Below are 227,075 nucleotides of genomic sequence, written 5' to 3'. Positions count from 1 at the left end.
CCGCAAGAGCCGGTGCGATGTGAGGAATGCCCCCTGCGGCGACTGCCGGCATTTCGCGCCCTCAGCCCCTCCGAGATCGAGTTCATGCACCAGTTCAAGCGCGGCGAGCTGGTGGTCGAACCCGGCGCGACGATCCTGCTCGAGAACAGCGCCAGCCCGCACGTCTACACGGTGCTGGAGGGCTGGGCCTATCGCCACAAGGGCATCGCGGACGGCCGGCGGCAGGTTCTGAACTTTGCGCTGCCCGGCGATCTGGTCGGCCTGCAACTCGCAATCCTGAACGACATGCAGCACACGGTGACGGCCCTGACACAGGTCCGGCTCTGCGTCTTCCAGCGTGACAGCTTCTGGTCGGTCTATCACGACCATCCGGCCCTCGCCCACGCCATGACCTGGGTCGCGGCGCGGGAGGAACAGTTGCTCGACGGACTTCTGCTGAGCGTCGGGCAGCGCAGCGCCATCGAGCGCACGGTCTATCTGGCGCTGCACCTATACGACCGGGCGAAGGCGGTGGGTTACGCCACCAGGGATCTGCTGCGGACACCCTTCGCGCAGGGGCATTTCGCCGACGCCCTTGGCATCACCTCCGTGCATCTCAGCCGCACCCTGCGCAAACTGCGTGATCAGGGCTTGATGCGCTGGCAGGAAGGCACGATCTACCTGGAGAACCGGCCGGAACTCGAGGCGCTCGCTGCCTACGAACGGACCGATGGAGAACCTCGTCCGTTGATCTGACCACTGGAACATTCGTGCGATTAGTGCGTTTTGGTGTGTCTACGACCAAAGTCCTAGCTTGATCGGAGAATCCTTATGCTCGAATGGGGCCTGGGCTCCCTTATCGTCGCACTCGGGGCAGCAATCCTCGGGTTCGGTGGCAGCGAAGGCGCGGCCGTGGAGCTCGCGCGCATCGTCTTTCAGGTAGCGCTCGCGTTTTTTGCCCTGTCCGCGGTCGTCCGGATGGTGCGCGGAAACGGCTGAGACGCGCCGGGAGCGGGCGCGGATCGCCTCGCGGCCGTCGCCAGGCAATCCGCGCCCGCTCCCGGCGCACCCCGTCTTGCAGACCCTCGCGCGACTGCTAGGGTCGCGGCCATGGCCGAGCCCCGATTCATCCACCTCCGCGTGCATTCCGCATACTCGCTGCTTGAGGGCGCCATCGCCGCCAAGGCGCTGCCGAAGCTCTGCGGCAAGGTGGGAATGCCGGCGGTCGCGCTGACCGATACGAACAACCTTTTCAACGCTCTGGAGTTTTCCGACGCCTGCGCGAAGGCCGAAAAGCCGGTGCAGCCGATCATGGGATGCCAGCTCACGCTGGCCTACGCGCGGCCCGCGCACCCGGGCGACCGGGCGCCCGCGCCCGCCGCGGTGGTGCTGCTCGCGCAGGACGAGACCGGGTTCGGCAATCTCCTCAAGCTCTCCTCCGCCGCCTATCTCGACTGCGGCGCCGAGCTTCCCCACGTCACTCTCGAGACCCTCGCCACCCACGCCGACGGCCTCCTCTGCCTGACCGGTGGCGCCGATGGCCCGCTCGGGGCGCAGTTGCGCGACGGCCACCCGGAACGCGCCCGCGCGCTCGCCCAGCGCCTCGCGGAGGTCTTTCCCGGCCGGCTCTACGTCGAGATACAGCGCCACCCGGAGAACGGCGCGCCGCGGACACCAGCGGAAGAGGCGACCGAACCCGGTCTCGTCACGCTTGCCTATGACCTCGACCTGCCGCTGGTGGCGACGAACGACGTCCATTTCGCCAGCCGGACCATGCACGAGGCGCACGACGCGCTGCTCTGCATCGCCGACGGCACCTACGTCGACCAGCAGGAGCCGCGCCGCCGCCTCACGCCCGAGCACTGTTTCAAGACCGAGGCGGAAATGGTCGAGCTTTTCGCCGACCTGCCCGAGGCGGTGGCGAACACCGTCGAGATCGCCCGCCGCTGCGCCTATCGCCCGAAGAAGCGCAATCCGATCCTGCCCCGTTTCGCCGAAGACGAGGTGGAGGAACTGCGGCGGCAGGCGCGCGAGGGCCTCGACGCCCGCCTCGAGGTCATCCCGCACTCGGCGAGCCTTGAAGCCTATCGCGACCGGCTCGAGTTCGAGCTTGGCGTCATCGAAAACATGGGCTTCCCCGGCTACTTCCTGATCGTGGCGGACTTCATCAAGTGGGCGAAGGAGCACGACATCCCGGTCGGCCCCGGCCGCGGCTCGGGCGCGGGCTCGCTCGTGGCCTATGCGCTCACGATCACCGACCTCGACCCGCTGCGCTATCAGCTGCTCTTCGAGCGGTTCCTGAATCCTGAGCGCATCTCGATGCCGGACTTCGACATCGACTTCTGCATGGACCGCCGCGAGGAGGTCATCGCCTACGTGCAGGAGAAGTACGGCCGCGACCGGGTTGCGCAGATCATCACCTTCGGTGCGCTGCTCTCCAAGGCCGCGGTGCGCGACGTGGGCCGGGTGCTGCAGATGCCCTATGGCCAGGTGGATCGGCTCTCGAAGCTGATCCCGATGGAGGGCGTGAAGCCGGTCTCCGTCGAGAAGGCGCTCGCCGACGAGCCGCGCCTGCGCGAGGAAGCGTCAAGGGAGCCGCAGGTCGCGCGCCTTCTGGAAATTGCCAAGTCTGTCGAAGGGCTTCTGCGGAATGCCTCGACTCACGCCGCAGGTGTCGTCATCGGCGACCGGCCGCTTGAGCAACTGGTGCCGCTCTACCGCGACCCACGCTCGGACATGCCCGCCACCCAGTACAACATGAAGTGGGTGGAAGAGGCCGGACTGGTGAAGTTCGACTTCCTCGGGCTGAAGACGCTGACCGTCATCCAGAACGCCATCGACCTCCTGAAGCTCCGCAACGTCACGGTGGATATCGGCGCGATCCCCCTCGACGACGCAAGGACCTACGAGGTCTACGCCAGCGCCCAGACGGTGGCGGTCTTCCAGGTGGAATCGACCGGCATGCGTTCGGCGCTGCGCCAGCTGAAGCCGAACTGCATCGAGGACATCATCGCGCTCGTGGCGCTCTACCGCCCCGGCCCGATGGAGAACATCCCGAAGTTCTGCAACGTCAAGAACGGCCGCGAGCCGCGCGAGGGCCTGCATCCGACGATCGACCAGATCCTCGACGAGACGCAGGGGATCATCGTCTATCAGGAGCAGGTGATGGAGATCGCCCGCAAGATGGCGGGCTATTCCCTCGGCGGCGCCGACCTGCTGCGCCGCGCCATGGGCAAGAAGATCCAGGCCGAGATGGACGCGCAGAAGCCCTTGTTCCTGAACGGCGCCGCCGAGAACGGCGTGCCGAAGGCCAAGGCCGAGGAGGTGTGGAACCTGCTCGACAAGTTCGCGAACTACGGCTTCAACAAGTCCCACGCCGCCGCCTATGCGGTGGTGAGCTACCAGACCGCGTGGCTGAAGGCGAACCACCCGGTCGAGTTCATGGCCGCCGTCATGAACTGCGACATCCATCTCACCGACAAGCTCGGCGGCTACAAGCAGGAGGTGGACCGCCTCGGCATCGAGACCGTCCCGCCCTGCGTCAATCGCTCGGACGCCACCTTCGCCGTCTCGGAGGGGCGCATCGTCTACGCTCTCGGGGCGCTCAAGAACGTCGGCGTCGAGGCGATGCGGCTCATCACCGAGGCGCGCAAGGCCGGCGGCAGGTTCGCCGGACTCTTCGATTTCGCCGCCCGTGTCGACCTGCGCCGGGTCGGACGCCGGGCGCTCGAGATGCTGGCCCGCGCCGGCGCGCTCGACGTGCTCGATTCGAACCGCCGCAAGGTGATGGAGAGCCTTGAACTGCTCATCGCCTATTCCGCCTCCGCCCACGAGGAACGCGCCTCCGCACAGGTCTCGCTCTTCGGTGATGCCACCGCGTCCTTGCCCGAGCCTCGCCTGCCCCAGCCCGAGGACTGGTCGCCCATGGAGCGGTTGTCGCAGGAACACGCGGCGATCGGTTTCTATCTCTCGGGCCATCCACTCGACGACTACCAGGGCGCGCTCCGCCGCGAGCGGGTGGTCACCCACGCCGAGCTGGTGCGCCAGTGCGCCGGCGTCTCGCAGACCGTGGCGCGCATCGCCGGCACCATCGCCGCCGTCGACTTGCGCAAGTCCTCGCGCGGCTCGCGCTTCGCCTTCCTGCGCCTCTCCGACCCGACCGGCCTCTATGAGACACTGGTCTTCTCCGATGTCTTCGAGGCATCGCGTGACCATCTGGAGCCGGGGCAGAACGTGGTCCTGACCGTGGAGGCCACCGTGGAGGGCGACGAGATGCGCCTCCTCGCCCGGGGCGTGCAGCCGATCGAGGCCGCCGTTGCCGCCGCCGCCGCCGCGGGCCTGCGCATCTTCGTCGGCGATCCGGCCGCCGCCCCGTCGCTCTCCGCGCGCCTCGCCATGGTGACGGAGCAGATGACCAGTCGGCGCAAGGGCCCGATCAACCTCGTGCTGATCCACCCCGACCTGCCCGGCGAGGTGGAGATCACCCTCCCGGAACCCTACCCCATGAGCCCGCAAATCCTGAGCGCGCTCAAATCAGTGCCGGGCGTCATTCACGTCGAGGAGTTCTGACGTGGACCGCGTCGCCCGAAGGACATCTCCGGGCGACGTCGCACGCCGCCACCCCGATCCGCGAGGGCGCGCACGCCCTCGCATCACCTGCGCCTCCTCCCCGTCACCGACATCCCCCCGCCGGCCCGAGTGGCCGGGACGAGAAAGGCCGCCATGCGAACCGCCGTCTTCTCCACCAAGCCCTACGACCGCCAGTTCCTGACCGAGGCAAACCGCGCCGGAGCGCACGAACTCGCCTTCTTCGAGGCCCGCCTCGACGAGGCGACCGCCCGACTCGCCGACGGCTTCGAGGCGGTGTGCGTCTTCGTGAACGACCGCCTGGACGCCACTGTTCTCGACGTCCTCGGGGCGGGCGGTGTGCGCGTGGTGGCGCTGCGCTGTGCCGGCTTCAACAACGTCGACCTCGCCGCCGCCGCCGAACGAGGGATCGACGTGGTGCGGGTGCCCGCCTATTCGCCGCACGCGGTCGCGGAGTTCACCGTCGGCATGCTCCTCGCGCTTGACCGCAACATCCCCCGCGCCTGGGCGCGGGTACGGGAGAACAATTACGCGCTTGACGGCCTGATCGGGCGAAACCTGCACGGCCGGCGAGTGGGGGTGATCGGCACCGGCAAGATCGGCGCGATCGTCGCGCGCATCCTGAAGCTCGGCTTCGGATGCGAGGTGGTGGCGAGCGATCCGTTCGAGAACCCCGAAATCACCGCCCTCGGCATTCCCTATCTCTCCCGGGACTCGGTGATGGAGGGCAGCGACGTCATCACCCTGCACTGTCCCCTGACGCCCGATACCCGGCATCTGATCGACGCCCGCGCCATTGCCGCCGCCCGCCCGGGGTTCTTTCTCGTCAACACCAGCCGGGGAGCTCTCGTCGACACGACCGCTCTCATCGCCGGGCTGAAGTCACGGATGGTGGGCGGTGTCGCGCTCGACGTCTACGAGCAGGAGGAGAACCTGTTCTTCGAGGATCTCTCGAACGAGATCGTCGAGGATGACGTCTTTCAGCGACTGCTCACCTTTCCGAACGTGATCGTCACCGGCCATCAGGCTTTCCTGACCGAGGAGGCGCTCGCGAACATCGCCGAGACGACACTCGCGAACCTTGATGACGTGGCGGCAGGCCGACCGCTCGCCAACACCGTCACCGCAACGCGGCTCGCGGGCGCGTCGATGTCCTGACCCTCACACCTCCGCCACCCGGCGCGGCTCGCCGGGGCGCGGAGGAAACGCAAGCGAGATCGCCACTGCACCGACACCGAGCACCGCGGACCCGAGATAGAGCCAAGTGTAGCTGCCGAATTGGTCAAACAGCCAGCCTCCGCCCACCGGCCCCAGTGCCATGCCGAGGGACGACAGCAGCGTGGCGGCTCCAAGAACCGTGCCCATGATCGCCTGACCGAAGTATTCGCGCGCGAGAACTGCGTAAAGCGGCATGACACCACCGTAGGCCATCCCGAAAACCGCTGCGAGCAGATAGAACTCACCAAGCTCCCGCACGAGCAGATAGGACGGGATTGCCACGGCCTGCACCGCGAGCCCTGCAACGAGCACCCGCTTCACCCCGAGACGATCGGCACCGATCCCGAAGACCAGCCTCCCCGCGAGCCCGGCCAGCCCCTCGACGCTGTAGACGCTGACCGCGGCCATCGTGGAAAGACCGCAGAGCGAGGCATAGCTCAGCATGTGAAAGATCGGCCCGGCGTGGGCGGCGCAGCAAAGGAAGAAGGTGCCGCCCAGCACCCAGAACTGCGGCGTGCGAAAGGCCCGGCCAGGGTTGTCCGGCACATCCGCCTGAGCGTCCTGCGGCGCCGGCGGGCGCCGGACGAAAAACGCGGCCGGCAGGAGCAGCGCCCAGGCTATGAGCCCCATCACCGCCATTGCGGTTCGCCAGTCGTAGGCGGAGACGAGCCACCCCGCGAGGGGCGTAAATGTGAGTGGCGCCATGCCCATGCCGACGCTGGCCAGTGACACTGCGAGTCCCCGCCCCGTCTCGAACCAGCCGGTGACGGCAGCGATCATCGGCGCGAAGAAGGCCCCGGCGGAGAGCCCGACGAGAAGCCCGAAGCCGAGCTGGAAGCTGCGCGGATGGGTGGTCTGGCTCGCGATCAGCAATCCTGCCCCGAGGAGCACCGCCCCGATGAGCGCCACCGGCCGAGGTCCGAAGCGGTCGCTTGCGGCGCCCCACAGAAACCCGGCCACCCCCATGATGAGAAAGTCGATCGACATTGCGGTCGAGATGCCGGCGCGCGACCATCCGGTCTCTCGCGCCATCGGCTCAAGAAACACCGCGAGCGAGAACATCGCGCCGATTGCCACGCAGCCCATCAGGCCGCCCAACGCCACGATCACCCATCGGTAAGGGATGCTGTACATTGCCCCGCTCCGCCGCTGCGCCCGCCAAAGATTACCGACCGGTTGGTATCTGTGTCAACGAGTCGCATCCCACGGACATGCGAAAGCCCCGCCGGTCATCGACCGGCGGGGCTTTTCAACCTTGGCACCGCACCGGCAGGGCGCGGGCAGCTGCGTCTCAGGCGGCTTCGGCCTCGGCGCGGGCGTGCTGGCGCTCGCTTTCCTCGCGACTCAGGGCCACCGAAGTCCGGACACCACGGCGCACGAAATCCATCATCCCCTTCACCGTCCGCTCGTTCGGATCGATGCCGGCACACATCAGGACCTCGCGCCCGTCACGCGAACGGGCCCAGCGAGCGATCACGTCGGGGCCATTGCCATACTTCTTGTCGTCGGCGATGGCGTCGTCCAGCGCAGCCAGAACCACGGCGGCAAACAGTTTCTGAGCCCGCGCACCCTGATCATTGGTGAACGCCAGCTCGTCCACGTAATCGAACATTACGTCGTCCTTCCTCAAGACTTTTCTCTTATCGGTCTGGGCATACCGGATTTCGTCGCCCGGCGGGTCTGCGATTTCTGCCACCCTGGCATGCGCCAGCCGTATATCAACTGCCGAGCATATAGAGGCAGCACGACGCCAAATCAACAGAACTCGCCTCCGAAGGTTCCACTTCAGGATGCCGATTCCAGCGGCGTTTCAAGCGCAGTCTCGGCCCAGCGGAGGCGCCGGTAGTCAAACCCGGCCTCCAACGTCGGCTTCACAATGTGAAAATACGGCGAAAGATCAAAGTCACGGGGTGCGAACAAGGAGTGATGACGGATGTGCAATATCTCTCGCCGATGCGCGCGGGCGCGCGGATTGGCCCGAAACTCGCGCGTGATCCTCGGCAGGATGGGATAGCGGATGCGCTCGAAGGCTTCAGCAATCAGCGTTGAGCAGATTGCCCGGGTCGGATCGCCCGAGCCAACGGCCAGCATCCGGCGTCGCCAGCGCGCCGGTACCGGCGGCTCAGGCAGAGCGTAGCGCAGCAGGTCAGTGATGTTCTTCATGTCGTAGCGCTTGCCGATACTGCCAACCATAAAGTCGATCACCCGGGCGAGATCGGCATCCAACAGGTGGCTCGGCCGACAGATTCGGGTGTTGTAGAACTCGTACTTCGAGAGCGGCGCCGCGATGCAGCCGTCCCCAAGGTTCACCTCGACGAGGACGAGCGGTTCCCCATCCGCCGAAACCCGGCCGACGGCATTGCCGACGCAGAGCGCGGCGTGGCTCCAGGTCGACATCGTCAGGTACTTGATGGTGCTCGAGACCCGGCTGTTGCCCTCGACAAGCAGCACGTCGCCCGGCCGCAGGGAACGGCGCAGCGCCGCGACGTTGGCATGGGTGTAGGGGTGCGCACCGGGCGGCACCTCATTCAGGCGCCGCGCCAGAAACCGACCAAACCGGTCCGCCAGACCCTCCGCCGTCGCAGTCACAACATCTCTCCTGTCACACCGCCCCCTTTTCAGGAACGCTGCCAAGCGGCTGCGGTTTCGCTGACCGCGTCTCCTCCCGGCCCGCCGGCGCCTGTTTCTCCGGCCCCGTCGCGCGATGGCAACTCGTCCACATTCTGGCACGAAATCCGGCTGCGCCGGAACGAATGGAGGAAAACATGCCCCAAGGCCAGCCGAGCCACCGCGTCTCCCCGCCGCGCGGCTATCCGTGTCCGCCCATGCCTGCCGCACCCTGCCTGCCCTTGCGCTGTCGCAGGGTTGCCGAGCGGCGTTGTGCCGCGCCCCTTGACGCGCCGGCCCCGCCGCCGCTTCCGGCGCGTCGGATTCTCGGCGCCAGGCACTCTACCATACGTTGTATCAATAGGCGCGAAATGCGGAACCTCTTGCATTCGGGAGGTTTTTACCCGAGCCTCTGCTCGCTCTGTTACGTGGAACGACCTCCCTTGTCTTCACGGCTGGACAGTCGGTTCTTCGATGACTGCGCCAGGCCGCCGCATCCTCGCGGGCGGCACAAACGACAAGGACACGCGCCCGATGGCCTCCGGTACTGTCAAGTGGTTCAATGAAACCAAAGGCTTCGGCTTCATCCGTCCGGATGGCGCCGCCAAGGATGTCTTCGTCCACATCTCCGCGCTCCAACGCGCCGGAATCCAGCGTCTCGATGACGGCCAGAAGGTCAATTTCGACCTGGAGACCGGCCGCGACGGTCGCCAGTCAGCAGCGAATCTCTCGCTGGCGGACTAAACTTACAGGGCGGCTTGCAGCACGCGAGCGTGCCGCCCACCGCCCGGCGGGTCCCTCGCCGGGCGGTGGGCATCGAGCTTGCCCATCGGGGCCCGACGTGCAGTGGCAAACCGTGACCCGGCTACCAGCCATCGAAGGCCCGGGCATTCTCGATGCGCTCGAGCCGGCCGAAACGATCGACCAGCGCGAGGTCGAAGCGACAGGGCCGCGAGCCATCGGTCTGTTCGGCGAGATAGCGGGTCGCAGCCGCCCCGATGCGCGCCCACTGACGTTCGGTGACGGCGCCGGGATCGTGGTGGCGGCGGGCCTTCACCTCAACGAACACGATCTCATCGGGCAGGTCGACGACCATGTCGAGCTCGCCCTCCGGACAGCGCCAGCGCATCGCGCGGATCTCTCCGCCCCCCATCCGATAGGAGCGGGCGGCGAGTTCCTCCGCGGCAATGCCGGACTGAAAGTTCTGTGCGGTAAACATCGCCCGAGTGTGGCCCCGCCCCCCAACCGCCACAAGCCACCGCCGATCGACTTGGTTAACGCCGGGCCAGTTCCAGCGCCCGGGCATAGACCTCACGGCGTGGCAGACCGAGCGTCGCCGCCACTTCGGTCGCCGCGTCGCGCACCGTGAGCTCTTCAAGTGCGGTCACGAGGGCTGCATCGAGCGTCTCTTCCGAAGGCGCACTCGCAACCGGCGGCCCGGTGAGCAGAACCACCTCGCCTCGGGGGTCCGGCTCGGTGCCATAGGTCGTGGCAAGCTCCCCGAGCGACCCGCGACGCGTCTCCTCGAAGCGCTTGGTGAGCTCGCGGCAAACGGCCGCCTCCCGCTCGGCCCCAAGCACCTCGGCCATGTCCGCGAGGCACTCCGCCACGCGTCGGGGCGACTCGTAGAAGACGAGCGTCGCCGGCACCGCCGCGAGTTCCCCGAGCGCCCGGCGGCGCGCTGCACGCTTTGGTGGCAGGAAGCCGGCGAACAGAAAGCGGTCGGTCGGCAGCCCGGCGATCGACAGTGCCGAAAGCAGTGCCGAAGCCCCCGGCACCGCCGTCACCGCGTGCCCGGCCGCCCGCGCCTCCGCCACGAGACGATACCCCGGATCAGCCAGAAGCGGCGTCCCCGCGTCGGAGACCAGCGCCACGCTCCGCCCCTCGGCCAGCGCCGCCAGCAGCCGCGGACGCACCGCGGCACCGTTGTGGTCGTGATAGGCGACGAGGCTCCGCCCGCCGCGCCTGAGCCCGTGGATCTCGAGCAGCCGCCGGGTCGTGCGAGTGTCCTCGGCCGCGAGCAGATCGGCGGATCCCAGCACGTCGAGGGCGCGCAAGCTGATATCACGGGCGTTGCCGATGGGCGTCGCCACGAGATAGAGGCCGGCCGCCAGCGTTCCGTCGCCCTCCGGCTCCGGTGCGTCCGCCTCCGGCGCATCGCTCCGGTCGCTGTCCATTCCTCGTTTACTTCCGCCTGCCAAGGCCCTACGAAATGGCGACACCGCCTGCCGCGCACCTGAAAAGTCGCCCTGAAAGTCACGGTGAGGGATGATGCTGTCAACTCGATTCTCCATCCGCAACCTCCTTCGGCCCGCAGCTCTGGCGCTCGCCGGCACCCTCGTGGCTGGCTGCGTCTCGCAGGCGAGGCTGCCCGTCAACGACGGCATCGCGGTCGACGTGAACGGGCCCGTCAGGGTGGCATTGCTCCTGCCCTACGGCACGGGCGACGAGGGTCGCGAGCAGATCGCCCGGAGCCTCGAGAACGCCGCGCGCCTCGCCCAGGGTGACGTGCACAACGCCACGATCGATCTCGTCGTCTATCCCACCGCGGGCACCACGTCGGGTGGCGCCGCCGCGGCGAACCAGGCGGTTTCCGAGGGCGCGAAGATCATCGTCGGCCCGCTCTTCAGCACCGAGACGGCCGGCGCGGAAGGCCCTGCGGCCGCCGCGGGCCTGACGCTCCTCAGCTTCTCGAACAACCCCTCGGTCGCCGGGTCGAACGTCTACATCCTCGGGACCACCTTCCAGAACACCGCCGACCGGCTCATCGCCTACGGTCAGGCCCGCGGCCTCGGGCCGTTCGGCGTGGTCTACCCGTCCGGGCTCGAGGGCGAGACCGCCCGCGACGCGGTCCAGGCTGCTGCGGCCGACCGCGGCGCGACCCTTGCGGCAAGCCAGGGCTACAATCTCTCGGTTCAGGGCATCCAGTCCGCCGCCGGGCCGGCGGCGCAGGCGCTGCTCGGCGCCGGGGCGAACGGCATCATCCTGACCGACGGGCCGACCGGCGGCCTTTCGTTCATCGCCGACGGACTGCGCAGCAACGGCGTCGGCCCGGATCGGGGCCAGTTCCTCGGGATGCAGCGCTGGGACATCTCCGCCGAGGCGCTGCAGGCGCCGAGCCTGCAGGGTGGCGTCTTCGCGGCGCCCGATCCCGGCATCGTCACCGCGTTCAACGGCCGCTACCACGCCGCCTACGGCGAGAGCCCGCATGAACTCGCCGGGCTCGCCTATGACGGCGTGGCCGCGGTCGGCGCGCTGATCGCCGAGGCGCGGAGCCAGGGCGGCAGCCCGTTCTCCACCGAGCGACTGACCCAACCCTCCGGCTTTGCCGGCGTGAACGGCCCGTTCCGCTTCACACCGTCCGGCCGGGCACAGCGCAACCTCGCGATCATCGCAGTGCAGAACGGCGCACCGGTGGTCCGCGAACCGGCAGCGCGGTCGTTTGACACCGTTGGCTTCTGACCAGCTCCCGTCTTCCACGGCCGAGGCGACCGCACCCGACCCGTGGCCGGGCCTGGTCGCCGACCCCGAGCGCCTGATCGACGCACCGGCGCTCGCCGCGGCGATGGACAGCGCCGCGGCCGAGGCAATCGCCGCGGGCGACCGCTGCGCCATCCGCCCGGCCGTGGTGCCCCTGCTGCGCGATGCGCTCGCCGAAGCACGCGCGGCGATCGCCGCGGCGATCGCCGGCGCCCCGCGCGAGGCGCATCGGGCGATCCACGACTACGCCTGGATGTCCGGGACAATCGTGCGTCTGGTGCTCGACCTCGGCGTCCGGCGCATGCATGTCCTGCCGAACCCGACGTCGTCCGAGCACATCGCCGCCGTCGCGGTCGGCGGCTTTGGCCGCGCCGAGATGGCGCCGTTTTCCGACATCGACCTGCTGTTTCTCACGCCCTACAAACAGACGCCCTGGGGCGAGAGCCTGATCGAGAGCGTCCTCTATGTGCTCTGGGATCTCCGTCTCAAGGTCGGCCACTCGACCCGCTCCATCGACGACTGCCTGCGCCTCGCGAAGCAGGACGTGAGCATCCGCACCAGCCTGCTGGAAAGCCGCTACCTCTGGGGCAACCAGGCGCTGGCGGAGGCACTCGACTCCCGCCTCTGGTCCGAGCTTTTCGACTCGACCGGTCCGCAGTTCGTCGAGCTGAAGCTCGAGGAGCGCAACGCGCGGCATGATCGGCAGGGGAGTTCGCGCTACCTGCTCGAGCCGAATGTCAAGGAAGGCAAGGGCGGCCTGCGCGACCTCCAGACGCTCTACTGGATCGGCAAATACCTCTACCATGCCGGGTCCACCGAAGATCTGGTGCGCGTCGGCGTCTTCACCTCGGAAGAGTACGCGAGTCTCGCCGCCGCAGAGGCCTTCCTCTGGACCACGCGGGTCCACCTGCACCTGCTGAACGGCAGGCCGGTGGAGCAGCTGACCTTCGACGCGCAGGTCGATATTGCGGGCATGCTCGGCTACCGCGACGACAGCGCCCAGCGCGGCGTCGAGCAGTTCATGCACGACTACTTCCGCCACGCGAAGCACGTGGGCGATCTCACCCGCATCTTCCTCGCCGCCCTCGAGGCGCGGCACGTGAAATCGAAGCCGACCTTCGGCGAGAAGCTCCGCACGGTCTTCACCTTCGGCCGCGACCCGACGGGACGGGGCTTTACCCTGAAGAACGGCCGGCTCGACATGCTGGACGAGCGCGCCTTCGAGACCGATCCGGTCAACATCCTGCGGCTCTTCGAGGAGAGCCTTGCGGCCGATATCCCGATCCATCCGGACGCGCTGCGCCGGGTGGCGGCAAACCTCGACCTGATCGACGACGGCGTGCGCAACGACCGCGAGGCGAACCGCATCTTCCTCGACCTGCTGCTCGGCCACCAGAACCCCGAACGGGGCTTGCGGCTGATGAACGAGGTAGGGGTTCTCGGCGCCTTCATCCCCGAGTTCGGCCGCATCGTCGCGCTGATGCAGTTCAACATGTACCACTACTACACCGTGGACGAGCACACGATCCGCACGATCTCGACCCTCTCGACGATCGAACGGAAGGAGCTCACCGGCGACTTGCCGATCGTCTCGGAAATCATGGCGCGTGGCGTCGACCGGCGCGTGCTCTACGTCGCCCTGCTGCTGCACGACATCGGCAAGGGCTCGGGCCGCGACCATTCGACGGTCGGCGCCGAGGTGGCCGAGACGCTCTGCCCGCGCCTCGGCCTCGAGCCGCAGGAGACCGAGCTCGTGGTCTGGCTCGTGCAGAATCACCTGCTCATGTCCGACGTTGCCCAGAAGCGCGACCTCGCCGACCCGCGAACCGCCCGCGACTTCGCCCGTCAGGTGAAGAGCCCGACCCGGCTGAAGTTCCTGACCGTGCTGACCGTCTGCGATATCCGCGGCGTCGGCCCCGGGGTCTGGAACAACTGGAAAGCGATGCTGCTGCGCACGCTCTACAACGAGACGATCGACGTGCTGACCGGCGGCACCCAGGCGCCGAGCCGCCCCGAGCGCGAGGCTGCGGCCAAGGCCGCGCTCGGTGAGGCGCTTTCCGACTGGTCCCAGTCCGAACTGGAGGACGAGTGCGCCAGGCACTACGCCCCCTACTGGCTCGGGTTCGACACCCGCACCCACGCGATCTTCGCCCGTCTCGGCCGGGGTCTGAAGGACGACAGCCCCGAAATGGAGATCGAGCTCGACGCGAACCGCGACGCCACGCAGGTCTGCTTCGCCATGGCCGACCATCCGGGCATCTTCGCCCGCCTCGCCGGCGCGCTCGCGCTTGCGGGGGCGAACGTGGTCGACGCGCGCACCTACACCACCACGGACGGCGTCGCCACCGCCGCCTTCTGGATCCAGGATGCCAGCGGCAAGCCATACGAAGAGGCGCGCATGGCCCGTCTCCGGGCTTCAGTCCAGGGCACGATGGCCGGCCAGATCAAGGCGCGCGAGGCACTGCGCGACAAGGACAAGATCAAGAAGCGCGAGCGCGACTTCCAGGTGCCGACCCGGATCAGCTTCGACAACTCCGGCTCGGACATCTACACCATCATCGAGGTGGAAACCCGCGACCGGCCCGGCCTGCTCTACGACCTCGCGCGGACGCTGACGGCGAACGGGATCTCGATCTCCTCGGCGATCATCGCCACCTTCGGCGAGCAGGCGGTCGATGCCTTCTATGTGAAGGATCTGTTCGGGCTGAAGCTCTATACCGAGTCCAAGCGCTCGCAGCTCGAGCAGCGCCTCCGCGCCGCCATCGCCGCCGCAGTTCCCGAACCAGACAGAGCGACCAGATGAACAAGCCGATCCGGCTCCTGCCCGCCTTCCTCGCGGTCGGCGGGTGGACGATGGCGAGCCGTGTGCTCGGGCTCGTGCGCGACATCCTGATGGCGAGCTTCCTCGGCACCGGCCCGGTCGCGCAGGCATTCCTGATTGCCTTCACCATGCCGAACATGTTCCGCCGGTTCTTCGCAGAGGGCGCGTTCAACCTCGCCTTCGTGCCGATGTTCGCCAAGAAGGTCGAGGCGAACGACGACCCAGAGGGCTTCGCGCGCGATGCGCTGTCCGGCCTCGGATTCGTGCTCATCGCGCTGGTGGGTATCGGCATCGTCGTCATGCCGTGGTTCGTCTATGCGCTCGCCTCGGGCTTTCACGGCGACGAACGCTTCACCCTCGCCGTCGAACACGGCCGCATCGCGTTTCCCTACATCCTCTTCATCTCACTGACCGCGCTGCTCTCGGGCGTCCTCAACTCCCTCGGTCGCTTCGCGCTCGCCGCCGCCGCACCGATCCTGATGAACGTGGTGATGATCGCCTTCCTGCTCTGGGGCTGGTGGTCGGGCGGCAACATCGGGCTCTGGCAGATCTGGTCGGTCCCGGTGGCGGGTGTCGCGCAGCTCGCGCTCGTCTGGTGGGGCTGCGCGAAGATCGGCATGCCGATCCGGCCGCGCTGGCCGCGCCTGACGCCGGAGATGAAGCGGCTGACGGTGATCATGGTACCCGCCCTCCTCGCCGGCGGCGTGGTGCAGATCAACCTGATCGTCGGACGGCAGGTCGGCTCGTTCTTCGATGGCGCGGTCGCGTGGCTCTCCTACGCCGACCGGCTCTATCAGCTGCCGCTCGGCGTCGTCGGCATCGCCATCGGCACCGTCATGCTCCCGGACCTCTCGCGGCGCCTCAAGGCCGGTGACGGGTCGGGGGGACGTGACGCGATCAACCGCGCGACCGAGCTCACGCTCGCCCTCACGCTGCCTGCGGCGGTCGCCCTCATGGTAATCCCGGTGCCGATCGTCGCCGTGCTGTTCCAGCATGGCGCGTTCGATGCCTCCGACACCTGGCCGACGGCGCTGGCCGTGGCGGTCTACGGCGCCGGCCTGCCGGCGTTCGTGATGCAGAAGGTGATCTCACCGCTCTACTATGCGCGCGAGGACACCCGCTCGCCTTTCATCTTCGCGGTTCACGCGATGATCGTGAACGCGGTGATCGCGATCGGCCTCGCGCCCTTCATCGGCTTCATTGCCGCGGCCCTTGGCACCACCGTCGCCGGCTGGACGATGCTCTTGCAGCTCTGGTGGGGGACGCGCGCCATGGGCGACGCCGCCTCTGCCGACGAACGCCTGCGCCGTGCGATTCCCCGGATTCTGCTCGCCTGCATCGTCATGGGCGGCGTCCTCGCGATCGCGGCACACGTTCTCGCGGGAGCGATCGCTCACCCGACGCTGCAGTATGCAACGCTTGCGGCCCTCGTCGTGGTTGGTGCCGGAGTCTACGCCGCCGCAGCTCTCGGGTTTGGCGCGCTGAAGGTATCCGACGTGCGCGCCGCCCTGCGCCGCTCCCCGGCCAGTCGCTAGGAAACAGTCGCTAGGAACTCGTGAGGTTCAATCGCGGCGCCGGCGGCCCCCCGACCGCCGGCGCCGACGCCGGGCACGCTCCTTAGCGTCAGATCCGCTCGACCAAGTCTCGATGCAGATCCACTCCGGCGTTACGTTAAACCCACTTTCTTCAACAATTCGCCTCCGACCCGAGGTGTCGTCAAAGTCCTGCACGCCGCCCGCACTCTCATCTTCGTTGAACATGACTGTCCCCCGTCTTCCAAGGCGACCTGCGGCGCCGCCGCAGGACTGGCGCCACAAGCGTGCTGATTTCGACTGCCCCCCGGGGCGAAATTCCGTTGCGACGTCAATCACGGAAAATGGTCTACTGATATACCATGTCCCAGATCTCACCGCGCGCGGCACTTCTATTTAATGTATACGTGATGCTGCGATCGACGATCAAGATGCCGATGTGATCTGCATGATTGATGGATCGATCTATCTCACACGCTTTCCTCCGACCCCCGACATATCACCAGTTGACCAACTGGCGGACCGCGCGGAAACTCGGGGACCGGGAAGATCCCTGTCGAAAGGGACGACTCGGTGCGCCGGAGGAAGAAATGGCCCGAAGCACCCCACGTCCTGCCGCACGCCATGCCGCCCGTGTCGAGGCGACGCTCGCCTCCAACGCCCCTGCCCGCTCGGCGCTCGCCGCATCGTGGCGCCGCTCGTCCGAGCACCACAAGCTCGACCCGGCCGCGGACGCCGCGCCGCATCGGCTCGGCGAGGCCGAACTGCGCGACCACCGCGACGCCATGGGCCCCCTGCTCCACGCCGCGCGCCCCTCCCTCGACCGGCTCTATCAGGCCGTCGGCGGCAGCGGCTGCTGCGTGTTGCTGGCCGACAGCAACGGCGTGCCGGTCGATCGCCGCGGCGCATCCGTCGATGACCCGGTGTTCCGCGGCTGGGGCCTCTGGACCGGCGCGGTCTGGGACGAGAGCTCCGTGGGGACCAACGGCATCGGCACCTGCCTGATCGAGCACCGCCCGCTCACCATCCACCGCGACCAGCACTTTCTCGCCAAGAACGCCTCGCTCTCCTGCTCCGCCGCGCCGATATGGGACCACGACGCAAAGCTCGCCGGCGTCCTCGATGTCTCCTCGTGCCGCGCGGACCTGGCCGACGGCTTCGTCGATCTCATCCGCCTCGCCCTCGCCGACGCCGCGCGGCGCATCGAGGCAGAGGTCTTCCGCCTCGCCTTCCCCGACGCGCGAATCGTGCTCGCCGAGAACGGCGGACTTCTCGCGGTCGATCGCGACGACCTGATCGTCGGCGCGAGCCGCGCGGCACGGCAGGAGCTCGGGCTGACCGCCGAGCGCCTCGGCACCCCGCTGCCGGCCCGCGATCTGCTCGAGACCGGACGCGCGTGCGAGAGCCTCGATCATGCGGAGCGCGCGGTCCTGACTCGCGCCCTCGCCCGCGCCGGCGGAAACGTCTCCGCTGCCGCGGCCGCCCTCGGCATCAGCCGCGCCACGCTCCACCGCAAGCTGAAGCGCGATCCGTCGGTTCGTCCCTCCCGCGCGAACTGAGGCTCGCCTACGCTGCACCCGCGAAGAGAGCGCAACTTTCTTCCGAAGTGTCGCAGGTCTGCGACACTTCAATGCGACAGCCTTCGCGGCAGGGCTGATTCGCGCCTCCCGGCCTGCCATCTTCTCCTCAGGCACCGCGATCGCGGTCGCCCCCGAAACCCGGGAGGAGATGAAGATGAACAAGGTCGAGTTTCTCAAAGCCGCCGAGACGCCCTTCAAGACGCGCTACGGCAACTTCATCGGCGGTGAGTTCGTCGAGCCGAAGTCCGGCAAGTATTTCGAGAACCGCTCGCCGGTGAACGGCCAGGTTCTCTGCGAGGTCGCACGGTCGAACGCCGATGACATCGAGGCCGCCCTCGATGCCGCCCACGCGGCGAAGGACGCCTGGGGCCGCACCTCGCCGGCCGAGCGCGCGAAGGTGCTGAACCTGATCGCCGACCGCATGGAGGAAAACCTCGCGTCGATCGCCGCCGCCGAGACCTGGGACAACGGCAAGCCGATCCGCGAGACCACCAACGCCGACATCCCGCTCGCGATCGACCACTTCCGCTACTTCGCCGGTGCCATCCGCGCGCAGGAAGGCTCGTTGTCGCAGATCGACGAGGACACCGTCGCCTATCACTTCCACGAGCCGCTGGGCGTCGTCGGCCAGATCATCCCGTGGAACTTCCCGATCCTGATGGCGGTCTGGAAGCTCGCGCCCGCGCTCGCCGCCGGCAACTGCATCGTGCTGAAGCCGGCGGAGCAGACGCCCGCCTCGATCCTCGTCGTCGCCGATCTCATCGCCGACCTGCTGCCCCCGGGCGTGCTCAACGTGGTGAACGGCTTCGGCCTCGAGGCCGGCAAGCCGCTCGCCTCCTCGAACCGCATCGCCAAGATCGCCTTCACCGGCGAGACCACGACCGGCCGGCTCATCATGCAGTACGCCAGCCAGTCGCTGATCCCGGTGACGCTGGAGCTGGGCGGCAAGTCGCCGAACATCTTCTTCGAGGACGTTGCCGACGAGGACGACGACTTCTTCGACAAGGCGATCGAAGGCTTCGTGTTCTTCGCGCTCAATCAAGGCGAGATCTGCACCTGCCCGTCGCGCGCGCTCATCCATGAAAAGATCTATGACCGCTTCATGGAGCGGGCGATCCAGCGGGTGGAGGCCATCGTTCAGGGCGACCCGTTCGATCCGGCGACGATGATCGGCGCGCAGGCGTCGTCCGAGCAGTTCGAGAAGATCCTCGCCTACATCGACATCGGCAAGCAGGAGGGCGCGGAGCTGCTGACCGGCGGCGAGCCCGCGAAGCTGACCGGCGAGCTCGGGGACGGCTACTACATCAAGCCGACGGTCTTCCGGGGCCACAACAAGATGCGGATCTTCCAGGAGGAGATCTTCGGGCCGGTGCTCTCCGTCACCACCTTCAAGGATGACGCGGAAGCTCTCGAGATCGCCAACGACACGCTCTACGGCTTGGGCTCGGGCATCTGGACCCGCGACATCAACCGCGCCTACCGCTTCGGGCGCGGCATCCAGGCCGGCCGGGTGTGGACCAACTGCTATCACGCCTATCCCGCCCACTCGGCGTTCGGCGGCTACAAGCAGTCGGGCATCGGCCGGGAAAACCACAAGATGATGCTCGACCACTATCAGCAGACCAAGAACATGCTGGTGAGCTACAACCCGAAGAAGCTCGGCTTCTTCTGATCCGATCCGATCCGATCTGATCCAGATCAAGGGCCGGCGGCGTCCGCCGGCCCATCCTTGAACACGTGAAAACGGAGGAGACACCATGGCCAGGACCATGAAGGCTGCCGTCGTCCGTGAATTCGGCAAGCCGCTTTCCATCGACGAAGTGCCAATTCCCGAGCCGGGCGAAGGCATGATCCAGGTCGCCGTCCAGGCGAGCGGCGTCTGCCACACCGATCTGCACGCGGCCGAAGGCGACTGGCCCGTCAAACCGAATCCGCCCTTCATCCCCGGCCACGAGGGGGTGGGCTTCGTCTCCGCTGTCGGCAGGGGCGTTCGCAACGTCAAGGAAGGCGACCGCGTCGGCGTGCCGTGGCTCTACACCGCCTGCGGCCACTGCAAGCACTGCCTCGGCGGCTGGGAGACACTCTGCACCGAACAGCAGAACACCGGCTATTCGGTCAACGGCGGCTTTGCCGACTACGTGGTCGCCGATCCGAACTACGTGGGCCACCTGCCCGACAACGTCGATTTCGCCGAGATGGCGCCGATCCTCTGCGCCGGGGTGACGGTCTACAAGGGCCTGAAGGTCACCGACACCAAGCCCGGCGACTGGGTGGTGATCTCCGGTATCGGCGGCCTCGGCCACATGGCGGTGCAATACGCCAAGGCCATGGGCATGAACGTCGCGGCCGTCGACATCTCCGACGAGAAGCTGGAGCTTGCGAAGGAACTCGGCGCGACGCTGACGGTCAACGCCATGAACGAGGATCCGGCCGAGTACATCAAGCGCGAGACCGGCGGCGGCGCACAGGGCGTGCTCGTGACCGCCGTCAGCCCCAAGGCCTTCGAGCAGGCGGTGGGCATGGTGGATCGGGGTGGCACCATCTCGCTGAACGGCCTGCCGCCGGGGACCTTCCCGCTCGACATCTTCGGCATGGTCCTGAACGGCATCACCGTGCGCGGCTCGATCGTCGGCACCCGTCTCGACCTGCAGGAGTCGATCGACTTCGCCGCGCAGGGCAAGGTGAAGGCGACGATCCACTCGGCCAAGCTCGAGGACGTGAACGACATCTTCGCGAAGATGCACAAGGGCCAGATCGACGGCCGCATCGTTCTCGACATCGCGGGCTGAGCCATGGTCCGGGACGCCTCCGGCAAGGTGAGCGCCACACCGGGGGCGCTCACCCTCCTTGCCGAGATCATCGCCGACCACGGCCCGGTGCTGTTCCACCAGTCGGGCGGCTGCTGCGACGGCTCCTCGCCGATGTGCTACCCCCGCGGTGACTTCCTCATCGGCGAGCACGACGTCCTGCTCGGGACGATCGGAGAGGACACGCCCGTCTACATCGGCGCGGCGCAGTTCGAGGTCTGGAAGCACACCGACCTGACGATCGACGTCGTGCCGGGCCGTGGCGGCATGTTCTCCCTCGACAACGGGCGCGAGCGGCGGTTCCTCACCCGCTCGACGCTCTGCGAGGTGCCCCCGGCGTGATCGGGCCGTGGCCGGCCGTCATGGCGCTTGTGCCGCGCCCGGGCGCGTGCAAATCCTTCCGGCTCGTGTGACGGAGGACCTCGTCCATGCAGCCCTGTGATCCCGCCGCCCCGCCGCTCTGGCGGGCGACGGTGCCCGTGTTCCTCGGTGTTCTCGACCGGCTCGAGGCGAGCCTGCGCCGCGCCGAGACAAAGCTCGGCGACGGCTACGCCACCGGCCTCGCCCGCCGCCCGCAGGAGCATATGCTTCCCGCGGCGCGACAGGTGGCCACGGCGGTGCAGTTCACTCTGCGCATCGCGTATCCGCTCGCCGGGCAGCGCGTTCCCGAGGTCCGGGCGCCACTCGACGCGGGCGGGCTCATGGAGCGCATCGAGGCGACGCGCGCGCTGCTGCGCGCCCTCGACCCCGGCGCCTTCGCCGACGCGGGGACGCGCGTCGTGCGTGACCAGGCGGGTTTCGCCGTGCTCGATCTGCCGGGCGAGGCGTACCTGAACGAGTTCGGCCTGCCAAATCTCTACTTTCATCACGCAATGGCGCACGTGGCATTGAAGCAGGCGGGCGTGCCCCTCGGCAAAGCCGACTTCGACGGCAAGCACGATTACCCCGAGGGTTTCTCGCTGGGCTGAAGTTCCGTCATCATCCCGTTACTTGCATGCGCTGGAGCCGCGTGCGAGTGGGGTAGTGATTGGGGGAGACCAGCGATGCCGTCATTCGGAGAGCCATTACCCGACTGGACGCCCCCAGCCCCGCCGCAGCCAACGCGGCTTGACGGCATCTCGGTCCGCCTGGAGCCGCTCGTGCCCGCGCACGCGCCGGCGCTCTTCGCGGCCAACCGGGAGAGCGACGCGATCTGGGACTATCTGCCCTATGGCCCGTTCGGCGAAGAAGCCGAATACGTCGCCTGGGTGACATCGGTGGCGGGCAAGGCCGATCCGATGTTCTTCACCGTCATCGACACCGCCACGGGCCTTCCAGGCGGCGTCATGAGCTTCCTGCGCATCACACCCGCCTCAGGCTCCATCGAGGTCGGGCACATCTGCCTTGCTCCGCGCTTGCAGCGCACCCGTGCGGCGAGTGAAGCGATCTACCTCATGGCCGACTGGTCATTCGCGAACGGCTATCGGCGCTTCGAGTGGAAGTGCGACGCGCTGAACCTCCCGAGCCGGCGCGCGGCCGAGCGTTTCGGCTTCTCCTACGAGGGGGTGTTCCGGCAGGCGACGGTGGTCAAGGGGCGCAACCGCGACACGGCCTGGTTTGCCATGACCGACGGCGACTGGCGCTGTCTCGCGCCCGCCTGGCGGACCTGGCTCGATCCCGCGAACTTCGACGCCGACGGCCGCCAGCAGCAGAGGCTTGGCGATCTCACCGCGCCCTGCCGCGTTTCAGCAGACCCGAGCAGGGCGGAGGCAGGCTGACGTGGCCAAGGGACTGGTCCGGCGCTGGCAACGGCGCTGGAAGGATGGCTGGAGCGGGCGTCTCGACAGCCCGCGCGCCCGGCGTGACGCGACAATCGACATGCTGGTCTTCGACCACGGGCTGATCCGAACCCTCTGGCACAACGAGGCCGAGGTCGCCCCCGGCGTCTGGCGTTCCAACCAGCCGGACCCTCGGGCAATCCGGGGACTCGCGGCGCGCGACTTTCGCGCGATCCTGAACCTTCGCGGCGCCACCGAGTACGGCTCGTACCTGCTGGAGGCCGACGCGAGCCGGGCTGCGGGGATCAAGCTCGTCGACTTCAAGCTCTCCTCCCGGGTGCTGCCGTCCCGGGCGCAGATCCTCGCGCTCGACGCACTCTTCGCCAAGCTGCCGAAGCCTTTCCTTTTCCACTGCAAATCCGGCGCCGACCGAGCGGGCTTCGCCGCGGCGCTCTACTTGCTGCTACGGGAAGAGGCCGCCCCGGCGGACGCCCTCAATCAGCTCACCTGGCGCCACCTGCACTTCAGCCGCGGGCCGGCGGGGATCATGCGCTACATGATCGAGCGCTACGCCGACGATGCCGCGCAGGAGCCCATGACGTTCCGCCAGTGGGTCGAAACCCGCTATGACCCGGCCGCACTCACCGCAGCCTATCAGGAAGATCCAACTGCGCGCTTCATCAACGACCGGGTGCTCCGGCGCGAGTAGAAGGCCTCAGTTCGGGAACAGGTCGTCGGCTGCGCGGATCTTGACGCCACCCCCGATGGTGAAGAGTCGCTCACCAGCGAGGAAGGCCTTGCGCTCGTCCTTGGTGAGCCAGAGCCGCGCGGGCATGGCGCAACCAACCACGTCACAGGTGACGGCGGTCGACGGATAGCCGAGCGGGAGCGCATAGCTCACATGCTCGGAATCGTTCGGCCTGTGGTCGTCGCAGCGAGCGGTTGCCATGGTCCATTCCTCCCCGTTTGGTCCAAAGGATGAGAATGGCACGCTGCGGCCGGATGGCAAGGCCGCGGCGCAAGGTCAGGCGCTGAGAAGCTTCTTCAGGTTTGGCACCGTGGCGAGCGCCTCGGGGTCCGGGTGAGCGCCGCGCGCGATCAGCATCTCCGCGAGACGGATGTCCTTCGCGACCGCATTGCCAGGCCCGACGCCGCTCGCAGCGAGAAGCCGCCCCTCCGGGCCGAGGTGAAAGAGCACGAAGCCCTCCCCGACCGGGCGTCGGACGGTGGTGATGGACCCCTCCGCGAGACCGGCAATCTGCAATGTGAGATCGTACTGGTCCGACCAGAACCACGGCACGGCCGATACCGGCTGCTCGGCGCCAAGCATGTTCCGCGCCGCCAGTGTCCCTTGTTCCTGCGCGCTGCGCCAGGACTCGAGCCGGATCCGCCGGCCATAGCCCGGATGCAGGAACGCGGCGCAGTCGCCGGCCGCGAAGATCGCCGGATCCGACGTCGCCAGCCGGTCATCGACGGCAATGCCGTTGTCGATCGCAAGCCCCGCCGCCTCGGCGAGGGCGGTCTCGGGCACCGCGCCGATGCCCACAAGCACCAGATCGGCAGGCACGGTGATGCCGCCCTCCAGCGCCACCCCGTCGCCGGTCACCTCCACGATGCGGGCACCGAAAATCAGCCGCACCCCCTCGGCCTCGTGCCTGGCGGCGAGAATGCCCGCCACCTCCTCCGGCACGCCGCGCGACAGGAGCCGGGGCAGCGCCTCGATCACCGTCACCTCGGTTCCGAGCCGGCGCGCGGAGGCGGCAAGTTCGAGCCCGATGAAGCCGCCTCCGATCACCGCGAGCCGCCGCCCCGGCCCGAGTGCCGCGCGGATCCGTGCCGCGTCCTCAAGGCCGCGCAGCGTCGCGACATTCGGCCCGTCGATCCCCGGCACCGGCAACGCGCGCGGCCGCGCCCCGGTGGCGAGGAGCAGGCGGTGATAGGCGAGCCGCGTGCCATCCGAGAGCACGACGACCTGCGCCGCACGGTCGAGTGACACGACCGTGACGCCGGGCCGGAAGACGATCCCGCGCTCGGCCAGGCCGTCGGCGCCGCCGATCGTCTTCGGCTCGGGCATGTCGGCCGCGATCGCGTCCTTGGACAGCGGCGGGCGCTCGTAGGGCGTGTGGATCTCGGTGCCGACCAGCGTCACCGGCCCGTCATATCCCGCCTCGCGCAGGGCGAGCGCCGCGCGCGTGCCGCACTCTCCTGCCCCGACGATGACGAAACCCGGCGCTTCGGAACCAGCCTCGGAGCCCGTCCCGGCGGGGCCCGCCTCAGACATCGACGAAAACCTCGCCGTCCTCGACCTTCACCTTGTAGGTGTTCAGATCGACGCAGACCGGGGCGCCCTTCGCCTCGCCGGTGCGGTAGTCGAAGCGGCCGTTGTGCTTCGGGCACTCGATGATGTTGTCCAGAACGAGACCGTCGGCGAGGTGGATCTGCTCGTGGGTGCAAAGCCCGTCGGTGGCGAAGAACTCGCCGTCGGGGCTGTGGTAGATCGCGAAGGTGCGTCCGTCGTGATCAAAGCGTGCGACGTCTTCCTCGTCGATGTCGTCGGCGGAGCAGGCGCGGATCCAGGCCATTGCGGTAGTTCCCCTCTCGAGTGCCGCGGCGGCGCGCGGTGCCTGCCGACCTGATAGGGGCGGACTCGCGACCGCTCAATCTGCGGCATGACAGAACCTATCAGAACACATCAGGACGGTCCCTGCCACTCGACGTCACCTCTCGCCGCGCCCGGCCGCTCTCCACGTGGCATCCGAGACTTTGAAACCGCGCTGCGACGTGGTGATCTTTCGGGAAAGGGCGGCGGAGTCCGCTCGGTGAGAATCGCACCCGCTCGTTGTGCAGATCAGGAGGAGGACGCCGTGCCGTCGACCCCACCCCGTTTCGCGCTCAACCACATGACCGCCCCGCGCCTCGCGCCGGACGCGTTCTTCGCCCTCGCGGGCGCGCTCGGACTGGACGCGGTCGAGATCCGCAACGACCTTGAGGGCAACGCGATCCTCGACGGCACGCCGCCCGCGCGCATCCGCGGCCTCGCCAGCGACGCGGGCGTGCGGATTCTCTCGATCAACGCCCTGCAGCGCTTCGACGACTGGCGCGCCGAGCGGGCGAACCAGGCCGTGGCCCTCGCCGACTATGCCGCCGCCTGCGGTGCCGAGGCGCTGGTTCTCGTGCCCACCAACGACGGCAGCCGGCCCGACCGCCTGCAAGCGGCGCTGGAGGGGCTGAGGGCGATTCTCAAGGGTCGGGGCCTGCGCGGTCTCGTGGAGCCGCTCGGTTTCGAGAGCTGCTCGCTCCGCCTGAAATCCGAGGCGGCGGCAGCGATCCGCGCCATCGGCGGGGCCGACACGTTCGGTCTGGTCCACGACACGTTCCACCACCACCTCGCCGGCGAATCCGAACTCTTCCCGGAGCTCACCGCCCTCGTGCACATCTCGGGCGTTGATAACCCGGACCTTGCGGTGGCCGACATGCGCGACCCCGACCGCGTGCTCGTCACCGCCGCGGACCGGCTGGGAAACGTCGTGCAGATCCGGTCGCTTCGACAGGCGGGCTTTGACGGATACCTCTCCTTTGAGCCGTTCGCTGTGGAAATTCAGGCCCTCGACGACCCGAAAGCAGCCCTCGCGGCCAGCATGGCGCTCGTCCGCGAAAGCACGAGCACGTCCACGGCCTGAACCCGATCGCTCCGACGCGGCGCCGGAATGAGCGCTTGACGTCGCGACATAAAATGGAATAAATATTCTGAAATGCCGCAGGGCACGGCTGGGCATTCCATGTCGCGCCCGCGGACCGGCGACCGGGCGGGAGACCCGGCGTCTCCGGGAGTTCACAAGGGCGCGCCCGGGCGCCCGCAGTGGAGGGAAAGACCAATCATGCGGAGACTTCTCGCGGGCATCGCCCTCTCGACCGTATTGGCGCAGGGCGCGATGGCAGCCAACGTCGGCGTGTCGATGGCGCTCTTCGACGACAACTTCCTGACCGTGCTGCGCAACGGGTTGCAGGACTACGCGGCGACGCTGCCGGACGTGACGCTGCAGGTCGAGGACGCCCAGAATGACGTGGGCAAGCAGCTGAACCAGATCCAGAACTTCGTCGCCTCCGGCGTCGATGCGATCATCGTCAACCCGGTCGATACCGACGCCACCGTCGCGATGAGCCAGGCGGCGAACGACGCCGGGATCCCGCTCGTCTTCGTCAACCGCCAGCCGGCGAACCTCGACGATCTGCCGGAGACCCAGGCGTTCGTCGCGTCCGACGAGAAGGAATCGGGCACCCTCGAGACCCAGGAAGTCTGCCGCCTGCTCAAGGCCGCCGGCAAGGACAAGGACGGCGCCAACATCCTCGTGCTGATGGGCGAGCTGTCGAATCAGGCGGCCCGCCAGCGCACCGAGGACATTCACGACGTCATCGCCACGCCGGACTGCAGCTTCATGAAGATCATCGAGGAGCAGACCGCCAACTGGTCGCGCACCCAGGGCACCGACCTGATGACGAACTGGCTCTCGGCGGGCGTGAAGTTCGACGCGGTCGTCTCGAACAACGACGAGATGGCAATCGGCGCCATCCAGGCGATGAAGAGCGCCGGCGTCGACATGAAGGACGTGGTCGTCGGCGGCGTCGACGCCACCCAGGATGCGCTCGCGGCGATGGCGGCGGGCGATCTCGACGTCACCGTCTTCCAGGACGCCGCCGGTCAGGGCAAGGGCGCGCTCGACGCCGCCCTCTCGCTCGCCAAGGGCGACAAGGTGGACCGCAAGGTCTTCATCCCGTTCCAGCTGGTGACCCCCGAGAACCTCGCGGAGTTCCAGAAGGCGAACTGACGCCGATCCCGGCGGCCCTCCGCCGGGATCACGACCCCACGATGCATCCCGGAGACACGACATGAAGGGCTTTCTGTCCGCAACCGCGCTCGCGCTCGCTTTCGCCGGGGCGGCACAGGCCCAGACGGTCGGCGTCACCGTGGCGCGCTTTGACAGCACGTTCCTGACGCTGGTCCGGGACGGGATCGAGGCGAAGGCGAAGGAACTTGGCGACGGCGTGAAGCTGCAGATCGAGGACGCGGTCAACGACCCCACCCGCCAGCTCGATCAGGTGCAGAACTTCATCGCCTCCGGCGTCGACGCGATCATCGTCGTGGCCGTCGACGGCGAGGGCACGCCGATGATGACCAAGGCCGCGACCGACGCCGGCATTCCGATCGTCTACATCAACCACCCGCCCGCGGACGCGGCGACGCTGCCGGCGACGGCGGCCTTCATCGGCTCGGACGAGAAGCAGTCAGGCACCATGCAGACCGAGGAGGTCTGCCGGCTGCTCGGCGGCAAGGGCCAGGCCTTCGTCCTCATGGGGCCGCTCAACAACAGCTCCGCCAGTGTCCGCACCCAGGACATCAAGGACGTGCTGGCAAAGCCCGAGTGCGCCGGCATCAGCATCATCGACACCCAGGTCGCGAACTGGGACCGGCTCGAGGCGGTCGACATCATGACGAACTGGCTGAGTTCCGGTCAGAAGTTCGACGCGGTGATCGCCAACAACGACGAGATGGCGATCGGCGCCATCCAGGCGATGCAGGGCGTCGGCACCGATTTCTCGACGATCATCGTGGCGGGCATCGACGCGACGCCCGACGGCCTCGCGGCCATGGACCGGGGGGAGCTCGACGTGACGGTCTTTCAGGACGCGCACGGTCAGGGTGCCGCCGGCCTCGCCACCGCGGTCGATCTGGCGAAGGGCAAGCCGCTCGAACAGAACATCTGGATCCCGTTCCAGCTCGTCACGCCCGAGAACATGGAAGAGTACCAGACGACGAACTAACCCGGAGGAAGACAACTTTGGTACTGGCCTCAACCGAGAGTCAGGTAGACCATCCCTCCCTCACCCGCAGTCCGGCGGAGACGATTGACGTCCGCCGGGACGGACTGGCGCCGCCAGCCGGCTGCGTCCCCGAGACCAGGAAGGAACCCCGATGGGCCCCCAGATCCGCGCCATTGCCGCCGCAGCCCTCCTTGCCGGGGCAGCATTGCCCGCCTCGGCGCAGGAGATCGGCGTCGCCGTCTCAAACTTCGACGACAATTTCCTCACCCTGCTCCGCGAGGCGATGACCGAGAACGCCGCGCAGCACGAGGGCATGTCGCTGCAGTTCGAGGACGCCCAGCGCGATGTCGGCCGCCAGCTCAGCCAGGTCGAGAATTTCGCGGCGACCGGCGTGCAGGGCATCATCATCGCGCCCGTGGACAGCGACTCGACGGTGCCGATGACCGTCTCGGCCGAGAACGCCGGCATCCCGGTCGTCTACGTCAACAACCGCCCGGTGAACCTCGACCAGCTGCCGCCGAACCAGGTCTTCGTCGGCTCGGACGAGACCGAGGCGGGCACCCTCGAGGGTCAGGAAGTCTGCCGGCTGCTCAAGGAGGCCGGCAAGACCGAGGCGACGGCGGTGATCCTGCTCGGTGATCTCTCGAACCAGGCGACCCGCCTCAGGACCCAGGCGGTCAGGGAGGTCTTCGAGAAGGCGGACTGCCTCTTCATCAAGATCACCGACGAGCAGACCGCCACGTGGCAGCGCACCCAGGCGGCCGACCTCATGACGAACTGGCTGACCGCCGGCGTGAAGCCTGATGCGGTGATCGCCAACAACGACGAGATGGCGATCGGCGCCTATCAGGCGCTCGAAGCCGCGGGCGTGCCGCTCGATCAGGTCATCGTCGCGGGCGTCGACGCAACGCCGGACGCGCTCCAGGCCATCGCCGACGGCAAGCTGGACGTGACCGTGCTGCAGAGCGCGCCCGGCCAGGCCAAGGGCGCGATCGACGCGATCGCGGCGCTTGCCAAGGGAGAGCCTGTCGATCGCGAGAACTACGTCCCCTTCGAACTGGTCACGAAGGACAACTACAAGGACTACCTGCCGAAGTGAGACCCCGGACGCGCGGGCCTCGCCGGCCCGTGCGTCCCGTCCGCCGGCGCGACGTAACGGGAGGGAACATGCAGGGCAATGCAAAGCTCGCCGCCGCGATCCACCGCCACAAGCAGCGGATGGGCGAGGAGGTTCTGGCCGTGGAGGGAGTCCGCAAGGAGTTCCCCGGTGTGGTCGCGCTCGACGACGTGCAGCTCAAGGTCCGCGCCGGCACCGTCCACGCGCTGATGGGTGAGAACGGCGCGGGCAAGTCGACGCTGATGAAGATCATCGCCGGCATCTACACCCCGGACCGCGGCACCGTGCGGCTGCGGGGCGAGGAGGTCACGCTCAAGGGCCCGCTCGATGCGCTGGAGCAGGGCATCGCCATGATCCATCAGGAACTGAACCTGATGCCGTTCATGACGGTGGCGGAAAACATCTGGATCCGCCGCGAACCAAAGGGTGCCTTCGGCCTCATCGACCACGCGAAGATGAGCCGGATGACCCGGGAGCTCTTCGACCGGCTGAAGATCCGCATCGACCCCGACGTCGAGGTGCGCACCCTCACTGTCGCCGCCCGGCAGATGGTCGAGATCGCCAAGGCGGTGAGCTACGACTCCGACGTGCTCATCATGGACGAGCCGACCAGCGCGCTCACCGAAACCGAGGTCGCGCACCTCTTCGACATCATCCGCGGCCTGCGCGAGCAGGGCATCGGCATCGTCTACATCACCCACAAGATGAACGAGCTTTTCGAGATCGCCGACGAGTTCTCGGTGTTCCGCGACGGCAAGTACATCGGCACCCACGCGTCAACCGACGTGACCCGTGACGACATCATCCGCATGATGGTCGGCCGCGAGATCACCAACATGTTCCCGAAGGAAACCGTGCCGATCGGCGACACCGTGCTCGAGGTCCGCGACCTGACGCTGCCGGGCGTGTTCGAGGGGATGAACTTCACCGTGCGCGCGGGCGAGATCCTCGGCTTCGCCGGCCTCGTCGGCTCCGGCCGCTCGAACGTCGCAGAGGCGCTCTTCGGCGTGACGCCCGCCGCTTCCGGCACGATCCGCATCCGCGGTCAGGAAGTCTCGATCCGCTCGCCGGTCGACGCCATGCGGCACGGCATGGCGTTCCTCACCGAGGACCGCAAGGACACCGGCTGCTTCCTGTCCCTCGAGGTGCTCGAGAACATGCAGATGGCCGTGCTGCAGGAGGCTCACGTCAAGATGGGCTTCGTCGACCAGGCCGGGGTCAACAAGCGCTGCGAGGAGATGAAGGCCGCGCTCCGCATCAAGACGCCGACACTCTACGAGCGGATCGAGAATCTCTCGGGCGGCAACCAGCAGAAGGTGCTGATCGCCCGCTGGCTCCTGACGAAGCCGAAGATCCTCATCCTCGACGAGCCGACCCGCGGCATCGACGTCGGCGCCAAGGCCGAGATCCACCGGCTGATCTCGAAGCTCGCCGGCGAGGGCGTCGCGGTGGTGATGATCTCGTCGGAGCTGCCGGAGGTGCTCGGCATGTCCGACCGCATCCTCGTCATGCACGAGGGTCACCAGACCGGCATTCTCGACCGGGCGGAAGCCAATCAGGTGAAGATCATGGAACTCGCGGCCCGCTGAGGTCCGCAGGGGGGAACGGAAATGTCAACGCAGAACACCGATACCTCGAGCATCTCGCCCCCCGGGAAGACCCGGCGCGTCCCGCCCGAGTTCAGCATCCTGACGATCCTCGTCGCCGTCGCGGCGGTCTTCGAGATCCTCGGCTGGATCTTCCAGGGGCAGAGCTTCCTCGGCAATCCGCAGCGGCTCACCATCATGATCCTGCAGGTGAGCGTCATCGGCATCATCGCCGTCGGCGTCACCCAGGTCATCATCACCGGCGGTATCGACCTCTCCTCCGGCTCTGTCGTCGCCATGACCGCGATGATCGCCATGAGTTTCGCCCAGGTCTCGACCTATGCACGGGCGGTCTATCCGGGGCTCACCGACCTGCCGGTTCTCGTCCCCATCGCGGTCGGGCTCGGCGTCGGGCTGCTCGCCGGACTGATAAACGGCACACTGATCGCAAAGACCGGCATTCCACCATTCATCGCCACCCTCGGCATGATGGTGACGGCCCGCGGCGTCGCGAAGTGGTACACCAAGGGTCAGCCGATCTCGTTCCCCTCGGAGAGCTTCGCCAAGATCGGCTCGGGCGTCTGGCCGGTGGTGATCTTCCTCGTCGTCGCGCTCATCTTCCACATCGCGCTCAGGTACACCCGCTACGGCAAGTTCACCTACGCCATCGGCGCCAATCCGCAGGCGGCGCGGGTCTCGGGCATCAACGTCGGCGCGCATCTCATCAAGGTCTATGCGATCGCCGGCACGCTGGCAGGTCTCGCCGGCATCGTCACCGCCGCCCGTGCCCAGACCGCGCAGGCCGGCATGGGGATGATGTACGAACTCGACGCCATCGCCGCCACCGTGATCGGCGGCACCTCCCTCGCCGGCGGCCAGGGCCGGATCACCGGCACGGTGATCGGCACGGTCATCCTCGGCGTGATGACATCGGGCTTCACCTTCCTTCGGATCGACGCGTACTATCAGGAGATCGTCAAGGGCATCATCATCGTCGCCGCCGTCGTCCTCGACGTCTATCGCCAGAAGAAGAGGACGAAGACAACCTGATGCTCGACACCCTCGCCTCCCGCCATGTCGAGACCCGCGCCATCATAACCGGTGGCGCCCAGGGTCTCGGCCTTGCCATCGCGCTTCGGCTCGTCGCCGAGGGCTGCCCCCGGCTGGTGCTGGCCGGCCGCGACGAGGTGAAGGGGGCGGGCGCCGTCGATCTCCTCGCCGCCGCCGGCGCGGAGGCGAGCTTCGTCTGCGCCGACCTCTCGCGGGTCGAGGACTGCTTCCGCCTCGTCGACACGGCCGCCGCCGAGATGGGCGGCGCGAACGCGCTGGTGAACGCCGCCGCCACCTGCGACCGGGGCGGGCTTCTCGACACCACGCCCGAGATCTGGGCGCGGCTCATGGACACGAACGCCCGCGGACCGTTCTTCACCATGCAGCGCTTCGCCGAGCAGGCGATCGCCCGGCAGGAGCCCGCGGCGATCGTCAACATCCTCTCGATGGTCATCCACTGCGGCCAGCCGTTCCTTGCGCCCTATACCGCGTCGAAGGCCGCCCTCGCGGCGCTCACGAAGAACCTCGCGCAGGCCCACCGCCGCGACCGGATCCGGGTGAACGGCATCGCCTGCGGCTGGATGGACACCGAGGGCGAGGACGCGACGCAGCGCCGCTACCACGGCGCCGGAGACGACTGGCTGGAGAAGGCCGAGGCCGAGCAGCCCTTCGGCCAGCTCATCAAGCCGGCCGAGGTTGCGGGTCTCGCGAGCTATCTCCTCGCCGCCGAGGCCGGGGTGATGACCGGCTCCATCATCGACTACGATCAGAACATCGCCGGCGCCTACTTCTGACCGCGCCGCCCCCCAACGAAGAGCGAGGACTTCAATGACCGTTCGTTTCGCCGTGCTCGGCGCCGGCCGCATCGGCAAGGTGCATGCGGGCGCCATCGCCGCCAACCCCGGCGCGCGCATCGTCGCGGTGGCCGACGCCCTCGCGCCCGCCGCCGAGGCGCTCGCCGCCCAGGCCGCCGCCGCGGTGCGCACGATCGACGCCATCGAGGCGGCCGACGACATCGACGCCGTGGTGATCTGCACGCCGACCGACACTCACGCGGATCTCATCGAGCGCTTCGCCCGCGCCGGGAAGGCGATCTTCTGCGAGAAGCCGATCGACCTCGACGTCTCCCGGGTGAAGGCCTGCCTCGCCGTCGTCGAGGAGACCGGCGCGAAACTGATGGTTGGCTTCAACCGCCGCTTCGACCCGCACTTCCGCGCCGTTCGCAAGGCGATCGACGACGGCGCCGTGGGCGATGTCGAGATGGTGACGATCGTCTCGCGCGACCCCGGCGCCCCGCCGGTCGAGTACATCAGGCGCTCGGGCGGCATCTTCCGCGACATGACGATCCACGACTTCGACATGGCGCGCTGGCTCCTCGGCGAGGAGCCGACCGTCGTCGCGGCGTTCGCCTCGAACCTCGTCGACTCCGAGATCGGCCGGGCGGGCGACTTCGACTCGGCGAACGTGCTGCTGGAGACCCCCTCGGGCCGGCAGGCTGTCATCACCAACTCGCGCCGCGCCACCTACGGCTATGACCAGCGCATCGAGGTCCTCGGCTCGAAAGGCATGGCCGCCGCCGAGAACCAGCGCGAGGTCTCCATCGAGATTGCGAACGGCGCAGGCTTCACCCGCCCGCCGCTCCTCGATTTCTTCATGACCCGCTACACCTCCGCCTACGCCGCCGAGATCGCCACCTTCGTCGCCGGCGTCACCGAGGGCACCGCCATCGCGCCGACCGGCGAGGACGGCCTGAGAGCGCTTGCGCTCGCCGAGGCCGCGGTCCGCTCCGTCGCCGAAGGTCGCAAGGTCGCGGTCGCCGACGTCCTCGGCTGAGATATCCACTGGCGGCGGGCAGCATTGTTCTGCCCGCCCCGTCGACCAGTCCGCGGCGTCCGCGACCGCCCCATTTGTACTCTGACCAGCGCGTTAACCAGGACACGGGCTTGCGCCGCGTGCCTGTTCCTGCAATGTTCCGATTGTGCGACTCTCGCGCGGTTCGCTAGATATTGATGATGACGCATGATCCGGCCCAAGACCTGAGACAATCGCTCGGCCAGCGCCGGTTCTCGACCGTGCTCGCTGATCCGCCGTGGCGTTTCGTGAACCGCACCGGCAAGGTCGCGCCGGAGCATCGGCGGCTCAGCCGCTATCCGACGCTCACCACCGAGGAGATCTGCGCACTGCCGGTCGAGGAACACCTCGAGGCAACGGCGCACTGCTATCTGTGGGTGCCGAACGCGCTCCTGCCCGAAGGGCTCGAGGTGATGCGTTCCTGGGGCTTTCAGTACAAGTCGAACCTGATCTGGCACAAGATCCGGAAGGACGGCGGCTCGGACGGGCGCGGCGTCGGCTTCTACTTCCGCAACGTGACCGAGATCATCCTCTTTGGCACCCGCGGCCGCAACGCCCGCACCCTTGCCCCGGGCCGGCGGCAGGTGAACGTCATTGCGTCGCGCAAGCGCGAACACTCACGCAAGCCCGACGAGCAGTACGACGTGATCGAAGCATGCAGCCCCGGCGACTACCTCGAACTCTTCGGCCGCGGCGTCCGCAAGGGCTGGACGGTCTGGGGCAATCAGGCGAGCGAGGACTACCGCCCCGACTGGGAAACCTACGCCTACAACTCCCGAAGCCTCGCGGCGGAGTGACGCGGCGGAGGCCGTGGCGAAGGCGAACCAGGTGATCATCAGTCGGTCGGCCGCCTGAAGCGCGTGCCCGGGACAGATTGTCCGATCTGAAGAGGTCCACCCCACTGGTCGGCGCCTCTGCCCTTGCCATCCCCCCGGCGGAGCGCTAGATACTGCGCCTTCGCGCGAGATACGTTCCGAGGAGCAGCCCCTATGGCCCGAGTAACCGTTGAAGACTGCGTCGACAAGGTGCCGAACCGCTTCGAGCTCGTGATGCTCGCGGCGCACCGGGCGCGTTCCCTCGCTGCCGGCGTGCCGCTGACCATCGACCGCGACAACGACAAGAACCCGGTGGTCGCGCTCCGCGAGATCGCCGAGGAGACCCTGACCGCCGATCAGCTCCGCGAGGCGGCGATCGAGAGCTTCCAGCGCCAGATCGAGGTGGACGAGCCGGAGGAGGATCAGATGACCCTCCTGCCCGGCAACGTTGCCGACGTTCCGGCCGAGGGCGACATGTCCGAGGAGCGGATGCTCCGGGCGCTCATGGAAGCTCAGGGCGAGGGCTGATCGGCCCAACTCCGCGCCGGTCCTGCCGCCTCCCACCCGCTGCCATCGACGCGGGCGCCGCTTTCGGCGCCGGCGTCATTTCTCGTGGGTGCACCCCTCCAGCTCGGTGCCGCCCGCTTGCCGTCACGGGCAGGGATTTGTCGCGCCCGACCCATCGGCTCGGGCAGGTGATCTGTCGAACCGGATCCAGCCGATACTCTCCCCCCGGCGCTTGATTTCCCCGATCCCAGCGACTCTATTGTAAGGATCGATCGCCCTCCGGGGCGGAAAGGAATGTAATCGCCATGAACCGGGAATTTGCCCTCGAAGCCCCTGCCCCCAGGGCAAAGCCGGGGCGTGACGGGGTTATCCCGGTCACGACCCTGACGGAGCTCATCCGCTCCTACAATCCGCACTCCGACAGCGGCCTGATCGAAGCCGCCTACGAGTACGGATGGAAGATGCACGCAGGCCAGACCCGCTGGTCGGGCGAGCCCTATTTCATGCATCCGGTCGCGGTGGCGCTGCTTCTGGCAGAGATGAAGCTCGACGACGCAACGATCGTCACGGCACTGCTGCACGACACCATCGAGGACACGCTCTCCACCTACTCCGAGATCGCCCTGCGCTTCGGGGACGAGATCGCCCAGCTTGTCGACGGGGTGACAAAGCTCACCAACCTCGAGCTTTCCTCTTCCGGCAACGCCCAGGCCGAGAACTTCCGCAAGCTCCTGATGGCAATGTCGAAGGACTTGCGGGTCCTCCTCGTCAAACTCGCCGACCGCCTGCACAACATGCGGACGATCAAGCACCTTCGGCCCGAGAAGCAGGCCCGCAAGGCACGCGAAACCATGGACATCTTCGCGCCGCTGGCCGGCCGGATGGGCATGCAGTGGATGCGCGACGAGCTCGAGGACATCGGCTTCAGCGTGCTGAACCCCGAGGCGCGCAAGTCGATCATCCGCCGCTTCGTGAAGCTCCGCCGCGAGTCGGGCGACGTCATCGCCCAGATCACCGAGGACATCCGCACCGTCCTCACCCAGGCCGGCGTCGAGGCCGAGGTGTTCGGCCGCGAGAAGAAGCCCTTCGCGATCTGGCGCAAGATGGAAGAGAAGAAGGAGACCTTCTCGCGGCTCTCCGACATCTACGGCTTCCGCATCATCACCGACTCGGTCGAGGACTGCTATACCGCGCTCGGCGCCGTGCACCGGCGCTGGCGGGCGGTCCCGGGACGGTTCAAGGACTACATCAGTCAGCCGAAATCGAACGGCTACCGCTCGATCCACACCACCGTCTCCGGGCGGGACGGCAAGCGGGTCGAGGTGCAGATCCGCACCGCCGAGATGCATTCGGTCGCCGAGTCCGGGGTCGCGGCGCACTGGTCCTACAAGGACGGCGAGCGGTTCGAGAACCCCTTCGCGGTCGACCCGTTCCGCTGGCTCCGCTCGATCACCGAGCGCTTCGACGACGGCGAGGATTCCGAGGATTTCCTCGAGCATGTGAAGCTCGAGATGTTCACCGACCAGGTGTTCTGCTTCACTCCGAAGGGCGAGGTGGTGAAGCTGCCGCGTGGCGCGACGCCGATCGATTTCGCCTACGCCATCCACACCCGCATCGGCGACAGCTGCGTCGGCGCCAAGGTCGACGGCCAGCGGGTGCCGCTCTGGACCAAGCTTCGCAATGGCCAGGGCGTCACGATCATCCGCGCTGAGGGCCAGCGGCCGCAGCCGTCGTGGGAAGACATGGTGGTGACGGGCCGGGCCAAGGCGGCGATCCGGCGCAGCCTCCGGGGCGAGCAGCGCGCGACCCAGGTCCGCCTCGGCCGCGAAATCGCCCGCGTGGCGCTGGAACGCATCGGCAAGAAGCCCACCGACAAGGCGCTTGAGACCGCCGCCCGCCGCCTCGGCCTCGACGAGGCGGAGGACGTGCTGGCGCGCCTCGGCGCTGCCGAGCTGACCGGCAGGGAAATGGTGGCGGCACTCTATCCCGAACTCCTGCGCGACGCGGCCCTGCCCCGCTCCGGCGACAAGACCGCGCCCGTGGTCATCGGCCTCGACAGCGGCCAGGTGGCGCAGCCGGCGCAATGCTGCAATCCGATCCCCGGCGAGCGGATTGTCGGCATCGCGATCCGCGGCAAGGGCGTGACGATCCACGCCATCGACTGCGCCGAGCTTAGCGCCTTCGAGGACTCGCCCGACAGATGGATCGACCTCCGCTGGGCCGAGGGCCAGGCGCGGGCCGACCACGAGGTGCGCGTCGAGGTGACGATGGCGAACGACGCGGGCGTGCTCGGCCGGATCTGCACCCTGATCGGCGAGCAGCGCGCGAACATCACCGACATCGTGTTCACTGACAGAAAGCCCGACTTCTACCGCATGGTGATCAATGTCGAGGTGCGCGACATGGAACACCTGACCCACGTGCTGACGGCGATCGACGCAGATTCCGACGTGGCGCAGGTGCGCCGCTTCCGCCAGTCGCCGAGCAGCCGCAAGGCCTGAAGGGGTCGTGGTCTTCAAGCGTCGTGACAGGCCGCCGGTGCTCACGCGCCTGCGTGAGGCCGTGCTGCCGCGCCGTGGCTGGCGGCGTGGGCTTGAGTACCTCGGCCATCGCGTCCGCCGGTTGCCCGACACCCCCCACCGCATCGCGCTCGGGTTCTCCTGCGGCGTCCTCGCCTCGTTCACGCCGCTCTTCGGGCTGCATTTCGTGCTCGCCGCCGCCTTCGCGAAGCTCGTGCGCGGCAACATCCTTGCGGCACTCCTTGGGACGCTGGTCGGCAATCCCCTGACGTTTCCGGTCATCGCCTGGAGCTCGCTCTGGCTCGGACGCAAGATCGTGGGCTTCGGTGCCACGGGGCGGGATTTCGACCGGGTGGCGGACGCCTTCGCCGAGGCCGCAGGCGCGCTCTGGCAAAGCTCGCTCGCACTCGCTGGCCTCGGTCACAGCCAGTGGGGTCATGTGGTGCCGTTCCTGCGGGACGTCTTCTGGCCCTATCTCATCGGCGGCATCGGCCCCGGGGTCGCCGCGTCGGTCGCGAGCTACTACCTGCTGGTTCCCCTCGTCACCACCTACCAGCTGCACCGACGCAAGCGGATGCAGGAGCGCGCGCACCAGCGCCTCCGGCAGAAATCCGAGGCTGACGGCCCCCGCGCTGGGGCCTATAAACACGATGGCCGCACCGCGGCGAAAAACGGATCAGACGAATGAGCGACGCAAGCGCCGGCCGGCTCCGGCTCGGATTGAACATTGACCACGTGGCAACGGTCAGGAACGCCCGCGGAGGTCCGCACCCGGACCCGTTGCGCGCCGCACTCCTCGCCGAAGCCGCGGGGGCCGACGGCATCACCGCGCACCTGCGCGAGGACCGCCGGCACATCACCGATACCGATATCGACGCGCTGATGGCGAAGCTTACGCTGCCTCTGAACTTCGAGATGGCGGCGACTGCCGAGATGCAGGCGATCGCGCTCCGTCACCGCCCTCATGCGGTCTGCGTCGTGCCCGAACGGCGCGAGGAGCGCACCACTGAGGGCGGCCTCGAAGTGGCGCGGGACGAGAACCGGCTGGCGCACTTCATCGCACCGCTGCGGGACGCAGGGATCCGTGTCTCCATCTTCATCGCCGCCGACCGGCGCCAGATCGAGGCGGCGCACCGGATCGGCGCGCCGGTGATCGAGCTGCACACCGGCGGGTACTACGAGGCGGGGCTGACCGGCAACGCGGCAGGCGTCGCGGAGGAGCTGGCGAAGCTCACCGACATGGCGGCCTTCGCCCACGATCTCGGGCTCGAGGTCCACGCGGGCCACGGCCTCACCTACGACAACGTCGGCCCGGTGGCGGCGCTGCCGCAGGTGCGCGAACTCAACATCGGGCATTTCATCATCGGCGAGGCCATCTTCGTCGGCCTGCCCGCCGCCGTGGCGCGGATGCGCGAAGAGATGGACAAGGCGCGTGCGAGCGGCTGAACCGGTCTCCGGCTGGCCACAGGTCGCGACGGTGACGCCTCTCCCGGGCGCGGCCGCGAGCGCCAGCCAGCGACGCGCACGGCCGGATTGGCGTCCTTCCGCGGAAATCTCGCCCCCTGACGGCCTCCGCGCGTCCCGTGCTTCCCGCCGTCGGCGCGGCGAAAGCGGTGCTTTCGCTTGTCGCGCCGGGGACACGCGCGCCCGATGCGCGCTTCGGTCGTCTCGCCTCGGCCGGCACCTCCCATGATCCTCGGCATCGGCAACGACCTCGCCAACATCGAGCGGATCGGGCGCACCATCGAGCGTTTCGGTCCCCGCTTCCTGAACCGCGTCTACACCGAGACCGAACAGCGTCTCGCGGAGTCGCGCCGTCTCCGTGTCGAGACCTATGCCAAGCGCTGGGCCGCCAAGGAGGCCTGCTCGAAGGCGCTCGGCACCGGCCTGCGCATGGGGATCAAGTGGCGCGACATGGGGGTCGTCAACCGCCGCTCCGGCCAGCCCACCATGCGGCTCGACGGCTGGGCCGCGCGCCGGCTCGCCGACCTGACGCCGGAGGGTCACGCCGCCCACGTTCACCTGACCCTGACCGACGACCACCCGTGGGCCTTCGCCGTCGTCGTCATCGAGGCGCTGCCGCTCGGTCAGCTCCCGCCCGATGTTCCCATGCCGCTGCCGCCGCTCGCGCGGTAGTCCGGGTCGCGCTCCGGGTCGGCCACGTAGACCGTCACCGCGTCGGGATGCACCTTCACCGCGATGGGCGTCTCGGTGATCAGCTCGCCATCGACATTCACCGGCTTCGGCTTGCGGGTGCGGATCTCGAATTCGCTGCCCCGCGCCGTCCTGACCTCGTGCCAGGCCCCGTGCTCACCGGTGCGGAACGTGCGCACCATGAGCGCCAGCTTCAGGACGTCGCTCACCTCCAGGCTGTAGAGATCGAGGTGACCGTCATCGATCGCGGCATCTGACGCGACCTTGGTGCCGCCGCCGTAGAAGACCCCGTTGCCTACGGCGATCTGCATGGTTTTCGTCCGCGTCGTGCTGTCGCCCTCGGTGATCCAGGCGCTGAACCGGCGGGCCTTGCTGAGGGCACGCAGCGCCGCCATGGCGTATCCGAGCCGTCCCCAACGCTTCTTCAGGCCAGAGGACAGCTCGCGCGCCAGATCACTCGCGAGGCCGAGCGAGGCGACGTTGAAGAACGGATGGCCGTTCACCGTGCCGAGATCGATCTGCCGCTTTCGCCCGGCGAGGATGACGTCCAGCGCCGCCTCGGGATCGTCCGGCAGCCTGAGGGTGCGCACCAGATCGTTCGCCGTGCCGAGCGGCAGGATGCCGAGCGGCAGCCCGGTCTCCATGAGCGCGACGCCGGCACGCGAGATGGTGCCGTCGCCGCCACCGATGATCACCGCATCGACGCTCCCGGCCGCGTCGCGGATCGCCGGTGCGATATCCTCCGCGGTCTCGGTCTCGGCACGCCGGACCTCGACTCCGGCGGCGTCGAGGCGCGCGCGGATCGCGTCATAGGCTTCCGCCCCGCTGCGTGCCTTGGTGTTGATGATGAGCAAGACGCGCCGTGGCGGCTCGTTCCCGGCCAAGATTGACATGCGTGTTTCTCCCCCTGACACGGCACGGCAAGGTCCGAGAGGTAAGCAGGCACGCGGCACGCGACAAGTCTCCGGCCGCGCAGGGCCCGGCTTGAGCGGGTCTCAGCCTGAGGCGGGTTCCGGCCCGGGCAAACCTCGGCCCGGGCAAGTCTCAGGAAGTCTGCGGTATGTCGTCCGAGACCTGCGAGCCGTCAGGCCGGCGCACCACCCGCGTCACGTCACGCACCCCGATCCGGCCCCGGCCGGACAGCGAGGGATTCTTCATGAAGAAGCGGTGGCAGGAGAACAGCTCCTCGCCCTCCCTCGGGAGCTGTTTGGCGTAGTTGCCATCCGGTTGCGCCACCCAGCTGTGCGCCTGATCGGCCATGTTCGCCGCCATGATCTGATCGAGGATCTGGGCGCGCACCGTCTGGTTGGTGATCTCGACCAGCGTCTCGATCCGCCAGTTGAGATTGCGCTCCATCCAGTCCGCCGAGCTGATGTAGACCCGCGCCTCGGACGACGGCAGACCGTAGCCGTTGCCGAAGCAGAGGATGCGGCTGTGTTCGAGGAACCTGCCGATGATCGACTTCACCCGGATGTTTTCCGACAGCCCCTTCACCCCGGCTCGCAGGCCGCAGATGCCGCGGATCACCATGTCGATCTTCACCCCGGCCTGACTCGCGGCGTAGAGCGCGTCAATCACCTCCGGCTCGGTGACGGCGTTGAGCTTGATCCAGACCTGTGCCGGACGCCCGGCTTTCGCGTGTTCGATCTCCGCCTCGAGGCCCTCGAGGATGCGCGGCTTGATCATGTGCGGGCTGATCGCGAGGTTCTCGAGGCTCGATGGCCGCACATAACCGGTGACGTAGTTGAAGACCTTGGTCGCGTCGCGCCCCAGCGGCTTGTCGCAGGTGAACAGCGACAGGTCGGTGTAGATGTTCGCGGTGCCCGGATGATAGTTGCCGGTGCCGAAGTGCGTGTAGGTGACGAGATCGGGGCCTTCGCGGCGCACCACGGTCGAGATCTTCGCGTGGGTCTTCCAGTCGATGAAGCCATAGACCACCTGCGCGCCTGCCCGCTCCAGCCGGCGCGACTGGCGGATGTTCGCGGCCTCGTCGAAGCGCGCCTTGAGCTCGACCAGTGCCGTCACCGACTTGCCGTCCTCCGCCGCCTCGCATAGCGCGGCAACGATCGGGCTGTCGCGGCTGGTGCGGTAAAGCGTCTGCTTGATCGCCAGCACGTCCGGGTCCCGGGCCGCCTGCTGCAGGAAGCGCACCACCACGTCGAAGGTCTCGTAAGGGTGGTGCAGGAGCATGTCCTTCTGGCGGATCGCGGCGAAGATGTCGCCTTCGAAATCCTGCACCCGCTCGGGCATCCGCGGGGTGAACGATGGCCAGAGCAGATCCGGCCGGCCAATGCGGGTGAGCTCGGCGAGATCCGCCATCCCGAGCAGGCCGGAGATCTCGACCACCTCCTCCGAGACGACACCGATCGAGCCGACGATCATCTCGCGCAGGTCGGCGGGCGCGTCAGCGGTCATCGTCATCAGGATGACTTCGCCGCGCCGGCGCCGCTTCAGCGCCGTCTCGAACTCGCGCACGAGGTCCGCCGCCTCTTCCTCCACCTCGAGGTCGCTGTCGCGCAGGACGCGGAAGGCGCAGAGCCCGAGCATGACATAGCCCGGAAACAGCCGGTCGATGAACACCTCGAGCAGGCCCTCGAGCGGCAGATAGCGCAGTTGCCCCGCCGGCCCGTCGGGCAGGCGCACGAAGCGCGCCACCTGGCTCGGCACCGGCAGCAGCGCCTCCAGCACCTCGCCGTCAGTCTCGCGCCGAAGCTGCAGGCCCATGGCAAAGCCGCCGTTGGCGATGAACGGGAAAGGGTGCGCCGGGTCGATGGCGAGCGGCGAGAGGATTGGAAAGACCTGCTCGAAGAAATGCGACTCGAGCGCCTTGATGTCCGCGATGCGCAGGTCCGAAGGGCTGGGGAACTCGATGCCCTCCGCCCGCATCAGGGTGTTCAGAACCCGCAGGCATTCCTGCTGGCGGTTCATCAGCGCCCGGGCGTCGGCGTTGATCCGCTTCAGCTGCTCGCCCGCGGAGAGCCCGTCGGCGGAGGCCGTCGTCACCCCCTCGCGCAACATGCCGCGCAGGCCCGCGACACGCACGGAATAGAACTCGTCGAGGTTCGACGCGGAGATCGACAGGAAGCGCACCCGCTCCAGCAGCGGCACCGCCGGGTTCTCCGCCTCGGCCATCACCCGCCAGTTGAACGCGAGCCATGACAACTCACGATTGATGAACCGTTCGGCGCCGGTGATGTCGAGGTCCGGCACCGCGCGACCCGGACCGGCCGTGCTGTTGAGGAAGTCGGCGTTCACCACGGCCTCGGCCGGCGCATCAGGCATTTCTTTGTCTCCACGGGCGGTTTGACGCCAATCTTAGGGCGCATCGGCGGCCGCGCAACCGTCGGATCGCCGTGATGCCGGCCAATCGCCCGAATGCTCGAATAACGATCGGGTGATCAGCTACTCAAGGCGTTCCACCCGGCGCAACGACGGAAAGACCCGCATCCAGACCAGCGCCACCAGCACCGTCCCGGCACCGCCGATCACCGCCGCGGGCACCGTGCCGAAGAGCGCCGCCGTCATGCCGCTCTCGAACTCGCCAAGCTGGTTCGAGGCATTGACGAAGAGATAGTTTACCGCTCCCACCCGTCCACGCATGTCGTCGGGCGTGCGCAGCTGGACGAGCGAGGTGCGGATCACCACGCTGATCGTGTCGGCCGCCCCCATGACGATGAGCGCCACCAGCGTGAGCCACATCACCCGCGACAGCGCGAAGACCAATGTCGCGAGACCGAAGACCAGCACCGCCTGCAACATCCGCATGCCGACCCGGCGCGTGATCGTGCGCCGGGCGAGCAGCACGGTCATCGCCAGCGCCCCCACCGCCGGCGCGGCGCGCAGGATCCCGAGACCCCACGGTCCGGTGTGCAGGATGTCGCTCGCATAGATCGGCATCAGCGCCGTCGCGCCGCCGAGCAGCACCGCGAAGAGATCGAGCGAGATCGTCCCGAGGATCGCCGGATCGCTGCGCACGAAGCGGATCCCGGCAAAGAACTCCGAGATCCGCGGCGCCGGCCGCACACCCGGCGGCCGGTCCAGCCGGATCGCGCCGTTGAGCAGGCTCCCGAGGATCCAGAACACCGCCATGATGCCGTAAGGCACCGCCGACCCGGCCGCATAGGCGAAGCCGCCGATCGCCGGCCCCGCGATCACCGCCAGCTGGAACATGCCGGTCGCGAGCGCCGCCGCCCGCTGGAACTGTCCGCGCGGCGCGACACCGGTCAGCAGCGCCGCCGTCGCCGGCGACTCGAAGGCGCCCGCCATGCCGAAGACCGCGACGGCGCCATAGATCCCCGGCACCGTCATCCAGCCGTTCAGCGTGCCCCACCAGAGATAGCCCGCCGCACAGGCCTGCACGATCTGACAGATCTGCACCACGCGCTGGCGGTCATAGCGGTCGGCCGCATGGCCCGCGACAAAGACGAGCACGGCCATCGGCAGGAACTGCACGAGGCCGATCAGCCCGAGATGAAACGCCGAGCCGGTCAGCTCATAGACCTGCCAGCCGAGCGCCACCGTCGCCATCTGCGCGGCGAAGCGCGAGAAGCCGCGGCCGAGGAAGTAGAGCAGGAAGGGCCGGTGCGCGAGCAGCCGCTCGTCCCTGGCGATCCCGGCCGGCTCGGTCATGCAGCGCCCCCCTCGGCCGCCAGCACCTCCCCCGCGAGCCGAAGACTGACGGGCCGGCGCTCCGCGAGACCGGCACGGTCGATCGCCGCCACCACCCGCTCGGCCGCCGGCAAGGCGCGGTCGATCCGGAGCGCGAGATAGCGCACGACCTCCGCCGCGACAATGAGCTGCCGGTCGGCGAAGAGCTTCGCCAGCACCGCCGCGAGCAGATCGTCGTCGGGCAACTCGAGCCGCGCGACCGGCGCCACCGCGAGGCGGCTCGCGAGATCGGGCAGCCGCAGCGGCCAGCGCGCCGGCGCCTCGCGCCCGGTGACGAGCAGACTGCCACGCGCGGCGAGCCGGTTGCAGAGGTGAAACAGCGTCTCCTCCGCCGCCGCCCCCCAGAGGCCGTCCGCGTCCTCGACCGCGAAGGCCGCATCGTCCGGCACCGCGCCGAGATCGAGCCCCGGCAGTTCCTCCGCCCCGAGCATCCGCGCGCCGGACCGCGCCGCCCAGACGTGGGCGAGATGGGTCTTGCCGCTCCCCTCCGGCCCCGCGACGGCGAGCCGACGCCCGGGCCACGCGGGCCAGGCATCGACCTGCGCCAGCGCCAGTGCGTTCGCCGGCGACACGAAGAAGTCCGACCGCCCGAGCGCGGGCCGCGCCGCGAGGTCGAGAACAAGCTGGCGCGGCGCCGCCAGCGTCACGTCTCCTCGTCCTCGCTCAGTGCCCTGGCGCGCCCGGTGTAGATCGGGCTCGCCATGTAGCGCTCCAGCCCGAAGCGCCCGATGACCCCGAGCGCCGCCGCGACCGGCACCGCGACCAGAAGGCCCGCAAAGCCGAAAAGCGTGCCGAACACCGACAGCGCGAGGAGCAGCCACACCGGATGCAGCCCGACCGACTTGCCGATCAGCTTCGGTTGCAGGACGTTGCCCTCGACGAATTGCCCGAAGAGAAACACGCCGAGGGTGACGACGATCCAGATCTTCGCGTCCCAGAACTGGAAGAGCGCGATCCCGACCGACAGCGTCAGCCCGACCACCGACCCGACGTAGGGGATGAATGCGATCAGCCCGGCGGTCATGCCGATCAGGAAGCCGAACTGCAGCCCGATCGTCATGAGCGCCAGCGCATAGCACGTCCCGAGGATCAGGCAGACCGTGAGCTGACCGCGCACGAACCCCGCCAGCACCGAGTCGATCTCGCGGGCGAGCCGGCGGATCGTCGGCGCGTGGGCGCGCGGCAGGATCGCATTGACCCGGGCGACCATCCGGTCCCAGTCAAGCAGCAGATAGAACGCAACGACCGGCGCGATCACCAGCAGGAAGATGAAGTTCAGGACCTCGAGCGAGCCCGCCAGCAGCTGATTGAGCACCGTCATGCCGTTGTCGCGCAACGCCACCTCGATCTCGCCGAGATTGCGCATGATGAGCGAGTGCTCGCCGAAAATCTCCGGATAGCGCCGGCCGAGAATGCCGGTCAGTTGATCAATGAAGGTCGGAAGCGCCGTGACAAGGCCCTGCACCTGCTCGATGAGGGCCGGCACCGCGAACAGCAGGACGGCGGCGAAGGCGACAACCACGCTGAAGGCGATGACCGAGGTCGCGATCAGCCGGCTGAGGCCCGCGCGCTCGAGCCGGTCGGCGACCGGGTCGAGGAAGTAGGCGAGCCCGGCGCCGAGCAGGAACGGCAGGAGGGTGGTGCCGAGCAGCCAGAGCACCAGCGCCAGGACGACGAAGCCGATCCCCCAGAACTGCGCTTGCCGGCGAGCGCTGACCGCCATCCCCTGCCCTCCGTCCAGACTCCTGCGCCTAGGTGACGCGGCTTTTGGGGCGTGGCAAGGCTCGTCCGCGCGCGGGGCAAGCCCCGCGCGCGGTTGTACCGGTCCGTGTAGCCGGCTCGCCGGTCAGGCGTTGGCGAGGGTCTGCCGGGCCTCGGGCTGCGGTTTGCGCAGCAGGAGGCAGCCGCCGATGCCGATAAGGGCACTGAACGCGAGGTAGTAGGCAGGAACCATCGGGCTTCCGGTCTTCGCGATCAGCCAGGTGAGGACGAGCGGCGCGAGCCCGCCGAACACCAGCACCGCGAGATTGTAGGCGAGCGAGACGCCGGTGGACCGGATCCGCACGGGGAAGACCTCGGCGAGCGCCGCCGGCGTCGGTCCCCAGATGAAGCCCATGGTGACACCGATGAGGCACTGGGTCAGGAGCATCGCGCCAAACGACGGGGCGGCGATGAAGTTCGTGAAGAGCGGGACGGCAAGCAGGCCGTAGACGACGATCGCCGGGAAGAAGACCGCCTTGCGGCCGAGCTTGTCCGAGACGTGGCCGGCGATCGGGCAGAAAACCAGGATGACGATCGTCGCGATCAGCGTGCTGAGCTGCGCCGTGCCCATGGGCATGCCGAGCTGCTTCACGGCAAAGATCGGCAGATAGAAGACGATCACATAGGCCGAGACGGTGCCCACGATGGAGAGGCCGAGGCCGGAGAGCATCTCGCGCGGGTAGTTCTTCAGGGTTTCCACGAGCGGCGAGCGCGGCGCGGACTCGGCACGCTCGGCGAGGGCGGCGAACTCGGGCGACTCGTTGACGCGCTGACGGATGTAGAAACCGACCGGCCCAATGAGGACGCCGAGGATGAACGGCAGGCGCCAGCCCCAGCTCTGCAGCGCCTCGGCGCTCATGCTGGCGGTCAGGCCCCAGGCCACGAGCGAGCCGATGCCGAAGGCCAGCGCCTGGGAGAACATCTGCCACGATCCGTAGAAGCCCTTGCGGTGCTTCGGGGCAAACTCAATCAGCATTGAGGTAGCACCGGCGAACTCACCACCGACGGAAAAGCCCTGAGCGATGCGAGCGAGCACCATCAGGACCGGCGCAGCGATGCCGATGGACGCATAGGTCGGCAGCAGACCGATGGCCGCGGTCGAGAAGGCCATCATGACCATGATCGCCGAGAGCGCGGCCTTGCGCCCCTTCCGGTCGGCGAAAAGGCCCCAGAAGATGCCGCCGAGCGGCCGGAAGAAGAACGCGACACCAAAGGCCGCGACGCCTGCCATGAGCGAACTCACGTCGTTCTCGGCGGGGAAGAAGTGGTGCGAGATGATCACGGCGAACATGCCGTAGATCGCGAAGTCAAACCATTCGAAGGCGTTGCCGATGACCGAGGCGATCACCGCTCGGCGGCGCTCCTCGGGACGGATTTCGGCAGGGGCAGGCGTGGCATTCATGTGCAATCTCCAATGAAGAGGTGGGGTGCAGGCACGTCTGTCAGTCAAGACCGCGCGGTCACATCCCCGCGGGCTTGGTGAAGGTTGGTCAGGCGAGGCGAAGCTCGACGATGCGAACGAAGACGCTGGCGCCGATCGGCGCGATCGTGTCGTCAAAGTCGAATTCGGGATGGTGGCACATGGCGCCGTCCTGTCCGAGGAACGCGAAGGCTCCGGGCAGGCGCGCGAGGAGGAACGAGAAGTCCTCCGACGGCATGGCGGGCGCCACGTCGCCATTGACCCGTTCGGCACCGATCACGTCGGTGGCGGCGCTGACGACGATGGCAACGGCGCGCGGGTCGTTCACTGTGGGTGGGCAGCGGCCATCGACCTCACAGGTGATGCTGGCTCCGTACTGCAACGCGATGCCGTCGCAGATGGCGCGCATCCGGGTGACCGTGGTGTCGCGCACTGCCGGCGAGAACGTGCGGATGGTGCCGGCGATCGTCGCTTCACCCGGGATCACGTTGGGGCTGGTGCCGGCCTGAAACATCCCTGCCGAGATCACCGCGGTCTCCAGCGGATCGATCGAGCGGCTGACGATGGTCTGCAGGCCCTGCACGAGCGCCGCCCCGACGACGATCGGGTCGATGCAGTCCTGCGGCGCTGCGCCATGTCCCCCGACGCCGCGGATGGTGATGTTGAAGGCGTCGCACGCCGAGAGGATCGCACCCTTTCGAACGCTGATCGTGCCCTTGGGCAGCGACGGCATGTTGTGCAGGGCATAGACCTCCTCGATCGGGAAGCGCTCCAGCAGCCCGTCGGCGAGCATCGCCGCGACACCCCGCAGCGTCTCCTCCGCCGGCTGGAAGACCAGCACGACAGTCCCCGCGAAGGTCCGGTGCGCCGCGAGATACTGCGCTGCGCCGAGCAGCATCGTGGTGTGGCCGTCGTGGCCGCAGCCGTGGAAGCGGTCCGGCCGGCGCGAACGGTGCGGCACGTCGCCCTCCTCGCGCATCACCAGCGCGTCGAGTTCGGCCCGGAGCCCGATCATCGGCCCCGGCCGGTCGCCCCGGATCACTCCGACGACGCCGGTGCCGCCGATCCCCTCATGGACCTCGATGCCCCAGGCCGTGAGCTTTTCCGCCACGAACCGCGCGGTCTCGACCTCCTCGAAGCCGGCTTCCGGGTTGGCATGAATGGTGCGGCGCCACTCGGACAATAGCGGCGCGGCGTCGAGAAACTCGGCGTGTATCGGCATGGATCACCCTTTTGAGAAAGTCTGAAAACGGGATGCAGACAGTATCTTTCTAAGATAGTCTTATGGTGAAACCATTGTGCGCACTGACTATCTCTGTCAACGATAATCGCAACAGCGACCCGCCCCACGGACGGGCACGACGGAAAAATCTCAACGATCGGACGGGGTCAGACCCTTGAACGCGAAAATCTTCTTCAGCGACTTCATCACCTACCGGCTGAACGTGCTTGCCGAGGCCGCGATCGAGACCGGCGAGGTTGCGTTCAGCGAGCTGATCGGCGGATCGATTCGCGAGGTGCGGGTCCTGCGCATCATCGACGACTACCCGGGCATCGGGTTCGCCGACATCGTGCGCGCCACCCGCCTCGACCGGAGCCTCGTGTCGCGTCTGATCCAGAGCCTCCTGAAGCAGGGCCTGATCGAACGCCGCGGCGCGCCCGACGACGCCCGACGCTACGAGCTGCACGCGACGGAACTAGGCCAGAGCAAGCGCGCCAGTGCCCAGGCCATCACCATCGCCTACGAGCAGCTCATCCTTTCGCCGCTCTCTCCCGAGCAGGAACGCGCCTTCCGCGACGCCCTCGACATCCTCGCGGAATGGGTCGGCTCGAATGTCTACGAAGAGCGGGCGGCCGAGCTGCACGCCGAGCTCGTCCACAACGGCGCCGCCCCGCGCGACCCGGAGTGACCGGCCGCGCGGCCAGTCCCCCCGACAGCCCCCGCACCGGCGTTGACCCGCCACGCGCACCTGCTAGGAACGGGTCATGACCGAGCTTCTCTACCGCGACGATGCCTATCTCGCCGAGACCGACGCGACCGTGACCGCCGTCACTGAAGACGGTGTCGAGTTCGACCGGACGATCTTCTACGCTGCCTCCGGCGGACAGCCCGGTGACAGCGGCAAACTGAACTGGGACGGCGGCAGCGCCCTCGTCACCGACACCGTCCACCCGGACGGCGACCGCACCCGCATCCTTCATCGCCTCGACGGGGCCCCACCCCCGCCCGGCACCCGCGTCAGCCTCGCGCTCGACTGGGACCGCCGCCACCGGCTGATGCGGATGCACACCGCGCTGCACCTGCTCTCGGTGGTGCTGCCCTACGGCGTCACCGGCGGGCAGATCGGCGAGGAAAAGGGCCGGCTCGACTTCGACATGCCCGAACCGCCGGACGACCTGCCGGCGATCGAGGCCGCACTCAACGCACACGTGGCCGCGGACTTCCCGGTCAGCGCCGAGTGGATCGGCGAGGACGAGCTCGCCGCCAGACCGGAGATGGTAAAGACCATGAAGGTGAAGCCGCCTGTCGGACAGGGTCGTGTGCGCCTCGTGCGCATCGGCGGCCCTGACCCCCTCGACCTCCAGCCCTGCGGCGGCACGCACGTGGCCTCGACCGGCGAGATCGGCCCGCTCCGCCTCGGCAAGATCGAGAAGAAGGGCCGGGAAAACCGCCGCGTCTCGCTGCATTTCGCCGGATGAGCGCCGATCCGGGCAAGAGCGGCCCCATGGCGCTCTACCGCCAGCGCGTCGCCGACGGCACCATCGAGGCCGATCCCGCCCAGCGGCTCGCGGTCGAGAAACTTCAGCTCCTCTGGATGCGCCTCGCGGACTACAACCCGGCAAAGCCGAAGCGCGTCGGCCTCGGCCTCTTCGGCTGGGGCCGGGAGCGGATCGAGGAAAAGGTCGTCCCCGGCCTCTACCTCTACGGCGGCGTCGGCCGCGGCAAGTCCATGCTCATGGACCTGTTCTTCGAGACCGCGCCGGTCAGCCCGAAACGCCGCGTGCACTTCCACGCCTTCATGCAGGAAGTCCACAAGGGCATCGCCGCCGCCCGCGCCACCGGCGTCACCGACCCGGTGCGGCCCGTGGCGGACGCCATCGCCGACAGCGCGACGCTCCTTTGTTTCGACGAGATGCAGATCACCGACATCACCGACGCCATGCTGGTCGGCCGGCTCTTCGAGCGGCTGTTCGAGCGCGGCACGGTGATCGTCACCACCTCGAACCGGGCGCCGGACGAACTCTACAAGGACGGGCTCAATCGCAACCTGTTCCTGCCGTTCATTGCGCTCATCAAGGAACGCCTCGAAGTCCACGAACTCGCCAGCAGCGTCGACCACAGGCTCGACCGCCTGAGCGGCGCGCCGGTCTACTACGCACCGCTCGGGCCGGCCGCCACGAAGGCGCTCGACGATGCGTGGCAGAGCCTCGCCGGCGGCCCCGGCCACCCGCTCGATCTTACCGTGCAGGGCCGCACCGTGACCCTGCCCGCGTTCCGCAATGGCGTCGGTCGCGCGAGCTTCACCGATCTCTGCGGCAAGCCGCTCGGGCCGGCGGACTATCTCGCCCTCGCCGAAGCGGTGGATGTGCTGATCCTCGACGACGTGCCGACCCTGTCGCGCGCCCGCAACAACGAGGCGAAGCGCTTCGTGACGCTGGTCGACGCGCTCTACGAGGGCAAGGTCCGGCTGATCGTCTCGGCCGAGGCGGAGCCCGATGCGCTCTATCTCGAGGGCGCGGGCGCCTTCGAGTTCGAGCGCACCGCCTCGAGGCTTCACGAGATGCGCAGCGCCGACTGGCCGCCACGCTAGGCGGCCTGAGCGCGCCGGCCCGGGGGGCACCGACGTCAGAGGGCGCGCTTGGCGCTCACTGCCAGGTGGGACTCCTGCGAGGGCGCTCGATTGAAGGCGTGGGCTCGAACGGCTTCCCTCGAAGGCGCTTTGCGCCGCCGCGCCCTTGCGGGTCAGCGCATCATGAACCACCGGCGGGAGGCGCCGTGGACGTGATGCTTCCGACTGCGTCGGCCGTCGCGTTAACCTTCTGGAATGGTCGGTATTGCCGGCCCTCGCACCCGCGGGCAGAGTCGGTCATGGGGCGCTTCGCCGTTAACCATGACAGGCCCCGGGGGCCGCGCCCCCCAAACCATCGCGCCCGACGTCATTCAGTCGACGAACGCCTTCTCGATCACGAACTGACCCGGCTCGGAATTCGAGCCCTCGCTCATGCCGGCACCCTCGCAGAGCGCCTTGTGCTCCTGAAGCATCGCCATCGAGCCGCAAATCATCACCCGGTCGGTCGCCGGATCGAGCGGCCCGCCGGTCGCGGCGGCAAGGCGGCCATCGCGGATCCAGTCGGTCATCCGGCCCATGGCCGGGCTCTCCTCGCGCGTCGTCGTAGCGATGTGCTGGAGCTTGTCGCCCACGAGTTCCGAAAGCATCTCGTCGCCCCGGATGCGCGCCACGAGGTCGTGCCCGTAGTCGAGCTCGTTCACCTGTCGGCAGGTCTGGGTCAGCACGATGTGGTCAAACTTCTCGTAGGTTTCCGGGTCGCGGATGATCGAGGCAAAGGGCGCGATGCCGGTACCGGTCGAGAACAGGAACAGCCGCTTGCCGGGAATGAGCGCATCGTGGACCAGCGTGCCGACCGGCTTCGGCCGCATGACGATCTCATCGCCCTCCTGCAGATGCTGCAGGCGCGAGGTGAGCGGGCCGTCCTCGACCTTGATCGAGTAGAATTCGAGATCGTCGTCCCAGGAGGGCGAGGCGATCGAGTAGGCCCGGAGCAGCGGTTTGCCGTCCACCATGAGGCCAATCATCGCAAACTCGCCGGAGCGGAAGCGAAAGCCCGCCGGACGGGCGCAATTGAACGAGAAGGTCCTGTCCGTCCAGTGACGGATATTGGAGACCTTCAGCAGCGCCATGCCGCGCAGCGCCTTTTCCACAACCTGGTTCATGTCAGCCTCAACTCGGGAATCGACCGCGCCTATACACGGCCGTTCGAAGAACGAAAACCCTGTCCCCGGGGCTCAGGAGCAGGTAGCTGCGAATTCCGTCCGCTTTTTCCTCCGAACGGCAGTCCATTCTTCCCATCCGCTTTGATCGGGCCGCAGGCGCGTTCGCCCGCCCGCAGCACCGGCCACGCGAACGACCTTTTTTCCGGCGCCTTCACCGCATCCCCCCGTCACCGCATCCCCCGGCCGATGGCCCGCAGAGGGCGACCGCCCGGCAATGTCTCCCGGCATCAGGCCGGCGAGCCCGCTCCGGTTCGAGCAGCCCATGAGCGCGCCTGTCGGCCCCGGGTGATCGAGACGGCAGTTGACCGCGTCGGGAAACGCCGCGCGCCGCGTCGTGAAACCATGGCGCACCGTCGCGGGCGTGCCGGGCACGGCTGTGTCCCACTTCAGCCCCACCCCGTCGAGCCGCAACAGGCGGCAGTCACCGGCCGCCATCGCCGGCCCGCCCTCCACGGCGGCGCCGATCGCGGCGGCAGGCAGCGGACCTGCGGTCAGACCCGGCAACCGTCTCAGGGAGAAGCCCTCCGTTCCCGGAACCTTCCGGGCGGAACGACGTTACGGCTGACCCGGCGTTCTGGCAACGACGTTGCGGGTCCGCGCGCCATTCGGGACTTTCGTCCCTGAAAACCCGGTAAGTCACAAACCCGATGCAGCGCCCCCTTGCGCCTCGCCACCGAGTTTCGCAGCATTCGCCACGACAGCATGAGAGAACCGGACGTGCCCGACACCGCCCCCGAGATCCGCCGCACGACCTGCTACATGTGCGCCTGCCGCTGCGGCATCGACGTGCATGTGGCGGAGAACCGCGTCCATCACATCGAGGGCAACCGCGCTCATCCGGTCAACCGCGGGGTGCTCTGCGCCAAGGGCTCGGCCGGCGTCATGCAGCACCTCTCGCCCGCCCGCCTGCGCGCGCCACTCCGCCGCACCGGCCCGCGCGGCTCGGGCGAGTTCAGGGAAATCTCCTGGGAAGAGGCCCTCGGCATCGCGGTGAACTGGCTCGAGCCGATCCGCGAGCAGCACCCCGAGCGCCTCGCCTTCTTCACCGGCCGCGACCAGAGCCAGGCGCTGACCGGCTGGTGGGCGCAGCAGTTCGGCACGCTGAACTACGCCGCCCACGGTGGCTTCTGCTCGGTCAACATGGCCGCCGCCGGCATCTACACCATGGGCGGCGCCTTCTGGGAGTTCGGCGCGCCCGACTGGGAACGCACGCGCCTCCTCATCCTCTTCGGCGTTGCCGAGGACCACGACTCGAACCCGCTGAAGATCGGCCTCGGCAAGCTCAAGGCCCGCGGCGCGCGCGTCATCTCGGTCAACCCGATCCGCACCGGCTACTCGGCCATCGCCGATCAGTGGATCGGCATCACGCCCGGCACCGACGGCCTGCTCATCCTCAGCCTCGTCCACCTGCTGCTCACCTCCGGCAAGATCGATCTCGCCTATCTCATGCGCTTCACCAACGCCGCGTGGCTCGTCGACCAGGACCCCGCCTCCCCCGGCTTCGGCAGCTTCCTGCGCGACAGCGAGGGACGCGAGCTCGCGTGGGACCCCGCCCGCCACCGCGCCGTCCCCGCCGCGGATGTGGCGAGACCCGCACTCTCGGGCGGCTTCAACGTCGGCCCGACTCACGTGAAGCCGGTCTTCGCGCTGATGGCCGAGGCCTACCTCGACCCCGCGCTCGCCCCCGAGGCGGTCGCACCGGCCTGCGGCATCGAGCCCGAGGTCATCCACCGCCTCGCGGCGGAGCTCGCCGACACCGCCTTCAACCATCCGATCACCCTCGATCGCCCGTGGACCGACCATTGCGGCAAGCGCCACGAGACCATGGTCGGCCGCCCGGTCGCCATGCACGCGATGCGCGGCATCGCCGCCCACTCGAACGGCTTCCAGACCTGCCGCGCGCTCCACCTGCTGCAGCTCATCCTCGGCACCGTCGAGACGCCCGGCGGCTTCCGCTTCGAGCCGCCCTACCCGAAGCCCGTCTCGGCCCACCCGAAGCCGCACCACAAGGTGACCCCCGGCTACCCCCTCGACGGCCCGCAGCTCGGCTACCCGCGCGGCCCGGAAGACCTGGCGATCGACGCCGACGGCCGGCCGAAACGCATCGACCACGCCTTCTCGTGGGAAGCGCCGCTCTCGGCCCACGGCATGATGCACATGGTGATCGCCAACGCCGCCAGGGGTGATCCCTACCCGATCGACGTGCTGTTCCTCTACATGGCCAACATGGCGTGGAACTCGTCGATGAACACCGCCCAGACCATCGGGATGCTGACCGCGACCGATGCGACCGGCGTCTACCTCATCCCGAAGATCATCGTCGCCGACAGCTATTCCTCGGAGATGGTCGCCTACGCCGACCTTGTGCTGCCCGACACCACCTATCTCGAACGCCACGACTGCATCTCGCTGCTCGACCGGCCGATCTCCGAGCCCGACGCCGCGATCGACGCGATCCGCTGGCCGGTGATCGAACCCGAACGCCCGGGCGCCGAGGGCGTGCGCGGCTTCCAGTCGGTCCTGCTCGACCTCGGCGTCCGCCTGAAACTCCCCGGCATGGTGGATGCCAACGGCAAGGCGATCTACCGCGACTATGCCGACTACATGGTGCGCCACCAGCGCCGCCCCGGCGTCGGGCCGCTCATGGGCTGGCGTGGCGAGGACGGCACCGGGACCGGGCGCGGCGCGCCGAACCCGAAGCAGCTCGCCCGCTACATCGAGGCCGGCGGCTTCCACATCGCCCACGTCCCCGAGGAAGCGGCGTTCTTCAAGCCGTGGAACCGCGCCTATCAGGACTGGGCAGTGAAGATCGGCATCTACGACACGCCCCAGCCCTACCTCTTCCAGCTCTACGTCGAGCCCCTCGCCCGCTTTCAGGCCGCAGCCCTCGGCCACGGGCCGCACCAGCCGCCCGACGCGCTGCGCGAGCGCCTCGCCCGCGCCATGGCGCCGTTGCCGGTGTGGTATCCGCCGCTCTCCGATACCGACACCGACACGTACCCGATCCACGCGATCACCCAGCGCCCGGCGGCGATGTACCACTCCTGGGGCTCGCAGAACGCATGGCTGCGCCAGATCCACGGCGAGAACCCGCTCTACATCCCCGGCGCCCTCTGGGAGTCCCTCGGCTTCGAGCCCGGCGACTTCGCGCGCGTCGTCTCGCCCCATGCCGAGATCCGCGTCCCCGTCGCCCGCATGGACGCGCTCAATCCGGCGACCGTCTGGACGTGGAACGCCATCGGCAAACGCCCCGGCGCGTGGTCCCTCGCGCCAGACGCCCCGGAGGCGACCCGCGGCTTTCTCCTGAACCACCTGATCCCCGAGACCCTGCCCACCGGCCTCTCGAACTCCGATCCGGTCACGGGACAGGCGGCGTGGTACGACCTGCGGGTGCGCATCGAGCGCATCCCGGCCGAAGCCCGCTCGGCCCCCGCCTTCCCCTCGGAAATGTCTCCCGTCCCCCGTGCCCCCAAGCTGGTGAAATTCCGTGCCGGTTAGTCCGATGGCAGGTGATCCGATGGCAGGTAAGCCCAACCCTGACGGTCGCGGCGAAAGCCACGGCGGTTCCGGCCAATGACCGCGCTTCCTGCCTCGACCGAGCGCGCCCTCGGGCTCGTCATCGACCTTGACACCTGCGTCGGGTGCCACGCCTGCGTCGTCGCCTGCAAGGAATGGAACTCGGGCTCCTCGCCCGCCGGGCCGCTCTCGGACACCGACGCCTACGGCGCCCGTCCGTCGGGTACCTTCCTCAACCGCGTCCACACCTTCGAGGCCGTCCCCGCCGACGGCCGGCAACCCCGCGTCGTCCACTTCCCGAAGTCCTGCCTGCACTGCGCCGACGCGCCCTGCGTCACGGTCTGCCCGACCGGCGCCAGCCTCAAGCGCGAGCGTGACGGCATCGTGCTCGTCAACGAGGACGACTGCATCGGCTGCGGGCTCTGCGCCTGGGCCTGCCCTTACGGCGCCCGCGAGCTCGATCCGGTCGCGGGCACCATGAAGAAGTGCACGCTCTGCGAGGACCGCATCGACAACCTCGCGCTGCCCGAGGAAGACCGCATCCCCGCCTGCGTGCGCACCTGCCCGGCGGGCGCGCGCCACTTCGGCGACCTCGCCGACCCGGAAAGCGCGGTCTCGCGGCTGGTCGCCGAGCGTGGCGGGATCGACCTCATGCCAGAGCAGCAGACCCGGCCCACCAACAAGTACCTGCCGCCGCGCAGCCGCGACGTCGACGTTCTCGCGCCGCTCCTCGAGCCGCTGCCCGAGGAGGCCGGCGGCTTCCTCGGCTGGCTCGACCGCACCCTTGCCCGGCTCTGACCCCCGATGCATCCAGCCCCTTCGATCATCGCCTTCACCACGCTCTCCGGCATCGGATTCGGCCTCATCATCTGGCTCGGGCTCGGCGCCGCCCCGGACGCGACCCACCTCTACGCGCTCATCCTCTGCCTGCTCGCCGCCGGCCTCGTCTGCGCCGGCCTGCTGGCGAGCCTCCTGCACCTCGGCCAGCCCACCCGGTTCCTGAAGGCGTTCTCGCAGTGGCGCACCAGCTGGCTCAGCCGCGAGGCCGCGCTTGCCATGACGACCCTCGTCGTCTTCGCGCTCTACGCGGCGCTCTGGGTCACCGGGACCCGCTTCCTGCCCCTCGGCCTGTTCGCCGCCCTCCTCGCGTTCAAGACCGTCTTCGCGACGGCGATGATCTACGCCCAGATGCGCAGCGTCCCGCGCTGGCGATCGGTTCTGACGCCGGTAATCTTCCTGCTCTTCGCCCTGACCGGTGGCGCGCTCTTCGCCGGCGTCCGCGGCCCGACCCCGTGGCTCCTCGGCGCCCTCGGGCTCCTGCAGATCGTCGCATGGCTCTGGGGCGACCGGGCGCTGGCGCGCTCCGGCACGACGCTCGCCACCGCCACCGGCCTCGGCGAGATGGGCCGTCCGCGCCTGCTGGAGCCGCCGCACACCGGGCAGAACTACCTCCTGAAGGAGATGGTGTTCGTCGTCGGCCGCCGTCATGCCGCCAGACTGCGCGTCATTGGCCTCGTCCTCGCAGTGGTGATCCCCCTCGCGCTTATCCTGCCGACCGAGGGGCGGCTGGCGGTCTGGATCGCCGCCGACGTCCACGCCCTCGGCGCGCTGGTTTTGCGGTGGCTATTCTTCGCGCAGGCCGAGCACGTGGTTGGCCTTTACTACGGAAAGCGCTAGTACAACCTTCGCCCACAGCGCCAGGAGTTCCCCTGCCTAAGTTGAAGCCCATTCCGACGCGAAGCACCGCGGTCACGGCACCCGGTCAACCGCCCCGGCTACAGGTCGGTGCTCTCTGCTGGCGCCGGAGCCGAAAGGGTTTGCGCATCCTGCTCATCACCAGCCGCGACACCGGCCGCTGGGTGATTCCCAAGGGCTGGCCCATGCGCAACCGCACCGAGGCCGGTGCCGCCGCCCGCGAGGCGTGGGAGGAAGCCGGGCTTCGCGGCCAGATCTCCGCCGTCAGCATCGGCGTCTACACCTACCGCAAGCGCACGCCGCACTCGGTGTTCCTGCCCTGCGTCGTGCGGGTCTATCCGCTCGAGGCGCGCGAGATGCTCCAGAAGTTTCCCGAGATCGGCCAGCGCCGCGCCCGATGGTTCTCGCCCGAGAAGGCCGCGCGCCGGGTCGCAGAGCACGAACTCGCCGCGCTCATCCGGGCCTTCGACCCCGACGCGTGGGCCACCGCTTCACCCGGGCCCGCGCCGAACCATCCGGCCGATCAATCGCAGGATGCCGCGCAAGAAGAATCTGAGAACGATTGAGACCGGTTGCGTTCGGATTAGGATGCCATAACTTATTCAGTACGATCAAATACTTGACCATCTCGCGCAACTTGCGCACCAGCCCGGAGGAACAGCTCATGGAAATCATCCCCGCCGGCAGCCGCCCGTCCGGCCGTGGCCCCGCCGACTGGTTCACCGGCACCGTCCGAATCGATCCGCTGATGAACCCCTTCGACGCCGCCCGCGTCCAGGGTGCCACCGTGACCTTCGAGCCCGGCGCCCGCACCGCATGGCACACCCACCCGCTCGGCCAGACCCTCCTCGTCACCGCCGGCCGCGGCCGCGTCTGCCGCTGGGGTGGTGAGATCGAGGACATCCGTCCCGGTGACGTCGTCTGGTTCGCCCCCGGCGAAAAGCACTGGCACGGCGCCGCCCCCGACGTCGCCATGACCCACGTCGCCATCCAGGAGGTCGAGAACGGCCAGGTCGTCGACTGGCTCGAACAGGTCTCCGACGCCGACTACGGCGCCACCTGAGGCGCCCCCGCCGGCGTCAGCACCGTCACCCCGAGCGCCCCCGCCCGCGCCAGCGCCGGATCGAGCGACATCGGGATATATTCCGCCTCGCGCCAGATCGCCGCGAGATCGTCATAGTGCCGCGACAACGGATGCCCGCTCTCGCCGGTCGAGATGACGTAGAGGCTCGAGTCCGGATCCGAGAAATCATAGACCGCCCGGAACCCCGCCGCATGAACGTTGGCGTAGGGCTCGGGGCCCGTCGCCGTCGACTGCCCCCGAAGCAGCGTCTGGTCGCCCCCTGACGAGCTCTGCCGGATGTTCACGAGGCTCCTCAGCACCGGCACCTTCCCGAGCGTCTGATGCGCCTGCACCGCCGGATGCGCATCACCCCAGCGCCAGCTCTCCAACGGCGGCCCGTAACGCTCGTCAAGCTCGATCAGCGCATCATCGAGCGCGCGCCGAGCCATCTCCGGGCAGGTCTCGACCGCCGTCGTCTGCTTCACGTCACACCACGCCCCCGCCCCGTCGGTGTTGCGGAACACCCGCTCCAGAAACACCGGATCGGCCTGCGGAACCAGCGCCGCCAGCGGCCCCAACTCGTCCTGCACCAGCCGCCGTTGCAACGACCGCACCCATGCCGCATAGATCAGAGGCTCGGGGTCGTGCTCGCGCATCGCGCCGTTCCAGTTCGCCAGCCGCTCCAGCGCCACCTGCCGCTGCCGCTCGGTCGAGCCGCTCGCCGCCGGCTCGCCGGAGTACCAGAGATCCCGCGCGATCAGCGGCAGAAGACGCCGCGCCGCCTCCGACACGTCGTCGGTCTGGACCTCCACGAAGCTGTCCCGGCTGTGATACTGCCGGTCGCCCAGCAGCCTCCCGGCCCGGACGATGCGAAAGCTGTCACCCCAGTCGAAGCTCAGGTGGTCAGGGAACGCCGTGTCGGTGATGCGGTTGTTGGTGTTCACCACCACGCCGCTCGGCGGGTCCTCGACCCACGGGTTCTCGTCGAAGCTCCGCATCCCCTGCCAATCGTTGACCGCAAGCCAGCCCGGAGACGGCAGCCGCCCCTTCGAGGTGCTCCCCGCCTGCCGCCGCGGCGCCGCCCCCGACATCTGCAACGCCACGGACTTCGCATCCGCGATCGTGATGTTTTGCGACGGCGCCACCACGTCGCGCGCCGCCTGCCGCGCCTCCGCGACGCTCCCGGCCCGCATCAGCCCGAGGGCCGCGCCGATCGAGCGATCCTCCGGCGTCAGCGCCGTCCAGGCCAGCGTCGCCACATGTCCGGGCGGCGTCACCGCCGCGGCCCCGAACGTCTCGCCCGGGATCACCGGCCCATGCCGGCTCCGCCGCAGCGTCACCACCACCGGGTCCGCGTCCTTCACCCCGATCGTCGCGGTCCGGGCCTCGAACCGCTGCCAGCCGGTCGGCGTCAGATAGCTGTCCGGGTCATCCGGGTTCAGCTTCTCGATGTAGATGTCCTGATCGTCGAGATAGCTCGAGGTCAGCCCCCAGCCGATGTCCGGATTGCGCCCGATGAGGATCGCCGGCATCCCCGGGATCGTCGCGCCGATCACCGGCCCGCTGGCGAGGTCCATCCGCGCCAGCATCCAGATCGACGGCGCGCTCAGCGACAGGTGCGGATCGGTGGCGAGCAGCGGCGCACCGCCCGACGTCCGGCTCCCCATCGCTGCGAAGGCGTTCGATGCGCCGCCAAAGCCCGGGGCCGGCACCGGATCGAGCGGATGCTTTACTGCCGCGAACTCCGTCCCTCCCGGAGCATCCGGAAAGAGCTCGGAGAACTGCGGCAACGCCATCACCGGCTCGGTCGGCGAATCCGGCAGGATGTCCCTGAGCCGCTCGTTCGGCAGGACGAGCGAGAGCCGTGCCCGCAGCGCCTCCATCGCCGCCTTGTCGGTCAGCTGGAGCGCGATGAGCTTCTGGATCGAGATCGAGTCCGCCGGCAGCCACGGCGAGATGTCCGCCGAGAACAGGAAGAACTCCGGCGCGCCGCGGCCGAGCGCCTTTTCCTGCACGACCTTCAGCCAGGCATTCACCCCGTCCGCATAGGCCTCGAGCGCTACCCGCGTCTCGGGCGTCTGCCGGGCCACCGCGTCGCGGGCATAGCCCGAGAGATCGAGTGCCCGCATCAGCGTGTCGATCGGCACCGTCTCCGGCCCGAAGAGTTCCGAGAGCCGCCCCTGCGCGGTGCGCCGGAGCAGCGTCATCTGCCAGAGCCGGTCCTGCGCGTGGACGAAGCCGAGTCCGAAGAATGCGTCGTGATCGTCCTTCGACAGGATGTGCGGCACCGCGTAGCGGTCGCGCACGATGTCGATTTCCTGCGCCGGACCCGCAATACTCAACCTGGCATTGTAGTCAGGCAGGGACTGGGACGCGAGATAGTAGGCCAGGAACAGCCCGACGGCGGCGAGCGCGGCGAGCGCGAGAAAGCCGCGCATCAGCCAACGGAACAGAAACGCCATCCGCTAAACCGGTCCTTTCGCCCTGCCGCCTCACGCCATCGCCTTGACCCTGCCCGGATAGCAGGCGAACAGTTCGGCTACAACGCGAGAAGGGTTAACGGGGAGCGAGCACATGGCACGCGTGGCATTCATTGGTCTGGGCGTCATGGGCTACCCCATGGCAGGCCATCTGGCGGCCAGGGGGCACGACGTCACCGTCTACAACCGGACGCTGAAAAAGGCCGAGGCGTGGGTGGCCGAGCACGGTGGCCGGAGCGCCCCGACCCCGGCCATGGCCGCGGAAGGCCAGCAGATCGTCTTCGCCTGCGTCGGCAATGATGACGACCTGCGCAGTGTCACGATCGGAGACGGCGGCGCGTTCGAGACGCTGGCGGCGGACGCGATCTTCGTCGACCACACCACCGCCTCGGCCGCCGTCGCCCGCGAGCTCGACGCCGCCGCAAGGACCCGCTCGGCGCACTTCATCGACGCGCCGGTTTCCGGCGGTCAGGCGGGTGCGGAGAACGGCGTCCTGACCGTGATGTGCGGCGGCGAGGCGGAGCCCTACGCCCGTGCCGAGCCGGTGATCGCGGCCTATGCCCGCGCCTGCCGCCTGATGGGCCCGGCGGGCTCCGGCCAGCTCACCAAGATGGTGAACCAGATCTGCATCGCCGGGCTCGTGCAGGGCCTGTCGGAAGGTCTCGCCTTCGCCCAGAAGGCCGGGCTCGACGGCGAGGCGGTGCTCGAAGTGATCGGCAAGGGCGCCGCCGGATCGTGGCAGATGGACAATCGCGGCAAGACCATGCTCGCGGACAAGTTCGACTTCGGTTTCGCCGTCGACTGGATGCGCAAGGATCTGGGGATCTGCCTCGAAGAGGGCAACCAGAACGGCGCCGCCCTCCCCGGCACCGCGCTCATCGACCAGTTCTACAAGGACGTGCAGCGCATGGGCGGGGGACGCTGGGATACCTCGAGCCTGATCCGCCGCTTGCGATAGGCCGCGCCTGCCGCCCGTGCTATTCTCCGGCGAGGACCGCGGGGAGGAGTGGCATGCGCAGTGCATGGCTCGCTGTGGCGGCGGCGCTGACACTGGCAGCGCCGGGCGGTCGGGCTCAGGACGTCGTCGAGGTCGATGCGAAGATCGTCCTCGCGGTCGATACCTCGCGATCCATGGACCTGGGCGAAATCAGCATTCAGCGCGAGGGCTATCTCGCGGTGCTGCGCCATCCGGGCCTCGCCCGCGCGATCTCGGCGGGGGAGCTTGGCCGTGTCGCCCTCGCGTATTTCGAGTGGGCCGGACAGGTTCAGGATGGCGGCCTCGTGCCCTGGCGGATCATCGACAGCCCCGCTTCGGCCGCGGCGCTCGCCGACGAGATCGCCGCCATGCCGGTGCGCCGCGGCCGTGGCACCTCGATCTCCCGTGCCATCAGGTTTGGCACGGTTCTCCTCGAGGACGATCGCATCACCGCGCCGCGGCTTGTGATCGACATTTCCGGCGACGGCACGAACAACACCGGCCCTGCCGTCACCAAAGCCCGGGATGAAGCGGTGGCGAAAGGCATCACCATCAACGGTCTGCCGATCCTCGCCTTCGAGGGCGGCGCGGCACCCGACCTCGATCTCTACTATCAGGACTGCGTCGCCGGCGGGGACGGTGCCTTCGTGATGGTCGCCCGCGAACGTGACGACCTTGCCAGGACCATCCACCGCAAGCTTGTCCTCGAGATCAGCGGCGTCGCGCCACCTCTCGCGATCATGTCGGCGCAGTTCGAACCCACCGACTGCTGATGGGAGAGAAGTCCTTCGGTCACCGGAACCGCTGACCGCGCGGCGCCGGCCTAGCGCACCACGTCGAACCGGTTCGGCAGTTGATCACGCGTGACAAGCACGTAGAAGATGAAAATCCAGCCGATCACCGGAAGAAAGACCATCAGATACCACCAGAAGCTCCAGCCGGCATCATGGAATCGGCGACTGGTGACCGCCAGCGAGGGAATGAACAGCGCAATCGCCAAGATGGTCCCGAAAAGACCGACATCCGGAGCGATCCTGAATCCGCTCAGGTTATCAGCTATCTCGCCTCCGATGCTCATGAGCAACATGAAGAGGGCGAAGAACCAGTACTCGGAGCGCGACGCGCGGCCGCGGAAGGTGAAGTACTCGGCGAGGCAGACCTCGATCGCCGAGTTGAACCCGTGCCAGGGCGCCGGGCCGCGCCCGGGCTCCTCGTTGTCCAGCATCTCACGCCCCTATCACCAGCGAAGGCCGCACAGTGGATCACTGCGCGGAGTCTCACAAATGAGCACAGCAGGCACGCTGTCCGGTCGCGTCACGCCGCGGCGCGCGCGCCTGCGTCCGCAAGCTCCACGATGTCGAGCATGATCCGGTTCAGCTCGAAGTCCTTCGGCGTGTAGACCCGTGCAACACCCGCCGCGCGCAGCAGGTCGGCATCGACGTCCGGGATGATCCCGCCGACGACGAGCGGTACGTCACCGATCCCGTCCGCGCGCATCCGCTCGAGCACTTCCGTCACCAGCGGCAGGTGCGAGCCCGAGAGAATCGACAGGCCGACCACGTGGACGCTCTCTTCCAGCGCGGCGTTGACGATCTGCGCCGGGGTGAGGCGGATGCCCTCATAGACCACTTCCATGCCGCAGTCGCGCGCCCGGACGGCGATCTGCTCGGCGCCGTTCGAGTGGCCGTCGAGGCCGGGCTTTCCGACCAGGAACTTGATGCGGCGACCGAGCCGGCCGCTCGCCGCCTCGACGGCTGCCCGCACCTCCGCGAGGTTGCCCGCGGCCGCCGAGACCGTCTTGCCGACGCCGGTGGGCGCCCGGTACTCGCCGAAGATCTCGCGCATGGCCCCGCCCCACTCGCCGGTGGTGACACCCGCCTTCGCCGCGACGACCGACGCCGGCATGATGTTCTCGCCGGCCTTCGCCGCAGCCTTCAGCCCCTCGAGGGCCGCCGTGACCGCGGCCGCGTCCCGACCCTGCCGCCAGGCAACGAGCCGCTCGATCTGCACGGCCTCGACCGCGGGATCAACGACGAGGATGCCGCCGTCCCCGGCGGTGAGCGGCGAGGGCTCGGCCTCCTTGAAGCGGTTGACGCCGACGACGGTGGTCTCCCCCGCCTCGATACGGCGGAGCCGCGCCGCATTCGCCGAGACGAGTTCCGACTTCATGTAGTCGATCGCCGCAACGGCGCCGCCCATCTCGTCGATCTTCGCAAGCTCGGCCCGAGCCCCGGCCTTCAGTTCCTCGACCTTAGCGTCAACCACGGGATTGCCGTCGAAGAGGTCGCCGTATTCCAGAAGGTCGGTCTCATAGGCCATGATCTGCTGCATCCGGAGCGACCACTGCTGGTCGAACGGCCGCGGCAGGCCGAGCGCCTCGTTCCACGCGGGAAGCTGCACGGCACGGGCGCGCGCCTTCTTCGAGAGCACGACCGCCAGCATCTCGATCAGGATGCGGTAGACGTTGTTCTCCGGCTGCTGCTCGGTCAGGCCGAGGGAGTTCACCTGCACGCCGTAGCGGAAGCGGCGGAACTTCGGATCCTCGACGCCATAGGTCTCGCGGCAGATCTCGTCCCAGAGATCGACGAAGGCCCGCATCTTGCACATCTCGGTCACGAACCGGATGCCGGCGTTCACGAAGAACGAAATCCGGCTGACGAGCTCGGGAAAGTCCTTCGGATCGACCTGACCGCGCACCTCGTCGAGCACTGCGCGGGCGGTGGCGAGCGCGAAGGCGAGTTCCTGCTCGGGCGTCGCGCCGGCCTCCTGCAGGTGGTAGGAGCAGACGTTCATCGGGTTCCACTTCGGAACCGAGCGGTAGCAGTACTGCGCCACGTCGGCGATGAGCTTCAGGGACGGCTCCGGCGGGAAGACATAGGTGCCCCGGGAGAGGTATTCCTTGATGATGTCGTTCTGCACCGTGCCTTGCAGCTTCGTGACATCGGCCCCCTGCTCCTCGGCGACCGCCACGTAGAGCGCGAGCAGCCACGCCGCGGTGGCGTTGATCGTCATCGAGGTGTTCATCGCCTCGAGCGGGATACCGTCGAAGAGCGCGCGCATGTCGCCGATGTGGCTAACCGGAACGCCGACCTTGCCGACCTCGCCGCGGGCGAGGACATGGTCGCTGTCGTAGCCGGTCTGCGTCGGCAGGTCGAAGGCCACGGAAAGGCCGGTCTGGCCGCGGGCGAGGTTCGAGCGATAGAGTTCGTTCGACTTCGCAGCTGTCGAATGGCCGGCGTAGGTGCGGAAGAGCCAGGGCTTGTCACGGGCGGGTTCGGTCATGCGAGCCTCAAGAAAGGTGTCTCACGCGGAGAATTCGATCTGTCCCACGGATGCAATACGGACTCATTCGAACTGTTCGGGGTCTTGTCCGTTACTGTCATCTTGCGGATTCCGAGCGACTATGCTGCATCGCAGCGGAGGGCGCAAGAGCGTCGCGCAAGAAGATTGCGCGAAGACGGCGCTGGAGAGAAATTTTCGGGCGTATTCAAGCGAATTCGCAAAGGGGCGCGCTTCAATTTCGTCGGAAGCCGCAGGACGCGCTCGCCTACCTCGGGGCGCACAAGGACGGCATGGGCACCGAAAGGGACGGCTGGATCTTCACCATGGGCCTCGGCGCCTACGGCACTGACTATGACAAACGGGCGCTGGTCGCGGCCTTCGGCTGGCCGGCGAACCTGGCGCGCACAAATACACCCTGACCTTCCCGAAGGGACAGGAACCGCCGGTCAACGGCTTCTGGTCGATCACCATGTATCAGGTCGATCAGGGCTGGTGGTTCGTGCCGAACGCGCTCGACAAGTTCACGGTCAGCCCGCGCAATGACCTCGTCGCGAACGCTGACGGATCGGTCACGTTCTACTTCCAGACCGAATCGCCCGGCAAGGACAAGGAGGCGAACTGGCTGCCCGCGCCGAAGGGTGCCTTCCTGCCGATGCTGCGGATGTACTGGCCCAAGGATACGGCCCCCTCGATCCTCGACGACAGCTGGACGCCGCCGCAGATCGTGAAGGTGGACTAGGGCCATGCGCATCGCTCTCGCGGCCGTCGGAACGGCCTTGCTCACATTGCCTGCCTGGGCCGACGAGGGCGGCGTCGGTTTCTGGCTTCCGGGGCGATACGCCAGCTTCGCGGCCATCGCCCCGGCGCCGGGCGTCTCGCTGCCGATGCAGACCTATTACTATGGCGGCAACGCCGGAGGCGACACCGCGCTGCCGCAGGGGGGCAAGCTCACCTTCGGGCTCGACACCGGCTTCGTGGCGCAGTTCATCGCACCGACCTGGACGCCGGACACCACGGTGCTCGGCGGACGCCCGAGCTTCTCGCTCGCCTTCTTCCCCGGGTGGAACACGGTCTCGGCCGATGTCGCGGTGGCGGGGGGCCAGCGCCTCGGACGGTCGGACACGACGACAGGCTTCGGCGACCTCTATCCGAACGCGCAGATCTTCTGGACCAGCGGCGTGCACAACTGGATGGCCTATCTCACCGGCAACGTGCCTGTCGGCGCCTATGACGCGAGCCGTCTCGCAAACCTCGGGCTCGGCCACGGCGCCATCGACGCGGGCGGCGCCTATACCTATCTCGACCGCCAGACCGGCTGGGAGTTCTCCGCCACGGCCGGGCTGACCTACAACTTCGAGAACCCTGACACCGACTACACCAGCGGGATTTCCTCGCACCTCGACCTTGGGTTCTCGCGATCTCTGAGCGAGCAGTTCTTCCTCGGGCTGGCCGGATTCGCCTATGTCCAGCTCACGCCCGACGAGGGTCAGCCCGACGCGCTCGGCGACGTCAAGAGCCGGACCTTCGGGATCGGCCCGCACCTCGGCTACACATTGCTGGCCGGCCGGTTTTCACCAGCCTGCGCGGCTACGTCGAATTCGCCGTCGAGAACCGGCCCGAGGGTGGCTCGCTGTTCCTGACCGTGAGCCTGCCTCTCGGCCCTGTTGCCGCGGCGAAGGACTGAGGTACAAAAGCACCGCACCGAGCGCTGGAGCCGCGTTTGGGGCGGTGCCGAGGCCCCTTCGGAGGGCGGTTTCACCGCACCGCACAAAGACGGTTGCATCCGCGTCGTGATAATGTAATGAAAGCGATTAGCCGTGACACGTAATAAAATTGCGCGGAGAAGGAGATGATCTTGGCCCCGCTCGACGCACCCGCCACCCAGCCCACCTATGCCGCCCCGGAGAAGGATCTCTACGAGGTTGGCGAGATTCCCCCCCTCGGCTACGTCCCGAAGCAGATGTATGCCTGGGCCATCCGTCGCGAGCGCCACGGCGAGCCGGACCAGTCGTTCCAGGTCGAGGTCGTCGATACGCCGAAGCTCGATTCCAACGAGGTTCTCGTCTTCGTCATGGCGGCCGGCGTCAACTACAACGGCGTCTGGGCCGGCCTCGGCGTGCCGATCTCGCCGTTCGACGTGCACAAGGCACCCTATCACATCGCAGGCTCGGATGCCTCGGGCATCGTCTGGGCGGTCGGTGACAAGGTTCGTCGCTGGAAGGTGGGTGACGAGGTCGTCATCCACTGCAACCAGGATGATGGCGACGACGAGCACTGCAACGGCGGCGACCCGATGTTCTCGCCCTCCCAGCGGATCTGGGGTTACGAGACGCCGAACGGCAGCTTCGCGCAGTTCACCAACGTCCAGAGCCAGCAGCTGATGGCCCGGCCGCAGCACCTGACGTGGGAAGAGGCTGCCTGCTACACGCTGACGCTTGCCACCGCCTACCGGATGCTCTTCGGCCACTCGCCGCACGAGTTGCGCCCCGGCCAGAACGTCCTCGTCTGGGGTGCGTCGGGCGGCCTTGGCTCCTTTGCGATCCAGCTCATCAACACCGCCGGCGCGAACGCGATCGGGATCATCTCCGAAGAGAACAAGCGCGATTTCGTGCTGTCGCTCGGCGCGAAGGGTGTCATCAACCGCAAGGACTTCAAGTGCTGGGGCCAGATGCCCACGGTGAACAGCCCCGAATACAAGGAGTGGCTGACCGAGGCGCGCAAGTTCGGCAAGGCGATCTGGGACATCACCGGCAAGGGCGTGAACGTCGACATGGTCTTCGAACACCCGGGCGAGGCGACCTTCCCGGTCTCCGTCCTCGTGGTGAAGAAGGGCGGCATGGTCGTGATCTGCGCCGGCACGTCGGGCTACAACCTCACCATGGATGCCCGCTATCTCTGGATGAACCAGAAGCGGGTGCAGGGCAGCCACTTCGCCAACCTCAAGCAGGCGTCGGCAGCGAACCAGCTCATGCTCGAGCGCCGGCTCGACCCGTGCATGTCCGAGGTCTTCCCCTGGGCGCAGATCCCCGATGCCCACGTGAAGATGCGTCGGAACGAGCACAAGCCCGGCAACATGGCCGTCCTCGTCGGCGCGCCGGTCACGGGCCTGCGCACCTTCGCCGATACGATCGAGGCGAGCCAGGCGCAGGGGTGAGCGCGCCCCGGACCTCGGGCCGGCGGGCGGGACAGCCCGGCATCGGCCCGAGACCGCCTGCGAACAGTGACAACTGACAGGCCGACGGCGGAGGGACTTCGCCGACGGCCGCAGTGATTTGCGGCCCTCCCGGCAACGCGCGCACGGCCGAGCAGGCGCCGCCTTCGCCCACCGCGATGGGCAGATCAAGTCATATCAACAGCTTGCCGTTGCAGACCCCCTCATTTCTGCGGTCTCAGAATTGGCGAATTTCACCGGACTCCCCCCGGTGCTATCCCTCTCAATACGGAGCCCCCCGCCCCCGAAAGGTGCCGCACGAAATGAAAGCCTACTGGGTCATTGATATTCTGAAGGACATCCGGCAGTTTTCCGAAAAGAACGGAATGCTCGAACTCGCCGAGCAGCTTGACGACGCCATCTTCGTCGCAGCCAGTGAGATCGGTGCCAAGCTCTGTGCGGGAATTGACGTTGGAAAAGGCCAGGCTCGAAGCGCTGCTGGAGCGTTTGCAGACAACGATATCCATTGACGATCTGCAGGTCTGGGCACACGAGCTGCGCGACTTTTTCCGCGTCACTCATGTCTTCTACCACACCGCGACGCTGAAGCGGGAACAGATCGGCGCCTTCACCTACAGCCGGGACTGGGCGCGGCACTACGTCGAGAAGAATTATCTCGCGATCGACCCCGTGCTGCTCGGCGCCATGCGGCGCTTCCACCCGATGGACTGGAAGACCCTCGACTGGTCGAACCTCGCCGCCCGCGCCTTCCTGCGCGACGCCATGGAGCACGGGCTCGGCAACCAGGGGTGGACGGTCCCGATCTGGGGGCCGCAGGGCGAGTTCGCGGTGTTCTGCCTGAACCACCAGTGCGATGATACGGAATGGGCGGAGTTCACCGGACGGAACGCCAAGGACATCCTCGTCGTCTCGCACCTGATGCACGAGCAGGCGCTGCGAATCATCAACCGCGAATTGACGCCGCCGAGTACCGAACTTTCGCCTCGGGAGCGCGAGGCACTCACGCATCTCAGTGTCGGGCACAGCCGTGCGGCGGTGGCTGACATCCTGCAGATCTCCGAGAATACGCTGCGCGCCTACATCGATTCGGCCCGTCACAAGCTCGGGGCGCTGAACGTTACCCACGCGGTGGCCCTCGCACTGGCCAAGGGGATCATCACCCCGCAGGGGGCGTTGCCGAAATATTAGGGCGGCGCACGGTCGGACTTTCTTAACAACGATTGGCGATTCCTGAAGTCCTCAAGACGACAGGAGGCCACCATGATCCACTTCCTCTACGCTGACCAGTTGTCCGGATATCCCATCCTCGCCGACACCATGTTCCTGGATCGTGCGGCCCAGTTCAAGCACCGGCTCGACTGGGAGGTTACTGTCGACGATAGCGGGCGGGAGATGGATCAGTACGATGTCCTGAACCCTCTATACATCATTGCGTCAGCGCCGGACGGCCGGCATGCCGGCTCGGTCCGCATCATGCCGACGCTCGGCCGGATCATGACGAACGAACACTTCACGCACCTGACCGGCGGTGTCCGCATCGCAAGCCCGCTGATCTGGGAGTGCACCCGTTTCTGCCTCGCCCCGGACGCTCCGGTCGGCGTTGCGGCGGCACTGCTGGCCGCGGGCACCGAGATGGGCATTCGCTTCGGCATCGAGCAGGCGCTCGGGGTGATCTACGCCAAGACCGTGCCGATCTACCGGCGCATCGGCGTCACGCCCGACATCATCGGCACCGACGGCAAGGGCCGGGACGCGATCAGCGTGGGCCTCTGGCCGATGACCGAAAGCGCGCGCGCCGAGATCTCGCGCAAGTCCGGGATCCCGCTGTCCGTGATGGCACGCTGGTTCGACGCCTCGTTTCCCCGACATGCCATGACCGAGAGCGCGGCCCGGCTCGCCGCGTGAGAGTCCACGCCCCGCTCCGGCGAGCGCGTCGGCGCGGGGCGCGCGCAGCGACGCCATCACGGGACACCCGGCACGACGCGCCCCGGCCCTCCCCGGAGGTTCACACGGATCAGGTCACGGCCCCTTCCGCGAGCCCAGTCGTCGTCCGCGTTCTCAGATCTGCGCTTCGATCGCCGCCTTGTCGATCACCGACCAGACCGAACTGATGCGCGTGTCCTGGTACTGGTAGAACACGTTCTCGACGAAGACGACGCGCCGGCCGTTGACCGGCAGGCCGAGGAATGTCGCCCGCGGCGTGCAATTGAACGTAAGGCGCGCCGCGACGAGCGGAGGCTCGGCGAGGATGATCGCCGGCTCGAAGTGCAGGTCCGGGATGTCCTCGAAGTCGCGGACGAGCATGGAGCGGTATCTGCTCAGACCGAGAGGCCGGCCGTTGTAGCGCACGATCGTGGCCACGTGGCGGTCGAGTTCGTTCCACGCCTGCCGGTTCAGGCAATCGAGATAGGCACGGTAACGGTCGGCCAGCGTCTGCGGCACGCGGGTTCTCCGGGCAAACGACGGAACGCAGCCTGCTGATACTGGCGCAAAATTACTCCAGCCGCTAGGGAAGCGGCATGGAGTTCTCCGAGGACCAGGCGCGGGCCGATGCCCGGATCGAGACGGCGCTCATGGCGTCGGGCGTCGATCTGGCCGGCGCGGCGCTGCTGCCGGAGGGTGGCGGGCCGCAACCGACGCTTGCGGTGATCGGCAAGGCCGGGTCTGGCAAGACGATGCTGCTCGCGCAACTGGTGCGCCGGCTGATCGCCGCGGGTGTCGAGCCGGTCTCCGCTGACTACGAGAGCCGCAAGGCGCGGCAGAAGCGCACGCTGGCCGTGCTCGCGCCCACCAACAAGGCCGCGAGCGTGCTGCGCTCCCGGGGTGTGCCCGCGACGACGATCCACCGCATCCTCTACACGCCGCTCTACGATCCCGAGTATGAGGCGATTGCGGAATGGCTGACCGGCAAGGGCGACCGGCCGAAGATAGAGGGTCTGACCGAGGCCGCCCTGGACCGGGCATACGCCTTCTATCAGGCGACGCCTTCGGTCCCGGGCGCGCTGGCGACCGCGGGATTGCGCGGGTCCGACTTCATCAAGGGCTGGAAGCGCCGGGATGAGCCCCTCGACATCGGCTTCGTCGACGAAGCCTCGATGCTCGACGACCGGCTCTATTCCGATCTGCGTGAGCTCTTCCGCACGCTCGTCCTTTTCGGGGATCCGGCGCAGCTCGCGCCGGTCGGCGCCTCCGGTGCCATGGTCTTCGACAGCCTGCCCGAGGACGCGCATCTCACCCTCCACCGCATCCACCGGCAGTCCGCCGACAATCCGATCCTCGACCTCGCCCACGCGCTCGCCGACCCTGCCCTCAGCTTTCGCGATTTCGAGGACATGCTGGGCGAGGCTGCCCGGCGCGACGAACGCGTGGTCCTGGCACCCCGGGTCGACGCCGCGGCGATGTCGCGAGCGCCGGTGCTGGTCTGGCGCAATGCCACGCGCATCCGGCTGATCAATGCCTTCCGCCTCGCCTATGCCGCGCCCTTCGACGCGCTGCTTCCGGGCGAGCCGCTGGTTTGCGACGGGATCGAGTTGCCGCTGAAGCACCGCAAGCGCCGGATGGATCTGGAGGCGCGCGGGCTCATCAAGGGCGCGCAGGTGATCTACCTCGGCCCTGGTAACCGCCCGGGATTCTCGCGGATCCACGTGGTCGGCGCCGAGGACCCGCGGGTGGGCGTCGCCTCGATCATCCAGATCGAGGCGCCGGAGCAGGACGAACCGACGATCGTCTCCGCCGCCTCCATGGGCGCGGTCTTCCTGCACGGCGCGGCGGTCACGATCCACAAGGCGCAGGGCTCCCAGTGGCGCGAGGTGCAGGTGTTCGGCCCCGATCTCTATGCCGCCGCGCAATCGAACCGGCAGGAAGCCGGGTTGCCGCTCTGGAAACGCCTCGCCTACGTGGCGATCACCCGGGCGGAGGAGCGCCTGCACTGGGTGACCCGCTACGCCATGGCAAGGCCCGCCGAGCCGCTCGGGATCGAGGATCTGCCCCGGGAGTCCGCCGCCCTGAAGCTCGAGGCCGAGTAGGCCGCGCGAGATGCCCTAGTGATCGTCGTGCAGGTAGCTCGCTATCCGCGGCAGCCTGAGGCTCACGAGAAACACCACGACCATCATCGCCGAGACGTACCAGTAGAACATCTGCTCGTTGCCGGCGGCCTTCATCCACAGCGCCACGAACTCCGCCGAGCCGCCGAAGATCGCGTTGCCGATGGCATAGGCGAGGCCGACGCCGAGCGCGCGGATCTCGGGCGGGAACATCTCGGCCTTCACGATGCCGCTGATCGAGGTGTAGAGGCTGACGATGGCGAGCGCGACGAGGATGAGCCCGCCGGCAGCGAACGGGCTCGACACGGTCTGGAGCGCCTTCAGGATCGGCACCATGCAGATCGCGCCGATGGCGCCGAAGAGCAGCATGCTGTTGCGCCGCCCGATCCTGTCGGAGAGCGCCCCGAAGAGCGGCTGCATGCACATGTAGAGAAAGAGCGCGATCGTCATGATGTAGCTCGACGTACGCACCGGGAAATGCGCGGTGTTGACGAGGAACTTCTGCATGTAGGTGGTGAAGGTGTAGAAGATGAGCGAGCCGCCCGCGGTATAGCCGAGCACCGTCAGGAACGCCGGCATGTGGTCGCGGAACAGCACGCCGAGAGAGCCGGCGGCCTTGCTCTCGCGGACTTCGGTCTTCTGTGTCTCGGTCAGGGTGCGGCGCAGGAAGATCGAGACGACCGCGGCGACGGCGCCCACCACGAACGGAATGCGCCAGCCCCAGGCGCGGAGCTGGTCGTCGGTCAGCAGCGTCTCGAGCACGACGATGACGAGCACGGCGATAAGCTGCCCGCCGATCAGCGTCACGTACTGGAACGACGAGAAGAAGCCGCGCTGGCCGCGAAGCGCCACCTCGCTCATGTAGGTGGCCGTCGTGCCGTACTCGCCGCCGACGGAAATGCCCTGGATCAGCCGCGCCACCAGCAGAAGGAACGGAGCCAGGGCGCCGATCTGGGCGTAGGTCGGCAGGACCGCGACCATCAGGGAGCCGAAGCACATCATCGAGATCGAGATGAGCATCGAGGCCTTGCGCCCCACCCGGTCGGCGAGCCGGCCGAAGAGCCATCCGCCGATCGGCCGCATGAGAAATCCCGCCGCGAAGACGCCCGCGGCCTGCAGGAGCTGCACCGTCGGGTCCTCCTTCGGGAAGAAGGAGGCGGCGAAGTAGAGCGCGGTGAAGGCGTAGACGTAGAAGTCGAACCACTCGACGAGATTGCCTGACGAGGCCGCGACGATCGCGAAGATGCGGTGGCGACGTTCCTCAGCCGTGTAGTGCGGCAGCACCGTCGGAGAACCTGCGTCGAGTTTTGCCATTTTCCCGTCCCCTCGACCGCTCAGAGGCGGAAACCTAGCGCCGCTTGCAGAGCTGACGAGCGACACGCGCGCCGTGTGGCCTGTGGTAGATTGTCGCGCGGGCCGGGCTCGGGAACCGCTGCCGCCGGAAACAGGTCTCGCGCCGAGGCGAGGAACTCCCGTCGGGAAATCAAGGAAGTAGGTCCGGTCGCATGGCAGTCGCGCCGAGTTCCTTCCCCCTTCCCCGCTCCCTGCAGTTCCGATAAGCCGGCACGCATGGGACTGCGCGTCGATGCCCTCTCCTGCGCTCGCGGTGGCCGTCTGGTCTTGCGCGACATTGGCTTCGCTGTCCCCGACGGTGAGGTCGCGATCCTGCGCGGACCGAACGGCGCGGGAAAATCCACGCTGTTGCGCGCACTCGCGGGCCTTGCCCCCCATTCCGGCCGGGTCGAGATCGACGGGCGAGTTCCCGACCGGGACGCCCGCTCGGAGCTCATGGCCTACGCCGGTCACCTCGACGCGGTGAAGCCACAGCTGACCGTTGCCGAGAACCTGCAATTCTGGGCCGACGTCCTTGGCGGCACACCCGGGCAGGCCCTCGCCACCTTCGGCCTCGAGCGGATCGCCGATCGCCCGGCGCATCTGCTCTCGGCCGGCCAGCGCCGCCGCCTCGGCCTCTCGCGGCTGCTGCTCGCGCCGCGCCGGATCTGGCTCCTCGACGAGCCGACCGTGGCACTCGACTCCGACGCACTGCTCGCGCTGCTTGGCGCGGTGCGCGAGCATGCGGCGGCGGGCGGTGTCATCGTCGTTGCGACCCACGGGCCGATCGGCGTGCCCGCCGATGTGCGCGTGGAACTCTCCGCCGAGGCCGCCCACGCTGCCGAAGTCAGTTCCGATCCGTTCCTCGCGGGTGCCTGGACGTGAGCGCCGCCCGCGCCGTCCTCGCCCGCGAACTCGCCCTCGCGCTCCGCTCGGGCGGTGGTGCCGGCCTCGGGCTTGCGTTCTTCCTGACCGCGGTCCTGCTCGTGCCCTTCGGCTCCGGCCCGGAGCCGGAGCGCCTCGCGACTGTCGCCGTTGGCACGCTCTGGGTCGCGGCCCTTCTCGCCTCGCTCCTCTCGCTCGACCGGCTGTTCCAGGCTGATGCGGAGGACGGCACCCTCGACCAGCTCGCCCTCGCGCCCCTGCCCCTCGAAGCGCTGGTGGCGCTGAAGGCCACCGGCCACTGGCTCACCACCGGGCTTCCCCTTGTCATCGCGGCGCCGATTCTCGGGGTCACGCTCAGCCTCGCCCCCGCATCCATGCCGTGGCTGGTCGCGAGCCTCGCGCTCGGCACCCCGGCCCTCAGTTTTCTCGGCGCGGTCGGTGCGGCGATCACGGTCGGGGTCCGCCGGGGCGGGCTCCTGCTGTCGATCCTCGTGCTGCCGCTCTACGTGCCGACGCTGATTTTTGGCGCTCGTGCCGCGACTGCGGCGAGCACCGGCGCCGACCCGCTCCCTGCGCTCGTCCTGACCGGGGGGCTGACGCTTTTCGTCCTCGCGGGCGCGCCGTTTGCCGCAGCTGCGGCACTTCGGGTGAACCTGCGCTGAGCGCAACCCGAAGTTGCTTGAAGCCAGCGCCCGAGTCGCCTATCTCGTAAACACGGACAGCGCCGGCCGATTTCGCTTGAAATCCCCCGGCGCTCGCATCATTTTCCGCGCGCGCCAAGACCGTCAGGTTTTCGCGCGCCTTTGCAACTGTATCGGACACCAAATGGCCAAGGAAGAGCTTCTGGAATTTCCCGGGGTCGTGACCGAACTTCTGCCCAACGCGACCTTCCGGGTGGAGCTCGAAAACGGCCACACAATCATCGCTCACACTGCCGGCAAGATGCGCAAGAACCGCATTCGCGTTCTGGCTGGGGACAAGGTGCAGGTGGAAATGACCCCCTACGACCTGACCAAGGGCCGGATCAACTACCGCTTCAAGTGAGACCGATGTGAGCGAAAGACCGCGGCTGATCCTCGCCTCGGCGAGTCCTCGCCGCCTCGAGCTCCTCGCCCAGGTCGGCATCCGGCCCGACGCGACCCTCCCCACCGACATCGACGAAACCCCGCTGCCGCGCGAGCTGGCCCGCGCCTGTGCGCTGCGCCTTGCCGCCGCCAAGGCCGAGGCAATCCGGGACGATGACGCCGTGGTGCTCGCCGCCGACACGATCGTCGCCGTGGGTCGCCGTATCCTCGGCAAGCCCACGGACGCAAAGGAGGCCGAGGCTTTCCTGCGCCTGCTCTCCGGCCGACGCCACCGGGTGGTCACCGGGGTCGCCGTCCGCACGCCCGACAAGACCCGGCTGCGCGCTGTCGAGACCGCCGTCCGCTTCAAGCAGCTCGACCGCGGCGAGATCGCCGCCTACCTCGCGAGCGGCGAATGGCAGGGCAAGGCGGGCGGCTATGCCATTCAGGGACGTGCCGGCGCCCTTGTCCCGTGGATCGGCGGCTCCTATTCCAATGTCGTCGGCCTGCCGCTCACCGAGACGGTGAACCTGCTGGCCGCCGCCGGCGTTCGCGCGGAGGTGCCGTCATGAAGGGCCGTCAATTGCTGATCGAGCCGCTGCCCACGGGCGGCCATGCGGCTGCGCTGATGGTCGACGGACGGCTCGAGGATCTGCTCATCGACCCTGACCCGTCCGATCCGACGCCGCGCCCGGACGCGATCTTCCGGGCCGTCCCCGCCCGCCCGATGAAGGGCATGGGCGGCGTAATGGTGGACCTCGGATCGGGGCGCACCGGCTTCCTGCGCGGACCGAAGCTGCCCGCCCCCGGCCGGCCGCTGCTCGTGCAGGTGCTGGGCTCCGCAGAGGCCGGCAAGGCGCAGCCCGTCTCGGCCAGACCGATTCTGAAGGCCCGCCACGCGATCCTCACGCCGGGCGCGCCCGGCATCAACATCGCCCGCAGTGTGCGCGACGCGGACCGCCGTGCCGCGCTTGATTCCCTCGGCGCCGCGGGGATGGCGGGCGCCGATCCCGAGACCGGCCTCATCCTGCGGACGGCCGCGATCGACGCGTCTGACGAGCTCATCGCCGGCGACATCGCGGCACTCCTCGCTGAATGGAGCGCCCTCGCCGCGACCGGGGAGCCGGGCCTCCTGCGGGAGGCCCCCGGTGCCCGGGCGGAGGCCCTGCGCGAATGGCGCGCGCCTGGTGATCCGGTTCGAGAGGCGCGGAGCGCACTGGCCGATGCCGGCATCTGGGAAGACGTGGACGCCCTCCGCGAGCCGGAAGTCTCGCTTGGTCAAGGGTTTCTCGCAATCGAGCCGACCCGCGCACTGGTCGCCGTCGACGTCAACACCGGCGGGGACACGAGCCCCGCCGCCGCGCTCAAGGCGAACCTTGCCGCCGCCGCGGAACTGCCCCGCCAGCTCCGCCTGCGCGGTCTCGGCGGGCAGGTGGTGATCGACTTCGCCCCCATGCCGCGCGCCGAACGCCCGCGCGTCGAGCGCACGCTCACACAGGCGCTGCGGGCTGACGGCATCGACACGAACGTCGTCGGCTGGACGCCGCTCGGGCATCTCGAATTGCAACGCAAGCGGGCACGTCGCCCGCTCGCCTCGGCGCTCCGAACGTGACAGACTAGGACGATGTCACAGAACCGCATGACCCTCACGGCCGCAGGCCCCGGGCAGATCCGCTGCCGCGATTGCACCATCCGGTTACGGGCGGTCTGTGCACATGCCGACATGCTCGCCCTGACCGAGCTTGAGCGGATCAAGCGCTACCGCAGCTACACGCCCGGCCAGGTGATTGCCTCGACCGGCGAGGAGCCGTCGGTCGTCGGCTCGCTGGTGGAAGGGGTCGCCCACATCTCGACGCTGCTGCCCGACGGGCGCCGGCAGATGGTGGGCCTGCTGCTGCCCTCGGACTTCGTCGGGCGCCCGGGCCGGTCACGCATCGACTACGACATCGTCGCCGCCACCCCGGTCACGATCTGCACCTTCCGCAAGCCCGACTTCGAGCGGCTGCTGGCATCGAATCCGGCGATCGAACGGCGGCTGCTCGACATGACGCTCGACGAGCTCGACGCGGCGCGCGACTGGATGACGCTGCTCGGTCGCAAGAGCGCCCGCGAACGCGTGGCGAGCCTCGTGCTGATGATCGCCCGCCGCGACGCCGCCCTCAACGGCGAGGAGCCGACCGAGGGCCAGCACGTTCCGCTGCGCCTCACCCGACAAGCGATCGCCGACTATCTCGGGCTCACGATCGAGACGGTCAGCCGCCAGTTCAGCGCCCTCGCCCGCGACGCGCTCGTCGCCCACGGGTCTCAGCGCACCCTCGAAATCCTTGATCTCTCAGGCCTCATGACCGCCGCCGGCGAAGCCGTCTGAGCCTTCCTCACGATCCCTTGATCTGAATCAAAGAACCTCCGACGCTTGCGTGACAGCTACGCGCGAGGCGGACGGGTCTTCCGGAAGCTTGCGGATCGGGGGACTTCATGTCTGACGCTGTCAAGATTGCGGGCTGGGGCCTGCTCATACTGTTCTTTGCCATGGGAGCGAACTGGGGCACGGACGTCGCCTACCGTTTCCATGCCATCCTCCTGATGGTGGTCTGCGCCACCATGTTCATCTGGTCGATCCGCACCGCCGGCAGCGGCCCGAAGGACCCGGACGGCCCCGTTCCCGAAACGGGCTACATGGATGGCGTCGTGCGCTACGGGGTCATCGCCACAGCCCTCTGGGGCGTCATCGGGTTCCTCGCGGGCGTCTACATCGCCTTCCAGCTCGCATTCCCGATGCTGAACTGGGATCTCCCCTGGACCAGCTTCGGCCGCCTCCGTCCGCTGCACACCTCCGCCGTGATCTTCGCCTTCGGCGGCAACGCCCTCATCGCCACCTCGTTCTACGTCGTGCAGCGCACCTGCGCCGTGCGGCTCTGGGGCGGCAAGACCGCGTGGTTCGTCTTCTGGGGCTACAACCTCTTCATCGTGCTTGCCGCGACCGGATACCTGCTCGGCCAGACCCAGTCCAAGGAGTACGCCGAGCCCGAATGGTACGTGGACCTGTGGCTTACGGTCGTCTGGGTCGCCTACCTGCTGGTGTTCCTGATGACGATCGTGAAGCGCAAGGAACCCCACATCTACGTGGCGAACTGGTTCTACCTCGCGTTCATCGTCACCATCGCCATGCTGCACGTGGTGAACAACCTCGCGGTTCCCGTGTCGATCTGGGGGTCGAACTCGGTCATCCTCTTCCCCGGCGTGCAGGGCGCGATGGTGCAGTGGTGGTATGGCCACAACGCGGTCGGCTTCTTCCTGACCGCAGGCTTCCTCGGGATGATGTACTACTTCATCCCGAAGCAGGCCGACCGCCCGATCTACAGCTACAAGCTGTCGATCATCCACTTCTGGGCGCTGATCTTCCTCTATATCTGGGCCGGTCCGCACCACCTGCACTACACCGCCCTGCCCGACTGGGCACAGATGCTCGGCATGGTCTTCTCGATCGTCCTGTGGATGCCGTCCTGGGGTGGCATGATCAACGGCCTCATGACGCTGCAGGGCGCCTGGGACAAGCTTCGCACCGATCCGATCCTCAGGATGCTGGTCGTCGCGGTCGGCTTCTACGGCATGGCGACGTTCGAGGGGCCGATGATGTCGATCCGCTCGGTCAACTCGCTCAGCCACTACACCGAATGGACCATCGGGCACGTCCACTCCGGCGCGCTCGGCTGGAACGGCATGATCACCTTCGGGGCGCTCTACTATCTGGTGCCGCGGCTCTGGAACCGGCCGGCGCTCTATTCGAACGCCCTCGTTTCCTGGCACTTCTGGCTCGCGACCATCGGCATCGTGCTCTACGCCGCGTCCATGTGGGTCGGCGGCATCATGCAGGGCCTAATGTGGCGCGAGATCGACGACCAGGGCTTCCTCGTGAACTCGTTCATCGACTCGGTTGCTGCAATGCACCCGATGTACGTGGTGCGCGCGCTCGGCGGTACGATGTTCCTGCTCGGGGGTGTCATCATGCTGTGGAACCTCTGGAAGACCATCGCTGGTGAGGGCGCCGCGCGCACCCAACACGTGCCGGCCGAGTGAGGACGCGACCATGTTCATGAAACTTCACCAGTGGGCCGAGACCAACGCCTTCGCGCTGCTCGTCCTCAGCTTCATCGTGGTCTCGGTCGGTGGTCTCGTGCAGATCGTGCCGCTCTTCTACCTCGACAATACCATCGAGAAGGTCGAGGGCATGCGCCCCTACAGCCCGCTGGAGCTTGCGGGGCGCGACATCTACGTCCGGGAAGGCTGCTACACCTGCCACAGCCAGATGATCCGTGTCATGCGCGACGAGGTGGACCGCTACGGCCACTACTCGCTTGCCGCGGAATCGATGTACGACCATCCCTTCCAGTGGGGATCGAAGCGCACCGGGCCGGATCTGGCCCGCGTCGGTGGCCGCTACTCCGACGACTGGCACGTGGCTCACATGCACAATCCGCGCGACATCGTGCCGGAATCGATCATGCCGGCCTATCCCTGGCTCGCCGAGACGCCGGTCTCGACAGACCTCATCGCGCAGATGATGACAGCGCACCGCCGGACTGGCGTGCCCTACACCGACGAAATGATCGAGAATGCGGTCCTGGACTTCCGTACGCAGGAAAACCCGGACGCCGGTGACGTCGACGCTCTCCTCGCGCGCTATCCCAAGGCGCAGGCGCGCAACTTCGACGCCCAGCCCGGAGTGAGCGAACTCGACGCGCTGATCGCCTATCTGCAGATGCTCGGGACCCTGGTCGATTTCTCGACCTTCGAGCCCGAAGCCAGCCGCTGATCGGGGGGTGTAATGGAAACCTACACCTTCCTGCGCCAACTCGCCGACAGCTGGGGCCTGCTCAGCATGGTGCTGTTCTTCACGGTGGTTGCCGTGTGGATCTTCCGCCCGGGCGCGCGCGCGGCCCAGAATGAGGCGGCAATGCAGATCTTCCGCAATGAAGACCGACCGAAGGACGACTCCGATGGCCGATAGGCGTGAGCTCGACGAGGCCACACAGACCGAGACCACCGGCCATGAATGGGACGGGATCAAGGAACTCGACACCCCCATGCCGCGCTGGTGGCTGTGGACCCTCTACGCCACGATCGTCTGGGGAGTGATCTTCACCATCCTGATGCCGAGCTGGCCGATGGTGAACAGAGCGATGCCGGGGCTGCTCGGCTACTCGACGCGGCAGTCCGTCGCGACCGAGCTTGCTGCCGCGAGCCAGGCGAATGCCGCGCTGGACGAGCGGCTGGTCTCCAGCGAGCTGAGCGAGGCCAAGAACGACCCCGAGCTCCTGCGCTACGCCATGGCAGGCGGTGCGGCGGTGTTCCGCAACAACTGCGCCCCCTGCCACGGAGCGGGTGCAGGCGGCGTGGTCGGCCGGTATCCGAACCTTCTGGACAACGACTGGCTTTGGGGCGGCACGATCGACGACATCGACCAGACGATCGCTCACGGGATCCGGTTCGACGCTGACGAGGACACCCGGATCGGCGACATGCCCGCTTTCGACGGTGTGATCGAGCCGGCGGACATCGACGGGCTGGTGCAGTACGTCCTGTCTCTCTCAGGCACGGCTCAGGATCCGGCCAGTGCGGAGCAATCGACGCAGCTCTTCATCGACAACTGCGCGACTTGCCACGGCGAGGATGGCAAGGGGATGCGCGAACTCGGGTCGGCGAATCTCACCGACGCGATCTGGCTCTACGGCAGCGACCCGGCCGCAATCCGCAATACGATCCTGCACGGTCGCCACGGGCAGATGCCGGCCTTCGGTACACGCCTCAGCCCGGCCGACATCGCCAAGGTCGCGATCTACGTCAACACACTCGGCGGCGGCGAGTAGCTCTCGCGCCGGTCGGTCCTCGGACCACTGCCCGCTCCCTCAAGGGAGCGGCGCAGGCCCTCGGCATCCAGCACCGTCACCGAGCCATAGCCCTGGGCGATCCAGCCCTGCGCCGCAAACCCCTGCAGTATGGTGTTTGCCTGCCGCCGCGAGGCATTTGCCATTGTCGCGAGGTCGAGCTGGGTGAGCGGCACGCGCACCTCACCGTCTCGGGTTGCGCGCAGCAACGTCGCCGCCACCCGCCTTCCGGTGTCCGGCTGCAACAGATCCTCGACGACCCGCAGCCAGAGCGCGGCGTCGTCAGCCGCGATCTCTCCGAAGGCCCGGGAATGGGCCGGCTCAGCCGCCACGACCACTTCCATGGCACGAAGCGGCACATGGAAGAGAGTGGCCTCCGTCACCGTGCTCAACGCCACGGCCCGCCTTGGTGCCCCGAAGAAAGTCAGGGCGCCGAGCCAGCTGCCGACAGCGGCGTGCTGGACAATCGCGGGCTGCAACCCGACCGGCACTGCGGTCAGGGCCACCACACCGTCAACTACTCCATAGATTCCGCCGCCCTGATCTCCAGGCCGGAATACAGTGCTGCCTGACGCGAACCGCTGCGGCGTTCCGCGGCGCAGCAGTTCATCAGCAAGCGTGCTTGTCTGGCGCGATAGCCAGCCATCTTTCCGCAGGACAGTCTCGGTCAATTCACGAATCCGGTTGTCGCTCATACTTCCCCCCGACCAACGCAACGCCGGAATGAGGGCTCTTAACCCCCCATCATACGCCACACTAGCCAAGAAGAAACGTTCACGCTGCGATCCCGGTTCCCTTTCAACCCCGCGGTGCACAAATCTCTGCCAAGAGTGTCATTTTCCGAGCAGAAATGCGTTTCCCGCCCGCCGACGAAGATAAGATCTGCGCAAAGTTCCGACATCGAAGGTCACTTCGACCTCATCTCTCCCCGCCTCGACGGCAGCACCGCAGCGGCTTGCCATTGTCAGGAATGACCGATTCCCCGGCAGCGTGTAGGCCCGAATGATCCGAACGCCGCGAGGCGCGAGAACGTGTGCCGCTGTCTCGACGAGTTCCGTCGCGATGCCGTTCCGGCGCAGTCCGCTGTCGACGCTGATGCCGAGCTCCATTTCCCGGCCGGTGCCGACCAGCTCGGCGACTGCCCGCACCGGACCGGTGCGGAAGAACGGCGTCTCGAACAGCGGGCCGTCGAAGGCGAGCAGCACCACTCCGCCGCGCGAGCCGATTCGCTCAACGTGCCGTTCAAGCGCCGCCGCTCCCATTGTCGCGCAGAAGCGCATGCGGCGATCCTCGGCGCTGAGGCGGCGCAGGTGATCAAGCACCGCCGGAGAATCACTGTCGACGGCAGCGCGAAGGCCAAGCCCGGAGTGTCCCGCGCATGGCAGCGGGACCGGGTAGCCAATAAAACTCATATGCGGGTAACCGAACGCCATTTCTGCGATCCTCACCATTTCAGTGGGGAATATAAATCACCGCGACGGAAGAATCATCCCGCATGTGCTCACAAATTGTTGCATGTGCGAAGAAGCGCCGCCGGGGTGGGCGGCGCCCCTCCGAAAATCCTGACCGCTCAGTGGTTCGAAGTCCCGTCCCGATCGAACTTTGCCGCAGCGATCTCGCGGATGCTCATGGCAGCGGCCGCGTCCGCATCGAGCCCGGCGCTGGCCGCGAGTTGCGACCGGTCCACCGCCCGATAGGGCGAGCGGGTGGCCATTCCGACGCTGCTGTCCTGCTCGAGCTGCAACTCGGACTCACCCTTGCCGTGGTTGATCTTCGCCACGAACACCCGCTCAAGGCTCAGTCCCTGAGCCTCGCGCGGGTCCATGCCAAAGGACGCGGCGAGACGCGAATAGTCACCCGACGGTGTGGCGGGCGCAACCGTCGCCTGCTGATCGTCGGAACGCGTGTCCCGGTTGAACTTGATCCGCGCCGCGTCGGTCAGGGTCATCCCGTTCCCGGCCACGACCTGCGTCGCCGCGTTGGCAGGCAGAACCGCGCCAAGGGCCAGGAGCACGGCAGCAAATGCAGAGTACTTCATGTGAATACCTCTTATGTATATGATGAAATATCGAAGGGCTACGACAATTGGGGGTGCCGCCGCCCTGGCGTCGGGAGGCATGTCCAACGCCGCCCGATGACAAGAGACTGTATGATCGACCACTGTTTCAGAATCGCGCGTCGCGGTTTTTCAAATGTCTCAGCGACCGCGAATCCGTGGATCGAGCGCGTCTCGCAGGCCGTCGCCGATGAAATTGATCGACAGCACGGTCATGGAAATCGCCAGACCCGGCCAGATCACCCGCGCCGGCGTCAGCGTCATGAAATTCGCCCCGTCGAACAGCAGCCGGCCCCACGTCGGGAAGTCCGAGGGAAAGCCCAGCCCGAGGAAGGAAAGTGCCGACTCGGTGATGATCGCATTGGCAATGCCGAGGGTTGCGGAGACCATGATCGGCGACAGGACGTTTGGCAGGATGTGGCGCAGGATGATGCGCCGCGACGGCGTGCCGACCGACTTCGCCGCCACCACGAACTCCCGCTCCTTGATGCCGAGCACGTCACCCCGGACAATCCGCGCGGTGTTCATCCAGGACGTGATGCCAATGATGAAGACGATCAGCAGGAAGATCCCGGTCTCCGGTCCGAAAGCCGCCCGGAGCGTATCCCGGAACAGCATGATCACCACGAGCAGCAGCGGCAGCAGCGGCAACGCGAGGAAAAGGTCGGTGACGCGCATCAGGATGCCGTCAAGCCGGCGGTAGTAGCCGGCAAGGACGCCGACGAGGGTGCCGACCAGGAGCGAGATCAACATCGCGGTGAAGCCCACGAGGAGCGACACCCGCCCGCCCTGGATCACCTGCGCGAAAATGTCCCGCCCGATGTTGTCGGTGCCCATGGGATGGGCGAACGACGGCCAGGCATTGCGGGCCTTGACGTCGATGTAGGTGGGATCGGTGTTCCAGATCCACGGGCCGGCGATCACCAGCAGAACGATGAGCGCGAAGATCACCACGCCCGCCATGGCGCCGCGGTGGTGCCGGAACTGATACCAGACATCGCTCCAGAGGCTGTGCTCGGGCGTGTCGATCCCGCTCGCCACAGTGGGTGCCGCCGCGTCAGTCATAGCGGATCCGCGGGTCAAGGATGCCGTAGAGGACATCGGCAATCAGGTTGAAGAAGACGATCAGCACCGCAAAGATGAAGGTGAGCGTCTGCACCAGCGGCATGTCCGCGGACTGGATCCCCGAAATCAGCAACTGTCCGAGGCCGTTCACCCGGAAAATCTGCTCGGTGATGATCGCGCCGCCGAAGATCGTCGGCACGCCGAGCGCGATCACCGTGACGACCGGGATCAGGCTGTTGCGCAGCACGTGGACGAGAAGCACCGACCGTTCGGACATGCCCTTGGCGCGGGCCGTGCGCACGTAGTCCTGGCTGAGGTTGTCGAGCATCGCCGCCCGCATGTAGCGGCTGATCTGCGCGGCGTTGTAGAGTGCCAGCACGCTCACCGGCATGATCATCTGCTTGATCTGCAACCAGAATGTGTGCGCATCGGTGACGCGCAGGTTGGTGTCGTAGATCGTCGGCAGCCACTGGAGCTTGACCGAGAAGATCACGATGAGCGCGAGGCCGGTGAAGAACGTCGGCACCGAGAATCCGATCATGGAGAACAGCGTCGCGAACTGGTCGATCCAGGAATACTGCCGATAGGCCGAGATCACCCCGAGCGGGATCGCGATCAGCACCCCGATCAGATAGGCGAGGCCCACGACCCAGAGCGTCTGCGGCAGGCGCTGGACGATGAGATCGACGACCGGAGAGCGGGTCTGCCAGCTGATGACCCGAAGGCGGTTCCCATCGCCAATCGTCCATCCTGTCCACTTTTCAAGGAGATTGAGCGGTTCATTGATGAAGAACTGCTGCATCCAGAGCAGATAGCGGATGTGAAACGGTTGCCCGAGACCGAGGCTCTCGCGGATCTTCTCGCGCACCTCCGGCGGGATCGTCATCGGCAGGTTCGCGGTTGGATCCCCCGGCGAGAGGTCGAGCAGCGCGAAGATGATGAAGCTGATGACGAGAAGCGTCGGGATGGCGAACAGCAGCCGGCGGAGCGTGTAGGTCAGCATTCCGCCCCCGCCGACGGACGCTTTCGCGCAATGCAATCGAGAATGATCACTCGTAACATCATGGCCTTACCCGGGCTTCCGTATACGCAGACCTGTCGCGCCCACCGCACGACAGGCACCGGCCCGGCCCCCTCGGAGCCGGGCCGTCACACTCACTTCGCGCGATACCAGTCCGCGGCGTTCCAGAGCTCGCTGTCCCAGGCGTTCATCTTGACGCCGGCGAGGGAGTTCACGGCGGCGGAGAGACGGCCGCGATGGACGAGCGGGATCACCGCGGGCGAGTTCACGATGAGATCGTTCGCCTTGATGATCACCTTCGCGCGCCCATCAAGCCCGGCGGTCTTCGCGAGCTCGGCCAAGGCCGCGTCGAAGTCCGCGTTGCACCAGCGCGAGGTGTTTCCACCCTGCCACTGGGTGTCGGGGCCTGGGATCTCGCCGCAGGTCCACTCGCCGAGGTACTTCTCGGGGTCGGTCCCGTCGAACTCGTTCGCGTACATCTCGACGTCGGCGAAGAACTTCTGGAGCGTGTCCGGCGAGCCCGGATCGCTGCCGAAGAACACCGAGCCGTCGATGTTGCGAAGCTCGACCTCGACGCCGATCTCGTTCCACCACTGCTTGATGAGCGCCTGCGCCGCCTGACGGACCGAGTTGGTCGACGTCTGGTAGAGGATCGAGAGCTTCCTGCCATCCTTCTCGCGGACACCGTCCGAGCCTTCGGTCCAGCCGGCCTCGTCGAGGAGCTTCTTCGCGCCCTCCATGTCCTGCTTCAGGCACCAGTCATTGTTCGGCGAGACGTTCAGATCCGGCGCCGGAATGAAGTTGCAGGTGGCGCGCCCCGCCTCGCCGTACCCGGTCTCGACGAGGATCTCCCGGTCGATCGCCAGCGACAGCGCCTTCACCACCCGCTCGTCGGTCAGGAAGGGATGCGGATGCGCGACGGTCGAGCGCTCCGCGCCGAGCGCCGGGTCGGGATCGGTCTGGTTCACCTGCAGACGCTCGAGCAGCGTGCCGAACGCCGACAGGATCTGACCCTTTCCTGCCGCGGCCATCTGCGCGAGGATTTCCGGCTCCACCTGCGTGTTCCAGGCGAAATCGTACTCGCCGGTCTCGAGGACCGAGCGCGCGGCACTCGCCGGGTCGCCGCCGCCCTTGATCACCGCCGTCGCGAACGCGGGCTTCGAGGGATCGCGGTAGTTCGGGTTCGCCTCCAGGGTCACGACGTCGTTCGCCTTGAAGTCGACGACCCGGAACGGCCCCGTGCCGATCGGATAGGTGTTTGCCTTGGTGCATTCAGGCGCTTTCGGCCCGAGGCAGTCGGCGAACTGAGCCTTCTGGATGAGCGGGGCCTGCCCGCCGACGAGCGGGCCGTAGGGGAAGGGCTTCGGCACGCCGAAGGTGATCCTGATCGTGCGCGGGTCGACCGCCTCGACGTTCGTCACGTCGGAGAAGTTCGAGATCTGCGCGCAGCCGCCGTCGGGGTGGGTGCAGTATTGCCAGGTGAAGACCGCGTCATCCGCGGTGACGGGCGTGCCGTCCGACCAGAGGAGGCCCTCCTTGAGCTTCCACGTGATGGTGAGAAGATCCTTCGAGACGCCGCCATTCTCAACCGTGGGAATATCCTCGACGAGGAACGGCTCGAGATCGCCCTTCTCGTTGTAGCGGGCGAGCGGCTCGATGACGAGGCTCGCGGCCTGCAGGTCCTTGGTGCCGTTCGAGAGGTACGGCGTCATGATCGACACCGCCTGCCAGTAGAGGAGGTTGACCTGGCCGTCCGCTCCGCGCTCGGCGAAGGCCGGCGCTCCCCCCGTCGTGGCAATCAGGGCAGCGATCGCCGCTCCCGTCAGGAGATGTCTGAGCTTCATCGAAAAACGCTCCTCTGTCGAAAAACGGACCGCTTATATCGCGGCCCCTGGTTCAGCCACGTCCTCCCGGACGTGTACCACGGAATCATCATGCAGATGGCAGGCGACGCGCCGCCCGTCGCCCTTGTCGAGCAGTTGCGGCACTTCCTTGCGGCATCGGTCGAAGACTTTCGGACAACGGGTGTGGAAGACGCAGCCCGCCGGCGGCTTCGCCGGGCTCGGCACGTCGCCCTTGAGGATGATCCGCTTGCGTCCGGCCTCGGCGTCCGGGTCGGGGCTTGGCACCGCCGAGATCAGCGCCTCGGTGTAGGGATGCAGCGGCCGGGCGAAGAGCGCCTGCGTCGGGCCGATCTCGGCGAGCCGCCCGAGGTACATCACCGCCACCCGGTCGGCGATGTGGCGCACCATGGAGAGGTCGTGGCTGATGAAGAGGTAGGTGAGCCCCAGCCGGTCTTGCAAATCCTCGAGCAGGTTCACCACCTGCGCCTGAATCGACACGTCGAGCGCCGCGATCGGCTCGTCGCAGACGATGAACTTCGGGTTGAGCGCCAGCGCCCGCGCGATGCCGATCCGCTGCCGCTGGCCGCCGGAGAACTCGTGCGGATAGCGATTCACGAAGCTGCGGTTCAACCCGACCGCATCCATGAGCGCCATCACCCGCGCCCGACGCGCCGACCGCGAGAGCCTGCCATGCTCGTCGAGCGGCTCGGCGATGATCGAGCCCACGGTCATGCGCGGGTTGAGGCTCGCCTGCGGATCCTGAAAGATCATCTGCATCTCGGGCCGGATCGCGCGAAGCGCCCCACCCTCCAGCGTCGCGATCTCGCGGCCCTCCAGCCGGATCGAGCCCGCTGTCGGCTCGTAAAGCCGCAGGATCGCCCGACCCGTCGTCGACTTGCCACAACCGGATTCGCCCACGAGACCAAGAGTCTCGCCGGCGGTGATCTCGAAGCTCAGGTCATCGACCGCCCGGACCTCGCCGGCGCGGCGGCGAAAGACGCCCCGATAGATCGGGAAGTGCATCTTCAGCCCCTCGACCCGGAGAAGCGGCTCGCGCGCGGGATCGTCAAACATCGCGGGCTCCGCCGGTCGCAGGATCCCACCAGCAGGCCACGTCGTGACCATTGCCGACCGGGATCCGCGGCGGGTTCTCGCGGTGGCAGCGGTCGAAGGCGTGGCGGCAGCGCGGGGCGAACGGGCAGGACACGGGCGCGGCCATCAGGATCGGCGGCTGGCCCTCGATGGTGCGAAGCCGCGCCTGCCGGCCCTCGGTGACGCTCGGCACCGTGGCGAGGAGCGCGCGGGTATAGGGGTGCTGAGTCCGCGAGAAGATCGCGGCCACCGGTCCCTGCTCGACCACGAGGCCCGCGTACATCACCATCACGCGGTCGGCGATGCCGGCGACGAGCCCGAGGTCGTGGGTGATCCAGACGATGCCGGTCCCGAGCCGCCGGCGCAGTTCGCGCACGATCTCGAGGATCTGCGCCTGGATCGTCACGTCGAGCGCGGTGGTCGGCTCATCGGCGATCAGCACCTTCGGATCGCAGGAGAGCGCCATGGCGATCATCACCCGCTGGCGCATGCCGCCCGAGAACTGGTGCGGGTAGTCGTCGAGCCGCGCCCGCGCGTCCGGGATCCCGACGAGCGCCAGCAGCTCCGCCGCGCGTCGGCGGGCGGCCGCCTTCGAGAGCCCCATGTGCTTGCGGATCGGCTCCATGATCTGGAATCCGACGGTGAACACGGGGTTGAGGCTCGTCATGGGGTCCTGAAAGACGAAGCCGATCTCCCCGCCCCGCAGGCTGCGAATCTCGCGGGGGCTCATGTCGCGGACCTCGCGGCCCTGATAGAGAATCGAGCCGCCGACGATCTCGGCCGGGGGCGATGGCAGCAGGCCCATGAGCGACATCATCGTCACCGACTTGCCCGAGCCGCTTTCTCCGACGACGCCAAGGATTTCGCCCTCGGCGACGGCAAAGCTCACGCCGTTCACCGCGTGCACCGAGCCGCCCCGTGTCGCAAAGACCGTTCTCAGGCCGGAGACCTCGAGAACCGGCCCAGGGCCGTCAAGCATCGATATCGCCCCCTGGTGATGCCGGCCGGACACGCTGGGCGGGCAAGAGATCGGCGAAGTGTACTCTCAGAGTTTCTTTCGCGACAACAGTCATCTGGGAGTACCGGGCGTCTCCGCCGAGACCACGCACAGGACATCGCGGCAACTTTCGTGCCGCCGCAGCCTTGACCCGGCGGCGGCGGGCCGGAAGACTGGCGGGACCAACGAGGGGATCCCATTCATGCCGTCCGCCCGCGGACCGGAGGCGATGCTGGCGCGGCTCGTCGCGTTTCCGACAGTCTCGACCGAGTCGAACCTCGATCTCGTGGCGTTCGTCGAGGCTCATCTGGCCGGGCTTGGCGTCGCCACGACCCGGGTACCCGACGCGACGGGCGAGAAGGCCGGGATCTTCGCGCGGGTCGGCCCTGATGTCCCCGGCGGCGTGGTGCTGTCCGGCCACACGGACGTGGTGCCGGTCACGGGTCAGGCGTGGAGCACCGACCCCTTCGAGCTGACCGGGCGCGACGGGCGCCTCCATGGCCGCGGCACCTGCGACATGAAGGGCTTCCTCGCCTGTGCGCTGGAGGCGGTGCCCGAGATGCTCGCGGCGGACCTGAAGCGGCCGGTCTGGCTGGCGTTTTCCCGCGACGAGGAGATCGGCTGCATCGGGGCGCCGCCGCTCATCGAGGCGATGCTCGCGGCGGGCCCGAGACCCGGGGCGGTCATCGTCGGCGAGCCCTCGGAGATGCGCGTCGTCACCGGCCAGAAGGGAAGCTGGGGCTTTCGCGCCCGCTTCACCGGGCACGAGGTGCATTCGAGCCTCATGCACACCGGCGTCTCCGCGGTCATGGAATCCGCCGGAATGATCGACGCCATGGCCGCGATGATGCGCGAGAGCGCCGCCGCGACAGACCCGAACCACTTCGAGCCGCCCCATGCCACGGTGCATGTGGGCCTGATTTCCGGCGGCACCGCGAACAACATCACCGCGCGGGAGTGCATCTTCTCCGGCGAGGTCCGCACCCTGCCGTGGGACGACCCGGCCACGTGGCGCGAGCGGATCGAGGCCGAGGCAGCACGGCGCGAGGCGGCGGCGCGGGCGGTGCATCCGGCGGCGACGTTCCGCTTCGAGACCCGGATGGAGCTGCCGGGCTTCATCGCCGATCCGGCCGCCGAGACGCTCGCCCGCGCGCTGACGGGCGACAATGGCCAGACGGTCGTCTCGTACCAGACCGAGGCGGGCCACTTCCAGGCGGCGGGCCTGCCCACGGTGATCTGCGGGCCGGGCTCGATCGCGCAGGCCCACCAGCCGGACGAATTCATTTCTGTCGACCAACTCGCCGAAGGTGCCGCCTTCGTGCGCCGGTTGATCCGGCATCTCGAACACTGAGGGAAAAACGTGGCTGTCATCAATCGCTTCGCCGAACTTGCTCCCGCGATCACCGCGTGGCGCCGTGATATCCATGCACATCCCGAAATCCTCTTCGACACTCACCGGACGAGCGGGCTGGTCGCGGAAAAGCTGCGCGGCTTCGGCGTCGACGAGGTGGTCGAGGGGATCGGGCGGACCGGTGTCGTGGGCGTGATCCGCGGCCGCGAGACCGGCTCCGGGCACGTCATCGGCCTTCGCGCCGACATGGATGCACTGCCGATGCCCGAGGCGACCGGCCTCGACTATGCCTCGCAGACTCCGGGAGCCATGCACGCCTGTGGCCATGACGGCCATACGGCGATGCTGCTCGGCGCCGCGCAGTATCTCGCGGAGACGCGCAATTTCGACGGGACGGTGGTCGTCATCTTCCAGCCGGCGGAAGAAGGCGGCGGCGGCGGCAGGGAGATGGTCGAGGACGGGCTGATGGATCGCTTCGGCATCCAGCGGGTCTACGGGATGCACAATCTGCCCGGTCTCGCAGTCGGCGCGTTCGCGTTCCGACCCGGCCCGATCATGGCGTCATCGGACACGTTCTCGATCGTGATCACCGGCCGGGGAGGTCACGGCGCGATGCCCCACACCGGGATCGATCCGGTCGTGACCGCGGCGCAGATGATCACCGCCCTCCAGCAGATCGCCTCGCGCAACACCGACCCCCTGAAGCCCGCGGTCGTCTCGGTGACGAGCCTCAGGACATCGAGCAACGCCTCGAACGTGATCCCGGAGGAAGTGGAACTGATCGGGACCGCCCGCGCGCTCGATGGCGAGACGCAGGACCTGATCGAGCGCCGCATGGGCGAGGTGGTCGCAGGGATCGCCGCTGCCCACGGCGCCAGCGCACGCTTCACCTACGATCGCGACTACCCGGTGACCGCGAACCACCCCGACGAGACGGCTTTCGCCGCCTCCGTCGCCCGCGAGGTGGTCGGCGCGGCGCGGGTCGATGCCGAGGCGCCGCCGATGATGGGGGCTGAGGATTTCTCGTTCATGCTGAACGAACGGCCCGGCGCCATCGTCTTTGTCGGCAACGGCGACACGGCGGCGCTGCATCATTCGAAGTATGACTTCAACGACGAGGTGATCCCTGTCGGATGCTCCTACTGGGTGCGGCTCGTCGAGACGGCGATGCCCGCCGCCTGACCGGTGGAGACCGAATCCGCGGGCGTCGAGCCGCGTTCAGAGCCGACGGCCCGAAGGGAGCGCCGATGACCCCGCCGCAACTGCTTTCGATCGCCGTCATCACGCTGATGATGGCGGCCTTCATCTGGGGCCGCTTCCGCTACGATCTCGTCGGCGCCTGCGCGCTCCTGCTCGCGGTCGCGGTCGGGGTCGTGCCGTTTGACCACGCTTTCAGCGGGTTCAGCGACGATATTGTCATCATCGTCGGCTCGGCGCTTCTGGTGAGCGCCGGAGTGGCGCGGACCGGGATCATGGAGGCGGCGATCCGTCGCTTCGCGCCGAACGTGCGACAGGTCAGGATGCAGCTCCTGCTGCTCGTCACCATCGTCACCGTGCTCTCGGCCTTCGTGAAGAACATCGGCGCGCTGGCAATCATGATCCCGATCGCCTTCCAGTTCGCCCGGCGCTCCAAGGTCTCCGCCTCGGTCTTCCTGATGCCGATGGCGTTCGGCTCGCTGCTCGGCGGACTGATGACCCAGATCGGCACCTCGCCCAACATCGTCGTCTCGCGCGTCCGGCAGGAACTGACGGGCGAGAGCTTCACCATGTTCGACTTCACTCCCGTCGGCGCCACGCTCGCCGCCGTCGGGATCGTCTTCCTCGTCTTCTTCTACTGGCTCGTCCCGCGGCGGGAGCGGCGGGACGGCTCGATCAACGAGGCGCTCGACATCGCGAACTACGTGATCGAAGCGCAGGTGATGGCCGGGTCGGCGGTGCTCGAACGGCCGGTCTCCGAGTTGCTGGAGATGGCCGGCGGCGAGGCGGTCGTCACCTCGATCCTGCGCGCCAAGCAACGGCGGATCACGCCGCTTCCCGACGCGATCCTGCGGGAGGGCGACGTGCTGCTGATCGAGGGCAGCCACGCCGCGCTCGACCGGATCGTGGCGCGCGCGCGCCTCAGCATCACGGGCGGGCGCGACTCGGGCGAGGCCGAGTCGCCGGTCGCCGTCGAGGGAGTGGTCGCCAGCGGGTCGCCCCTCATTGGCTGGTCGGCGGAGAGCCTCGCGCTCTTCGACCGCTTCCGCGTCAATCTTCTCGCCGTCAGCCGCCGAGGCGAGCGCATCGGCGAGCGACCGAGCGCGGTCCGGCTGCGGCTCGGCGACGTCGTCGTGCTGCAGGGCTCGCCGGGCAAGCTGCCCGGGGTCCTGCGCGATCTTGGCGTCCTGCCGCTCGCCGAAAGGCTCGTGCTGCTCGGCAGCCTCCGGCGCGGCCTGCCACCCGTGCTGATCCTCATCGTGGCCATGGTGGCGACCGCCACCGGCGCCCTGCCCGTCTCGGTCGCGTTCTTCGCCGCCGCCGTCGCCATGGTGATTTTTCGCGTCATCCCGTCGCGCGAGGTCTACTCCGCCATGGATGGCCCGATCCTCGTGATGCTCGCCACGCTGATCCCGGTCAGCGACTCGCTTCGCACCACCGGCGCGAGCGACGTGCTCGCCGACTGGCTCGCCATGGTCGGCCACGGTCTGCCGGGCTGGGGGGCGCTCCTGCTCATTCTTGCCGTGGCCATGGCGGTGACGCCATTTCTCAACAATGCCGCCACCGTCCTCGTCGTGGCGCCGATCGCTGCGGGCTTCGCCCAGTCGCTCGGCTATCGGCCGGAGGCGTTCCTGATGGCTGTGGCGATCGGCGCGGGCTGCGACTTCCTCACGCCGATCGGCCACCAGAGCAACACGCTGGTCATGGGGCCGGGCGGCTATCGTTTCAGCGACTATCCCCGCCTCGGATTGCCGCTCTCGGCCCTCGTGCTGCTCGTATCGGTACCTGCCCTGATCCTCGTCTGGCCGCTGCACTGACGAGTGATCTTGCGGTGCGCAGGTTTGTGGGGGAGAAACGATTCCGCATACCCCGGGAGCTCCCCTGATGACGATCCTTTCCATTGTGACGCTGTTCGTCGCAGGCTTCTGCTCGGGGGCGATCAACGCCGTGGCGGGTGGCGGCACCTTCGTGACCTTTGCGGCCCTCAGCCTGCTCGGCGTGCCGTCGGTCATGGCGAACGCCACGTCCTCGATCGCCCAGTTCCCCGGCTACATCACCTCGAGCGTCGCCTATCGCGACGAGATCGTGCCGACGCTTCGGGCCGCCCTCGCGCTCTCGATCCTGTCGGCGGTCGGAGCGCTCGTCGGCGCGCTGATCCTGCTCGCGCTCGACAATGCCGAGTTCAGCGCGCTCGTGCCCTGGCTCCTCCTCGGCGCCACGGCGCTGTTTGCGGCGGGCCCCTGGCTGAAGCCGAAGCGGGCCGATGGCGAGCACGTGGCGGTTCTCGGGCCGCTCACCGGCGGCATCGTCCAGTTCGTGACCGCCATCTACGGCGGGTTTTTCGGTGCCGGCATGGGCGTCATGATGCTCGCGACGCTTGGACTGACCCAGCCCGGCGACTATCACCGGCTGAACGCCCTGAAGTGCCTCCTCTCCGTGGTGATGGCCGCAGTCGCGATCGCGGTCTTCGTCTCCGGCGGCCTCATCAGCTGGCCCGAGGCTGCGGTGATGATCCCCGCCGTCGCGCTTGGCGGCTATATCGGCGTCTATGCGGCGAAGCGCGTGCCGCAGTCGGCACTCCGCGCGTTCGTCATCTTCACCGGCATCGCCCTCGCGATCTACTATTTCTTCGAGTGATCATCGCCCGGCGAGCCCCGGCCCCGGATCGGCGAGGAGCGCGAGCCGTCCGGCGGCCGTGCGCGCGAAACGCCGGGTGAGTGCCCGGCGGCGGGCGCCGGGGAGGACTGACTCCTCCGGCCACCGGACAATCTCGGCATCCCACGCATCGGCGAGGATCAGCCCCGCATCCCCCGGCAGCAATTCCGCGGGAAACTCCGAATCCACCGCCCAGAAGAACCGGTCGCACCACTCGAGGTAGCCGCCCCACTTCAGGTCGGAGACGAAATCGGCCCGGCTCGACTTGCACTCGACCACCCAGATCTCGCCGCGCGGCCCCAGTCCCGCCACATCGACACGCAAGCCGGGCGACGGCACGAATTCCGGAAGCGGGGCGAAGTCGAGCGTCCGCAGCAACCTGCTCACCCCGCGGGCGAGCCGCTGGCCGGGCTGCAGCGCATCGAGGAGGCTCTCCATCCCCTCTGATGGCGGCCCGCGCCCGACCGGTCAACCCCGACCATGCGACGTATTCACGCGCCCATAAGGGCTTGAAGGCCCGGTAACGCTCGCGTTAGAGAAGGAGGATAACACGGGCCCGCGGCACAGCCGGGCCAGCGAGGCTCGTCAGGAGAAAGCAAGCACATGGCCGACGCCGCCCATCCGCACGCAGGTCATCACGACGAGCCGGGGTTCTTCACCCGCTGGTTCATGTCGACCAACCACAAAGACATCGGAATTCTCTACATCGTGGTGTCGGCAACGCTCGGTATCGTCGCGGTGGCCTTCTCGGTCTACATGCGCCTCGAGTTGATGCACCCCGGGGTGCAGTACCTCAACATCGACGGCGAACCCAACGGACACCTCTGGAACGTGCTCATCACCGGGCACGGCATCCTGATGATGTTCTTCGTCGTCATTCCCGCGCTCTTCGGCGGTTTTGGCAACTATTTCATGCCGCTGATGATCGGCGCGCCTGACATGGCCTTCCCGCGGCTGAACAACCTCAGCTTCTGGCTCTATGTCGCGGGCGCGACCATGGCGGTCCTCTCGATCCTCGCCCCGGGTGGTGACGGATTGTCCGGGACGGGCGTCGGCTGGGTGCTCTACGCCCCGCTCTCGACCACCGAAGGCGGGATGTCGATGGACTTCGCGATCTTCGCGGTCCACCTCTCCGGCGCCTCGTCGATCCTCGGCGCGATCAACATGATCACCACGTTCATGAACATGCGCGCCCCCGGCATGACGCTGCACAAGGTGCCGCTCTTCGCCTGGTCGATCATGGTCACCGCGTTCATGATCCTGCTCGCGCTGCCGGTGCTCGCAGGCGCCATCACCATGCTGCTCACCGACCGCAACTTCGGGACGACCTTCTTCGACCCGTCGGGCGGCGGCGACCCGATCCTCTACCAGCACATCCTGTGGTTCTTCGGCCATCCCGAGGTCTACATCATCATCGTGCCGGGCTTCGGCATCGTCTCGCACGTCATCTCGACCTTCTCGCGCAAGCCGATCTTCGGGTACCTGCCGATGGTCTACGCGATGATCGCGATTGCGGCGCTCGGCTTCGTCGTGTGGGCGCACCACATGTACACCGTCGGCATGTCGATCACCCAGCAGAGCTACTTCATGCTCGCCACAATGGTCATCGCAGTGCCCACCGGCGTGAAGATCTTCTCGTGGATCGCGACGATGTGGGGCGGGTCGATCGAGTTCAAGACGCCGATGCTCTGGGCGCTCGGGTTCCTCTTCCTCTTCACCGTCGGTGGCGTGACCGGCATCGTGCTCAGCCAGGCCGCGATCGACCGGAGCTATCACGACACCTACTACGTCGTGGCGCACTTCCACTACGTGATGAGCCTCGGCGCGGTGTTCTGTATCTTTGCCGGTGTCTACTACTGGATCGGCAAGGTGACGGGACGTCAGTATCCCGAGTGGGCCGGCAAGCTCCACTTCTGGATGATGTTCATCGGCGCGAACCTGACCTTCTTCCCGCAGCACTTCCTCGGGCGTCAGGGCATGCCGCGCCGCTACCTCGACTATCCCGAGCAGTTCACGCTGTGGAACACGGTCTCGTCCTACGGCGCCTTCCTCTCGGCCGCCTCGTTCGTGTTCTTCTTCTGGATCGTGTTCTACACCGTCCGCTACGGCCAGCGGGTCACCGAGCCGGCCTACTGGGGCCCGCAGCCCGACCCGACGCTGGAGTGGACGCTGCCGAACCCGCCGCCGGCGCACACCTTCGAGACCCTCCCCACGCAGGACATGTGGGACCACAGCCGGTCGCATTGATGCCACGCGAAGACGGATTTGCACCGGGGGCAGGCGCACCAGCGCCTGCCCCCGGTCCGTTCGAGCGCATGGATCCGCCGCTCATGGCGGTTACGCTGCGACCGAACCGTTCGCTGACCCCTGCCGTGGGCACCGGGCTGATGGCCCTGCTCGCCGCAGGACTTGCCGCCCCCCTCATCGGCCTTGCCGGCACCAAGGTCGCCTGGGGAATGCTGCCGTTCCTCATTGCCGCGTTCGCGGCACTCTACGCCGCCCTCCGTCGGAATCAGCAGGACGGTCGCCTCAGCGAGGAACTGAAACTCTGGAGCGATCTCATCACCGTCGTCCGGCGAGAGCCGCGCGGGCAGATCCTGAGCTGGCACGCCAACCCGTTCTGGGTGCGGGTCCGCCTCGATCCCGACGCCCGGCTGGAGAACTACCTGACGCTGCAGGGCAATGGCCGTGAGATCGAACTCGGCGCGTTCCTGAGCCCGTGGGAACGTGAGTCGCTCTATCGCGATCTGATGGACGCGCTGGCCGGGATGCGAACCGCGCGCAACTGATCCCCCTCCCTCCAGCGCGTCAAAGGGCCACGCGAAGCATGGAAGGCGCGCTCAACTCACGATATCTCTGTCCACATGCCTCGCGCCATCACCCTCCTCGCTCTCGCCCTCGCAGCCTGCAGCCCGCATCTCCCCACAACGGGGCCGCTGCCCGGAGCTGGCCAGTGCGTCGTGCTGATGCACGGCCTCGGGAGAAGCGAGAACTCGCTCTGGATCATGGAGGAGATGCTGACGGCCGGCGGCTACCGGGTGGTAAACCGCGGCTATCCCTCCACGGAGACGTCGATCGAGTCGCTGCTCGGCCACGTCTCGGACTCGGTCGCCGCCTGCGGAAGCGACCGGATCAACTTCGTCACGCACTCCATGGGCGGCATTCTGGTCAGGGCCTGGCTCGCGGGGCACCGGCCGGAGAACCTCGGGCGGGTGGTGATGCTGGCACCCCCGAACCACGGCGCCGAGGTCGCGGACACGCTCGGCAACCTCGCGCTGTTTTCCCGCATCGCCGGCCCGGCGGGACAGGAGTTGCGCACCGGAGCCGATGCCGTGCCCGAACGCCTCGGACCGGTCCACTTCGACCTCGGGGTGATCGCCGGGGACCGGTCGATCAATCCGCTTTTCTCAAGCATGATTCCCGGGCCCAACGACGGCATGGTCTCCGTCGAAAGCACCAAGGTCGCGGGTATGGCCGACCACATCGTCGTGCCCGCGACCCACACCTTCCTGATGAACAACCCGCTGGTGATCGCGCAGGTCATGACCTTCCTGCAGACCGGCGCGTTCGACCATCAGCTCGGGATGCGGGAAGTGGTCGAACGGGTGATGCTGCACCGGCGATCGGGCGTTGACCTCGGCCGCACTCGCGAGACGCGCGGCTGAGGCGCCGGGAACGGACGGCGCCCGCCGCCCGGCTCAAGGCCCGCGCCGCTACTCCTGCATTTCCGCGCGAATCTGCTGGCGCAGGAAGTCGATGGGCACGATCGCCCCGTCGCGCCTGAAGTGCCAGTACGTCCAGCCGTTGCAGGATGGCGCACCCTCGAGCGCGGCGCCGACCTGATGGATGGAGCCACGCACTTCGCTTGCGACCAAGGTACCGTCCGCGCGGATGCGCGCCGCATGCCGGCCATTCATCGAGACGAGCGTCTCGCCCGCGGCCAGAAGCCCGCGCTCCACCAGCACGCCGAAGGCGACGCGCGGCTCAGCCCGCTTCGACGTGGTGACAGCCACGGCTTCGGAGTCCGTCGGCCGGATCGCGGCGAGGCGTGCCTCCGCCACGGCACGATAGTCGGCCTCACGCTCGATCCCGATGAAGCGCCGACGCAGCCGCTTCGCCACGGCGCCGGTGGTTCCGGTGCCGAAGAACGGATCAAGCACCACGTCGCCCGGCCGGGTCGACGCCACCATCACCCGATGCAGCAGCGCCTCGGGCTTCTGGGTCGGGTGCGCCTTCTCCCCGGTCGCAGTCTTCAGCCGCTCGGAGCCGGTGCAAAGCGGGATCGTCCAGTCGGAACGCATCTGGACCCCGTCGTTCAACGCCTTCATCGCTTCGTAGTTGAAGGTGTATTTCGATCCCTCGGACTTCGCCGCCCAGATCAGCGTCTCGTGTGCGTTGGTGAGCCGCTTGCCGCGGAAGTTCGGCATCGGGTTCGACTTGCGCCAGATCACGTCATTCAGGAGCCAGTATCCGCCATCCTGCAACGCCGCGCCCAGCCGGAAGACGTTGTGGTAGGAGCCGATCACCCATATCGCTCCGTCCGGCTTCAAGAGCCGACGGGCCGCCGTGAGCCACGCGCGGGTGAAGGCATCATAGGCCTCGAACGAGGCGAAGCGATCCCAGGCGTCGTCCACCGCATCCACCCGGCTGTTGTCCGGCCGGTGCAACTCGCCCTTGAGCTGAAGATTGTAGGGCGGATCGGCGAAAATGAGGTCGATGCTCTCCGCGGGCAGCGACTGCATCACCTCGATGCAATCGCCCGCATGAATCACGTCGTAGTCGAGCGCAGCGACTGCCGCCCCGGTCTGTCCGCTCTGCTTTTTTGGCATGGTCGCCGCCGTGTCCGAATGGCCGAAATCTGGCGCCGACGATGGCCGAATCGCGATTCGCCGTCAAACGGATTAATCGAATCAACAACTTATCGAAGGAACCTCAAGCCGAAGCGGTTTCACACAACATCTTGTGGATCGGCTGAAACGACCGCCGATGATGTGGGGTGACACCGAATCGGGCGAGCCCCTCCTGATGGGCTCGCGTGCCATATCCCATGTTCGTCTCCCAGCCGTAGCCCGGGAACTGTTGCGCCAAAGTCACCATCATCCGGTCGCGAGCCACCTTGGCGACGATCGACGCGGCGGCAATCGACAGCACGAGCGCGTCACCTCCGACGACGGGCCGACAGGCGCACGGCAAGCCGGGAGGCGCCTTGTTGCCATCGACCAGCGCCAGCGCCGGGCGGCTCGCGAGCCCGAGGATTGCGCGGCGCATGGCGAGAAAGCTCGCTTGCAGGATGTTCATGGTCTCGATCTCGGCGACACTCGCGATGCCGACCGACACGCTCGCGCGGGCCGCGAGCACCGCCGCGAGTTCGACGCGCCGCGGCGCGCTCAGCCGCTTGCTGTCGTTCAGGCCATCGGGGATCGCCGCGGGATCGAGGATCACCGCCGCAGCAACCACCGGCCCGGCCCAGGGCCCCCGGCCGACCTCGTCGATGCCACAGACCGGAGCCGGCCCCTCGCACTCGAAGCGGAAGTGTGGCCCACCCGGCGCATCCTCAGCCATTTCTTCCCGTCTCCCGCCGCGTCCGAAACGCATCGCTCCCGCCATAGCAAGGGCCCCGCCGAAGGGAAACCGCAAGCTCGTCTCCGCTGCCTCGGGCGCGGAGCCGGACCACCGGCTCCTCCCCCATCCGATCTTGCCGCCGCCTCCCGTGACGCCTAAGAAGACCGCACTTGGGGCGTCGCCAAGCGGTAAGGCAGCGGTTTTTGGTACCGCCATTCGGAGGTTCGAATCCTCCCGCCCCAGCCAAGCTTTCCGCTGACACACCGATAAACAACAGATCGGAAGACCTTCGATCCGCCACCGTGGTGCCGCTTCCGACGGGCCGACCGGCCCTCGGCATGCAGCCACCGTGTACGGCTCGGGGCGTTCTCGAGGCCCCGCCGCTCGGCCCGGCCGCGCGATCCGTTGTCGGCAAGCCCGAATTAAGCCGGTGGTGCAGGCTCCTCGGCGAACCATTCAGACGCCGCCAGATCCGTTACGTCGAGGCCGAACGCCGCGATCTCGCCTCCCTCGGCCCGGATCGCCTCGACGGTTGCGCCGAGTCTCTTGACGTCGCGGTCCGCCGCGGCGACGCGCGCGCCGGCGCGGGCGAGGCCACGGGCGATCGCCGCGCCGTGCCCTGCGCGGCTCCGGTGACCACCGCCACCTCGTTTTTCAGCAGGTCGGGGATGTCATGTGTGTGTTCGTTCGACATTTTCAGTATCCGATTTGATACGGCGACGGGAACGCATCGGCAGCTCGATCTCCTCGAGGAAGCCATCGGCGAAGTTCTCGAACGGGACGTGCCCGGCGCCTCTCGGAAGCCTTCGGTTACCGCGAGGGCACCTGGTCCGCTCCGGCGTGGAAGTCGGCTCATGCATGGGTCAGCGTCTGCCGAGATGGCGGGTCTCCCGTCCGGATCGGCCGCGTCCTCCTGATCCCAGGAGACCCCAGGCATCGAGGCGCTCCAGATCCTGACTCCTGATCCCAGCTCGGCGAGCCAGGACGAATTCTGGCAAGCGCGGCGCGGACCCGCACGGCCTCGCCGCAGACGCCGGAGGTCCGGGCGAGTTTCCACAGACCGCCGACGGGCAATCGGTCAGTCACTGGCGACGCGGGAAGCGACCCGGCCTGTCTCCCTATCGGACTCGCACCTCGAGTTTCTGGCTGGGGCTTGCTTTCCCGGGGAGTCCGGAGTGGCCGCCGTCCCCGCCGGTTCCGCCACTGCACGGACCTTCCTCGACTCCGGAGCCTTGCGCGCCGTTGCCGCCAGCGGCACCGCGGCCGCCCGCTCCGTGGACGACGTGGACGGTCCCGTCCATTTTCGGGGCACTCTTTTCCAGCACGATGCCGAATGATCCGCCACCGACGGCACCGAGGTTGCTACCGTCGCCGCCGCAGCCTGTCCCACCGGTCTGTCCGAACTGATATGTATTGTTGCACCCAAGAGGCCAATGGGCGTACAGGTTCCCGCCGCCGCCGTTCCCCATCCACCAGTGCCGCCGGCGCCACCCGGCCTGGCGGTCCATACCAAAGCCCCGCCGGCCCGCTCGACCTCGGCGATGCTGGCGATCCCGCTGGTGCCGGCGACACCAGGCTTGCCGACCATGCCGCCTGTTCCGGCGCCGGCGTTGTCGCCGGGATTCTTGTGTCTATCCCCGCACAGTGAAAAGCCGGGCTTCCCGCCGCTGCCTCCGGGGATCGTATAAGTCTCCCCGGTTCCAGGTGTGACGCTGACGCTCGCGCCGCTGTATCCCTCGCCGCCATCGCAGGTGTACGTACCTAACGGCACGCAGCTGGGACACGGCCGCGCCGTTTGATAAAACTCCACCTTGCCACCGGCCGCGCCGACACCGCAGTAGTTGTTGGACCGCTGGTCGGGGCTTCCCTTCTCGAGCGCCGGGCGCGGACCGCTCCCGCGGTCTGGGCCAATCACAACGATGTTCTCGAGCGTCGTGTCGCCGTTTCCTGCGTTGCCGACGATGCTCAGTCGACCGCCGGTGTTGCTTAAGACCCTCGCGATCGTCGCGTAGCCGTCGGCCGCCCTGGCGTCGCTGTTCCAGACCTTGTCGCCCAACGGAGATGCCGTCGAGAAGTCGGCGGAATACCCTCCCCGCAGGATCGTATCCGGGGTCAGCGCGATCGGACCATCGAACAGGCCCGTCGTCGCGAGGATCTCGCCGCCCGCGCCTTTCTGGAGTGCGACGGCAGCTGCAATCGATCGTACTGGATGGGCGACTGAGCCGTCATTGCGATCGCTGTTCGCGCGTTCGAGGAGGCTGAATCGGCGGTCGAGGCAAAGATCGCGCTCGACAGGCTCGACAAGGTGCCCGACCCGCTGACCGAGGAGTGGCACGAGGCGGTGTCGCTTCTTTGTGGACTCTATCAGGCCAGTGTCGAGAGCATTGCCGAGGACGTGGCCCTCCTCCAGCGCAAGTTCAACTACGTCACGCTGGAGAGCCCGATCGATATTAGTAGCGGACTCAATGGCTTGTGGGAGACCAATACTTGCTTGCGAACACCCGCAGTCCCGACACACCCGGCAGGATCGCAGCAGAGCACTTTCGCCGGGAGAGCACGTGCGCATCGGGCAATGGCCGTCTTTCCGCGCGACGCGACTCTGGCTGCCGGGCGCATGACCTGAAAGGGTCTGGACGCCGCACGACCGCAAGGCGCGATAGTCTGGCAATCAACTCTCGCATTGCAAGCAGGTCTGATGTACCGTTTGGCGTAAGTGTGATCCCCTCCAACGGATCAACTCTCGCTCCACATCATTCTTCATTCTTCGTTCTTCTCACGGCATACAGACTATGCGCCTGCGGGTTTCTCTCAGGCCCACTTCAGGACCTCTCGAGTCTGCCGATGCCTGAACAGCGAAGGGGCACACAGGCGCGAACGGAGTCCCCGGTTGCGCCTCCCGCGGGAGTGACGCCGTGCTCTCGGCCGACATCGTTCCGGGCTACAGCTCCCGAACGCCGGCCACCCGGCAGGCGTCCGGTTCGGGCTGTGTCCCGGCGACTTGATCACGGCGACTTGATCACGGGGCGAAGAGCGAGCCCCGCGAGTTCGACGACAAGCAACGGAGGAGGAGGAAGTGGCAGGGAAGATTGTGCGGGCCGCGATCCATCCGGCGATCGGCATCGCCCGCGTCGGAAGCAGCGAAGACTGGCTGCTGGCGCCCCAGGTCCCCGAGCCCGCGCTGCGCGTCGTAGGCAATTCCCATGACCCGAGCGGACAGCTGAAGCGTGAGGCGGTGGAGTTTCGCATCTACGGATACGATTCCGCTGGTGCGGTCGTCGCGGAACTGACCGCTGACTCCGCCGAAATCGTCTGGACCGTCCACGTCGCCAACACCAAGGCCGCCTGGTACAAGTTCCGCCACGCAATGGATCTGCCTGCGCTCAGCGAAACCGTCGTCTCCCGGCGAAACCCGGAGGTAACGGACCCGAGGGCCCGTCGCGCCCTCGTCATCGACCCGGGTCCCCGGTCGATTTCGGGTAAGGGTCAGGGGGGTCGGCGGGAGCATGCCTTCGACACCGGCGCCTTCAAGGGCTCCAGGGTCTATCTCGGCGAGCTCACCACCTGCGAGGAGGGGCGACTGCGCTTCCTTCCGGGCCGCGGGGTCTCGGCTTCGCCGGACGGACTGCCGCCTTACGTTGCCAAGGAACAGGATGCCTTCGGCAATGCAGCCGGCTGGCACGACGACATGGCGGACGGGCCGGTTGACGCCGTCGTCCGCATCGACGGAAAGCCGGTGCCCGTGACGGGCGCCTGGGTGGTCAGCGCGCCTCCGAGCTACGCACCGGACCTCAAGTCGTGGCGCACGCTTTTCGATGTCCTCGTCGATCTCTACGTCGAAAACGGATGGTTGCCGCGGCCCGCCCAGGTCTCCTTCGCGCGGGACATCCAGCCCATCTTCGCGCGCCTGAGTGGACTGCAATGGGTCAATGCCGCCTTCGCCTCGGTCTTCGGTCATGGCGCGCCCTTCGATTTCGCCAATCCGGCCCTCCTCGACAGGCTTCGCCGAAACGACGAGCCGGACGTCCACAAACCGCTGCGCGGCGCGGTCTTCAGCATGTTTCGCACGGTCCGGGGCGCCCGGACCGGACATCGGCTGCTGGACGCGGAGCCAGGCACGTGGCCATGGCTCTATGGCGACTCATTCGACGCCTCGCCGAAGAACGCCGACCCGAACCAGTTCCTCCCGCTCGGCGGAGAGCGGCTGCGCATGATGGAGGCGTGGGTGAGGGGAGATTTCCTCGCTGACGTCGCCGTTCCTGCACCTTCCAGCATCGGGGAGTATCCCTTGGCGCTGCAGCCAGCCGCGCTTGACCGCGCGTCGCTCGACTTCTGCGTGGCGGACGCTTTCCACCCCGGAATTGAGCTGACGTGGCCGATGCGTCACCTGTCGATCTATTCGGAACGATTCCGCATCCGGCGCAGGCAGGACCCCGAGCCGGACTACGGGCCCATGCTCGATACGCGGATCGCACTCGGGGCCGGCGGGCCGCTGCATGGGCAGTCTCCCGGCTCGCTGTCCCGGTGGATGCTGGTGCCGTGGCAGATCGATACCGGCGGGTGCCTGTCGGGCTACCTGACCAACCTTCTCGAGGACGGTCCCAGCTTCTGGCCGGCGCGGGTGCCGAACACAGTCCTGTCGCATGCCAACTATCTGAAAGCCATCGAGCCTGGCAGTTCGGCCGCCGATCGTTCGGAAGCCTTTGCCGAGCGACGCAGCTGGTTCTACAGGCTCGGCACGAGCAACTGGGGCGAGCAGTTGATCGACGCCTTCGGAAGCATGGGAGTGATCGAGGCATACGAAGGCCTTGCAGGCGATCGTGACATTCCGCCAACGATCTATGCAGAGACGCTGCCGCCGGCTCCGCCCGGTGGACTGAAGGCGGAAACGCCAGCCGCTGAGGCGGCAGACCCGCGAGGCATCCCCGATCCGGCGGAGCGCGACGCCATGCGCCGGATGCGCTTCGGGCATTGAGCGCGCGCAGCGCCCATATCATCGGCGACGGGCCGGCGGGCCTTGTCGCCGCTCTGGCGCTCGCGCAGCGCGGATGGCGTGTCAGCCTCAAGGCGGCGTGCCGCCAGCGTCCTGCCCGGATAGACGTGCTTGGGGGGGCGGCACTCCCGGTGCTGGAACGGCTTGGTCTCGGCCGGAACGACGTCACTGGCGTGGCCAGGCCCTGCCCGGGCCGATGGGTGGACTGGGGCGGAGAACCGTACTGCGTCGATCACATGCGTAGCCTCTCGGGTGCCTGGTCTGTCGATCGACCAGCCTTCGACGAGCTTCTCGCCGGCCTCGCGATTCGGTCCGGCGTCCGCTTCGGAGAGACCGACGACACCGATCCGAAAGGCTGGACCATTGACGCCGCCGACCGAGGCTCCCGCACACCGCGCCTACTCCAGCAAATCGAGCTCCTCGACGATGTTGTCGATCAGCTCCAAGCGAGTTGCGGCCGGCTCGCCGACGTGCCCGGCATAGGACACCGCGAGCAACCTCAGTAGGCTGAGTGCGCTGGTGTCGCTCGGCAGTGGACCGAACCGTGCGCCATGACAGTGGATCGCCAGGGCGGCGTACTTTCTTGCCAGCGCCAGATTGAGGTGGTCGGTGATCGCGAGCACCGCCATCCTGGTCGTTCGCGCGTGAGACAGGACCGGGCGCACCGTCCGCGGCTGCGGACCGAGCAGCGGCACGAGAAGCAGGTCGCGCGGACCGGTCATCGCCAGGTCCTCGGCCAGCGACTGCTCGCCCTGTCCGAGCAGGAAGACGTCCGGCCGGAGCCGCGAGAAGAGCCGCCGTCCGTAACCGGCAAACCATGCGTGATCGCCGCCGGGCAGGAACCACATCCGCGGCGCCGCCTCGATCGCCCGGACCGCGGCGCGCAGGGTGTCGGGGAGCAGCTCCTCGAATGTCCTCGAGAGATTGTTGATCTCGAGCGCCATGTGCTCCTCGATGGTCCGGCCCAGGGCCACGTGCTGTCCCGCACCGGCCGCATAGCTGTAGGGCTGGGTGCGGTTGCGCTCTTCGCGGGCCTGAAGCTTCACCTCCTCGAAATCGCTGTAGCCGAGCGTGCGGAAGAAGCGGGCCGCGGTGGCCTTGGAGACGTCGGCGAGCCGCGCCAGCTCGGTCGCGGAATGGGTTTCAATGATCGCCGGATCACGCAGAATCACCTGCGCGAGTTTCTGTTCACTCGTGGTCAGTCGTCCGATCTGCTCTTGGACTCGCAGCGAAAGTCGCGTTGACATTACCCTTCCAATCAACAGCTTACGATAGTGTTTGACACATTGAAACGGGCGTTGCAAATCTATGAAACAGAGAAACCCCCTTGCGGAAACCTGAAACCGCGCGGTGAAACAGTAGAGGATGGCTCGTGTCGAAATCAAACATCATCCGGCAGCAGATCTGGTCCCGGCTGAAGGACGTCGCCAAGCCTGACACTCGCTTCGACAAGAACTTCGCCGAGGTGATTCCCGATTTCGAAGGGTCCGAGATCGCGGCCGACCGCATCCTCGGCATGCCGGAGATCGACAACGCCGACCTGCTCTTCATCACGCCGGACAACTGCCTCGTTGATCTGCGCCGGCGCCTGATCGAGCGCGGCAAGACCTTCTTCATGTCGACCTACGGGATCTATCGCGGCTTCCTGATGATGGAGCCGGGAATGGTGCCGAAGGGCCACGAGCTCTATGCTGCATGGCTCGATGGGATGGAGCACTTCGCTCGCCCTGTGACGCTGGAGGAGATCGCCCGACGCGGCAGGATCGACTTCCTGGTCACCGGCGCCTCGGCGGTCTCGGTCGACGGCGTGCGCTTCGGAAAGGGGCACGGCTTCTTCGACCTCGAATGGGGGATGTTCACCGATCTCGGCCTCGTCAACGAGCAGACCCCCGTCGCGGCAGTCGTCCACGACTGCCAGGTGGTGCACGAAAAGCTTCACCCCAGCAGCACCGACATTCTGGTCGACTACATCGCCACGCCGGGCGGCCTGCACACGGTTGAACGGCGCGCCAAGCGCCCGCGCGGCGTCATCTGGGAACTGCTCGAGAAGAAGCAGATCGACCAGACGCCGCCGCTGCGCGAGCTTCAGCGGATCCGCGGGCTGGCGTGATCCGAGAACGGCCAACAGGGAGGACCACAGGATGGATCGAAGACAATTCCTCGGCACCGGCCTTGCCGGCCTCGCCCTCACCGCCCTGCCAATCCGCGCGGCGGCGGCCTCGCCACTGGCGATGCAGGCGGCGTGGATCAACGATGCCGAGTTTTCCGGCTACTTCCTCGCAATCGACAAGGGCTACTACCCCGAAAACGGGCTCGAACTGACCTATCTGCCGGGTGGACCCGACGTGATCCCCGAGAGCACGATCATCGCCGGACGCGCTGACCTGGCGCTCACGACCCCGGACACGACAACCCGGGCGATCGCCGAGCAGGGAGCGAAGTTCAAGATCATCGGTGCGCAGTACCAGAAGAGCCCGCACGGCATCGTCTCACTGAAGAAGAACCCGATCGAAACGCCCGCCGACCTGATCGGCAAGACCGTCGCCGTTCCCCCCGTCAACACCATGACGATGGAAGCGTTGCTGAAGGTCAACGGCATCGCCCGCGATCAGGTGAACATCGTCCCCTACGCCTATGATCCGACGCCGCTGGTCCGGGGCGAGATAGACGCCTCGCTCGACTTCACCACCAACGTGCCCTTCACCATCGGGACGCTTGGCGAGGAAGCGCATTCCTTCCTGCTCTACGATCATGGCGTCACCATCTTCAACGACACCGTCGTCGTCACCGAGGACGTTCTCAAGGAGAAGCGCGGCGATCTCGTCGCATGGCTTCGCGCCAGCCGCCGCGGCTGGGAGGAGAACCTGGTCGACCCCGCCGCCTATCCGCCGCAGTGGGCGGACACCTGGTTCGCAGGCACCGGCCGCACCATCGAGAACGAGATCTACTTCAACACCGCCCAGAAGGGCCTCATCCTGTCCGACGCGGGCGTGTTCGCGATGACCGACGAGTCGATCGAGCACAACATCGAGGCCCTTTCGGCCATCGGCATCCGCGCAACCCGCGACATGTTCGACACGACGCTCCTTGAGGAACTGTGATGGGAGCCCTCCCATCACGGTTCCTGCAGCCCATCACGAACAGGAGCGCGCGTGCTGCAGCACGCGGCGAGGGGATCTCGCTGACCGGCGTGTCCAAGACCTATCGCGGACGCGGCACCGAGGTCGAGGCGCTTCGCGACCTGAACCTCGACTGCCCGGAAGGCTCGTTCACGGCGCTGATCGGGCCGTCCGGCTGCGGCAAGTCGACGGCGCTCCGCATCTCGCTCGGACTCGAGTCGCATGACGGCGGAACCGTGCGGGTTGCCGGCAAGACCCCGGCCGAGGCAACGCGGAGTGGCCTGACCGGCGTCGCGTTCCAGGATGCGGCGCTGCTGCCGTGGCGCTCGGTCCGGAAGAACATCGCGCTCCCCCTCGAGGTCCTCCGCCGCGATCCTCGCGCGCACGAGGAGCAGATCGCTGGCCTGATCCGCCTCGTCGGCCTCGACGGTTACGAGAATGCCCTGCCGGGCGAACTCTCGGGCGGCATGCGACAGCGCGTCGCCATCGCGCGCTCGCTGATCACCGCGCCGCAGGTCCTGTTCCTCGACGAGCCGTTCGGCGCCCTCGACCAGATCCGCCGCCGCAGCATGAACGTGGAGTTGCAGCGCATCTGGCTCGAGACCGGCTCGACTGCCCTTCTCGTGACGCACGGCATCGACGAGGCGGTGTTCCTCGCCGACCGCGTCGTCGTCATGCACGCCAATCCCGGCCGGGTCGTCGCCGTGATCGACGTGCCCTTCGAGCGGCCGCGCACGCCCGATCTCTTTTCCATGCCGGAGTTCCACCGGCTGGCGGACCATATCGCCGAGGTCCTCCATGGCACATGAGGCGTCCCGCGCCGGCATGATCCGCAATGTCGTCGTCATCGTCGCCCTCTGGGAGATCATCGGTCGTCTCGGCCTCGTCGCGGGCGGCGCCCTGCCCGCGCCGAGCGGGATCCTTCTCCAGCTCTGGGCCGACCGCGCCGACTATCCCCAGCATGTCCTGGCGACGGTCTCCGGCTCCGGCCTCGGCTTCCTGATCGGCAACGTCGTCGCGGTGCTGGCCGGTCTGATCTTCGTCCTCATGCCGGCGACGCTCCGACTGCTGCGCGGCGTCAACATCGCGATCTTCGCCCTGCCACCGATCGCGATCGCGCCGATCCTGAACCTGACGCTGTCCGGCATGGCGCCACGGGTCACGCTGGCCGCCCTCGGCGTCTATTTCGTCACCATGAGCGCGACGGTGATCGGCCTCTCGCAATACGACACACGCAGCGGCGACGTCGTTCGCGCCTACGGCGGCGGAAACTGGATGGTAATGCGCCTCGTCCGCCTGCGTGGCGCAGTGCCCGACGTCCTCAGCGGACTCCGCATTGCCGCCCCGAACGCCGTCCTCGGCGCGATCCTGGCGGAATTCGGCGGCGGAGGGCGCTGGGGTCTCGGTTCCTATCTGCTCGGCTCGCTCGGCCGCGGCGATCCTTTCCGGCTCTGGGGCATCGGGCTCGTCGCCACGGTGATCGCCGGCCTCAGCTATGCCGTCTTCGCCATCATCTCGGAGCGGGTCCTCGGCACGACCAGGTCCGTCACGCTGAACACCGCGATCCCGGCGCCCGCTTCTGCCCTTTCGCCGATTGGCCGGCTCGCGCTCGCCTGCGGCGCTGTCCTCCTGCCGTTCGTGGCGTGGTGGGCCTTCGTGACGTTCACCGGCGTGCCCGACATGATCGCCAAGACGCCCCTGGGGGTGATCGACTACCTCTTCGTGGGCGATCAATCGGCGATCGCGCGCCAGAAGCTGATTGCCGCCCTTGCCGAAACCCTGCCCGTCGCCTTCGTCGGCATGGTCTGCGGCCTCGGCTTCGCGTTCCTCCTCGCCGTGCTCGCCCAGATGTCGCCCGCTGTGATCCGCGCGGTGATGCCGATCGCGCTCTTCACCCAGACGATGCCGCTCGTCGCACTGACGCCGCTTCTCGTGCTGCTGGTCGGACGTGGCTACGCGGTGACGATGTGGATCACCATCTCGGTCACCTTCTTCCCCGCCTTCGTCCTCCTCGTGCAGGGCATCTCGCGCGTGCCCCAGTCGGTCCTCGACCTGCCGCGGGCCTACGGCGCGACGGCCTGGACCGAGATGCGCAAGGTCTCGATTCCCGCCGCTCTGCCCTACCTCTTCGCCGCGACCCGCCTGACGGTCCCCCGCGCGCTCCTCGGTGTCATGATCGCGGAGTGGCTCGCGACGGGAACCGGCCTCGGCAATCTTCTCAATCAGTCGCGCGGCTATCTCGACTACGGCATGATCTGGACGGTGGCCTCGGTCTCGGTTCTGCTGTCCGTCGCGATCTACTATGCGGTGCTCGAGGTGGAGCGTGCGACACTGAAGCGGCTCGGCATGCAGATGGTCGAATAGGGATGGGGTCCTCCGTGACAGAAAATCCCCGCGCCGATCTCGCCGCCGATGATCTGGAACGCCGCATCGCCCAGGCGCGGGGCGACGAGCCGGCCGATCTCGTGCTGCGCGGGGGCCATGTCTTCGATCTGGTGACCGGCGCGATGATCGAGGGCGACGTGGCGATCACGGGCGAGCGCATCGCCGGGATCGGCGCGGACTACGAGGGCAGCCGGGTGATCGACGTCGGCGGCCTCGTTCTGGTCCCGGGCTTCATCGACACGCATCTCCACGTGGAGAGCAGCCTCGTCACGCCGCACGAGTTCGACCGCTGCGTGACGCCGCGCGGCATCACCACGGCGATCTGCGATCCCCACGAGATTGCCAACGTCATCGGCGTCGACGGTATCCGCTGGTTTCAGGAGGCATCGGCGCAGCTCGTCATGGACCTGCGCGTCCAGATCTCGTCCTGCGTGCCCTCGACGGACATGGAGACCGCGGGCGCCCGCATCGAGGCGGCGGATCTGGCGCCGCTCATGGGCCATCCCTCGGGGATCGGGCTGGCCGAATTCATGAACTATCCCGGCGTCATCCACCGCGATCCCGGCGCGATGGCGAAGCTGCGGCTCTTTGCCGGCGGCCACGTGGACGGCCACTGCCCGCAGCTCTCGGGGCGCGACCTCAACGCCTACATCGCCGCAGGCATCCGCACCGAGCACGAGGCGACGACGGCGGCGGAGGCGCTCGAGAAGCTCCGCAAGGGCATGCGGGTGCTGATCCGCGAGGGGTCGGTCTCGAAGGATCTCGATGCGCTGCAGCCGGTCCTGACCGAGGCGACGAGCGCCTATCTCTGTCTCTGCACCGACGACCGCAATCCGCTCGACATCGCCGAGCACGGGCATCTCGACTACATGATCCGCCGGCTGATCGCGCTTGGCACGGCGCCGCTCGCGGCCTATCGCGCCGCCTCGCTCTCGGCGGCGAGCGCGTTCGGGCTCACCGATCGGGGGCTGATCGCGCCGGGGCTGCGCGCGGACATCGTGGCGATCGACAGCCTGCGGGGCTGCCACGCCCGGCTGGTGCTCTGCGGCGGCAAGGTCGCGGACGCGGACGCCTTCGCCGCGCGCGAGACGCTGGCGCCGATCGGGCGCAACTCGGTGCGCGCGCCGAAGGTGACGCCGCAGGACTTCCGCAACGGCGGCAACCGCACCGAGACCGACGTCATCGGCATCGTCGAGGGCAAGATCATCACCGCGCACCTGCGCGAGGAGATCGCCATCGTCGACGGCGACAAGCGCCCGGACCCGGCCCGCGACCTGATGCGCATCGCCGTGGTCGAGCGGCATGGGAAGAACGGCAACATCGCCACCGGCTTCGTGCGCGGTTTCGGGATGCAGGCGGGCGCCATCGCCTCGACGGTCTGCCACGACCACCACAACATCGTCGCGGTCGGTGCCGACTATGCCGACATGGCGCTGGCGGCGAACCGGCTCTCGGAGATCGAGGGGGGCTTTGTGGTGGCGCGCGACGGGGAGATCCTCGCGGAGCTCGCGTTGCCCGTGGCCGGGCTCATGAGCCTCGAGCCGTTCGAGGCGGTGCGCGACCGCCTCGCGGCCCTGCGACAGGCGGCGCTCTCGCTCGGCGTGGTGCTGGAGGAGCCGTTCCTCCAGCTCGCCTTCCTCGCGCTGCCGGTGATACCGGCGCTCAAGATCACCGATCGCGGGCTGGTGGACGTGGTGAAGTTCGAGATCATCCCGGGCTGAGCGCCCGGGAGGGTCTTCCAGTCTACCTTTTCTCGGCCGACGAGCTCGCGCTCGCAACGTCAAGACGAAAGGGCTGCGCGGCGGTGCCGCGCAGCCCGATGATATGGTCGTGTCCCGCTCCGGTCCTCGCTGGATCAGGCCGTCTGGTCGGCCTGCGGAAGCTCGATCACCTGGGCGCCGGCCGAGGCCGGCGTGTTGCCGAGCTCGCGATCGAGGATGCCGTTCAGACCCTCGCCGAGGGTCAGCCCAGCGCTCTCGCCGATCGCCTTCAGCACCGGGTGCTGGAGCGCCATCGCGCCGATCGCGCCGACCGCCTGGTCGACGAGCCCGCCCTGGGCGCCGGTGCCGGCGCCGAGGGGTCCGGCCCCCTGCCCCGCGCCGAGGCCGGTGACCTGGTTGATGCGGATCGACTCGATCTTCTCGGCCGGCTTGACCATCTCGGCGATGATCTTCGGCAGCGCCTCCAGGCGGGCGATTGCGAGCTTGAGCTCGATGATCTCCGGCGAGAGCGCGTTCTCTGCCGCGATCAGCGCGGTCTGGCCCTCGGCCTCCGCGAGCTTCTCCGTCCTGGTCGCTTCGGCGCGGATGGTGATCTGCGCCGCCTCGGCTTCCGCGATCGCGCGGATCGACGCCGACCGGTCGGCCGCGGCCTCGCGCTCGGCCTTGGCCTCGACGCGGACGCGGGTAGCCTCCTTCTCGGCCTCTTCCTCGGCGGCAAGGATCGCGATGCGCTTCTGGCGTTCGGCCTCGGCGACCTTCCGGTTCGTCGCGACGCTTTCCTCGGCGAGCACCGCTTCGGCGCGGGCGATGTCGGCTGCCGCCCTGGCCTTGCTCTGCGCCTCCGACTTCTCCGAAATCGCGATCTGGCGATCCTGCTCGGCGATCTCGACAGCCTTCTGCTACTCGATCTCCGCGGTCCGGGTCGCCTGCTCGCGGGTGATGCGAGGCTCTTCGGAGCGCTGCTGTCCTTCCTCGCGCCCGGACGCGACCTCGGCGGCTTCGTTCGCCTTGAGGGTCTCGACCTCGATCGAGGTCTGGATGCGGACCTGCTCTTCCTGCTTGGAAAGCTCGAGCTTGCGCTTCTCGGCGGCAAGCCGGGTTTCGGCGACGGCGGTGTCGGTCTCGGCCTCGATCTGCGCGCGCTGGCGCTTGGAGTCGGCGATGACCTCGGCCAACTTCTTCATGCCGACGGCATTGAAGGCGTTGGCCTCGTCGAGCATGTCGAACGGGGTCTGGTCGAGGCCGGTCAGCGCCGCGCTCTCGAGCTCGAGGCCGTTCTTCAGCAGGGTTTCGGCGGCCGCCTGCTGGACCTGCTGGGAGAAGTCCGACCGGTTCTCGTGGAGCTGGTCCATGGTCATCTGGGCCGCCACGGCACGCAGCACGTCGACGAGCTTGCCTTCGACCATCTCGCGCAGCGCATCGGCGTCGAAGGTCTTGTCGCCGAGGGTCTGGGCAGCGGTGGAGACGCCCTCCTCGCTCGCCTTCACCTTCACATAGAACTCGCACGTCACATCCACGCGCATCCGATCCTGGGTGATCAGGGCCTGGCGCCGGTGCGGGAGACCGGCAGGTGCAACGTGTTCATGTTGACTCTGGCGATCTCGTGAAAGAGCGGAAGCACGACGATGCCCCCGTCCATCACCACCTTGCGGCCGCCAAGGCCGGTCTTGACCAGGGCGATCTCCTTGGTGGCGCGACGATAGAGCCGCGCGAGGATGAGGCTGACGGCGACGAGGCCGGCGAGGATGACAGCGACGGGAAATCCGAGGCCGATGAGCCTTTCCATGGGATCCTGTTCAGGTTTTCAGGCGCGCCGCGGACGCGGCGCTCGTCGGTGTCGTTCGGCCGCCGGCTTTCTTCAGCCATCGGTGCGGACGATGCGGATCTCGCCGGTCCGAAGCCTGATGACGGCGACCTCGGCGCCCGCCGGGATCTCGTCACCGGCGTCGAGTGGTTCGGCGAGTACGTAGTGCTGGGTGCCATGGCCGTCAGTGAAACGGACTTCAGCCGGATAACCCCGGCGGGAGACCCCGGTCGTGACGACGCCGGCCCGCCGGCCATAGCTGCGCTCGGAGATCGCCGAGGTCTCTATCCGCGGAACCAGACGCCCGATGCCACGGGCGAGGCGCCGGGCAGCGAAGAGTGCCGGAACCGACACGCCGACCGCGGCCGGAAGGGCCGGCAGGAGCGAACCGGCGAAGCTGCTCGCCAGCCATTGTGTCAGGTAGCCGAGCCCAGAGATCGAGATCGCGCGAGACGAACTCACTGCCGTTGTCCACCAGGATCGTCTTTGGATAGCCGACCTCCGGGCGGGACACTCATCCTCAAGATTGCGGTCGGCGCCTCCAGCGATCTCGTCGAGGAGGTGGCGACGGCCGTAGCGCGCGGTTACCTGCCGCGGATCGGCGACGACCGCGCGATCCCGATCGACGTTCGGCTGCTCGTTGCCTCCGGACCAGCCCTCGAGCCGGTGGCCGGGCTGACCCGCTTCGAGCTGCCGCCTCTCGCCGACCCGGACGTACCGGCCATTCTCGAGATGGTGATGCGAGCCTCCGAACCGAGCTTCGGCGACCGCGCCTGCATCTCGATGCCGCGCCATGGCGGATGATCGTGGAGCAAGGTCAGCCCGTGCCTCGCGCCGGCGCCTCAGCCACAGCTCAGGACGTCCGACGCCCACCGCTGTCCCGACATCCTGCGCCCAGGTGGACGCTCAGTGTCTCCCGGCTCGTCCATGTCGGCCCCCCGCAGTTCGGGCGATGTCGATGCGATGACGATTGAGGCCGGCCCTCATGAAGCCTCACCGCTGCGGGGCGTTCGCGAGATGGCCACCGCCGCTTGTCGCATCGATGATTGAAGCCGCATCGCGGAACGCGCCCGCAGGGCGTGGTTCCTGCGCAGCCGCAAGTGCCGCCCGAAGGGTGACGCCCATGCCGGGACTATCCGTCACGGTTTCGAGAGAGAGGTCTTTTTCAGCCGCGCAACGGCTTCGGGATAGGATGCCTGCTCATGCAACGCGCTCCAATCATCGGGCGGATTGCCGCCGTCCAGCATTCCCTTGAAAACCTTGTAGGCATCCGTCTTGGAACCGTAGGTCCGCAAGCTGTTCTCGTCGTTCACCCAGGCGAAGATGATGACCTTGCTGGCACTGCTGTAGCGAAAGAAAAGCCGGAATCGGCCGTTGCCGAACTTGGCGCGGAACCAGTGCTTGCGATCGTCGCCAAGGCTGGAGCCTTGGCGATAGATCGCGGCCGTTGGGTCCGATGGGACCGTGACGGTGACGAGTTGGACCAAGACTGCGAGCAGCTTGGCGTTGGCGGCTTTCTGATAATCCTTCGGCCTCTTCGCCTTGAGCGCCTCGACAGCCTCGATCAGTGTTTCCCATTGATCGAGAAAAAGAGGATGTGCGAGGACGGCCCAACCATTGATCGTCAGCATATCAGATCGAGACGTCTCCCTCGATCTCGGCATCGAGGTCGACCGTCATTCCTGCCGTCAGGGCAGCTGCCCGGTCAAGCAGGGATTGCGGGAACGGGAGGACAGATGTCTCGGGGTGTTTCGCCATGTCCCTGGCGAGGAATTCGAGAAAACTGTCGATCACGGGATCGGCGGTTTCTTCAACTTCGGCCTTCCGGACATGGACGCGGCGCTGTTCATCAACGAAAAAGGAAATTCGCCCGCCATAGTCAACGCCCAGCGCCTGCCGAACGGATTTCGGCACGGTGGTTTGCCCCTTGGCAGTGATGGTGCTTTCTTCTTTCAGTACGACTCCCATGGCGGGCCTCCATAATCGGTCACGTAGAATGTAAGGAGAAATCCTTACCAAATCAAGCGGCGTCTGCGGCTCCTGGATCGCCTGTTCCGTACCTTATTCTGCGGGCAGCCTCCGGATGACGGTCTCCCGTCACCCGGAGGCTGCAAGGTCCGATCGAAGGCGGAACGTCCGCCCTCCGGAGTCCTCGCGTCGGTCACGTGCCGGCTTCACCTCGGCGAAGGTGATGCCCGTAGCGGTCGTCGAAGTTCCGGAGCTTCTCGCGCACGACCTTGCGGCCCGAGCGCGCGAGGATGCGGTTCGGCCACCGAGAGAGCCGGCGCGGTGACGTCGAGCGTTTCGTTGGACGATGCCTGCCTTCTGGTTCCGCAACACGACTGTACATTTTCCAGAATGACGAGTATCATTTCCGAGTCCCGCGCCGTTTTTGGCGCCGACTTCGGACAAATATTTTGAAAATCCTGGAGGGCGTTTACATGTCGCAGCCTCTGATCGGCGAAGTGTTGACCACGCCGATGCCAATTGCCCCAGGCGGCTCCTGCGAGATCGAAATCAGGGCTGATGATGGCAATGCATTCGACGAAGACGAAGTAACCGTCAGGATCAATGGACTGATCGGCGCGAAACAGGTGTTTCAGGCAGACAAGCCGGGAAAACGCCGCCTTCTCGTCCATGCATCGGCGCGTGACGGCCGCCGCGAAAGCAAGATCATCGAGATTGAGGTGGCCGGCGAGCCACTCCAGTTCTCGCATGGCGGGCTGCGGCTGTTGGCAATGCTGCATTTTACTCCCGTCCTTGCCAGACCTTACGAGCTCACAATGGAGCTTGGTGATCGCGCCAGGAGTCTGGCGTTTTCGCCGCTGACAGTTCGGCACGCCAGGCTCAACACGGCATCGAGCCAGGACCTGATCACCTTCGGGAAACAGCTTGCGCAATCCCGGGGGCTCTCCCGCAAACTCGGGAGGTCCCTGACCCGGCTGAGAACCACCGCGCCCGCCAGAACGATACGTCGATCCGGATCCGACCGCCTGTCGACCATCTCGGTCAGCTCAAGTGTCTTCGATCTGGAGAGGCCGCCCGAGTTCGTCGTTCCGACCGAACGATATGAATGGGATTTCGGCGACGGAACAAGGGTCACCACCCATGTGCCGACAGTCAACCACGACTTCTTTCCGGCGATGGACCACGGACGCGAGTCGACCAGCTTCGAGGTCAGCTGTCGCGCGGTACATTCGAACGTCACCGTCAGGCGCAGCATCGTCGTCAGCTCGTCGTGCGCGGCCATGCGGCGTCGGGGGTTTGTGGTGCCGCATGTGGTGGCTGACGTCCTTGCTCACAAGGACTACGGTCTGTTCTCCGGTCTGTTCAAGGCCTCGATGGTTGTCCACAACGTCGAGCCGGCCGCGATCTCGCTCGACCAGGTGGCGTTCACGCCATACGTGGCGCCTGACTCCACCGTGCCGCAACGCCAGTTTGTCCGCCTCGGTCAGCCCTTGACGATCGCGGCCCGTTCGAGCGCGCTGATCAACGTCAACGTCCCCTTCGTCGAAGGCGCGGGTGGCCCCGGTTCCTTGCCCCACGATGTCACCGGGTTCAGCGTCGTCTATTCCGGCACGGCGGCCGGCTTGCCCGTCAGGATCAACGCCACCTTCGATATTCCGCTGAGGGAACAGGCATGGCGTCCGCCGGACCCCTTTGTCCCCCCTCCATCCATCGATCCTGGCCGGATCGATCCCGACGTGCCTCTCGTGGTGTGGCCAAAGGAAAAGTGGGGCGAACTGACCAGACCCGGTATCGACGAACGCTTCGGGATTGAGGAGATCATCGGCGAGGCTGCTCCGGTCATGGAGCGGACATCGCTCACCGTGATGGTGCCTCTCGGCGAAATTGCCGCCCACCCGGTGATGAACGCGAAACCGGCAATGCTCCGCAGCGCACGTGATGGTATCGCGCAGCGCCGGGCCGCTGGCATGCTCGCCGAGGTCCTCCTGAAATCGGAACTGCAAAACGCCGCTGGAGCGCCGGGCATCCCTCCTCTCGTTTTCCTCGGCGGGCCCGAGCCCGCAGGACCGGTCGCGGAGGGGCAGATCTGCGATCCCCACAACATCAGCACCGCCGACGCGAAAGCCGCTGAAGACGCCCAGCTGGTTTGCCAGATCACGGGTGAGGTCAGGGAGGCGCTCATGCCTGCCCGATGGATGAATGCGCTTCGTGGCGACATCGTCTTGTCGCCTGGTGGCGACGGGCTCATCGGCGGCATGATGACCATGGTCGATCCACCGCAATGGTATGTGCATTGCGGAATCATGACTCAGAACTATCAGCAGATCGCCCACAGCACCTGCAGTCAGGAGCGGTTGATCGACTCCATGATCGGCGTGATCGACGATGGGTCCGACGGTTTCCACCCCGGCACACTGAAGTATGCCTGGCCAGGCGCGATCGTCCAGACCGTCGATCAGTCCGTCTTCAACACAAAGGAGGAGGAATTCATCGCTCCGCCCCACCCGGCTCCGTCTCGCCGGACGGACGTCGTGAAGACCTACCCGATCAGTCCATTCGGCAGGCAGAGGGTCGGCGTGACCATCACCGATGACATGAAGATGATCCCGCCCCTGATCGTGAAGCCTGATCCTCTGCTCGATACTTACGAGGTGCGTCAGAGGCTGCAGGAGCTGGCGGACGATTGCCTGCGCGATGCGGGAGTGCGCGACCGTCCGGGAAAATACCACTATCGCTGGTACTGCTACACCGATCCCTCAATCGGCTTTGATCAATCGGCGAATGATGATCTGGCAGTCGGGACATGGTCGGAAGGCACTCTGCCGAGCGTGTGTTCTTCGTTTATCTGGCTTCATGCACGGGCTCGAAACATTCATCTCGAGAGTGACGGTGATTTTGTCACCGAACCCGACGTCGAGGTAGTGGACGCAGGTGCGCGCGTGCGCGCGGGCACGCGCAACGGTCTCTATACCTACACCGCTGACGAGCGGCTCGCCGCCGGCGAGCACCTCTACAATACCGTCTACGACATCGCATACGACAAGGCCGGCTGGCTCGGAGAGGCGCTGACGGATGCCGCCGACGACACGGCGAACCAGTTTCTCAACGCGTTCGGGCGGGACGACGCCGACGGCAAGGACAATGATGACTGGCGCCAGGCAACGGATGCGGACGCCGTTTCACCCGACGACATTCTCTGGTGGGACGGGCCTGAGCGCGGAGGCGTCTACGGATTCTCCGAGGTCGCGATATTCCGGGAGCCGCGCCGGGAGAGCTATACGCTCAGCCGGTGGAAGCTTGTTCTCACGCGCGGCACCGTACGCGGACGAGTGTTCGCGGCCAATGGCAGTCCGGCCGCGGGCGCGAGGGTCGAGCTGGCAGGCGATAAGTGGGACAATGCCGATGCCAGCGGCTACTTCGAGATCAGCGATGTCGGGTTCGGCGCTTACGAGATCAGCGCAAGCCCGGTTATCGAAGGCGTGCTGCAGACCGTCCGGCAACCCATTTCTCTCGATAGCGCGGACTTCTACACGGAGTTGCGACTGGTTCTGCCGGAAGACCGCTTTCGTGTCGCGAAGGTGACGGCCGATTTCTACGGCGAGGATGATGAGTGGGGGGCCGATAACGAGATCGAGGACCCTGGCCCGACCTATTTCGAACTGGAACTGGGGCCGGATCGGCTGACAAATGCCCAGACGCTCACCTACCGCTGGGGCGGAGAAGTTCGCGTTGAATACCGCATCACGGCGCGGTGGCTCGGCGACAACATCATCGATATCGACGTGCTGGCCTCCCTTTACGAAGGAACGTCGGAAAACAGCAAAGACCTCGAGGGCATCAACACCATAGATTTTCGGGTCTGGCCGGACCAGACGGCGGGGGCGACGATCAAGGTCATCAGCGGAGAGAATGAGAGCGACCCCAAGGATTTTGGACAACTGACACTGTCGGTAACCAACGCACGCAATGACAACTGAGTGGAGATGAACTGGAATTTCGGCCGCGGAAGCGGTGATGCGGGAGGTCCACAAGGCGCTGAAGCGAGCCGGTCTCTGGCCCACTTCACCCGGCACGGTCCACCGGCAGGCGGGCCGGTCGGCAAGCCTGCCGACATGATCTCCGGCGAGCGGACCCGCCCTCGCCGCTGGCGCGCCAAATTGGCTGCGGGACTCCAGCTTCAGCCGGATGAAAGGTGGAGGTTACGCGCGTCGCACAGGGTCCGGCCGGTTACGACGGCGGCGTGACCGGTCGGATTCATCAGATGTGGAGCGTGGATTTCGCGACGGTTCTTGCCGAATTCTTCGTCGCGACAATCCCTGCTCTCCGGCGGTCGCCTTGACGCCGGACGCCGCGGACGTTGGCGGCCATCACCTTGTCGAAGGCCTCGAGCGGATAGTCGGTGATCGGCGCGATCGCCCCTTCGGTTCCGACGTTGCTGAAGATCGTGTGAAGCCGCCCGAAGCGGTCAATCGCTTCTGCCACGTAACGCTGCACGTCCTCGGCCGAGGAGACGTCGGCGACGCAGGTCGCGACGCTGCCGGCGTCGAGGCGCCCGGCGACCTGGCTGAGCGCGCCGGCGTCGATGTCCACCAGCAGCACCTTCGTCCCCTCGCTGACGAAGCGCGCAGCCGTCGCCTCGCCGATGCCGCCCGCGCCGCCGGTGATGATTGCCACCTTGCCCTGAAGTCGCTGCATGTCTTGCTCTCCTGTGAGTCGGGTGGAGGCGGCCGCGCGGAGCGACCGTCGGATCCCGGACTGCGTGATGTGGTATTTGCGAGGTTCAGATCGTGTCTTTGACCGGATCCCCGGGGCGCGTGCTCGTCGCGCGGCGGAACTCGGCCGGTGTCACGCCGAGGAAGCGGCGGAACAGGCGTGTCATGTGGCTCTGGTCGGCGAAGCCCGCGTTGGCGGCGATCGCCTTCAGCGGGAGGAGCGACGCGGTAAGCTGGCGCTTGGCGGTCTCGATCCGGCGGTGCAGCAGGTAGGCGTGCGGGGTGCAGCCGAACTCGGTGCGGAACTTGCAGCCGAAGTGGAAGACGCCAAGTTTCGCCACCTCTGCAAGCTCGGCGAGCGTGAAGGCGTGGTCGAGGTTCGCCTCGATGAAGTCGCGCACCGCCTTGCGCTGGCGGACGGTAAAGCCGCCAGCGACGAAGGGGGCCTTGAAGTGCACGTCAGCGTAGTTGCGCAGGATATGGATGCCGAGCTGGTTGCGCAGCGCATCGGTGTAGAGCGTGCCGCCGAGCCCGCCCTGGATCGCCTCCGCCTCGAGCTGCGTGGCGATGGCCGCGAGGACGGGATCCTCGACCTTCAGCACGTCGAAAAGCTCGACTCTGTCGACGTCGCGGCCAAAGACGTCCTCCGCCACCGCCGCCACCGCGCGGGGCGACAGGTAGAGGTGGCTGACCGCGATCTCCTCGCTCCAGCGCCAGTGCGACGGCGCGGCGTGGGTGAGGAGCGACACGCTGACCGGTGCCACGTGCTCCGAGCGCCAGGGTGCGCCGCAGCGTCGGGTCATCGGGGTGGCGCCGTCGCGGTAGACCACGATCATGTAGGTCTGCATCGCCGGCACCTCGACGTCGGACGGGGCGTAGCGATAGCCACGAAGGCTGATCCCGTTCCAGTCGAGCGGGCCGCTGTCGATCGTCACATCACCGGGGACCCAGCGCGGGAGTTCCTCCGGCTTGATGAGCTTCGTCATTGAAGTCCCCCCGAGGCCCGCACCGCGCCGGTTTTGCTGCGGCGTCTCCCGATCGGCCCTCTCATGTCGTTGCAGCAAGCACGCGCGCGCGTCCGGGCATCATGTCAAGCGGCGCGGGCCAAGCGGATGGCCCGCGCCGAGGGTCACGCGAACGGCTTGCCGAGCCAATCGCGGTAGAAGGTGTCGATGTCCGGCTTGAAGTCGTGGACCGGCGGATAGCCCGGGGGAACCGCCTCGACTTCGAGCAGCGTGCCGCTCACCGGGTCGTAGTATTCGCGGATCACCATCCAGTCCGGGTGCGAGGCCATGCGGCGCGGATAGATCTCGTCCATCAGCTCTTCGGTGTCGCGGACGAAGACCCGGGCGTGCAGCTTCCAGTTCTCGTGCGCCTCGCCGTACTCGTGGCCCCACTTCGACTTGATCACCCGGCGGCCGTCCGGCTTCTGCACCACGAAGAGGTGCTCGGCGAGCGGCAGCAGGATCGGGTCGTCCCACTCGACCGAGGCCTGCCAGACCTCCAGTATCTTGAAGAAGCGGTCAGCGTCCTTGTACTTGCTCTGCATGTCGTGGACGGCGTTGGCCGGCAGCCGGCCGTCCTTGAGCTGCGCGAGATGCTCGACGGTGTAGCTCGTCATCGCTTGTCCTCCTCAGTAGGTCCAGTCGTCCGGCAGTGCCCAGAAGCCGCGGTACTTCGCCGCCCACTCCGGCGACAGCTTCATGGATGAGCGGTACATGTCGGCCACCGGCCTGATGACCGCGCGGCTCTCGACCCGCTGCTTCTCCTCGGCGAAGAATTCCGCCGCGGGCTTCGACCGGGCGAGGCGCGACTTGCGCATCTCCGCCCGCAGCGCCTCGGTGGCCGGGAGGTCGGCCGTGAAGAGCTCGCCCGTCCCCTTGAGCAGTTCCACGCTATAGAGCGAGCGGGCGAAACGCTCGAGCACGTGGCCCTCGTTCACGTCGCGCGCCACCGCCTCCGGCTCGCGCTCCAGCGGGTCGCCGAGGCCGGGGCCGCCGCGGTTCATCGACAGGTAGAGGTCGTACTCCTGCGGCCCCTGGATCGCCTTCATATCGAAGTCTTCGCGGGCGGCCGTGCAGAGTGCGGAGATCTGCGACGCTTCCGGGTCGCCGTCGAGCACCGGATAGGGCTCGCGCTTGTCGAATCGGGCCTTGAGGTCGGTGTCGTGCATGTTGTGGCGATAGCCGGAATTGCCCGGATAGCCGCCGAAGATGCCGTAACTCGAGAAGACGTGGCCCTCGCCGCCGTTGAAGATGGTCTGCGAGTCGGTCTTGAACAGCAGCCGCAGCGCCTCGGATCCGGTGCCGCCGCGCTGCTTGCCCGGGCCGCCGGTCGAGGGCTTCATGCCGCGGCCGAGGTAGATCAGCGGCTCGAGCGCCTCCCAGGTCTCGACCTCGCCCATGTCGCCTTCGGGGTTCCACATGGCCGCGCACGATGTCTCGCCGTCCTTGACGTAAAGCGCGCCGGTGCCGCCGCAGGAGACCTCGAAGTTGGTGAAGGCCGAGGGCACGCCGTAGTGGTTGATCCCGCCCCCCTGCATCAGGTTCCACGAGGTGCAGTAGCTCGCCGAGATGTCCTCCACATAGCCGCGGGCGAAGTAGCTGCGCCCGATCGCCCGGATCATCCCGGAGAAGCCGGGGATCAGGAAGAACCAGGTGAGCGTGGTCGAGACCTTCTCGTAATCCGGGTTGCACCAGGAGCCGTAAGGCAGCTTCAGGCTGGTGGCGAAATAGGCCCCGTCATTGATCTTGTCCGAGTTCCAGAGCGTCTGGGTGAGCTGCACCCACATCGCCCCCTGCATCGGGGAGGGGGCGCAGTTGAACGAGTGGAAGTCCCACTTGTTCGCTCCCTCGAATGACAGGTCGAGCCGGCCGTCGCCTCCGACGGTCATCTGCAACGGCGCGTGCATCATCATGTCCTTGCGCGCGAGCCGATGGACGTTGGCGTCCTCGGACCACGGCAGGTCGGTGAAGCTCGGCGCCTCGTAGACGCCGGGCACCAGCATCTGCCGGGACCGGGCGAGGAAGCTGCGCCGGCCTTCCTCGATCGCCTCGCGCATGAACGCCTTGAAGGTGTCGAGCCCGACCTCCTCGACGGTGCGCATCACCTGCTCGCGCACCATCTGGCAACCGGCGAGCCGGGTCTTCTCGTCGAGCACCCAGTACATTTCCGCCCGGACGCCCTCGCGGCAGCGCTGGAGATAGTGCGCGTAGAACTCGTCATTCTCGCCCACGCGCTCCGACGAGACGAGGAGCCCGTCGCCGTAGCGGTCGGCGTGGCCATAGCACATCGAGCCGGGCTCGATGCCGCCCACGTCGATCTCGTGGGTGACGCCGGCGGCCCAGCCGACCAGCTCGTCACCAACGATGATCGGGATGATCGTGTGCACGTCGGCGGTGTGCACGTCGCCGATCATCGAGTTGTTGTTGCAGAAGACGTCGCCGTGCTTGATGCCCGGTGTCGCCTCGTAGTTGTTGCGGATCATGAACTTGATCGCGTCCGACATGGTGTGGACGTGAACGATGATCCCGGTCGAAAGCGCGATCGAGTCGCCCTCGGGAGTGTAGATCGCGAAGGAGAGTTCACCGATCTCCTTGACGATCGGCGAGGCGGGATGTTCAGCGCCGTCGAACGGGCGTTGACCAGGCCGCCGCGCAGCCGCGAGAATATCTTCTCGTAGAGGATCGGCTGCTCGGTCTGGAGCTTCAGGTAATCGAGGCCGTTATAGCGGCCGGTCTCGGCCACGAGGCGCTCGGAGTCCTCGAGCATTTGCTTCAGTGTCCGGCCGTTCCAGCCGAGGGGCGCCCGCATCACCGGCGCGTCGACAAGCATGTCCATGGGCATGTCCTCCATCGCCTCAGACTTCGGTCAGGTGGAAGAGCCGGTGCTCGTCCAGGTTGGCCTCGAACCCCAGGGGAATGACCAGCGTGGTCGAGGGGGATTCGATGACCGAGATCGCGGACAGCCGGTTGCCGGGCTCGAGCCGCTCCATGTGGTAGATCTTCGCGTCGTGCCACTTGCCCTCGCGATAGACCTTGCGCGTGCCCTTCAGCGCGTCGGGCGACGGCTCGGGACCGGCCAGAGGCTCGGCGGGCAGGCGCGGCTTCTCGACCGGCACGACGCCGGTGATGACCGCGGTCGTGGTGAGATAGCCGAGCTCCGGCGAGGTGGCAGCGCGCGAGTAGAGCTTGGCGTAGGCTTCCTCGAAGCGCGTGATGATCTCGCGCACGTCCGCTTCGGTCTTCACCCGCTCGAAGGGCACCTGCACCTCGACGTCGTTGAGCTGGCCGACGTACTGCACGCAGCCGAAGTGCCGGAACTCGACCCGGTCCCGGGCGACGCCGGACTTGCTGAACTCGTCCTCGACGCGCTGCTCGAGCGTCGCCCAGGCCTCGTTGACCGCCCTGGCGTAGCCGTCGAAGCCCGCCTTGAAGCCCGCGGCGTTCAGCTCCGGGCTCTGGACCGCGACGTTGACGGTCCGGTCCATCCGGTACTCGAAGTCCGCGCAGGCGCAGCCGAAGGCCGAGAAGCCCGCGGCCCAGGCCGGGACCACCACCTTGGCGAACCGCAGCCCCTTGGCATAGCCCGCCACGTGCAGCGGCCCGCCGCCGCCGTAGGAATAGAGGTGATAGTCCTCGGGGGCGTACCCCTTGCCGAAGACCCGCGCATAGACCTCGTTGCGCAAATGGTCCTCGAAGAGGCTGAGCACGCCCTCGGCGGCGTCGTAGGGGTCGAGGCCCAGCGGCTCTGCGATCTGCGCCTTGATGGCGGCAAGCGACTTCTCGGGATCGAGGATCACCTCGCCGCCGAGGAAGTTGTTCGGATTCAGGTAGCCGAGCAGCACGTTGCAGTCCGAGAGCGTCACCGTCTCGACGCCGCCCTGTGGGTTGCAGACGCCGACCCGCGAGCCGGTGGAATCAGGGCCGATCTCGATGCGGTTCGAGACCGGATTGACCCGGACATAGGAGCCGGTGCCGGCACCGACCGAGTCGATGTCGACGAGCGGCAGCTTCAGCATGAAGCGCGCCATGTCCGGCTGCGACTTCACGGTGAAGCCGCCGTTGGTGATGAGCCCGAGGTCGAACGACGTGCCGCCGATGTCCGAGCAGACCACGTTCTTCACGCCGAGCTTCTCGGCCACGTAGCGCGCGCCGACCATGCCGCCGATCGGCCCGGAGATGAGCGTGCGCGCCAGTTCCTTGGCTTCGGTCGAGATGGTCCCGCCGTGCGAGGCCATGACCCGGAGCTCGAAGTCGGCGCCATAGCCGCGCGTCCTCCCGGCGATCTTGCGGAACTGCCCGCGGCTCGGCTCCGCCGCATAGGCCTCGACCGTCACCGTGTTCAGCCGGGCGAAGTCCTGCATCACCGGATAGAGGTCCGAGGACAGGTAGACCGGGATCGTGACGCCGGCCGCGCCGCACTCCTCGGCGCAGATCGCGCGCACTCGGTCCTCGTGCGTGGAATTGGCGTAGGAGAACAGCAGGTTGACGACGATGCCCTTCACCTCCTCGGCGATGAGCCTGCGCACTGCCGCGCGTGCCTCTTCCTCGTAGAGCGGGATCGCCTCGTCCCCGAAGACGTCGACCCGGCCGCGCACGCCGTAGACGCGCGAGCGCGGCACCAGCGGCACGTTGTGGCGGTGAGTGACGACCTTGAGCCGATCCTGATAGGAATAGCCGAGGTAGGTCTGGATGCCGCGCTCGAGCTGGAAATAGTCCTCGAGCCCGGCACTGACGATGACCCCGAGCCTCTGGCCCTTGCGCTCCAGCAGCCGGTTGAGCATCGACGTGCCCGAGTAGATCCCGGTCTGCACGCTCGGGAACACCGCCTCCGGCGTCGTGCCCCACTGCTGCAGCGCATCGACACAGGATTGCGCGAACCCCTGCGACTCGTCCTGCGGGGTGGTCTGTGCCTTGCCGACGACGAAGCGGCCGTCACCATCGACGAAGAAGGTGTCCGTCATGGTGCCGCCGGCGTCCATGGACATGATGTAGGATCGTTCCACGCATCTCCCTCCGTGAAATCCTGCCGGGGGTCGGGCGGAGCTGCCGCAACCCGATGTCAGAACCCTACGCCCGTCGAGAGGCACCGTTATTGAACGGGCAGGGGCCGATCATGGAACATTCCTGCTCATTTGCCGTTGCTGCAGGCGCGAACGTTGCGCGGGTGGCGGGCCCGTCAGTGAGGGATCGTTCAAAAGCCGCCGCAGCAGCGTTCAAGAGCACCGGCCCGGGGCGGCCCTATCATCGTGCTGTCCGTGGCGGCCGGAACACTGCCGCAGGGAGGGAGCCATGAAGAAGAACGGCAAGGTCATCGTGAGCTGCGCCATCACCGGCTCGATCCATACGCCCAGCATGTCGCCCTACCTGCCGGTGACACCGGACAAGATCGCCGCGCAGGCGATCGGCGCGGCCGAGGCGGGCGCCGCCGTCGTCCACCTGCACGCGCGCGACCCCGAGACCGGCCGCCCCTCGCCTTCGTCGGAGATCTTCGCCGACTTCCTGCCGCGCATCCGCGAGGCCAGTGATGCCATCGTCAACATCACCACTGGCGGCGGCCTTGGCATGAGAATTGATGAACGGCTCGCTGCGGCGCTCTGGGCGCGGCCCGAGCTCGCCTCGATGAGCATGGGCTCGTTCAACTTCAACATCTCCGGTGCTGCCGCCCGCGTGCCCTCCTTCAGGCACGACTGGGAACGCCCCTATCTCGAATCGACGCGCGGCTTCGTCATGTCCAACACCTTCGTGCAGATCGAGGCCGCGATGCGCCGCCTCGGCGCGGTCGGCACGCGCTTCGAGTTCGAGTGCTACGACGTGGGCCATCTCTACAATCTGGCGCATTGCATCGACCGCGGCCTCGTCGAGCCGCCGTTCTTCGTTCAGGCGATCTTCGGCATCCTTGGCGGCATCGGCCCCGAGCCCGAGAACCTCATGCACATGAAGGCGACCGCCGACCGGCTGTTTGGCGACGACTACCTGCTTTCGGTTCTCGCCGCCGGCCGCCATCAGATGCCCTTCGTCACGATGAGCGCGATTCTTGGCGGCAACGTGCGCGTCGGGCTCGAGGACAGGCTCTTCCTCTCGAAGGGCGAGCTCGCCCGGACGAGCGCCGAGCAGGTGACGAAGATCCGCCGCATCCTCTCCGAGCTGTCGATCGAGACCGCCAGCCCCGACGAGGCCCGCGCGATGCTCGGCACCAAGGGCGCGGCGAACGTCGCCTTCTGACCCGGGAGCGCCGCGCCCGGCGCCCGCGGCATCCCGCTTCGCCCCCGACCGTATCGAGCGGCCCGGACATCGCCGCGCCGGAGGGTGCGGCCTTGCCCGATGCGGCGACGATCGCCCCACGCCTGCGCGCCTCACCCCCGGACAGCAGCCGCGGTTTTCGCTCCGGACCTGGCCATGCGCGCAGCCGGCCGCCGGTCCGTTCAAACACTGCCGGCGGATCATTCAAGACCGCTCACGGGGCGCAACCCTAGAATAGACCCGGGATCAGGAAGCTTTCTCGGCCAGTTGCGAGGCATGGGCGCGTCGGAGGGATCCCGCAGATGCGACATCCCGCACCAGCCTCGCCCACCCCATGATGAACAGGACAAAGGAGCAGATCATGAACAGACTCGCCGCACTTGTCGTCGCAGGTGCCCTCGCCTCAACCGCCCCGGCAAAGGCCTTCGACTTCGCGCCGGGCGACTATGTGCCGCTGCCGGCGGGGACGACGATCTTCGCCGGCTACCTCCAGGGGGCGCGGAGCACCGAGTTCCGACTGGACGGCGTGGGCAGTGTCCCGGACTCGAAGCTCGGGACCGTGGTCGGCATCGCGCGCTTCGTCCACTACACCCCGCTCGCCGGCGGTGCGGCGGAGTTCCAGGTGATCGCGCCGTTCGGCAGGATCAACTCGGCGAAGATCGGCGGCACGGATCTTCCGGTGGATGACGGCATCGCCGACGTGACGGTCGCCGCCGGCTACTGGCCGGTCGTCGCCGATCCCTACTACGGCACGACGATCGGCGGGACGTTCTACGTCACTCTTCCGACCGGCGCCTATGACTTCGGCAAGGTGAGCCTCGGCAGCGGCACGATCACCTTCACGCCGCAGATCGGCCTCGTGCAGGGGCTCGGGCCGAAGCTCTTCCTCGATGCGGGGATCGACGCGGCATTCGCGCTCGACCACCGGTAGCAGGGCGTCCAGGTCTCACGCGATCCCGTGTACTCGTTCCAGGCCTATCTCCGCTATCAGCCCGAGCCGACGACCAACCTGTCGATCGGCTATGCCGGGGCCACTGGCGGCAAGCTCGATTTCGACGGCAGCGCTTCGGGGCAGAAGGTCCGCTACGACCAGGTCCGCCTCTTCGCCAACACCATGATTTCGCCGACGGTCCAGATCCAGGGCATGCTCGGTGCCGATCTCAACGTCGAAGGCGGCTTCAAGCAGCAGCCGATCGTCCAGCTCCGCCTGGTCAAGGTGTTCTGAGCCGCCCGGCACGGGCGGGGCAGCGCTGGCGGCTGCCCCGGGACAATTTTGCGGCCGCGGGCCGGCCACCGACAGCGAAAACAGTGCTGCAGGAACGCGCCCTTGCCGCCCGCCGCGACGATCCCGGCCGCTACAGCCTCGCCAGCGGCCGTGTCCATGTCGGTGACGACTACGCTCGCGCCCTCGCGCGCGAGCGTCAGCGCCGCCTCGCGGCCGATGCCCTTCGCGCCCCCGGTGACGATCGCGACCTTGCCTGAAACCCGTCCCATATGACCCTGGCGGCCTCGATCGAGGAGACGACCCTCGAGCAATGGCGCTGGCTGATGGCGGTCAACCTCGACGCGGTATTTCTCGGCACCAAGCACGGCATCCTGGCGATGAAGGACGGCAAGGGGTCGATCATCAACCTCTCCTCGATCGAGGGGCTGATCGGCGATCCGAACCTCGCGGCCTACAACGCCAGCAAGGGCGGGGTGCGGATCATGACGAAGTCCGCCGCCCTGCACTGCGGCGCGCAGGGCTACGACATCCGGGTGAACTCGGTGCATCCGGGCTATATCTGGACACCGGTGGTCGAGAACTTCGCCGAGTCGCTTGGCGGCAAGCAGGCCGTCAGGGCCGCGCTCGACGCCAAGCACCCCATCGGCCACGTCGGCGAGCCTTCCGACATCGCCAACGGCATCCTGTTCCTGGCCTCGGACGAGTCGAAATTCATGACCGGCTCCGAACTCGTCATCGACGGCGGCTACACCGCCCAGTGACCCGGTCCTCCGGCGCGCGTTCCGGCCCCCACGCGCGTGCCGTCCGAGGTCCGGCGCCGCCTCGCAAGTCCCTGATCGGTGTTCCGGTTGGCCCCTGATCAACTGTTGGGGGCCACGTCAACCTTCCACCTCGATGCCGGCGGATGAGCCGGCCGGGGGAGGTGCGAGGCCTTGTCCGGGTCGATCGAGCCTTGTGCGCAGAGGTCGCCTCCCATGCAGCCGGGCTTTCGCTGACGTGACCCCGATCTTTCATCCGGGGCCATCTGGAATCCCAAGGTGAGATCGCGCGTCCGGGTGACGGTAGCAACGGGCATCGGCGCGGAGCTTTCGAGGTGGCGAAGCGACGCCGCCGCATCGGCGGCGCCCATCTGCGCACGGTGCGCCGGATGCGCGCCAGCCCCTTGAACTGCTCGAGGGCTGACTGTGGCAGATTTCTCTTGGCGGCGTTCAGCTGCCGCGAGGGAGTTGACCCCCACGCTGCCCTGGCGGACAGGTCTCCGAGCGCGTGGCCGGGTTCACCTCGCGGCGGGTGTGATCCCGTAGCCGTCCTCCAAGTCCCCGACCTTGTCACGGATAACCTTGACCGGAGCGCGCGACGATGTGGCCGAGGGCCGGCACCATCGGAGGCCGCACGTGAGCCTTACTCCACGCCCGACGCGACGCCGGTGATCATGGCGACGATCTCGTTCTTGTCGGTCTCGGCCGTGCGGCGGACCCCGATCTGGCGGCCGCGGCGGAGGACGCATATCCGGTCCGCGAGCCGAAAGACCTGGTCGAGGCTGTGGCTGATCATCAGGACGCCGATCCGCCGGGCCTTCAGCCCGAGGATGATCTCCTCTACGCGGGCGGTTTCGGCGACCCCGAGGGCGGCGGTCGGCTCGTCGAGGAGTACGAGCTTTCTCGCCCAATGCGTCGCGCGGGCGATCGCGACGCCCTGGCGCTGGCCACCGGAGAGATCGCGGATGATTGCATGCGGCGATGGGATCCGGACGTCGAGTTCCTCGACCAGACGGGCCGTCTCGGCAATCATCGCGCGCCGGTCAAGCAGGCCGAGCCGGTTGCGAACGCGCTCGCGGCCGAGGAAAAGATTCATGTAGACGCTCTGCCGGTCGGCCAGCGCGAGGTCCTGATAGACGACCTCGATGCCGTGGGCCCGCGCCATGGTCGCGCTCGACATGGTGACATCGGCGCCGTCGATCGTGAGCGCGCCTGAAGTCGGCGGGTGGACCCCGGAGATGATCTTGATGAGCGTCGACTTGCCGGCGCCGTTGTCGCCGACGAGAGCCACGATCTCGCCCGGGTGGATATCGAGGGAGAAGTCTTCGACAGCGACGACGCCCCCGAAGGTCTTGCGGATGTCACGGAGCGCGAGAACCGGGGCCGTCATACGGGCCATGTCTCCGGCTCGCCAAAGCCGTTCTCGATCGACTCGACGACCGGCTCGCCGGACGAGATGCCCGAGACGCCGACGACGTAGGCGCGGGTGACGAAGGCCTGGCCGCGGAAGCCGAAGATCGCGGTGTCGCCGACACGCGGCGGACGGGCGCCGCCCGCGTCGATCATAGCGTAGTAATCGATCGCGGAGGGAGGGGGCACCTCGACGCCGCGGAGTGCGGCCTCGGCCGTAGTCGGCGTATCGGTGACGATCGCCTTCACGTCATAGGGCGGGAAAATCGGATCGATGTAGAAGCCGCCACCGAAGCAGTAGGCGTGCCGGCCAGAGAGATGCGAGACCTCGGTGAGATAGAGGATCGCTGGCAGCTCCGGCAGGTCCTCGAAGACGTGGAGCGCCGTGGTCCCGTGCAGGCCGTTGCCAGGCTCGATCTGGGTGGCGCCCGCTTCGGCGAGCGCGGCGACGACGACCGACGAGGTGGTGCCGGGCGCATTGACCTCGATGCCGGTCCGACCGGACCTTGCCAGCGCCTCGGCGGCGCGCTCAAGCGTCGCGAGGTTCGGCGTCGGGCGGACCGCGCGGCTTTCCGGGTCGAAGAGCAGCGCAGGAAAGGTGGTGATCCCGGCGAAGTGACCGCCAGTGAGGGCGTCGAGTCGATCGGCGACGGCCGTGATCTCGGCGGCCTCGAAGCCTCCCTCGTGGCCGCGATAGAACGTGTCGCCCCCGGCCTGGATGCGCGCGAGGAGCTGCTGGACATAGCCCGCGTCGGCGGCGGCGGCGGCGGCCTCGCCGGCCTTCTCGTCGTTGAAGACGGTCCAGTAGTCGGGCCGGATCGATGCAGCCGCGGCCTTGGCCTCGGCGCGCGGCACTTGCGCGAGATGGCCGAGGTGGCCGACCCTGAGGCCCGCACGATGCGTGGCGCGGGCGCATGCCATGTCGACCGCGACCGAGCGATCGATGCCGGCGCGCTGCACGGCCCGGCAGAAGCCGCTCGAGCGGCCAACCTGCTTCGTCATCGCGAAGACGCGCAGGCCGTGGCGGTCCGCCTCGGCCTTCAGGCCGCGCGCGTTCGCCTCGACGGTGTCGAGGTCGAGCACGTAGGCATTGGCCGGGATCCGGCCTTCGCGGTGCAGCGCGATCGCGGCCTCGACGAAGCGCGGATTGCGCCGGCGGAGGACTTCGAGAAACATTGGTTCTCTCCTCAGCTTGCCTTCTCGCGGAGCGACAACGCCACCGCGACGAGGATGATGAAGCCGCGCACGATCATCTGGTCGGAGACCGACAGCCCCATCAGGATCAGCCCGTTGTTGAGCATGCCCATCATGAGCGAGCCGACGAGGGCTCCGACGATCGAACCCTTCCCGCCATTCAGAAGGGTCCCGCCGACGATGGTCGCGGCGATCACCGTCATGAGGTCGGTCTCGCCGAGCGTGTACTTCGCAGCTTGCAGCCGACCGGCGTAGAGGAGCCCGGCGAGCCCGGCGAGCCCTCCGCTCAGCGTCAGCACGGCCAGGCGGACACGCGGCACCCGGATACCTGACACCAGCGCCGCCCTCGGATTGTCGCCTGTGGCGAGAACGTGGGCGCCGAAGCGGGTCTCGCGGAAGGCGAGATGCCCGAACGCCACGGCTGCGACCGTCCAAAGCACGAGCGAGGGAATGCCGAAGAGCGTCCCGGAGCCGAAGAAGCCGGTAAAGGCGCCGTTCGTCACCGGGATCGAGCGCAGATCGGTCAAGGACCGCGCGACGCCGGCGAAGAGCCCCATGGTCGCGAGCGTGACGAGGAAGGAGGGCAGGCGCAACCAGGCCACGAGCGCACCGTTGAAGGCACCGATCAGAAGTCCCGCGCCAAGTCCCGCAAGCACCCCGGGAACCAGCCCCCAGCCGTTGAGGGCGACCGCGGCCGAGAGGGCCGAGACCGCGACGGTGGAGCCGACCGAGAGATCGATCTCTCCCGCCGACAGGACAAACACGAGGCCGATCGCCATGATGGTGACCGGCGCCGTCTGCAGCACGATGTTCGAGAGGTTGCGGACCGTCAGGAAGCCGGTGTCGCGCAGCACCACCGCGAAGAACACGAAGATCGCGAGAAAGCCGAGATAGACCACGTGCTGCTGCCAGTCGATACGCCGCGCGGGGTTCCGGCGGGTGTCCTGAACGGTCCCCGACATTGCTACTTCGCAGCCTCGAGGACGCTCACGGGCGCATCGGTATGAAGCGAGCGTTGCCAGCCCTCGGCGATGTTGTCCCGGGTTACCGCGAGCGAGTCGACGACGAGAAAGGGGGGCGCGGCCTTGCCGAGCAGCGCGGCGGCCGAGGCGCGGGCGGCGGTTTGGCCAATGTCGTACGCTTCGTCCGCGACAATCGCCGCGAAGTTTCCGCCGGTCGCCATGTCGAGCGCGGCGGGTTCGTTGAGATCGAGGGTCACGATCTTCGTGTGCGAATTGCCGGCGGCTTTCAGCGCCGCGAGGACGCTGAGCGCGGGCTCGGCCCAGGTGACGTAGATGCCGTCGAGATCGGGGTTCTGGGTGAGGAGCGCCTGCGCGATCTCCTCGCTCCGCGCCGGATCGGCCATTCCCTGCTCCGCGACGATCTCCATGTCGGGAAAGTCGGCTTCGATCGTCGCCTTGAAGGCACCGTCACGCTGGTTCGTCACGTAGAAGTCGGCATCGTGATAGATGTAGCCGAGCTTGCCCTTGCCGCCGAGCACGGCCGCCATGGCGTCGGCAGCCTTCTTGCCCATCTGGAAGAGGTCGTCCGAGACGACGGCAGCGTAGTCCCGCCCGTGCACAAATCCCGCCGGCGAGTTGTCGACGAACGCGAGCTTCACACCGGCATCGACCGCCGGCTGGAAGACCGGTGCCGCCGTCGCCGGATCGACCGGGAGCGACAGGATGATCGACGGGTGCTTTGCGAGCACCGTCTCGACGTCGGCCTTCTGCCGGGCGGCATCGAAGCCAGCGTCGGTCTGCGCTACCACCTCGATCCCGAGATCGGCGAACGCGTCGCGCGCGCCGCGATCGACGGCGCGGGTGTACTCGCTCATCTCGTGCCATGCGAGCGCGGCGGTGTGGTGGCCCTGCCGGATCGTCGCCACTTCGTCCGGCGAGAGGATGAGATCGGCGGCAGGCGTGGCCGTCTCGCCGTTCGGGCCGGTGGTGATGCCCTCGACCGCGAGCGCTGGCGCGGCGAGGATGGAAGCGGTCAGCAGGGCGACAAGGGTGCGCATCTTGGCCTCCGTCATTTCGCGGCGTCGAGGATTGACTGCGGAGCATCGCGGTGCAGCGACTTCTGCCAGCCATCGGCGACGTTCTTCCTGGTCACCGCCAGGGCCGGCGCGACGATGAAGGGTGGGCTCGGTTCGCCGAGGAGCGCCTTCATCCCGGTTGCGGCCATCGCACGGCCGAGTTCGTAGGCTTCGTCGGCGACGAGTCCGACGACGTTGCCGCCCTTCATCATGTCGAGGGCAACCGGCTCGGAGAGATCCAGCGTCACCACTTTCGTGTGGGTGTTGCCGGCGGCCCGGAGGGCCGCGAGAACACCGTCGGCGGGCTCGGCCCAGGTCACATAGATGCCGTCGAGGTCGGGGTTCTTGAGCAGCATCGCACTGGCGATCTCTTCAGCCCGCGCGGGATCGGCGATCCCCGCCTCGGCAGCGATCTGCATGTCGGGATAGTCCTGCTCGATCGTCGTCTTGAAGGCGTTGTCGCGCTGGTTCGTCACGTAGTAGGTCGCGTCGTGGAAAATCCAGCCGATCTTGCCTTTCTTTCCGAGCGCCTCGGCCAGCACGTCGGCGGCCTGCTTGCCCATCTGGAAGAGATCGTCGGTGACGACCGCGACATAGTCGGTGCCCTGCTTGTAGTCGGCTGGTACGTTCGAAAGGAACACGAGCTTCACACCTGCGCCAGCGGCCTCGCGGAACGCCTCGGCGGAGGTCACCGGGTCGAGCGGCAGTGCAAGCACCACGTCGGGGCCGGCGGCGAGGGCGGTTTCGATGTCAGAGCGCTGCTTGGCGGCGTCGAATCCGGCGTCGGTTGTGACGACGACGGGGATGTCGGCCCGGGCAAATTCATCGGTGGCGCCGGAGGTGACTGCATTCACGAAGTCTGACGAGGTGTGCCAGAGCAGTGCCGCCTTGTGCCCCTTGTCCTTCAGGGCTGCAAGGTCGGCGTCGGAGAGGGTGATTGCCGAGGAAGGTGTGGCGCTCTCGCCGCCCGGACCGACCGTCTGCGGCCAGGCTGGTCCGGCGAGCATCAGCGCCGCAAGGGCGCATCCGAGGAGGTTCCGTCGCATCGTGCTGTCTCCCTGTTGTCATGACCCTTCGACCACACCGCAGTAGCTCGCGATGAACCGCGCGAAGGCGAGGACGCCCGCATGGAACTCGTCGAGCTCCACATGCTCATCGAAAGTGTGGCAATTGCGGATATCACCAGGCGCGCAGTAGACCGCCGGCGCTCCGATCGCGGTGAAGAACGGCACTTCCGACCAGAAGGGCGCCCCTTCGATGCCACCCCGTCCTTGCATGGCGCCTGAGACCGCCGCCGAGAGCTGGCGTACCGGATCGAGCGTGGGGTCTGTTTCCGCCGGTGTTCCGCCCAGCGGATGGTCGCGTCCAGCCGGGTAGGCGATCTCCACGCGGATCTCGGGATCAGCGATCGCACCACGCACTACCGCCTCGAGTTCGGCGGAAGCGACATCGAGGCTTTCGCCGGGCAGGAGCTTGCGGATCAGCGACAGCTTGCAGCGCTCGGGCACCGCGATGAAGCCGCCGCCCTCGATCCCGGTGACGAGAAGAAAGCCGCGACCGACGAGCGGGTGCTCGGCCCGAGCGCCGATCTCCTCCGAATGCGCCCAGAGGGCACTGATGATCGCGTGTGTGGCTTTCAGGGCGTCGTGCCCGAGTTCGGGAACGCCGAAGTAGGCCGAGCGGCCCCGAACGGTGATCTCGGCGATGAAGAAACCCATCTGCGCCGCGTAGACCGCGAGCCGCGTCGGCTCGACGTAGACGACGAAGTCCGGTCGCGATACCGCGCCCGCCGCGATCTCGCCGGCATAGGCGCGCACGCCGGCCGAAATGCCGGTGCCCGGCTCCCCGCTCTCCTCGTCGCCGACGAAGGCGTAGGCCAGGTCCCCCGCGAGCCGGACGCCTGCCCGGTCGAGGACACCGAGCGCCGCGAGGCTCGCGGCGATCCCGGCCTTGAGATCACCCGCGCCTCGCCCCCAGACCGCACCGTCGATGACCGGCGCGGCGAAGGGATCCTCGCGCGCCGTCCCCTTCCAATAATCGCGCCAGCCCTCGACGTGCACGGTATCGGTGTGCCCGATGAAGAGGAGCCGGGGCCCGCCGCCGGCACCACGCCGTTCTCCCCGGACGTTCGGGCGGCCGGGTACGAAGTCGTCGAGCCGCACCTCGCCGAGGCCCCGCCGCCGCATCTCCTCGGCGAGGAAATGCGCGAACCCGGCCTCGTTGCCGGTAATGCTCTCGTGACCGATGGCACCGCGCAGCAGGCCGAGCGCGTCCTCCGCGTCGAGGGCGGCGGCGAGACGGTTGTCGAGCGCGGTGCTCATGCTTTGCTGCCTGCCTGTCGCGGCGGCGGCAGCGAGAGTTTCGCCTCCGGGGCGTCGGCGCCGAAAAGGGCGTTGTGCAGATGACTGAGTCCGATCGCCGCCGCCCCGATCAGCGCCGCCTGCGGACCGAGCCGGCTCGCCGCGACGTCGACGGGGGAGGACATGCACCCGGGAAGAAGCGCGCGCACCCTCTCGGTCATCTCCGGGCGGCTGCCGATCGAGCCGCCGAGCACGACGAGACTGGGGTTGGCGATGGCCGCGATGGCCGCGACGCCGCGCGCGAGGAGGCAAGCGGTCTCGTCGATCACCTGCGTGGCGGCCGGCTCTCCCGCGCCGGCGCGGGAGAAGATCTCTGGCACCGTCATTCCGGGTGCGTCGGTGCCGCCCGTGAGCGTCCGATAGCGCGCCCGGATCCCGGCGGAGGCGACCAGCCGCTCGAAGGCGCCAGTCCGCAGGGACTCCGCCTCGAAAGGGTCGGCGCCGAACGGCAGGAAACCGAGTTCGCCGGCGGCGTTGTCCGCGCCGCGAACGAGTTCGCCCCCGACGATCAGCCCGCCGCCGATGCCGGTCCCGAGGGCGATGAAGGCGAGCGTGTCGAGCCCCTGGCCCGCGCCCTGCCAGACCTCGCCCTGGACCGCGAGGTTCACGTCGTTCTCGAGCAGCACGTCGCATTCGAGCACGGCCTCGAGCGCCGCCGCCACATCCATCCGGTCGAAGTCCGGGATGTTGGGTGCGAACCGGACGCGCCCGCTCGACGGGTCGGGGGCGCCAGGCACCCCGACGACCGCGATGCGCACGCGCTCGCGACCGACGCCCGCCGCGGCTGCGGCCTGCAGGCAGAGGCGCCCGATCTGCTCGACAACCACCTGTCCGCCCTCGGGGCGGGTAAACTCGGTGGCCTCCCGAACGATGGCACCGCGAAGATCGGTGAGCCCGACCCGCACCTTGGTTCCGCCAAGGTCGACTGCGGCGACGAAGGCCGCGTCAGGCACAACCTCATAGGTGACGGCACTGCGCCCGACCTGCCCGTTGGTGCGACCCGTCTCGATGACCCAGCCTGCGTCCTCGAGGTGCCGGACGATCTCCGAGATGGTCTGCTTCGACAGACCGGTCTGCTTGGCGATCGACGCGCGCGAGATCGGCGCTTGCTGAAGCAATGCCTCCATCACGGCCCGCTTGGAGAACTGTCTGGAGAGCTGGAGCGCCCGACTCATTTCCGGCCTATTAGTTCTGCTACCGAACAAACTGCGGCAGGTCGATACATCCGTCAACGGTGTTGAAAATTTCGGCAGCGCAGTGACCTGGTTGCAGAGCGTCACTTTCGCAGCGAGCGGATGGGTTGCCGCTCCGGCGAGCGGCATGTCCCGCTTTGCGTGTTTTTCGACGCCGGTGACCAGGTCTCCGCCGGGACCAGCCAGCAACTCGCACCGGCCGCGCCCGAGCCGGCGCACTCCAGCCTGAGATGACCCACTGAGACCGGGGTCGGCGCTCTGGCCGATGGGCGACACGACCGAAGATGCCGCTGCGCTGCAGGAGATGCTCAAAGGGGGCGTCGAGCGAATGTCTGCCCATCCCCTCGAGGACGCAATGGCGACCATGTTCTCTCGCGATGGACTATCTTGCCCGCCGATACGGCCTGATGGCTCCTACGAAACGACCTGACGGGCGTGAAGCTCCGGTTCGGTAGCGCCGCACAGCAACGGCCTGACGTTCGTCGGGCTCGAGGCCGGTGAGCGGCTTGTCGATCGATGCCAGCCACCGTGGGTTTCCGCATCTTCTTGTCGCACCCATGTTCTAAATCTATATCGTAAAAGATAATTAAATCAGTGATTTATCCGTGCATCCTCCCGCCCCAGCCATGCTTTCCGCTGACTTGCTGAAAGATTTCGACGGCCAGGGCGCGCACGAGCCGCCCCAACGATGGCGATCGGCCGGGGCTCGCCGGACTTGCGCTTCCGCATCAGGTCACGCCGGACCGTGGTCCCGAATCGTATGCGCCACCGTCCCGTGCGACAAACACTTCGTCCGTCGAGAGGCGGGCGCCTCAGACGGGCTTGCCGGAGCGGTCTCGGTGGTTTACCCGCGGCGACATCGTCATGATTGATGCGCCCTTTGACCGTGTTCACCAGCGCGGGGTCGCGGCGCCTTCTGCCTGACCGAGGGGCAGTGGGGGCCGTCTCAGGGAGGCCAAGTGGACACCTCGGCGGCGTTCGGATAGGTGGCATTGCGAGCGTGCGCTACCGGACAGGAACTCTGACGATGGAACGACCTCGGCAGGAATGGTTCCATGGAAGTGTGGTATTTGGTTCTTGGGCGCGCGCTCTTGTCCCACGACTTTTGCCACACCGGCTTGGATGCCAGGTCTCGTACGGTCGGGCAGAGTTCGCCAGGGATCGAGCGGGGTTCGGCGCTGACAGACGGCATCAGTGGTGGCGGACTTGGTGACTGAGACAATTGGCATGAAGCCATCGCGACCGACGGACCTGTCGGCGGACCGGCAATCAGTATCGAAGTCACCAACTGTCGTGCCGGATGGTGGATCGGGAGCGCAACCCAACGTGGTGGCAAGCCTCGTCATATGCAGCCGTGATCGATGTGATGTCCTCGCTCGGTGTCTCTCTGCGCTGGAGACAGTTTCCCTTCCCCCGGAATGGGAGGTTGTCATTGTCAATAATGGGTCACGCGATCATACAGTTGATGTTATTGAAGAATTTCGGGCGAGAGTTTCGTTTCGGGTCATTTCCGTCAATGAGCCCTTGCCGGGCCTGAGCCGAGCGCGGAATCGGGGGATGGCGGCTTCTTCGGGAAGGATAATCGCCTTTACTGACGATGACTGCTATGTGACGCCCGGATACGCCGCACATTTGGTGGCAGCATTTGACGAACCGCGGCTCGGCTATCTGACAGGCAAGGTTCAGCAATACGATCCGCGTTTTGCCCGCACCGCTATCAATGAGCGGAGTGAGCCCTACGAGCTTCGTCCATATGGCTATGTACGAACGGGGCGGGTGCTCGGAGCGAACATGGCGTTCCGGCGAGAGGTTCTTGAAGCGATCGGGGGGTTTGACCTGGAGTTTGGGAGCGGCGCACGCTTTCCGGCTGAGGACTGCGATGCCGCTGCCCGCGCAAGCGCTGCTGGATGGGCTGGTCGCTACGTCCCGGAAGTGGTGGTCCAGCATGACCACAGACGCGATCTGGCCGAGGCTAGGACTGTGCACTCCTCCTACGACCTCGGTCGGGGAGCGTATCACATGAAGCTCATCTCGCAATCCGGTACGCGTCTGGCGGGCGTGCGCGGCTGGCTTGAGCTACCATACCGTGTTTTTCGCCGGCCAACCACGCTGCGGGGGGAGCTTGCCGGGGCATGGGGATGGTGGCGGCTGAATTGGACGCAGCGGCGATCCCGCCGCTGAGGCGTCCTCCGCGGCGATCTCTGGTGCAGCGCAAGCGTCGACGGGAGCAAGACTTCGGCCCGGCGCCGAACGGCGCGTGCGACGGCCGGGAGGCGCGAGTCCCGGCCGTCGACTGTCATGTCTGGCAGGTTCAGCCGTCGAGGCCGGCCTTGATCTTCGCGACCTCGTCGGCGCTCATCTCGCCCACCGTGGTCACTTCGCCGTTCTGGATCTGCCACAGGCGGAAGGGCCCGATGATGTCGCCGTTCTTGTCGAATGACACCGGCCCGATCACCCCTTCGTAGCGGATCGGCTTGCCTTCGGCGATCAGCTTCAGGGCCTTTGCGAACTCGTCCTTGCCGGCGTGGATCGGTTCCCCGTCGGCGGCGACGACCTGCGGGATCGCCGCCTTGATCGCTGCCGGTTCGGCCGACCCCGCCCTGGCGATGGCCAGAGCCACAATGGCGCCGGCGTCATAGGAGCGGTCGGCCGCCGGCGCGTCCGGCGCGATCCCGCCGGAGAAGGCCGCGAAGTTGTCGTAGAAGTACCGGGTGGACACCGTCTCGCTGGTGCCGGAGGACGTGCCGTAGGCGTCGTCGAGGTATTTCGCGCCGACCGCCTCGATGAAGTCGGTGGAGTTCATGCCGTCGTTGAGGAGAAACTTCGCCGGCCCGCCCGCTGACAGCCACGCCCGGGCGATCGTCGCTCCGTCCACCGGATAGCTCACGAGATAGAGCCCATCCGGATCGCCTGCGAGCGCGGCGCTGGCCTCGGCCGAGTAGGAGGACTGCTTCTCGTTGTAGAGCGTCGTCGAGGTGATCTCGCCGCCGAGCTCCTTGTAGGCGGCGACGAACTCCTTGACCATGTTGACGCCGAAGTCGTTGTTCACGTGGACAATTGCGAGCTTCTTCAGCCCCCGGTCCATGGCGTATTTCGCGGCGGCCGTGCCCTGCAGCGCGTCCGAGGTGATGGTGCGGAAGAAGACGCCGTTCGTCTTGCCCTCCTCGGCCAGCGTGGTGAGCGTCGGCGAGGAGGAGGCCGGCGAGATCTGCACCACGCCGGCGGGCGCGGTGACCGAGGTCAGGATCGGGATCGACACCGACGAGATGATCCCGCCGATGATGACCGGAACGTGCTCGATGTTGACGAGCTGGGTCGCCTGATCGACGGCGACGTTGCCCTGACTCTGGCTGTCGCGGACGTCGGCGACGATGTCGCAGCCGCCTGCGCCGCCGGCCTCGTTGAAGTCACGAAGCGCCATCTCCGCGGCCTTCGCCCCCGCCTGACCATAAGCGCCGGCCGGCCCGGTCAGCTCCATGACCATGCCGATCTTGACCGGGCATTCCGCCGCCGCAAGGGGCCCCGCAAGGGCGACGAACGCGGCCGAGGCGAGAAGTAGGTGCTTCATCTGGTGCTTTTCCCTGTTGATCTGTCGTTGGCCGGACGTCGTCAGGCGGCGCCACGGCTGAGGTTGTATTTCATGATCGATCCGTGCCGTCCGGCGCGGTCGCGCTCGAGCGTGTAAACGTCGCCGTCGAGCGCCCAGGCGCCCGAGAGCGCCGCCTCGATCTCTGCGAGGTCGGGGGCGCCGAGGGCGAGGTCCGAGACCGCGATGTTGGCTCCGAGGTGCGAACGGTTGCGCGCCCCGACGATGACCGCGGCGACCCCCGGCCGTGCCAGCACGGCGGCGCTTGCGACCGTCGCGATATCGCTGCCGTGGCGGTCGGCCACCCGGCGCAGGGCGGCGAGCAGGCCCTGGAACAGATCCCAGCCGCCGAGGTCGTCGATGATGAGCTTGTACTTGGTGAGCGAGCGGTTCTCGACGTCCTGCCCGGGGTCCGCGGCCCCGAGCCAGCGGTCACCGAGAAAGCCGCCCGCCACCGTTCCGTAGCAGAGGAGCGAGACGCCGCGGAGCGCCGCAGCCGCCGTCATCGCCGTCTCCGGCCGGCGGTCGAGGAGCGAATACTGCACCTGCATCGAGAGGAGCGGCACGCCGGAATCGACGATCTCCCCGAGATGCTCCGTGTCGAAGTTCGTTCCCCCCACGTGGACGATCTTGCCCGCGCGCCGCAGCTCGTCGAGCCAGTGCGCGGCCTGGAGCGCCCCGGGCACCGCGTAGTCCCACCAGTGGAACTGCACGAGGTCAAGCCGGTCGGTCCCGAGCCGCAGCAGCGACCGGTCGATGACGCGCTCCACGTCCACCCGCGAGAGGGTCGGCAGAAGGTCGAGGTCCGGCACGTATTTGGTATGCACCCGGATCCGCGCCAGCGCCTCCGTGCCCCGCTGGCTGGCGTAGGCCTGCCGGAAGGCACCGATGAGTTCCTCGACCCCGGTGTAGATGTCGGCGCAGTCGAAGGTGGTGATCCCCGCGTCGGCAAAGGCGATCATGTCCGCAATCGCGGTCGTGTGGTCGATGGCGCCGTGGCCACCGGCCATCTGCCAGCCGCCGCGGATGACGCGGCTGATCTCGTATCCGGGCGCAAGGGCGATGCGTTGCATGGGGGTCAGTCTTTCGGAAGGGGTACGGCAGTGGTCGCCGCGTGGCTGAACCGGCGGCGGCCAGTCCGGGTGACACGGAGGCGCGTCGAGCAGTTCGGGTCCGGGCATGCGATCTCGGCGTCGGTGGTCATCCAGTCGTTGGCATCGCACGGGCGCTGTTTCGCCGCGAGGAGCGGCAGCACCGAGGCAAGGGAGTAGATCGAGATCCCCTGCCCCGGCGGCAGGAACAGCATCTCGCCGCGCAGCTCGAACCAGTCGCCCGGCTTCGCCCCGCAGTAGATCGCGCCGCCCTCTGGCGCCACGACCTCGATGCGCAGGTCCCAGAGCTCGAATCCATCGTCAGTCATCGACCGCCTCCGTCGCGAGCCGCCGTCGCCAGCCGCCGGCGGATCAGGTCGAAGGAGTTGGTGATGTCGGCGGTCAACGCCGCCACCGCCCCCGCCGGGTCGCGGTGCTCCAGCGCCTCGATCAGTTTCCAATGGTGGTGGACCGCGAGCCGGTGGCCTTCCTCCTCGTGGATCCGCGCCGCCGCCCGCACGTATGGCCCCGACTGCAGCCACAGGCTTTCCACGACGGGGATCAGCACCGCCGAGCCCGCCGCCTGGTAGATGCGGAAATGGAAGGCGTGGTTCAGCTTTGACGTCGCCTGCGCCCTGTCCGGCGCCGTCCCGGCGAATGCCGCCTCGCAATCGATGGTCAGCGCGCGCAGGGCCGCAAAGTCCGCCTCGTCGAGCCGCGGCAGCGCAAGGTTCGTCAGCTCGCCCTCCACGAGGCAGCGCGCCCGCGCGAGGTCGTCAAGCCGCTCGCGGGTGATCAGCGGCACGCGAACCGACCGGCTGGGAAGCGCCTCCAGCGCCTGCGCCGAGACGAGCCGCGCCAGTGCCTCGCGCACCGGCATGGTGCTCGTCTGCATCGCGTCGGCGAGATCGACGATGCGCAGCACCTCTCCCGCCTCGAAGAGGCCGTGGATCAGCGACTTGCGCAGCTCCGCGAAGACCCGGGCGTTGACGGTTTCCCGCCCCACCGGCGTCACGGCGTCACGCCCTCTGACCGAGTCCACCTGCAACAAAGTGCCTCCCCGCGCCGCTCCGATGAAAAAAGCTACTTGCGCGACTCCGCTCGGTCAAACACTTTGATCACTGATCACAAACTGGGGGCGGGCTGGGTTGGGACAGGCCATCATCGAGGCGGACGGACTGGTGCGCACGTTTGGCGGCGCGCGCGCGGTCGATGGCATGTCCCTCGCCCTCGCGCCGGGCGAAATGGTCGGGCTCATCGGCCCGAATGGCGCCGGCAAGACCACGCTCTTCAACCTGCTTGCGGGCACCGTGCGCGCCACCGCCGGTACCGTCCGCATCGCGGGCACAGACGTGACGCGCGAGGCGCCGGAGCGACGCATCGCCCGCGGAGTCGGGCGCACCTTCCAGATCCCGCGCCCGTTCGCGGAAATGACCGTCCTCGAGAACGTCCTGACCGGTGCTCCGTCCCAGAGCGGCGAGCGGCCCCTCGCCAACTTCCTGCGCCCGGGCCGGGTGGCCGCCGAGGAGCGCGCCGCGCTTGACCGCGCCCGCGGGCTCCTCGACTTCGTCACGCTCTCCCGCCTCGAGGACGAGCCCGCGCGCGTCCTCTCGGGTGGCCAGCGCAAGCTCCTCGAACTCGCCCGCGTCCTCATGGCAGACCCGAAGGCGATCCTCCTCGACGAGCCCGCGGCCGGGGTGAACCCCACTCTCCTGGAGCTGGTCATCGACCGTATCCGTACCCTGAACGCGGAAGGGCGCACCGTCCTCCTCATCGAGCACAACATGGACATGGTCGCCCGTCTCTGTTCCCGGGTGGTCGTCATGGCCGCGGGGCGCCGCCTGGCTGAGGGCAACCCCGCCGACGTCGCCCGCGACCCCGCCGTCATCGCCGCCTATCTCGGTGACGGCGCATGACCGACGCCGTTCTTGCCACCCGCGGACTCGTGGCCGGCTATGAGCCGGACCTTCCGATCGTCCGCGGCGTGGACCTCGCCGTCGCTCGCGGCGACTTCCTCGTGCTGCTCGGGCCAAACGGCGCGGGCAAGTCCACGCTCGTCAAGGCGATCACCGGACTCGTCTCGATCCATGCCGGTTCGGTCACCCTCGACGGCGCCGAGATCAGCACCTCGCCCATTCACGAGAAGGTGCGCCACGGCCTCGCTTTCGTCCCCCAGACCGAGAACGTCTTCACGACGCTCTCGATCGAGGACAACCTCCGCCTCGCCGCTCAGGTCCTGCCGCGACCCGGCCGGGCCGGGCGGATCGCGGCACTTTACGCCATGTTCCCCGATCTCGCCGCGCGGCCCCGGACCCGCGCCGGCGCCCTGTCCGGGGGCCAGCGGCAGATGCTCGCCGTCGCCCGCGCCCTCGTCGTCGAGCCGCGCGTCCTCATTCTCGACGAGCCGTCCGCCGGCCTCTCACCCAAGGTCGTCACCGAGGTCTTCGCGCGCCTTGCCGCGATCAACGCTACGGGAGTCACCACCATCCTCGTGGAGCAGAACGTCCGCGCCGCCCTCGCCACCGCCGCCAGCCGTTCGGGGCGGGCCGCCATCCTCGTCGAGGGCCGCATCGCCCACGAGGGGCCAGCGGCCACCCTCGCGGACGACCCCATCGTCGCCGAACTCTACCTCGGCGCCCGCCGGGAGCCGGAGCCCGCCGCATGAGCCCTCAGATCCTCGTCGATGGCCTGATCGCCGGGTCGATGATCGGGCTCGGCGCCATCGGCGTCACCCTGACCTATTCGATCCTGCGCTTCGCGAACTTCGCCCATGGCGATTATCTCGCCTGGGGCGCCTACTTCGCCCTCGCGCTTTCCGGGGCCCTCGGCTCGCTTGCCGGCGGTGCGCTTGCGGCTCCCATCGGCCCCTTCTCCTTCGGCTGGTCGCTGCCTCTCGCTGCCCTCGCCGCGACCGCGCTGACCGCAGGCCTCGCCCTTCTCGTCGACGCGCTGCTCTTCGGCCCCCTCCGCCGTCGCGGCAGCTCGGTCATCATCCTCGTCATGGCGAGCTTCGGCGCCGCGCTCACCCTGCGCAGCCTCCTCGAGTTCACCTTCACCTCGAAACCCTTCTACTATACCGGCGAGCTTCAGATCGCCGTTCGCTTTGCGGGCATGCGCGCCACGCCGGATCAGCTCCTGTCCCTCGCCGTCGCGCTCGTTCTCGTCATTCTCGTCCACCTGCTCCTCACCCGCACGGCGATCGGCCGCGAGATGCGCGCCGTGGCCGAGAACCCCGGTCTTGCCGGCGTCGCCGGGGTCGACGTGCGCCGGGTGGTGCGCACCGTCTGGGCGCTCGGCGCCGTTCTCGCCTGCATGGCGGGGGTCATGGCCGGGCTCCTCATCCAGATCCGCCCGCAGATGGGTCTCGATCTCCTGCTGCCGCTCTTTGCCGCCGCCATCCTCGGGGGGATCGGCAGCGTGCCGGGCGCAATGCTCGCGGGGCTCATCGTCGGCGTCGGCGAGGCAGCGACAGTTGCCGTGGTCGGCGCGCAATGGCGCGCCGCCGTCGCCTTCGTGATCCTCGTCGCGATCCTCCTCCTTCGCCCGCAGGGCCTGTTCGGCAGGAGCGACGGATGATCGACCTCTTCGGCTACGGCGCGTTCTTCCTGTCCATGGCGCTCACCTACGCCATCATCTGTCTCGGGCTGAACGTGCAGTGGGGCCAGACCGGCCTCTTCAACGTTGGCGTCGCCGGCTTCGTCGCCATCGGCGCCTATGCCTCGGCGCTGCTGACGACCCCCGACACCCCGGACCGGCTCGGCGGCTTCGGCCTGCCGATCGTCGCCGGCTGGATCGGTGCCGCCCTCGCGGCAGGCATCGCGTCGTTCCTCGTGGGCGCCCTCACCGTGCGGCTGCGCGCCGACTATCTCGCCATCGCGACCTTCGGCGTCGCGGTCATGGTCCAGCTCTGCCTCCTGAACCTGCAGGGCCTGACCGGCGGCCCCTTCGGCATCGGCTTCATCCCCCGCCCCTTTGCGGCGACCGCCACCAACCCGGCGCTCTTCGCGGCCCTGAACCTCGCGCTCCTCCTCGCCGTGGTCGCAGCACTCTACCTCGGGCTCGAGCGCCTGCTTCGCTCGCCCTGGGGTCGTGTCCTGCGCGCCATCCGCGAAGACGAGACCGCCGCCCGCGCCCTCGGCAAGAACGCCGACCGCTTCCGCCTGCAGGCGTTCGCCATCGGCGGCGCGATCATGGGGCTGGCGGGCGCGGCACAGGGGCATTTCATCGGCTTCATCGCGCCGGAGAACTACCAGCCCATGCTGACCTTTCAGGTCTGGGCCATGCTGATCGCCGGCGGGTCCGGCAACAACCGGGGCGCCATCCTCGGCGCGATCGTGGTCTGGGGCCTCTGGGCCTTTTCCGCCCCTGCCATCGCCGCCCTGTTCCCACCCGACCAGCAGGCCCGCGCCGCGGCACTGCGCATCGTGCTGATCGGCGTCGGCCTCTGCGCCATTCTCCTCATCCGCCCGCGCGGCCTCCTCGGCGAGACGCGCACGGTTTCCCGCCACCTGCCCAAAGCGAAGCCCAAGCCATGACCCCCGAACGCACCACCCTCTCCGGCGGCCCGGAAATCGCGCGCATGATCTGCGGCCTGTGGCAGGTCGCCGACATCGAGAAGGACGGCACCACGCTCGACCCCGAGGCCGGCGCCGACGCCCTCGCCGCCTACGCCGATGCCGGCTTCGACAGCTTCGACATGGCCGACCACTACGGCAGCGCCGAGATCATCGCCGGCCGCCTCCTCGCTCGCCGCAAGGCCACGGTGATGACCAAGTGGTGCCCCGAGCCCGGGCCGATGACGCGCGGCGTCGTCCGCGCCGGGGTCGAGGAGCGCCTCCGCCGCCTCGGCACCGAGCGTGTCGACCTGCTGCAATTCCACTGGTGGAGCTTCGAGCACCCCGCGTGGCTCGACGCCCTGCACGAGATGACCCGCCTGCGCGAGGAGGGCCTGATCGGCGCTCTCGGGGTCACCAACTTCGACGCCGCGCACCTCGCGCTGGCGCTGGCCGACGGCATCCCGATCGCGACCAATCAGGTCTCCTTCTCCCTCGTCGACCGACGGGCGGCCGGGCCGCTGGCTGAACTCTGCGCCCGGACCGGCACCCGGCTTCTCGCCTATGGCACACTCTCGGGCGGGTTCCTCGCCGACCGCTGGCTCGGCGCCGCCGAGCCCCTGGAAATCGCCGACTGGAGCCGCTCCAAGTACAAGCGGTTCATCGACACCGCCGGCGGCTGGGACGCGTTCCAGGGCATCCTCACCGCCGCCGGAGAGGTCGCGCGCAAGCACGGCGCCTCCATATCGAACGTCGCCACAAGGTGGGTTCTCGACCACCCGGCCGTGGCAGCCGTCATCGTCGGCGCCCGCCTGACCGAGAGCGAGCACCGCGCCGACAATGCCCGCGCCTTTGCGCTGCATCTCGACGACGAGGACCGCGCGCGCCTCGATGCCGCCTTCGCCGCCACGACGCCGATCCCCGGCGACTGCGGCGACGAATACCGCCGGCCGCCTTTCCTCACCGCCTCGGGTGATCTCAGCCACCACCTCGACGCCATGCCGTCGATCTACACGGCCGAGCCGGTCCCCGGCCGCCCCGATCGCCTGCGGGTCTCGTCGGGCAGTGTGTGGGAACCCCTCGCCGGCTACTCCCGTGCAGTCCGCGACGGCGAGCGCATCGCGGTCTCCGGCACCACCGCCACCCACGGCAGCGACCGCGTCGTCGCACCGGGCGACGCGGGCGCCCAGACGACCTACATCCTCGACAAGATCGCGGCGTCCATCTCGGCCCTCGGCGGCAGCCTCGACGACGTGATCCGCACCCGCATCTTCGTCCGCGACCCGGCGGCGTGGGAGCCGGTCTCCCGCGCCCACGGCCGCGTCTTCAGCGAGATCCGCCCGGCCAACACCCTCGTCTCCGCGGCCCTCGTCGGCCCCTACGAGGTCGAGATCGAAGCCGAGGCAGTCGTCCGGCCCCGGTGACCCCAACGCGCTCCGGATCACTCGAAGGCGATCGACCGGCCAGTCGTCTCCCATGCGGCGAGATCGGCCAGCAGTTGCTCGGCATGGCCGCGCACCATCTCGAGAGCGTCGGCGCCCACCTGAAGGCGCAGGGGCGTCGGGTCGGCGGCGAGGGCTGCGTCAATGGCGGGACCGACCTTCGCGGGATCGCCGGGCTGCGTGCCGTTCATCGACCTGGCGAAGGCCCGCGTCTCGCCCACCGTGTCCGCATAGGCCCGAAGGGCCGGCATGTGGCGCAGCGCGTCGGTCGCAAAAGCCGTGCGCATCTGGCCCGGCTCCACGATCAGGACCTTGACGCCGAACGGCGCCATCTCGGCGGCGAGGGCTTCCGACATGCCCTCCAGCGCGAACTTCGACGCGGAATAGGCGCTGAAACCCGCGAAGGAGACCGCGCCGCCGAGGCTTGAGACGTTGACGATCGCGCCGGCCCGCTGCGCGCGCAGGAGCGGCAGCGCCGCCTTCGTCACGGCCCAGGCGCCGAAGAAATTCGTCTCCATCTGCGCGCGCAACTCCTCGTCCGGGGTCTCCTCGAGCGCACCGACGATGCCGTAGCCGGCATTGTTGACGAGCACGTCGATACCGCCGAACCGGCTGCGCGCCGCAGCGACCGCGGCGGTCGCCTCGCCCGCGGCGGTCACGTCGAGGCGATGCACCAGAACGCGATCGGGCGCTTCCGCCGCCATCGCGTCGAGCCCTGCCGTGGTGCGGGCAGTCGCCACGACGTTGTAACCCCGACCGAGCGCGTGGCGCGCGAGCGCCAGGCCGAGGCCGGACGACGCGCCGGTGATGAACCAGGTCGCGGGACGAGTGTCATTCACGGTCATTCTGCGGTCCTCTCATCGGCAATGGCAGGGAGCCCCTGCCCGATGCCGGGAGCGTACCGGACGCCGGATCCAACGATCAGGCTGTCTTTTCCTGATGCTTTATGCAGTCTGGCTCAGCAATGGAGCGGGATCTGGTACACCTGCCTGTCGTGCTCGCCGTCGCGCAGCGCGGCGGCTTCGCGGCCGCCTCCGCCTCGCTCGGCATGTCGGCGTCGGCGGTCAGCCACGCGGTGCGCCAGGTCGAGGAACGGCTCGGCCAGCCGCTCTTCGCACGCACGACCCGCAGCGTTTCCCTGACCGAGGCCGGGCGGACGCTCGTCGCGGCGATCGGCCCGGCGCTCGCGGACGTCAGCGACGGGCTCGACCGGGTGCGCTCGGTCCGTGGACAGGCGAGCGGCCACCTGCGCATCAATGCCCCGCGGATCGCCGTGCCGATGGCGCTGGCGGAGGTCGCCGCCCACATGGCGACGCGGCATCCCGACGTGACGCTGGAGATCGTCGCCGACGACGGGCTCTCGGACATCGTCCAACTCGGCTTCGATGCGGGCGTCCGGCTGGGCGGCATGGTGGCGCAGGACATGATCGCGGTGGCGCTGACCCCGAGCTTTCGCGCGATGATGGTCGCCTCGCCCGCCTACGTCACGAGGCGCGGCATGCCGGAGGGCGCCGCCGCCTTGCCCCTGCACAATTGCATCGGATTCCGCCTCATCCGGTCCGGCGGCATCTACGAATGGGAGATCCGGGAGGCGGGCCGCGATACCGCGATAAAGACCCGGGGATCGGCCATCCTGACCGATCCGCTGCAGGCGCGCGACTTCGCGCTCGCCGGAGTCGGTATAGCCTATGTCTTCGAGCCTCTGGTGCGGGCCGACCTCGACGCGGGACGTCTCGTACCGGTCCTGCCGGAAACGGCGATCGAGGAGCCGGGCCTCTTCGTCTATTTCCCGAGACGGGCCGCGCTCGCGCCGAAACTGCGCGCGTTCCTCGAAATCGTCCGGGAGCGGCGGATCGCGGCCGGGAGCCGCGCGCAGACCGAGCCTCCCTCCCTCGATCAGGTTTCGCCGAGGTCTTTCAGATCAGCAGGCGATGATCGGTGACCGGGCAGGACCGGGCCATGTCCGCGCTCGCGTAGCGCGAGCGCGCCGGCGTCCCGATGGCGACGGGCCGGCCGGTCAGCGCGGCTTCCTCGATCGCGAGAAGCGCGCGCATGTCCGCGAGCCCCTCGCCACCGTCCGCGACCGGCGGCTCGCCCCTCACGATGCAGTCGGAGAAGTAGGCGATCTGGCCACCGAACTGGTCCACCCGCTCGAAGGGCGTCTCCTCGACGCGCCCGTCACGGCGCAGGCGCATCCGGGTGGCGGTCTCGAACCTGTAGCCCGGGTCCAGTTCGATATCGCCCTCGGTGCCGACGACCCGGTAGGCGTCGATCGGCGCGGCGCCGAAGCTCACGATGAACTGCGCGATTCCGCCCGAGGGAAAACGCAGCGTCGCGGCGACGGTGGCCTCGATCTCGGCGAAGCGCGGATCATCCGCCGGCTGATGCCGGACGGCGATCGCCTCGACCGGCTCCTCGGCGAAAACGTGGCGCGCCGCGTTGACGCAGTAGACGCCCAGATCCTGCAACGGGCCGCCCCAGTGCTCGGCCTTCAGGCGATGGTTGCCGGGCGCGCTCTGGAAGCCGAAGACCGACTGGAAGAAGAGCGGCCGCCCGATCGCGCCGCTCCGAACCTTTTCCAGCAGGGCGAGCGTGCCCGGCTCGTTGTGCAGCCGGTAGGCCGTCATCAGGAAGACGCCGCCATCGCGCGCGGCGGCGATCATCGCCTCCGCCTCGTCCAAGGTGCAGGCGAGCGGCTTCTCCACCATGACGTGCTTGCCGGCCTTCGCCGCGCGGATGGCGTAGTCGGCATGCATCGAGTTCGGCAAGGCGACGTAAACCGCGTCGATCCGGTCGCTGGCGAGAAGCGCGTCGTAGTCCGCGTAGGACACGACATCGGGGATCCCGTGGAAACTGGCGAGCCGACCCGCCTTCCCGACGTCTCCCGTCACGATTGCCGCGACGCGGGAATTGCCCGACTGCGCGGCGCCGGGCAGGAACGCTTCCTGCGAAATCCACCCGGCTCCGACGACTGCATACCTGATCATGAAACCTCTCCTCGGCTTGACAGCTGTCAACGATACAGGTCGGCGGCGGGGACGAGCCGGAGCTCGGCGCTTCGGCCCTCGGCGAACGCCTGCGCGAGTTGCTCGGCGATCGCAGACGCGACGTAGCCGTCCCACGCGCTCGCACCGGCCGGCTCGCCCCGTTCGACCGACCGGACGAAGGCGCGCATCTGACGGCGATACGCCTCGCGGAACCGCGGCACCCAGTCGTTCGGCCAGCCGTGGCCGTGCGTCCCGGCCCGGTTGGTCGCGGTGAGGGCTGGCGCCGCCATCGCGACGGTGCCGCTGCGCCCCACGAGCTCCGCATGGACGTGGTAGCCATAGGCCGCGTTGATGAAGACTTCCGTCGATACGATCTCGCCCTTGTCGGTGGTCATGGTGACCATCAGCGGCTCGCCGCCCGGGCCGGCGACGATGTCGGCCCGGAGCATTTCCGAGCCGAGCAGCCAGCGGCTGATGTCGATCTCGTGGACGAAGGAATTGGTGAGTGCCATCGCCCCGGTGAACCACTCCGGCGCCTGCGCATTGCGGTGGATGTTGTGCAGCAGCACCGGCGCCCCGATCGCGCCGTTGAGACGCGCCTCGCGCATCTCCCCGTAGGCCGGATCGAACCGGCGCATGTATCCCACCTGAATGAGGCGCCGCCCGAGCGCCACCTCTGCCTCGACCAGTGCCAGGGCCTCCGCGGTCGTGGCCGCCAGCGGCTTCTCGCAGAGCACCGGCTTGCCGCGTTCGAGGCAGGCGTGGGCGAGGGTGCCGTGGGTCACATCCGGCGACGCGATGACCACCGCGTCGACGCCCTTGGCGGCGATCAGCTCCAGCGGATCGGTGAAAACGGCGGCACCGTCGGCGACGGCGGCCGCGCGACCCGGATCGGTGTCCGCCACGGCCGCGAGATGCGCGCCGCGGGTTTCCTCGCACAGGATGCGCGCGTGTTCGGCGCCCATCACGCCGGTTCCGATCACTCCGACCCGCAAGCTCATGAAATGCATCCCCGTCGTAAGAATTTCGGCGCGGCCCCGACCGGCCGTCACGCGATGGTGCCTGTTGCGCCGCCCTCACGGCCGTCGCCAGCCGCCTTCGCGGGCGGACTGGTGGATCGTCTCGACGAGTTGCTGGACACGCAGGCCGGCACGGAAGTTGAAGGGCTCCGGCGCGTTGCCGGCGATCGCGTCCATGTAGCGCGCCACCTCGATCGCCTTCAGGTCATTGAAGCCGAGCTGATGTCCTGGCGCCACGCAGAAGAGCCCGTAGGGCGGATGATCCGGCCCCGCCTCGATGCGCCGGAAGCCACGCCGTCCGGCGGAGTCGTCGGCGCTGTAGAAGTGCAGTTCGTTGAAGCGCTCCTGACTGAAGGCGAGCGCGCCTTTCGAGCCGTAGACCTCGAAGTCGTGCTGCATCTTGCGGCCCATGGCGATCCAGTTGGCTTCGACCGACCCGCTCGCCCCGTTCCCGAACCGCAGGAAGGCGCGGCCAACATCGTCGGTCTGGACGGCACGGCTGCCGCCCTGCCCGTCCGGCCGCGCGCGGATCACCGTGGCGCAATCGCCCAGCACCTCGGCAATCGGCCCGAGCAGGTACTCGGCTGTTGCGAGCGCGTGGCTGCCGATGTCGGCGAGCGCGCCGCCGCCGACGGGGTCGTTGCGGAAGCTGAAGGGAGAGGCGGCGTCGGCCATGTAATCCTCGGCGTGGACACCGCGATAGCTGCGGATTTCCCCGAGCTCGCCGCCCGCGATCATCTCGCGGGCGAGGCCGATCATCGGGTTGCAGAGATAGTTGAAGCCGACCTGCGTCTTCACCCCCGCCGCCTCGGCCGCGTCCGCCATCTCCCGGGCATCGGCCGCGAGCGGCGCCAGCGGCTTCTCGCAATAGACGTGCTTGCCGGCCGCGATCGCGGCGAGCGCCATTTCCTTGTGCAGCGCGTTCGGCGCGGTGATGTCGACGACGTCGATCTCCGGATCGTCGATGATCGCCCGCCAGTCGCCGACGCCCCGCGCGAAGCCGAGGGTGCGCGCGGCATCGGCTGCCAGTTCCTGCGTCCGGTCGGCCACGATGTGCATGACGAGCTCAAAGGGCAGGTCGAAGACCCGGGGAGCGGCGGCGAAGCCGAAGGCGTGGGTCTTTCCCATGAACCCGGTGCCAATCAGGCCGATCCGCAGAGCGGGCTTGCTAGCTGCCATTGACATGACCTCCGTTGACCACGAGCGCCGGGTCGATGTCGCCGGCGAAGAAATCGAGCACGTTCTGCACCGAGGCGACCGCCATGCGCTCGGCGCACTCGGTCGTCAGGCCGGCGATGTGCGGCGAGAGCACGACCTGATCCATGGCGAAGAGCGGATTGTCCGGCGCGGGCGGCTCGTCCTCGAAGACGTCGAGCCCGGCGGCCGCAAGCCGCCCCGCCTCGAGCGCCGCAATCAGCGCCGCTTCGTCGACAACGCCGCCGCGTGCCGTGTTCACCAGAATGGCGGACGGCTTCATCACCGCAAGCTCCGCCGTGCCGATGAGCGGCCCCTGCCCCTTCGGCGCATGGATCGAGACAACGTCGGCCCATGCGAGGCCGTCCACCAGCCGCTCCACCGGTACGACTGCCCCCGCGGGCCAATCCCGACGCTGAAGAAAAGGGTCGAAGGCACTGACTTCCATACCGAACGCGGCCGCCGTGCGGGCGACATGCCTCCCGCTGCGGCCATAGCCGACGATCAGGAGCCGCTTCTGCCAGAGCTCGCCCTGCTCGAGGCGATTGCGCCACCCCCAGTCGCCGGTCCGCACGGCGCGATCACCGCGCACCGCCCGCTTCGCGGCCGCCAGCATCAGCATCATCGCCTGCTCGGCAACGGAGACCGAGTTCACATCGCCGCAGACCGCGAGCGCGATGCCGCGCGCGTTCAGCGATGGCAGATCCACCGCGTCATAGCCGACGCCGTGCCGCGAGACGACGCGGAGCCGGCCGGCCTTCTGCACGGTTTCCGCCGAAAGCGGCTGGGTTCGGATGACGAGCCCGTCAGCGGCACCGATCAGTGGGGCGTAGCTCGGTTCGGAGATCTCGTGGACGTAGTCGAAGGTGATGTCGTCCCGAGCTTCGAGCAACGCGATGCCGCTCGGGTGCAGCTTTCCCGCGACGAGAACGTGGGGCATCAGTAGCCTCCTGTCACGCCGGGGGTGCCGGGCTTCCCGTCCTCCCCGCTGGTCGCCTCGCGGAACGCCTTCACGCTCGCCGACGCCGCCGCCGCGAGCAGGCGCGAGTCGCCACTCACCGTCGTCATGTCAAAGCCCCAGCCGATCGCCCGCGCCGCATAGCCGGGCGTGCCGCAGTGGAGCGCGGCGCGGATGTCGTGCCTCCGGCAGGCGGCGAGGATCGTCTGCAACGCCTCGATCATCTCCGGCTCCTCGCGGTCGAAGCCCGGCGCCAGCCGGCCCTTCGCGAGGCTGAGGGTGAGGTCGGCCGGCCCCACATAGATCCCGTCGAGCCCCGGCGTGGCGGCGATCGCATCGAGGTTTTCCATCGCCGTCGCCGTTTCGATCATCGCGAAGCCGAGGAACTCGTCGTTCGCCTCGGCCGCGTAGTTGTCGCCGGCCGAAAAGCTGGCCCGCGTCGGGCCGAAACTGCGCTGGCCGAGCGGCGGATAGCGCAGACAGCTCACGAATTCCGCCGCCTGGGCCGCGGTGTTCACCATCGGGCAGATGACGCCGAAGGCGCCGGCGTCGAGCGCCTTCATCACGATGCCGGGCTCGAGCCACGGCACCCGGGCAAGCGGGACGACGCCCGAAGCCCGCATCGCCTGAAACATCGGCAGCAGCGCGGAGTAGTCGAGCGCGCCGTGCTGGACGTCGATCGTGAGGCTGTCATAGCCCTGCGCCGCCATGATCTCTGCGGTGAACGGATTGCCGATCGAAAGCCAGCCGTTGAGCGTCGGCCGGCCCTCGGCCCATGCCTGCTTGAGCTTGTTCCTGATCATCGCGACCCCTCAGAAGACGAGTTGGGCGAGCTTGGTGTCGAGGTAGTCGGAGATGCCTTCCGCACCTCCCTCCCGGCCCATGCCCGAATAACGGGTGCCACCGAACGGCGCCTCGGCGGCGGCCATGGCGAAGCTGTTGATGCCGACCATGCCGGCCTTCAACCCGGCAACGGTGCGGCGTGCCCGTCCCGGGTCGCGGGTAAAGGCGTAGGCGGCGAGCCCCATGTCGCCGGCATTGGCGCGGGCAAGCGCCTCGTCCTCGTCACGGAAACGGGTGATCGCCGCGATTGGCCCGAAGTTCTCCCCGGCGAAGACCGCCATGTCGTCGGTGACGTCCGTGAGCACGGTCGGCGCGAGAAAGAAGCCTGCGTTGAAGCCCGAGGCCCTGCCGCCACCGCTGACCAGGCGCGCGCCGGCCTTGACCGCGTCGCCGATGATGCCTTCGAGCTCGCTCTGCCGGGCGCCGTTGATGACCGGCCCCATCTGCACCGCCGGGTCCAGGCCGTCGCCGAGGTTCAGCGCCGCGGCACGGGCGGCGAAGCCTTCGACGAAGGCGTCGTGCAGGCTCTCGTGAATGAAGAAGCGGTCGGCGGTAACGCAGACCTGCCCGGCATTGGCGAACTTGGTCGGAACCGAGATGTCGAGCGCGCCCTGAAGGTCGGCATCGTCGTAGACAATGAGCGGCGCGTTGCCGCCAAGCTCCATCGTCACCTTCTTCATGGTGTCGGCGGCGTCACGGATCATCTGCTGACCGACGCGGGTGGAGCCGGTCAGCGAGACCTTGCGCACGAGTGGCGAGGCCATGATCGGCCCGTAGGTCGCGGAGGTCGCGCCGACGACGAGGTTGACCGCGCCGTCGGGCAGGTTGCCGGCGCGGCAGCAATCGACGATCACCATCGCGGTGCCGGGTGTCTGGCTCGACGGCCGGACGATGACCGAACAGCCAGCGGCGAGGGCGGGCGCCACCTTTCGCGCGACGAGCGCGGCGGGGAAGTTCCACGCGGTGAATGCCGCGACGATGCCGACCGGCTCGCGCGTGACCTCGAACCGCCCGCCCGCCACCCGGCTCTCGACGATGCGGCCGTAGATGCGGCGGGCTTCTTCGGCGTACCAGCGGAACTGGTCACAGGCGAGGACCCACTCGCGTTCGGACTGCGCGATCGGCTTGCCGGTCTCGGTGGAGATCATCCGCGCGGCCTCCGCCCTGCGGCGGATCATCTCGTCGGCGATGGCGTGCAGCGCATCGGCGCGCTCGAAGGCGGACTTCGCGCGCCATGCGGCAAGACCGAGCCCCGCGGCCGCGATCGCCGCCTCGGTATCGGCCGGGTCCGCAGCCGGCGCTTCGCCGAGCGGTGCCTCCGTGACCGGGCTCGTGACCGTGGCCGTTGCCCCGCCGGTCGCGCCCGTCCAGCCGCCGCCGATGAAAAGTCCGTACTTCTCATACATGGCCCCGATCTCCCTCCGATTCACCCTCGACCCGCCTCGAAAGGCAGAGCCAGCCGGTTCGCACGTTCGTTTCCACGGCTCTCGGCGAGCCGGCGCATTCCGCTGCCAAGGCCGCAGGTGTCGGCTCCGACACGATGTTGCTCTCCGCGAATTTCCGCAATGAATGTTGCGTACCTATTGAATTGTCAACTGGCATTCCGTAGACAGGCACCATCACCAGGGCGTGGGAGAGACTGATGACTCGATCGACGGTTCGGCTGACGATGGCTCAGGCGCTCGTGCGCTATCTGTGCAATCAGTTCACGGAGATCGACGGCGAGCGCGTCCCGCTGTTTGCCGGTGTCTTCGCGATCTTCGGCCACGGCAATGTCACCTGTCTCTCCGAGGCCCTCGAGGAAGTGCAGGACACCCTGCCCACCTGGCGCGGCCAGAACGAGCAGTCGATGGCCCTTGCCGCCATTGGCTTCGCCAAGGCCAGGCGCCGCCGGCAGATCATGGTCGCCACGTCGTCGATCGGACCCGGCGCCACCAACATGGTGACCGCCGCGGGCGTCGCGCATTCGAACCGCCTGCCGGTCTTGCTCCTCTCTGGCGACACCTTCGCAAACCGCCGCCCCGACCCGGTGATGCAGCAGGTCGAGCACTACGGAAATCCCACGATCACGGTGAACGACGCCTTCAAGGCGGTCTGCCGCTACTGGGATCGCATCACCCTGCCCGAGCAGATCATCAGCTCGCTGCCGCAGGCGGTCGCCACCATGCTCGATCCCGCCGACTGCGGGCCGGCCTTCCTCGCGCTTTGCCAGGACACCCAGGAAATCGCCTACGACTACCCGGAGGCTTTCTTCGAGCCGACGCTCTGGACCGTGCCCCGCCCGCGGCCGGACGCCGACAAGCTCGCCGAGGCGGTGGAGCTGCTGAAGACCGCGAAGAAGCCGCTCATCATCTCCGGCGGCGGCGTGCGCTACTCGCTCGCCGAGGAGGCGGTGGCGAAGCTCGCCCTCGAGCGCGGCATCCCGCTTGCCGAGACGATCGCCGGCAAGGGCGCGGTGGTTCACGAGCACGAGGCCCACGTCGGCCCGATCGGCATCATCGGCTCGACCTCGGCCAACGCGCTCGCGGCCGAGGCGGACGTGGTGCTGGCGATCGGCACTCGGCTGATGGATTTCACCACCGGCTCGTGGACGGTCTTCAACCACGATGCCCGGATCATCGGTATCAACACCGCGCGCTGGGACGCGACCAAGCACCGCTCGCTCGCGGTGGTCGGCGATGCGCTTGCGACGGTGCGCGAACTTGACGCCGCCCTGGGGGACTGGAAAGCGCCCGACGGCTGGACGCGGAAAGGCCGCACGCTGATGGCCGAGTGGGATGCACTCGTCGATGACCACCAGAAGCCGACGAACGCCGAGGTTCCGACCTATGCGCAGGTCGTCGCCACCGTCCATGCCGGCGCGAAGCCCGACGACCCGATCGTCACCGCCGCCGGCGGCCTGCCGGGCGAGCTCGTCAAGGGCTGGCGGGTGAAGGCGCCAAACACCTTCGACTGCGAGTTCGGCTTCTCCTGCATGGGCTACGAGATCGCCGCCGGCTGGGGCTATGCGATGGCCCGGCCGGGCGCGACCCCGATCGTCATGGTCGGCGACGGCACCTACATGATGATGAACTCCGACGTCTATTCGTCAGTGCTTTCCGGCCACAAGTTCATCCTCGTCGTCTGCGACAACGGCGGCTACGGCGTCATCAACCGCCTGCAGAACGCCAAGGGCACGCCCGGGTTCAACAACCTCATCCGCGACTGCCGGGTGGTCGAGCCCTTTGCGGTCGACTTCGTGAAGCACGCCGAGGCGATGGGGGCACTGGCGCGAAGCTGTGCGAGCCTCGCCGATCTTGCCGAGGCGATGGAATGGGCACAGGGCACCGACCGGACCACGGTCATCACCATCAGGACGGACGCCTTCGCGTGGGTGCCGGGCGACGCGGACTGGGACGTGGGCGTGCCCGAGGTCTCGAACCGCGAGACCGTGCGCGATGCCCGCGAGAAGCAGCTCGAGGTCCGCTCGAAGCAGCGTGTCGGGGTGTGACGCGATGAACCGCATGGATGGCAAGGTCTGCGTCGTCACCGGCTCGACGCAGGGCCTCGGCGCGGCAATCGCGCGGCGGCTCGCCGAGGCCGGCGCCGCCGGGATCGTCACCCTCGGACGCAACGCCGACAAGGGCGCGGCGGTGGCCGGGGCGATCAGCCGCGACACCGGCGTGCCGGTGGAGTTCGTGCGCGCCGACCTCGGCAGCGTCGAGGATTGCCGCGCCGTCATCGCCGGGGCGGACCGGGTCTTCGGCCGGGTGGACGTGCTGGTGAATGCCGGCGCCTCGACCGATCGGGGATCGATCCTCGATACCTCCCCCGACCTCTTCGACCGGATGTTCGCGATCAACGTGCGCGGGCCGTTCTTCCTGATGCAGGACGCGATCCGGGCAATGATCCGCGACGGCATCGCGGGCGCGATCGTCAATATCGGCTCGATGTCGGAACACGCAGGCCAGCCGTTCCTCAGCGCCTACAGCGCGTCGAAGGGCGCGCTGGCCACGCTCACCCGGAACACCGCCTTTGCCGTCGCGGCCAACCGCATCCGGGTGAACCAGCTCAGCATCGGCTGGATGTCGTCCGACCACGAACGCGAGCTTCAGGCGGCGGAGTCCGGCCCGGAGTGGGAGGCGAAGGCGTCGGCGCGGTTGCCGTTCGGGCGCCTCGTCGATCCGGCGGAAGTGGCGCGGGCGGTCAACTTCCTCGTCTCCGACGATGCCGGACTGCTGACTGGTGCCGTGGTGAACTTCGACCAGTCCGTCTGGGGCGCCTATCCGGGTCAGGCGCCGGCCCCGGACGGCCCGATGCGCCTCTGACCGCCCTTCCGTCGCCGCTTTCTCCCTGACTGCGGGGCCATCCGGCCCCGCGTTTTTTCGCCCGCTACCGCCCGGTCACCGTCGGGATGCGCGGGTCGTTCGCGTTGTTCTGGAGCCGGGCGGCGAGTGCGACCGTCAGCGCCTGCGCGAGACACATCGGTGCGGCGAGCGACCGCGAGAAGGTATATTCGTGCTCCGGCACGGCGAAGACCACATCGGCGTTCTTCGCGAGCGGCGAGAGCGTGCTGTCGGTGATCGCGATGATCGTGTTTCCCTTGGCCGAGACGTTCTCGACCACGTTCACCACCTCGGTCGCGTAGAAGCGGAAGGAGACCGCCACGAGGACATCGCCCGCGCCGATCGTCCGGGCCATGTGTGTGGCGAGCCCGCCGCTCGGATCGAGCAGGACGCAGCGCTTTCCAAGCATGGTCAGGACATAGCGCAGCAGATCGACGACCGGCGCCGAGCGAAGCTGCCCGATCAGGTAGATGGCGTCCGCCTTCTCGAGGAATTCGGCTGCGCGCGTCAGATCGTCCGGGGCGACATCGCTCAGCAGGGCCTGCAACGAGGCGACGTCGCGCGCGACGAGATTGCGCAGGAAGCTGTCGCCGCTCTGATCGTCCCGCGCGCCGAGTTCGCCCTCAAGCGCCTTTACCCGGGCCTCGAAGCCCGGTGCTGCCGTCGACAGCCGTTTCTGGAACAGCCGCTGAAGATCCTTGAAGCCGGTGTAGCCGAGCGCCTGGGCGAAGCGCACGAAGTTCGAGGCGTGGACGCCGCAGCGCTCCGCGATCGCATTGACCGAGCGCACCGCGACATCATTCGGATTCTGCGTCAGGTAGAGCGCGATCGACTGGTAGCCCTTGCTCATCACGTCGTACCGCTCGTGAATGACGCGGATGAGCTCTTCATAGTCGGCGGGCGCCACCGGTTTTTCCACGTCTGACTCTCATGCAATTTTCGTTGCAATTATGACGGGAACTGGTCGGAATGGCCAGCCGGAAAATCGTTCACGGGCCGGCCGGCGGGTCAACATCCGGTCATCCGCGATGACGCGCCATCCCTCCGGCCGCCTGACCGGCGGCGTCCGTCGCGGGTTTCAGCACCGGATCACCGGCGTCGTCGAGGGCCATCTCCCATTGGGCTTCCGGCGCCATGCGGGCGCGGAGGCGGCGCAGGTGCCAGCGCGGCGTACCGTCCACCGCCCAGCCCGGCGCCGGGGCCAGACGCCAGCGCGTTTCGACCCCCGCCGTCCCCCCGGGCTCCGGGGTGAGCAGCAGCACGAGCGGCACCACGCCCCGCGCCTCGGCCCCGGCTTCGGCGGCGAGGTGCAGTCGTCGCACCGCTGTCAGGGTGGGCGGCGCCGGCAGTTCGGCCACCACGAGCGGCATCAGGCCGCTGCGCAGCGCCTCCTCGGCGCACCAGAGCAAGTCCATCGCCCCGCGGCCGCGGCCGATCAGCAGCCGGCCGGGATCGAGAATGGGCTCGACCCCGTCCCCGTTCAGCCGATCCTTCGTCCAGGCGAGTTGCAGCCAGAGCACCGGTCCCGTCATCCGCCGCGCCAGAAACAGCCCGAAGGTGACCCGCGCCGGCCCGGTCACCTCATGCGCCCGCCCAAGGGCCAGCTTTGCACCGGATGCGAAGTCGATGAGCGGAAATGCGGGAACAATCGCCTGCGGCATGGAGCGAGAGACTCAAGAGAGGAGATGTTCTCTCTACGTTCTCATTTCGGCGCGTGTCACGCAACCCGCTGGCTCAGCGAGGGACCGTATCCCGGAAGATGTCAGACCTGCCGGACGCGCCTCAGTGCTTGCGCCACTGGTCGAGACTCACCACCTGACTGCCATCGCCGCGCTTGGGCGTCTCGCCGGACTTTTCCGGACCGGTGGTCTCGTCGGCGGCACCCTCCGACTCGTCCTCGATGTCGGTGTCGTCCTCGTGCGCATCGAAGCGCAGGCCGAATTCCACGCTGGGATCCACGAAGGTCTTGATCGCCTCGAACGGCACCACGAGCGACTCCGGCATGTTGCCGAAGCTGAGCGTCACCGAGAAGCGATCCTTCATCACCGCGAGGTCCTGAAACCACTCCTGCAGGACGATGGTCATCTCCCTGGGGTAGCGCGCCTTCAGCGAGGGGTTCATGTCGACGCCGGGATGGGTGGTGTCGAACTTGATGAAGAAGTGATGCGCCCCCGGCAGCCCGTCCCGGGCAACCTGAGACAGCACGTCCGCCATCAGCTGGCGCAGTGCCTTATGCATCAGTTGGCCGTAGTTGATGCTCTTCGCCATCGTCACCCGCATCCCTCTCGGTGCCCGACCTTAGACGATTCAGCGGCGGTGAAAAGGGGGGCCGGCGCGGTTGCTGCGGCTAGCTGCCAACGGCGTTCACCGCCAGCGCGACAATACCGGTATAGTAAAAGAAGGACAGAACGCCGTGAGCCAGCACTGAACGGCGCAGTCCGGTCGAACTCACCGCCACATCCGAGACCTGTGCCGTCATTCCGATCACAAAAGAAAAGTACAGAAAGTCCCAAGGACCAGGTTCTACATCATTCCCGGGAAAATCAAGGCCACGCTAAAAGTCACTTCCCCCGCGGGGCATAGTATATGTTGGCATAGTGGAAGGCCGCGATGGTGTGGACGGTAATCCAGCCGAGGGGAATCGCGACCAGCGCGAGGATGGTCTCGCCGGTGGTAGCGTCCGAGGCATTGAGCAGGATTGCCACAGCTCCGAGGCTGACGACCACAGCCGTGCCCGCGACCACGATGATGATCGGCAACCCCTCGTCAGCGGCCGCGGCGGCGCGCTTCAGATGCTCGTCACTCGAACGAACAACGAAGGAGAAGGTGAGCACGATATAGCAAAGGAAGAACACGTTGCCCGCGACGAGGAAGCGGACCTCCCAGCGCGGCGCGGCGGCAGCGAGGATGAACGCCAGAACACCGGCAGCCAGAGCGAGATGGAACCGTCCGTGACGCTTGTTCATCCTGCCCCCCTGGCCCGGCCACCCTGCTGCGACCGCGCCGCCAGCCGGGAAGGAATGGATGCGGAAGGGGAAAACGAAGTGCAGGCTTCTGTTGCCAGGTGCCTGCGAACCCCGCCTGAACCGGCTAAGGCCCAGGACTTAAGTTCGGTTTAGATCACCGCTTACGCGGCGACCGCCACCGGAGCATGGTTGTCGTTGGCAACTATGCGATTTGAGCCGATAACGGTGGCATCCTGCCGAGTAAAAGCTAACGCCTTTAGACGTCCGTCGATCCTGTTTCGGCCCCATGGTCCCCAACGAGGAGCTTGGTGGAGCCGCCGGGTACCGCCCCCGGGTCCGATCCGCTTATTCCGCGCGCGTTTATCACCATAGTCCGGTTGCCCGGACGCCTCTGATATAGGGCCTTCCGGGCAGCTGGGAAAGGGGGTCTCGGAGAACGAGTCAACCGACCGCGAAACGCCGCATTTCGCACACTTGGGCTTGACTAAATCAATCGGCCTGATAATCGGCGCGCTCATCAGACAAGCAGCCAGCCCGCATGCCGGAGCCAGCGATGCCACCACGGGGCAACGAGGGACCAGATGCGGAAATCTTGGCGGACAACCGCCCTGTCGGCGCTTGCCGCAGGGCTGACCACGGGCATTGCGGCGGGGCTCACGCTCACCAGCGCCCGGGCGCAGGAGACGGGCGATCCGAACGCGATCGCCGATGCCGGCACGGAGCGGGGAACCGAGACCGCGACGCTGCCGACCGTCACGGTGGAGGCGAGCGGCACGGTCGGCTTCTTCAGCGAGCCCGTCGCCCAGACGGCAGGCTCGGTGATGCGCACCGACACGCCGATCGTCGAGACCCCCCGCTCAGTCAACGTGGTGACGCAGCAGCAGATGCAGGAGCGCGGGGCGCGCAACATCACGCAGGCGCTGCAGTACATCCCCGGCGTCGTCGCCGGCACCTACGGGCTCGACAACCGCGGCGACTGGGCGAAGGTGCGCGGCTTCGAGCCCGCGTCGTTCGAGGACGGGATGCAGGCGCTCTACGGCTACTACAACAACACCCGGCCCGAGACCTTCCTCCTCGGCTCGGTGGCGGTGCTCAAGGGGCCGTCCGGCCTGCTCTTCGGCAACGGCTCGGTCGGCGGCATCATCAACACCACGTCGAAGCTGCCGGACCCGGAGGCCCCCGGCATCGTCCAGCTGGAAGTGGGCAGCCACAACCTGTTTCAGGCCGGCATCGACACGGGCGGCCGACTGGATGAGGCAGGGCGCTTCACCTATCGCCTCGTCGCCTTCGGCCGGGACGCCAACGGCCAGGTCGACTACAGCCGCGACGATGCGGCGGCCATCATGCCCTCGATCGCATGGTCCTCGCCTGACGAAGCCACGAAGATCACCCTCCTCGGCCTCTACCAGAAGGTCGAGACCAGCCCGATGATCCAGTTCTTTTCTCCCTCCGGCACGCTGTGGTCGGCCGAGGGGCATGGCAACGGCGACTTCCTCGACCCCGACACCTTCGTCGGCGAGCCCGGCTTCGATCGCTACGACGCGGAACGGCGCTCGGTGTTGCTCCTCGGCGAGCACCGCCTGAACGACATGTGGAGCTTCGCCGGCCGGGTACGCTACATCGCAAGCGACGTGGACTACCGACACGCCTGGTGGGCCTACGACAACTACGACAACGACCGGTACAACCCGGATGGTACGATCAATCGCGAGGCGCAGGCGGCTCTCAACGACTCGCATTCCTGGACCGGCGACGCCCACGCCCGCGCCGACTTCAGCCTCGGCCCGACCACGCACACGGCGATTTTCGGCGCGTCCTTCACCAACGGGCGCTTCAACTACGATTCCGGCGTCGCGCCGACCCGCGGCCCGATCGACCCCTTCAACCCGGTCTACACCGGCATGGACGGCGACGTGGAGATCATCGACTCGTCCGAGATGGCCGTGAGGCAGACCTCGATCTATGCTCAGGACCGGATCAGCTACGGCCGCGCCACCCTTGACCTCGGCCTGCGCCATGACTGGATCGAGACCGACGTCCAGACATGGAATCCGGCGAACCCGTTCGACACACAGAAGGACGCCGAGCTTTCGACCAGTGCGGCCCTGCTCTACCGCTTCGACAACGGGATCGTGCCGTATCTGAGCTACTCGGAGTCGTTCTTTCAGGAAGTCGCAGGCGCAGGCGCCGGCGGCGCGCCCTTCGAGCCCACGCGCGGCACCCAGTACGAGGCCGGCGTCAAGTATCAGCCGCCCGGCACCACATCGCTCTTCACGATCGCGGCCTTCGAGATCACCAAGTCGAACATGCTGGAAGCGGACCCGCAGAACCCGATGTACTCGCGCCAGACCGGGCAGGCGACATCCCGCGGCGTCGAGCTGGAGGCGCGCGCGAACTGGGGCGATTTCTCGGTGGATGCGGGCTACGCCTATACCGAAACCGAGGACGCCAACGGCAACCCGTTCCAGGGCGTGCCCGAGCATCAGGCCTCGGCGTGGCTCGGCTGGGCACCGTCTTCAGGGATGCTTGCCGGCTTCGATGCCGGCGTCGGCGTCCGCTACCTCGGCGAAACCGTATCCCCGGGCAACGGCGTGGCACCTGCGGTCAGGACGCCCGGCGTCGCGCTTTATGACGCGATGGTCGGCTACCAATGGGACGGCTACCGCGTGCAGGTCAGCGGGCGCAACCTTGCCGACAAGACCTACACCGCGTCCTGAACGTTCGATAACTGCTTCTACGGCGAGACCCGCACAGTCGGCCTCACCCTCACCGCGGCCTTCTGAGGCCGCGCCCTGCTGGATTGCTCCTGCTTCCCCGGCTAGCATCCGCTTTGCAAGCAGGACAACGGAGGGACCGAAGGTTGAGCGGCATCACGCACGTCCACCGCCTGGGCCGCGACGGCGCGCCCGAGCCCGCCGACGCGGCGCCCGGAAAGCTACTCGCCGGATCCCCGCGGTCCGATGTCTGGAACGCGTTCTCCGACCCGTCGGGCCGCTTCCACGCCGGCATCTGGCGGGCCGAGGCCGGCGTCCGCGCCGTCAGCTACACCGAGACCGAACTCTGCGTGATCCTCGAGGGCCGGGTCCGTCTCACGTCCGACGATGGCAGTGCCGAGTTCGGCCCCGGTGACGCCTTCGTCGTCGCCGCGGGCTTCAGCGGCACCTGGGAGTGCATCGGCGAGGTCGCGAAGATCTATGCGATCCTCGAACCGTGAGCGCTCTGCCCGGCCGTCCTGCCGGCCGTCCGGTTCGGCTGTCCTGATCAGGGGCGGCCCGGCTCGGTCGCGTCGCTCATCTGGATCACGCCAAGCTCGCGCAGGAGCTTTCGCCGCATGGCCACCTCGAAGCCGTTGTAGTCGTTCGCGGCTTCCACGAAGGCACCGGGGCCCTGCACCACGTAGGCGCTGAAGTAGCGCCCCAGCACCCCCACATCCGAGCCGATGACGAGCCCGTTCACCGTGATCCCCTGAAAGAGCGCGGGCGCCTCGCGGCGCACCACCTCCGGCGTCGGGCCGTCGTTGTTCGTGCCGTCGCCGGCCACGTCGAGCTTCCGCTCGCCGCAGTCGGCCTGACGCGAGAGCTGCCGGGCGCCGAAGAGCAGCCCCATGCCGAGCGCGGTCGGATACTGCTCGAAGCTGCGGCCTTGCGCCGCGAGGCGCGACGCGACGGCGGTGAGATCGGCGAGGTCCGCCACCGTCACCCAGTCCTGCCGCACCACCTGCTGGTGCCAGCCGCTCCATTCGTAGACCATGAGCCGCACCGGTTGCCCCGGGGTGGCGAGGAATGCCTCCGCCACCTCCGGTGCCACCAGCGCCGCCGCGAGCCCATCGGTCTGCAACTGGTACTCCCGCGCGTCGACCGAAGACGACACGTCGAGCGCCAGTGCCAGTGCCAGCCGGCACCCCTCGGCCGCGGCTGCGCCGGCACTGAACGCCGTGACCGCCGCCGCGAGGAGTGCAGCGTGGCGCACCCCCGTCACCAGGTTCCGGTGTTGGGCATGCTCGACCAGGGCTCCTGCGCCGGCAGGCTGCCGCCCGCCTGAAGGAGCTCGACCGACACGTTGTCGGGGCTGCGCACGAAGGCCATGTGCCCGTCGCGCGGCGGCCGGTTGATCGTCACGCCGGCCTTTTGCAGCTTGTCGCACATGGCGTAGATGTCATCGACCTCGTAGGCGAGATGGCCGAAGTGGCGGCTGTCGGAGGGCAGACCCTCGTCGCCGTCCCAGTTGTAAGTGAGCTCGACCGGCGCCTCCGGCTGGCCCTCGGGCGCCATGAACACCAGCGTGAAGCGGGCCTTGTCGTTCTCGATCCGCCGCGTTTCCTTCAGCCCCAGCAGCTCGTAGAACCGCATCGAGGCGTCGAGATCCTTCACCCGCACCATGGTGTGCAGATATTTCGTCTTCATGTTGTAGCTCCAGATGCCTCTTATGCTAGATATGGGTTTTCAACCGATTCCCCGGGTGAACCCCCGTCACGAGGTTAACCAAATGCCGACCATCGAGGAACAGATGCCCGCGACCGGACAACCGCTGGCGGAGACCCGCCGCGCCACTGTCCCGGCCCTCGAGGCGCGTCTGGGGGAGCCGATCCCGGTCCTCGACAGCGGCTTCATCCGCGTCGTCGACTACATGGGCGACGATGCCGCGATCGTGCAGGCGGCGCGCGTCTCCTATGGCGCGGGCACGAAGACCGCGCGCGATGACGCCGGGCTCATCCGCTACCTGATGCGCCACTGGCACTCGACGCCGTTCGAGATGTGCGAGCTGAAGCTGCACGTGAAGCTGCCGGTCTTCGTCGCCCGCCAGTGGATCCGTCACCGCACGGCGAACGTGAACGAGTACTCCGCCCGCTACTCGATCCTCGACCGCGAGTTCTACATCCCCGCCCCGGAGCATCTCGCCGCCCAGTCGCGGGTGAACAATCAGGGCCGAGGCGAGACCTTGGCGGGCGAGGAAGCCGCGCGCGTGCTGGCGTGGCTTCGCGACGACTCGACGCGGGCCTATGACCACTACGAGGCGATGCTCTCCCAGGACGGCCAGCAGGGCCTCGCCCGCGAACTCGCCCGGATGAACCTGCCGGCGAGCATCTACACCCAGTGGTACTGGAAGGTGGACCTGCACAACCTCTTCCACTTCCTGCGCCTGCGCGCCGACGCCCACGCCCAGTACGAGATCCGCGCCTACGCCGACGCGCTCTGCACCGTCGTGCAGGACTGGGTGCCCGCCGCATGGTCGGCCTTCGAGGACTACCGCCTGAACGCGGTAACCTTCTCGGGACAGGGGATGGAAGCTCTGCGCCGGATGCTGAAGGGCGAGACCGTGACGCGCGAGGACGTGGGGATGAGCGCGGGGGAGTGGCGGGAGTTCGAGGCGGTGTGGAAGTGAGTGTGGAAGCGTGAAACCTCCGCGCCGTCTGTATAAGTACATGGACAAGAGGCATGTTACGAGATTTCTGAATTTAGGGGAGATCATATTCAGCTCAAATATTTATTTTGAGAATCAGTATAAAATGATGGAGATAAAAAACGCGTTCATCAACGACCCGGACGAAGGCGCAATTAGATTCAATCAAACCACACCAATCGATACTGAAACTGCTAGCGAAATTGAAAAAGGATTTTTGAAGAATCATTTTGGATATGATTCGGAGACAGGGCCAAGAGCTCTATTTAGCGGAAACACAATTAGCGAGCGTACAAAACCGTTCTTCATGGCTTGCTTTACGAAAGTGGGGCCTCCTCTTGGGAGTTCCGTTTTCTGCCAGCCTCAGTCGGGCTACCCTCCGTACGATGCTTGCGTAAAAATCTCTCACGTGGATGAGTTTCTTCACGAACTGTGGTTCGGCGTAGAGAAGGCAACCGTCTTCCCCACAGAAAATGAGATCGACCTGAATCGATGCTTTGATAGCAAGTTGTGCGCAAACCATGTAAGATACTCTCCAATAAACTTAGACTGGAGCTCAGGATTTCCCTATCCTGGCCCTTTCTTAAAGGACTCATCGTTTGCAGTACAGAATGAGTTCAGAGCAGTCATAACCCCGACTGTGGCGGTAAACTGCGAGAGGATCCTCGTCAGATCCCCGGGTATCTGCCGGTACCTCACCAGAGCGATGTAGGTATCCAGTGGGGCGCCCATGGCAAAGTTGCCAGCGTGCCCGACACGTCTTGGCCCCAAGGCTCGCTAGGGATAAGGATTGCTGAACCGCAACCCCATGGCACCCCTCATAACCGCTGACGCAAGACGGATTTGGCGAGTGACGAATCCGTCCGCGCACGCCCCTGCGGGGGGCGGGCGCGTTTCCGCGCCCACCCGGGGCGCACACGGACGGATGGCGCGCTCCCGCAGAAATCTGCGCCCCTGACGGCTTCCGCGCGTCTCGCGCTCCCTGCCGTCGGCGCGGCGAAAGCGGTGCTTTCGCTTGTCGCGCCGGAACTCGCGCGGGGCCTTCGGTCCGCGCTTCGGTCGTCTGGCGGGAGGGTCCGCGCCTCACCCTCTGCGAGCCGAGCCGGGCGCAGCGCCCCCGACCTCCCTCCCCCGTGTCCTGCCGGAGACGGCGACCGTCTCAGCGGTTCCGCCACATTGATCGCGCCACGGGATTCCCGTACACCTGCGCGGCAGTGCGAGAGGGGACCCGCCAAGCCATGACCAAGACCTGTGACGTCGCGATCCTCGGCGCGAGCGGCTATACCGGCGCCGAGCTGGTGCGGCTGATCGCGACGCATCCCGGCATGCGCATCAAGGCGCTGACCGCCGATCGCAAGGCCGGCCAGAGCTACGCCGAGGTCTTCCCGCACCTGCGCCATCTCGACCTGCCGCGGCTCACCACCATCGGCGAGCTCGACACCGGCGGCATCGATCTCGCGTTCTGCGCGCTGCCGCACGCCACCAGCCAGGAAGTCATCGCCGGGCTGCCGCGCGACCTGAAGGTTGTCGACCTCTCCGCCGACTTCCGGCTGAAGGATCCGGCGGTCTACGAGAAGTGGTACGGCCACCCGCACCTCGCGCTCGATCTGCAGGCGGAAGCCGTCTACGGGCTGACCGAGTTCTATCGCGACGAGATCAAGGGGACGCGGCTCTGCGCCGGCACCGGCTGCAACGCCGCGACCGGGCTCTATGGCCTGCTGCCGCTGCTCCGGGCGGGGGTCATCGACCCTGACGACATCATCATCGACCTCGCGACCGGCGTCTCGGGCGCGGGCCGCTCGCCGAAGGAAGGCTCGCTGCACGCCGAGGTCTCCGAGGGCTATCACGCCTACAACGTCGCCAAGCACCGCCACCTCGCGGAGTTCGATCAGGAGTTCTCCAAGGCCGCCGGCCGCAAGGTCGAGGTGACGTTCGTGCCGCACCTGCTGCCGCAGAACCGCGGCATCCTCGCGACGATCTACGTGCGCGGCGAGGGCGAGGCGGTGCACAAGGCGCTGACCGAGGCCTATGCGGGCGAGCCGTTCCTGGTGGTCCTGCCCTACGGCGAGGCCCCGGCGACGCGGCACGTGCGTGGCTCGAACTTCGTCCACCTCGGCGTCATCCCTGACCGGCGGCCGGGGCGGGTCATGGTGTTCTCGACCCTCGACAACCTCACGAAAGGCTCGTCGGGTCAGGCGCTGCAGAACGCGAACCTCATGCTGGGCCTGCCCGAGACCATGGGCCTGATGGCGGCACCGCTCTTCCCGTGAAGCGGACCCTCGTCCGCATCCGCCGCTGGTTCCGCGTCCTCTGGGTCGCAGCCGACCGGTTCAACCGGAACGATGGCTCGCCGATGGCGGGCTTCATCGCGTTCTCCTGCCTGCTCTCGCTGTTTCCGTTCCTGATCTTCGCGGCGACGCTCACCGGCATCCTCGTCGGAGCCGAGCGCTCGGACTCGATCATCGAGGCGATCTTCGACATCGCCCCGGAGCACATCGCCCGCACCCTCGCCCCGGTCGCCGAGGAAGTGCTCTCGAAGCAGTCAAACGAAGTCCTGACGCTCTCGGCGCTTTTCGCGATCTGGGTCGCGTCCGGCGCCGTCGAGGCCTTCCGCATCGCCTTTGACCGGGCCTACGCCGTGCCCGACCCGCGCGGCATCATCCACAACCGCGCGCTCGCCATCGGCCTCGTCTTCATCGGGGCGGCGGTCGCGGCGCTCCTCGGCGTCTCGATCCTCTTCAGCCCGCTGATCCTGCATTTCCTCACCAACGTGCTGATGATCCCGGTGCCACCGGCCGCGGGGCTCATCACCTATATCTTCGGCATCCTCGTCTTCATCGGGTTCCTGCTCATCATGCACCGGCTGCTGCCGGGCCGGCACATGAAGAACTCGCGCCTCTGGCCGGGCGTGCTGATCACCACGGCGCTCTGGGTGACGATGGCGGCGGGCTTCTCGATCTATCTCACCTACACGCCCACCTACTCGGTCACCTATGGCGCGCTGGCGGGGGTTATGATCACGCTGATGTTCTTCTATCTGACCGGCGCAATCATTATATATGGCGCTGAGGTCAATGCCGCCCTCAACCACTTCGGCGATCCATGAGGGACAAATGGCTGTCGGACTGAAGAAACGCCGCCGTATCCAGCTCGTCATCGCCGCCGGCGTCCTGCTCGCCGCCGCGACCGGCCTCGTCGGCTACGCCATGCGCGACGGCATCGAGTTCTTCCGCAGCCCGAGCCAGGTCGCCGCGGCGCCGGTGCCGGACGGCGAGCGCTTCCGTCTCGGCGGTCTCGTGGCCGAGGGCACGGTTGTGAAGGACGGTGGCGAGGTCCGCTTCGAGGTGACTGACGGCGGCGCCACTCTGCCGGTGGTCTTCAAGGGCATCCCGCCCGATCTCTTCCGCGAGGGTCAGGGCGTGGTCGCGACCGGCGAGATCGAGAGCGGCACCTTTGTCGCGAGCGAGATCCTCGCCAAGCACGACGAGAACTACATGCCGAAGGAAGTGGCCGACGCGCTGAAGGATCAGGGCCTCTTCCACCCGGACGACGCGGCCGGCGCAAAGCCGGGAAGCTGACCCGCCGCCCGCGCAAAGCCGTCCGCGCAAAGCGGCGTGAGCGCGGCCCGGGCGTCGAGCCGGGCCACGGAGACGGTCCTCAGAAGATGAAGTCCTGGACCTTGTAGGCGGACGCGGCAACGCCCGCGTCGTCGATCGCCACCTGGAACTCGATCGCGGCATCGTTGTCCGTGTTGCCGTTCAGGATCGTCTGGCTGCCGGAGGTCGTCATCCAGAGATGGCCCTTGGTCTTCGCGGTTCCGAAGATCCAGTCCTGTATCCCGGACCTTGTGGCGTCCGCATCGAGACCAGAGACGTCGAACATGTCGCCGGCCGCGGCCCCGGCCCCCTCGTACGCCGCCGCCCCGTCTCCCGCGAGGATCGTGTCCCGCGCACCCGGCGCAGAGGTGTTCGCCGAAAAGGCAAAGACGTCGTTGCCGGTGCCACCGAAGAGCCTGTCCGCCCCACCCCCGCCCACGAGCCGGTCGGCGGCGTCCATCCCGTGCAGCTCGTTCGCGCCGGAGCTTCCGAGCAGGGTGTCGGCGCCCCAGCCAGTCGTGGCGTTCTCGATCGAGGTGAGCGTCTCGGAGGGCAGGCCCTGACCGGGAAAGGTCACGGTCTGGGCCGCGAGGTTCACGTTCACTGAACCGTTCATCGAGGTGTAGAGGATCGTATCGGTGCCGGCACCGCCGTTCAGGATGTCCGTCCCGTCGCCACCGTCGAGGGTATCGTTCCCCGCTCCGCCGAAGAGACCGTCGTTGCCGATGCGCCCCGCCAGCAGATCTTTGCCATTGTTGCCGCTCAGGACATTGTTGGCGGCATCCCCGATCAGGATGTCGTTGCCCGACCCGCCCTGCACGTTCTCGATAGAGACGACTGTCTCGGCTGGCCAGTTCTGGCCGGGGAACGTGACGACGCCGTTCGTCAGATCGACGCGCACCGGCGTCGTATTGCTGTTGTAGGACACCACATCGGTCCCGTTGCCGCCATCGAGGTAGTCCGCCCCGGCCCCACCATCGAGCGCGTCGTTGCCCTCTCCGCCATAAAGCGCGTCGGCGCCGTCACCGCCGAAGATCGTGTCGTTTCCGCCCGCGCCGTCGATGCCGTCAGCGGAACTCGTTCCGTTGATCGTCTCGCTCCACTCCTCGCCGTAGCCGATGGAGGCGTACAGCAGGTAGGAGCCGGCCCGGGAGGAGTAGGCTCTGGCGTCCAGATAGTAGGTGCCGGTGTATCCGGCCGTGTACTCAATGTGTGAATCCAGATAGTCCCAGTCATCATTGGACGCCAGCAATGAGCCAGAAGAATTCCGAAGGTAAAGGTAGGGATCACTCAGAGATCCGTTGCCGCTACTCTGCCCGAACTGATCGAACCCATAGGTCAGCCCGGCAATCAGACTGACCGAGAAAACATCGCTGTCGTAAGATGTCTCGATGACACCTGAGGCGCTGCCTCCGGTCGTGAGACGGCCGAGAGTTCCGGCCCCGTTGTAGTAATTTCTATAGTCGTCTGCCATGACGTCCTCTATTCTTGACGCATATTCAAAGATATTACCGGCGCAGAAGGCCTTATCCATCCGCGCTTTACTCTATCGACCACACTGGAATCGTCACATCTCTCGAACTTGTATTGAAAGCATGCCGCCCTTCGACAGCAAAGAGAAATATGTAATATTAACTGCGCTTCCGCAGGGCAGGACCGGAGCTCCGGTCCTGCGGTCCCGCTGCGGGCTTCACGGACAATCCCATGCGACGCCGGACCTCACAGAATGAAGTCCTGGACCTTGTAGGCCGAGGCAGCCACGCCGGCGTCGGCGATGGCCAGCTGGAACTCGATCGCCGCGTCATTGTCGCTGTTGCCGTTCAGGATCGTCTGGGTGCCGGACGTCGTGACCCACAGATGGCCCTTTGCGTGCGACGTGCCGAAGAGCCAGTCCTGCACCCCGGCCTTGCTGGTATCGGCGTCAAAGCCCGAGACATCGAACCTGTCGCCGGCCGCGGCCCCTGCCCCCTGGAACGCCGTCGCCCCGTCTCCCGCCGAGATCGTGTCCCGAGCGCCCGGCGCAGACGTGTTGGCGGTAAAGACGAAGACATCGTTGCCGGTGCCCCCAAAGAGCTTGTCGGCGCCACCGCCGCCAACGAGCCGGTCCGCCCCGTCCATGCCGTGCAACTCGTTCGCGCCGTTGCTGCCTGTCAGGGTATCGTTCCCCCAACCGGTCGTGGCGTTCTCGATCGAGGAGAGGGTCTCCGCCGGCCAGCCCTGCCCCGGAAAAGTGACGCTCTGGGACGCGAGATTGACGCTCACCGGGGTGGTGTTCGAGGTATAGATGATCGTATCGGTTCCGGCGCCGCCGCTCAGGATGTCGGTCCCGTCGCCGCCATCGAGCGTGTCGTTGCCCGACCCGCCGAACAGACCATCGTCGCCAACCCGACCGGCCAGCAGATCATTGCCGTTGTTGCCGCTCAGCGCGTTGTTGGCCGCGTCGCCGATCAGGATGTCGTTGCCCGACCCGCCCTGAACGTTCTCGATGGCGACGACCGTCTCCGAAGCCGCGCCCTGCCCGGGGAAGGTCACGACGCCGTTCGTCAGATCGACGCGCACCGGGGCGGTGTTGCCGGAGTAGAACACCACGTCGATCCCCGCCCCGCCGTCGAAGTGGTCGGTGCCGCCCGCGCCGTCGAATGTGTCGTTGCCCGCATTGCCGTAGAAGCTGTTGGCCGCGCCGTCGCCCACGAAGATATCGTTGCCGGAGCCGCCTTCGGCATTCTCGATCGAGATGACGGCCTCCCCCGGCAGCGCCTGCCCGGGAAAGCTGACCATGCCGGCGGCGAGATCCACCCGGACCGAGAGGGTGTTGGCGCCGTAACGCACCGTATCGCTGCCGGGACCGCCATCCATCGCGTCCCGCCCGTCCCCGCCGTCGAGCGTGTCGTTGCCGCCTTCGCCCACCAGACTGTCGTCGCCCGCGCTGCCCAGCAGAACGTCGGCTCCCGCGCCGCCGGACAACGCGTCGTTGCCCGAGCCGCCATCAAGCGTGTTCGCCGCTTGGTTGCCAAAGATCACATCCGCACCGCTGCCGCCCGTCGCATTCTCGATGAGGGATCGCAGATCGCCCTCGTGGAGCAGCGCGTTGAAGACATTGCCACGGGCATAGTGGCCATCGCCGAGGTACGCGATCTGCGACGATGAGAGTGTCGAATACCCGCCCGGCGACAGATCGACATGGAGGTTGGTGGTGTAGTTCGAGAGATCGTAGGTATCCGACCCGCCGCCATCCCAGATCGTTTCGAACACCCGGTTGCCGCCCGGCGTGATCGCCTCCGCGCCATCCACGTAGGTCGCGCCGCTGGTCGGGCTCCAGGAGTAGACCGTATCGCCCGAATTCGTCTCGTAGTCCGCCCCGTAGAGGTATTGCAGGGCAGCGATGTCGTACATCATGTAGGTCTGGGCGTAGCCCCAGGTCTCGTTGGAGTACCCGGTGTAGCTGTCGCCGACGTAGGAGCTGTACGTCATGACCGAGAACTCCATGGAGTTCGTGGCGGACGGCAAGCTCCCGAAGTAAGTGGTTTCCTGTCCGTGCTTCAGGCCCAGCGCATGGCCGGTCTCGTGCATGATGGCGTGATAGTGGTAATTGGCCTCTATCGGGTTTGATCCCGAGTAGCCGTACCACGAGTCCCCACCGTAGATTTCATTCGATGGATAGTAGGCGTAGGCCGTGGGCGCGGCGCTGCTGTTCGCGTAGCGCAGCGTGCCGGCGCCGTTGCCGGTCCCGGCATAACTCATCTCGAGATCGGTCAGTCCCTCCACAGAGAAACCGGCGTAGGCTGGCGCGCCCTCGCCCTCAAGCACGCGCTGCGCCGTGGCGACCTGCGTCGTGCTGAACATCGAGAACCCGTCGACCGAGTAGCCGACATCGGCGAGTTCATCGGGGAAACTGTAGCTGATGTCGAGCGTGGCCCAGCGGACACCGCGGAGCTGGCCATCGATCCGCTGATCGCCGCTCGCTCCGACGGAGACGATGGTGGACTCGGTGCCGTTCTCGACCGGCTGGTCGAGAGCTTCGGGCGCGAACCGTGCAATGGACATGATGAAGATCTCTCATGGGTCGGGATCGACCTTCCAACCACGGACCCATCGTTTCGGGGGGATTTTTGCTGACGCCGGAACCGCTTTCAAGCGGCTCCGGCGCCAGCGCGCGTCAGAGAATGAAGTCCTGGATCTTGTAGGCCGAAGCCGCGACGCCGGCGTCGGCGATCGCCACCTGGAACTCGATCGCGGCGTCGTTGTCGTTGTTGCCGTTCAGGATGGTCTGAGTGCCGGACGTGGTCATCCAGAGATGCCCCTTGGTCTTCGCGGTTCCGAAGATCCAGTCCTGTATCCCGCCCTTGGTGATGTCCGCGTCGAAGCCCGAGACGTCGAACCGGTCTCCGGCCGCCGCCCCCGCCCCCTGGAACGCCGTCGCCCCGTCGCCCGCGAGGATGGTGTCCCGTGCTCCCGGTGCCGAGGAGTTGGCCGTGAAGACGAAGACGTCGTTGCCGGCGCCGCCGACGAGCCGGTCCGCCCCGCCCGCGCCGACGAGCCGGTCCGCCCCGTCCATGCCGTGCAGCTCGTTCGCGCCGCTGCTGCCGGCCAGAGTATCGTTCCCCCAGCCGGTCGTCGCATTCTCGATCGACTCGAGGCTCTCCCCCGGCCAGTTCTGCCCCGGGAAGCTCACGCTCTGCGTCGTGAGATTCACGTTCACCGAGGTGGTGTTGGCTGTGAAGATGATCGTGTCCGTGCCGGCCCCGCCGCTCAGGTAGTCCGTCCCGTCCCCGCCATCGAGCGTGTCGTTCCCCGCGCCGCCGTAGAGCTCATCGTTTCCGATGCGTCCGGCGAGCATGTCATTGCCGTTGTTGCCGGTCAGCACGTTGCCGTCGAAATTGCCGATCAGGATGTCATTCCCCGACCCGCCCTGCGCGTTCTCGATCGAAACCACGGTTTCGGCCGGGTAGTTCTGCCCCGGGAAGGTGACGACTCCGTTGGTCAGATCGACACGCACGGGAGTGGTGTTGCTGGTGTAGAGCACCGTGTCGGTGCCGACTCCGCCGTCGAGGTAGTCCGTGCCGCCGCCGCCATCGAGGACGTCGTTGCCATCATTGCCGTAGATCGTGTCGGCGCCGTTCATCCCGCGGATTTCATTGTCGCCGTTGCCACCGTCGATCCAGTTGGATGCTGCATTTGCAACGACATGGCTACTATAGTAATAACTGTACCAATACCCGTACATACCATCTCTAACAGAGATATTCTCGACGTTTTCGCCCACGACATACGTTTGCTCGTATTCAAAGTTTATACTAACACTGTCGACTCCCTGACCGGCCGACTCGACAATTATTTCGTTACGGCCACTAACTTCGTAGTGATCGTTACCGGTTCCTCCTGATAGAGTTGCGTTGTAATTTGCGGATAGCGTATCGTCGCCGGAAAGTCCGTATAGCACTCCACTATACCAGCCAGCTGATATATTATTAGCGTCGGAATTTCCGTATACAGTTACATTTCCGTCAAGTATAGTACTCTCTATATTCGAAGACACCGTCCAGTTGGACGACGCATACACTGTATCTGACCCGGATCCGGCATTTTCAATCACGGTATCTCCGGTATTGACACGGTAACTGTCGTTCCCGGCGCCGCCACTTAATACGTCGGAACCACTCTCTCCGGCCAACATGTCATCACCATCTCCACCGACGAGAGAGTCGTTGCCGTCGCCTCCGTAGAGGCTATCATTGCCCCCGAAACCGCTCAGCAAGTTGTTGCCACCGTTCCCGGTGATGTTATTGGCGAGTTCGTTTCCAACGCCGGAAAGCCCGTTGCGACCGGTCAGGTAAAGTCGCTCAACGTTGTCCCCCAGAGTGAAGCTGATCCCCGAGTAGACTGTGTCATAGTAGCTTTCATTCGACGTCTCGATGACGCGGTCACCGACATTGTCGACGTAGTAGGTGTCGCCGCCCTCACCACCGTCCATTGTGTCAGCGCCAAGGCCGCCGTTCAGAATGTCGTTCCCCGTTTCGCCGAACAGCGCGTCGGATCCATCTCCGCCGTTGAGGGTATCGTTGCCATCATAGCCGTAGATGGTGTCGTTACCCGCCCCACCGTCCATCGAGTCGTCACCGCCGAAGCTGCCCGCTGAGTAGTCGTCGAGCAGATCGTTGCCATCATTGCCGAGCAGCGTGTCATCGCCTGCGCCGCCATACAGGCTGTCGTTGGTGGCGCCGCCTGACAGATAGTCGCGCCCCCCGTTTCCGAACATGACGTCATAGAAACCATAGACGTAGTCGCCGTCCTCAGTACCGTAGTAAGTCGCCATCTCGTTGTCCTCCCCTCGCGCCGGCCGGCAATCGGGCGCACGTCACCTGCAGCGATCAAAGCCCCACCCAAAGGCCCGGCATCGCTCGAAACGCAGCGTCGTGATTGGGCCCGGCGAGACCGAAATGCGTGCCGGGCCTATGCCATCTTTCACAAATCCGAGAAGCGGGGAAGCGGGATTCCGCCGATCCGCCGGAGATTGCGCGCGGTGATCGGGCAATTTGGCGAACAACCCCGGGAACTGCCGCAAACACTCCAGGAACGTGCTTTTTTTGCTGATGAATGAAATCGTTGCCGGTTGCTCTGTCGCAGGCTGGGGCGGCAGGCTCAGCGAGCCCTGCGCGCGATCACCCGACTCGGGCGAGCCAGGGGAAGGTCTCGAGGAGCCAGAACGACATGCTGCTGAATCCGCCGGTCAGCATCAGGATGCCGACGACGACCAGAAGCACGCCCATCACCCGCTCGATCGTGGCCATATGCGGCTTGATGCTCTTCATGAGCCGCATCGCCCGCCCGAGGAACACCGCCGTCAGCACGAACGGGATCCCGAGGCCGAGCGCATAGGCGCCCATCATCATCATGCCCCGCCCGGTCGAGTCCTGCTGCATGGCAACCGAGAGGATCGTCCCGAGCACCGGCCCGATGCAGGGTGTCCAGCCGAAGGCGAACGCGAGCCCGAAGACATAGGCGCCGAGCAGCGTCCCCGGCTCGGCCCCGGCCTCGAGCCGCGCCTCACGCGCGAGGATCGGCACGCGGATCACCCGCAGGAAGTGCAGTCCGAAGAGGATGATGACGATCCCCGCCACGATCGAGAGCTGCCGCTGCCACTCGAGCAGCGCCCGCCCGAGAGCCGAGGCCGCGAAGCCCATCATCAGGAACACGGTCGCGAGCCCGAGGACGAAGAACACCGCCGCCGTCACCACCCGCCCGTCGCGACGCTCGGTGTCCTCGAGCCGCGATCCGGCCATGAATGCCAGATAGGGCGGCACAATCGGCAGCACGCAGGGCGAGAGGAAACTCAGAAGGCCCGCCGCCGTCGCGACGAGGAGAGCGGGCGCGAGCGAGGCGTCCCAGAGGCTGATTCCGAACATGCGCAGCAATTCCCGGCCGAAGTCGCCGGCACCCTATAGGCTCAGGGTTCCGGCGTCATCCCGACCACACCTCAAATTGACGTGGCCGGCCGGGAAAGGTAGCGGGACTGAATGAGTTCCGTCCCTGACCTCGAGATCGACGCCCGCGGCCTGCTCTGCCCGCTGCCGGTGCTGAAGGCCCGCCGGGGCCTCCTCGGCCTGCCCGAGGGCGCGCTGGTCCGCCTGCTCGCCGACGACCCGGCCGCGATCCTCGACGTGCCGCACTTCTGTGCCCAGACCGGCCACGACTTCCTCGGCGACGCGGCCCACCCCGAAGGCGGCCGCGCTTACCTGATCCGCCGTGGCCCCGACCAGGGTCACGTCACAGAATGAAGTCATTCGCGGTGAAGGCTGGCGGCGCGGTATTCACCTCGTCGATCGCAACCTGAAACTCGATCGCGGCATCGTTGTCGGAGTTGCCGTTCAGGATCGCCTCGGTGCCGGACTTCGTCACCCACAGGTGTCCCCGGGCGTGCGATGTTCCGAAGATCCAGTCCTGCATTCCGGCCGCCGTCGTGTCGGCATCAAGCCCCGAGACGTCGATCAGGTCGCCGCCCGGCTTGCCCGCCCCCTCGAACGCCGTCCCACCCTCTCCGATCTTGTCCCGGGCACCTGGCATCGAGGTATTCGCGGTGAAGACGAAAATGTCGTTCCCAAGCCCGCCTCTCAGCAGGTCGGCACCGCTGCCGCCCTCCAGTCGGTCCGCGCCCCAGTCACCGACGAGCGTGTCCGCACCGCCACCGCCGTCGAGCCGGTCATCTCCCGAGCCAGCGACGAGGGAGTCCGCGCCGCCACCGCCTGTGAGCTGGTCGGCCCCGTCACCGCTGTGGAGCGCGTTCGCAGCCGCGGTGCCGGTCAGGGTGTCAGCACCCGAGCCGGTGGATGCGTTTTCGACCGACGTGAAGTGTTCCGAAGGCCACGGCTTTCCCGGGAAGCTCGCAATCCCGGTGACGAGGTTCACGTTCACCGGCGTGGTGTTCGACGTGTAGAGCACCGTATCGCTGCCCGCCCCGCCACTGAAGCTGTCGGTGCCATCGCCGCCCTCGAACACATCGTTGCCGCCGGCGCCGTCGAAGGTGTCGTTGCCGGCGTTTCCGACGAAGCTGTTGGCCGCGCCGTTGCCGATGAAGACGTCATTGCCCGAGCCGGTCTCTGCACCCTCGACCGAGACGATGGTCTCCGAGGCCCAGCCCTTGCCGGGGAAGCTCACCGTTCCGGCGATCAGATCGACCCGGACGGGCGTGGTGTTGGAGGTGTAGAGCACGATATCGCTGCCCCTGCCCCCGTCCAGGTAGTCCGTCCCGTTGCCGCCATCGAGGAAGTCGTCGCCGTAACCGCCATGAATGGTATCGTTGCCACCCATGCCGTGAATGGTGTTGCCGCCCCGGCCACCAAATACAAGGTTGGACAGATCGTTCGCGGCGGCCTCGCTGTCTTCGTAGATAAAATCATTGTATCCGTTGATGTAGCTATAGTCGTCAAATATGTGAAGCGTTTCGACATTTTCTTCCAGAAAATACTCTGTGTACCGGTCGCCATAGCCGAAGTCCCGGTACGCCGTGTCGTTTCCGCCATCCGCGGATTCGATGATCCTCGTGCTGTTGTCGTTCACAAAGTAAGTGTCGTCACCTTCGCCGCCGACCAGCGTGGCGTTTTCTCCACCCCGAAGAGTATCGTTGCCCGCTAGCCCATAGAGCGTGCCGCCATTGCGCCGAGCGTCCAGGTCATTGTCGGCACCGTTGCCGTACCCGGTAGCTGCCAAGGTCAGTACAAGGTTCTCGAAGGCATCCGCCAGCCTCCAGTCGAGCGAGGCGGCAACCCTATCGGTCCCGCCGTCCGCATCTTCGACAAGCACGTCCGCGTCGTCCGCGTCGTCCGTGACCACGTACTCGTCGTCGCCGGCACCGCCTGTCAGGATGTCGGCGCCACTTCCGCCGTTGAGCACGTCATCGCCGGCGCCGCCTGTCAGCGTGTCTGAGCCCGCGCCGCCACTGAGACTTTCGCCGCCGTCACCGCCGCTCGAGATCACATCGTTCCCGCCGTCACCCGCCAGGAACCCGTCGCCGACAAGCGTATCGTCACCGTCGCCACCATGGACTTGACTGAGCCCTGCAAAATTATGGATGTAGTTGTTTCCGGCGTTCCCGAAGATATCTGATAATTCCTGCCCACCCCCATCGACGGAGAGGTCTTCGGTCCCCGTCAGCATGAAGTAGCGGATGTTGGCCGGCACCACGTAGCTGACGCTCGAATAGATGACGCCCCAGCCATAGGACTCGCGGACCACGTCTCCGATGTTATCCACGTAGTACGTGTTGCCAAACGGATCTTCCCGATTGCCCTCAGTGCCGACCATCGTGTCGGCCCCCGCACCGCCGTCCAGCGTGTCGGGCCCGTCGCCCCCGACCAGAGAATCGTTGCCGTTCCCGGCCCTCAGCGTGTCCTGGCCAATGCCGCCGAACAGCGTGTCATTTCCGTTGCCGCCGTCGAGCGAGTCATCACCGGCGCCGCCGTCCAGATAGTCCGCTCCGCCGTTTCCCAGGATCGTGTCCACGCCGGCGCCCGGGAGCGAGCCGGCGGGATTGGCGATGACTCCGGCGGAAATCGAGCCCGGAACGATGCGATCAGCCTGACCGGTCCCCGTGAACATCGGCATCAGTTTTTCCCCCTCTCAGCCAGAAAACGCCGCACCGACGACGAGGCCCGCGCCAGCTTGCGGCGACAGCCGGCGCGGGTATGGCTCAGAGAATGAAGTCGTCGGCCGTGTAGGCTGACGCCGCCACCCCGGCGTCGGCGATCGCCACCTGGAACTCGATGGCCGCGCCCGGAAACGATCCTGGCGGATCCGCGATGACTCCTGCGGAAATCGAGCCTGGTACGACGTAGTCGCCCCCATCGGTCCCCGTGAAAGTCGGCATGTTGCACCCCCAGGAATGAACCGGGTGGACGACTGCGAAACTGTGCTGCGAGCGACGCGGGAAGCCGTTGACCTCCCCCCGGTCACGGTTCCGTGAGTCTTGATCCCCCCGGACGAATATCTTACCGCGTTTTCAACGTATACGGTAATGGAATCTAGCGTCGACGCCAAGAAGAGTGGCACAAACGGTGACGAATTGCGCACTCAGTGACGCATGCGCACGCGCGTGACGCTCGGGACGGGAGTGACGACCGCCCGACGGGTCTCAGCCGCCGGGTGCGACGAACTTGATGTGGAGCCGGGTCTCCTCGGGCTGCAGCGCCATCGGGGTGATGATCCCCGGCAGCGCCACCACGTCGTAGAGTTCCTGCACCGGCCCTCGGATCGCGAGACGGTGCTCCACATCGCCGGTCGTGAGGTTCACCACGGCAATGTGGCAGAGCGGCTCGACCCCCTCCCGGTCCAGCCGGTCCTTCAAGCCCAGCCCGTCGAAGGTGCGGTCCTCGCGCGGGCAGGAGACGCCGATCACCGCGTGCTCGCCGACGAAGGCAACGCCGCGCGCGAAGCCCTGCAGGAAGCAGATCGGCTCGAAGCGCCCCGTGGCGAGATCGACGTGGCCGAACTCGCCGGTCCCGGTCTGGAGCACCCAAAGCCGCCCCTGATGGAAGCGCGGCGAGTGCGGCATGGAGAGGCCCTCGGCCACCGCCTCGCCGCTCGCCACGTCGATCACGACGCCGCCGTCCTTCCGCTTCTCCCGCCAGGCGTCGGCGAGATTTGTGCGCGCGACGCAGGTGACGTACGCCGGCTTGCCGTCGCGCATGGCGAGGCCGTTCAGGTGGCAGCGGTCCTCGGCCGCGATGCGGTCGATGAACGGCGGCTGCCAGATCGGCGCAAAGCTCGCCCGCTCGGCCAGCGTCGCGAGGCAGTTGAAGCGGGTGACGACGAAGATCGGCCTGCCGTCCGGGTCAGTCTCGATGTCGTGGATGTCGACATCGCCGGTGGAATGGCCGGTAACCGGGACGAACACGGCATCGTTGTCGTTCCGTTTCTGTCCCGGGTCGAGGTAGTTCTCGAAGCGCCAGAGCTGATAGAGCGAGGACATCCAGAGCGTCCCGCCCGGCCCGGTGCCAAGCCCCATGCAGCGCGGGAAGCTCCGCGTCTGGATGGAAAGCCGGCCGTCCGGCCCGGTGCCGATGAGGAACAGTTTGCCCGCCTGATAGGTCGTGAAGGCGAGGCTGGTGCGCGCCTGTGCGAGCCAGGCTGCGAACAGCCGTGATCCCACCAGCTCCAGCCGGGACGTCTCCGCCATTCACTTCCTCCGCGTATTCCCCACCCGGCGATCCCGGCCGAACCGTTCTCATGGCTGCAAGACGTGCCGGTCACAACCCCTTGGAACGATAGCTCGCGGCCACGCGCTCGATCGACACGAGATAGGCCGCGACCCGCAGATCCTCCACCTCCTTGCGTCCGTGCCAGACCTCGCGCATCGACTGGTATGCCGTGCGCATGGTGTCATCCAGCCCGGAGCGGACGAGCTCCAGTTCCCCCGCACCATGCAGGTATTCCGCCTTGAAGCGCTCGGTGAAGCCGAACTTGTCGCCGGTCGCCTCCTTCAGCAGCCGGTCGAGCTCGTCCACCAGCAGGGCGTGCTGCGCTTCCTCCTGCCGGCGCTGCATCCGGCCGAAGCGGATGTGGCTGAGGTTCTTCACCCACTCGAAATAGCTCACCGTCACGCCGCCGGCGTTGGCGTAGAGATCGGGGATGATCACCGTCCCCTTCTGACGCAGGATATCGTCCCCGCCCGCGGTGATCGGCCCGTTCGCCGCCTCGATGATGAGCGGGGCGCTGATCCGGTCGGCGTTCGTGAGGTTGATCACCGATTCCATCGCCGCCGGGATCAGGATGTCGCACTCCGCCTCGAGCACCGCCGCGCCGTCCGGGACATAGGTCCCCTCGGGGAAGTCCTTGACGCCGCCGGTCGCGCCGATGTGCGTGCGCAGGAACTCGATCGGCAGCCCGTCCGGGTTCATCACCGCGCCGTCGCGCTCGATGACCGCGATGATCTTGGCCCCGTCCTCCTCGGAGAGGAACTTCGCCGCGTGGTAGCCGACGTTGCCGAGGCCCTGCACGATGATCCGCTTGCCGTCGAGGCTGCCCGAAAGATTGGCCCGCTTTACGTCTTCCGGGTGGCGGAAGAACTCGCGCAAGGCGTACTGGATGCCCCGGCCCGTGGCCTCGACGCGGCCCGCGATGCCGCCCGCGTTCAGCGGCTTGCCGGTGACGCAGGCGCTGGCATTGATGTCGGTGGTGTTCATCCGCCGGTACTGGTCGGCGATCCACGCCATCTCTCGCTCGCCGGTGCCCATGTCGGGCGCGGGCACGTTCTGGCTCGGGTTGATGAGATCGCGCTTGGCAAGCTCATAGGCGAAGCGGCGGGTGATGAGTTCGAGCTCGTGCTCGTTCCACTCGCGCGGATCGATGCGCAGGCCGCCCTTGGAGCCGCCGAACGGCACCTCCACGAGGCTGCACTTGTAGGTCATCAGCGCGGCCAGCGCCTCGACCTCGTCCTGGTGCACGCCCATGGCATAGCGGATGCCACCCTTGACCGGCTCCATGTGCTCCGAGTGGACGCTGCGATACCCGGTGAACGTGTGGATCGCCCCCCGGAGCCGCACGCCGAAGCGCACGGTATAGGTGGAGTTGCAGACCCGGATCTTCTCCTCGAGACCGGGCGACAAGTCCATGAGCCTTACCGCTCGGTTGAACATGAGATCGACGGATTCGCGAAAGCTTGGCTCGCGTAGCGGAGCGTTCATTCTGACGTCCCCCGGGACCGCGGCTCAAGACGGCCGCCATGCGAGCTTACCCATCGCGATGCCGCGCCGGCAAGTCGTCGAAACCGTCGCACGACTGTAATGTATCGCACCAAGGGTATGCCAATGTATTCATTCCAATATTTGCGCTGAGTGCATACGGGCCATGCATGATGCTGCGTTGCAATACGGGACAACTGGCCTCAAGTTCATCCAGGAGATGCCGCGGGTTCGCGGCAAGGTACAGGAGTTCTTGTCATGCTGAAGACCACCATCGCCGTCGCGCTCGCCGCCATCGCGCTGCCCGTCGTGACGCTGCCCGCACTCGCCGGCGAGGTCCGCACCGCGACTCCGATCGAAGCCACGGCCCTCACGACCGACGACCTTCAGATGGTCGCCTACTTCGTTCCGGCCGGCGACGACCGCTACGAGGTGACCGCGACCTGGCTCGATGCCGACGACAACGACGCGCGCCGGCTGGTCCTCAGCCTCGACGATGGCGATCGGGTGAGCTTCGCGCTTCCCGGCAACGAGGACACCGTCTTCACCTTCGCCCGCGAAATCGACGCGGTCACGATTTCCTCGAAGCCCGCCGGCGGCGCGTTCCGCAACGCGAGCCTCTGAAACCCCGAGGACTGAACGAAGCCGCGCGTCAGGTGCCGCGCGGCTTCACGCGCCGTGTCGCCTCGGCCGCGGCCGGATCCTCCGGCCACGGATGGCGCGGATAGCGCCCGCGCAGATCGCGCCGCACGTCCGCATAGGACGTGCGCCAGAAGCCCGGCAGGTCCGCGGTCGTCTGCACCGGCCGCTGCGCCGGGGACAAGAGCTCAATGACGAGCGGGATGCGCTCCGGCCCGACGGTCGGATGCTCGGTCATGCCGAAAAGCTCCTGCAACCGCACCGATACCCGTGGCGCGTCGTCGGAGTAGTCGACCGGCAGCGTGGTGCCGGTCGGCGCCCGCACGCTCGCCGGCGCCAGCCTGTCGAGGCGCTGCCGCCCGTCATGCCCGAGCCGCGCGTCAAGCGCCCCGGCGAGATCCACCCGCCCGAGATCAGCCGCCCGGGCGAAGCCCGCCAGCCAGGGGACGAGCCAGTCATCGAGCTCGGCCAGCAATCCGTCATCGGAGAAATCCGGCAGGTCCGGCGCCCCGTGCCGCCGAAGCCACTCCACCCGGCCCGCCAGTCGCCGCAGGGCCGGCGTCCACGGCAGCGCCCCGAGCCCGAGTTCGCGAAGCCCCGCGCCGAGTGCAAGCGCCACGGCTTCCGGCGGCGCCTCGCGCCATTGCCGGTCCTCGAGCGTCAGCGCCCCGAGCCGCAGCCGCTCGCGGGCAATCACCGCCTTCTCGCGCCGCGACCACTCGCAGACCGTCTCGTGCCGCAGCTCCGCCGCGTGCAGCTCCCGCAGGTCACCCTCCGTCACCGGCAGCGCCAGCCGCACCGTCGCCTCGCGCAAGTCACCGTCGAGATCCGCGGCGACGATGAATGGCGCAGTCCCGAGTTCATCTTCCGCCGGCAGCACCGCGCCCTTGCCATTGCCGAGCAGATAGCGGGAAGCACTGCCCGGACGCCGCTGGCCGATGCGATCGGGGAACGCGAGCGACAGGACCGCGCCGGGCGAAAGCCCGCCCGTGCCAGTGCCCTTTGGCGCCAGCGCCCGGAGCCGCTTCGCCTCGGTGCGGATCGCAGCAACCGCTGCCGGGTCGGCGGCCCGGGTTCCCCGCAGCGCCGCGAGCCGGAGGGCGAGGTCAACCGGCGGCCGGCGGCCCTCCCCGCGCAGCGGGTCACGCCCTTCGACCAGTGCCGCGAGATCGGCCGCCAGCGCACCGGACCCATGGGCCGTCGCGACAAGCAGCATGTGTCCGAGCCGCGGATGCACCGGCAGCGCGGCAAGCGCCTTGCCGTGCCCGGTGATCCGCCCGTCAGGCCCGATGGCGTCCAACGATGTCAGCAGCGCCCGCGCCTCGGCGAAGGCCGGTGCCGGCGGCGGCGTCAGGAACGCAAGCCCGTCCGGCGCGTCCGCGCCCCAGACCGCCAGCTCGAGCGCCAGCGGTGCAAGGTCAGCGCTCGCGATCTCCGGCGGCGGGTGGAGCGGCAGCGCGCCCTCCTCGCCCTTCGTCCAGAGCCGGTAGCAGCGCCCCGGCGCCACGCGGCCGGCGCGTCCCTGCCGCTGGACCGCCTCCGCCCGGCTCACCCGCTCGGTGACGAGCCGTGTCATGCCCGACCCGGGATCATAGCGCGCCCGCCGCGCCCGACCGGCGTCAACCACCACGCGCACATCGGGAATGGTGAGCGAGGTCTCGGCGATCGCCGTCGAGAGCACGAGCCGCCGCCCCTCGGCGAGCGGCGCGAGCACCGCGCGCTGCGCCGCGAACGGCAGCCCGCCATGCAGCGTCTGAAGGACGACGCCCGCCGGCAGCCGCCCGCCGAGCCGCGCCGCGACCCGCCCGATCTCACCCTGCCCGGGCAGAAAGACGAGCACCCCGCCCTCGCTCTCGCCGAGCGCGGTCAGCACCACCGAAGCAACCGCGTCCTCCAGACGGGCAGCGCCGGCGCTCCACGGCCGGTCGAGCCAGATGATTTCCACCGGATAGGCGCGTCCCTCGGCGGTCACGACCGGCGCGTCGCCGATCAGCGTCGCCACCGGCCCCGCGTCGAGGGTCGCCGACATGACGAGCACCTTCAGATCCGGCCGCAGCGCCCCTCGCGCCTCGAGCGTCAGCGCGAGGCCGAGGTCGGCCTGCAGGCTCCGCTCGTGGAACTCGTCGAAGATCACGCAACCGATGCCGGGCAGGTCCGGCGCCGACTGCAGCATCCGCGTGAGAATGCCCTCGGTCACCACCTCGATCCGCGCGCCCGCCACCGCCTCGCCGCGCATCCGGTAGCCGACCCGGCCCCCCGGCCGCTCGCCCAGGGCCTCCGCCAGCCGCTCCGCCGCTGCCCGCGCCGCGACCCGGCGGGGTTCCAGCATCAGGATCCGCCCCGGGACCCCGGCCTCCAGCAGCGCCAGCGGCACCCGCGTCGTCTTGCCGGCCCCGGGCGGCGCCTGCAGCACCGCGGCACCGCCTTCGAGCGCTGCCACCAGCGCCGGCAGCACCGGCTCGATTGGCAGCAGCGCCCCGCGCGGCGCCTCGCCCGTCATCGGCCTCAGCCCCTGCGGGCGACGACCGCCGTGCCGAAGTTCGTCGGCGCCTCGATGCGCTGCAGCCGCGCGATACCATCCGCCCCGACCGTGTAGCTGAGCGTGAAGGGAAACTGATCCCGGTCGAGCGAGCCGAGCGCATCGCCCTTCATCCGGCTGTAACTGCCCTTGCAGGTCAGCGCCGTGCCACTCGCCGTCGCCGGCCCGACCTTCAGCCGCGACCGCCGCATCCCGTCGAACATGTCGACCGTGACGTTGCAGGCATCGGCCTTCGGCACGTCCCGCAGCAGCCGGAACGCCGCGGATACCGGGTCAAGCGTGCCACCCTGATCCGCAGGATCGGCGCTGTTGTCGCGCGGCGGCACGATCGTCACCGACGTGGGCTTGCCGTTCTTCCACGCAATCGTCGTCTGCCGCACGTCGCGCGACGACTTGGACTGCGCCTCGAAATGACCGGGGATGACCGTTCCGTCGGCCTTCACCGTGCCGGTTGCCTTGCCGTGGAAGAAGAAGCTGGTGAAGAAGCCGACGACCCCGGTCGCGTCCACGTCTGCCGTGGCATTGTAGCTCGTGCCCGACGTGCTCCAGGCCATTCCCACCGTTCCGACCGGAAAGCCCATCACCCGGAAATCGAAGCTCGCCTGCTGTGCATGGGCCGCTCCGGCGGTCAGAAGAACGGCGAGGACGGCCGCGAGACCTTCGGCGCGAAACGGCAACGGCATGGGACTTCCTCGCGTTGGCTCGGGACAGGCGGAGCGAGGTATGCCAAAGAGACGGGATGAATTGAAGGGCCGACGGAGGTGACGCTTGCGTGAAGCGGAGGCAAAGGCACTTGGGCAGCGCGTGGCAGACGGCGACCGCCGGGCGCTGGCCCGCGCGATCACCCTCGTCGAATCGACCCGGGCGGATCACCGCGAAGCCGCGCGCGCGCTCCTCGCAGCCCTGCCCGTCCGCCCGGCGCTCCGGGTCGGGCTGACGGGCACGCCGGGCGTCGGCAAGTCGAGCTTCATCGAGGCGCTCGGCATGATGCTGACCGGCGACGGCCTCCGCCTCGCGGTCCTCGCGGTCGATCCCTCGTCCGGGCGCTCGGGTGGCTCGATCCTCGGCGACAAGACCCGCATGAGCGAGCTCACCCGCCAGCGCAACGCCTACATCCGGCCTTCGCCGAGCCAGACCGCGCTTGGCGGTGTCGCCCGCCGCACCCGCGAGGCGATCCGCGTGGTCGAGGCCTGGGGGGCGGATGTCGTGCTCGTCGAGACCGTGGGCGTCGGCCAGTCCGAGACCATGGTCGTCGAGATGACCGACATCTTCGTCCTGCTGATCGCGCCGGCCGGCGGCGACGAGCTTCAGGGCGTCAAGCGCGGCATCATGGAGATGGCCGACCTGCTGCTCGTCAACAAGGCCGACGGTGATCTGGAGGCGCAGGCGCGCCGCACGCGCGCGGACTATGCCGGGGCGCTGCGGCTCATCCGCCCCCGCCCGGGCGATCCGGCAGGCTGGCCACGGGCGATGTGCGTCTCCGCCGCCACCGGCGCCGGCCTCGCCGAGGCGTGGGCGTCGATCCGGGAGCTTGCCGAAGCCCGGCAGACGGCCGGCACCTTCGAGACCCACCGCCGCGCACAGGCCGAAGCGTGGTTCAGGCATGCGCTTGAGACAGGCCTCCTCGCCCGCCTCGCCGCCCACCCCGGCATCGCGGCACTCCGGCGTGAGGCCGCGTCTCGGGTGGCGACGGGCGAGCTTACGCCGGAGGCCGCGGCCGACCTGGTGCTCGACGCCTGGGGGGGAAACGGCTGATCCACCCTTGACGCCCCGCACCCCAGCTAGTATGCGGCGCCCTCAACGATTGCCCCGGCTCGCTTCGTGGGCCCCCGATACTTGCAAGGACCGAACCCATGTCGCGCCGCTGCGAACTGACCGGCAAGAGCCCGATGGTTGGCCACAACGTGAGCCACGCCAACAACAAGTCCAAGCGGCGCTTCCTGCCGAACCTGAATGACGTCACGCTGACCAGCGAGACCCTCGGCCAGGCCCACCGCTTCCGCATCTCCGCCTCGGCGCTGCGCACCGTGGATCACCGCGGCGGCCTCGACGCCTTCCTCGCGGTCGCGCCGGACACCGAGCTCTCGACCAAGGCGCTGAAGCTGAAGCGCGAGATCGCCAAGGCCCAGACTGCGGCCTGATCTGTCGCCAGCCTGATCTTTCGGCTGTCTGATCGCCGCCTGATCCGCCCGACTTCCCACCGTGCAGCCCGGCGGCGCGGTATCGGAGGCAATGGCCCGGCGCCACGCGCGCCGGCGAGCCGCTGCGCCTGATACCCATCTTCCCGGACACGCACCAGCTTCCCCGTCGCGCCGCCCTGCGGGCGCGTGCCATGGCGTGCGCGGCTCCGAACCCTCCGGGCCTCCCATCAGAAACTCGGCTCAGAAACTCGGCTCAGAAACTCGGCTCAGAAACTCGGCGGCGTGCAGGCGCTGACGACCACGCAGGGCTCGGTCCCGACGCATCGGAAGCGATGTGGCAGGCGGCTCTCGAAGTAGTAGGCGTCTCCCGGTCCGAGGATCCGCCGGTCATCTTCGACCGTCACCTCCAGCCGTCCCGAGATCACGATGGCGCCCTCCTCGCCCTCATGGCTCAGCGGCACCTTCCCGGTGTCCGCCCCCGGCTGATAGCATTCCTTCAGGATCTGCAGGCTGCGCCCGAACATCGTCTCGCCGACCTGACGATACGAGACCCCACCCTTGCCGATCTCGACCAGTTCCTCCGCAGCATAGAACACCTTTCGCGGCCGCTCCGGCTCGAAGGCGAAGAAGTCGGCAAGCCCGATCGGAATCCCGTCGAGGATGCGCTTCAGCGCCCCGACGGACGGATTCGTCGCATTCGACTCGATGAGCGAGATCGCGGAATTCGTGACCCCGACGCGCTTTGCAAGCGCCCGCTGCGACAGGCCGTGACGCTGCCGCAGATGGCGCAACCGGCCGCCGACGTCGACATGGGCGGAGGCAGGTGTTTCCACTGTTCCATATCCCGAAATCAGACAAGCATCGATCTTTTATTATCAATGAGTTATCGTCAATCAGAAAAGGACTTGTTTCGTCGCGTCAAGCGTGGACTCTACAGTAAATCACCCCGGGAGATTTGTGATGCCGCTCGACCGCCCGAATGCGCCGAAGCTTGAAAGCTACTGGATGCCCTTCACTGCCAACCGCCAGTTCAAGGCGGCGCCGCGCCTTCTGGTCGCGGCCGAGGGCATGCACTACACCTCCGCGGACGGCCATCAGGTGCTCGACGGCACGGCCGGCCTCTGGTGCTGCAACGCCGGCCACGGCCGGAAGCAGATCACCGACGCGGTCAGCCGCCAGCTCGCGACCCTCGACTACGCGCCGTCGTTCAACATGGGCCACCCGATCGCCTTCGACTTCGCCGAGCGCCTCGCCGCCATCGCGCCCGGGCCGGAGGGCGCAAAGCTCGACCGCATCTTCTACACCAACTCGGGCTCGGAGAGCGTCGACACCGCGCTGAAGATCGCCATCGCCTACCAGCGCGCCATCGGCCAGGGCACGCGCACCCGCGTCATCGGCCGTGAGCGCGGCTATCACGGCGTCGGCTTCGGCGGCATCTCGGTCGGCGGCCTCGTCAACAACCGCCGCGTCTTCCCGCTGATCCCGGCCGACCACCTGCGCCACACCCACGACCTCGCCCGCAACAGCTTCGTCAAGGGCCAGCCCGAGCACGGCGCCGAGCTTGCCGACGACCTGCAGCGCATGGTCGACCTGCACGGCGCCGAGACGATCGCCGCCGTCATCGTCGAGCCGGTGGCCGGGTCGACCGGCGTCCTCGTGCCGCCGAAGGGCTATCTCGAGCGCCTGCGCGAGATCGCCACGAAGCACGGCATCCTGCTGATCTTCGACGAGGTCATCACCGGCTTCGGCCGGCTTGGCGCGCCGTTCGCCAGCAACTTCTTCGGCGTGACCCCGGACCTCGTGACGACCGCGAAGGGCCTCACCAACGGTGTCGTCCCGATGGGCGCGGTCTTCGCCTCGCGTGCCGTCCACGACGCGCTGATGACCGGCCCGGAGAACGCCATCGAGCTCTTCCACGGCTACACCTACTCCGGCAACCCGGTCGCCTGCGCCGCCGGCCTCGCCACGCTCGATGTCTACGAGAGCGAGTCGCTCCTCACCCGCGCGGCCGAGCTTCAGGCGAAGTGGGACGCGGCGATCCACTCGCTGAAAGGCGCGGCGAACGTCGTCGACATCCGCACCATCGGCCTGATCGCCGGCATCGAACTCAGCCCGCGCGACGGCGCTCCGGGCGCACGGGCCTACGACGTCTTCGTCGACTGCCTCGCCAAGGGGCTGCTGATCCGCGTTACCGGCGACATCATCGCGCTGTCGCCGCCGCTGATCGTCGAGGAAGCCCAGATCGATCAGATCGTCTCAACCCTCGGCGACGCGCTCCAGCGCGCCGCCTGATCCTCGAGGCGCCGGCCAGCGGGGCCGGCCGGCGCCGCTGCTCACGACGTCAAGGGACGATCCGCACCGCATTCACCCGGGCCGTGATTGAACCGGATCAAGCGAAGCATCGACGCGCCGCGGGCCGGCCGCGATGCTTCGCTCGTCCTTTTTCCCAGCGGGGTCAGCCCCCGGTCATCGGACCCGGATACACGGCGAGCCGGGAGCGGACCCGTCAATCGCCCACCGCGACTGTCGGTCGGACGCATTTTCCGACACGCACTCATGTTGCGGCGTGTCGCGCGATCCCGGCCGGATTTCGCCGCTGCGCAGCAACAATTTCGTTTCTCATGTGCGCCAATTCAGTCCGTTGCCGGAATCATTTGTTCATGGCACCGTATTTCATGTTTTCAGCGACCATTTTCCCGCGGCGTTCATCGCGCCTTCTCCGAGAGGACTTTCCATGTCCGTTTCTCTACTTCGCATTCGAATTGCACGCCGATCCGGCGGCACTCTCCGGCTCTCGATAGGGGCGTTCGTGTTGGCGGCGTCTCCGGCGCTCGCTCAGGTCGATGCCCGGATCGTGGACAACCCTCCCGAGGCCACTCTGCGGACGGCTCCCGAAGAGCCGACCGTTGCGCTGCCGCACGCCGGGTTCGATGCAACGAGGAAACCGGCGCCCACGGAACGCGGCGTCGGCGCGGAGGTCTTCTATGATCTTGCCATTCGCTACCAGGACGGAACAATCTTCAATCCGTCGACGGGGACCGACGACCCGGTGCGGCTGCGCAGCTACGTCGGTGCGGCAACGGGCGGGTCTCCCCAGTTCGCCGCGCCGACCGTGCGGATCCTGCCCGGCGAGACCTTTCGGCTGACATTGCGCAACGAACTGCCGGCCGACGACCCGACCTGTCCCGGCGCCGGCGGAGTGAACGTACCGCACTGCTTCAACCGGACGAACATGCACACGCACGGGCTGCACATCAGTCCCACCGGCAACAGCGACAACGTGCTCGTCTCGGTCAGTCCCGGTGTCAGCTTCCAGTACGAATACAATATTCCGCCCGACCATCCGGCCGGAACCTTCTGGTACCACTCGCACCTTCATGGCTCGACGGCGCTTCAGGTCTCGAGCGGAATGGCCGGTGCGCTGATCATCGAAGGTGGGCGCATTCCGGCGCTCGCCCCTGACGGCGGCTACGTGACGGGCGATGTCGATGTCGTGCTGCGGAAGCCGGGAGGCGAGCCGTTCCGGGACCGCGTGATGCTCTTCCAGCAGATCGCCTATGCCTGCCGCGACGGCGCAGGCGCCATCAAGGCGGCAACGACCGGCGCATGGTACTGCGATGCCGGCGACGTCGGCGAGGTCGAAGGCTACGACCAGTTGACACCGACGAGCTGGAGCGCCTCGGGCCGCTTCACCAGCATCAACGGCGAAGTCATGCCGACGCTGGCCCGCGCGGTCGCGGGCGAGGTCGAGCGCTGGCGGCTGATCCACGGGGGCGTGCGCGACTCGATCAAGCTGCGGTTCCGCAAGATGGAGCCGGCAGGCAAGACCGTCGTGGCCGCCAGGCTCGCCACCGCCGACGCGCGCCAGGCCTTTGTCGATCAGCGCTGCACCGGCGCTCCGCTGCCCGCACTCGGGCTCGCTGCCGATGGCCTGACCCGTGGCGCACTGGACGAGCGCTCGGACACGATCCTCCAGCCGGGCTACCGCGAGGACCTGCTCGTGCGCTTTCCCGAGCCCGGGGTCTACTGCGTGATCAACGGTGAGCTGCAAACCGACCAGGCCGTCAACAACGAACCGCATGGGCGCGAACTGCTCGGCTATGTCCGCGTAGACGAGGGAACCGCGCCCCCGTCAGCGGGAGACAGCATCCTGGGCGCGCTGATCGCCTCGGCGGAGGCAAACCTTCCCGACGATGTCGGCGCCCGGGTGGTTGCGGATCTTCAAGACGGCATGCGGCTTGCCGCCTTCGCCAGGCACCCCGATGTGGCAGCGGAGGAAGTGACCGGCCGGCAGACGCTGGGCTTCCGCATCTTCAACGGCAGCCTGCCGCCCGCCCCGCCGGCGTTCCGGTTCGAGATCGGCGAGCTCGGCCGGGATCTCGCGGGCAACCTCGCCCTCATGAACTCTGCTCCCTACGATCCTGTCCGCATGGACCGGACGCTGGTGCTCGGCGCGGTCGATGAATGGACCATGACATCATTCGCCGCCAATCACCCGTTCCACATCCACGTCAACCCCTTCCAGATCATCGAGGTGCTCGATCCGACCGGAACCGACGTGAGCGGACCGGGCAACCCGAATGTCAGCCAGTACGCGAACCTGAAGGGTGTCTGGAAGGACACGCTGATGGTCGAGCAGGGCCACGTGATCAAGGTCCGGACACGGTACGAGCGCTACATCGGCGACTTCGTCCTTCACTGCCATATTCTCGACCATGAGGATCAGGGCATGATGCAGAACGTCCGGATCGCGATCCCGGACGGCACCGGAGGCGCCGCGGTGGCGCATCACTGAGCGATTTGCCGGAACCGGAACGGTCTCGGTCGATGTGACCGTTCCGCAGGGCAACCAGCTCCGCATCGGGGCCGCACATGCGGCCCAGGCGTGTGGCGTGCATCGCGGATTTCACGCCAGTGCCTTCGCCTTCAACGCCGCCTCGCGCATCTGGCTCAGGGTCTGGCGCGGGGTCAGCGCCTCGGGCGAGACCACCAGGTCGAGCACCGCCCCGGTCTTCGACTCGAGCGCCCGTCCGAAGGCCGCCGGGAAATCCTCGGTCCGCTCCACCCGCTCCGCATGGAAGCCATAGGCCCGGGCGAGCATGGCGAAATCCGGGTTCTGCATCGTCGTCCCGGACACCCGCCCGGGATAATTCCGCTCCTGATGCGCCCGGATCGTGCCGTAGATGCCGTTGTTCACGATCAGGACGATCGGCTGCGCGCCCGCCTGCATCGCGGTCCCGAGTTCCTGGCAGGTCATCTGGAAATCGCCGTCCCCGGCGAAACACACAACCACCCGGTCGGGGTGCGCCACCTTCGCCGCCACCGCCGCCGGCAGTCCGTAACCCATTGCCCCCGACTGTGGCGCGAGCAGCCGCGCCGCGGGGCCGAACCTGAAGAACTTGTTCGGCCAGACGGTGAAGTTCCCCGCCCCGTTCGTCAGGATGACGTCGTCGGGCAGGAGGTCCCTCAGATGCGCCGACACCGCCACCATGTCGACCGGAGACGGCTGCGCCGGGGCGTCGAAGCTCGCCTCCCATTCAGCCCGCCCGCTTGCCCGCCAGTCGGCCCAGCCGCCCTGCACCGGCCGGAGCGCCGCGGCGAAGGCGTTCGGTCCGGCCTGTATCCCGAGCACAGGCTGGTAAATCTTTCCAATCTCCCGGTCCGAGGCATGGACATGGATGATCGCCTGCCGCGGCACCGGCACGTCGAGCAGCGTATAGCCATCGGTCGTCATCTCCCCGAAGCGAACGTTGATGGCGAGGATCACGTCGGCGTCCGAGATCAGCCGTTTCACGTGCGGCAGCATCCCCACGCCCGCCTCGCCGCAGAACACCGGCGAGAAGTTGTCGATCTGATCCGAGAAACGGAACACCGCCACCACCGGGATATCCGACGCCTCCGCGAACCCCTGAAGCGCCGCCGCCCCGGCCGCGCTCCAGTTCGACCCGCCGATCAGGATCAGAGGCGCCCGCGCCCCGGTCAGGATCCCGAGTGCCGCCTCCGCCGCCTCCGCCGACGGCGCCGGCTCCATCACCCGCGACGGGCCGACAAGCGGCGCCGCGTCCGTCAGGCTCGTCAGCATGTCCTCGGGCAGCGCCACGACCACCGGCCCCGGGCGCCCCGTGAGGGCCGTCGTCCAGGCGCGCGCGAGGATCTCCGGGATGCGCCGCACGTCGTCGATCTCGACCGCCCACTTGGCCATCGTCCCGAAGACCGCCCGGTAGTCGATTTCCTGGAATGCCTCGCGACCGCGCATGTCGGTGCCGACCTGCCCGACGAAGACCAGCATCGGCACGCTGTCCTGCATGGCGGTATGAATGCCGATCGACGCGTTGGTGACCCCCGGCCCCCGCGTCACGAAGCAGAGCCCGGGCTCGCCCGTCAGCTTCCCCCAGGCCGCCGCCATGAAGGCCGCACCCCCCTCGTTCCGGCAGAGCACGAAGTCGAGGCGCCCCGTCGCGTCGTGGAGCGCGTCGAGCACCGCAAGGTAGCTCTCGCCCGGCACGCCGAACCCCTTGCGCGCTCCGAGCGCCACCAGGCTCTCCACCAAGATCTGCCCACCGTTGCGCATCCCGTCCTCCTCCACTGTCGGCTTTGAGCGGACCTTTCCATCTGACCGGGCGAGCGGCAACGCGAAATCAGGGCAATCCTGCCCGATGAAGCCGGAACCGCCTCGCCCGGCACCCGAGTTCCTTCACCGTGCCCATGCGCATCGGCCCATTGCCAGAACCAGCCACCGATTCGAGTGGCTGCCTCGCAAACCTCGCCGGAAAGAGGTCAATGCCGCTGATTATCGTTATGATTTAACGGAAGTTTCACACTCTCGGCCCCTATGAGGCCACGGTCGCGAAAAAATGCGGCCCCAGTCCCGATTTACGCTTGATTGCGACGGTCGCTGGCCTCATATGCGCCCTACGACGCCAACGCACGCGCCTCTGTAAGTTCCCGAAGTGGGAGAACTCACGTAGCGACGGTAACGTCTCTTTTGGGAACTCCGGGGTTGAAATCCCCCGGGACTGATGGAGATGCGCATGCGACACGCTGCCGCTTTTGCGGGCAAGCCCGCACGACTCTTTGCCGACAATCACCCGACCGTTTCGGCGGTTTCCGCCGCGCAGGATGCGTACATCCGCGCGACCGATTTCGATCGCCCGACGGTGGTGTTCGATCTCGACATGCTCCGCGCCAAGTACCGCGCCCTCGACACCGGCCTCGCCACCGCGAGCATCCACTACGCGGTGAAGGCGAACCCGGCTCCCGAGGTGATCGCCGCCGTTGCCGCCGAGGGCGGCCGCTTCGACTGCGCCTCGCGTGGCGAGATCGACCTGTGCCTCTCGCTCGGCATCCCGGCCGATCACATCGCCTTTGGCAACACCATCAAGCGTGCCTCCGACATCGCCCACGCCTTCGCCGCCGGTGTCGAGCAGTTCGCCGTCGATGCCGAGGAAGAGCTCTACAAGCTCGCCGAGCACGCGCCGGGCTGCCGCGTCATCATCCGCATGCTGGTGGAGGCCTCGGAGGCCGACTGGCCGCTCAGCCGCAAGTTCGGCTGCTCGCGCCGCGAGGCACTGCGCCTCATGGATCTCGGCCGCTATCTCGGCCTTGACGTTGCCGGCATCTCGTTTCACCCGGGCAGCCAGGTGCGCGAGCCGCGCATGTGGGCCTCCGCCCTCGACGCGGCGCACATCCTCTGGACCGAGGCGGCCGAGGCCGGCCACGCGCTTCGCATCCTCAACATCGGCGGCGGTTTCCCGGCGTTCTATGGTGAGCCGATGCTCCGCACCGAGGCGTATGCGGCCGAGGTGATGCGCATGGTGCGCCACCGCTTCGGCACTGACGTGCACGTCATGGCCGAGCCGGGCCGCGGCCTCGTGGCCGAGGCGGGCGTCATCATTGCCGAGGTGCTGCTCGTGGCGCGCAAGGACCAGGACGACCTCGCCCGCTGGGTCTTCCTTGACATCGGCAAGTTCTCCGGCCTCGCCGAGACCATGGACGAGGCGATCCGCTACCAGTTCGAGACCCGGCACGACGACGCGGAGACCGGTTCCTGCATCCTCGCCGGCCCGTCCTGCGACTCCGCCGACGTGCTCTACGAGAAGCGCCCGGTCCAGCTGCCCCTCGACATCGAGGCCGGCGACAAGATCCGGATCCTCTGCACCGGCGCCTATACCTCGAGCTACAGCTCGGTCGGCTTCAACGGCTTCCCGCCGCTCGCCGCGGTCTTCGTCAACTGAAAACCGGAAGGGGCCGGTGATCGCCGGCCCCTTCGCGTCGTTCGGTCAGGCGCGTTTCAATGCCCGTATGATCAGGAGCAGGATCACTGCCCCGATCACGGCGGCCACGATGGCTCCCAGTATGCCGCCGCCCATGGTGATGCCGAGCGCCCGGAAGATCCAGCCGCCGATCACCGCGCCCAGAATGCCGATAATGATGTCGCCGACGAGGCCGTAGCCACCGCCCTTGACGATCACTCCGGCGAGCCAGCCGGCAATGGCGCCGATCACGATCATGACGAGGATGGCGGTCGCGGTGCTCATCCCAGCCGTCGCTGCTGCGTTTGGATCCATGCCACTCTCCACGCTGGAACGACGCCCACCGTCGTTCACTGCGGCGATCAACGATTTGCGAGCCTGTGGCGTTCCAGTGACGGAACCCGGGGCGGCGGGGTGGACTTCGCCCCGCGGATTCGGCCAGATGCGGAAGCGATGCACGAGACCCACATGAACGACCGCGGCCCGACCCCGACGCTTTTTGCCTCCTACAACATCCACAAATGCGTGGGCGTCGACCGCAAGTTCGATCCCGATCGGATCATCCGCGTCATCACCGAGATCGCCCCCGACGTGATCGCGCTCCAGGAAGCCGACAGACGCTTCGGCGATCGGAGCGCGCTCCTCGACCTTGACCGGCTGTACCGCGACACCGGTCTCGTTCCCGTGCCGGTCGAAAATGGCCGCGCCGGCCACGGCTGGCACGGCAACCTCGTGCTTGTCCGGGAGGGGCTGGTGCGCGACCTGCACCAGATCCGCCTGCCCGGGCTTGAGCCCCGCGGCGCTCTCGTCGTCGATCTCGACCTCGCGGCGGGACCGGTTCGGGTCGTCGCCGCGCACCTCGGGCTCTTGCGCCAGTCCCGCCTGCTCCAGATCGAGGCGCTGCTCCAGCACGCCCGCGGCGCGACCGACCGCCCGGTGGTCTTCATGGGCGATCTCAACGAGTGGCGGCGGCAGGGACGATCGTCGCTCGTGCACACTCAGACGGTCTTCGGGCCGCTCGGCCCCGGCGTCCCGAGTTTCCCCGCCTACTTCCCGGTGCTGGCGCTTGACCGGGTGTTCGTGCTGCCCTCCGCCCTCGTCGAGGACTTCACGGCGCACGGCTCTCCGCTCGCCCGCATGGCGTCCGATCACCTGCCGGTCAAGGCGCTCGTCAACCTCTCCGGGACGCCTGTCGCCGCGAAGCCGCCCGCATCCGTGGGAAGCCCGCTCTCGGCCCTTCCCACGCGGCATCGGCTGTTTCCCCGGAGTCGCAACGAAGAAAGCCCACACCCATGAAGACCCTCGCCCCGCTCGGGCTCGTCGCGTCCCTTGCCACCGCCCTCGTGGCGGCCATCGTCGCCATCGCCAGTCCTGCCGCGGCAAAGATCCCGATCTCGCGCGCCGACCGCAACCACGACGGTATCGTGACCTACGAGGAAGCCAGCCGCGTCATGCCGCAGTTGATGGAGGTGCAGTACCTGAAGGCCGACTCGAACGGCGACGGGGTGATCGACAGGGGCGAGTATCCGCTGCTCGACAGCTTCTACGGCTACGTGGTCAATCGCTGAGGCCTTGCCGACCCGGAGCGAAGCGGCCATAAGGCCCCGTCCCTCCCGAACATCCGAGCCTGCTGCCCATGGCCACCGCCTCCGCGAATATCAACATCATGATCAAGGCCGCTCGCCGCGCCGCGCGCGGCCTGCTGCGCGACTTCGGCGAGGTCGAACAGCTTCAGGTCTCCTCAAAGGGGCCGGGCGATTTCGTGAGCCGCGCCGACCTTCGCGCGCAGCAGGTGCTGAAGGAAGAGCTTCTGGAGGCTCGCCCGAACTACGGCTGGCTTGCGGAGGAAGGCAACGCCGAGATCAAGGGCGCCGATCCCACCCGGCGCTGGATCATCGACCCGCTCGACGGCACCACCAACTTCCTCCACGGCCTGCCGCACTGGGCGGTCTCGATCGGGCTGGAGTACAAGGGCGAGATCGTCGCCGCCGTGGTCTATGATCCGGCCAAGGACGAGATGTTCGTTGCCGAGAAGGGCGCGGGCGCCTGGATGAACGACCAGCGCATCCGCGTCTCCGGTCGCCGCGACATGCTGGAGATGATCTTCGCGACGGGTGTCCCCTTCGGCGGCAACCCGGAGCTTCCGCGCACCCTTCGGGCGATCGCCGCACTTGCGCCCCGGACCGCCGGCATCCGCCGCTGGGGTGCCGCGTCGCTCGATCTCGCCTACGTCGCCGCCGGGCGTCTCGACGGCTACTGGGAGCGCGGCCTTCAGCCCTGGGACGTGGCGGCGGGCTTGCTCCTCGTCCGCGAGGCCGGTGGTTTCGCCGGCGGCATCGGTGAGGACGAACACATTTTCAACGACCGCTCCGTCGTCGCTGCGAACGCCAACGTCTACGACAGCCTGCGTTCGATCCTGCGCGACGCCTGAGAGGCGTCGCCCCGTCAGTCCGCCATGCGCGCGGTCAGACGTTCAAGCACGTGGACCCGGATCGCCGAGGCGAGCCCGCGGTCTGCGCCCCGCGCTTCGTCTATCTCGGCAGCAAGTTCGTTCAGCCCACGCCCCTCCGCCGCAGCGAGCGCCCGAAACGCCCGCCAGAACTCCGGCTCGAGCGACACCGAAGTCCGGTGGCCGCGCAGGGTGAGCGAGTGCTTTTCCGGACGCACGACGGGTCAGCCCTCGCCCTGCCCGCCGCCACCATCGCGAGGTTCATCACCGCCGGACCCGGTGTCCCGGTCCCGGCGGTGGCCGTCGAAGCGCCGCCGGTCCAGCGCCGCCTCCGCCTTTGCCCGCTCGGTCTCGTCTCCGGTCCGCACGGCCACCTTTCGCCGCGCCTCGGCCCGCTCGCGCTGCTTGCGCGCGGTTCGGAGGTTCACGACGTCAGCCATCAGAGGTTCTGGGCGTTGAAGGTGTCGCACTGGTCCGGGTTGCCGCTCCGGTAGCCCTCGTAGAACCAGCGCTGACGCTGCTCGCTGGAGCCGTGGGTGAAGCTGTCGGGCACCACGACCCCCTGGCTCTTCTGCTGCAGCGCGTCGTCGCCGATGCGGGCCGCGGTATCGAGCGCGCTGCGGATATCGTCATCGGTGAGCTTCAGGCGGTCGCGGGCCGCATTGGCCCAGACCCCGGCGTAGCAGTCGGCCTGAAGCTCGACCTGCACCGAGATGGCGTTCGACTGCGCCTCGCTCGCCCGCTGGCGAATGTTGTTGGTCTGCTCCAGCACGCCGAGTTCGTCCTGCACGTGATGGCCGACCTCATGAGAGATCACATAGGCCCGGGCGAACTCGCCGCGCGAGCCGAGCTGCTGCTCCATCACCCGGAAGAAGTCGGTGTCGAGATAGACCGTCTTGTCGAGCGGGCAGTAGAACGGCCCCATCGCCGACTGCGCCGCACCACAGCCCGACCGGGTGACGCCGGAGAAGAGCACCAGTCTCGGCTGGTGATACGTCAGGTTCGACGCCTTGAAGATCGAGCCCCAGACGTCTTCGGTCTCGGCCAGCACCACCGCCACGAACTGCTCGCTCTGGTCGTCGATGCTGTTCGGCCCCGCGGGTGCCTGGGTCTGGGTCTGGGTTCCGCCGCCACCACCATTGAGCAACGGCGTCAGGTCGACGCCGAAAAACATGCCGATGAGCACGACGGCGAGCACGCCGATGCCTCCCGCGCCTCCGACCCGGACCATGCCGCCGCCACCACGGCCGCGCCGGTCCTCGATGTTCGAGCTCTCACGCCGCCCTCGCCAGTCCATGCACGCGTTCCTTCATCGCCCTCTGCCGAGCATAGCAGCAGGTTCACGTCCGGGAAATGCCTTGCCTGCGTGTGAGTTCCAACCTGCGAGTGCAGGATCCCCCGACTCCCCCGCTTTGCCCGCCACAGCGCGTCACGACCGCGTGCCCTGAGCCGCCAGGCAGTTCCCTTGGCTCTTTCCTTTCCCGCAACTGCGTGAAATAGGACGGCCCTGTCCCCCAAGGATCGGAGTCTCGGCGATGGACCTTCGCGAAGCCTTCACGTTTGACGACGTGCTCCTGGTGCCTGGCGCCTCGGAAGTGCTGCCCGCGACCGCCGACACCCGCACCCGGCTCACCCGCGAGATCAGCCTGCAGATCCCGCTGCTCTCCGCCGCCATGGACACGGTGACCGAAGGCCGGATGGCGATCGCCATGGCACAGGCCGGCGGCGTCGGCGTCATCCACCGCAACCTCGGGCTCGAGGAGCAGGCCGCCGAGGTGCAGCGGGTGAAGCGCTTCGTCTCCGGCGTGGTCTACGCCCCGGTGACGTTGCGCCCGGACCAGACGCTGGCCGATGCCAAGGCGCTCATGGAGCGCTACCGCATCACCGGCTTCCCGGTGGTCGACGGCAACGGCGTCGTCGTCGGCATCGTGACGAACCGCGACATGCGCTTCGCGACCGATGACCGAACCCCGGTCTCGGCGATGATGACGAGCGAGAACCTCGCCATGCTGCGCGAGCCGGCGGATCTCGGCGAGGCCAAGAACATGATGCAGGAGCGGCGCATAGAGAAGCTCCTCGTCGTCGACGAAGGCGGGCGGCTGAACGGCCTGCTCACCCTGAAGGACACCGAGCAGGCGGTGCTCAATCCCCTTGCCGCCAAGGACGACCTCGGGCGCCTGCGCGTCGCCGCCGCGTCGACGGTCGGTGACGCCGGCTTCGAGCGCTCCGTGGCGCTCGTCGAGGCCGGTGTCGACGTGGTGGTGATCGACACCGCGCACGGCCACTCGAAGGGCGTCGGTGAGGCGGTGGACCGGCTGAAGCGCTACTCGAACCGGGTGCAGATCATCGCCGGCAACGTGGCGACCGCCAGCGCGACCCGCGCGCTCATCGATGCCGGCGCCGACGCGGTCAAGGTCGGGATCGGCCCGGGCTCGATCTGCACCACCCGCATCGTCGCGGGCGTCGGCGTGCCGCAGATGACCGCGGTCCTCGACTGCGCCGGTGAGGCCGAGCGCACCGGCCACACGGTGATCGCCGATGGCGGCATCAAGTTCTCCGGCGACTTCGCCAAGGCGATCGCCGCCGGCGCCAGCTGCGCCATGGTCGGCTCGATCCTCGCCGGCACCGACGAGGCACCGGGCGAGGTGATCCTCTACCAGGGCCGGAGCTACAAGTCCTACCGCGGCATGGGCTCGGTCGGCGCCATGGCCCGCGGCTCGGCGGACCGCTACTTCCAGAAGGAAGCGTCCGCCGAGAAGCTCGTCCCCGAGGGCATCGAGGGCCAGGTTCCCTACAAGGGCCCGGTCTCGGCCGTGCTGCACCAGCTCGTCGGCGGCCTGCGCGCCGCCATGGGCTACACCGGCCACCCGACGATCGACGCCATGCGCGGGAACTGCGAATTCGTCCGCATCACCGGCGCTGGCCTCCGGGAAAGCCATGTGCACGACGTGCAGATCACCCGCGAAAGCCCGAACTACCGGATCGGGTGATTGCGGGGAGAGGTTCGTCGGGATGCCCTGACAGACCCTCGACAGGACATTCCGCAGCACCCCGCGACAGAGCCCCCGGCCTCTTGCGGGCTCCGCGCTGCCCCTGATCGCCTTCGACCGGGAGCTTCCTGTCCACCGCGGCCCTGAAACTTCGGCTATCCAGTTCACGCCCCCAGCCGGACGCGAGCGTGTGACCGGGCTTGTCCGATGTTTCTCGGCCATTTCGTCTCACCCATCGCGACCGCTACACACCCGCGGACGGCACCGTCCGAGGCGCTTGCGCGGGTCTTCGGCCGGCGGACATGGGCGGGGCCGCGCAGCCTTCGAAAGCGGCAGCGGCTACGCACTGTGCGGGACTGCATCGCTGCCGCTCCCGAGTAGGGCGGATGAGATGCCGTGAGACGACATGCCCCCACCGGTGCCCGTGATTTTCCTGCCTGAACAGTTGGTCGCTCCGCCTCTCAAGGGCGGTCTCGCCTCGCCTCAATGCATCTCTCTGGCGATCAAGACGCGGCGGAATCACGAAATCACGAAAATGCGATCGACTCCGCGGGAAACATCCGACGCGATGCGGACTATGGCCTGGGAGGTAAAGCCCCCGATGACAGCCTGACCACGGAACCCGTCGACATCTCGCAGTCATTTCGAGATGGACCCCTGGATACTTGCGTCCCGATCGACCGTTGGCTCCGACGCCTGGTCCGCGATTGAGACAACGGCTCTGATGCTCAAGCGCCACTGTTTTACGCCCGCGCCGACCGACTGCGCCGCACTCCGCCGGCAAAGCATTGCTGGTGGCCGCGCAGAGCGGGTAATCTGCGCGCGTAGCAACCGACCCAGCCTCGCGTTGCATAGTACACATAGGTGAGAGAGAATATGGCTTTGATCCAAGGAACGGCGGTGGCCGACCTCCTGCGGGGCACCGCGTCAGTTGACACGATCTTTGGCGGCGCGGGCAACGACACCCTGCAGGGGGTGGGCGGAAACGACCGGCTGTTCGGACAGGACGACCATGACTCACTGCTCGGGGGCGCGGGCGCCGACGTGGTCAGTGGCGGGTTTGGCAACGACCAGATCTATGGTGGCACTGGCAACGACACGCTCTTTGGCGGCGCCGGCAATGACCGGATGTTTGGCGATGGTGGCGATGACGTCTTCATCGCCGGATCGGGGAACGACTATATTGATGCCGTCCTTGGCAACGACAACCTCGGCGGCGGCGCGGGCGACGATACGCTCATCGGGCGTGCGGGAAACGACCACCTCGAAGGTGATACCGGCAATGACCGCCTGAGCGGCGGGATGGGGATCGACGAGTTCGAGTTTCAGGGTGACGACGGCAACGACGTCATCACCGACTTCGAGTCCCACGACAAGCTGTGGCTGCGCAGCCTCGGCTATGGCAGCGTCGAGGAAGTGATCGGATACGGCACCCAGGACGGCGCCGACACGGTGTTCAACTTCGAGGGAACCATCGTCCGGATCCTGAACAAGGAGCTGACGAGCTTCACCCCGTCCAACTTCGTCATCGAGCCGACATTCCAGCGTAGCATGATCGAGGGGAACAACGGGGCGAACGTGCTGAATGGCACTGCCGCGCCGGACAAGATGTTCGGCTATGCCGGGCGCGACCTGCTCAACGGTGGCGCCGGCAGTGACGGCCTCTTCGGTCACCGGGGCGATGATACGCTGAACGGCGGTTCGGGGAATGACACGCTGTCAGGTGGTTACGGCAATGACCTGCTGCATGGCGACACCGGCAACGACCGCGTCGGTGGCGGCGGAGGCAACGATACGCTCTACGGCGACGACGGGATCGACAAGGTCTTTGGCGCTTCGGGTGACGATCTGATCTATGGCGGGAACGACCGGGACGACCTCGGCGGCGGCAGTGGCAATGACACGCTCTATGGCGGTGCCGGCAACGACCGCCTCGAGGCCGACACCGGCGACGACATCAACTTCGGCGGCGCCGGCGCGGACGAGTTCGAGTTCCAGGGTGGCGACGGAAACGACACGATCATGGACTTCGCCGCCGAGGACAAGCTCTGGCTCGTCGCCTTCGGCCTCGGTTCCGTTGCCGAGGCGATGAGCCTCGGCGTCGACTCCGGCACGAGCTGCGTCTTCACGTTCGACGCCTGCACCGTGACGATCGAGAACTGGAACCTCGCGGACTTCACGGCCAGCAACTTCGTCCTGTGATTGCCTGAGGCTGCCGGCCCTTTTGCCGGCGTCACGCAGATCAAAGGCAGGGAGCCCCGCTCCCTGCCTTTCTCGTTTGGGAGGTCCATCGGCCGAGCGCCGGGACCGGCCCCGGGCGGATCCCATCGCACAGCCGCTTATGCCGACTTTCCCGGTGTACACTGGCGATCATGCTACAGATGCTTATGGCCTATCCTACCAGCGCCGCACCGCGCACATGTCGGATTGCGCTCATGGATAATTCCCACGGCCAGGCCGAATTGCTACATGCCCCCGGAGCAAGGGGAACACTGGTGCAGTACCGAGCAGATATCGACGGGCTTCGTGCCGTCGCAGTTACGTCCGTCGTCGCATACCATGCCGAGGTTGCCGGAGTCTCCGGGGGGTTCGTCGGCGTCGACATCTTCTTTGTCATCTCCGGCTTCCTGATCACGTCGCTGATCATCGAGGACCTCGAGCGGGATCGCTTCTCGCTGGCCGGCTTCTGGGCCCGCCGCGCCCGCCGGATCCTGCCCGCCCTCGCGGTCGTGCTTGTCGCCACGCTCGCCGTTGGCGCCGCGATCATGCTGCCAGCCGATTTCGGCAAGCTGACCGACAGCGCCCTCGCCACGGTCCTTTTCGGGTCCAACATCTACTTCTGGCAAACCACCTCGTACTTCGGCGACAACACCGACCTCATTCCGCTGCTGCACACCTGGTCGCTGGCGGTCGAGGAGCAGTATTACCTCCTGTTTCCGCTCATCATGCTCGTGGCCTTCAAGGTACTCCGGCGGCCGGGTGCGCTCCTCATCGCCATGCTCGTCGCGTCCTTCGCGCTTGCCGTGTGGGCCGTGAACCGCGCCCCGGAGGCGACGTTCTACCTCTCTCCGACCCGCTTCTGGGAGCTGCTTCTCGGATCGGTGCTCGCGATCGGCATTGCACGTCTCCCCGCGCCGCCGGTCCTTCGCGAGATCGCTGGCGTCGTGGGCATCGGCCTGATCGCATGGAGTGTCTTTGCCTACGACGAGACCACCCCGTTCCCCGGTCAGAACGCGCTCTGGCCCTGCCTCGGGGCGGTCCTCATCATCTGGGCGCAAACCAGCGCGGTGAACCGCGTCCTCCGCCTTCGCCCGTTCGTCTTCATCGGTCTCATCTCCTATTCGCTCTACCTCTGGCACTGGCCGGTCATCGTTTTCGCGCGCTATGAGGGGCTTTTCCTCGGCACGGCGTTCCAGTCGGCGGCGGTGATCCTGATCTCGCTCGTGCTCGCCATCCTCTCCTGGCGCCTCGTCGAGATCCCCTCGAAGGCGTGGCTCGGGCGGGTGGGCAACCTCCCCGTGCTTCGCGCGTCCGCAATCGGGATGGCGGCCTTCCTGATCGCCGGCTTCGGCATCGCGCGATCGGGCTACGCCACCACCGGCAGCCCCGAGGTCAGCACGGAACTCGGCCGTACCGCCGCCCGCGCCGCCTACGGCGAGGGCGAATGCTTTTTCAGCTCCGACGCACCGATCTCGAGCATCGACCCGGCCCACTGCCTGCGCCCCGATCCGCAGCGGCCGAGCTATCTGCTGATCGGCGACAGCCTCGCAGCGCACCTGTGGCCCGGGCTTCGCGCGGCGCTGCCCGACGAGAGCCTGAGCCAGCTCACCTTCGGTGGTTGCCCGCCGTTCGAGAGCTCGCTCGAGCGGGCGGATCCCGGCTGCCGCAAGGTAACGCAGGCCGTCCTGCAGTCGCTCGCATCCGCTGACTACGACGTGATCATCGTCGCCGCACGCTGGAAGCCGACCGATCTGGCGCAGGTGGAAGACATGATCAAGCGGCTGAAGCAGAGCGCTCCCGAGGTCGTGCTGGTCGGTCCGATGGTCGAGTACCGCCGCAACCTGCCCGACATCCTGAAAGACAGCGAGAACCCGACCCGCTCGGCCGTGAAGTATCGCACCGTGCCGACCTCCCTCGACACGCGCATGCGCACGCTCGCCGAGGAGGAGGGCGTCGACTACGTCTCGCTCATCGACCTCATGTGCCGCGGCGATGACTGCCGGCTCTTCGACCCGGCCGGCAAGCCGATCCAGTGGGACAACACCCACCTCACGCCCCTGGGCTCGGTCGAGATCATGGATCTCGCCGTTGCCAACGGGGAGATCCCCTTGCTATAGGCCTTGCTCCGCAGTTGGATGCGGTTGTTCTTGTAGAGCCAGGATCCCCCGGTGTCAGCCAGAGGTTCTCTGGCGGGGGCGAGGGGCTGCATGGTGGCAATGATGGGAAGCGTGCCCGATCGGTCGCGTCGATCATGGCCTGCTCTCCTTCGCCATCGCAACCTGCTGGTGCTGGCGGTGGTGCAGGGTCTCTGCGCCAGCTGGTTCCTGTTCGACATCCTGATGGAGGTCGGGGACATATGGCGCAATCCGTGGCATCAGATCCCTGAGGTCACTGCGGTGATCCTGCTCTGCGTCGGGACGGTGCTCTCCGTTCGCCAGATCACCAGCGTCTTGCGGCGCAGCGATGCGATCGAGGCGCGCCTTCAGACCGCAAGCCAGGCCTTCCGCGCCCTGCTCGAAGAGACATTCGATGACTGGGGGATCACGGACGCGGAGCGCGACGTCGCCATCCTGACGCTGAAAGGCCTCAGCATCTCCGAGATCGCCGAGGCGCGCGGCACACGCCCGGGGACCGTCCGCGCCCAGAGCGCTGCCATCTATCGCAAGGCCGGCGTGAGCAATCGCCTGCAACTCATGTCGCTCTTCATGGACGACCTGACCGCCGGCCTCGTCCTGACCACGCCAGCCGAGTCCGACACTACTCGGTAAACACCTCCTCGCGCTCCCGCCGCACCTCCGGAAGGACCGTCAAGACGAGGACCGTCAGCGCAAGCAGGAGCAGCATGGCGCTCCAGGGGTGCGTCACGAAGACCCACGAGGCACCGCGTGACAACACCATCGCCTGCCGCAGGTTCTACAACGAGGACCGACCCCACAGCGCGATCGGCTACAAGATCCCGATCGCGCTGACTGAACCGGGCGGCGAGGCCGGCCCGCCGCCATGACGAAGCCCGGACTTTCCAGCACCGGGTGGCCCAAGGTTCGGGAACAGCGCACGAGACCGCGGGACTCCAGCCCCAGCCGGATGAAAGGTGGGGGTCACAGCAGACCGTAGCGACTACGCTCTCGCACTGTCCGGATCCCGTGCCCGAGCAGGTTGAGATAGAACAGCTTGCACATCCATACGATCCAGGATGTCACGCAGCCGGTCTGGGCGTGGCGGCGTATCCGTGCCAGACCTCTGTCATGTCGGTGATGACTCTGCTCTGGTGTCCATAAACGTCAGCGGCGCAGCGGGATGCCGCTCCGGGCAAGCTCCTCGAGCTTCTTCGGGACGGCGAAGCGCGGGCCGATCGTCATTTCCGCGGCACGGCAATAGTCGAGAAGGCGCTGGCTGCCGATCTGGTCGATGTAGCTCGCAACGCCGCCGGTATGCGGTGCAAATCCCCATCCGAGCACCGAGGCCACATCTGCATCCGCGGCGCTTGCGAGGACGCCATCGTCGAAGCAGCACAATGTCTCGACCGCCTGCCGGAACATCAAGCGCTCGGCAACGGCGTCAATGTCGGGTTGTTTCGAGGCGGGGGGGAAGAGGTCGGCGAGGCCATGCCAGAGACGCGGGCCATCGTCCGCGTGGTCGTAGAAACCCGCACCGCGGCGCTTCTCGCCCGGGCGGTCGTGACCGATGAGCGTCTGACCGACCTTCCGGCCGGGGTTGGGGAGGCAGGCAGCGCCGAGGTCCGCCTCGGTCTGCGCCTCGATCTGCTCGATGATGTCGAGCCCGATCATGTCGCCGAGCCGCAGCGGCCCCATCGGCATTCCGGCGCGTCGCCCGGCGCTCTCGACAAGCGGCGCCGCGACGCCTTCGCCGAGAAGCGCCATGCCTTCGAGGATGTAGCCGACCACCACGCGCGAGGTGAAGAAGCCCCGGCCGTCGTTGACCGCAACCGGCGTCTTGCCGAGCACCTTCGCCAGGTCAAAGCCCGCCGCCAGCGTCGTCTCACTCGTCTCCGGGCCGTCGATGATCTCGAGGAGCGCCATCCGCTCCACCGGCGAGAAGAAGTGCAGGCCGAGCAGGCGATCCTTGCGCCGGAGCGGGCGGGCAAGCTGTCCGATCGGGATCGTCGACGTGTTCGACGCGAGGATCGCGTCCGGGCGCATCACCGCTTCGGCTTGCGCAAGGATCCGGTGCTTCAGGTCGGCGTTCTCATGGACCGCCTCAATGACCAGATCGCAGTCCGCGAGCGCCGCATAGTCGGTCGTGGGCGTGATGCGGGCGAGATGATCCGCCCGGTCGGCCTCAGTTGCGCTGCCCTGATCCACCGCGCGGTCAAGCAGGCGCTCGGAGTAGCCAACGCCGCGGGCGGCGGCGGCGGCGTCGATTTCGATCAGGACGACCGACAGGCCAGCCTTCGCCGCCTGATAGGCAATGCCGCCGCCCATTAGTCCGCCTCCGATGACGCCGATCTTGCGGAAGATCACGACTGGCGGCGTCACTGGGCGGCGCCTGAGCGCGCGGGCGTCCTTCACGGCGAAAAAGCTGGTGCGCAGAACCGCGCGAGTGGCCGGGATCCGGCTCAGTTCGACGAAGCGCCGCGCCTCGAGCCGGAGGGCGGGGTCGATCGGCATCTGCAGTCCGTGATAGACCGCTTCCGCGACCAGCCGCTCGGCAGGACGGTTGCCCCAGTTTGCCCGGGTCTGAGCGGCGTTGAACTCGGTGAAGAAGCCCGCGAACCCCGGATCGGCCGCCGGCGAGATTGTACCCCTGCGATCCCAGGGCTGGGTCGCGCCAGTCTTGTTCCCAAGGCGCTCGAGCACCCGCTTGCGCGCCGTCTCGCGGAGGGCGTCCGGCGCGACCACCTCATCCACGGCGCCGAGCGCGAGGGCGTCCCGCGGGCTCCACGTGCGCCCTTTCACCATGTCGCGCACGGCGGAGCGGTACTCGATCAGGCGGGGGAGGCGTTGGGTTCCGCCGAAGCCCGGCATGAGCCCGATCGCGCTCTCCGGCAATCCGAGGCGGATCGCGGGATCGTCGGCGACGACGCGGCCGTGACAGGCGAGCGCCATCTCGAAGCCGCCACCGAGCGCGTGGCCGTTGATTGCGGCGACGACGGGCTTGCCGCAGGTTTCGAGCCGGCGGAAGCTCGTCATCACCGCCTCCAGGAAGGCCCAGACCTGTTGCGGCGAGCGGTCGAAGAGTTCCATGACGAAGTCGAGGTCGGCACCGGCGTGGAAGGCGCGGCCTGACGAGGCGACGATGGCCCCGACGATCACCGGATCCGAGGCGATCCGACCCACGGCCGCGTCGAAGCTCGCGAGGGCCGCTTCGGAGAAGACGTTCATCGGCCCCTGCGGCTCCCAGAGGAGAGTCGCCACGCCGTCGCTCTCAACCGTCAGGCTCACCGGCTCGCCGCTCATCAGACGCGCTCCACGACCATGGCGATCGCCTGACCGGTTGCCGCGCAGAGCGTGGCGACGCCGATGGTGCGATCGCTGCGCTCCAGCTCGTCGACCAGCGTGCCGAGGATCATCGCGCCGGTCGCCCCGAGCGGATGCCCCATGGCGATGGCGCCGCCGTTGACGTTGATGCGATCCGATGGAACGCCGAGCGTCTGCATGAAGTAGAGAACGACGGTGGCGAAGGCCTCGTTCAGTTCCCAGAGGTCCACGTCGTCCACGGTGAGCCCGGCCTTCGACAAGGCCTTCTTCACGGCGAGGGCCGGGCCGGTCAGCATGATCGTCGGTTCCGAGCCGACGGAGGCGACCGCCCGGACCCGCGCGCGGGGCCTCAGACCGGACGCGGCGCCGGCCTCGGCGCTGCCCATCAGCAACGCGGCCGCGCCGTCAGCGATCTGCGACGAGTTCGCGGCGGTGTGGACATAAGCGATCTCACCGATCCTCGGATGGCGCTGACCGGCGACCTGATCGAAGCCGGTCCTCCGGGCGTAGGCCTCGAAGGCCGGCGGCAGGGCTGCCATGTCCTCGGGGCGAACGTCGGGGCGAACCGTCTCGTCGGTGTCGAGGATGGCGAGCCCCGCCCGGTCATGCACCGGCACGATCGAGCCGCCGAAGCGGCCTTCCGCCCAGGCCGTCGCCGCGCGACGATGGCTTTCGAGCGCGTAGGCGTCGACGTCCTCTCGGGAATGGCCGCAGAGGGTAGCGAGAAGGTCGGCCGAGACCCCTTGCGGCACGGTCAGCATGGGCGTTGCGAGACCCGGGTCCGACAGAACGCCCATGCCGCTCGAAAGCATCGGCACCCGTGACATCATCTCGATGCCGCCCGCGACCACAAGATCAGTCTCGCCGCTCGCCACCTTGCCAGTGGCGACGGCGCAAGCCTCGAGCCCGGAGGCGCAAAATCGGCTGACGACGACGCCGGGCACGCTCTCGCCATAGCCTGCGGCCAGCGCCGCGGTGCGGGCAATGTCGCCGCCCTGATCGCGGACGGGATCAACGCAACCAAGGATCACATCGTCGATGCGAGCGGGATCGAGACCCGCCCGCTCGACCAGCGCCCGGAGCGGGATGGCGGCGAGCTCGACCGGCGAGAGTTCGGCAAGCGCGCCCGTCGAGGCCCGTCCCTTGCCGCGCGGCGTCCGCACCGCGTCGAAGATCATGGCTCGTGTCATCTCGCCTCCGAGAACAGCACCGCTTGCCCGCAGTCACGCAGTTCCATGCCGCCTATGTAGGGTGTCGGCTCGCACTTGACGACCGGGACCACCCTTGATCGCCTGCCTCTGGCGTTCCGCGAGACATCACCACTATCTCACCACTATTCCGTGACATCTTCCGGCCAGGCGACAGGGACTCCGGACCCCTACCCTACCAGAGGCGCGTCACCCCGTAGCTGTCGAACAGTACCTCATTCGACACGAGCCGCAGATCCCGCGCGAGCGCCTGTGCGATGAGCATCCGGTCGAACGGATCGCGATGCGGCCCGATCAGCCGCCCGGCCCGCTCGGCGTCGGCAAGCGTGATCGGGAGTTCCTCGAAGCCCTGGCCGGCGATACTGCCGCGCACGTCGCCCGCCACGTCAGCGGCGCCGGGAAGCTTCCCCAGACGGTGCTTGGTGGTGATCTCCCAGGCTGATGCGGCGCTGACAAGCACCCGCTGCCCCGGATCGAGCATCGCGCGGCGGGCATCCCCGGACAGGCGCTCGTCGCCGTCGAGCCACCAGAGCAGCGCATGGGTATCGAGAAGCAGCGGCGTCAGGGTGGTCTACTCCCAGACCGCCAGCTCGGACTCGGACAGCGGTTCGAAGAAGGCGTCGCCCACAGCGGCACGTCCGCGCATCGCCCCGAAGCGCCGCGCAGGCGCGACGTCGGCAACGCGCACCAGCCGTGCCACCGGCTTGCCACCGCGCGCGAGCACGATGTCCTCGCCCGCCTCAACCTCGGCAATCAGCCGCGAGAGGTGGGTCTTCGCCTCGTGGATGTTAACCGTCTTCACTTGCCTCTCCGCCTAGTCCACAAAATTAGCTAACCTGGCCCTGCCAGTCAAGCAGTGCCGCCGGACCCCACACCGGACCCCACGCTGCCGGAACCGCAATCAGGCAATCGTCCGTCATATCACGGACCCGGATCAGGGACTTGCGCTCCGCGGCATGTCGCCCGCAGGGTGCAATCGGCAGGGAGGATCGAAATCGTGGATCAGACAGGCGGCATGTTGGACTGGACCACGCAATTCGCCGGGCTGTCGCGCCTCAGCCCCGAGATCAAGGCGAGGCTTCTCACCGAGAGCCGGGTGGCGAGCGTACCGAAGGACACGGTCATCTTCGGGCCGGGCAAGGCGCCCGAGACCCTCCTGCTGCTGCTCGACGGCAGCGTGCGCGTGCAGCAGACGAGCGAGAACGGGCGCGAGGTGTTTCTCTACCGGGTCACGGCCGGACAAAGCTGTGTGCTGACCACCGCCTGCCTTCTCGCCTACGAGGAATATTCCGCCGAGGGCATCGCCGAGACCGACCTGGAGGCGGTGCTGGTTCCGCGCGTCACCTTTGACGAGCTCATCGCCGGCTCTCCCGAATTCCGCCGGTTCGTCTTTGCAGCCTACGCCCGGCGCATCACCGACCTGTTCCGCGTCATCGAGGACGTCGCCTTCCGGCGCGTCGACGTGCGCCTCGCCCAGAGGCTCGTCTCGCTCGCTGGCGCCGATGGCGCGCTTGAAGCGACCCACGCGGCGCTGGCAACCGAGCTGGGCAGCGTCCGCGAGGTGATCTCCCGACAGCTTCAGGAATTCCAGCGCCGCGGCTGGGTTGAGCTCGGGCGCGGCACCATTCAGATCACGGCACCCGCAGCACTGAAACGGCTCGCCGAGCAAAGGTGACTTAGTCACCGACACTGCACCACCGCACGTGCGAGAAGGGCGCAACTCGAAACGGAGATGTCGCCATGCCCTGCAACATCGGAATCGCGGACCGCGTCGTCCGTGTCGTAATCGGCCTTGCCCTCACCGTGCTGCCGCTCCTGACCGGCTTCGCGGCCGGCAGTTCGTGGCTCTGGTGGGCCGCGCTTGTCGTCGGCCTGGTGATGCTCGCAACAGCGGGTATGCGCTTTTGCCCGCTCTACACCGTCCTCGGCATTCGAACCTGCCGACCATAGTCGCCCCGATCACCTCTTGACCTCACCCGCGGGCCGGATGCTGATTATGCCGTGTTGCGCATAGCTCTCCATGACCGCATCGTGGACGCGACCAGCCGCCTGAGCGTTCCTGTTGGCTGGTCCCGGCGATGGCGGCTTGCTCGTTGCGCTCTTCGCCGGAGCGATCAGCGCAACGCCCGCCAGGCCCTCGCGATCGGCGGCGATGTTCCGGTGCGATGCTCGAAGGCAGCGGCACTTTCGGGTGCGGGATACCTTGAGCGCCACTATGTGCAGTTTCACGGACGGCGTACTTCGCCACCGTATTCGCCGCCCGCCAAGTGATCGGAGCCACGTCAATGGAACTCGTGCCCGCCCGTCTCATCGGTGTCGCGTTCGCCGCCAGCGCCGTCCTCGACCGCCGGCACCCTGCCCACGCCTGAAAGGAAACGCCATGACCTGCCCCGTCAACATGACCGTCCTCCCGGAGGTCACCGCCTTTTTCGACCCGGCGACGAACACCATCAGCTACGTCGTGAAGGATCCGAAGTCGGACGCCTGCGCCATCGTCGATTCCGTCATGGACATCGACTACGCCGCCGGCCGCATCTCCTACCAGCACGCGGACGAAATCATCGCCTTCGTCGAGAAGCACAGGCTCCGCGTCGAATGGCTGATCGAGACCCACGTCCACGCCGACCACCTCTCGGCGGCGCCCTATATCCAGGACAAGCTGGGCGGCAAGCTCGGCATCGGCGCGAACATCACCATCGTCCAGGAAACTTTCGGCAAGATCTTCAACGAAGGCACCGAGTTCCAGCGCGACGGCAGCCAGTTCGACCGCCTGTTCGAGGACGGCGACACCTACACCATCGGCACGATGCCCGCGGTCGCCATGCACACCCCGGGACATACGCCTGCCTGCATGACCCATGTCATCGGCAACACCGCGTTCGTCGGCGACACGCTCTTCATGCCCGATGGCGGCTCGGCACGCGCCGACTTTCCGGGTGGTGACGCGGGCGAACTCTATGATTCGATCCAGAAGGTGCTCGCCCTTCCCGACGCGATGCGCCTCTTCATGTGCCACGACTACGGCCCGAACGGCCGGGACATCCAGTGGGAGACCACTGTCGGCGACGAGAAGGCCCACAACATCCACGTCGGCGGAGGCGCGACCCGCGAGGCGTTCGTGAAGATGCGAGAGGCGCGCGATGCTACTCTCGGCATGCCAAAGCTCATCATTCCGTCGTTGCAGGTGAACATGCGCGCCGGCGAATTGCCGCCGCCGGACGCGACCGGCAAGCGGTTCCTGAAGGTGCCGGTCAACGTACTCTGATCGAGAGAGGAGAAACGCCATGCAGATCAACCGCATCGACGAGACGCTCGCGGTGTCGCCGCAGATCGCGCCCGCTGACATCGCGGGTATCGCCGCCGATGGCTTTCGCTCCATCGTCTGCAACCGCCCGGACGGCGAGGGATCGGACCAGCCGACAAGCGACGAGATCGCCGCCGCCGCCGCCACGGAGGGACTTGCCTTCCGCTACCTTCCGATCGTTTCGGGCATGGTGAGCGACGCGGACGCAGAGACCTTCGGCGCGATGCTCCGCGAGCTGCCCGGACCGGTCCTTGCCTACTGCCGCACCGGCACCCGTTCGGCGACGCTCTGGTCGCTGAGCGAGGCCGGCCGGCGACCGCTTCCCGACATCCTGAAGCGGACGAAAGCGGCAGGCTACGACATGAACGGGGTTGCCCGCCGCATCCTGAACGGCGGGCGCACGCCCACCGACACCGGTGACGTCCGCCACGATGTCGTGATCGTCGGAGGCGGCGCGGCGGGAATTGCCGTCGCGGCCTCGCTCCGCGCGCGCAAGCCCGACCTCGACGTTGCGATCATCGACCCGGCTGAAATCCATTACTACCAGCCCGGCTGGACCATGGTCGGCGGAGGCATCTTCAAGCCCGAGCAAACCGTTCGCACGATGGGCAGCCTGATCCCCCAGGGCGTGAAGTGGATCAAGGCAGCCGTCGCCGCCTTCGAGCCGGCGAACGACGCGGTGATCCTCGACGGCTGCCGGGTGGTGAAGTACGGGCGGCTGATCGTCTGCCCCGGCCTCAAGCTCGACTGGGATGGCGTCGAGGGCCTGACCGCGACGCTCGGCCGCAACGGCGTCACCTCGAACTACCGCTATGACCTCGCGCCCTACACCTGGCAGCTCGTCCAGCGGATGCGCTCGGGCCGGGCGATCTTCACCCAGCCGCCGATGCCGATCAAGTGCGCCGGCGCGCCGCAGAAGGCACTGTACCTCTCGGCAGACCACTGGAAGCGCACCGGCGTGCTCGACGCGGTGCAGATCGACTTCATGAACGCGGGCGGCGTGCTCTTCGGCGTCAAGGACTATGTCCCCGCCCTCATGGAGTACGTGAACGCCTATCACGCGAACCTCAAGTTCTTCCATCGCCTGATCGCCGTTGACGGCCCGAGCCGCACCGCGACTTTCGAAGTCACCGCGCCGGACACGCCGAAGGAAACGGTGACGGTCTCCTTCGAAATGCTTCATGTCTGCCCGCCGCAAACCGCACCCGACTTCATTCGCGTCTCGCCGCTCGCGGACGCCGTCGGCTGGGTCGATGTCGATCAGCACACCCTCCGGCACAAGGCGTTCACCAACATCTGGTCCCTCGGCGACGTGATGAGCGCGCCGAACGCCAAGACCGCCGCCGCCGCGCGCAAACAGGCGCCGACCGTCGCCGAGAACGTGCTCGCCGACATCGCCGGCCACGGACCCGTGGCACAGTACGACGGCTACGGCTCCTGCCCGCTCACCGTCGAACGCGGTCGCATCGTGCTGGCCGAGTTCGGATATGGCGGCGCGCTGAAGCCGTCCTTCCCGGCATGGCTGCTCGACGGGACGAAACCCTCCCGGCTCGCCTGGCTTCTGAAGGAGCGCATCTTGCCGCCCGTCTACTGGAAGGGGATGTTGCGTGGCCGCGAATGGCTTGCGAAACCCGAGGCCGTGGCAGTGCGCCCGCAGAACGCAGAGATCGGCAAACCATAATGACTCCCTCCCGCGCAGGAGTTGCCGCGGCACTCCGAAGGTCGCTGCCCATCCTTGACTGGGGACGCGGCTACTCCGCCACGACCCTGTCGAGCGACCTCATGGCGGCAGCGATCGTCACGATCATGCTGATCCCGCAGTCGCTCGCCTACGCGCTCCTCGCCGGGCTGCCGCCCGAGGTCGGGCTCTACGCCTCGATCCTGCCGCTTGTCGCCTATGCGATCTTTGGCACCAGCCGCGCGCTCGCCGTCGGACCGGTCGCCGTCATCTCGCTGATGACCGCCGCCGCCGTCGGCGGTCTCGGGCTCGCCACCCCGGCCGAGGCGATCGCGGCCGCGGTGGTGCTCGCCGCCCTCTCCGGGCTTATCCTGCTCGCGATGGGGCTGCTCCGCCTCGGCTTCATCGCCAACCTGCTTTCCCATCCGGTCATCGCCGGTTTCATCACCGCTTCGGGCATCCTGATTGCCCTAGGTCAGTTGAAATCGATCCTCGGCATCAAGGCCGATGGCGAGACGGCGCCCGAACTCCTCGCCTCGCTGGCTCGCCACGTCAGCGAGATCAACCTCCCCACGGTCGTCATCGGTGTTGCCGCGACGGGGTTTCTCTTCTGGGTCCGGCGCGGACTGAAGCCGTTCCTCCTGGGGCTTGGCCTCGGCTCCCGTGCCGCGGACATTGCCACCAAGGCCGGCCCGGTCGCCGCCATCGCGGTCTCGACGCTCGCGGTCTGGAGCCTCGGGCTCGACAAGGCCGGCGTTGCCATCGTCGGCACCGTTCCGACCGGACTTCCGCCGCTGGGGCTGCCGGTCCTCGATCCCGGCCTGTGGCGTGACCTCCTCGTGCCGGCGCTCATCATCTCGCTGATCGGCTTCGTCGAGAGCGTCTCGGTTGCCCAGACCCTCGCGGCCAAGCGCCGACAGCGCATCGTGCCGGACCAGGAACTCGTCGCTCTCGGCGCCTCGAACCTCGCCTCGGCGGTCTCGGGTGGCTTCCCGGTCACCGGCGGCTTCGCCCGCTCGGTCGTGAACTTCGACGCCGGCGCCGAGACCCCCGCTGCCGGCGCCTTCACCGCGATCGGCATCGCGCTCGCGACGCTGACGCTGACGCCGTTGCTCTTCTTCCTGCCGAAAGCAGTGCTGGCCGCGACGATCATCGTCGCCGTCCTTGGTCTCGTCGACCTCTCGATCCTCCGCCGCGCCTGGGCCTACAGCCTGCCGGACTTCCTCGCGGTTGCTGCGACGATCGGGATTACCCTTCTTGTCGGCGTCGAGGCGGGCGTCTCTTCCGGTGTCGCGGTGTCGATCCTGCTGTTCCTCTGGCGCACCTCGCGCCCGCACATTGCGGAGGTTGGTCGCGTCCCGGGTACCGAGCACTTCCGCAACGTCCTGCGCCACGTGGTGGAGACGGATCCACGCGTGCTGACGATCCGCGTCGACGAGAGCCTCTACTTCGCCAATGCGCGCTACCTCGAGGACTATGTCCTCGACCGCGCCGCCCGCTCCACGGACCTGCGCCACGTGGTGCTGCTCTGCTCGGCCGTGAACGATATCGACATGAGCGCGCTCGAGTCGCTGGAAGCGATCGACCAGCGGCTCGCGAGCATGGGCGTGGCCCTCCACCTGTCCGAGGTGAAGGGTCCGGTCACCGACAAGCTTGCCCGGACCACATTCCTTGACCACCTCTCCGGACAGATATTCCTGTCCCAGCACGAGGCGATGGCTGCGCTGACGGCAGCGGGAGAATCGCCCGGCATCCGGCGCGTCGGATGACGCGTGGTTGCCGACAGGCATGAGGCAGGGGCACGGAGCTCCGCCTCGCCCGCGGACCGCCGTGCTTCAGCCGGTTGCCGTGTCCCCTGCCCTTCCAACTTCGTGACCAGTTGGAAGCCCGTCCGGTCTGCGCTTCGGACCGCCGATGCGCTCGACCGACCGAGTCCGAAATGCCGGTGACGATCCGAGGCGTCAATGTCGCCATGGAAAGGAAGCCCGGCAAGACGGCGCCGGTAGCGCAATCGTTATCTTCATATAGACATATCGATGTCGCCACGCTAGCGACGGGAACCCTTGGCCGAGCGGAAAGCACCGGACCATGACAGCGTTCACACTTGGGCTGTCCGCCGGTGCGCCCTGATCAGACGCGACTGACTGCGGATTGACACCGGGCCTTATCCGGCTCCCGATGTATCTCACAAAACATAACGATTCGGGAGCAACCGGTGGTCACGCTCATCAAGCGCTGCAAGCGTCACGGCATCCTCCTCGGCGAGAACGCGGCGGCGCTGGCGGCGCCGTTCACCCGGTCCTTCCCCGAGGCGCGTTTCGACGAGGATGCCGAGGAATGGGTCATCCCCTGGGAAAAGGGCCTCTTCGCGCGGTCGAATGCGGCTCTCGAGGCGTTCTTTGCCGGAAGAGGTGAGAAGATCACCCATATCGACGAATGTTGACCCTGACCGAGGGGGTTGGGCGTCGCCCGCGGCGACGGACGCGGTTCACGCTGGTTGTGGCCGTCCTGTCACTGGTGCTGGTCCTTCTGGCCATATTCTCGCTGGGCCTCGGCCGGGTCGAGGTTCCGCCGGGGACGGTCGTCGCCATCCTCGCCGCACGGCTGACCGGGGCGAGCGCGGAGTGGCCGGCCGCCTTCGAGCAGATCGTGATGAACGTCCGGCTGCCCCGCATCGCGGCGGCGATCCTGGTCGGCGGAGCGTTGGCGGCGGCGGGCGCGGCCTACCAGAACCTGTTCCGCAATCCGATCGTCTCGCCCGACATCCTGGGAGTTTCCGCGGGCGCGGGCTTTGGCGCCTCGCTTGGCGTGATGCTGAACCTCACGAACACCGGCATTCAGGGCGCTGCCTTCGTGGGCGGACTGACGGCGGTGGCGCTGGTCTTTGCCGTCGGACAGGCGATCAACCGCCACTCGCTGATCATTCTCGTGCTGGTCGGCGTGGTCGTTGCCGCCTTCTTTCAGGCGATGATTTCGGTCCTGAAGATCATGGCCGACCCGATCGATGTGCTGCCGGTCATCACCTTCTGGCTGCTGGGCGGGCTGAACAAGATCACGCCGGCCGATCTGCCCGAGGCGGGGGGCGCGATCGTGCTGGCGCTCGGGGTGCTCTACGCGCTGCGCTGGCAGATCAATGTGATGAGCGTCGGCGCCGACGAGGCGCGCACGCTGGGCGTCAACACCACCACCACGCGCCTGGCGCTCGTCGTCGCGGCGACTCTGATGACGGCTGCTGCTGTCAGCATCGCGGGCATCGTCGGCTGGGTCGGGCTCGTCGTGCCCCATGTCGCGCGGATGCTCGTCGGCCCGGGGTTCGAGCGGCTCCTGCCGGTGTCGGTGCTCTGCGGGTCGGTGCTGCTGCTGGCAGTGGACGACGTCTCGCGCGCAGCGAGTTCAATGGAGATCCCCCTCGGCATCACGACGAGCGTCGTCGGCGCCCCGCTGTTTCTGGCGCTGCTGCTGCGCGCAAGGACGGCCTGGACATGACGCTGGCGGTGCTCGACCTCTGCTTTTCCTACGGCCCGGGCGGACGCCGCCTTGAAGGGATTTCGTTTTCGGCGGGCGCGCGTGATGTCGTGTGCATCCTCGGCCCGAACGGGTCGGGCAAGACCACGCTCCTGCGCTGCCTGATCGGCGGGCTTGCCATTGCCTCGGGCCGGATCACGCTGGCCGGGCAGGACGCGACGAGGCTGCCTCCACGCCGGCTGGCACGCCTCGTGGCCTACGTGCCGCAAGGCACGCAGAGCGTGTTCGGCCACCGGGTGCTGGACATCGTGATGATGGGCCGCTCGGCACATCTGCGGCACTTCCAGACTCCGGGGCCGCGCGACGAGGAAATCGCCGTGGCAGCGCTCGAGCGGGTCGGCATCGCCGGCCTGGCCGAGCGCTCGTTCAGCACCATCAGCGGCGGCGAGCGACAGCTTTGCCTGCTGGCGCGGGCCGTCGCGCAGAAACCTGCGGTGCTGATTCTGGACGAACCCGCGGCCAGCCTCGACTTCGCCAATCAGGCGCGGATCCTCGACATCCTCGCCGGGCTTGCCGATGGCGGCCTCGCGGTGGTGATGACGACCCACCATCCGGACCATGCGTTGCAGATCGGCACCCAGGTCCTCGGCCTGCGCGACGGTCGGGTGATCGCCGATGGCCCGGCATCCCGGGTTCTGGACGAAGGCTTCCTGACCGGCCTCTACGGCACCCCGATTCGTGTCATCCGCAGCCCCGACGGGCTCGCCGCCTGTCGCCCCTGCCCTTCCCACGCATCAACCGGAGTTTTCTGATGCTCCTCGCTCCTTGCCTTCCGATCCTGTCCGGCGCGCTTGCCCTCCTGCTGGCGACTGCGCCGCAGGCGCGTGACTTCACCGACATGACCGGCCGCACCGTGACCGTGCCGGACGAGATCAGGACCGTCGTCACGCTCGGATCGGTGCCGGTGCTCAACAGCTTTGTCGAAGCGTCCGGCAACGGCGGCAAGATCGTCAGTGGCCTGCCGGAGCGGTTCGCGAAGTCCGGCCGCTGGGACATGCAGTATGTCTTCGCCCCGCAGATCAAGGATGCGCCAGACCTCCAGGATGCCGACTACGCTCCGGTCATCGAGCACATCCTCGTAGAGAATCCCGACGTGGCGCTGACCTTCGATCAGGCGACGACCGACATCCTTGCCGCGAACGGCATTGCGACGGTGATGCTGAAGGTCCAGACGCCCGATCAGGCGAAGGATGCCGTCGCGCTGCTGGCCGATCTTTTCACCACGCCCGAGGTCGCGCCGCGCTATGCCGACTTCTTTGACAAAACCCTTGCCGACGTCAGCGAGCGACTCGCCGCTGTCCCCGATGAGGCGCGCCCGCGCAGCCTCTACATCAGCCCGAAGAACATGACCCAGCCGCATCTGATCGCGGAATGGTGGATGAAGGCCGCCGGCGCCCGCAGCGTGACCGATGACGGCCGCACCACGGAAACCCTGTCGCTGACGACCGAAGCCGTGCTGGGCGCGGACCCCGATGTGGTCATCGTCGCCGACCCCAAGGACGTGGCCATCCTGAAGGAGGACGCGAACCTCTCGCAACTGCGCGCGGTAAGGGAGGGGCGGATCCTTGTGACACCGGTCGGTGCCCACATCTGGGGCAACCGGACCTCCGAGCAGCCGCTGACGGTGCTCTGGGCCGCCTCGAAGCTGCATCCCGAGCTGTTCCCGGAGAACGAATTGCGCACGACCGTCCACGGGTTCTATGATGAATTCTTCGGCGTGGACCTGACGGGCGGCCAGATCAGCACCATCCTCGGCGCCGGCGCCTGACCCGGAACGGAAGGACAGCATGACCACCGCAATCCTCCGGGAAACCCTCGACGTCCTGCGCGCGGAGCTAGGCCCCGAGATCGAGAGCTTTCGGATCGAGCGCGCGGTCGTGGGCCTGTTCTTCACCGGCGTGAAACTGACCACCGGTCAGGCCGGGTCCTGCGCCACGCCGATCAAGGAGATCCCCGAGGCGGTCTGCTGCCCCAGCTCGGCCATGTCGATGCCGTTCCCGGGAAAGCTCGTCGGCCGTCCGGCCCTGCGCACCGCGGAGGAGGCGGTGACACAGACCGGCATCCGCCGCGCACTCGGCATCGCCGCGCTGAACGCGCTGGCGCAGGTGGCTGCGGACCGGCGCCAGGAGAGCGGCCGACCGCTCTGCTATGACCTGATCGAGGGCGTCGACGCCTTCGACGTGGCCGAGGTCAGGCCGGAGGAAACCGCAGTCGTCGTCGGCGCCTTCGTCCCCTTCCTCCGCGCCCTGCGCGGGCTCGGCGCGCGACACTGGGTGCTGGAGAAGGATCCCTCCACACTGAAACCGATCGAGATGCCGAATTTTCGCCCGGCCGAGTGCTTCCCCGAGGTGATCCCAGAGGCCGATGTCCTGCTGATCACCGGAACGACGCTGATCAACGACACGCTGGCGGGACTTCTGGCGGTGGCCAAGCCCGACGCGCGCGTGGTGATCGTTGGCCCGACCGTGACGATGGTGCCCGACGCCTTCTTCGCCCATGGCTGCACGATTCTCGGCGGCGTCCGCATCACCGACCCCGACGCCTTCCTTGAAGTGCTGGCCGAAGGCGGCTCCGGCTATCATTTCCTCGGAAGGTCGGCGCGGAAGATCGTCCTGTGCAGAAACGGTGCGCGACCGGTGTAGCGGGGAACTGAGGAGGGTCGCGCGATGCGCCCGCAACCGGGCGCACCATGGATCAGCCCGCGCCGCGCTCCCCTCGGAAATCCCGAGCCTGCAAGCGCACCGGTCCCCCGGGGTGAAAGTCCGGGGCTATGTCAGTAGGCACCCCGACGCAGTATCACCGCAGGAATTGTCATCGCCATGATCGCGAGATCCTTGAGCATCGAGTTTTCCGAAGCATAGGCCACGTCGAACCGGACCCGATCTGCATAGCTGGTGTCGCTGCGTCCGCTGACTTGCCACGGTCCCGTCAGGCCGGGTCGGACAGACAGATAGGCGTCGACCGCCGGGCCATAGTGTTCGAGCTCACTTGCGGTGACGGGCCTCGGACCGACGAAGCTCATCTCCCCCCGAAGGATGTTCAGAAGCTGTGGCAGCTCGTCCAGGCTGGTCTTGCGCAGGAAATTCCCGATACCGGGAATGATCCGGGGATCATCCCGCAGCTTCCGCGCGGAGTCCCACTCTTCGCGGGCTGCAGGATCGCTCGCGAGCAACTGCTGCAGGATCCGATCACCGTCCTTGACCATGGTTCGGAATTTCAGGCAGGCGAACGGCCGGCCGTTACGACCGATACGTGTATGCTGATAGATGATGGGCCCGCCATCGCGAATGTATATCATTCCTGAGATACACAGGAATACTGGCCACAGTGCCAGAAATATCACCAGTGTAAAAACAACATCCACCCAGCGCTTCCCGAAGTACTCGGAGTTGTCATGGGTGATACCCGCGGAAACCCGCAATGAATCCGCTTCTATGGGTCGCGGATCGTGCGCCCCGCACGTTTGCGCCCCCCGTTCGAGGACCGCCAGCGGCCGCAAAGCCGCACTGACCTGTATTTCACTTATTCCAACGCTACGCATGGACAAGCCCTCACTATTCCAATTCTTGAACGGACCCGCCTTCATCGTTATGGAACAACCTGAAGCATCGTGAATCACCTGAGTCAAGAGACAACGGACGTTTTCATAATCGTTTTGCGATTGCACCTTGCTCGGCAGGCCGTCATGCCAGACCTGTTCTTTTCTGCAATCCACATCCATGCCGCCACCTGCGCCCCGGGAACTCCCAAAGAAACAACCTTCCGCCCTTTTCCGACCGGCGATGACGACCACCACGCAGACCCCACGTCTCCTTCAACCCGAGGGAGATCCTGATCCGGCAATCGCCTCACCAACCCCGGATTCTGCAAGAACCGGACCCGGAACCGGGCCATAGCACCGCCTCTTCGACGCCCGGAGTCTCGCGATATGAGATAGGTGCCACAACATAGCTTGCTATTATATCTGTTTCTGCTGTATGATGTCGGTATCATGGTCGTACAACGAGTATGATACTCAATTTACGATTTGACTCTAGATTCGATTCGAATATAGATTCATTCGCTAGGATACATGCAAATGTAAGGGTGTCGGCAATGGTGTCATTTGGCGCGAATGGCTCGTTCATCTCCGGAACGGCGATAAACCGCTGGGATCCAGCGGTAACCACGAGCCTGGCCGGGCTCTGGACTCGCAGCAACGCACTCGCGTTACTGGCAGATGATGGCTCACACGTCCTGACCGGAGACAACCGGAGCGAAGCGATCATCTATGATCTGTCGCTGTCCGGAAAAGGTAATATTTCCGGCACGTTCCAGCGGTTCGCCAATACCTTCACGACGATCGATCTGGGCGAGGGCAATGACCTCCTCGACCTGACGGTTCATCCGACCCGCAATGTTCCCGCCTACCTGACTCCGGTCACCGCTATTGGTGGCGCCGGGGCGGACAAGATTTGGGCTGGCTATGGGGCGGATGTCATCTACGGGGATACCTCCAACAGTTCCCTCATCACGATCAACATCAGCCTGTTCCAGTCAGGGTTCGCTGACCAGAT

At 67.6% G+C, this 227,075-nt stretch carries 209 protein-coding genes, 1 tRNA gene, 1 other RNA gene and 3 pseudogenes (1 of these 214 only partly in view); 119 read left to right on the top strand and 95 right to left on the bottom strand.

Annotated features, from left to right (window positions below; translation table 11 throughout):
* Window positions 1-84 precede the first annotated feature (84 nt).
* From HNP73_RS15990 to HNP73_RS15975, 4 genes are all read left to right on the top strand, one after another.
* Entirely contained in the window at window positions 85-735 is a 651-nt protein-coding gene (locus HNP73_RS15990; RefSeq protein ID WP_221288708.1) for a Crp/Fnr family transcriptional regulator, read from the top strand.
* 75 nt (window positions 736-810) lie between these two features.
* Window positions 811-978, top strand: a complete 168-nt coding sequence (locus HNP73_RS15985; RefSeq protein WP_184151842.1) for a DUF1328 family protein — start codon at window positions 811-813, stop codon at window positions 976-978.
* Window positions 979-1,089: 111 nt separating this feature from the next.
* Window positions 1,090-4,548: a DNA polymerase III subunit alpha gene (dnaE, locus tag HNP73_RS15980; protein ID WP_184151839.1), complete on the top strand. Its 3,459-nt coding sequence runs from the start codon at window positions 1,090-1,092 to the stop codon at window positions 4,546-4,548.
* A gap of 153 nt (window positions 4,549-4,701) precedes the next feature.
* The gene (locus tag HNP73_RS15975; RefSeq protein WP_184151836.1) at window positions 4,702-5,724 is read left to right on the top strand and encodes a 2-hydroxyacid dehydrogenase; all 1,023 of its coding nucleotides are present in this window, start codon (window positions 4,702-4,704) and stop codon (window positions 5,722-5,724) included.
* A 3-nt stretch (window positions 5,725-5,727) separates the two neighbouring features.
* Here the strand turns inward: HNP73_RS15975 and HNP73_RS15970 are convergent, their stop codons facing one another.
* The 3 genes from HNP73_RS15970 to HNP73_RS15960 form a co-directional block, all read right to left on the bottom strand.
* A complete protein-coding gene (locus HNP73_RS15970) occupies window positions 5,728-6,918 on the bottom strand; it encodes an MFS transporter (RefSeq protein ID WP_184151833.1) in 1,191 nt (396 codons plus the stop codon).
* A 157-nt stretch (window positions 6,919-7,075) separates the two neighbouring features.
* Complete coding sequence (locus tag HNP73_RS15965; protein ID WP_184151830.1) at window positions 7,076-7,396, bottom strand: DUF6280 family protein; 321 nt, start codon at window positions 7,394-7,396, stop codon at window positions 7,076-7,078.
* A gap of 173 nt (window positions 7,397-7,569) precedes the next feature.
* On the bottom strand, window positions 7,570-8,373 hold the full coding sequence (locus HNP73_RS15960) for a C40 family peptidase (protein ID WP_184151827.1): 804 nt from the start codon (window positions 8,371-8,373) through the stop codon (window positions 7,570-7,572).
* A gap of 552 nt (window positions 8,374-8,925) precedes the next feature.
* Here HNP73_RS15960 and HNP73_RS15955 point away from each other — a divergent pair.
* The gene (locus HNP73_RS15955) at window positions 8,926-9,135 is read left to right on the top strand and encodes a cold-shock protein (RefSeq protein WP_184152646.1); all 210 of its coding nucleotides are present in this window, start codon (window positions 8,926-8,928) and stop codon (window positions 9,133-9,135) included.
* A gap of 121 nt (window positions 9,136-9,256) precedes the next feature.
* Here the strand turns inward: HNP73_RS15955 and HNP73_RS15950 are convergent, their stop codons facing one another.
* Together HNP73_RS15950 and rsmI are read right to left on the bottom strand one after the other, a co-directional pair.
* A complete protein-coding gene (locus HNP73_RS15950) occupies window positions 9,257-9,610 on the bottom strand; it encodes a YraN family protein (protein WP_184151824.1) in 354 nt (117 codons plus the stop codon).
* Window positions 9,611-9,665: 55 nt separating this feature from the next.
* Window positions 9,666-10,568: a 16S rRNA (cytidine(1402)-2'-O)-methyltransferase gene (rsmI, locus tag HNP73_RS15945; protein WP_184151821.1), complete on the bottom strand. Its 903-nt coding sequence runs from the start codon at window positions 10,566-10,568 to the stop codon at window positions 9,666-9,668.
* A 94-nt stretch (window positions 10,569-10,662) separates the two neighbouring features.
* Between rsmI and HNP73_RS15940 the strand changes: the two genes are divergently transcribed.
* From HNP73_RS15940 to HNP73_RS15895, 10 genes are all read left to right on the top strand, one after another.
* Window positions 10,663-11,853, top strand: a complete 1,191-nt coding sequence (locus HNP73_RS15940; RefSeq protein WP_184151818.1) for a penicillin-binding protein activator — start codon at window positions 10,663-10,665, stop codon at window positions 11,851-11,853.
* Window positions 11,834-14,674 carry a [protein-PII] uridylyltransferase gene (locus HNP73_RS15935; protein ID WP_184151815.1) on the top strand — a complete coding sequence of 947 codons (2,841 nt, stop codon included), beginning with the start codon at window positions 11,834-11,836 and terminating at the stop codon, window positions 14,672-14,674. The genes HNP73_RS15940 and HNP73_RS15935 overlap by 20 nt, the downstream gene beginning before the upstream one ends.
* On the top strand, window positions 14,671-16,227 hold the full coding sequence (murJ, locus tag HNP73_RS15930) for a murein biosynthesis integral membrane protein MurJ (RefSeq protein WP_184151812.1): 1,557 nt from the start codon (window positions 14,671-14,673) through the stop codon (window positions 16,225-16,227). Before HNP73_RS15935 ends, murJ begins: the two co-directional genes overlap by 4 nt.
* A gap of 587 nt (window positions 16,228-16,814) precedes the next feature.
* A complete protein-coding gene (locus HNP73_RS15925; RefSeq protein ID WP_184151809.1) occupies window positions 16,815-17,783 on the top strand; it encodes a GAF domain-containing protein in 969 nt (322 codons plus the stop codon).
* A 175-nt stretch (window positions 17,784-17,958) separates the two neighbouring features.
* Entirely contained in the window at window positions 17,959-19,476 is a 1,518-nt protein-coding gene (adh, locus tag HNP73_RS15920; RefSeq protein WP_184151806.1) for an aldehyde dehydrogenase, read from the top strand.
* Between the two features lie 85 nt (window positions 19,477-19,561).
* On the top strand, window positions 19,562-20,593 hold the full coding sequence (gene adhP / locus HNP73_RS15915) for an alcohol dehydrogenase AdhP (RefSeq protein ID WP_184151803.1): 1,032 nt from the start codon (window positions 19,562-19,564) through the stop codon (window positions 20,591-20,593).
* A gap of 3 nt (window positions 20,594-20,596) precedes the next feature.
* Window positions 20,597-20,953: a DUF779 domain-containing protein gene (locus HNP73_RS15910; RefSeq protein WP_184151800.1), complete on the top strand. Its 357-nt coding sequence runs from the start codon at window positions 20,597-20,599 to the stop codon at window positions 20,951-20,953.
* 86 nt (window positions 20,954-21,039) lie between these two features.
* Entirely contained in the window at window positions 21,040-21,579 is a 540-nt protein-coding gene (locus tag HNP73_RS15905; RefSeq protein WP_184151797.1) for a DUF1993 family protein, read from the top strand.
* A 75-nt stretch (window positions 21,580-21,654) separates the two neighbouring features.
* Window positions 21,655-22,368, top strand: a complete 714-nt coding sequence (locus tag HNP73_RS15900; RefSeq protein ID WP_184151794.1) for a GNAT family N-acetyltransferase — start codon at window positions 21,655-21,657, stop codon at window positions 22,366-22,368.
* A 1-nt stretch (window position 22,369) separates the two neighbouring features.
* Window positions 22,370-23,077: a fused DSP-PTPase phosphatase/NAD kinase-like protein gene (locus tag HNP73_RS15895; RefSeq protein WP_184151791.1), complete on the top strand. Its 708-nt coding sequence runs from the start codon at window positions 22,370-22,372 to the stop codon at window positions 23,075-23,077.
* Between the two features lie 6 nt (window positions 23,078-23,083).
* Here the strand turns inward: HNP73_RS15895 and HNP73_RS15890 are convergent, their stop codons facing one another.
* The 3 genes from HNP73_RS15890 to HNP73_RS15880 form a co-directional block, all read right to left on the bottom strand.
* Window positions 23,084-23,317 carry a hypothetical protein gene (locus tag HNP73_RS15890; RefSeq protein ID WP_184151788.1) on the bottom strand — a complete coding sequence of 78 codons (234 nt, stop codon included), beginning with the start codon at window positions 23,315-23,317 and terminating at the stop codon, window positions 23,084-23,086.
* A 75-nt stretch (window positions 23,318-23,392) separates the two neighbouring features.
* Entirely contained in the window at window positions 23,393-24,649 is a 1,257-nt protein-coding gene (locus HNP73_RS15885; RefSeq protein WP_184151785.1) for an NAD(P)/FAD-dependent oxidoreductase, read from the bottom strand.
* On the bottom strand, window positions 24,642-24,950 hold the full coding sequence (locus HNP73_RS15880) for a MocE family 2Fe-2S type ferredoxin (RefSeq protein WP_184151782.1): 309 nt from the start codon (window positions 24,948-24,950) through the stop codon (window positions 24,642-24,644). Before HNP73_RS15880 ends, HNP73_RS15885 begins: the two co-directional genes overlap by 8 nt.
* Window positions 24,951-25,232: 282 nt before the next feature.
* Between HNP73_RS15880 and HNP73_RS15875 the strand changes: the two genes are divergently transcribed.
* From HNP73_RS15875 to acpS, 14 genes are all read left to right on the top strand, one after another.
* Window positions 25,233-26,048 carry a TIM barrel protein gene (locus tag HNP73_RS15875; RefSeq protein ID WP_343063348.1) on the top strand — a complete coding sequence of 272 codons (816 nt, stop codon included), beginning with the start codon at window positions 25,233-25,235 and terminating at the stop codon, window positions 26,046-26,048.
* Between the two features lie 198 nt (window positions 26,049-26,246).
* Window positions 26,247-27,194 carry a sugar ABC transporter substrate-binding protein gene (locus tag HNP73_RS15870; protein WP_184151779.1) on the top strand — a complete coding sequence of 316 codons (948 nt, stop codon included), beginning with the start codon at window positions 26,247-26,249 and terminating at the stop codon, window positions 27,192-27,194.
* A gap of 61 nt (window positions 27,195-27,255) precedes the next feature.
* On the top strand, window positions 27,256-28,188 hold the full coding sequence (locus HNP73_RS15865; protein WP_184151776.1) for a sugar ABC transporter substrate-binding protein: 933 nt from the start codon (window positions 27,256-27,258) through the stop codon (window positions 28,186-28,188).
* Window positions 28,189-28,339: 151 nt separating this feature from the next.
* Entirely contained in the window at window positions 28,340-29,287 is a 948-nt protein-coding gene (locus HNP73_RS15860; protein ID WP_184151774.1) for a sugar ABC transporter substrate-binding protein, read from the top strand.
* Window positions 29,288-29,355: 68 nt separating this feature from the next.
* Window positions 29,356-30,894, top strand: coding sequence for a sugar ABC transporter ATP-binding protein (locus HNP73_RS15855; protein ID WP_184151771.1), 1,539 nt, complete (start codon window positions 29,356-29,358; stop codon window positions 30,892-30,894).
* Window positions 30,895-30,915: 21 nt separating this feature from the next.
* Window positions 30,916-31,941, top strand: a complete 1,026-nt coding sequence (locus HNP73_RS15850) for an ABC transporter permease (protein ID WP_184151768.1) — start codon at window positions 30,916-30,918, stop codon at window positions 31,939-31,941.
* On the top strand, window positions 31,941-32,735 hold the full coding sequence (locus HNP73_RS15845; protein ID WP_184151765.1) for an SDR family oxidoreductase: 795 nt from the start codon (window positions 31,941-31,943) through the stop codon (window positions 32,733-32,735). Before HNP73_RS15850 ends, HNP73_RS15845 begins: the two co-directional genes overlap by 1 nt.
* A 34-nt stretch (window positions 32,736-32,769) precedes the next feature.
* Window positions 32,770-33,774 (top strand): inositol 2-dehydrogenase, encoded by a 1,005-nt coding sequence (gene iolG / locus HNP73_RS15840; RefSeq protein ID WP_184151762.1) that lies wholly within the window; start codon window positions 32,770-32,772, stop codon window positions 33,772-33,774.
* A gap of 179 nt (window positions 33,775-33,953) precedes the next feature.
* A complete protein-coding gene (locus tag HNP73_RS15835) occupies window positions 33,954-34,589 on the top strand; it encodes an MT-A70 family methyltransferase (RefSeq protein WP_184151759.1) in 636 nt (211 codons plus the stop codon).
* A gap of 192 nt (window positions 34,590-34,781) precedes the next feature.
* On the top strand, window positions 34,782-35,135 hold the full coding sequence (rpoZ, locus tag HNP73_RS15830) for a DNA-directed RNA polymerase subunit omega (RefSeq protein WP_184151756.1): 354 nt from the start codon (window positions 34,782-34,784) through the stop codon (window positions 35,133-35,135).
* Window positions 35,136-35,419: 284 nt separating this feature from the next.
* Window positions 35,420-37,615, top strand: coding sequence for a RelA/SpoT family protein (locus tag HNP73_RS15825; RefSeq protein ID WP_184151753.1), 2,196 nt, complete (start codon window positions 35,420-35,422; stop codon window positions 37,613-37,615).
* Between the two features lie 7 nt (window positions 37,616-37,622).
* On the top strand, window positions 37,623-38,321 hold the full coding sequence (locus tag HNP73_RS15820; protein ID WP_343063347.1) for a DUF2062 domain-containing protein: 699 nt from the start codon (window positions 37,623-37,625) through the stop codon (window positions 38,319-38,321).
* Window positions 38,318-39,079, top strand: a complete 762-nt coding sequence (locus HNP73_RS15815) for a pyridoxine 5'-phosphate synthase (protein WP_184151750.1) — start codon at window positions 38,318-38,320, stop codon at window positions 39,077-39,079. The genes HNP73_RS15820 and HNP73_RS15815 overlap by 4 nt, the downstream gene beginning before the upstream one ends.
* Window positions 39,080-39,322: 243 nt before the next feature.
* On the top strand, window positions 39,323-39,769 hold the full coding sequence (gene acpS, locus HNP73_RS15810) for a holo-ACP synthase (protein ID WP_184152638.1): 447 nt from the start codon (window positions 39,323-39,325) through the stop codon (window positions 39,767-39,769).
* On the opposite strand, the gene HNP73_RS15805 is transcribed toward acpS, so the two are convergent.
* The 7 genes from HNP73_RS15805 to HNP73_RS15775 form a co-directional block, all read right to left on the bottom strand.
* Window positions 39,721-40,680, bottom strand: coding sequence for a lipid kinase (locus HNP73_RS15805; RefSeq protein WP_184151747.1), 960 nt, complete (start codon window positions 40,678-40,680; stop codon window positions 39,721-39,723). The genes acpS and HNP73_RS15805 overlap by 49 nt on opposite strands.
* Before the next feature lie 151 nt (window positions 40,681-40,831).
* The gene (locus tag HNP73_RS15800) at window positions 40,832-43,069 is read right to left on the bottom strand and encodes an RNA degradosome polyphosphate kinase (protein WP_184151744.1); all 2,238 of its coding nucleotides are present in this window, start codon (window positions 43,067-43,069) and stop codon (window positions 40,832-40,834) included.
* Window positions 43,070-43,189: 120 nt separating this feature from the next.
* The gene (locus HNP73_RS15795; RefSeq protein ID WP_184151741.1) at window positions 43,190-44,416 is read right to left on the bottom strand and encodes an MFS transporter; all 1,227 of its coding nucleotides are present in this window, start codon (window positions 44,414-44,416) and stop codon (window positions 43,190-43,192) included.
* On the bottom strand, window positions 44,413-45,096 hold the full coding sequence (locus HNP73_RS15790; protein WP_184152635.1) for a P-loop NTPase family protein: 684 nt from the start codon (window positions 45,094-45,096) through the stop codon (window positions 44,413-44,415). Before HNP73_RS15790 ends, HNP73_RS15795 begins: the two co-directional genes overlap by 4 nt.
* A gap of 2 nt (window positions 45,097-45,098) precedes the next feature.
* Complete coding sequence (locus HNP73_RS15785) at window positions 45,099-46,178, bottom strand: AI-2E family transporter (protein WP_184151738.1); 1,080 nt, start codon at window positions 46,176-46,178, stop codon at window positions 45,099-45,101.
* 123 nt (window positions 46,179-46,301) lie between these two features.
* A complete protein-coding gene (locus tag HNP73_RS15780) occupies window positions 46,302-47,618 on the bottom strand; it encodes an MFS transporter (RefSeq protein ID WP_184151735.1) in 1,317 nt (438 codons plus the stop codon).
* An 88-nt stretch (window positions 47,619-47,706) separates the two neighbouring features.
* Complete coding sequence (locus HNP73_RS15775; protein WP_184151732.1) at window positions 47,707-48,858, bottom strand: amidohydrolase; 1,152 nt, start codon at window positions 48,856-48,858, stop codon at window positions 47,707-47,709.
* A gap of 175 nt (window positions 48,859-49,033) precedes the next feature.
* Between HNP73_RS15775 and HNP73_RS15770 the strand changes: the two genes are divergently transcribed.
* The 3 genes from HNP73_RS15770 (at window position 49,034) to zapE (ending at window position 51,448) form a co-directional block, all read left to right on the top strand.
* Window positions 49,034-49,546, top strand: coding sequence for a MarR family winged helix-turn-helix transcriptional regulator (locus HNP73_RS15770; RefSeq protein ID WP_184151730.1), 513 nt, complete (start codon window positions 49,034-49,036; stop codon window positions 49,544-49,546).
* A 76-nt stretch (window positions 49,547-49,622) separates the two neighbouring features.
* Complete coding sequence (locus HNP73_RS15765; RefSeq protein ID WP_184151727.1) at window positions 49,623-50,336, top strand: alanyl-tRNA editing protein; 714 nt, start codon at window positions 49,623-49,625, stop codon at window positions 50,334-50,336.
* Entirely contained in the window at window positions 50,333-51,448 is a 1,116-nt protein-coding gene (gene zapE, locus HNP73_RS15760; RefSeq protein WP_246399862.1) for a cell division protein ZapE, read from the top strand. The genes HNP73_RS15765 and zapE overlap by 4 nt, the downstream gene beginning before the upstream one ends.
* Window positions 51,449-51,798: 350 nt before the next feature.
* On the opposite strand, the gene HNP73_RS15755 is transcribed toward zapE, so the two are convergent.
* Window positions 51,799-52,590, bottom strand: a complete 792-nt coding sequence (locus HNP73_RS15755) for a ferredoxin--NADP reductase (RefSeq protein ID WP_184151724.1) — start codon at window positions 52,588-52,590, stop codon at window positions 51,799-51,801.
* A gap of 762 nt (window positions 52,591-53,352) precedes the next feature.
* On the opposite strand from HNP73_RS15755, the gene HNP73_RS15745 reads away from it, so the two are divergent.
* From HNP73_RS15745 to HNP73_RS15725, 5 genes are all read left to right on the top strand, one after another.
* A complete protein-coding gene (locus HNP73_RS15745) occupies window positions 53,353-56,148 on the top strand; it encodes a molybdopterin-dependent oxidoreductase (protein WP_184151718.1) in 2,796 nt (931 codons plus the stop codon).
* Between the two features lie 75 nt (window positions 56,149-56,223).
* Window positions 56,224-56,964, top strand: a complete 741-nt coding sequence (locus HNP73_RS15740; protein ID WP_184151715.1) for a 4Fe-4S dicluster domain-containing protein — start codon at window positions 56,224-56,226, stop codon at window positions 56,962-56,964.
* A gap of 6 nt (window positions 56,965-56,970) precedes the next feature.
* The gene (locus tag HNP73_RS15735) at window positions 56,971-57,843 is read left to right on the top strand and encodes a dimethyl sulfoxide reductase anchor subunit family protein (protein WP_184151713.1); all 873 of its coding nucleotides are present in this window, start codon (window positions 56,971-56,973) and stop codon (window positions 57,841-57,843) included.
* A gap of 41 nt (window positions 57,844-57,884) precedes the next feature.
* On the top strand, window positions 57,885-58,427 hold the full coding sequence (locus HNP73_RS15730) for an NUDIX hydrolase (RefSeq protein WP_221288705.1): 543 nt from the start codon (window positions 57,885-57,887) through the stop codon (window positions 58,425-58,427).
* Window positions 58,428-58,525: 98 nt separating this feature from the next.
* On the top strand, window positions 58,526-58,924 hold the full coding sequence (locus HNP73_RS15725; RefSeq protein ID WP_184151710.1) for a (R)-mandelonitrile lyase: 399 nt from the start codon (window positions 58,526-58,528) through the stop codon (window positions 58,922-58,924).
* On the opposite strand, the gene HNP73_RS15720 is transcribed toward HNP73_RS15725, so the two are convergent.
* A complete protein-coding gene (locus HNP73_RS15720; protein ID WP_184151707.1) occupies window positions 58,909-61,386 on the bottom strand; it encodes a penicillin acylase family protein in 2,478 nt (825 codons plus the stop codon). The genes HNP73_RS15725 and HNP73_RS15720 overlap by 16 nt on opposite strands.
* Window positions 61,387-61,498: 112 nt before the next feature.
* Between HNP73_RS15720 and HNP73_RS15715 the strand changes: the two genes are divergently transcribed.
* The gene (locus HNP73_RS15715; RefSeq protein WP_184151704.1) at window positions 61,499-62,362 is read left to right on the top strand and encodes an NAD(P)-dependent oxidoreductase; all 864 of its coding nucleotides are present in this window, start codon (window positions 61,499-61,501) and stop codon (window positions 62,360-62,362) included.
* Between the two features lie 53 nt (window positions 62,363-62,415).
* Window positions 62,416-63,153, top strand: a complete 738-nt coding sequence (locus tag HNP73_RS15710; protein ID WP_184151701.1) for a DUF1194 domain-containing protein — start codon at window positions 62,416-62,418, stop codon at window positions 63,151-63,153.
* 50 nt (window positions 63,154-63,203) lie between these two features.
* Here the strand turns inward: HNP73_RS15710 and HNP73_RS15705 are convergent, their stop codons facing one another.
* Together HNP73_RS15705 and HNP73_RS15700 are read right to left on the bottom strand one after the other, a co-directional pair.
* Window positions 63,204-63,605: a DUF805 domain-containing protein gene (locus tag HNP73_RS15705; protein WP_184151698.1), complete on the bottom strand. Its 402-nt coding sequence runs from the start codon at window positions 63,603-63,605 to the stop codon at window positions 63,204-63,206.
* An 89-nt stretch (window positions 63,606-63,694) separates the two neighbouring features.
* Window positions 63,695-65,662, bottom strand: coding sequence for a protein meaA (locus HNP73_RS15700; protein ID WP_184151695.1), 1,968 nt, complete (start codon window positions 65,660-65,662; stop codon window positions 63,695-63,697).
* 290 nt (window positions 65,663-65,952) lie between these two features.
* Here HNP73_RS15700 and HNP73_RS23725 point away from each other — a divergent pair, with 290 nt between their 5' ends.
* The 7 genes from HNP73_RS23725 to HNP73_RS15670 all read left to right on the top strand — a co-directional run bounded on the left by HNP73_RS23725 (window position 65,953) and on the right by HNP73_RS15670 (window position 70,739).
* Window positions 65,953-66,081 carry a hypothetical protein gene (locus HNP73_RS23725; protein ID WP_281379269.1) on the top strand — a complete coding sequence of 43 codons (129 nt, stop codon included), beginning with the start codon at window positions 65,953-65,955 and terminating at the stop codon, window positions 66,079-66,081.
* Window positions 66,045-66,401, top strand: coding sequence for a DUF1214 domain-containing protein (locus HNP73_RS15695; protein WP_221288776.1), 357 nt, complete (start codon window positions 66,045-66,047; stop codon window positions 66,399-66,401). Before HNP73_RS23725 ends, HNP73_RS15695 begins: the two co-directional genes overlap by 37 nt.
* Window positions 66,402-66,405: 4 nt before the next feature.
* Window positions 66,406-67,302 carry a SphA family protein gene (locus HNP73_RS15690; RefSeq protein WP_184151692.1) on the top strand — a complete coding sequence of 299 codons (897 nt, stop codon included), beginning with the start codon at window positions 66,406-66,408 and terminating at the stop codon, window positions 67,300-67,302.
* A 209-nt stretch (window positions 67,303-67,511) separates the two neighbouring features.
* A complete protein-coding gene (gene ccrA / locus HNP73_RS15685; RefSeq protein ID WP_184151689.1) occupies window positions 67,512-68,816 on the top strand; it encodes a crotonyl-CoA carboxylase/reductase in 1,305 nt (434 codons plus the stop codon).
* Window positions 68,817-69,136: 320 nt separating this feature from the next.
* The gene (locus HNP73_RS15680) at window positions 69,137-69,343 is read left to right on the top strand and encodes a hypothetical protein (protein WP_184151686.1); all 207 of its coding nucleotides are present in this window, start codon (window positions 69,137-69,139) and stop codon (window positions 69,341-69,343) included.
* The gene (locus HNP73_RS15675) at window positions 69,285-70,022 is read left to right on the top strand and encodes a helix-turn-helix transcriptional regulator (RefSeq protein ID WP_246399860.1); all 738 of its coding nucleotides are present in this window, start codon (window positions 69,285-69,287) and stop codon (window positions 70,020-70,022) included. The genes HNP73_RS15680 and HNP73_RS15675 overlap by 59 nt, the downstream gene beginning before the upstream one ends.
* 72 nt (window positions 70,023-70,094) lie before the next feature.
* A complete protein-coding gene (locus tag HNP73_RS15670; protein ID WP_184151683.1) occupies window positions 70,095-70,739 on the top strand; it encodes an acyl-homoserine-lactone synthase in 645 nt (214 codons plus the stop codon).
* 153 nt (window positions 70,740-70,892) lie between these two features.
* On the opposite strand, the gene HNP73_RS15665 is transcribed toward HNP73_RS15670, so the two are convergent.
* Window positions 70,893-71,276 carry an ester cyclase gene (locus HNP73_RS15665; RefSeq protein ID WP_184151680.1) on the bottom strand — a complete coding sequence of 128 codons (384 nt, stop codon included), beginning with the start codon at window positions 71,274-71,276 and terminating at the stop codon, window positions 70,893-70,895.
* A gap of 77 nt (window positions 71,277-71,353) precedes the next feature.
* Here HNP73_RS15665 and HNP73_RS15660 point away from each other — a divergent pair, with 77 nt between their 5' ends.
* Window positions 71,354-72,859: an ATP-dependent DNA helicase gene (locus HNP73_RS15660; RefSeq protein WP_184151677.1), complete on the top strand. Its 1,506-nt coding sequence runs from the start codon at window positions 71,354-71,356 to the stop codon at window positions 72,857-72,859.
* 15 nt (window positions 72,860-72,874) lie between these two features.
* On the opposite strand, the gene HNP73_RS15655 is transcribed toward HNP73_RS15660, so the two are convergent.
* The gene (locus tag HNP73_RS15655) at window positions 72,875-74,191 is read right to left on the bottom strand and encodes an MFS family transporter (protein WP_184151674.1); all 1,317 of its coding nucleotides are present in this window, start codon (window positions 74,189-74,191) and stop codon (window positions 72,875-72,877) included.
* A 255-nt stretch (window positions 74,192-74,446) separates the two neighbouring features.
* On the opposite strand from HNP73_RS15655, the gene ccmA reads away from it, so the two are divergent.
* From ccmA to ccoP, 10 genes are all read left to right on the top strand, one after another.
* Window positions 74,447-75,094, top strand: a complete 648-nt coding sequence (ccmA, locus tag HNP73_RS15650; protein WP_184151671.1) for a heme ABC exporter ATP-binding protein CcmA — start codon at window positions 74,447-74,449, stop codon at window positions 75,092-75,094.
* Window positions 75,091-75,756, top strand: a complete 666-nt coding sequence (gene ccmB / locus HNP73_RS15645; protein ID WP_184151668.1) for a heme exporter protein CcmB — start codon at window positions 75,091-75,093, stop codon at window positions 75,754-75,756. The genes ccmA and ccmB overlap by 4 nt, the downstream gene beginning before the upstream one ends.
* A 163-nt stretch (window positions 75,757-75,919) precedes the next feature.
* Window positions 75,920-76,138: a translation initiation factor IF-1 gene (gene infA / locus HNP73_RS15640; protein ID WP_111428650.1), complete on the top strand. Its 219-nt coding sequence runs from the start codon at window positions 75,920-75,922 to the stop codon at window positions 76,136-76,138.
* A gap of 7 nt (window positions 76,139-76,145) precedes the next feature.
* The gene (locus HNP73_RS15635) at window positions 76,146-76,730 is read left to right on the top strand and encodes a Maf family protein (protein ID WP_343063346.1); all 585 of its coding nucleotides are present in this window, start codon (window positions 76,146-76,148) and stop codon (window positions 76,728-76,730) included.
* Entirely contained in the window at window positions 76,727-77,770 is a 1,044-nt protein-coding gene (locus HNP73_RS15630) for a ribonuclease E/G (protein WP_184151665.1), read from the top strand. Before HNP73_RS15635 ends, HNP73_RS15630 begins: the two co-directional genes overlap by 4 nt.
* 27 nt (window positions 77,771-77,797) lie before the next feature.
* The gene (fnrL, locus tag HNP73_RS15625; RefSeq protein ID WP_184151662.1) at window positions 77,798-78,526 is read left to right on the top strand and encodes a transcriptional regulator FnrL; all 729 of its coding nucleotides are present in this window, start codon (window positions 77,798-77,800) and stop codon (window positions 78,524-78,526) included.
* A 107-nt stretch (window positions 78,527-78,633) separates the two neighbouring features.
* Window positions 78,634-80,235: a cytochrome-c oxidase, cbb3-type subunit I gene (gene ccoN, locus HNP73_RS15620; protein WP_184151659.1), complete on the top strand. Its 1,602-nt coding sequence runs from the start codon at window positions 78,634-78,636 to the stop codon at window positions 80,233-80,235.
* A gap of 10 nt (window positions 80,236-80,245) precedes the next feature.
* A complete protein-coding gene (ccoO, locus tag HNP73_RS15615; protein ID WP_184151656.1) occupies window positions 80,246-80,971 on the top strand; it encodes a cytochrome-c oxidase, cbb3-type subunit II in 726 nt (241 codons plus the stop codon).
* Window positions 80,972-80,983: 12 nt separating this feature from the next.
* Window positions 80,984-81,166: a cbb3-type cytochrome c oxidase subunit 3 gene (locus HNP73_RS15610; RefSeq protein WP_184151653.1), complete on the top strand. Its 183-nt coding sequence runs from the start codon at window positions 80,984-80,986 to the stop codon at window positions 81,164-81,166.
* Entirely contained in the window at window positions 81,156-82,025 is an 870-nt protein-coding gene (gene ccoP, locus HNP73_RS15605) for a cytochrome-c oxidase, cbb3-type subunit III (protein WP_184151650.1), read from the top strand. Before HNP73_RS15610 ends, ccoP begins: the two co-directional genes overlap by 11 nt.
* Here ccoP and HNP73_RS15600 read toward each other — a convergent pair.
* The 8 genes from HNP73_RS15600 to HNP73_RS15565 all read right to left on the bottom strand — a co-directional run bounded on the left by HNP73_RS15600 (window position 81,995) and on the right by HNP73_RS15565 (window position 90,100).
* Entirely contained in the window at window positions 81,995-82,738 is a 744-nt protein-coding gene (locus HNP73_RS15600) for a Crp/Fnr family transcriptional regulator (protein WP_184151647.1), read from the bottom strand. The two genes, ccoP and HNP73_RS15600, sit on opposite strands and share 31 nt — an antisense overlap.
* Before the next feature lie 138 nt (window positions 82,739-82,876).
* Complete coding sequence (locus HNP73_RS15595; RefSeq protein WP_184151644.1) at window positions 82,877-83,476, bottom strand: GNAT family N-acetyltransferase; 600 nt, start codon at window positions 83,474-83,476, stop codon at window positions 82,877-82,879.
* A 137-nt stretch (window positions 83,477-83,613) separates the two neighbouring features.
* Window positions 83,614-84,081, bottom strand: a complete 468-nt coding sequence (locus tag HNP73_RS15590) for a hypothetical protein (protein ID WP_184151641.1) — start codon at window positions 84,079-84,081, stop codon at window positions 83,614-83,616.
* A 159-nt stretch (window positions 84,082-84,240) separates the two neighbouring features.
* Window positions 84,241-85,164 (bottom strand): ABC transporter permease, encoded by a 924-nt coding sequence (locus HNP73_RS15585; protein ID WP_184151638.1) that lies wholly within the window; start codon window positions 85,162-85,164, stop codon window positions 84,241-84,243.
* The gene (locus HNP73_RS15580) at window positions 85,157-86,167 is read right to left on the bottom strand and encodes an ABC transporter permease (RefSeq protein ID WP_184151635.1); all 1,011 of its coding nucleotides are present in this window, start codon (window positions 86,165-86,167) and stop codon (window positions 85,157-85,159) included. Before HNP73_RS15580 ends, HNP73_RS15585 begins: the two co-directional genes overlap by 8 nt.
* 152 nt (window positions 86,168-86,319) lie before the next feature.
* Window positions 86,320-88,029 (bottom strand): peptide ABC transporter substrate-binding protein, encoded by a 1,710-nt coding sequence (locus HNP73_RS15575; RefSeq protein ID WP_184151632.1) that lies wholly within the window; start codon window positions 88,027-88,029, stop codon window positions 86,320-86,322.
* 33 nt (window positions 88,030-88,062) lie between these two features.
* Window positions 88,063-89,103, bottom strand: coding sequence for an ABC transporter ATP-binding protein (locus HNP73_RS15570; RefSeq protein WP_184151630.1), 1,041 nt, complete (start codon window positions 89,101-89,103; stop codon window positions 88,063-88,065).
* Window positions 89,096-90,100: an ABC transporter ATP-binding protein gene (locus HNP73_RS15565; RefSeq protein WP_184151626.1), complete on the bottom strand. Its 1,005-nt coding sequence runs from the start codon at window positions 90,098-90,100 to the stop codon at window positions 89,096-89,098. Before HNP73_RS15565 ends, HNP73_RS15570 begins: the two co-directional genes overlap by 8 nt.
* Before the next feature lie 220 nt (window positions 90,101-90,320).
* On the opposite strand from HNP73_RS15565, the gene argE reads away from it, so the two are divergent.
* From argE to HNP73_RS15545, 4 genes are all read left to right on the top strand, one after another.
* Complete coding sequence (argE, locus tag HNP73_RS15560; protein WP_184151622.1) at window positions 90,321-91,469, top strand: acetylornithine deacetylase; 1,149 nt, start codon at window positions 90,321-90,323, stop codon at window positions 91,467-91,469.
* 9 nt (window positions 91,470-91,478) lie between these two features.
* Window positions 91,479-92,651 (top strand): amidohydrolase, encoded by a 1,173-nt coding sequence (locus HNP73_RS15555; RefSeq protein WP_184151619.1) that lies wholly within the window; start codon window positions 91,479-91,481, stop codon window positions 92,649-92,651.
* Between the two features lie 65 nt (window positions 92,652-92,716).
* On the top strand, window positions 92,717-94,483 hold the full coding sequence (locus HNP73_RS15550) for an SLC13 family permease (RefSeq protein WP_184151617.1): 1,767 nt from the start codon (window positions 92,717-92,719) through the stop codon (window positions 94,481-94,483).
* Between the two features lie 67 nt (window positions 94,484-94,550).
* The gene (locus HNP73_RS15545; RefSeq protein ID WP_184151614.1) at window positions 94,551-95,303 is read left to right on the top strand and encodes a sulfite exporter TauE/SafE family protein; all 753 of its coding nucleotides are present in this window, start codon (window positions 94,551-94,553) and stop codon (window positions 95,301-95,303) included.
* Here HNP73_RS15545 and HNP73_RS15540 read toward each other — a convergent pair whose 3' ends face one another.
* Window positions 95,304-95,759, bottom strand: a complete 456-nt coding sequence (locus HNP73_RS15540; protein ID WP_184151611.1) for an MmcB family DNA repair protein — start codon at window positions 95,757-95,759, stop codon at window positions 95,304-95,306.
* A 165-nt stretch (window positions 95,760-95,924) separates the two neighbouring features.
* On the opposite strand from HNP73_RS15540, the gene ctaD reads away from it, so the two are divergent.
* The 3 genes from ctaD to HNP73_RS15525 all read left to right on the top strand — a co-directional run bounded on the left by ctaD (window position 95,925) and on the right by HNP73_RS15525 (window position 98,986).
* Complete coding sequence (ctaD, locus tag HNP73_RS15535; RefSeq protein WP_184151608.1) at window positions 95,925-97,568, top strand: cytochrome c oxidase subunit I; 1,644 nt, start codon at window positions 95,925-95,927, stop codon at window positions 97,566-97,568.
* Window positions 97,569-97,651: 83 nt separating this feature from the next.
* Window positions 97,652-98,110, top strand: a complete 459-nt coding sequence (locus HNP73_RS15530; protein WP_184151605.1) for a DUF2244 domain-containing protein — start codon at window positions 97,652-97,654, stop codon at window positions 98,108-98,110.
* 75 nt (window positions 98,111-98,185) lie between these two features.
* A complete protein-coding gene (locus HNP73_RS15525) occupies window positions 98,186-98,986 on the top strand; it encodes an alpha/beta hydrolase (RefSeq protein ID WP_184151602.1) in 801 nt (266 codons plus the stop codon).
* 48 nt (window positions 98,987-99,034) lie between these two features.
* Here the strand turns inward: HNP73_RS15525 and HNP73_RS15520 are convergent, their stop codons facing one another.
* Together HNP73_RS15520 and HNP73_RS15515 are read right to left on the bottom strand one after the other, a co-directional pair.
* A complete protein-coding gene (locus tag HNP73_RS15520; protein WP_184151599.1) occupies window positions 99,035-100,150 on the bottom strand; it encodes a site-specific DNA-methyltransferase in 1,116 nt (371 codons plus the stop codon).
* Window positions 100,151-100,253: 103 nt separating this feature from the next.
* Window positions 100,254-100,883 (bottom strand): ribonuclease HII, encoded by a 630-nt coding sequence (locus tag HNP73_RS15515; RefSeq protein WP_184151596.1) that lies wholly within the window; start codon window positions 100,881-100,883, stop codon window positions 100,254-100,256.
* A 171-nt stretch (window positions 100,884-101,054) separates the two neighbouring features.
* Here HNP73_RS15515 and HNP73_RS15510 point away from each other — a divergent pair.
* Window positions 101,055-101,129, top strand: a tRNA-Gln gene (locus HNP73_RS15510).
* A 176-nt stretch (window positions 101,130-101,305) separates the two neighbouring features.
* On the opposite strand, the pseudogene HNP73_RS24090 reads toward HNP73_RS15510, so the two are convergent.
* Both HNP73_RS24090 and HNP73_RS15500 read right to left on the bottom strand, forming a co-directional pair.
* A pseudogene (locus HNP73_RS24090) lies at window positions 101,306-101,497 on the bottom strand (SDR family NAD(P)-dependent oxidoreductase); the annotation flags it as partial.
* Between the two features lie 464 nt (window positions 101,498-101,961).
* A complete protein-coding gene (locus HNP73_RS15500; RefSeq protein WP_184151593.1) occupies window positions 101,962-103,218 on the bottom strand; it encodes a hypothetical protein in 1,257 nt (418 codons plus the stop codon).
* A gap of 738 nt (window positions 103,219-103,956) precedes the next feature.
* Here HNP73_RS15500 and HNP73_RS23960 point away from each other — a divergent pair.
* Window positions 103,957-105,855, top strand: a complete 1,899-nt coding sequence (locus HNP73_RS23960; protein ID WP_221288703.1) for a LodA/GoxA family CTQ-dependent oxidase — start codon at window positions 103,957-103,959, stop codon at window positions 105,853-105,855.
* A 416-nt stretch (window positions 105,856-106,271) separates the two neighbouring features.
* Here the strand turns inward: HNP73_RS23960 and HNP73_RS15490 are convergent, their stop codons facing one another.
* Window positions 106,272-107,120, bottom strand: coding sequence for a MurR/RpiR family transcriptional regulator (locus HNP73_RS15490; protein WP_184151590.1), 849 nt, complete (start codon window positions 107,118-107,120; stop codon window positions 106,272-106,274).
* A 125-nt stretch (window positions 107,121-107,245) separates the two neighbouring features.
* On the opposite strand from HNP73_RS15490, the gene HNP73_RS15485 reads away from it, so the two are divergent.
* Genes HNP73_RS15485 through ade form a run of 5 tightly spaced genes read left to right on the top strand, consistent with a single transcriptional unit; the run spans window position 107,246 to window position 113,098 of the window.
* A complete protein-coding gene (locus tag HNP73_RS15485) occupies window positions 107,246-107,983 on the top strand; it encodes a 5-formyltetrahydrofolate cyclo-ligase (RefSeq protein WP_184151587.1) in 738 nt (245 codons plus the stop codon).
* 31 nt (window positions 107,984-108,014) lie between these two features.
* Window positions 108,015-108,974 (top strand): ABC transporter substrate-binding protein, encoded by a 960-nt coding sequence (locus HNP73_RS15480; protein WP_184151584.1) that lies wholly within the window; start codon window positions 108,015-108,017, stop codon window positions 108,972-108,974.
* Window positions 108,974-109,801 carry an ABC transporter ATP-binding protein gene (locus HNP73_RS15475; RefSeq protein ID WP_184151581.1) on the top strand — a complete coding sequence of 276 codons (828 nt, stop codon included), beginning with the start codon at window positions 108,974-108,976 and terminating at the stop codon, window positions 109,799-109,801. The genes HNP73_RS15480 and HNP73_RS15475 overlap by 1 nt, the downstream gene beginning before the upstream one ends.
* On the top strand, window positions 109,791-111,356 hold the full coding sequence (locus HNP73_RS15470; RefSeq protein ID WP_184151578.1) for an ABC transporter permease: 1,566 nt from the start codon (window positions 109,791-109,793) through the stop codon (window positions 111,354-111,356). The genes HNP73_RS15475 and HNP73_RS15470 overlap by 11 nt, the downstream gene beginning before the upstream one ends.
* 14 nt (window positions 111,357-111,370) lie before the next feature.
* Complete coding sequence (gene ade, locus HNP73_RS15465; RefSeq protein WP_343063341.1) at window positions 111,371-113,098, top strand: adenine deaminase; 1,728 nt, start codon at window positions 111,371-111,373, stop codon at window positions 113,096-113,098.
* A gap of 134 nt (window positions 113,099-113,232) precedes the next feature.
* Here ade and HNP73_RS23955 read toward each other — a convergent pair whose 3' ends face one another.
* The 4 genes from HNP73_RS23955 to HNP73_RS15455 all read right to left on the bottom strand — a co-directional run bounded on the left by HNP73_RS23955 (window position 113,233) and on the right by HNP73_RS15455 (window position 115,256).
* The gene (locus HNP73_RS23955; RefSeq protein ID WP_343063340.1) at window positions 113,233-113,889 is read right to left on the bottom strand and encodes a flotillin domain-containing protein; all 657 of its coding nucleotides are present in this window, start codon (window positions 113,887-113,889) and stop codon (window positions 113,233-113,235) included.
* Window positions 113,890-113,997: 108 nt separating this feature from the next.
* Window positions 113,998-114,615 carry an SPFH domain-containing protein gene (locus HNP73_RS23405; protein ID WP_343063339.1) on the bottom strand — a complete coding sequence of 206 codons (618 nt, stop codon included), beginning with the start codon at window positions 114,613-114,615 and terminating at the stop codon, window positions 113,998-114,000.
* Window positions 114,616-114,635: 20 nt separating this feature from the next.
* On the bottom strand, window positions 114,636-114,884 hold the full coding sequence (locus HNP73_RS23400) for a hypothetical protein (RefSeq protein ID WP_246399858.1): 249 nt from the start codon (window positions 114,882-114,884) through the stop codon (window positions 114,636-114,638).
* A gap of 72 nt (window positions 114,885-114,956) precedes the next feature.
* Window positions 114,957-115,256 carry an OB-fold-containig protein gene (locus HNP73_RS15455; RefSeq protein ID WP_343063360.1) on the bottom strand — a complete coding sequence of 100 codons (300 nt, stop codon included), beginning with the start codon at window positions 115,254-115,256 and terminating at the stop codon, window positions 114,957-114,959.
* A 132-nt stretch (window positions 115,257-115,388) separates the two neighbouring features.
* Between HNP73_RS15455 and HNP73_RS15450 the strand changes: the two genes are divergently transcribed.
* The gene (locus tag HNP73_RS15450; protein ID WP_184152718.1) at window positions 115,389-115,706 is read left to right on the top strand and encodes a hypothetical protein; all 318 of its coding nucleotides are present in this window, start codon (window positions 115,389-115,391) and stop codon (window positions 115,704-115,706) included.
* 335 nt (window positions 115,707-116,041) lie between these two features.
* Here the strand turns inward: HNP73_RS15450 and HNP73_RS15445 are convergent, their stop codons facing one another.
* Complete coding sequence (locus HNP73_RS15445) at window positions 116,042-116,533, bottom strand: type II toxin-antitoxin system YhaV family toxin (RefSeq protein WP_184151570.1); 492 nt, start codon at window positions 116,531-116,533, stop codon at window positions 116,042-116,044.
* Between the two features lies 1 nt (window position 116,534).
* Entirely contained in the window at window positions 116,535-116,870 is a 336-nt protein-coding gene (locus HNP73_RS15440) for a type II toxin-antitoxin system PrlF family antitoxin (protein WP_184151567.1), read from the bottom strand.
* Window positions 116,871-117,343: 473 nt separating this feature from the next.
* Between HNP73_RS15440 and HNP73_RS15435 the strand changes: the two genes are divergently transcribed.
* A complete protein-coding gene (locus tag HNP73_RS15435; RefSeq protein WP_184151564.1) occupies window positions 117,344-120,847 on the top strand; it encodes a carboxypeptidase-like regulatory domain-containing protein in 3,504 nt (1,167 codons plus the stop codon).
* Between the two features lie 280 nt (window positions 120,848-121,127).
* Here HNP73_RS15435 and HNP73_RS15430 read toward each other — a convergent pair whose 3' ends face one another.
* The 6 genes from HNP73_RS15430 to HNP73_RS15410 all read right to left on the bottom strand — a co-directional run bounded on the left by HNP73_RS15430 (window position 121,128) and on the right by HNP73_RS15410 (window position 127,589).
* The gene (locus tag HNP73_RS15430) at window positions 121,128-121,565 is read right to left on the bottom strand and encodes an SDR family NAD(P)-dependent oxidoreductase (RefSeq protein ID WP_184151561.1); all 438 of its coding nucleotides are present in this window, start codon (window positions 121,563-121,565) and stop codon (window positions 121,128-121,130) included.
* 85 nt (window positions 121,566-121,650) lie between these two features.
* Window positions 121,651-122,568: a helix-turn-helix domain-containing protein gene (locus HNP73_RS15425; RefSeq protein WP_184151558.1), complete on the bottom strand. Its 918-nt coding sequence runs from the start codon at window positions 122,566-122,568 to the stop codon at window positions 121,651-121,653.
* 143 nt (window positions 122,569-122,711) lie between these two features.
* Window positions 122,712-123,203: an acetone carboxylase subunit gamma gene (locus tag HNP73_RS15420; RefSeq protein WP_184151555.1), complete on the bottom strand. Its 492-nt coding sequence runs from the start codon at window positions 123,201-123,203 to the stop codon at window positions 122,712-122,714.
* A 12-nt stretch (window positions 123,204-123,215) separates the two neighbouring features.
* Window positions 123,216-125,153, bottom strand: a complete 1,938-nt coding sequence (locus HNP73_RS15415; RefSeq protein WP_343063359.1) for a hydantoinase B/oxoprolinase family protein — start codon at window positions 125,151-125,153, stop codon at window positions 123,216-123,218.
* Entirely contained in the window at window positions 125,066-125,422 is a 357-nt protein-coding gene (locus HNP73_RS23395; protein ID WP_246399857.1) for a hypothetical protein, read from the bottom strand. The genes HNP73_RS15415 and HNP73_RS23395 overlap by 88 nt, the downstream gene beginning before the upstream one ends.
* Before the next feature lie 19 nt (window positions 125,423-125,441).
* The gene (locus HNP73_RS15410) at window positions 125,442-127,589 is read right to left on the bottom strand and encodes a hydantoinase/oxoprolinase family protein (RefSeq protein ID WP_343063337.1); all 2,148 of its coding nucleotides are present in this window, start codon (window positions 127,587-127,589) and stop codon (window positions 125,442-125,444) included.
* A 286-nt stretch (window positions 127,590-127,875) separates the two neighbouring features.
* Between HNP73_RS15410 and kce the strand changes: the two genes are divergently transcribed.
* The 3 genes from kce to HNP73_RS23950 all read left to right on the top strand — a co-directional run bounded on the left by kce (window position 127,876) and on the right by HNP73_RS23950 (window position 130,051).
* Complete coding sequence (gene kce, locus HNP73_RS15405; RefSeq protein WP_184151552.1) at window positions 127,876-128,808, top strand: 3,5-dioxohexanoate:acetyl-CoA acetone transferase; 933 nt, start codon at window positions 127,876-127,878, stop codon at window positions 128,806-128,808.
* A 379-nt stretch (window positions 128,809-129,187) separates the two neighbouring features.
* Window positions 129,188-129,757 carry a transporter gene (locus HNP73_RS15400; protein ID WP_184151550.1) on the top strand — a complete coding sequence of 190 codons (570 nt, stop codon included), beginning with the start codon at window positions 129,188-129,190 and terminating at the stop codon, window positions 129,755-129,757.
* Window positions 129,758-129,784: 27 nt separating this feature from the next.
* Window positions 129,785-130,051, top strand: coding sequence for a hypothetical protein (locus HNP73_RS23950; RefSeq protein WP_184152715.1), 267 nt, complete (start codon window positions 129,785-129,787; stop codon window positions 130,049-130,051).
* 152 nt (window positions 130,052-130,203) lie between these two features.
* Here HNP73_RS23950 and HNP73_RS23945 read toward each other — a convergent pair.
* Window positions 130,204-130,320, bottom strand: a pseudogene (locus tag HNP73_RS23945) (SDR family NAD(P)-dependent oxidoreductase); the annotation flags it as partial.
* Between HNP73_RS23945 and HNP73_RS15385 the strand changes: the two are divergent.
* Window positions 130,321-130,812, top strand: coding sequence for an SDR family oxidoreductase (locus tag HNP73_RS15385; RefSeq protein ID WP_184151547.1), 492 nt, complete (start codon window positions 130,321-130,323; stop codon window positions 130,810-130,812).
* Window positions 130,813-131,452: 640 nt separating this feature from the next.
* Here the strand turns inward: HNP73_RS15385 and HNP73_RS15380 are convergent.
* Genes HNP73_RS15380 through HNP73_RS15350 form a run of 7 tightly spaced genes read right to left on the bottom strand, consistent with a single transcriptional unit; the run spans window position 131,453 to window position 139,370 of the window.
* Window positions 131,453-132,208 (bottom strand): ATP-binding cassette domain-containing protein, encoded by a 756-nt coding sequence (locus tag HNP73_RS15380; RefSeq protein ID WP_246399854.1) that lies wholly within the window; start codon window positions 132,206-132,208, stop codon window positions 131,453-131,455.
* Window positions 132,196-133,395, bottom strand: coding sequence for an alanine racemase (locus tag HNP73_RS15375; protein WP_184151544.1), 1,200 nt, complete (start codon window positions 133,393-133,395; stop codon window positions 132,196-132,198). The genes HNP73_RS15380 and HNP73_RS15375 overlap by 13 nt, the downstream gene beginning before the upstream one ends.
* A gap of 11 nt (window positions 133,396-133,406) precedes the next feature.
* A complete protein-coding gene (locus tag HNP73_RS15370; RefSeq protein WP_184151541.1) occupies window positions 133,407-134,375 on the bottom strand; it encodes an ABC transporter permease in 969 nt (322 codons plus the stop codon).
* Window positions 134,376-134,377: 2 nt separating this feature from the next.
* On the bottom strand, window positions 134,378-135,433 hold the full coding sequence (locus tag HNP73_RS15365) for a substrate-binding domain-containing protein (RefSeq protein WP_184151538.1): 1,056 nt from the start codon (window positions 135,431-135,433) through the stop codon (window positions 134,378-134,380).
* Between the two features lie 11 nt (window positions 135,434-135,444).
* Complete coding sequence (locus tag HNP73_RS15360) at window positions 135,445-136,497, bottom strand: substrate-binding domain-containing protein (protein WP_184151535.1); 1,053 nt, start codon at window positions 136,495-136,497, stop codon at window positions 135,445-135,447.
* Window positions 136,498-136,515: 18 nt separating this feature from the next.
* A complete protein-coding gene (locus HNP73_RS15355) occupies window positions 136,516-137,772 on the bottom strand; it encodes a M20 family metallopeptidase (protein ID WP_184151532.1) in 1,257 nt (418 codons plus the stop codon).
* The gene (locus tag HNP73_RS15350) at window positions 137,769-139,370 is read right to left on the bottom strand and encodes an ROK family transcriptional regulator (RefSeq protein WP_246399853.1); all 1,602 of its coding nucleotides are present in this window, start codon (window positions 139,368-139,370) and stop codon (window positions 137,769-137,771) included. The genes HNP73_RS15355 and HNP73_RS15350 overlap by 4 nt, the downstream gene beginning before the upstream one ends.
* Window positions 139,371-140,231: 861 nt before the next feature.
* Between HNP73_RS15350 and HNP73_RS15345 the strand changes: the two genes are divergently transcribed.
* On the top strand, window positions 140,232-141,185 hold the full coding sequence (locus HNP73_RS15345; protein ID WP_184151529.1) for a glycosyltransferase family 2 protein: 954 nt from the start codon (window positions 140,232-140,234) through the stop codon (window positions 141,183-141,185).
* Between the two features lie 130 nt (window positions 141,186-141,315).
* Here the strand turns inward: HNP73_RS15345 and HNP73_RS15340 are convergent, their stop codons facing one another.
* The 4 genes from HNP73_RS15340 to HNP73_RS15325 are packed head-to-tail and all read right to left on the bottom strand — an operon-like array spanning window position 141,316 to window position 144,723.
* Window positions 141,316-142,572 (bottom strand): ABC transporter substrate-binding protein, encoded by a 1,257-nt coding sequence (locus HNP73_RS15340; RefSeq protein ID WP_184151526.1) that lies wholly within the window; start codon window positions 142,570-142,572, stop codon window positions 141,316-141,318.
* A gap of 41 nt (window positions 142,573-142,613) precedes the next feature.
* Window positions 142,614-143,663, bottom strand: a complete 1,050-nt coding sequence (locus HNP73_RS15335) for an aldo/keto reductase (RefSeq protein ID WP_184151523.1) — start codon at window positions 143,661-143,663, stop codon at window positions 142,614-142,616.
* Window positions 143,664-143,668: 5 nt separating this feature from the next.
* Window positions 143,669-144,010, bottom strand: coding sequence for a TIGR04076 family protein (locus tag HNP73_RS15330; RefSeq protein WP_184151520.1), 342 nt, complete (start codon window positions 144,008-144,010; stop codon window positions 143,669-143,671).
* Entirely contained in the window at window positions 144,007-144,723 is a 717-nt protein-coding gene (locus HNP73_RS15325) for an FCD domain-containing protein (RefSeq protein ID WP_184151516.1), read from the bottom strand. Before HNP73_RS15325 ends, HNP73_RS15330 begins: the two co-directional genes overlap by 4 nt.
* A gap of 106 nt (window positions 144,724-144,829) precedes the next feature.
* Between HNP73_RS15325 and HNP73_RS15320 the strand changes: the two genes are divergently transcribed.
* Genes HNP73_RS15320 through HNP73_RS15300 form a run of 5 tightly spaced genes read left to right on the top strand, consistent with a single transcriptional unit; the run spans window position 144,830 to window position 149,658 of the window.
* On the top strand, window positions 144,830-145,597 hold the full coding sequence (locus HNP73_RS15320; protein WP_246399851.1) for an ABC transporter ATP-binding protein: 768 nt from the start codon (window positions 144,830-144,832) through the stop codon (window positions 145,595-145,597).
* On the top strand, window positions 145,594-146,346 hold the full coding sequence (locus tag HNP73_RS15315) for an ABC transporter ATP-binding protein (protein ID WP_184151513.1): 753 nt from the start codon (window positions 145,594-145,596) through the stop codon (window positions 146,344-146,346). Before HNP73_RS15320 ends, HNP73_RS15315 begins: the two co-directional genes overlap by 4 nt.
* Window positions 146,343-147,257, top strand: coding sequence for a branched-chain amino acid ABC transporter permease (locus HNP73_RS15310; RefSeq protein WP_184151510.1), 915 nt, complete (start codon window positions 146,343-146,345; stop codon window positions 147,255-147,257). The genes HNP73_RS15315 and HNP73_RS15310 overlap by 4 nt, the downstream gene beginning before the upstream one ends.
* On the top strand, window positions 147,254-148,216 hold the full coding sequence (locus HNP73_RS15305; RefSeq protein ID WP_184151506.1) for a branched-chain amino acid ABC transporter permease: 963 nt from the start codon (window positions 147,254-147,256) through the stop codon (window positions 148,214-148,216). The genes HNP73_RS15310 and HNP73_RS15305 overlap by 4 nt, the downstream gene beginning before the upstream one ends.
* Entirely contained in the window at window positions 148,213-149,658 is a 1,446-nt protein-coding gene (locus HNP73_RS15300; RefSeq protein ID WP_184151503.1) for an aldo/keto reductase, read from the top strand. Before HNP73_RS15305 ends, HNP73_RS15300 begins: the two co-directional genes overlap by 4 nt.
* Before the next feature lie 17 nt (window positions 149,659-149,675).
* Here the strand turns inward: HNP73_RS15300 and HNP73_RS15295 are convergent, their stop codons facing one another.
* Window positions 149,676-150,521, bottom strand: coding sequence for an oxidoreductase (locus HNP73_RS15295; protein ID WP_184151500.1), 846 nt, complete (start codon window positions 150,519-150,521; stop codon window positions 149,676-149,678).
* 101 nt (window positions 150,522-150,622) lie between these two features.
* Between HNP73_RS15295 and HNP73_RS15290 the strand changes: the two genes are divergently transcribed.
* Window positions 150,623-151,618 carry a LysR family transcriptional regulator gene (locus HNP73_RS15290; protein ID WP_221288701.1) on the top strand — a complete coding sequence of 332 codons (996 nt, stop codon included), beginning with the start codon at window positions 150,623-150,625 and terminating at the stop codon, window positions 151,616-151,618.
* On the opposite strand, the gene HNP73_RS15285 is transcribed toward HNP73_RS15290, so the two are convergent.
* From HNP73_RS15285 to HNP73_RS15260, 6 genes are all read right to left on the bottom strand, one after another.
* Window positions 151,593-152,663 carry a Gfo/Idh/MocA family protein gene (locus HNP73_RS15285; protein WP_184151497.1) on the bottom strand — a complete coding sequence of 357 codons (1,071 nt, stop codon included), beginning with the start codon at window positions 152,661-152,663 and terminating at the stop codon, window positions 151,593-151,595. The genes HNP73_RS15290 and HNP73_RS15285 overlap by 26 nt on opposite strands.
* 26 nt (window positions 152,664-152,689) lie before the next feature.
* A complete protein-coding gene (locus tag HNP73_RS15280) occupies window positions 152,690-153,664 on the bottom strand; it encodes a Gfo/Idh/MocA family protein (RefSeq protein WP_184151493.1) in 975 nt (324 codons plus the stop codon).
* Between the two features lie 75 nt (window positions 153,665-153,739).
* Window positions 153,740-154,861 carry a Gfo/Idh/MocA family protein gene (locus HNP73_RS15275; protein WP_184151490.1) on the bottom strand — a complete coding sequence of 374 codons (1,122 nt, stop codon included), beginning with the start codon at window positions 154,859-154,861 and terminating at the stop codon, window positions 153,740-153,742.
* Window positions 154,851-155,816 carry a hydroxyacid dehydrogenase gene (locus HNP73_RS15270; protein WP_184151487.1) on the bottom strand — a complete coding sequence of 322 codons (966 nt, stop codon included), beginning with the start codon at window positions 155,814-155,816 and terminating at the stop codon, window positions 154,851-154,853. Before HNP73_RS15270 ends, HNP73_RS15275 begins: the two co-directional genes overlap by 11 nt.
* Window positions 155,816-156,637, bottom strand: coding sequence for an HpcH/HpaI aldolase family protein (locus tag HNP73_RS15265; RefSeq protein ID WP_184151484.1), 822 nt, complete (start codon window positions 156,635-156,637; stop codon window positions 155,816-155,818). The genes HNP73_RS15270 and HNP73_RS15265 overlap by 1 nt, the downstream gene beginning before the upstream one ends.
* 9 nt (window positions 156,638-156,646) lie before the next feature.
* The gene (locus HNP73_RS15260; protein ID WP_184151481.1) at window positions 156,647-158,083 is read right to left on the bottom strand and encodes an NAD-dependent succinate-semialdehyde dehydrogenase; all 1,437 of its coding nucleotides are present in this window, start codon (window positions 158,081-158,083) and stop codon (window positions 156,647-156,649) included.
* Between the two features lie 236 nt (window positions 158,084-158,319).
* Between HNP73_RS15260 and iolD the strand changes: the two genes are divergently transcribed.
* The gene (iolD, locus tag HNP73_RS15255) at window positions 158,320-160,167 is read left to right on the top strand and encodes a 3D-(3,5/4)-trihydroxycyclohexane-1,2-dione acylhydrolase (decyclizing) (protein ID WP_184151478.1); all 1,848 of its coding nucleotides are present in this window, start codon (window positions 158,320-158,322) and stop codon (window positions 160,165-160,167) included.
* Between the two features lie 4 nt (window positions 160,168-160,171).
* Window positions 160,172-160,984: an SDR family oxidoreductase gene (locus HNP73_RS15250; protein ID WP_184151475.1), complete on the top strand. Its 813-nt coding sequence runs from the start codon at window positions 160,172-160,174 to the stop codon at window positions 160,982-160,984.
* 64 nt (window positions 160,985-161,048) lie between these two features.
* Here the strand turns inward: HNP73_RS15250 and HNP73_RS23940 are convergent, their stop codons facing one another.
* The 6 genes and pseudogenes from HNP73_RS23940 to ssrA form a co-directional block, all read right to left on the bottom strand.
* A complete protein-coding gene (locus HNP73_RS23940) occupies window positions 161,049-161,921 on the bottom strand; it encodes a MurR/RpiR family transcriptional regulator (RefSeq protein WP_343063335.1) in 873 nt (290 codons plus the stop codon).
* Between the two features lie 100 nt (window positions 161,922-162,021).
* Window positions 162,022-162,663: an ImuA family protein gene (locus HNP73_RS15240; RefSeq protein ID WP_184151472.1), complete on the bottom strand. Its 642-nt coding sequence runs from the start codon at window positions 162,661-162,663 to the stop codon at window positions 162,022-162,024.
* 121 nt (window positions 162,664-162,784) lie between these two features.
* Window positions 162,785-163,270, bottom strand: a complete 486-nt coding sequence (locus HNP73_RS15235) for an SspB family protein (RefSeq protein ID WP_184151469.1) — start codon at window positions 163,268-163,270, stop codon at window positions 162,785-162,787.
* A 79-nt stretch (window positions 163,271-163,349) separates the two neighbouring features.
* A pseudogene (locus tag HNP73_RS24085) lies at window positions 163,350-163,544 on the bottom strand (DUF1345 domain-containing protein); the annotation flags it as partial.
* A gap of 19 nt (window positions 163,545-163,563) precedes the next feature.
* Window positions 163,564-163,968: a DUF1345 domain-containing protein gene (locus tag HNP73_RS15225; RefSeq protein WP_184151466.1), complete on the bottom strand. Its 405-nt coding sequence runs from the start codon at window positions 163,966-163,968 to the stop codon at window positions 163,564-163,566.
* Between the two features lie 77 nt (window positions 163,969-164,045).
* Window positions 164,046-164,394: a transfer-messenger RNA gene (gene ssrA / locus HNP73_RS15220) on the bottom strand.
* A 155-nt stretch (window positions 164,395-164,549) separates the two neighbouring features.
* On the opposite strand from ssrA, the gene HNP73_RS15215 reads away from it, so the two are divergent.
* A complete protein-coding gene (locus HNP73_RS15215) occupies window positions 164,550-166,685 on the top strand; it encodes a TonB-dependent siderophore receptor (RefSeq protein WP_184151463.1) in 2,136 nt (711 codons plus the stop codon).
* 143 nt (window positions 166,686-166,828) lie between these two features.
* Complete coding sequence (locus HNP73_RS15210; RefSeq protein WP_221288699.1) at window positions 166,829-167,182, top strand: cupin domain-containing protein; 354 nt, start codon at window positions 166,829-166,831, stop codon at window positions 167,180-167,182.
* 47 nt (window positions 167,183-167,229) lie between these two features.
* On the opposite strand, the gene HNP73_RS15205 is transcribed toward HNP73_RS15210, so the two are convergent.
* Together HNP73_RS15205 and HNP73_RS15200 are read right to left on the bottom strand one after the other, a co-directional pair.
* Window positions 167,230-167,937, bottom strand: coding sequence for a DUF1194 domain-containing protein (locus HNP73_RS15205; RefSeq protein WP_343063334.1), 708 nt, complete (start codon window positions 167,935-167,937; stop codon window positions 167,230-167,232).
* A gap of 5 nt (window positions 167,938-167,942) precedes the next feature.
* Window positions 167,943-168,371, bottom strand: a complete 429-nt coding sequence (locus tag HNP73_RS15200) for a VOC family protein (protein WP_184151460.1) — start codon at window positions 168,369-168,371, stop codon at window positions 167,943-167,945.
* A gap of 82 nt (window positions 168,372-168,453) precedes the next feature.
* On the opposite strand from HNP73_RS15200, the gene thyX reads away from it, so the two are divergent.
* The 5 genes from thyX to ccmE all read left to right on the top strand — a co-directional run bounded on the left by thyX (window position 168,454) and on the right by ccmE (window position 172,946).
* Window positions 168,454-169,350: an FAD-dependent thymidylate synthase gene (gene thyX, locus HNP73_RS15195; RefSeq protein WP_184151456.1), complete on the top strand. Its 897-nt coding sequence runs from the start codon at window positions 168,454-168,456 to the stop codon at window positions 169,348-169,350.
* A 10-nt stretch (window positions 169,351-169,360) separates the two neighbouring features.
* A complete protein-coding gene (locus tag HNP73_RS15190; protein WP_221288697.1) occupies window positions 169,361-170,080 on the top strand; it encodes a hypothetical protein in 720 nt (239 codons plus the stop codon).
* A gap of 526 nt (window positions 170,081-170,606) precedes the next feature.
* Window positions 170,607-171,638, top strand: coding sequence for an N-acetyl-gamma-glutamyl-phosphate reductase (gene argC, locus HNP73_RS15185; RefSeq protein WP_184151450.1), 1,032 nt, complete (start codon window positions 170,607-170,609; stop codon window positions 171,636-171,638).
* Window positions 171,635-172,474 carry a YhjD/YihY/BrkB family envelope integrity protein gene (locus HNP73_RS15180; protein ID WP_184151447.1) on the top strand — a complete coding sequence of 280 codons (840 nt, stop codon included), beginning with the start codon at window positions 171,635-171,637 and terminating at the stop codon, window positions 172,472-172,474. Before argC ends, HNP73_RS15180 begins: the two co-directional genes overlap by 4 nt.
* 7 nt (window positions 172,475-172,481) lie before the next feature.
* A complete protein-coding gene (gene ccmE / locus HNP73_RS15175) occupies window positions 172,482-172,946 on the top strand; it encodes a cytochrome c maturation protein CcmE (protein WP_184151445.1) in 465 nt (154 codons plus the stop codon).
* A gap of 79 nt (window positions 172,947-173,025) precedes the next feature.
* On the opposite strand, the gene HNP73_RS23700 is transcribed toward ccmE, so the two are convergent.
* The 4 genes from HNP73_RS23700 to HNP73_RS15155 all read right to left on the bottom strand — a co-directional run bounded on the left by HNP73_RS23700 (window position 173,026) and on the right by HNP73_RS15155 (window position 180,367).
* A complete protein-coding gene (locus HNP73_RS23700) occupies window positions 173,026-174,438 on the bottom strand; it encodes a calcium-binding protein (RefSeq protein ID WP_281379265.1) in 1,413 nt (470 codons plus the stop codon).
* Window positions 174,439-174,683: 245 nt separating this feature from the next.
* On the bottom strand, window positions 174,684-177,008 hold the full coding sequence (locus HNP73_RS15165; protein WP_184151438.1) for a M10 family metallopeptidase: 2,325 nt from the start codon (window positions 177,006-177,008) through the stop codon (window positions 174,684-174,686).
* Between the two features lie 112 nt (window positions 177,009-177,120).
* On the bottom strand, window positions 177,121-179,277 hold the full coding sequence (locus HNP73_RS15160; RefSeq protein WP_184151435.1) for a calcium-binding protein: 2,157 nt from the start codon (window positions 179,275-179,277) through the stop codon (window positions 177,121-177,123).
* 346 nt (window positions 179,278-179,623) lie between these two features.
* Window positions 179,624-180,367, bottom strand: coding sequence for a cytochrome c biogenesis CcdA family protein (locus tag HNP73_RS15155; protein ID WP_184151432.1), 744 nt, complete (start codon window positions 180,365-180,367; stop codon window positions 179,624-179,626).
* 111 nt (window positions 180,368-180,478) lie between these two features.
* Here HNP73_RS15155 and HNP73_RS15150 point away from each other — a divergent pair, with 111 nt between their 5' ends.
* Window positions 180,479-180,739 carry a sulfurtransferase TusA family protein gene (locus HNP73_RS15150; protein ID WP_184151429.1) on the top strand — a complete coding sequence of 87 codons (261 nt, stop codon included), beginning with the start codon at window positions 180,479-180,481 and terminating at the stop codon, window positions 180,737-180,739.
* Here the strand turns inward: HNP73_RS15150 and HNP73_RS15145 are convergent.
* The 4 genes from HNP73_RS15145 to HNP73_RS15130 all read right to left on the bottom strand — a co-directional run bounded on the left by HNP73_RS15145 (window position 180,729) and on the right by HNP73_RS15130 (window position 186,139).
* On the bottom strand, window positions 180,729-183,062 hold the full coding sequence (locus HNP73_RS15145) for a beta strand repeat-containing protein (RefSeq protein ID WP_184151426.1): 2,334 nt from the start codon (window positions 183,060-183,062) through the stop codon (window positions 180,729-180,731). The genes HNP73_RS15150 and HNP73_RS15145 overlap by 11 nt on opposite strands.
* Window positions 183,063-183,147: 85 nt before the next feature.
* Window positions 183,148-183,324 (bottom strand): hypothetical protein, encoded by a 177-nt coding sequence (locus tag HNP73_RS15140; RefSeq protein ID WP_184151423.1) that lies wholly within the window; start codon window positions 183,322-183,324, stop codon window positions 183,148-183,150.
* A gap of 264 nt (window positions 183,325-183,588) precedes the next feature.
* The gene (locus tag HNP73_RS15135; protein WP_184151420.1) at window positions 183,589-184,632 is read right to left on the bottom strand and encodes a TIGR03032 family protein; all 1,044 of its coding nucleotides are present in this window, start codon (window positions 184,630-184,632) and stop codon (window positions 183,589-183,591) included.
* 70 nt (window positions 184,633-184,702) lie between these two features.
* The gene (locus HNP73_RS15130) at window positions 184,703-186,139 is read right to left on the bottom strand and encodes a Glu/Leu/Phe/Val family dehydrogenase (RefSeq protein ID WP_184151417.1); all 1,437 of its coding nucleotides are present in this window, start codon (window positions 186,137-186,139) and stop codon (window positions 184,703-184,705) included.
* 255 nt (window positions 186,140-186,394) lie between these two features.
* Here HNP73_RS15130 and HNP73_RS15125 point away from each other — a divergent pair, with 255 nt between their 5' ends.
* On the top strand, window positions 186,395-186,760 hold the full coding sequence (locus HNP73_RS15125) for a hypothetical protein (RefSeq protein ID WP_184151415.1): 366 nt from the start codon (window positions 186,395-186,397) through the stop codon (window positions 186,758-186,760).
* Window positions 186,761-186,788: 28 nt separating this feature from the next.
* Here the strand turns inward: HNP73_RS15125 and hrpB are convergent, their stop codons facing one another.
* A complete protein-coding gene (gene hrpB, locus HNP73_RS15120; RefSeq protein ID WP_184151412.1) occupies window positions 186,789-189,275 on the bottom strand; it encodes an ATP-dependent helicase HrpB in 2,487 nt (828 codons plus the stop codon).
* Window positions 189,276-189,280: 5 nt separating this feature from the next.
* Window positions 189,281-189,997, bottom strand: a complete 717-nt coding sequence (locus HNP73_RS15115; protein ID WP_184151409.1) for a DUF3108 domain-containing protein — start codon at window positions 189,995-189,997, stop codon at window positions 189,281-189,283.
* Between the two features lie 85 nt (window positions 189,998-190,082).
* Here HNP73_RS15115 and meaB point away from each other — a divergent pair, with 85 nt between their 5' ends.
* Both meaB and rpmB read left to right on the top strand, forming a co-directional pair.
* Window positions 190,083-191,069, top strand: coding sequence for a methylmalonyl Co-A mutase-associated GTPase MeaB (gene meaB / locus HNP73_RS15110; RefSeq protein ID WP_184151406.1), 987 nt, complete (start codon window positions 190,083-190,085; stop codon window positions 191,067-191,069).
* Window positions 191,070-191,167: 98 nt separating this feature from the next.
* Complete coding sequence (gene rpmB / locus HNP73_RS15105; RefSeq protein ID WP_184151403.1) at window positions 191,168-191,455, top strand: 50S ribosomal protein L28; 288 nt, start codon at window positions 191,168-191,170, stop codon at window positions 191,453-191,455.
* A gap of 266 nt (window positions 191,456-191,721) precedes the next feature.
* On the opposite strand, the gene HNP73_RS15100 is transcribed toward rpmB, so the two are convergent.
* On the bottom strand, window positions 191,722-192,288 hold the full coding sequence (locus tag HNP73_RS15100) for a cupin domain-containing protein (RefSeq protein ID WP_184151400.1): 567 nt from the start codon (window positions 192,286-192,288) through the stop codon (window positions 191,722-191,724).
* A gap of 127 nt (window positions 192,289-192,415) precedes the next feature.
* On the opposite strand from HNP73_RS15100, the gene aptA reads away from it, so the two are divergent.
* The gene (gene aptA, locus HNP73_RS15095; protein WP_184151397.1) at window positions 192,416-193,747 is read left to right on the top strand and encodes an omega-aminotransferase AptA; all 1,332 of its coding nucleotides are present in this window, start codon (window positions 192,416-192,418) and stop codon (window positions 193,745-193,747) included.
* Window positions 193,748-194,264: 517 nt separating this feature from the next.
* Window positions 194,265-196,250, top strand: coding sequence for a multicopper oxidase family protein (locus HNP73_RS15090; protein ID WP_425486639.1), 1,986 nt, complete (start codon window positions 194,265-194,267; stop codon window positions 196,248-196,250).
* A 111-nt stretch (window positions 196,251-196,361) separates the two neighbouring features.
* Here the strand turns inward: HNP73_RS15090 and HNP73_RS15085 are convergent, their stop codons facing one another.
* On the bottom strand, window positions 196,362-198,026 hold the full coding sequence (locus tag HNP73_RS15085; RefSeq protein WP_184151391.1) for a thiamine pyrophosphate-dependent enzyme: 1,665 nt from the start codon (window positions 198,024-198,026) through the stop codon (window positions 196,362-196,364).
* Window positions 198,027-198,486: 460 nt separating this feature from the next.
* On the opposite strand from HNP73_RS15085, the gene HNP73_RS15080 reads away from it, so the two are divergent.
* Window positions 198,487-199,689: a type III PLP-dependent enzyme gene (locus tag HNP73_RS15080; RefSeq protein ID WP_246399850.1), complete on the top strand. Its 1,203-nt coding sequence runs from the start codon at window positions 198,487-198,489 to the stop codon at window positions 199,687-199,689.
* Window positions 199,690-199,734: 45 nt separating this feature from the next.
* Here HNP73_RS15080 and HNP73_RS15075 read toward each other — a convergent pair whose 3' ends face one another.
* A complete protein-coding gene (locus HNP73_RS15075) occupies window positions 199,735-199,992 on the bottom strand; it encodes a GlsB/YeaQ/YmgE family stress response membrane protein (RefSeq protein WP_184151385.1) in 258 nt (85 codons plus the stop codon).
* A 183-nt stretch (window positions 199,993-200,175) separates the two neighbouring features.
* On the opposite strand from HNP73_RS15075, the gene HNP73_RS15070 reads away from it, so the two are divergent.
* From HNP73_RS15070 to HNP73_RS15060, 3 genes are all read left to right on the top strand, one after another.
* Complete coding sequence (locus HNP73_RS15070) at window positions 200,176-201,003, top strand: endonuclease/exonuclease/phosphatase family protein (RefSeq protein ID WP_221288695.1); 828 nt, start codon at window positions 200,176-200,178, stop codon at window positions 201,001-201,003.
* Window positions 201,000-201,275 carry an EF-hand domain-containing protein gene (locus HNP73_RS15065; RefSeq protein WP_184151379.1) on the top strand — a complete coding sequence of 92 codons (276 nt, stop codon included), beginning with the start codon at window positions 201,000-201,002 and terminating at the stop codon, window positions 201,273-201,275. Before HNP73_RS15070 ends, HNP73_RS15065 begins: the two co-directional genes overlap by 4 nt.
* Window positions 201,276-201,343: 68 nt before the next feature.
* Window positions 201,344-202,138: an inositol monophosphatase family protein gene (locus HNP73_RS15060; protein WP_184151376.1), complete on the top strand. Its 795-nt coding sequence runs from the start codon at window positions 201,344-201,346 to the stop codon at window positions 202,136-202,138.
* 14 nt (window positions 202,139-202,152) lie between these two features.
* Here the strand turns inward: HNP73_RS15060 and HNP73_RS15055 are convergent, their stop codons facing one another.
* The 3 genes from HNP73_RS15055 to ypfJ are packed head-to-tail and all read right to left on the bottom strand — an operon-like array spanning window position 202,153 to window position 203,453.
* The gene (locus HNP73_RS15055) at window positions 202,153-202,374 is read right to left on the bottom strand and encodes a ribbon-helix-helix domain-containing protein (protein ID WP_184151372.1); all 222 of its coding nucleotides are present in this window, start codon (window positions 202,372-202,374) and stop codon (window positions 202,153-202,155) included.
* A gap of 6 nt (window positions 202,375-202,380) precedes the next feature.
* Window positions 202,381-202,596 (bottom strand): DUF4169 family protein, encoded by a 216-nt coding sequence (locus HNP73_RS15050; protein ID WP_184151369.1) that lies wholly within the window; start codon window positions 202,594-202,596, stop codon window positions 202,381-202,383.
* A complete protein-coding gene (ypfJ, locus tag HNP73_RS15045; protein WP_184151367.1) occupies window positions 202,596-203,453 on the bottom strand; it encodes a KPN_02809 family neutral zinc metallopeptidase in 858 nt (285 codons plus the stop codon). Before ypfJ ends, HNP73_RS15050 begins: the two co-directional genes overlap by 1 nt.
* 238 nt (window positions 203,454-203,691) lie before the next feature.
* Here ypfJ and guaB point away from each other — a divergent pair, with 238 nt between their 5' ends.
* The 5 genes from guaB to HNP73_RS15020 all read left to right on the top strand — a co-directional run bounded on the left by guaB (window position 203,692) and on the right by HNP73_RS15020 (window position 210,370).
* Window positions 203,692-205,146 (top strand): IMP dehydrogenase, encoded by a 1,455-nt coding sequence (gene guaB, locus HNP73_RS15040; protein WP_184151364.1) that lies wholly within the window; start codon window positions 203,692-203,694, stop codon window positions 205,144-205,146.
* Window positions 205,147-206,022: 876 nt separating this feature from the next.
* Window positions 206,023-207,348: a calcium-binding protein gene (locus HNP73_RS15035; protein WP_184151361.1), complete on the top strand. Its 1,326-nt coding sequence runs from the start codon at window positions 206,023-206,025 to the stop codon at window positions 207,346-207,348.
* 293 nt (window positions 207,349-207,641) lie between these two features.
* A complete protein-coding gene (locus HNP73_RS15030; protein WP_184151358.1) occupies window positions 207,642-209,483 on the top strand; it encodes an acyltransferase family protein in 1,842 nt (613 codons plus the stop codon).
* A gap of 90 nt (window positions 209,484-209,573) precedes the next feature.
* A complete protein-coding gene (locus HNP73_RS15025) occupies window positions 209,574-210,134 on the top strand; it encodes a helix-turn-helix transcriptional regulator (RefSeq protein WP_184151355.1) in 561 nt (186 codons plus the stop codon).
* Window positions 210,135-210,208: 74 nt separating this feature from the next.
* Window positions 210,209-210,370 carry a hypothetical protein gene (locus HNP73_RS15020; RefSeq protein ID WP_184151352.1) on the top strand — a complete coding sequence of 54 codons (162 nt, stop codon included), beginning with the start codon at window positions 210,209-210,211 and terminating at the stop codon, window positions 210,368-210,370.
* A gap of 277 nt (window positions 210,371-210,647) precedes the next feature.
* On the opposite strand, the gene HNP73_RS15015 is transcribed toward HNP73_RS15020, so the two are convergent.
* The 4 genes from HNP73_RS15015 to HNP73_RS15000 all read right to left on the bottom strand — a co-directional run bounded on the left by HNP73_RS15015 (window position 210,648) and on the right by HNP73_RS15000 (window position 214,814).
* On the bottom strand, window positions 210,648-212,783 hold the full coding sequence (locus HNP73_RS15015) for a 3-hydroxyacyl-CoA dehydrogenase NAD-binding domain-containing protein (RefSeq protein ID WP_184151349.1): 2,136 nt from the start codon (window positions 212,781-212,783) through the stop codon (window positions 210,648-210,650).
* The gene (locus HNP73_RS15010; protein ID WP_184151346.1) at window positions 212,783-213,994 is read right to left on the bottom strand and encodes an acetyl-CoA C-acetyltransferase; all 1,212 of its coding nucleotides are present in this window, start codon (window positions 213,992-213,994) and stop codon (window positions 212,783-212,785) included. The genes HNP73_RS15015 and HNP73_RS15010 overlap by 1 nt, the downstream gene beginning before the upstream one ends.
* A gap of 193 nt (window positions 213,995-214,187) precedes the next feature.
* Complete coding sequence (locus HNP73_RS15005; protein WP_184152590.1) at window positions 214,188-214,568, bottom strand: type II toxin-antitoxin system VapC family toxin; 381 nt, start codon at window positions 214,566-214,568, stop codon at window positions 214,188-214,190.
* Between the two features lie 15 nt (window positions 214,569-214,583).
* Window positions 214,584-214,814 (bottom strand): type II toxin-antitoxin system prevent-host-death family antitoxin, encoded by a 231-nt coding sequence (locus HNP73_RS15000; protein ID WP_184151343.1) that lies wholly within the window; start codon window positions 214,812-214,814, stop codon window positions 214,584-214,586.
* Between the two features lie 195 nt (window positions 214,815-215,009).
* On the opposite strand from HNP73_RS15000, the gene HNP73_RS14995 reads away from it, so the two are divergent.
* The 10 genes from HNP73_RS14995 to HNP73_RS14950 all read left to right on the top strand — a co-directional run bounded on the left by HNP73_RS14995 (window position 215,010) and on the right by HNP73_RS14950 (window position 225,161).
* Window positions 215,010-215,687 carry a Crp/Fnr family transcriptional regulator gene (locus tag HNP73_RS14995; protein WP_425486638.1) on the top strand — a complete coding sequence of 226 codons (678 nt, stop codon included), beginning with the start codon at window positions 215,010-215,012 and terminating at the stop codon, window positions 215,685-215,687.
* A 65-nt stretch (window positions 215,688-215,752) separates the two neighbouring features.
* On the top strand, window positions 215,753-215,962 hold the full coding sequence (locus HNP73_RS14990; RefSeq protein WP_184151340.1) for a YgaP family membrane protein: 210 nt from the start codon (window positions 215,753-215,755) through the stop codon (window positions 215,960-215,962).
* Window positions 215,963-216,392: 430 nt separating this feature from the next.
* Window positions 216,393-217,277: an MBL fold metallo-hydrolase gene (locus tag HNP73_RS14985; protein ID WP_184151336.1), complete on the top strand. Its 885-nt coding sequence runs from the start codon at window positions 216,393-216,395 to the stop codon at window positions 217,275-217,277.
* A gap of 19 nt (window positions 217,278-217,296) precedes the next feature.
* A complete protein-coding gene (locus HNP73_RS14980; protein ID WP_184151333.1) occupies window positions 217,297-218,997 on the top strand; it encodes a bifunctional protein tyrosine phosphatase family protein/NAD(P)/FAD-dependent oxidoreductase in 1,701 nt (566 codons plus the stop codon).
* Window positions 218,997-220,763 (top strand): SulP family inorganic anion transporter, encoded by a 1,767-nt coding sequence (locus tag HNP73_RS14975; protein ID WP_184151330.1) that lies wholly within the window; start codon window positions 218,997-218,999, stop codon window positions 220,761-220,763. The genes HNP73_RS14980 and HNP73_RS14975 overlap by 1 nt, the downstream gene beginning before the upstream one ends.
* A gap of 446 nt (window positions 220,764-221,209) precedes the next feature.
* Window positions 221,210-221,437, top strand: a complete 228-nt coding sequence (locus HNP73_RS14970) for a hypothetical protein (protein WP_184151327.1) — start codon at window positions 221,210-221,212, stop codon at window positions 221,435-221,437.
* Entirely contained in the window at window positions 221,431-222,480 is a 1,050-nt protein-coding gene (locus HNP73_RS14965; RefSeq protein WP_184151324.1) for a FecCD family ABC transporter permease, read from the top strand. The genes HNP73_RS14970 and HNP73_RS14965 overlap by 7 nt, the downstream gene beginning before the upstream one ends.
* Window positions 222,477-223,271 carry an ABC transporter ATP-binding protein gene (locus HNP73_RS14960; RefSeq protein ID WP_184151321.1) on the top strand — a complete coding sequence of 265 codons (795 nt, stop codon included), beginning with the start codon at window positions 222,477-222,479 and terminating at the stop codon, window positions 223,269-223,271. Before HNP73_RS14965 ends, HNP73_RS14960 begins: the two co-directional genes overlap by 4 nt.
* The gene (locus HNP73_RS14955) at window positions 223,271-224,287 is read left to right on the top strand and encodes an ABC transporter substrate-binding protein (protein ID WP_184151318.1); all 1,017 of its coding nucleotides are present in this window, start codon (window positions 223,271-223,273) and stop codon (window positions 224,285-224,287) included. Before HNP73_RS14960 ends, HNP73_RS14955 begins: the two co-directional genes overlap by 1 nt.
* A 19-nt stretch (window positions 224,288-224,306) precedes the next feature.
* Window positions 224,307-225,161 carry a DUF364 domain-containing protein gene (locus HNP73_RS14950; protein ID WP_184151315.1) on the top strand — a complete coding sequence of 285 codons (855 nt, stop codon included), beginning with the start codon at window positions 224,307-224,309 and terminating at the stop codon, window positions 225,159-225,161.
* Window positions 225,162-225,292: 131 nt separating this feature from the next.
* Here HNP73_RS14950 and HNP73_RS14945 read toward each other — a convergent pair whose 3' ends face one another.
* Complete coding sequence (locus HNP73_RS14945; protein ID WP_343063331.1) at window positions 225,293-226,315, bottom strand: sugar transferase; 1,023 nt, start codon at window positions 226,313-226,315, stop codon at window positions 225,293-225,295.
* A 299-nt stretch (window positions 226,316-226,614) separates the two neighbouring features.
* Here HNP73_RS14945 and HNP73_RS14940 point away from each other — a divergent pair, with 299 nt between their 5' ends.
* Window positions 226,615-227,075, top strand: the start of a protein-coding gene (locus HNP73_RS14940) for a calcium-binding protein (protein ID WP_184151312.1). Its footprint extends 655 nt past the window's final position; 461 of the gene's 1,116 nt are visible here — the first part of the coding sequence; it begins with the start codon at window positions 226,615-226,617; its stop codon lies beyond the right edge, outside the window.

It is taken from the genome of Amaricoccus macauensis (assembly GCF_014201905.1).
In the GTDB taxonomy this organism is placed as follows: Bacteria; Pseudomonadota; Alphaproteobacteria; order Rhodobacterales; family Rhodobacteraceae; genus Amaricoccus; species Amaricoccus macauensis.
Note: the sequence above shows the minus strand (reverse complement) of the source record. Positions and strands in the feature narration are given on the sequence as shown.

Excerpts from the sequence above, each read along its gene's own strand:
- HNP73_RS15570 (WP_184151630.1), bottom strand. The coding sequence starts at position 89,103 with ATGTTTGACGATCCCGCGCGCGAGCCGCTTCTCCGGGTCGAGGGGCTG.
- rpoZ (WP_184151756.1), top strand. The coding sequence starts at position 34,782 with ATGGCCCGAGTAACCGTTGAAGACTGCGTCGACAAGGTGCCGAACCGC.
- HNP73_RS15360 (WP_184151535.1), bottom strand. The coding sequence starts at position 136,497 with ATGCGACGGAACCTCCTCGGATGCGCCCTTGCGGCGCTGATGCTCGCC.
- HNP73_RS15905 (WP_184151797.1), top strand. The coding sequence starts at position 21,040 with ATGCAGCCCTGTGATCCCGCCGCCCCGCCGCTCTGGCGGGCGACGGTG.
- HNP73_RS15010 (WP_184151346.1), bottom strand. The coding sequence starts at position 213,994 with ATGACACGAGCCATGATCTTCGACGCGGTGCGGACGCCGCGCGGCAAG.
- HNP73_RS15710 (WP_184151701.1), top strand. The coding sequence starts at position 62,416 with ATGCGCAGTGCATGGCTCGCTGTGGCGGCGGCGCTGACACTGGCAGCG.
- HNP73_RS15065 (WP_184151379.1), top strand. The coding sequence starts at position 201,000 with ATGAAGACCCTCGCCCCGCTCGGGCTCGTCGCGTCCCTTGCCACCGCC.
- HNP73_RS14980 (WP_184151333.1), top strand. The coding sequence starts at position 217,297 with ATGCAGATCAACCGCATCGACGAGACGCTCGCGGTGTCGCCGCAGATC.
- iolD (WP_184151478.1), top strand. The coding sequence starts at position 158,320 with ATGACTCGATCGACGGTTCGGCTGACGATGGCTCAGGCGCTCGTGCGC.
- HNP73_RS15430 (WP_184151561.1), bottom strand. The coding sequence starts at position 121,565 with ATGCAGCGACTTCAGGGCAAGGTGGCAATCATCACCGGCGGCGCGGGC.
- HNP73_RS15740 (WP_184151715.1), top strand. The coding sequence starts at position 56,224 with ATGACCGCGCTTCCTGCCTCGACCGAGCGCGCCCTCGGGCTCGTCATC.
- HNP73_RS15785 (WP_184151738.1), bottom strand. The coding sequence starts at position 46,178 with ATGGCGGTCAGCGCTCGCCGGCAAGCGCAGTTCTGGGGGATCGGCTTC.
- HNP73_RS15850 (WP_184151768.1), top strand. The coding sequence starts at position 30,916 with ATGTCAACGCAGAACACCGATACCTCGAGCATCTCGCCCCCCGGGAAG.
- HNP73_RS15050 (WP_184151369.1), bottom strand. The coding sequence starts at position 202,596 with ATGGCTGACGTCGTGAACCTCCGAACCGCGCGCAAGCAGCGCGAGCGG.
- HNP73_RS15075 (WP_184151385.1), bottom strand. The coding sequence starts at position 199,992 with ATGAGCACCGCGACCGCCATCCTCGTCATGATCGTGATCGGCGCCATT.
- HNP73_RS15270 (WP_184151487.1), bottom strand. The coding sequence starts at position 155,816 with ATGCCCCACGTTCTCGTCGCGGGAAAGCTGCACCCGAGCGGCATCGCG.
- HNP73_RS15670 (WP_184151683.1), top strand. The coding sequence starts at position 70,095 with ATGATCCACTTCCTCTACGCTGACCAGTTGTCCGGATATCCCATCCTC.
- HNP73_RS15250 (WP_184151475.1), top strand. The coding sequence starts at position 160,172 with ATGAACCGCATGGATGGCAAGGTCTGCGTCGTCACCGGCTCGACGCAG.
- HNP73_RS15735 (WP_184151713.1), top strand. The coding sequence starts at position 56,971 with ATGCATCCAGCCCCTTCGATCATCGCCTTCACCACGCTCTCCGGCATC.
- thyX (WP_184151456.1), top strand. The coding sequence starts at position 168,454 with ATGCCGACCATCGAGGAACAGATGCCCGCGACCGGACAACCGCTGGCG.
- HNP73_RS15655 (WP_184151674.1), bottom strand. The coding sequence starts at position 74,191 with ATGGCAAAACTCGACGCAGGTTCTCCGACGGTGCTGCCGCACTACACG.
- HNP73_RS15825 (WP_184151753.1), top strand. The coding sequence starts at position 35,420 with ATGAACCGGGAATTTGCCCTCGAAGCCCCTGCCCCCAGGGCAAAGCCG.
- HNP73_RS23400 (WP_246399858.1), bottom strand. The coding sequence starts at position 114,884 with ATGGAAAGGCTCATCGGCCTCGGATTTCCCGTCGCTGTCATCCTCGCC.
- argE (WP_184151622.1), top strand. The coding sequence starts at position 90,321 with ATGCCGTCCGCCCGCGGACCGGAGGCGATGCTGGCGCGGCTCGTCGCG.
- HNP73_RS15305 (WP_184151506.1), top strand. The coding sequence starts at position 147,254 with ATGATCGACCTCTTCGGCTACGGCGCGTTCTTCCTGTCCATGGCGCTC.
- ctaD (WP_184151608.1), top strand. The coding sequence starts at position 95,925 with ATGGCCGACGCCGCCCATCCGCACGCAGGTCATCACGACGAGCCGGGG.
- HNP73_RS15865 (WP_184151776.1), top strand. The coding sequence starts at position 27,256 with ATGAAGGGCTTTCTGTCCGCAACCGCGCTCGCGCTCGCTTTCGCCGGG.
- HNP73_RS15780 (WP_184151735.1), bottom strand. The coding sequence starts at position 47,618 with ATGAATGCCACGCCTGCCCCTGCCGAAATCCGTCCCGAGGAGCGCCGC.
- HNP73_RS15155 (WP_184151432.1), bottom strand. The coding sequence starts at position 180,367 with ATGTTCGGAATCAGCCTCTGGGACGCCTCGCTCGCGCCCGCTCTCCTC.
- HNP73_RS15275 (WP_184151490.1), bottom strand. The coding sequence starts at position 154,861 with ATGGCAGCTAGCAAGCCCGCTCTGCGGATCGGCCTGATTGGCACCGGG.
- ccrA (WP_184151689.1), top strand. The coding sequence starts at position 67,512 with ATGATCTTGGCCCCGCTCGACGCACCCGCCACCCAGCCCACCTATGCC.
- HNP73_RS15200 (WP_184151460.1), bottom strand. The coding sequence starts at position 168,371 with ATGAAGACGAAATATCTGCACACCATGGTGCGGGTGAAGGATCTCGAC.
- HNP73_RS15060 (WP_184151376.1), top strand. The coding sequence starts at position 201,344 with ATGGCCACCGCCTCCGCGAATATCAACATCATGATCAAGGCCGCTCGC.
- HNP73_RS15700 (WP_184151695.1), bottom strand. The coding sequence starts at position 65,662 with ATGACCGAACCCGCCCGTGACAAGCCCTGGCTCTTCCGCACCTACGCC.
- iolG (WP_184151762.1), top strand. The coding sequence starts at position 32,770 with ATGACCGTTCGTTTCGCCGTGCTCGGCGCCGGCCGCATCGGCAAGGTG.
- HNP73_RS15445 (WP_184151570.1), bottom strand. The coding sequence starts at position 116,533 with ATGCTGACGATCAATGGTTGGGCCGTCCTCGCACATCCTCTTTTTCTC.
- HNP73_RS23700 (WP_281379265.1), bottom strand. The coding sequence starts at position 174,438 with ATGGCAGACGACTATAGAAATTACTACAACGGGGCCGGAACTCTCGGC.
- HNP73_RS15280 (WP_184151493.1), bottom strand. The coding sequence starts at position 153,664 with ATGAGCTTGCGGGTCGGAGTGATCGGAACCGGCGTGATGGGCGCCGAA.
- HNP73_RS15745 (WP_184151718.1), top strand. The coding sequence starts at position 53,353 with ATGAGAGAACCGGACGTGCCCGACACCGCCCCCGAGATCCGCCGCACG.
- HNP73_RS15580 (WP_184151635.1), bottom strand. The coding sequence starts at position 86,167 with ATGCTGACCTACACGCTCCGCCGGCTGCTGTTCGCCATCCCGACGCTT.
- HNP73_RS15290 (WP_221288701.1), top strand. The coding sequence starts at position 150,623 with ATGCAGTCTGGCTCAGCAATGGAGCGGGATCTGGTACACCTGCCTGTC.
- HNP73_RS15800 (WP_184151744.1), bottom strand. The coding sequence starts at position 43,069 with ATGCCTGATGCGCCGGCCGAGGCCGTGGTGAACGCCGACTTCCTCAAC.
- HNP73_RS15990 (WP_221288708.1), top strand. The coding sequence starts at position 85 with ATGCACCAGTTCAAGCGCGGCGAGCTGGTGGTCGAACCCGGCGCGACG.
- rpmB (WP_184151403.1), top strand. The coding sequence starts at position 191,168 with ATGTCGCGCCGCTGCGAACTGACCGGCAAGAGCCCGATGGTTGGCCAC.
- HNP73_RS15870 (WP_184151779.1), top strand. The coding sequence starts at position 26,247 with ATGCGGAGACTTCTCGCGGGCATCGCCCTCTCGACCGTATTGGCGCAG.
- HNP73_RS15610 (WP_184151653.1), top strand. The coding sequence starts at position 80,984 with ATGGAAACCTACACCTTCCTGCGCCAACTCGCCGACAGCTGGGGCCTG.
- HNP73_RS15725 (WP_184151710.1), top strand. The coding sequence starts at position 58,526 with ATGGAAATCATCCCCGCCGGCAGCCGCCCGTCCGGCCGTGGCCCCGCC.
- HNP73_RS15020 (WP_184151352.1), top strand. The coding sequence starts at position 210,209 with ATGGCGCTCCAGGGGTGCGTCACGAAGACCCACGAGGCACCGCGTGAC.
- HNP73_RS15940 (WP_184151818.1), top strand. The coding sequence starts at position 10,663 with ATGCTGTCAACTCGATTCTCCATCCGCAACCTCCTTCGGCCCGCAGCT.
- ccoN (WP_184151659.1), top strand. The coding sequence starts at position 78,634 with ATGTCTGACGCTGTCAAGATTGCGGGCTGGGGCCTGCTCATACTGTTC.
- HNP73_RS15950 (WP_184151824.1), bottom strand. The coding sequence starts at position 9,610 with ATGTTTACCGCACAGAACTTTCAGTCCGGCATTGCCGCGGAGGAACTC.
- HNP73_RS15970 (WP_184151833.1), bottom strand. The coding sequence starts at position 6,918 with ATGTACAGCATCCCTTACCGATGGGTGATCGTGGCGTTGGGCGGCCTG.
- HNP73_RS15890 (WP_184151788.1), bottom strand. The coding sequence starts at position 23,317 with ATGGCAACCGCTCGCTGCGACGACCACAGGCCGAACGATTCCGAGCAT.
- HNP73_RS15860 (WP_184151774.1), top strand. The coding sequence starts at position 28,340 with ATGGGCCCCCAGATCCGCGCCATTGCCGCCGCAGCCCTCCTTGCCGGG.
- HNP73_RS15375 (WP_184151544.1), bottom strand. The coding sequence starts at position 133,395 with ATGTTTCTCGAAGTCCTCCGCCGGCGCAATCCGCGCTTCGTCGAGGCC.
- HNP73_RS15070 (WP_221288695.1), top strand. The coding sequence starts at position 200,176 with ATGAACGACCGCGGCCCGACCCCGACGCTTTTTGCCTCCTACAACATC.
- HNP73_RS15705 (WP_184151698.1), bottom strand. The coding sequence starts at position 63,605 with ATGCTGGACAACGAGGAGCCCGGGCGCGGCCCGGCGCCCTGGCACGGG.
- HNP73_RS15140 (WP_184151423.1), bottom strand. The coding sequence starts at position 183,324 with ATGCCGACTTTCACGGGGACCGATGGGGGCGACTACGTCGTACCAGGC.
- HNP73_RS15380 (WP_246399854.1), bottom strand. The coding sequence starts at position 132,208 with ATGGCCCGTATGACGGCCCCGGTTCTCGCGCTCCGTGACATCCGCAAG.
- HNP73_RS15315 (WP_184151513.1), top strand. The coding sequence starts at position 145,594 with ATGACCGACGCCGTTCTTGCCACCCGCGGACTCGTGGCCGGCTATGAG.
- HNP73_RS15135 (WP_184151420.1), bottom strand. The coding sequence starts at position 184,632 with ATGGCGGAGACGTCCCGGCTGGAGCTGGTGGGATCACGGCTGTTCGCA.
- HNP73_RS14950 (WP_184151315.1), top strand. The coding sequence starts at position 224,307 with ATGACCACCGCAATCCTCCGGGAAACCCTCGACGTCCTGCGCGCGGAG.
- HNP73_RS15400 (WP_184151550.1), top strand. The coding sequence starts at position 129,188 with ATGAACAGACTCGCCGCACTTGTCGTCGCAGGTGCCCTCGCCTCAACC.
- HNP73_RS15660 (WP_184151677.1), top strand. The coding sequence starts at position 71,354 with ATGGAGTTCTCCGAGGACCAGGCGCGGGCCGATGCCCGGATCGAGACG.
- HNP73_RS15365 (WP_184151538.1), bottom strand. The coding sequence starts at position 135,433 with ATGCGCACCCTTGTCGCCCTGCTGACCGCTTCCATCCTCGCCGCGCCA.
- HNP73_RS15440 (WP_184151567.1), bottom strand. The coding sequence starts at position 116,870 with ATGGGAGTCGTACTGAAAGAAGAAAGCACCATCACTGCCAAGGGGCAA.
- ypfJ (WP_184151367.1), bottom strand. The coding sequence starts at position 203,453 with ATGGACTGGCGAGGGCGGCGTGAGAGCTCGAACATCGAGGACCGGCGC.
- HNP73_RS15720 (WP_184151707.1), bottom strand. The coding sequence starts at position 61,386 with ATGGCGTTTCTGTTCCGTTGGCTGATGCGCGGCTTTCTCGCGCTCGCC.
- HNP73_RS15260 (WP_184151481.1), bottom strand. The coding sequence starts at position 158,083 with ATGTATGAGAAGTACGGACTTTTCATCGGCGGCGGCTGGACGGGCGCG.
- HNP73_RS15300 (WP_184151503.1), top strand. The coding sequence starts at position 148,213 with ATGACCCCCGAACGCACCACCCTCTCCGGCGGCCCGGAAATCGCGCGC.
- acpS (WP_184152638.1), top strand. The coding sequence starts at position 39,323 with ATGATCCTCGGCATCGGCAACGACCTCGCCAACATCGAGCGGATCGGG.
- HNP73_RS15540 (WP_184151611.1), bottom strand. The coding sequence starts at position 95,759 with ATGGAGAGCCTCCTCGATGCGCTGCAGCCCGGCCAGCGGCTCGCCCGC.
- HNP73_RS15835 (WP_184151759.1), top strand. The coding sequence starts at position 33,954 with ATGACGCATGATCCGGCCCAAGACCTGAGACAATCGCTCGGCCAGCGC.
- HNP73_RS15910 (WP_184151800.1), top strand. The coding sequence starts at position 20,597 with ATGGTCCGGGACGCCTCCGGCAAGGTGAGCGCCACACCGGGGGCGCTC.
- HNP73_RS15335 (WP_184151523.1), bottom strand. The coding sequence starts at position 143,663 with ATGCAACGCATCGCCCTTGCGCCCGGATACGAGATCAGCCGCGTCATC.
- HNP73_RS23395 (WP_246399857.1), bottom strand. The coding sequence starts at position 125,422 with ATGGACATGCTTGTCGACGCGCCGGTGATGCGGGCGCCCCTCGGCTGG.
- HNP73_RS15345 (WP_184151529.1), top strand. The coding sequence starts at position 140,232 with ATGAAGCCATCGCGACCGACGGACCTGTCGGCGGACCGGCAATCAGTA.
- guaB (WP_184151364.1), top strand. The coding sequence starts at position 203,692 with ATGGACCTTCGCGAAGCCTTCACGTTTGACGACGTGCTCCTGGTGCCT.
- HNP73_RS15310 (WP_184151510.1), top strand. The coding sequence starts at position 146,343 with ATGAGCCCTCAGATCCTCGTCGATGGCCTGATCGCCGGGTCGATGATC.
- HNP73_RS15160 (WP_184151435.1), bottom strand. The coding sequence starts at position 179,277 with ATGGCGACTTACTACGGTACTGAGGACGGCGACTACGTCTATGGTTTC.
- HNP73_RS15385 (WP_184151547.1), top strand. The coding sequence starts at position 130,321 with ATGACCCTGGCGGCCTCGATCGAGGAGACGACCCTCGAGCAATGGCGC.
- HNP73_RS15330 (WP_184151520.1), bottom strand. The coding sequence starts at position 144,010 with ATGACTGACGATGGATTCGAGCTCTGGGACCTGCGCATCGAGGTCGTG.
- HNP73_RS15080 (WP_246399850.1), top strand. The coding sequence starts at position 198,487 with ATGCGACACGCTGCCGCTTTTGCGGGCAAGCCCGCACGACTCTTTGCC.
- HNP73_RS15480 (WP_184151584.1), top strand. The coding sequence starts at position 108,015 with ATGGATCGAAGACAATTCCTCGGCACCGGCCTTGCCGGCCTCGCCCTC.
- HNP73_RS15350 (WP_246399853.1), bottom strand. The coding sequence starts at position 139,370 with ATGGTCGCCATTGCGTCCTCGAGGGGATGGGCAGACATTCGCTCGACG.
- HNP73_RS15340 (WP_184151526.1), bottom strand. The coding sequence starts at position 142,572 with ATGAAGCACCTACTTCTCGCCTCGGCCGCGTTCGTCGCCCTTGCGGGG.
- zapE (WP_246399862.1), top strand. The coding sequence starts at position 50,333 with ATGAGCGCCGATCCGGGCAAGAGCGGCCCCATGGCGCTCTACCGCCAG.
- HNP73_RS15435 (WP_184151564.1), top strand. The coding sequence starts at position 117,344 with ATGTCGCAGCCTCTGATCGGCGAAGTGTTGACCACGCCGATGCCAATT.
- HNP73_RS15775 (WP_184151732.1), bottom strand. The coding sequence starts at position 48,858 with ATGCCGATACACGCCGAGTTTCTCGACGCCGCGCCGCTATTGTCCGAG.
- HNP73_RS14975 (WP_184151330.1), top strand. The coding sequence starts at position 218,997 with ATGACTCCCTCCCGCGCAGGAGTTGCCGCGGCACTCCGAAGGTCGCTG.
- HNP73_RS15975 (WP_184151836.1), top strand. The coding sequence starts at position 4,702 with ATGCGAACCGCCGTCTTCTCCACCAAGCCCTACGACCGCCAGTTCCTG.
- HNP73_RS14990 (WP_184151340.1), top strand. The coding sequence starts at position 215,753 with ATGCCCTGCAACATCGGAATCGCGGACCGCGTCGTCCGTGTCGTAATC.
- HNP73_RS15715 (WP_184151704.1), top strand. The coding sequence starts at position 61,499 with ATGGCACGCGTGGCATTCATTGGTCTGGGCGTCATGGGCTACCCCATG.
- HNP73_RS14955 (WP_184151318.1), top strand. The coding sequence starts at position 223,271 with ATGCTCCTCGCTCCTTGCCTTCCGATCCTGTCCGGCGCGCTTGCCCTC.
- HNP73_RS15520 (WP_184151599.1), bottom strand. The coding sequence starts at position 100,150 with ATGCCAAAAAAGCAGAGCGGACAGACCGGGGCGGCAGTCGCTGCGCTC.
- HNP73_RS15755 (WP_184151724.1), bottom strand. The coding sequence starts at position 52,590 with ATGAACCAGGTTGTGGAAAAGGCGCTGCGCGGCATGGCGCTGCTGAAG.
- HNP73_RS15600 (WP_184151647.1), bottom strand. The coding sequence starts at position 82,738 with ATGAGCGACAACCGGATTCGTGAATTGACCGAGACTGTCCTGCGGAAA.
- HNP73_RS15900 (WP_184151794.1), top strand. The coding sequence starts at position 21,655 with ATGCCGTCATTCGGAGAGCCATTACCCGACTGGACGCCCCCAGCCCCG.
- fnrL (WP_184151662.1), top strand. The coding sequence starts at position 77,798 with ATGACCCTCACGGCCGCAGGCCCCGGGCAGATCCGCTGCCGCGATTGC.
- HNP73_RS15225 (WP_184151466.1), bottom strand. The coding sequence starts at position 163,968 with ATGAACAAGCGTCACGGACGGTTCCATCTCGCTCTGGCTGCCGGTGTT.
- HNP73_RS15690 (WP_184151692.1), top strand. The coding sequence starts at position 66,406 with ATGCGCATCGCTCTCGCGGCCGTCGGAACGGCCTTGCTCACATTGCCT.
- rsmI (WP_184151821.1), bottom strand. The coding sequence starts at position 10,568 with ATGGACAGCGACCGGAGCGATGCGCCGGAGGCGGACGCACCGGAGCCG.
- HNP73_RS15025 (WP_184151355.1), top strand. The coding sequence starts at position 209,574 with ATGGTGGCAATGATGGGAAGCGTGCCCGATCGGTCGCGTCGATCATGG.
- HNP73_RS15550 (WP_184151617.1), top strand. The coding sequence starts at position 92,717 with ATGACCCCGCCGCAACTGCTTTCGATCGCCGTCATCACGCTGATGATG.
- HNP73_RS15845 (WP_184151765.1), top strand. The coding sequence starts at position 31,941 with ATGCTCGACACCCTCGCCTCCCGCCATGTCGAGACCCGCGCCATCATA.
- HNP73_RS15590 (WP_184151641.1), bottom strand. The coding sequence starts at position 84,081 with ATGAAGTACTCTGCATTTGCTGCCGTGCTCCTGGCCCTTGGCGCGGTT.
- ccoO (WP_184151656.1), top strand. The coding sequence starts at position 80,246 with ATGTTCATGAAACTTCACCAGTGGGCCGAGACCAACGCCTTCGCGCTG.
- HNP73_RS15265 (WP_184151484.1), bottom strand. The coding sequence starts at position 156,637 with ATGATCAGGAACAAGCTCAAGCAGGCATGGGCCGAGGGCCGGCCGACG.
- HNP73_RS14960 (WP_184151321.1), top strand. The coding sequence starts at position 222,477 with ATGACGCTGGCGGTGCTCGACCTCTGCTTTTCCTACGGCCCGGGCGGA.
- HNP73_RS15545 (WP_184151614.1), top strand. The coding sequence starts at position 94,551 with ATGACGATCCTTTCCATTGTGACGCTGTTCGTCGCAGGCTTCTGCTCG.
- HNP73_RS15595 (WP_184151644.1), bottom strand. The coding sequence starts at position 83,476 with ATGGCGTTCGGTTACCCGCATATGAGTTTTATTGGCTACCCGGTCCCG.
- HNP73_RS15490 (WP_184151590.1), bottom strand. The coding sequence starts at position 107,120 with ATGTCAACGCGACTTTCGCTGCGAGTCCAAGAGCAGATCGGACGACTG.
- HNP73_RS15525 (WP_184151602.1), top strand. The coding sequence starts at position 98,186 with ATGCCTCGCGCCATCACCCTCCTCGCTCTCGCCCTCGCAGCCTGCAGC.
- HNP73_RS15370 (WP_184151541.1), bottom strand. The coding sequence starts at position 134,375 with ATGTCGGGGACCGTTCAGGACACCCGCCGGAACCCCGCGCGGCGTATC.
- HNP73_RS15295 (WP_184151500.1), bottom strand. The coding sequence starts at position 150,521 with ATGACCGTGAATGACACTCGTCCCGCGACCTGGTTCATCACCGGCGCG.
- HNP73_RS14985 (WP_184151336.1), top strand. The coding sequence starts at position 216,393 with ATGACCTGCCCCGTCAACATGACCGTCCTCCCGGAGGTCACCGCCTTT.
- HNP73_RS15880 (WP_184151782.1), bottom strand. The coding sequence starts at position 24,950 with ATGGCCTGGATCCGCGCCTGCTCCGCCGACGACATCGACGAGGAAGAC.
- HNP73_RS15515 (WP_184151596.1), bottom strand. The coding sequence starts at position 100,883 with ATGGCTGAGGATGCGCCGGGTGGGCCACACTTCCGCTTCGAGTGCGAG.
- ccmE (WP_184151445.1), top strand. The coding sequence starts at position 172,482 with ATGGCTGTCGGACTGAAGAAACGCCGCCGTATCCAGCTCGTCATCGCC.
- dnaE (WP_184151839.1), top strand. The coding sequence starts at position 1,090 with ATGGCCGAGCCCCGATTCATCCACCTCCGCGTGCATTCCGCATACTCG.
- HNP73_RS15575 (WP_184151632.1), bottom strand. The coding sequence starts at position 88,029 with ATGAAGCTCAGACATCTCCTGACGGGAGCGGCGATCGCTGCCCTGATT.
- HNP73_RS15630 (WP_184151665.1), top strand. The coding sequence starts at position 76,727 with ATGAAGGGCCGTCAATTGCTGATCGAGCCGCTGCCCACGGGCGGCCAT.
- HNP73_RS15585 (WP_184151638.1), bottom strand. The coding sequence starts at position 85,164 with ATGACTGACGCGGCGGCACCCACTGTGGCGAGCGGGATCGACACGCCC.
- HNP73_RS15795 (WP_184151741.1), bottom strand. The coding sequence starts at position 44,416 with ATGACCGAGCCGGCCGGGATCGCCAGGGACGAGCGGCTGCTCGCGCAC.
- hrpB (WP_184151412.1), bottom strand. The coding sequence starts at position 189,275 with ATGACGGGCGAGGCGCCGCGCGGGGCGCTGCTGCCAATCGAGCCGGTG.
- HNP73_RS15420 (WP_184151555.1), bottom strand. The coding sequence starts at position 123,203 with ATGACGAGCTACACCGTCGAGCATCTCGCGCAGCTCAAGGACGGCCGG.
- HNP73_RS15015 (WP_184151349.1), bottom strand. The coding sequence starts at position 212,783 with ATGAGCGGCGAGCCGGTGAGCCTGACGGTTGAGAGCGACGGCGTGGCG.
- HNP73_RS15565 (WP_184151626.1), bottom strand. The coding sequence starts at position 90,100 with ATGCTTGACGGCCCTGGGCCGGTTCTCGAGGTCTCCGGCCTGAGAACG.
- murJ (WP_184151812.1), top strand. The coding sequence starts at position 14,671 with ATGAACAAGCCGATCCGGCTCCTGCCCGCCTTCCTCGCGGTCGGCGGG.
- HNP73_RS15145 (WP_184151426.1), bottom strand. The coding sequence starts at position 183,062 with ATGCCGATGTTCACGGGGACCGGTCAGGCTGATCGCATCGTTCCGGGC.
- HNP73_RS15855 (WP_184151771.1), top strand. The coding sequence starts at position 29,356 with ATGCAGGGCAATGCAAAGCTCGCCGCCGCGATCCACCGCCACAAGCAG.
- adhP (WP_184151803.1), top strand. The coding sequence starts at position 19,562 with ATGGCCAGGACCATGAAGGCTGCCGTCGTCCGTGAATTCGGCAAGCCG.
- argC (WP_184151450.1), top strand. The coding sequence starts at position 170,607 with ATGACCAAGACCTGTGACGTCGCGATCCTCGGCGCGAGCGGCTATACC.
- HNP73_RS15165 (WP_184151438.1), bottom strand. The coding sequence starts at position 177,008 with ATGTCCATTGCACGGTTCGCGCCCGAAGCTCTCGACCAGCCGGTCGAG.
- HNP73_RS15985 (WP_184151842.1), top strand. The coding sequence starts at position 811 with ATGCTCGAATGGGGCCTGGGCTCCCTTATCGTCGCACTCGGGGCAGCA.
- HNP73_RS15425 (WP_184151558.1), bottom strand. The coding sequence starts at position 122,568 with ATGACGAAGCTCATCAAGCCGGAGGAACTCCCGCGCTGGGTCCCCGGT.
- HNP73_RS15680 (WP_184151686.1), top strand. The coding sequence starts at position 69,137 with ATGAAAGCCTACTGGGTCATTGATATTCTGAAGGACATCCGGCAGTTT.
- HNP73_RS15885 (WP_184151785.1), bottom strand. The coding sequence starts at position 24,649 with ATGTCTGAGGCGGGCCCCGCCGGGACGGGCTCCGAGGCTGGTTCCGAA.
- ccmA (WP_184151671.1), top strand. The coding sequence starts at position 74,447 with ATGGGACTGCGCGTCGATGCCCTCTCCTGCGCTCGCGGTGGCCGTCTG.
- HNP73_RS23725 (WP_281379269.1), top strand. The coding sequence starts at position 65,953 with ATGGGCACCGAAAGGGACGGCTGGATCTTCACCATGGGCCTCGGCGCC.
- HNP73_RS15035 (WP_184151361.1), top strand. The coding sequence starts at position 206,023 with ATGGCTTTGATCCAAGGAACGGCGGTGGCCGACCTCCTGCGGGGCACC.
- HNP73_RS15215 (WP_184151463.1), top strand. The coding sequence starts at position 164,550 with ATGCGGAAATCTTGGCGGACAACCGCCCTGTCGGCGCTTGCCGCAGGG.
- HNP73_RS14965 (WP_184151324.1), top strand. The coding sequence starts at position 221,431 with ATGTTGACCCTGACCGAGGGGGTTGGGCGTCGCCCGCGGCGACGGACG.
- HNP73_RS15115 (WP_184151409.1), bottom strand. The coding sequence starts at position 189,997 with ATGCCGTTGCCGTTTCGCGCCGAAGGTCTCGCGGCCGTCCTCGCCGTT.
- HNP73_RS15925 (WP_184151809.1), top strand. The coding sequence starts at position 16,815 with ATGGCCCGAAGCACCCCACGTCCTGCCGCACGCCATGCCGCCCGTGTC.
- HNP73_RS15150 (WP_184151429.1), top strand. The coding sequence starts at position 180,479 with ATGAGTTCCGTCCCTGACCTCGAGATCGACGCCCGCGGCCTGCTCTGC.
- HNP73_RS15965 (WP_184151830.1), bottom strand. The coding sequence starts at position 7,396 with ATGTTCGATTACGTGGACGAGCTGGCGTTCACCAATGATCAGGGTGCG.
- HNP73_RS15805 (WP_184151747.1), bottom strand. The coding sequence starts at position 40,680 with ATGTCAATCTTGGCCGGGAACGAGCCGCCACGGCGCGTCTTGCTCATC.
- HNP73_RS15085 (WP_184151391.1), bottom strand. The coding sequence starts at position 198,026 with ATGCGCAACGGTGGGCAGATCTTGGTGGAGAGCCTGGTGGCGCTCGGA.
- HNP73_RS15285 (WP_184151497.1), bottom strand. The coding sequence starts at position 152,663 with ATGATCAGGTATGCAGTCGTCGGAGCCGGGTGGATTTCGCAGGAAGCG.
- HNP73_RS15355 (WP_184151532.1), bottom strand. The coding sequence starts at position 137,772 with ATGAGCACCGCGCTCGACAACCGTCTCGCCGCCGCCCTCGACGCGGAG.
- HNP73_RS15530 (WP_184151605.1), top strand. The coding sequence starts at position 97,652 with ATGGCGGTTACGCTGCGACCGAACCGTTCGCTGACCCCTGCCGTGGGC.
- ccoP (WP_184151650.1), top strand. The coding sequence starts at position 81,156 with ATGGCCGATAGGCGTGAGCTCGACGAGGCCACACAGACCGAGACCACC.
- HNP73_RS15955 (WP_184152646.1), top strand. The coding sequence starts at position 8,926 with ATGGCCTCCGGTACTGTCAAGTGGTTCAATGAAACCAAAGGCTTCGGC.
- infA (WP_111428650.1), top strand. The coding sequence starts at position 75,920 with ATGGCCAAGGAAGAGCTTCTGGAATTTCCCGGGGTCGTGACCGAACTT.
- HNP73_RS15475 (WP_184151581.1), top strand. The coding sequence starts at position 108,974 with ATGGGAGCCCTCCCATCACGGTTCCTGCAGCCCATCACGAACAGGAGC.
- aptA (WP_184151397.1), top strand. The coding sequence starts at position 192,416 with ATGCCGCTCGACCGCCCGAATGCGCCGAAGCTTGAAAGCTACTGGATG.
- HNP73_RS15235 (WP_184151469.1), bottom strand. The coding sequence starts at position 163,270 with ATGGCGAAGAGCATCAACTACGGCCAACTGATGCATAAGGCACTGCGC.
- HNP73_RS15470 (WP_184151578.1), top strand. The coding sequence starts at position 109,791 with ATGGCACATGAGGCGTCCCGCGCCGGCATGATCCGCAATGTCGTCGTC.
- HNP73_RS15765 (WP_184151727.1), top strand. The coding sequence starts at position 49,623 with ATGACCGAGCTTCTCTACCGCGACGATGCCTATCTCGCCGAGACCGAC.
- adh (WP_184151806.1), top strand. The coding sequence starts at position 17,959 with ATGAACAAGGTCGAGTTTCTCAAAGCCGCCGAGACGCCCTTCAAGACG.
- HNP73_RS15130 (WP_184151417.1), bottom strand. The coding sequence starts at position 186,139 with ATGAACGCTCCGCTACGCGAGCCAAGCTTTCGCGAATCCGTCGATCTC.
- HNP73_RS15240 (WP_184151472.1), bottom strand. The coding sequence starts at position 162,663 with ATGCCGCAGGCGATTGTTCCCGCATTTCCGCTCATCGACTTCGCATCC.
- kce (WP_184151552.1), top strand. The coding sequence starts at position 127,876 with ATGAAGAAGAACGGCAAGGTCATCGTGAGCTGCGCCATCACCGGCTCG.
- HNP73_RS15125 (WP_184151415.1), top strand. The coding sequence starts at position 186,395 with ATGCTGAAGACCACCATCGCCGTCGCGCTCGCCGCCATCGCGCTGCCC.
- HNP73_RS15815 (WP_184151750.1), top strand. The coding sequence starts at position 38,318 with ATGAGCGACGCAAGCGCCGGCCGGCTCCGGCTCGGATTGAACATTGAC.